The organism is Bradyrhizobium sp. WCU1, assembly GCF_053474805.1.
On the sequence record NZ_CM130280.1, the window covers coordinates 4,763,007 to 4,990,909 of the forward strand.

At 63.9% G+C, this 227,903-nt stretch carries 210 protein-coding genes, 1 tRNA gene and 1 pseudogene (2 of these 212 cut by a window edge); 127 read left to right on the plus strand and 85 right to left on the minus strand.

Annotated elements, in window-relative coordinates:
• The 3 genes from ACTUWL_RS22040 to ACTUWL_RS22050 all read left to right on the plus strand — a co-directional run.
• A protein-coding gene (locus ACTUWL_RS22040) for an inorganic phosphate transporter (protein WP_021076982.1) crosses the window boundary here: on the plus strand, window positions 1-1,474 show its 3' portion. Its footprint begins 149 nt before the window's first position; only the last 1,474 of its 1,623 coding nucleotides appear in the window; its start codon lies off the left edge, out of view; its stop codon occupies window positions 1,472-1,474.
• Between the two features lie 24 nt (window positions 1,475-1,498).
• Complete coding sequence (locus ACTUWL_RS22045) at window positions 1,499-1,867, plus strand: Crp/Fnr family transcriptional regulator (RefSeq protein WP_021076983.1); 369 nt, start codon at window positions 1,499-1,501, stop codon at window positions 1,865-1,867.
• 183 nt (window positions 1,868-2,050) lie between these two features.
• Entirely contained in the window at window positions 2,051-2,596 is a 546-nt protein-coding gene (locus ACTUWL_RS22050; protein WP_021076984.1) for a DUF4112 domain-containing protein, read from the plus strand.
• 123 nt (window positions 2,597-2,719) lie between these two features.
• On the opposite strand, the gene ACTUWL_RS22055 is transcribed toward ACTUWL_RS22050, so the two are convergent.
• The 5 genes from ACTUWL_RS22055 to ACTUWL_RS22075 all read right to left on the minus strand — a co-directional run bounded on the left by ACTUWL_RS22055 (window position 2,720) and on the right by ACTUWL_RS22075 (window position 6,237).
• Window positions 2,720-3,010: a hypothetical protein gene (locus tag ACTUWL_RS22055; RefSeq protein ID WP_016844322.1), complete on the minus strand. Its 291-nt coding sequence runs from the start codon at window positions 3,008-3,010 to the stop codon at window positions 2,720-2,722.
• Between the two features lie 224 nt (window positions 3,011-3,234).
• Window positions 3,235-3,399, minus strand: a complete 165-nt coding sequence (locus ACTUWL_RS22060) for a DUF3309 family protein (RefSeq protein ID WP_021076985.1) — start codon at window positions 3,397-3,399, stop codon at window positions 3,235-3,237.
• A gap of 192 nt (window positions 3,400-3,591) precedes the next feature.
• Window positions 3,592-4,005, minus strand: coding sequence for a peptide-methionine (R)-S-oxide reductase MsrB (gene msrB / locus ACTUWL_RS22065; RefSeq protein WP_021076986.1), 414 nt, complete (start codon window positions 4,003-4,005; stop codon window positions 3,592-3,594).
• A 21-nt stretch (window positions 4,006-4,026) separates the two neighbouring features.
• Complete coding sequence (msrA, locus tag ACTUWL_RS22070; protein WP_021076987.1) at window positions 4,027-4,743, minus strand: peptide-methionine (S)-S-oxide reductase MsrA; 717 nt, start codon at window positions 4,741-4,743, stop codon at window positions 4,027-4,029.
• Between the two features lie 384 nt (window positions 4,744-5,127).
• Window positions 5,128-6,237 (minus strand): ATP-dependent DNA helicase, encoded by a 1,110-nt coding sequence (locus tag ACTUWL_RS22075; protein ID WP_021076988.1) that lies wholly within the window; start codon window positions 6,235-6,237, stop codon window positions 5,128-5,130.
• Window positions 6,238-6,448: 211 nt separating this feature from the next.
• Between ACTUWL_RS22075 and ACTUWL_RS22080 the strand changes: the two genes are divergently transcribed.
• The 7 genes from ACTUWL_RS22080 to ACTUWL_RS22110 all read left to right on the plus strand — a co-directional run bounded on the left by ACTUWL_RS22080 (window position 6,449) and on the right by ACTUWL_RS22110 (window position 13,336).
• A complete protein-coding gene (locus ACTUWL_RS22080; RefSeq protein WP_021076989.1) occupies window positions 6,449-7,663 on the plus strand; it encodes an LLM class flavin-dependent oxidoreductase in 1,215 nt (404 codons plus the stop codon).
• 208 nt (window positions 7,664-7,871) lie between these two features.
• Complete coding sequence (locus tag ACTUWL_RS22085) at window positions 7,872-8,822, plus strand: sulfonate ABC transporter substrate-binding protein (protein WP_021076990.1); 951 nt, start codon at window positions 7,872-7,874, stop codon at window positions 8,820-8,822.
• 40 nt (window positions 8,823-8,862) lie between these two features.
• Window positions 8,863-9,816 carry a sulfonate ABC transporter substrate-binding protein gene (locus tag ACTUWL_RS22090; RefSeq protein WP_021076991.1) on the plus strand — a complete coding sequence of 318 codons (954 nt, stop codon included), beginning with the start codon at window positions 8,863-8,865 and terminating at the stop codon, window positions 9,814-9,816.
• Window positions 9,798-10,979, plus strand: a complete 1,182-nt coding sequence (gene ssuD / locus ACTUWL_RS22095; protein WP_035650137.1) for an FMNH2-dependent alkanesulfonate monooxygenase — start codon at window positions 9,798-9,800, stop codon at window positions 10,977-10,979. Before ACTUWL_RS22090 ends, ssuD begins: the two co-directional genes overlap by 19 nt.
• 140 nt (window positions 10,980-11,119) lie before the next feature.
• Complete coding sequence (locus ACTUWL_RS22100) at window positions 11,120-11,884, plus strand: ABC transporter permease subunit (protein ID WP_210256672.1); 765 nt, start codon at window positions 11,120-11,122, stop codon at window positions 11,882-11,884.
• A gap of 8 nt (window positions 11,885-11,892) precedes the next feature.
• Window positions 11,893-12,738 carry an ATP-binding cassette domain-containing protein gene (locus ACTUWL_RS22105; protein ID WP_021076994.1) on the plus strand — a complete coding sequence of 282 codons (846 nt, stop codon included), beginning with the start codon at window positions 11,893-11,895 and terminating at the stop codon, window positions 12,736-12,738.
• Window positions 12,739-12,745: 7 nt separating this feature from the next.
• The gene (locus tag ACTUWL_RS22110) at window positions 12,746-13,336 is read left to right on the plus strand and encodes a flavin reductase family protein (RefSeq protein ID WP_021076995.1); all 591 of its coding nucleotides are present in this window, start codon (window positions 12,746-12,748) and stop codon (window positions 13,334-13,336) included.
• A gap of 141 nt (window positions 13,337-13,477) precedes the next feature.
• Here the strand turns inward: ACTUWL_RS22110 and ACTUWL_RS22115 are convergent, their stop codons facing one another.
• Complete coding sequence (locus ACTUWL_RS22115; protein ID WP_021076996.1) at window positions 13,478-13,858, minus strand: hypothetical protein; 381 nt, start codon at window positions 13,856-13,858, stop codon at window positions 13,478-13,480.
• A gap of 169 nt (window positions 13,859-14,027) precedes the next feature.
• Here ACTUWL_RS22115 and ACTUWL_RS22120 point away from each other — a divergent pair, with 169 nt between their 5' ends.
• Window positions 14,028-14,183 carry a hypothetical protein gene (locus ACTUWL_RS22120; protein ID WP_021076997.1) on the plus strand — a complete coding sequence of 52 codons (156 nt, stop codon included), beginning with the start codon at window positions 14,028-14,030 and terminating at the stop codon, window positions 14,181-14,183.
• A gap of 39 nt (window positions 14,184-14,222) precedes the next feature.
• On the opposite strand, the gene flbD is transcribed toward ACTUWL_RS22120, so the two are convergent.
• The 6 genes from flbD to sciP form a co-directional block, all read right to left on the minus strand.
• The gene (gene flbD / locus ACTUWL_RS22125; RefSeq protein ID WP_021076998.1) at window positions 14,223-15,608 is read right to left on the minus strand and encodes a sigma-54-dependent transcriptional regulator FlbD; all 1,386 of its coding nucleotides are present in this window, start codon (window positions 15,606-15,608) and stop codon (window positions 14,223-14,225) included.
• A gap of 55 nt (window positions 15,609-15,663) precedes the next feature.
• Window positions 15,664-16,014: a flagellar motor switch protein FliN gene (gene fliN, locus ACTUWL_RS22130; protein ID WP_021076999.1), complete on the minus strand. Its 351-nt coding sequence runs from the start codon at window positions 16,012-16,014 to the stop codon at window positions 15,664-15,666.
• Window positions 16,015-16,034: 20 nt separating this feature from the next.
• Entirely contained in the window at window positions 16,035-16,658 is a 624-nt protein-coding gene (locus ACTUWL_RS22135) for a FliH/SctL family protein (RefSeq protein ID WP_021077000.1), read from the minus strand.
• Window positions 16,658-17,743, minus strand: a complete 1,086-nt coding sequence (gene fliG, locus ACTUWL_RS22140; RefSeq protein WP_021077001.1) for a flagellar motor switch protein FliG — start codon at window positions 17,741-17,743, stop codon at window positions 16,658-16,660. The genes ACTUWL_RS22135 and fliG overlap by 1 nt, the downstream gene beginning before the upstream one ends.
• Window position 17,744: 1 nt before the next feature.
• A complete protein-coding gene (gene fliF, locus ACTUWL_RS22145; RefSeq protein ID WP_035650169.1) occupies window positions 17,745-19,373 on the minus strand; it encodes a flagellar basal-body MS-ring/collar protein FliF in 1,629 nt (542 codons plus the stop codon).
• A 173-nt stretch (window positions 19,374-19,546) separates the two neighbouring features.
• Complete coding sequence (gene sciP, locus ACTUWL_RS22150) at window positions 19,547-19,822, minus strand: CtrA inhibitor SciP (protein ID WP_002714638.1); 276 nt, start codon at window positions 19,820-19,822, stop codon at window positions 19,547-19,549.
• A 570-nt stretch (window positions 19,823-20,392) separates the two neighbouring features.
• Between sciP and ACTUWL_RS22155 the strand changes: the two genes are divergently transcribed.
• Window positions 20,393-21,172 carry an alpha/beta fold hydrolase gene (locus ACTUWL_RS22155; protein WP_021077003.1) on the plus strand — a complete coding sequence of 260 codons (780 nt, stop codon included), beginning with the start codon at window positions 20,393-20,395 and terminating at the stop codon, window positions 21,170-21,172.
• 78 nt (window positions 21,173-21,250) lie between these two features.
• On the opposite strand, the gene ACTUWL_RS22160 is transcribed toward ACTUWL_RS22155, so the two are convergent.
• The 5 genes from ACTUWL_RS22160 to ACTUWL_RS22180 form a co-directional block, all read right to left on the minus strand.
• Complete coding sequence (locus ACTUWL_RS22160) at window positions 21,251-22,474, minus strand: hypothetical protein (RefSeq protein WP_035650140.1); 1,224 nt, start codon at window positions 22,472-22,474, stop codon at window positions 21,251-21,253.
• 608 nt (window positions 22,475-23,082) lie between these two features.
• Window positions 23,083-23,232: a hypothetical protein gene (locus tag ACTUWL_RS22165; protein WP_158267750.1), complete on the minus strand. Its 150-nt coding sequence runs from the start codon at window positions 23,230-23,232 to the stop codon at window positions 23,083-23,085.
• 368 nt (window positions 23,233-23,600) lie between these two features.
• Window positions 23,601-23,783 (minus strand): hypothetical protein, encoded by a 183-nt coding sequence (locus ACTUWL_RS22170; RefSeq protein ID WP_146160329.1) that lies wholly within the window; start codon window positions 23,781-23,783, stop codon window positions 23,601-23,603.
• 480 nt (window positions 23,784-24,263) lie between these two features.
• A complete protein-coding gene (locus ACTUWL_RS22175) occupies window positions 24,264-24,986 on the minus strand; it encodes a flagellar hook assembly protein FlgD (RefSeq protein ID WP_021077005.1) in 723 nt (240 codons plus the stop codon).
• Between the two features lie 10 nt (window positions 24,987-24,996).
• On the minus strand, window positions 24,997-26,586 hold the full coding sequence (locus ACTUWL_RS22180) for a flagellar hook-length control protein FliK (protein WP_021077006.1): 1,590 nt from the start codon (window positions 26,584-26,586) through the stop codon (window positions 24,997-24,999).
• 360 nt (window positions 26,587-26,946) lie between these two features.
• Here ACTUWL_RS22180 and mnmA point away from each other — a divergent pair, with 360 nt between their 5' ends.
• The 4 genes from mnmA to ACTUWL_RS22200 all read left to right on the plus strand — a co-directional run bounded on the left by mnmA (window position 26,947) and on the right by ACTUWL_RS22200 (window position 29,453).
• On the plus strand, window positions 26,947-28,143 hold the full coding sequence (mnmA, locus tag ACTUWL_RS22185) for a tRNA 2-thiouridine(34) synthase MnmA (protein ID WP_035650143.1): 1,197 nt from the start codon (window positions 26,947-26,949) through the stop codon (window positions 28,141-28,143).
• Window positions 28,144-28,169: 26 nt separating this feature from the next.
• Window positions 28,170-28,808: a class I SAM-dependent methyltransferase gene (locus ACTUWL_RS22190; RefSeq protein WP_021077008.1), complete on the plus strand. Its 639-nt coding sequence runs from the start codon at window positions 28,170-28,172 to the stop codon at window positions 28,806-28,808.
• Window positions 28,809-28,861: 53 nt separating this feature from the next.
• Window positions 28,862-29,260: a hypothetical protein gene (locus ACTUWL_RS22195; protein WP_035650145.1), complete on the plus strand. Its 399-nt coding sequence runs from the start codon at window positions 28,862-28,864 to the stop codon at window positions 29,258-29,260.
• Between the two features lie 116 nt (window positions 29,261-29,376).
• Window positions 29,377-29,453, plus strand: a tRNA-Met gene (locus ACTUWL_RS22200).
• Between the two features lie 210 nt (window positions 29,454-29,663).
• Here ACTUWL_RS22200 and ACTUWL_RS22205 read toward each other — a convergent pair.
• Window positions 29,664-30,155: an Hsp20/alpha crystallin family protein gene (locus ACTUWL_RS22205; RefSeq protein ID WP_021077009.1), complete on the minus strand. Its 492-nt coding sequence runs from the start codon at window positions 30,153-30,155 to the stop codon at window positions 29,664-29,666.
• 85 nt (window positions 30,156-30,240) lie between these two features.
• Window positions 30,241-30,702: an Hsp20 family protein gene (locus ACTUWL_RS22210; protein WP_021077010.1), complete on the minus strand. Its 462-nt coding sequence runs from the start codon at window positions 30,700-30,702 to the stop codon at window positions 30,241-30,243.
• A gap of 1,390 nt (window positions 30,703-32,092) precedes the next feature.
• On the opposite strand from ACTUWL_RS22210, the gene groES (ACTUWL_RS22215) reads away from it, so the two are divergent.
• From groES (ACTUWL_RS22215) to ACTUWL_RS22235, 5 genes are all read left to right on the plus strand, one after another.
• Window positions 32,093-32,407: a co-chaperone GroES gene (gene groES / locus ACTUWL_RS22215; RefSeq protein WP_021077013.1), complete on the plus strand. Its 315-nt coding sequence runs from the start codon at window positions 32,093-32,095 to the stop codon at window positions 32,405-32,407.
• A gap of 48 nt (window positions 32,408-32,455) precedes the next feature.
• Window positions 32,456-34,081, plus strand: a complete 1,626-nt coding sequence (gene groL / locus ACTUWL_RS22220; RefSeq protein ID WP_021077014.1) for a chaperonin GroEL — start codon at window positions 32,456-32,458, stop codon at window positions 34,079-34,081.
• A 1,117-nt stretch (window positions 34,082-35,198) separates the two neighbouring features.
• On the plus strand, window positions 35,199-35,654 hold the full coding sequence (locus ACTUWL_RS22225) for an Hsp20 family protein (RefSeq protein WP_021077015.1): 456 nt from the start codon (window positions 35,199-35,201) through the stop codon (window positions 35,652-35,654).
• 214 nt (window positions 35,655-35,868) lie between these two features.
• A complete protein-coding gene (locus ACTUWL_RS22230) occupies window positions 35,869-36,186 on the plus strand; it encodes a hypothetical protein (protein WP_021077016.1) in 318 nt (105 codons plus the stop codon).
• Window positions 36,183-36,362 carry a hypothetical protein gene (locus ACTUWL_RS22235; protein WP_021077017.1) on the plus strand — a complete coding sequence of 60 codons (180 nt, stop codon included), beginning with the start codon at window positions 36,183-36,185 and terminating at the stop codon, window positions 36,360-36,362. Before ACTUWL_RS22230 ends, ACTUWL_RS22235 begins: the two co-directional genes overlap by 4 nt.
• A gap of 123 nt (window positions 36,363-36,485) precedes the next feature.
• Here the strand turns inward: ACTUWL_RS22235 and ACTUWL_RS22240 are convergent, their stop codons facing one another.
• The 6 genes from ACTUWL_RS22240 to ACTUWL_RS22265 all read right to left on the minus strand — a co-directional run bounded on the left by ACTUWL_RS22240 (window position 36,486) and on the right by ACTUWL_RS22265 (window position 43,336).
• Window positions 36,486-37,871, minus strand: coding sequence for an MFS transporter (locus ACTUWL_RS22240; protein ID WP_021077018.1), 1,386 nt, complete (start codon window positions 37,869-37,871; stop codon window positions 36,486-36,488).
• Window positions 37,872-37,951: 80 nt separating this feature from the next.
• Window positions 37,952-38,785: an amidohydrolase family protein gene (locus tag ACTUWL_RS22245; protein ID WP_021077019.1), complete on the minus strand. Its 834-nt coding sequence runs from the start codon at window positions 38,783-38,785 to the stop codon at window positions 37,952-37,954.
• 7 nt (window positions 38,786-38,792) lie between these two features.
• Entirely contained in the window at window positions 38,793-40,724 is a 1,932-nt protein-coding gene (locus ACTUWL_RS22250) for a TRAP transporter large permease (protein ID WP_021077020.1), read from the minus strand.
• Window positions 40,725-40,734: 10 nt separating this feature from the next.
• Complete coding sequence (locus ACTUWL_RS22255; protein WP_021077021.1) at window positions 40,735-41,721, minus strand: TRAP transporter substrate-binding protein; 987 nt, start codon at window positions 41,719-41,721, stop codon at window positions 40,735-40,737.
• A 64-nt stretch (window positions 41,722-41,785) separates the two neighbouring features.
• A complete protein-coding gene (locus ACTUWL_RS22260; RefSeq protein WP_035650153.1) occupies window positions 41,786-42,685 on the minus strand; it encodes a DUF1932 domain-containing protein in 900 nt (299 codons plus the stop codon).
• 33 nt (window positions 42,686-42,718) lie between these two features.
• Window positions 42,719-43,336: an RraA family protein gene (locus tag ACTUWL_RS22265; RefSeq protein ID WP_021077023.1), complete on the minus strand. Its 618-nt coding sequence runs from the start codon at window positions 43,334-43,336 to the stop codon at window positions 42,719-42,721.
• A 181-nt stretch (window positions 43,337-43,517) separates the two neighbouring features.
• Here ACTUWL_RS22265 and ACTUWL_RS22270 point away from each other — a divergent pair, with 181 nt between their 5' ends.
• Window positions 43,518-44,201 carry a GntR family transcriptional regulator gene (locus ACTUWL_RS22270; protein ID WP_021077024.1) on the plus strand — a complete coding sequence of 228 codons (684 nt, stop codon included), beginning with the start codon at window positions 43,518-43,520 and terminating at the stop codon, window positions 44,199-44,201.
• Window positions 44,202-44,784: 583 nt separating this feature from the next.
• Here ACTUWL_RS22270 and ACTUWL_RS22275 read toward each other — a convergent pair.
• Both ACTUWL_RS22275 and ACTUWL_RS22280 read right to left on the minus strand, forming a co-directional pair.
• Window positions 44,785-46,113, minus strand: coding sequence for a sigma-54-dependent transcriptional regulator (locus ACTUWL_RS22275; RefSeq protein ID WP_021077025.1), 1,329 nt, complete (start codon window positions 46,111-46,113; stop codon window positions 44,785-44,787).
• Entirely contained in the window at window positions 46,110-47,495 is a 1,386-nt protein-coding gene (locus tag ACTUWL_RS22280; RefSeq protein ID WP_106940075.1) for a sensor histidine kinase, read from the minus strand. Before ACTUWL_RS22280 ends, ACTUWL_RS22275 begins: the two co-directional genes overlap by 4 nt.
• 328 nt (window positions 47,496-47,823) lie before the next feature.
• Here ACTUWL_RS22280 and ACTUWL_RS22285 point away from each other — a divergent pair, with 328 nt between their 5' ends.
• From ACTUWL_RS22285 to ACTUWL_RS22340, 12 genes and pseudogenes are all read left to right on the plus strand, one after another.
• Entirely contained in the window at window positions 47,824-48,456 is a 633-nt protein-coding gene (locus ACTUWL_RS22285; protein ID WP_021077027.1) for a hypothetical protein, read from the plus strand.
• Window positions 48,457-48,465: 9 nt separating this feature from the next.
• A complete protein-coding gene (locus ACTUWL_RS22290) occupies window positions 48,466-49,572 on the plus strand; it encodes a metallophosphoesterase (protein WP_021077028.1) in 1,107 nt (368 codons plus the stop codon).
• A gap of 32 nt (window positions 49,573-49,604) precedes the next feature.
• Complete coding sequence (locus ACTUWL_RS22295; protein WP_021077029.1) at window positions 49,605-50,060, plus strand: DMT family transporter; 456 nt, start codon at window positions 49,605-49,607, stop codon at window positions 50,058-50,060.
• A 12-nt stretch (window positions 50,061-50,072) separates the two neighbouring features.
• Window positions 50,073-51,332 carry an MFS transporter gene (locus ACTUWL_RS22300; protein ID WP_021077030.1) on the plus strand — a complete coding sequence of 420 codons (1,260 nt, stop codon included), beginning with the start codon at window positions 50,073-50,075 and terminating at the stop codon, window positions 51,330-51,332.
• Window positions 51,332-52,591 carry an arsenic transporter gene (locus ACTUWL_RS22305; RefSeq protein WP_021077031.1) on the plus strand — a complete coding sequence of 420 codons (1,260 nt, stop codon included), beginning with the start codon at window positions 51,332-51,334 and terminating at the stop codon, window positions 52,589-52,591. The genes ACTUWL_RS22300 and ACTUWL_RS22305 overlap by 1 nt, the downstream gene beginning before the upstream one ends.
• Window positions 52,592-52,676: 85 nt before the next feature.
• Window positions 52,677-53,174 carry a hypothetical protein gene (locus ACTUWL_RS22310; protein WP_021077032.1) on the plus strand — a complete coding sequence of 166 codons (498 nt, stop codon included), beginning with the start codon at window positions 52,677-52,679 and terminating at the stop codon, window positions 53,172-53,174.
• Window positions 53,175-53,189: 15 nt separating this feature from the next.
• Complete coding sequence (locus tag ACTUWL_RS22315; RefSeq protein WP_021077033.1) at window positions 53,190-53,957, plus strand: YkgJ family cysteine cluster protein; 768 nt, start codon at window positions 53,190-53,192, stop codon at window positions 53,955-53,957.
• Window positions 53,958-54,447: 490 nt separating this feature from the next.
• A complete protein-coding gene (locus tag ACTUWL_RS22320; protein WP_106940077.1) occupies window positions 54,448-55,002 on the plus strand; it encodes a helix-turn-helix transcriptional regulator in 555 nt (184 codons plus the stop codon).
• 114 nt (window positions 55,003-55,116) lie between these two features.
• A complete protein-coding gene (locus tag ACTUWL_RS22325; protein WP_035650156.1) occupies window positions 55,117-56,109 on the plus strand; it encodes an NAD-dependent epimerase/dehydratase family protein in 993 nt (330 codons plus the stop codon).
• A gap of 555 nt (window positions 56,110-56,664) precedes the next feature.
• Window positions 56,665-56,760 (plus strand): annotated as a pseudogene (locus tag ACTUWL_RS22330) (hypothetical protein); the annotation flags it as partial.
• Window positions 56,755-57,009 carry an alpha/beta hydrolase gene (locus ACTUWL_RS22335; RefSeq protein WP_448214190.1) on the plus strand — a complete coding sequence of 85 codons (255 nt, stop codon included), beginning with the start codon at window positions 56,755-56,757 and terminating at the stop codon, window positions 57,007-57,009. The pseudogene ACTUWL_RS22330 and the gene ACTUWL_RS22335, both read left to right, overlap by 6 nt.
• Window positions 57,010-57,110: 101 nt before the next feature.
• The gene (locus tag ACTUWL_RS22340) at window positions 57,111-57,992 is read left to right on the plus strand and encodes an alpha/beta fold hydrolase (protein ID WP_021077036.1); all 882 of its coding nucleotides are present in this window, start codon (window positions 57,111-57,113) and stop codon (window positions 57,990-57,992) included.
• 31 nt (window positions 57,993-58,023) lie between these two features.
• On the opposite strand, the gene ACTUWL_RS22345 is transcribed toward ACTUWL_RS22340, so the two are convergent.
• The 5 genes from ACTUWL_RS22345 to ACTUWL_RS22365 form a co-directional block, all read right to left on the minus strand.
• On the minus strand, window positions 58,024-59,634 hold the full coding sequence (locus ACTUWL_RS22345; protein ID WP_021077037.1) for an ABC transporter substrate-binding protein: 1,611 nt from the start codon (window positions 59,632-59,634) through the stop codon (window positions 58,024-58,026).
• Entirely contained in the window at window positions 59,621-60,445 is an 825-nt protein-coding gene (locus tag ACTUWL_RS22350; RefSeq protein ID WP_021077038.1) for an ABC transporter ATP-binding protein, read from the minus strand. The genes ACTUWL_RS22345 and ACTUWL_RS22350 overlap by 14 nt, the downstream gene beginning before the upstream one ends.
• Before the next feature lies 1 nt (window position 60,446).
• Window positions 60,447-61,217 (minus strand): ABC transporter permease, encoded by a 771-nt coding sequence (locus ACTUWL_RS22355; protein WP_021077039.1) that lies wholly within the window; start codon window positions 61,215-61,217, stop codon window positions 60,447-60,449.
• On the minus strand, window positions 61,214-62,266 hold the full coding sequence (locus ACTUWL_RS22360) for a taurine ABC transporter substrate-binding protein (protein ID WP_021077040.1): 1,053 nt from the start codon (window positions 62,264-62,266) through the stop codon (window positions 61,214-61,216). The genes ACTUWL_RS22355 and ACTUWL_RS22360 overlap by 4 nt, the downstream gene beginning before the upstream one ends.
• 307 nt (window positions 62,267-62,573) lie before the next feature.
• On the minus strand, window positions 62,574-62,801 hold the full coding sequence (locus tag ACTUWL_RS22365; protein ID WP_058608420.1) for a hypothetical protein: 228 nt from the start codon (window positions 62,799-62,801) through the stop codon (window positions 62,574-62,576).
• A gap of 182 nt (window positions 62,802-62,983) precedes the next feature.
• Here ACTUWL_RS22365 and ACTUWL_RS22370 point away from each other — a divergent pair, with 182 nt between their 5' ends.
• Entirely contained in the window at window positions 62,984-63,766 is a 783-nt protein-coding gene (locus ACTUWL_RS22370; protein WP_021077041.1) for a MetQ/NlpA family ABC transporter substrate-binding protein, read from the plus strand.
• Between the two features lie 447 nt (window positions 63,767-64,213).
• Window positions 64,214-65,188 (plus strand): aliphatic sulfonate ABC transporter substrate-binding protein, encoded by a 975-nt coding sequence (locus ACTUWL_RS22375; RefSeq protein WP_021077042.1) that lies wholly within the window; start codon window positions 64,214-64,216, stop codon window positions 65,186-65,188.
• 40 nt (window positions 65,189-65,228) lie between these two features.
• On the opposite strand, the gene ACTUWL_RS22380 is transcribed toward ACTUWL_RS22375, so the two are convergent.
• Window positions 65,229-65,747 (minus strand): nuclear transport factor 2 family protein, encoded by a 519-nt coding sequence (locus ACTUWL_RS22380; RefSeq protein WP_021077043.1) that lies wholly within the window; start codon window positions 65,745-65,747, stop codon window positions 65,229-65,231.
• 775 nt (window positions 65,748-66,522) lie between these two features.
• Between ACTUWL_RS22380 and ACTUWL_RS22385 the strand changes: the two genes are divergently transcribed.
• The 11 genes from ACTUWL_RS22385 to ACTUWL_RS22435 all read left to right on the plus strand — a co-directional run bounded on the left by ACTUWL_RS22385 (window position 66,523) and on the right by ACTUWL_RS22435 (window position 79,597).
• Complete coding sequence (locus ACTUWL_RS22385; protein ID WP_021077044.1) at window positions 66,523-68,133, plus strand: ABC transporter substrate-binding protein; 1,611 nt, start codon at window positions 66,523-66,525, stop codon at window positions 68,131-68,133.
• A 9-nt stretch (window positions 68,134-68,142) separates the two neighbouring features.
• Window positions 68,143-69,060, plus strand: a complete 918-nt coding sequence (locus tag ACTUWL_RS22390; RefSeq protein ID WP_021077045.1) for an ABC transporter permease — start codon at window positions 68,143-68,145, stop codon at window positions 69,058-69,060.
• Between the two features lie 122 nt (window positions 69,061-69,182).
• Window positions 69,183-69,965, plus strand: a complete 783-nt coding sequence (locus ACTUWL_RS22395; protein ID WP_199196584.1) for an ABC transporter permease — start codon at window positions 69,183-69,185, stop codon at window positions 69,963-69,965.
• Window positions 69,962-71,743 (plus strand): dipeptide ABC transporter ATP-binding protein, encoded by a 1,782-nt coding sequence (locus ACTUWL_RS22400; protein ID WP_021077047.1) that lies wholly within the window; start codon window positions 69,962-69,964, stop codon window positions 71,741-71,743. Before ACTUWL_RS22395 ends, ACTUWL_RS22400 begins: the two co-directional genes overlap by 4 nt.
• A gap of 2 nt (window positions 71,744-71,745) precedes the next feature.
• Window positions 71,746-72,969, plus strand: a complete 1,224-nt coding sequence (locus tag ACTUWL_RS22405; RefSeq protein WP_021077048.1) for an acyl-CoA dehydrogenase family protein — start codon at window positions 71,746-71,748, stop codon at window positions 72,967-72,969.
• A gap of 205 nt (window positions 72,970-73,174) precedes the next feature.
• On the plus strand, window positions 73,175-73,699 hold the full coding sequence (locus ACTUWL_RS22410; protein WP_021077049.1) for an OsmC family protein: 525 nt from the start codon (window positions 73,175-73,177) through the stop codon (window positions 73,697-73,699).
• 21 nt (window positions 73,700-73,720) lie between these two features.
• Window positions 73,721-74,782, plus strand: coding sequence for an LLM class flavin-dependent oxidoreductase (locus tag ACTUWL_RS22415; protein ID WP_021077050.1), 1,062 nt, complete (start codon window positions 73,721-73,723; stop codon window positions 74,780-74,782).
• A gap of 230 nt (window positions 74,783-75,012) precedes the next feature.
• Complete coding sequence (gene groES, locus ACTUWL_RS22420; protein ID WP_021077051.1) at window positions 75,013-75,300, plus strand: co-chaperone GroES; 288 nt, start codon at window positions 75,013-75,015, stop codon at window positions 75,298-75,300.
• 85 nt (window positions 75,301-75,385) lie between these two features.
• Window positions 75,386-77,011, plus strand: coding sequence for a chaperonin GroEL (groL, locus tag ACTUWL_RS22425; RefSeq protein ID WP_021077052.1), 1,626 nt, complete (start codon window positions 75,386-75,388; stop codon window positions 77,009-77,011).
• Window positions 77,012-77,158: 147 nt separating this feature from the next.
• A complete protein-coding gene (locus ACTUWL_RS22430; protein WP_021077053.1) occupies window positions 77,159-77,992 on the plus strand; it encodes a MetQ/NlpA family ABC transporter substrate-binding protein in 834 nt (277 codons plus the stop codon).
• A 9-nt stretch (window positions 77,993-78,001) separates the two neighbouring features.
• Window positions 78,002-79,597, plus strand: coding sequence for an ABC transporter substrate-binding protein (locus ACTUWL_RS22435; protein ID WP_021077054.1), 1,596 nt, complete (start codon window positions 78,002-78,004; stop codon window positions 79,595-79,597).
• On the opposite strand, the gene ACTUWL_RS22440 is transcribed toward ACTUWL_RS22435, so the two are convergent.
• From ACTUWL_RS22440 to ACTUWL_RS22455, 4 genes are read right to left on the minus strand one after another with little or no spacing between them, the layout of a single operon-like run.
• Window positions 79,594-80,553: an ABC transporter ATP-binding protein gene (locus ACTUWL_RS22440; protein ID WP_021077055.1), complete on the minus strand. Its 960-nt coding sequence runs from the start codon at window positions 80,551-80,553 to the stop codon at window positions 79,594-79,596. The two genes, ACTUWL_RS22435 and ACTUWL_RS22440, sit on opposite strands and share 4 nt — an antisense overlap.
• Window positions 80,531-81,535, minus strand: coding sequence for an ABC transporter ATP-binding protein (locus ACTUWL_RS22445; protein ID WP_021077056.1), 1,005 nt, complete (start codon window positions 81,533-81,535; stop codon window positions 80,531-80,533). The genes ACTUWL_RS22440 and ACTUWL_RS22445 overlap by 23 nt, the downstream gene beginning before the upstream one ends.
• A 1-nt stretch (window position 81,536) precedes the next feature.
• Window positions 81,537-82,514, minus strand: a complete 978-nt coding sequence (locus ACTUWL_RS22450) for an ABC transporter permease (RefSeq protein ID WP_021077057.1) — start codon at window positions 82,512-82,514, stop codon at window positions 81,537-81,539.
• 2 nt (window positions 82,515-82,516) lie between these two features.
• Window positions 82,517-83,503 (minus strand): ABC transporter permease, encoded by a 987-nt coding sequence (locus ACTUWL_RS22455; protein WP_021077058.1) that lies wholly within the window; start codon window positions 83,501-83,503, stop codon window positions 82,517-82,519.
• 211 nt (window positions 83,504-83,714) lie between these two features.
• Here ACTUWL_RS22455 and ACTUWL_RS22460 point away from each other — a divergent pair, with 211 nt between their 5' ends.
• Window positions 83,715-84,917, plus strand: a complete 1,203-nt coding sequence (locus ACTUWL_RS22460; RefSeq protein ID WP_106940098.1) for an LLM class flavin-dependent oxidoreductase — start codon at window positions 83,715-83,717, stop codon at window positions 84,915-84,917.
• Between the two features lie 17 nt (window positions 84,918-84,934).
• Here ACTUWL_RS22460 and ACTUWL_RS22465 read toward each other — a convergent pair whose 3' ends face one another.
• The 3 genes from ACTUWL_RS22465 to ACTUWL_RS22475 are packed head-to-tail and all read right to left on the minus strand — an operon-like array spanning window position 84,935 to window position 89,156.
• On the minus strand, window positions 84,935-86,332 hold the full coding sequence (locus ACTUWL_RS22465; protein ID WP_021077060.1) for an LLM class flavin-dependent oxidoreductase: 1,398 nt from the start codon (window positions 86,330-86,332) through the stop codon (window positions 84,935-84,937).
• Window positions 86,333-86,347: 15 nt separating this feature from the next.
• On the minus strand, window positions 86,348-87,529 hold the full coding sequence (locus ACTUWL_RS22470) for an acyl-CoA dehydrogenase family protein (protein WP_021077061.1): 1,182 nt from the start codon (window positions 87,527-87,529) through the stop codon (window positions 86,348-86,350).
• A 19-nt stretch (window positions 87,530-87,548) separates the two neighbouring features.
• Entirely contained in the window at window positions 87,549-89,156 is a 1,608-nt protein-coding gene (locus ACTUWL_RS22475; RefSeq protein WP_035650161.1) for an ABC transporter substrate-binding protein, read from the minus strand.
• Between the two features lie 262 nt (window positions 89,157-89,418).
• On the opposite strand from ACTUWL_RS22475, the gene ACTUWL_RS22480 reads away from it, so the two are divergent.
• The 13 genes from ACTUWL_RS22480 to ACTUWL_RS22540 all read left to right on the plus strand — a co-directional run bounded on the left by ACTUWL_RS22480 (window position 89,419) and on the right by ACTUWL_RS22540 (window position 103,652).
• Window positions 89,419-91,017 (plus strand): ABC transporter substrate-binding protein, encoded by a 1,599-nt coding sequence (locus tag ACTUWL_RS22480; protein WP_021077063.1) that lies wholly within the window; start codon window positions 89,419-89,421, stop codon window positions 91,015-91,017.
• Between the two features lie 161 nt (window positions 91,018-91,178).
• Entirely contained in the window at window positions 91,179-92,261 is a 1,083-nt protein-coding gene (locus tag ACTUWL_RS22485; protein WP_021077064.1) for an ABC transporter substrate-binding protein, read from the plus strand.
• The gene (locus ACTUWL_RS22490; protein ID WP_021077065.1) at window positions 92,258-93,094 is read left to right on the plus strand and encodes an ABC transporter ATP-binding protein; all 837 of its coding nucleotides are present in this window, start codon (window positions 92,258-92,260) and stop codon (window positions 93,092-93,094) included. The genes ACTUWL_RS22485 and ACTUWL_RS22490 overlap by 4 nt, the downstream gene beginning before the upstream one ends.
• Complete coding sequence (locus tag ACTUWL_RS22495) at window positions 93,091-93,948, plus strand: ABC transporter permease (protein ID WP_021077066.1); 858 nt, start codon at window positions 93,091-93,093, stop codon at window positions 93,946-93,948. Before ACTUWL_RS22490 ends, ACTUWL_RS22495 begins: the two co-directional genes overlap by 4 nt.
• 34 nt (window positions 93,949-93,982) lie before the next feature.
• Window positions 93,983-94,717 carry an ABC transporter permease gene (locus tag ACTUWL_RS22500; protein WP_307756217.1) on the plus strand — a complete coding sequence of 245 codons (735 nt, stop codon included), beginning with the start codon at window positions 93,983-93,985 and terminating at the stop codon, window positions 94,715-94,717.
• 391 nt (window positions 94,718-95,108) lie between these two features.
• Window positions 95,109-95,441, plus strand: coding sequence for a hypothetical protein (locus ACTUWL_RS22505; RefSeq protein ID WP_146160330.1), 333 nt, complete (start codon window positions 95,109-95,111; stop codon window positions 95,439-95,441).
• A gap of 139 nt (window positions 95,442-95,580) precedes the next feature.
• The gene (locus ACTUWL_RS22510; protein WP_106940080.1) at window positions 95,581-96,639 is read left to right on the plus strand and encodes a fatty acid desaturase; all 1,059 of its coding nucleotides are present in this window, start codon (window positions 95,581-95,583) and stop codon (window positions 96,637-96,639) included.
• Window positions 96,640-96,710: 71 nt separating this feature from the next.
• Window positions 96,711-97,481, plus strand: a complete 771-nt coding sequence (locus ACTUWL_RS22515; RefSeq protein ID WP_106940099.1) for a phosphate/phosphite/phosphonate ABC transporter substrate-binding protein — start codon at window positions 96,711-96,713, stop codon at window positions 97,479-97,481.
• A 224-nt stretch (window positions 97,482-97,705) separates the two neighbouring features.
• The gene (locus ACTUWL_RS22520) at window positions 97,706-98,761 is read left to right on the plus strand and encodes a sulfate ABC transporter substrate-binding protein (RefSeq protein ID WP_210256674.1); all 1,056 of its coding nucleotides are present in this window, start codon (window positions 97,706-97,708) and stop codon (window positions 98,759-98,761) included.
• Window positions 98,761-100,503 (plus strand): SulP family inorganic anion transporter, encoded by a 1,743-nt coding sequence (locus ACTUWL_RS22525; RefSeq protein ID WP_021077071.1) that lies wholly within the window; start codon window positions 98,761-98,763, stop codon window positions 100,501-100,503. Before ACTUWL_RS22520 ends, ACTUWL_RS22525 begins: the two co-directional genes overlap by 1 nt.
• 418 nt (window positions 100,504-100,921) lie before the next feature.
• A complete protein-coding gene (locus ACTUWL_RS22530) occupies window positions 100,922-101,269 on the plus strand; it encodes a DUF3088 domain-containing protein (protein ID WP_021077072.1) in 348 nt (115 codons plus the stop codon).
• Between the two features lie 370 nt (window positions 101,270-101,639).
• Entirely contained in the window at window positions 101,640-102,752 is a 1,113-nt protein-coding gene (locus tag ACTUWL_RS22535; protein ID WP_307756218.1) for an ABC transporter substrate-binding protein, read from the plus strand.
• A gap of 24 nt (window positions 102,753-102,776) precedes the next feature.
• Window positions 102,777-103,652: a nitroreductase family protein gene (locus tag ACTUWL_RS22540; protein WP_021077074.1), complete on the plus strand. Its 876-nt coding sequence runs from the start codon at window positions 102,777-102,779 to the stop codon at window positions 103,650-103,652.
• A 45-nt stretch (window positions 103,653-103,697) separates the two neighbouring features.
• On the opposite strand, the gene ACTUWL_RS22545 is transcribed toward ACTUWL_RS22540, so the two are convergent.
• The 3 genes from ACTUWL_RS22545 to ACTUWL_RS22555 are packed head-to-tail and all read right to left on the minus strand — an operon-like array spanning window position 103,698 to window position 106,600.
• Complete coding sequence (locus ACTUWL_RS22545; RefSeq protein ID WP_021077075.1) at window positions 103,698-104,522, minus strand: ABC transporter permease; 825 nt, start codon at window positions 104,520-104,522, stop codon at window positions 103,698-103,700.
• Window positions 104,515-105,330, minus strand: coding sequence for an ABC transporter ATP-binding protein (locus ACTUWL_RS22550; RefSeq protein ID WP_021077076.1), 816 nt, complete (start codon window positions 105,328-105,330; stop codon window positions 104,515-104,517). Before ACTUWL_RS22550 ends, ACTUWL_RS22545 begins: the two co-directional genes overlap by 8 nt.
• A 1-nt stretch (window position 105,331) precedes the next feature.
• Window positions 105,332-106,600 carry an ABC transporter substrate-binding protein gene (locus ACTUWL_RS22555; protein WP_291738451.1) on the minus strand — a complete coding sequence of 423 codons (1,269 nt, stop codon included), beginning with the start codon at window positions 106,598-106,600 and terminating at the stop codon, window positions 105,332-105,334.
• 439 nt (window positions 106,601-107,039) lie between these two features.
• Between ACTUWL_RS22555 and ACTUWL_RS22560 the strand changes: the two genes are divergently transcribed.
• Window positions 107,040-107,663, plus strand: coding sequence for a helix-turn-helix domain-containing protein (locus tag ACTUWL_RS22560; RefSeq protein WP_021077078.1), 624 nt, complete (start codon window positions 107,040-107,042; stop codon window positions 107,661-107,663).
• A gap of 60 nt (window positions 107,664-107,723) precedes the next feature.
• Here the strand turns inward: ACTUWL_RS22560 and ACTUWL_RS22565 are convergent, their stop codons facing one another.
• Entirely contained in the window at window positions 107,724-108,029 is a 306-nt protein-coding gene (locus ACTUWL_RS22565) for a hypothetical protein (protein ID WP_021077079.1), read from the minus strand.
• Between the two features lie 494 nt (window positions 108,030-108,523).
• On the opposite strand from ACTUWL_RS22565, the gene ACTUWL_RS22570 reads away from it, so the two are divergent.
• From ACTUWL_RS22570 to ACTUWL_RS22590, 5 genes are all read left to right on the plus strand, one after another.
• Window positions 108,524-109,516: an NAD(P)-dependent oxidoreductase gene (locus ACTUWL_RS22570; RefSeq protein ID WP_021077080.1), complete on the plus strand. Its 993-nt coding sequence runs from the start codon at window positions 108,524-108,526 to the stop codon at window positions 109,514-109,516.
• A 16-nt stretch (window positions 109,517-109,532) separates the two neighbouring features.
• On the plus strand, window positions 109,533-110,315 hold the full coding sequence (locus ACTUWL_RS22575; RefSeq protein WP_021077081.1) for a class II aldolase/adducin family protein: 783 nt from the start codon (window positions 109,533-109,535) through the stop codon (window positions 110,313-110,315).
• 528 nt (window positions 110,316-110,843) lie between these two features.
• Window positions 110,844-111,437: a carbonic anhydrase gene (locus tag ACTUWL_RS22580; protein WP_021077082.1), complete on the plus strand. Its 594-nt coding sequence runs from the start codon at window positions 110,844-110,846 to the stop codon at window positions 111,435-111,437.
• Between the two features lie 21 nt (window positions 111,438-111,458).
• A complete protein-coding gene (locus ACTUWL_RS22585) occupies window positions 111,459-111,773 on the plus strand; it encodes a hypothetical protein (RefSeq protein WP_021077083.1) in 315 nt (104 codons plus the stop codon).
• Window positions 111,774-111,982: 209 nt separating this feature from the next.
• Window positions 111,983-112,795 carry a CmcJ/NvfI family oxidoreductase gene (locus ACTUWL_RS22590; protein WP_021077084.1) on the plus strand — a complete coding sequence of 271 codons (813 nt, stop codon included), beginning with the start codon at window positions 111,983-111,985 and terminating at the stop codon, window positions 112,793-112,795.
• Between the two features lie 539 nt (window positions 112,796-113,334).
• Here ACTUWL_RS22590 and ACTUWL_RS22595 read toward each other — a convergent pair.
• Window positions 113,335-114,630, minus strand: coding sequence for an MFS transporter (locus tag ACTUWL_RS22595; RefSeq protein ID WP_021077085.1), 1,296 nt, complete (start codon window positions 114,628-114,630; stop codon window positions 113,335-113,337).
• Between the two features lie 89 nt (window positions 114,631-114,719).
• Between ACTUWL_RS22595 and ACTUWL_RS22600 the strand changes: the two genes are divergently transcribed.
• Entirely contained in the window at window positions 114,720-115,418 is a 699-nt protein-coding gene (locus tag ACTUWL_RS22600; protein WP_021077086.1) for a TetR/AcrR family transcriptional regulator, read from the plus strand.
• Between the two features lie 16 nt (window positions 115,419-115,434).
• Here ACTUWL_RS22600 and ACTUWL_RS22605 read toward each other — a convergent pair whose 3' ends face one another.
• Both ACTUWL_RS22605 and fabF read right to left on the minus strand, forming a co-directional pair.
• A complete protein-coding gene (locus ACTUWL_RS22605) occupies window positions 115,435-117,744 on the minus strand; it encodes a tetratricopeptide repeat protein (protein WP_021077087.1) in 2,310 nt (769 codons plus the stop codon).
• 468 nt (window positions 117,745-118,212) lie between these two features.
• Window positions 118,213-119,475: a beta-ketoacyl-ACP synthase II gene (fabF, locus tag ACTUWL_RS22610; RefSeq protein WP_021077088.1), complete on the minus strand. Its 1,263-nt coding sequence runs from the start codon at window positions 119,473-119,475 to the stop codon at window positions 118,213-118,215.
• A gap of 186 nt (window positions 119,476-119,661) precedes the next feature.
• Between fabF and ACTUWL_RS22615 the strand changes: the two genes are divergently transcribed.
• Both ACTUWL_RS22615 and ACTUWL_RS22620 read left to right on the plus strand, forming a co-directional pair.
• Window positions 119,662-119,922 carry a BrnT family toxin gene (locus ACTUWL_RS22615; protein WP_021077089.1) on the plus strand — a complete coding sequence of 87 codons (261 nt, stop codon included), beginning with the start codon at window positions 119,662-119,664 and terminating at the stop codon, window positions 119,920-119,922.
• A complete protein-coding gene (locus ACTUWL_RS22620; RefSeq protein WP_021077090.1) occupies window positions 119,903-120,184 on the plus strand; it encodes a BrnA antitoxin family protein in 282 nt (93 codons plus the stop codon). The genes ACTUWL_RS22615 and ACTUWL_RS22620 overlap by 20 nt, the downstream gene beginning before the upstream one ends.
• A gap of 116 nt (window positions 120,185-120,300) precedes the next feature.
• Here the strand turns inward: ACTUWL_RS22620 and ACTUWL_RS22625 are convergent, their stop codons facing one another.
• The 4 genes from ACTUWL_RS22625 to ACTUWL_RS22640 all read right to left on the minus strand — a co-directional run bounded on the left by ACTUWL_RS22625 (window position 120,301) and on the right by ACTUWL_RS22640 (window position 124,817).
• The gene (locus ACTUWL_RS22625; RefSeq protein ID WP_146160331.1) at window positions 120,301-120,705 is read right to left on the minus strand and encodes a hypothetical protein; all 405 of its coding nucleotides are present in this window, start codon (window positions 120,703-120,705) and stop codon (window positions 120,301-120,303) included.
• Between the two features lie 470 nt (window positions 120,706-121,175).
• Window positions 121,176-123,119, minus strand: coding sequence for a DUF3732 domain-containing protein (locus ACTUWL_RS22630; protein WP_021077092.1), 1,944 nt, complete (start codon window positions 123,117-123,119; stop codon window positions 121,176-121,178).
• Window positions 123,116-123,628: a three component ABC system middle component gene (locus tag ACTUWL_RS22635; RefSeq protein ID WP_106940082.1), complete on the minus strand. Its 513-nt coding sequence runs from the start codon at window positions 123,626-123,628 to the stop codon at window positions 123,116-123,118. The genes ACTUWL_RS22630 and ACTUWL_RS22635 overlap by 4 nt, the downstream gene beginning before the upstream one ends.
• A complete protein-coding gene (locus tag ACTUWL_RS22640) occupies window positions 123,621-124,817 on the minus strand; it encodes an ABC-three component system protein (RefSeq protein WP_035650163.1) in 1,197 nt (398 codons plus the stop codon). The genes ACTUWL_RS22635 and ACTUWL_RS22640 overlap by 8 nt, the downstream gene beginning before the upstream one ends.
• 563 nt (window positions 124,818-125,380) lie before the next feature.
• Between ACTUWL_RS22640 and ACTUWL_RS22645 the strand changes: the two genes are divergently transcribed.
• The 3 genes from ACTUWL_RS22645 (at window position 125,381) to ACTUWL_RS22655 (ending at window position 126,645) form a co-directional block, all read left to right on the plus strand.
• Window positions 125,381-125,806 (plus strand): hypothetical protein, encoded by a 426-nt coding sequence (locus ACTUWL_RS22645; RefSeq protein ID WP_146160332.1) that lies wholly within the window; start codon window positions 125,381-125,383, stop codon window positions 125,804-125,806.
• 54 nt (window positions 125,807-125,860) lie between these two features.
• Entirely contained in the window at window positions 125,861-126,280 is a 420-nt protein-coding gene (locus ACTUWL_RS22650; RefSeq protein ID WP_146160333.1) for a hypothetical protein, read from the plus strand.
• 113 nt (window positions 126,281-126,393) lie between these two features.
• Window positions 126,394-126,645: a PilZ domain-containing protein gene (locus tag ACTUWL_RS22655; RefSeq protein ID WP_021077094.1), complete on the plus strand. Its 252-nt coding sequence runs from the start codon at window positions 126,394-126,396 to the stop codon at window positions 126,643-126,645.
• A gap of 554 nt (window positions 126,646-127,199) precedes the next feature.
• On the opposite strand, the gene ACTUWL_RS22660 is transcribed toward ACTUWL_RS22655, so the two are convergent.
• Entirely contained in the window at window positions 127,200-127,475 is a 276-nt protein-coding gene (locus tag ACTUWL_RS22660; RefSeq protein ID WP_106940084.1) for an HGGxSTG domain-containing protein, read from the minus strand.
• Window positions 127,472-128,131: a hypothetical protein gene (locus ACTUWL_RS22665; RefSeq protein WP_021077096.1), complete on the minus strand. Its 660-nt coding sequence runs from the start codon at window positions 128,129-128,131 to the stop codon at window positions 127,472-127,474. The genes ACTUWL_RS22660 and ACTUWL_RS22665 overlap by 4 nt, the downstream gene beginning before the upstream one ends.
• Before the next feature lie 473 nt (window positions 128,132-128,604).
• On the opposite strand from ACTUWL_RS22665, the gene ACTUWL_RS22670 reads away from it, so the two are divergent.
• Together ACTUWL_RS22670 and ACTUWL_RS22675 are read left to right on the plus strand one after the other, a co-directional pair.
• Window positions 128,605-130,926, plus strand: coding sequence for a molybdopterin guanine dinucleotide-containing S/N-oxide reductase (locus ACTUWL_RS22670; RefSeq protein ID WP_021077097.1), 2,322 nt, complete (start codon window positions 128,605-128,607; stop codon window positions 130,924-130,926).
• A gap of 101 nt (window positions 130,927-131,027) precedes the next feature.
• Window positions 131,028-132,071, plus strand: coding sequence for an alpha/beta fold hydrolase (locus ACTUWL_RS22675; RefSeq protein WP_021077098.1), 1,044 nt, complete (start codon window positions 131,028-131,030; stop codon window positions 132,069-132,071).
• A gap of 13 nt (window positions 132,072-132,084) precedes the next feature.
• Here the strand turns inward: ACTUWL_RS22675 and ACTUWL_RS22680 are convergent, their stop codons facing one another.
• Window positions 132,085-132,597, minus strand: a complete 513-nt coding sequence (locus ACTUWL_RS22680; RefSeq protein WP_021077099.1) for a winged helix-turn-helix transcriptional regulator — start codon at window positions 132,595-132,597, stop codon at window positions 132,085-132,087.
• A gap of 208 nt (window positions 132,598-132,805) precedes the next feature.
• Between ACTUWL_RS22680 and ACTUWL_RS22685 the strand changes: the two genes are divergently transcribed.
• From ACTUWL_RS22685 to ACTUWL_RS22740, 12 genes are read left to right on the plus strand one after another with little or no spacing between them, the layout of a single operon-like run.
• Window positions 132,806-133,444 carry a 2-hydroxychromene-2-carboxylate isomerase gene (locus ACTUWL_RS22685; protein ID WP_021077100.1) on the plus strand — a complete coding sequence of 213 codons (639 nt, stop codon included), beginning with the start codon at window positions 132,806-132,808 and terminating at the stop codon, window positions 133,442-133,444.
• Window positions 133,445-133,502: 58 nt separating this feature from the next.
• Complete coding sequence (locus tag ACTUWL_RS22690; protein ID WP_021077101.1) at window positions 133,503-135,050, plus strand: class I adenylate-forming enzyme family protein; 1,548 nt, start codon at window positions 133,503-133,505, stop codon at window positions 135,048-135,050.
• A gap of 52 nt (window positions 135,051-135,102) precedes the next feature.
• Window positions 135,103-135,840, plus strand: a complete 738-nt coding sequence (locus ACTUWL_RS22695; RefSeq protein ID WP_021077102.1) for an SDR family oxidoreductase — start codon at window positions 135,103-135,105, stop codon at window positions 135,838-135,840.
• A 12-nt stretch (window positions 135,841-135,852) separates the two neighbouring features.
• A complete protein-coding gene (locus ACTUWL_RS22700; protein ID WP_021077103.1) occupies window positions 135,853-137,034 on the plus strand; it encodes an acyl-CoA dehydrogenase family protein in 1,182 nt (393 codons plus the stop codon).
• Between the two features lie 21 nt (window positions 137,035-137,055).
• Complete coding sequence (locus ACTUWL_RS22705; protein ID WP_021077104.1) at window positions 137,056-138,186, plus strand: acyl-CoA dehydrogenase family protein; 1,131 nt, start codon at window positions 137,056-137,058, stop codon at window positions 138,184-138,186.
• A 16-nt stretch (window positions 138,187-138,202) separates the two neighbouring features.
• Window positions 138,203-139,390 (plus strand): acetyl-CoA C-acyltransferase, encoded by a 1,188-nt coding sequence (locus ACTUWL_RS22710; protein WP_021077105.1) that lies wholly within the window; start codon window positions 138,203-138,205, stop codon window positions 139,388-139,390.
• Window positions 139,391-139,411: 21 nt separating this feature from the next.
• Complete coding sequence (locus ACTUWL_RS22715) at window positions 139,412-140,422, plus strand: NAD(P)H-dependent flavin oxidoreductase (protein ID WP_021077106.1); 1,011 nt, start codon at window positions 139,412-139,414, stop codon at window positions 140,420-140,422.
• An 11-nt stretch (window positions 140,423-140,433) separates the two neighbouring features.
• A complete protein-coding gene (locus ACTUWL_RS22720) occupies window positions 140,434-141,207 on the plus strand; it encodes an enoyl-CoA hydratase-related protein (RefSeq protein ID WP_021077107.1) in 774 nt (257 codons plus the stop codon).
• A gap of 41 nt (window positions 141,208-141,248) precedes the next feature.
• A complete protein-coding gene (locus ACTUWL_RS22725; RefSeq protein ID WP_021077108.1) occupies window positions 141,249-142,409 on the plus strand; it encodes an iron-containing alcohol dehydrogenase in 1,161 nt (386 codons plus the stop codon).
• A 25-nt stretch (window positions 142,410-142,434) separates the two neighbouring features.
• Window positions 142,435-143,241: a hypothetical protein gene (locus ACTUWL_RS22730; RefSeq protein ID WP_021077109.1), complete on the plus strand. Its 807-nt coding sequence runs from the start codon at window positions 142,435-142,437 to the stop codon at window positions 143,239-143,241.
• Window positions 143,242-143,280: 39 nt separating this feature from the next.
• Window positions 143,281-143,982 carry an SDR family NAD(P)-dependent oxidoreductase gene (locus tag ACTUWL_RS22735; protein WP_021077110.1) on the plus strand — a complete coding sequence of 234 codons (702 nt, stop codon included), beginning with the start codon at window positions 143,281-143,283 and terminating at the stop codon, window positions 143,980-143,982.
• A 38-nt stretch (window positions 143,983-144,020) separates the two neighbouring features.
• Window positions 144,021-145,223 (plus strand): ABC transporter substrate-binding protein, encoded by a 1,203-nt coding sequence (locus tag ACTUWL_RS22740; RefSeq protein ID WP_035650165.1) that lies wholly within the window; start codon window positions 144,021-144,023, stop codon window positions 145,221-145,223.
• A gap of 120 nt (window positions 145,224-145,343) precedes the next feature.
• On the opposite strand, the gene ACTUWL_RS22745 is transcribed toward ACTUWL_RS22740, so the two are convergent.
• From ACTUWL_RS22745 to ACTUWL_RS22755, 3 genes are all read right to left on the minus strand, one after another.
• Window positions 145,344-146,900 (minus strand): glucosamine inositolphosphorylceramide transferase family protein, encoded by a 1,557-nt coding sequence (locus ACTUWL_RS22745; protein ID WP_021077112.1) that lies wholly within the window; start codon window positions 146,898-146,900, stop codon window positions 145,344-145,346.
• A 15-nt stretch (window positions 146,901-146,915) separates the two neighbouring features.
• Window positions 146,916-148,106, minus strand: coding sequence for a glycosyltransferase family 4 protein (locus tag ACTUWL_RS22750; RefSeq protein ID WP_021077113.1), 1,191 nt, complete (start codon window positions 148,104-148,106; stop codon window positions 146,916-146,918).
• A 367-nt stretch (window positions 148,107-148,473) separates the two neighbouring features.
• Complete coding sequence (locus tag ACTUWL_RS22755; RefSeq protein WP_210256675.1) at window positions 148,474-149,799, minus strand: lipopolysaccharide biosynthesis protein; 1,326 nt, start codon at window positions 149,797-149,799, stop codon at window positions 148,474-148,476.
• Window positions 149,800-150,314: 515 nt separating this feature from the next.
• On the opposite strand from ACTUWL_RS22755, the gene ACTUWL_RS22760 reads away from it, so the two are divergent.
• On the plus strand, window positions 150,315-151,535 hold the full coding sequence (locus tag ACTUWL_RS22760) for an FAD-dependent oxidoreductase (RefSeq protein ID WP_021077115.1): 1,221 nt from the start codon (window positions 150,315-150,317) through the stop codon (window positions 151,533-151,535).
• A gap of 135 nt (window positions 151,536-151,670) precedes the next feature.
• Here ACTUWL_RS22760 and ACTUWL_RS22765 read toward each other — a convergent pair whose 3' ends face one another.
• Window positions 151,671-152,801: a GNAT family N-acetyltransferase gene (locus ACTUWL_RS22765; protein ID WP_021077116.1), complete on the minus strand. Its 1,131-nt coding sequence runs from the start codon at window positions 152,799-152,801 to the stop codon at window positions 151,671-151,673.
• 505 nt (window positions 152,802-153,306) lie between these two features.
• Between ACTUWL_RS22765 and ACTUWL_RS22770 the strand changes: the two genes are divergently transcribed.
• Together ACTUWL_RS22770 and ACTUWL_RS22775 are read left to right on the plus strand one after the other, a co-directional pair.
• Window positions 153,307-154,119 (plus strand): WecB/TagA/CpsF family glycosyltransferase, encoded by an 813-nt coding sequence (locus tag ACTUWL_RS22770; RefSeq protein WP_021077117.1) that lies wholly within the window; start codon window positions 153,307-153,309, stop codon window positions 154,117-154,119.
• Between the two features lie 320 nt (window positions 154,120-154,439).
• Entirely contained in the window at window positions 154,440-155,729 is a 1,290-nt protein-coding gene (locus tag ACTUWL_RS22775; protein ID WP_021077118.1) for an MFS transporter, read from the plus strand.
• Window positions 155,730-155,741: 12 nt separating this feature from the next.
• Here ACTUWL_RS22775 and ACTUWL_RS22780 read toward each other — a convergent pair whose 3' ends face one another.
• The 5 genes from ACTUWL_RS22780 to clpB all read right to left on the minus strand — a co-directional run bounded on the left by ACTUWL_RS22780 (window position 155,742) and on the right by clpB (window position 160,962).
• Window positions 155,742-155,933, minus strand: a complete 192-nt coding sequence (locus ACTUWL_RS22780; RefSeq protein WP_021077119.1) for a hypothetical protein — start codon at window positions 155,931-155,933, stop codon at window positions 155,742-155,744.
• 77 nt (window positions 155,934-156,010) lie between these two features.
• Complete coding sequence (locus ACTUWL_RS22785; protein WP_021077120.1) at window positions 156,011-156,826, minus strand: family 1 encapsulin nanocompartment shell protein; 816 nt, start codon at window positions 156,824-156,826, stop codon at window positions 156,011-156,013.
• The gene (locus ACTUWL_RS22790) at window positions 156,819-157,874 is read right to left on the minus strand and encodes a Dyp-type peroxidase (protein WP_021077121.1); all 1,056 of its coding nucleotides are present in this window, start codon (window positions 157,872-157,874) and stop codon (window positions 156,819-156,821) included. Before ACTUWL_RS22790 ends, ACTUWL_RS22785 begins: the two co-directional genes overlap by 8 nt.
• Window positions 157,875-157,993: 119 nt before the next feature.
• Window positions 157,994-158,260, minus strand: a complete 267-nt coding sequence (locus ACTUWL_RS22795) for a DUF2171 domain-containing protein (RefSeq protein WP_021077122.1) — start codon at window positions 158,258-158,260, stop codon at window positions 157,994-157,996.
• A gap of 89 nt (window positions 158,261-158,349) precedes the next feature.
• Entirely contained in the window at window positions 158,350-160,962 is a 2,613-nt protein-coding gene (clpB, locus tag ACTUWL_RS22800; RefSeq protein WP_106940087.1) for an ATP-dependent chaperone ClpB, read from the minus strand.
• Window positions 160,963-161,543: 581 nt separating this feature from the next.
• Here clpB and ACTUWL_RS22805 point away from each other — a divergent pair.
• The 5 genes from ACTUWL_RS22805 (at window position 161,544) to ACTUWL_RS22825 (ending at window position 164,795) form a co-directional block, all read left to right on the plus strand.
• On the plus strand, window positions 161,544-162,911 hold the full coding sequence (locus tag ACTUWL_RS22805; protein ID WP_021081491.1) for a YXWGXW repeat-containing protein: 1,368 nt from the start codon (window positions 161,544-161,546) through the stop codon (window positions 162,909-162,911).
• An 86-nt stretch (window positions 162,912-162,997) separates the two neighbouring features.
• Complete coding sequence (locus ACTUWL_RS22810) at window positions 162,998-163,180, plus strand: hypothetical protein (RefSeq protein WP_021081492.1); 183 nt, start codon at window positions 162,998-163,000, stop codon at window positions 163,178-163,180.
• A gap of 122 nt (window positions 163,181-163,302) precedes the next feature.
• On the plus strand, window positions 163,303-164,205 hold the full coding sequence (locus tag ACTUWL_RS22815; RefSeq protein ID WP_021081493.1) for a DnaJ C-terminal domain-containing protein: 903 nt from the start codon (window positions 163,303-163,305) through the stop codon (window positions 164,203-164,205).
• Complete coding sequence (locus tag ACTUWL_RS22820) at window positions 164,202-164,477, plus strand: chaperone modulator CbpM (RefSeq protein WP_021081494.1); 276 nt, start codon at window positions 164,202-164,204, stop codon at window positions 164,475-164,477. The genes ACTUWL_RS22815 and ACTUWL_RS22820 overlap by 4 nt, the downstream gene beginning before the upstream one ends.
• A gap of 93 nt (window positions 164,478-164,570) precedes the next feature.
• Window positions 164,571-164,795: a hypothetical protein gene (locus tag ACTUWL_RS22825; RefSeq protein WP_021081495.1), complete on the plus strand. Its 225-nt coding sequence runs from the start codon at window positions 164,571-164,573 to the stop codon at window positions 164,793-164,795.
• A gap of 4 nt (window positions 164,796-164,799) precedes the next feature.
• Here the strand turns inward: ACTUWL_RS22825 and ACTUWL_RS22830 are convergent, their stop codons facing one another.
• Entirely contained in the window at window positions 164,800-165,033 is a 234-nt protein-coding gene (locus ACTUWL_RS22830) for a hypothetical protein (protein WP_021081496.1), read from the minus strand.
• 64 nt (window positions 165,034-165,097) lie between these two features.
• Window positions 165,098-166,831, minus strand: coding sequence for a YbaL family putative K(+) efflux transporter (gene ybaL, locus ACTUWL_RS22835; RefSeq protein WP_035653035.1), 1,734 nt, complete (start codon window positions 166,829-166,831; stop codon window positions 165,098-165,100).
• 114 nt (window positions 166,832-166,945) lie between these two features.
• Here ybaL and ACTUWL_RS22840 point away from each other — a divergent pair, with 114 nt between their 5' ends.
• The 17 genes from ACTUWL_RS22840 (at window position 166,946) to ACTUWL_RS22920 (ending at window position 186,773) form a co-directional block, all read left to right on the plus strand.
• On the plus strand, window positions 166,946-167,611 hold the full coding sequence (locus ACTUWL_RS22840; RefSeq protein ID WP_021081498.1) for an HAD family hydrolase: 666 nt from the start codon (window positions 166,946-166,948) through the stop codon (window positions 167,609-167,611).
• A gap of 9 nt (window positions 167,612-167,620) precedes the next feature.
• Window positions 167,621-168,574: a sugar-binding transcriptional regulator gene (locus ACTUWL_RS22845; protein ID WP_021081499.1), complete on the plus strand. Its 954-nt coding sequence runs from the start codon at window positions 167,621-167,623 to the stop codon at window positions 168,572-168,574.
• A 386-nt stretch (window positions 168,575-168,960) separates the two neighbouring features.
• Window positions 168,961-170,274, plus strand: a complete 1,314-nt coding sequence (locus tag ACTUWL_RS22850) for an ABC transporter substrate-binding protein (protein ID WP_021081500.1) — start codon at window positions 168,961-168,963, stop codon at window positions 170,272-170,274.
• 239 nt (window positions 170,275-170,513) lie between these two features.
• Complete coding sequence (locus ACTUWL_RS22855) at window positions 170,514-171,386, plus strand: carbohydrate ABC transporter permease (RefSeq protein ID WP_021081501.1); 873 nt, start codon at window positions 170,514-170,516, stop codon at window positions 171,384-171,386.
• Window positions 171,387-171,390: 4 nt separating this feature from the next.
• Window positions 171,391-172,221 (plus strand): carbohydrate ABC transporter permease, encoded by an 831-nt coding sequence (locus ACTUWL_RS22860; RefSeq protein ID WP_021081502.1) that lies wholly within the window; start codon window positions 171,391-171,393, stop codon window positions 172,219-172,221.
• Window positions 172,222-172,236: 15 nt separating this feature from the next.
• The gene (locus tag ACTUWL_RS22865; protein WP_021081503.1) at window positions 172,237-173,244 is read left to right on the plus strand and encodes an ABC transporter ATP-binding protein; all 1,008 of its coding nucleotides are present in this window, start codon (window positions 172,237-172,239) and stop codon (window positions 173,242-173,244) included.
• A gap of 11 nt (window positions 173,245-173,255) precedes the next feature.
• On the plus strand, window positions 173,256-174,029 hold the full coding sequence (locus ACTUWL_RS22870) for an SDR family NAD(P)-dependent oxidoreductase (RefSeq protein ID WP_021081504.1): 774 nt from the start codon (window positions 173,256-173,258) through the stop codon (window positions 174,027-174,029).
• A 27-nt stretch (window positions 174,030-174,056) separates the two neighbouring features.
• Complete coding sequence (locus tag ACTUWL_RS22875; protein ID WP_021081505.1) at window positions 174,057-175,709, plus strand: FGGY-family carbohydrate kinase; 1,653 nt, start codon at window positions 174,057-174,059, stop codon at window positions 175,707-175,709.
• A gap of 9 nt (window positions 175,710-175,718) precedes the next feature.
• Window positions 175,719-176,657 (plus strand): carbohydrate kinase family protein, encoded by a 939-nt coding sequence (locus tag ACTUWL_RS22880; protein ID WP_021081506.1) that lies wholly within the window; start codon window positions 175,719-175,721, stop codon window positions 176,655-176,657.
• A gap of 82 nt (window positions 176,658-176,739) precedes the next feature.
• Window positions 176,740-178,167: an amidase gene (locus tag ACTUWL_RS22885; protein WP_021081507.1), complete on the plus strand. Its 1,428-nt coding sequence runs from the start codon at window positions 176,740-176,742 to the stop codon at window positions 178,165-178,167.
• A gap of 289 nt (window positions 178,168-178,456) precedes the next feature.
• Window positions 178,457-179,407, plus strand: coding sequence for an ABC transporter permease (locus ACTUWL_RS22890; protein WP_021081508.1), 951 nt, complete (start codon window positions 178,457-178,459; stop codon window positions 179,405-179,407).
• Entirely contained in the window at window positions 179,404-180,300 is an 897-nt protein-coding gene (locus tag ACTUWL_RS22895; RefSeq protein WP_021081509.1) for an ABC transporter permease, read from the plus strand. The genes ACTUWL_RS22890 and ACTUWL_RS22895 overlap by 4 nt, the downstream gene beginning before the upstream one ends.
• Before the next feature lie 2 nt (window positions 180,301-180,302).
• On the plus strand, window positions 180,303-181,307 hold the full coding sequence (locus ACTUWL_RS22900; RefSeq protein WP_021081510.1) for an ABC transporter ATP-binding protein: 1,005 nt from the start codon (window positions 180,303-180,305) through the stop codon (window positions 181,305-181,307).
• Entirely contained in the window at window positions 181,304-182,332 is a 1,029-nt protein-coding gene (locus ACTUWL_RS22905) for an ABC transporter ATP-binding protein (protein WP_021081511.1), read from the plus strand. Before ACTUWL_RS22900 ends, ACTUWL_RS22905 begins: the two co-directional genes overlap by 4 nt.
• Window positions 182,333-182,505: 173 nt before the next feature.
• Window positions 182,506-183,996: an ABC transporter substrate-binding protein gene (locus ACTUWL_RS22910; protein WP_021081512.1), complete on the plus strand. Its 1,491-nt coding sequence runs from the start codon at window positions 182,506-182,508 to the stop codon at window positions 183,994-183,996.
• Window positions 183,997-184,409: 413 nt separating this feature from the next.
• On the plus strand, window positions 184,410-186,119 hold the full coding sequence (locus ACTUWL_RS22915; protein WP_021081513.1) for a pyrroloquinoline quinone-dependent dehydrogenase: 1,710 nt from the start codon (window positions 184,410-184,412) through the stop codon (window positions 186,117-186,119).
• Window positions 186,120-186,206: 87 nt separating this feature from the next.
• Window positions 186,207-186,773 carry a c-type cytochrome gene (locus tag ACTUWL_RS22920; protein ID WP_021081514.1) on the plus strand — a complete coding sequence of 189 codons (567 nt, stop codon included), beginning with the start codon at window positions 186,207-186,209 and terminating at the stop codon, window positions 186,771-186,773.
• A gap of 325 nt (window positions 186,774-187,098) precedes the next feature.
• Here ACTUWL_RS22920 and ACTUWL_RS22925 read toward each other — a convergent pair whose 3' ends face one another.
• Window positions 187,099-188,013, minus strand: a complete 915-nt coding sequence (locus ACTUWL_RS22925; protein WP_021081515.1) for an ankyrin repeat domain-containing protein — start codon at window positions 188,011-188,013, stop codon at window positions 187,099-187,101.
• Window positions 188,014-188,167: 154 nt separating this feature from the next.
• Window positions 188,168-189,085, minus strand: coding sequence for a class A beta-lactamase (gene bla / locus ACTUWL_RS22930; RefSeq protein ID WP_021081516.1), 918 nt, complete (start codon window positions 189,083-189,085; stop codon window positions 188,168-188,170).
• 99 nt (window positions 189,086-189,184) lie between these two features.
• On the opposite strand from bla, the gene ACTUWL_RS22935 reads away from it, so the two are divergent.
• Window positions 189,185-190,153 carry a LysR family transcriptional regulator gene (locus ACTUWL_RS22935; protein WP_021081517.1) on the plus strand — a complete coding sequence of 323 codons (969 nt, stop codon included), beginning with the start codon at window positions 189,185-189,187 and terminating at the stop codon, window positions 190,151-190,153.
• 187 nt (window positions 190,154-190,340) lie between these two features.
• Here the strand turns inward: ACTUWL_RS22935 and ACTUWL_RS22940 are convergent, their stop codons facing one another.
• The 6 genes from ACTUWL_RS22940 to ACTUWL_RS22965 form a co-directional block, all read right to left on the minus strand.
• Complete coding sequence (locus ACTUWL_RS22940; protein ID WP_106940089.1) at window positions 190,341-191,309, minus strand: ABC transporter ATP-binding protein; 969 nt, start codon at window positions 191,307-191,309, stop codon at window positions 190,341-190,343.
• Window positions 191,306-192,286, minus strand: coding sequence for an ABC transporter ATP-binding protein (locus ACTUWL_RS22945; protein ID WP_106940090.1), 981 nt, complete (start codon window positions 192,284-192,286; stop codon window positions 191,306-191,308). Before ACTUWL_RS22945 ends, ACTUWL_RS22940 begins: the two co-directional genes overlap by 4 nt.
• Entirely contained in the window at window positions 192,283-193,200 is a 918-nt protein-coding gene (locus tag ACTUWL_RS22950; protein ID WP_035651865.1) for an ABC transporter permease, read from the minus strand. The genes ACTUWL_RS22945 and ACTUWL_RS22950 overlap by 4 nt, the downstream gene beginning before the upstream one ends.
• Window positions 193,166-194,122, minus strand: coding sequence for an ABC transporter permease (locus ACTUWL_RS22955; protein WP_021079705.1), 957 nt, complete (start codon window positions 194,120-194,122; stop codon window positions 193,166-193,168). Before ACTUWL_RS22955 ends, ACTUWL_RS22950 begins: the two co-directional genes overlap by 35 nt.
• A 276-nt stretch (window positions 194,123-194,398) precedes the next feature.
• Complete coding sequence (locus tag ACTUWL_RS22960) at window positions 194,399-196,189, minus strand: peptide ABC transporter substrate-binding protein (protein ID WP_021079706.1); 1,791 nt, start codon at window positions 196,187-196,189, stop codon at window positions 194,399-194,401.
• A gap of 373 nt (window positions 196,190-196,562) precedes the next feature.
• A complete protein-coding gene (locus tag ACTUWL_RS22965; RefSeq protein ID WP_021079707.1) occupies window positions 196,563-197,981 on the minus strand; it encodes a M20 family metallopeptidase in 1,419 nt (472 codons plus the stop codon).
• Between the two features lie 174 nt (window positions 197,982-198,155).
• Here ACTUWL_RS22965 and ACTUWL_RS22970 point away from each other — a divergent pair, with 174 nt between their 5' ends.
• Window positions 198,156-199,517: a metallophosphoesterase family protein gene (locus ACTUWL_RS22970; protein ID WP_021079708.1), complete on the plus strand. Its 1,362-nt coding sequence runs from the start codon at window positions 198,156-198,158 to the stop codon at window positions 199,515-199,517.
• Between the two features lie 54 nt (window positions 199,518-199,571).
• Here ACTUWL_RS22970 and ACTUWL_RS22975 read toward each other — a convergent pair whose 3' ends face one another.
• From ACTUWL_RS22975 to ACTUWL_RS23005, 7 genes are all read right to left on the minus strand, one after another.
• The gene (locus ACTUWL_RS22975; RefSeq protein ID WP_021079709.1) at window positions 199,572-199,784 is read right to left on the minus strand and encodes a hypothetical protein; all 213 of its coding nucleotides are present in this window, start codon (window positions 199,782-199,784) and stop codon (window positions 199,572-199,574) included.
• 383 nt (window positions 199,785-200,167) lie between these two features.
• Window positions 200,168-200,539 (minus strand): response regulator transcription factor, encoded by a 372-nt coding sequence (locus tag ACTUWL_RS22980; RefSeq protein ID WP_021079710.1) that lies wholly within the window; start codon window positions 200,537-200,539, stop codon window positions 200,168-200,170.
• Window positions 200,536-201,402: a S1C family serine protease gene (locus ACTUWL_RS22985; protein WP_021079711.1), complete on the minus strand. Its 867-nt coding sequence runs from the start codon at window positions 201,400-201,402 to the stop codon at window positions 200,536-200,538. The genes ACTUWL_RS22980 and ACTUWL_RS22985 overlap by 4 nt, the downstream gene beginning before the upstream one ends.
• Window positions 201,403-201,501: 99 nt before the next feature.
• Window positions 201,502-201,624 (minus strand): hypothetical protein, encoded by a 123-nt coding sequence (locus ACTUWL_RS22990; RefSeq protein WP_291732702.1) that lies wholly within the window; start codon window positions 201,622-201,624, stop codon window positions 201,502-201,504.
• Between the two features lie 89 nt (window positions 201,625-201,713).
• Window positions 201,714-202,427 carry a response regulator gene (locus ACTUWL_RS22995; protein WP_021079713.1) on the minus strand — a complete coding sequence of 238 codons (714 nt, stop codon included), beginning with the start codon at window positions 202,425-202,427 and terminating at the stop codon, window positions 201,714-201,716.
• A complete protein-coding gene (locus tag ACTUWL_RS23000; protein WP_035651866.1) occupies window positions 202,420-204,048 on the minus strand; it encodes a DUF4118 domain-containing protein in 1,629 nt (542 codons plus the stop codon). Before ACTUWL_RS23000 ends, ACTUWL_RS22995 begins: the two co-directional genes overlap by 8 nt.
• 335 nt (window positions 204,049-204,383) lie before the next feature.
• Window positions 204,384-204,971 carry a hypothetical protein gene (locus ACTUWL_RS23005; RefSeq protein ID WP_021079715.1) on the minus strand — a complete coding sequence of 196 codons (588 nt, stop codon included), beginning with the start codon at window positions 204,969-204,971 and terminating at the stop codon, window positions 204,384-204,386.
• A gap of 427 nt (window positions 204,972-205,398) precedes the next feature.
• On the opposite strand from ACTUWL_RS23005, the gene ACTUWL_RS23010 reads away from it, so the two are divergent.
• From ACTUWL_RS23010 to ACTUWL_RS23025, 4 genes are all read left to right on the plus strand, one after another.
• Window positions 205,399-207,033 (plus strand): outer membrane beta-barrel protein, encoded by a 1,635-nt coding sequence (locus ACTUWL_RS23010; RefSeq protein WP_021079716.1) that lies wholly within the window; start codon window positions 205,399-205,401, stop codon window positions 207,031-207,033.
• Window positions 207,034-207,094: 61 nt separating this feature from the next.
• Complete coding sequence (locus ACTUWL_RS23015; protein WP_021079717.1) at window positions 207,095-207,838, plus strand: outer membrane protein; 744 nt, start codon at window positions 207,095-207,097, stop codon at window positions 207,836-207,838.
• Between the two features lie 17 nt (window positions 207,839-207,855).
• Window positions 207,856-208,029 (plus strand): hypothetical protein, encoded by a 174-nt coding sequence (locus ACTUWL_RS23020; RefSeq protein ID WP_021079718.1) that lies wholly within the window; start codon window positions 207,856-207,858, stop codon window positions 208,027-208,029.
• A 209-nt stretch (window positions 208,030-208,238) separates the two neighbouring features.
• Complete coding sequence (locus tag ACTUWL_RS23025) at window positions 208,239-208,454, plus strand: hypothetical protein (RefSeq protein ID WP_021079719.1); 216 nt, start codon at window positions 208,239-208,241, stop codon at window positions 208,452-208,454.
• 5 nt (window positions 208,455-208,459) lie between these two features.
• On the opposite strand, the gene ACTUWL_RS23030 is transcribed toward ACTUWL_RS23025, so the two are convergent.
• A complete protein-coding gene (locus tag ACTUWL_RS23030) occupies window positions 208,460-209,488 on the minus strand; it encodes an AraC family transcriptional regulator (RefSeq protein ID WP_021079720.1) in 1,029 nt (342 codons plus the stop codon).
• 261 nt (window positions 209,489-209,749) lie between these two features.
• Between ACTUWL_RS23030 and ACTUWL_RS23035 the strand changes: the two genes are divergently transcribed.
• Window positions 209,750-210,199 carry a cupin domain-containing protein gene (locus tag ACTUWL_RS23035; protein ID WP_021079721.1) on the plus strand — a complete coding sequence of 150 codons (450 nt, stop codon included), beginning with the start codon at window positions 209,750-209,752 and terminating at the stop codon, window positions 210,197-210,199.
• A gap of 118 nt (window positions 210,200-210,317) precedes the next feature.
• Complete coding sequence (locus tag ACTUWL_RS23040) at window positions 210,318-211,811, plus strand: flavin-containing monooxygenase (protein ID WP_021079722.1); 1,494 nt, start codon at window positions 210,318-210,320, stop codon at window positions 211,809-211,811.
• 56 nt (window positions 211,812-211,867) lie between these two features.
• Here ACTUWL_RS23040 and ACTUWL_RS23045 read toward each other — a convergent pair whose 3' ends face one another.
• Window positions 211,868-212,593 carry an alpha/beta hydrolase gene (locus tag ACTUWL_RS23045; RefSeq protein ID WP_021079723.1) on the minus strand — a complete coding sequence of 242 codons (726 nt, stop codon included), beginning with the start codon at window positions 212,591-212,593 and terminating at the stop codon, window positions 211,868-211,870.
• 155 nt (window positions 212,594-212,748) lie between these two features.
• Here ACTUWL_RS23045 and ACTUWL_RS23050 point away from each other — a divergent pair, with 155 nt between their 5' ends.
• Window positions 212,749-213,729 carry a helix-turn-helix domain-containing protein gene (locus ACTUWL_RS23050; protein ID WP_021079724.1) on the plus strand — a complete coding sequence of 327 codons (981 nt, stop codon included), beginning with the start codon at window positions 212,749-212,751 and terminating at the stop codon, window positions 213,727-213,729.
• Window positions 213,730-213,748: 19 nt separating this feature from the next.
• Window positions 213,749-214,816 carry a maleylacetate reductase gene (locus tag ACTUWL_RS23055; protein WP_021079725.1) on the plus strand — a complete coding sequence of 356 codons (1,068 nt, stop codon included), beginning with the start codon at window positions 213,749-213,751 and terminating at the stop codon, window positions 214,814-214,816.
• Here the strand turns inward: ACTUWL_RS23055 and ACTUWL_RS23060 are convergent, their stop codons facing one another.
• Window positions 214,817-216,271, minus strand: coding sequence for a GH1 family beta-glucosidase (locus tag ACTUWL_RS23060; RefSeq protein WP_021079726.1), 1,455 nt, complete (start codon window positions 216,269-216,271; stop codon window positions 214,817-214,819).
• Between the two features lie 246 nt (window positions 216,272-216,517).
• Between ACTUWL_RS23060 and ACTUWL_RS23065 the strand changes: the two genes are divergently transcribed.
• From ACTUWL_RS23065 to ACTUWL_RS23085, 5 genes are all read left to right on the plus strand, one after another.
• Window positions 216,518-219,181 (plus strand): M1 family metallopeptidase, encoded by a 2,664-nt coding sequence (locus tag ACTUWL_RS23065; protein WP_021079727.1) that lies wholly within the window; start codon window positions 216,518-216,520, stop codon window positions 219,179-219,181.
• Window positions 219,182-219,259: 78 nt separating this feature from the next.
• Window positions 219,260-220,912 (plus strand): acetolactate synthase large subunit, encoded by a 1,653-nt coding sequence (locus ACTUWL_RS23070; protein ID WP_021079728.1) that lies wholly within the window; start codon window positions 219,260-219,262, stop codon window positions 220,910-220,912.
• A gap of 124 nt (window positions 220,913-221,036) precedes the next feature.
• Window positions 221,037-222,677 (plus strand): phosphoglucomutase (alpha-D-glucose-1,6-bisphosphate-dependent), encoded by a 1,641-nt coding sequence (gene pgm / locus ACTUWL_RS23075; RefSeq protein ID WP_021079729.1) that lies wholly within the window; start codon window positions 221,037-221,039, stop codon window positions 222,675-222,677.
• A 203-nt stretch (window positions 222,678-222,880) separates the two neighbouring features.
• Window positions 222,881-223,756 carry a dihydrodipicolinate synthase family protein gene (locus ACTUWL_RS23080; RefSeq protein WP_021079730.1) on the plus strand — a complete coding sequence of 292 codons (876 nt, stop codon included), beginning with the start codon at window positions 222,881-222,883 and terminating at the stop codon, window positions 223,754-223,756.
• 214 nt (window positions 223,757-223,970) lie between these two features.
• Window positions 223,971-226,298 (plus strand): xanthine dehydrogenase family protein molybdopterin-binding subunit, encoded by a 2,328-nt coding sequence (locus ACTUWL_RS23085; RefSeq protein ID WP_021079731.1) that lies wholly within the window; start codon window positions 223,971-223,973, stop codon window positions 226,296-226,298.
• A 157-nt stretch (window positions 226,299-226,455) separates the two neighbouring features.
• On the opposite strand, the gene ACTUWL_RS23090 is transcribed toward ACTUWL_RS23085, so the two are convergent.
• Both ACTUWL_RS23090 and ACTUWL_RS23095 read right to left on the minus strand, forming a co-directional pair.
• Entirely contained in the window at window positions 226,456-227,652 is a 1,197-nt protein-coding gene (locus ACTUWL_RS23090) for an acyl-CoA dehydrogenase family protein (RefSeq protein WP_021079732.1), read from the minus strand.
• A 13-nt stretch (window positions 227,653-227,665) separates the two neighbouring features.
• On the minus strand, window positions 227,666-227,903 hold the 3' end of the coding sequence (locus ACTUWL_RS23095) for an acyl-CoA dehydrogenase family protein (RefSeq protein ID WP_021079733.1). The gene runs 908 nt beyond the window's last position; the window shows 238 of its 1,146 coding nt (coding positions 909-1,146); its start codon lies off the right edge, out of view; its stop codon occupies window positions 227,666-227,668.

Below are 227,903 nucleotides of genomic sequence, written 5' to 3' on the forward strand. Positions count from 1 at the left end.
TGTCGGCGCCACGGGCGCCGGCAAGACCTCCTATGCCGCGTTCCTGCTGCTGTTCGTCGCGCTGTTGATCTCGCTCGGTTTCGAGTTCGTCAACGGCTTCCACGACACCGCAAACGCCGTCGCAACCGTGATCTACACACGTTCGATGCCGGCCCATATTGCCGTGGTCTGGTCAGGCTTCTTCAACCTCATCGGCGTCCTGCTCTCCAGCGGCGCGGTTGCTTTCGGCATCGTTTCCCTGCTGCCGGTCGAACTGATCCTGCAGGTCGGCAGCAGCGCCGGGTTCGCCATGGTGTTCGCGCTGCTGATCGCGGCGATCATCTGGAATGTCGGCACGTGGTATTTCGGACTGCCGGCCTCAAGCTCGCACACCCTGATCGGGTCGATCATGGGCGTCGGCATTGCGAACGCGCTGATGCACGGACGGGAAGGAACGTCCGGCGTGGACTGGTCGCAGGCCGCCAACACCGGCAAGGCGCTGCTGCTGTCGCCGCTGTTCGGATTTCTGCTTGCTGCGATCCTGCTCTACGGTTTGAAGACGGCGCTGCTGCGCGCAACGCCGGCGCTGTTCGGCGAGCCGCAAGGCGACCAGCCGCCCCCGTGGTGGATTCGCGGCATCCTGATCCTGACCTGTACCCTGGTCAGTTTCTTTCACGGATCGAATGACGGCCAAAAGGGTATGGGCCTCATCATGCTGATCCTGATCGGCGTGGTCCCGACCGCTTACGCCCTCAACCGCGCGATGCCTGCCGGTCAGATCGAGGCGTTCACCGCGAATTCGGCCGCGGCGAGCAAGGTCGTCGAGGACAGGGGCGCCGATCGCAAGGTGACCGGCGACCCGCGCCCGGCGGTGACGAACTACATCGCGTTTCGCCGACTCACCGACGACACCTATCCGTCACTCGCCGTCCTGGTCCGCGAAATCAGCGACCAGGTCACCCAGTACGGATCGCTGGCCAAATTCCCGGCCGAGACCGTCCGCAACACGCGCAACGACATGTATCTGGTGTCGGAAGCGCTCCGCCTGCTCATGAAGAGCAGCGACAACGGGCTGAGCGATGCCGATGTTGCGACGCTCAACCGCTACAAGGGCTCGCTCGATGCCGCCACCAAATTCATCCCGTCCTGGGTGAAGATCGCGGTCGCCATCGCGCTCGGCCTCGGCACCATGGTCGGCTGGAAACGGATCGTCGTGACGGTCGGTGAAAAAATCGGCAAGACCCACCTGACCTACGCGCAAGGGGCTTGCGCCGAGATCACGGCGGCCGCGACCATCGCTGCGGCGGACGGATACGGCTTGCCGGTGTCGACGACGCACGTGCTGTCGTCCGGCATCGCGGGCACCATGACCGCGAACGGGTCAGGCCTGCAATGGTCGACGATCCGCAACATCGCGATGGCCTGGGTTCTGACGTTGCCGGTGGCGATGCTGATCTCGGGCATTCTCTACTTCGTTTTCGCGCATTTGTTTTAGCAGTACCGCAGAAAGGGATTTCGAGTGGCAGATGCAAGCTTCAGCCTTCTGACGGGCAACAGTATCGAAACGCGCCTGGTCCGGGCCGGCGGCGTCATTTTTCGCGAAGGCGAACAGGCTGATGAGCTCTTCGTCATCAAGAGCGGCTATGTGCGCATCCAGGTCGGCAACAAGACCATCGCGGACCTCGCGCCCGACACGATCTTCGGCGAGATGGCATTGATCGACAACGAGCCGAGGAGCGCGACCGCCACGGCGCTGACGGATGTCGAGCTCGTCCCGGTCTCGGAAAAGCAGTTTCTCTTCCTCGTCAGCCAGACGCCGCATTTTGCGTTGAAGGTAATGCGGACGCTGGCGCAGCGGCTCAGAAGCATGAACAAGGGCGTGTTCTAAAGCGCGATGAGACCGGGTTGAATCGTCATCGCGCTTTAGCCCCCTGTTTGAGCATGATCTTTTCGGAAAACCGCTTCGCACTTTTCCGGATCGTGCTTTAGGCGGCCGCGAAGGCAACGGGCCTTGAACGTGACACAGTGGTAATGTGAAGCAGCTTGAACCGCCTGCTTGCGTTACCATGTGATGGCCATGCCCGAGGACGACATCTTCACGCCCTATGCCACGCGATCGCGGCCGCCCTTCGGCGGCGCGCAGGCGCGCGGCAAGGTGATCGATCAGGACGGACGCGAGCTCGGCGGTGATCCGCTGCATCCCCCGTTCCAAGGTTTTCAGGAAGGCTTCCGCTTCGACTTCCGCAACTCGAGCGCCAATCCGTTCGGCAATCTGACCCGCGAGCAGCGGCTGGAGCGGCTCGAGATGATCGCAAAGCTGCTCGACGTCGCCTTCGTCTTGCCGGGCACCAATGTCCGCTACGGCATCGACGGGCTGATCGGCCTGATCCCCGTGGTCGGCGATCTCATCACGACTGCGATCTCGTTGTGGCTGGTGCGCGAGGCGCGGCTGTTGGGCGCGCCCTGGCACATCACCGCGCGGATGCTCGCCAATGTCGCCGTCGATGGCGTGGTCGGCATGGTGCCGGTGGCGGGCGATGCCTTCGATGTCATGTTCCGCGCCAACATCCGCAACGTGCGGATGCTGCGCCGCTGGCTCGACAAGCAGCCGCGATAGGCGCATGACCCGGAAAAGGGGGCGGCGGTTTTCCGATCAGGTCATGCGCAGGAAGAGTTCTTCGCCAAAAACAAAAGCCCCCGGACAATCCGAGGGCTTTTCGTTGAGGGAGGAGCAGAAAGCTTATGCGGCGTCGGCGTCGGTCTGGCTGGCGGCGGGGCGCGGACGGCGCGGCAGCGGGAATGCCTCGCTCTCATAGAGCGAGCGGATGCCGTTCTGATCGAAACGGGCTTCCTCGACCTGAAGATAGGCTCCGTTCAGCGAATCCGCCGGCAGCTGCTCCATCGCGAACTGCACGGCTTCGGCAGCGGTGCCGAAACGGCGGTACGCGAAGCCCGCCCGCTTCTTCTTGCGGATCGCGGCAGGAAACAGTTCGGCAGACGTATTGTAGTTGAACGGACGCAGGGGACGCATGGTCGACGACCTCTTGTGCTCTTGTCAGTTGGCGTGGCGAAAGGGATTTTTGGGGACGACGGCCTACAATCGGCAGCGCGCCGTACATGTCATTTCGATCCCTAATATAGGCCTCTTTGACAAAAATGCGACCCCAGAAGCGCCCCCGGCAGGGCACATGCTGAATCCGCGCATGGCATGAGGTCCGGTCAAATAAGTCTATTTATTTCAATGACTTATGACTCTCAGATCTTGTCGAGCCAGGCCAGGATCACGACCACGATCAAAATCACCCCGAAAAGGCCCATTCCGGAGTGGCCGAGACCGTAGCCATAGCCGCGGATCCGGCCGCTATAGCCGCCCAACAGGATAACCAGCAGGAGGATGATGAGGATCAATCCGAGCGACATGGCGCCCTCCTCAGAACAGGCGGCAGCCGCACGGCGAGACGCCGACGGCCCCGCGGATTCCAAGCAAAGCACATTCCGGGCCGCGAGTCGTTAATCGCTCGGGCCGATCACGAGGATATTGTTGGGCCCTCGAGGCAAAGCAAAGCCCCGCGCGACCGGTTGGTGGTCGCGCGGGGCTTGGGTAGTGGCCGCCTACTTCGTCTCGTTCAGCTTCAGCGCCGCCGAGTTGATGCAGTAGCGCAGGCCGGTCGGGCCGGGGCCGTCGTTGAAGACGTGGCCGAGATGGCCGTCGCATTTCGAGCACAGCACCTCGGTGCGGATCATGCCGTGGCTCACATCGCGCTCCTCGTCGACGTGGCTCTCGATCGCGGGCTTGGAGAAGCTCGGCCAGCCGCAGCCGGAATCGAACTTCTGGTCGGACTCGAACAGCGTCTGGCCGCAGCCGGCGCAGACATAGGTGCCCTTGCGCGGGTCATGTTCGTATTCGCCGGTGAACGGCCGCTCGGTCGCCTTCTCCCGCAGCACGGCGTACTGCATCGGCGTCAATTCCTTGCGCCACTCGGCCTCGCTCTTGCGGACCTTGCCGTCGGTCTTGGTATCGGACATTCAACCTCCTTTGCGAGCTGCTCAGTTGGTGACCTTGGTGCTGCTCACCAGCGTCGGCTTCTCGACGTAGTTCTCCGCGAAGATCTTCTTCAGGTTCTCGACCTTCGGGATGTCGTTATACGCGATATAGGGCTGGTTCGGGTGCAGCGTCAGATAGTCCTGGTGGTAGCCCTCGGCCGGATAGAACGCCTCGAGCGTTCCGACCTTGGTCACGATCGGCTTCTTGTAGACCTTGGCCGCGTTGAGCTGGGCGATATAGGCGTCCGCCACCTTCTTCTGCTCCTCGCTGGTGGTGAAGATCGCCGAGCGATATTGCGTGCCGGAATCGGGGCCTTGGCGATTCAGCTGGGTCGGGTCATGCACGACGGAGAAGAAGATCTGCAGGATCTTGCCGTAGGAGATCTTCTGCGGGTCGTACTTGATTTCGACGGACTCGGCGTGGCCGGTGGTGCCGGTCGAGACCTTCTCGTAGTCGGCATTCGCCTTGCTGCCGCCGGAGTAGCCGGACACCGCGCTGGTGACGCCGGCGGTGTGCTGGAACACGCCCTGGACGCCCCAGAAGCAACCGCCCGACAGGACGGCTGTCTTGATGCCGCTCTCATGTGCGTCCGCCGCCGGCGGCGGGATGATCACGGCGTCCTCGGCGGCAAGCGAGGGCGCGATTGCAAAGGCGGCCACGGCCAGCGCGCCGATCGCGGCGGCGCAAAGCGAGAGGCGGCTGAGGGAGCTCTTGGGCATGGGTTCCTCGTGGGATCGCAATTTAAGGGCCAGTCTAGAGCGGGCGCCGGCATTGGCAAACCGGGCCGGCTGCTCCGACGCTTCAAAATACGGGCGAGGGGCCGTTTTGTTACGGCACGGGCCACACGGTTTCGTGAGGGAAATCAGCGAGGTTCAGGGATGACGGTGATGGATTTTTGCCCGCGGGCCCCTCCACGCACGTCGTCCTGGCGAAAGCCAGGACCCATAACCACCAAATGTAACTGTCGGCGGGATCGTGGCCCCAGAGCGTCCCGCAGCAACAAGCAGCCGGGGTAACGGGTCCTGGCTTTCGCCAGGACGACGCTGAATGTTGGTGTCACGCACTCATCTGCTGTCAGGATGACGTCGGCGCCTGCGGGGCCATCACACCACCACGCTCAGCCGCTTCGCCGCCCGCGTGATGCCCGTGTACAGCCACCGCGCGCGCGAGTCCTGGAACGCAAAGCTTTCGTCGAACAGCACGACGTCGTCCCATTGCGAGCCCTGCGACTTGTGCACGGTCAGCACGTAGCCGAAGTCGAATTCGTCATAGGGCTTGCGCTGCTCCCACGGCACGCCCTCGACGCCGCCGTCGAAGCATTCGCCGCGCACCGAGACTTTGGTGACCTTGTAGCCGAAATCCTCGTCCGGCATCACGCGCATGGTGATGATCTTGGATTTCGACTGCGCGCGCGCCTTGACCCGCCACAGCCCGCCGTTGAACAGGCCCTTCTTGCGGTTGTTGCGCAGGCAGACCAGCTTGTCGCCGGCGACGGGGAGGGGATCCTCGATGTTCAGCCGCTGCCGCACCCGCATGTTGTAGGCGCGGCGGGTGTTGTTGCGCCCGACCAGCACCTGGTCGGCGCTCATCACGCGGTCCGGATCGAGCTCCTTGCGCGACACCACCTCGCTCTCGCCGTGGCGGCCGATCTCGAGCTCGCGGCCTTCGCGGATATCCATCGACATCCGCACGATCGGATCGTCCTGCGCCTGGCGATGCACCTCGGTCAGCATCGCGTCCGGCTCGGCGTCGGTGAAGAAGCCGCCGCCCTGGATCGGCGGCAATTGCGCGGGATCGCCGAGCACCAGCAGCGGGCAATCGAACGACATCAGATCGCGGCCGAGCTCGGCATCGACCATCGAGCATTCGTCGATCACGATCAGCTTGGCCTTCGATGCCGGCGCGTCGTCCCAGAGTTCGAAGCTCGGCTGCTCGACGCCGGACTCGCGGGCGCGGTAGATCAGCGAATGGATCGTGGACGCGCTGTCGCACCCCTTGTTGCGCATCACCAGCGCCGCCTTGCCGGTGAAGGCAGCGAACTTCACCTCGCCGTCGACGCCCTCGGCGATGTGCTGGGCGAGCGTGGTCTTGCCGGTTCCGGCATAGCCGAACAGGCGGAACACCGGCGGCGTCCCGTTCTGACCGGGCTTGGCTTTCAGCCAGTCGGCGACGGCTTTCAGCGCGGAATCCTGATGCGGCGTAAAGGTGGTCATGAGCTTTCGGAAGGGTGAGCGCGCGATCAATAACGCCGCGACTCAGCTCCTTACAAGCTAACCATTCGTGCGTTCCGATCAAGCCGGCTTCCGCTGCGCGGAATTGGCGTTTCACTCCCGAGGCTAGACTTGGTCCGGAGCAGCACTAGACTGCCTGAAAACAACAAGTGGTCGGGCCACGATAGATGGACCCGACCTTGGGAGTGACGCCATGAAATTCGGCATCTTCTACGAGCTGCAACTGCCGCGCCCCTGGAATGACGGCGACGAGCTCAGGCTCTACCAGAATGCGCTGACACAATTGGAGACCGCCGACCGGCTCGCTTACGATTACGCCTGGGTCGTCGAGCATCACTTCCTCGAGGAATATTCGCACTCGCCGGCGCCGGAATCCTTCCTTGCGGCCGCGAGCCAGCGCACCAGGAATATCCGGCTCGGCCACGGCATCTTCCAGCTCACCACCAATCATCCGGCGCGGGTCGCCGAGCGGGTTGCGGTGCTCGATCTCCTGAGCAACGGCCGCTGCGAATTCGGCATGGGCGAGAGCGCCTCGATCACCGAGCTGACGCCGTTCGGCCGCGACATGGAGACCAAGCGCGAGGTGTTCGAGGAAGCGGTGCAGGCGATCTTCCCGATGTTCACCAAGACCGGCACCGAGCATCACGGCAAATATTTCGACATCCCGTTGCGCAATGTGGTGCCGAAGCCGGTGCAGAAGCCGCATCCGCCGCTCTGGATGGCCTGCTCGCAGCTGCCGACCATCGAACGCGCCGGGCAGAACGGATTCGGCGCACTCGGCTTCCAGTTCGTCAGCGCCGAGGCGGCGCATGCCTGGGTGCACGCCTATTACAATGCGATCACCAAGCGGCTGAAGAAGCTCGCCGACTACGAGATCAATCCCAACATGGCGCTGGTTTCGTTCTTCATGTGCGCGGAGACCGACGAGGAGGCACGTCGGCGCGCCGACGGCGCGACCTTCTTCCAGTTCGCGCTGCGCTATTACGGCCAGGCGCAGAACCGGCAACGCCCGGCGCCCGGCACCGTCAACATGTGGGACGAGTACAACAAGTGGAAGCGCGACAATCCGGAGGCGCAGGAGGCCGCGTTGCGCGGCGGCCTGATCGGGTCGCCGGAAACACTGCGCAAGAAGCTGCGGCGTTTCCGCGCCTCGCATATCGACCAGGTGATCCTGCTCAACCAGGCGGGCAAGAACACCCATGAGCACATCTGTGAATCGCTCGAGTTGTTCGGGAAAGAGGTGATGCCCGAGTTCCAGCACGATCCCGAGCACGAGGCCTGGAAGAGGGGGGTGCTTGACGGCTCGATCCAGCTCGAGGAGATCGACACCCAGGCGTTCTCGGACCGTTATGGTAAGCTCGCGGTCAATGTCGGCCCGAAGACCGCAGCCGCAGGCCTGATGAATTAATGTGCAGCGACCTCGCAATCGCGTGAAGAAAATAATTCGCTACGTGCGACCTGTGCCTTGAACGAAACGGCACGCGCGATGCCTGCACCGAAGTGCAGGCATCGCTATTTTTGTGCGGTGCTCGACAGCTTCATTCGCGCGCCCCATCATCCTGACATCGCATGATCGCGCGCCCGGTAGCGCGTTTGATCGTCAGGAGATTCTTGGAATGAAGCGTCGTGAGTTCCTCCAGCTGTCGCTCGCCACAGCCGCATCAGCCGCGCTGTCCCGTGGCGCGCAGGCGCAGGCGGACTCGAAGGAAATTCGTATCGGCTACCAGAAGAACGGCGTGCTGGTTATCACGCGGCAGCGCGAGTCCTTGGAAAATCATTTCAAGCCACAGGGCGTCAGTGTGAAATGGGTCGAATTCTCGTCGGGCCCGCCGATGATGGAGGCGATGAATGTCGGCAGCGTCGATTACGGCGCAGTCGGCGATTCCCCGCCGATTTTCGCCCAGGCCGCGGGTGCGGCGATCGTCTATGCCGCGGCCCAGCCCATCATCAACGGATCGGGCATCCTGGTGCCGCAGAACTCGGCAATCAAGACCATTGCCGACCTCAAGGGCAAGCGCGTCGGCTTCACCAAGGGATCCAGCGCGCATAACGTCGTGATCCAGACCCTGGAGAAGGCCGGGCTGACCTATAATGACATCACACCGGTCTATCTGACGCCGCCGGACGCCGGCCCCGCCTTCGCCAATGGCGGCATCGATGCCTGGGCGATCTGGGATCCGTATTTCGCGATCGCCGAGACCAAGCAGAACGGCCGCATTCTGATCAATACAAGCGACGTCACCAAGACCAACGCGTTCTACATCGCCAACCGCGACTTCGCGAACAAGCACGGCGCATTGCTGCAGCAGATCGTCGACGTCACGACGTCGAGCGCGAAGTGGGCGGAGGCGCATCCCGACGAGGTCGCGAAATCGCTGGCTGCCGTCACCGGCGTGCCGCTCGATATCCAGACCATCGCGGCGCGGCGGGCCGGCTTCTCGGTCGGCCCCGTGACCGATGACGTGGTTGCAACCCAGCAGGGTGTTGCCGATCGCTTTTTCAAGCTGGGCCTGATCCCGAAGCAGATCGCGATCCGCGACATCGTCTGGCGCAATACCCAGACCTGATCGGCGTGTGATTGGTCATTGCAATGCAGAGGAATTTCCCATGACGCGTTTGTTCCGGCGCTGGGTCGCCCGCGCGGTGATATCGGTCAGCATCGTCGCGGCGACGGTCGGCGCGTCCTACGGTCAGGACAAGGTGGTCCGCATCGGCTTCCAGAAATACGGCAAGCTGGTTTTGCTCAAGAGCAAGGGCTCGCTCGAGCAGAAGCTGAAGTCGGTCGGCTACTCGGTCGTCTGGACCGAGTTTCCGTCCGGGCCGCCGCTGCTCGAGGCGCTCAATGTCGGCGCGATCGATTTCGGCAACACCGGCGAGGCGCCGCCGATCTTCGCGCAGGCCGCGGGCGCGCCGATCCAGTATGTCGCCTACGAGCCACCGGCGCCGAAAGGCGAGGCGATCCTGGTGCCGAAGGACAGCCCGATCAAGTCGGTCACTGACCTCAAGGGCAAGAAAGTCGCGCTCAACAAGGGCTCCAACGTCCACTATCTGCTGGTGAAGGCGCTGGAGAAGGCCGGCGTCAAATATTCCGAGATCGAGCCGGTGTTCCTGGCGCCGGCTGATGCACGCGCGGCGTTCGAGCGTGGTGCGGTCGATGCCTGGGTGATCTGGGATCCGTTCCAGGCCGCGGCAGAAGCTGCGACCGGTGCGCGCACGGTTGCCGACGGCACCGGCGTCGTCGCCAACTACCAGTTCTACTTCGCCTCGAAGAAGTTCTTGCAGGCCGATGCGAAGATCGTCGAGCTGGTGCTGGCGCAGCTCAGCGAAGTCGATGACTGGGCCAAGAGCGATATCCACGCCGTCGCCGAACAGCTGGCGCCAAACATCGGCCTGTCGGTGCCGGTGGTGGAGGTCGCGCTGAAGCGGCAGGCCTACGGCATCAAGCCGGTCACCGATGCCGTCATCGCGGATCAGCAACAGGTTGCCGACACGTTCTTCGCGCTCGGCCTGATCCCCAAACAAATCAAGATTTCCGACGTCGCATGGAGGCCGGGCACGTGAGCACCCCAACCAACGCCAACATCCTCTGGTTCCTGCCGACCCATGGCGACAGCCGCTATCTCGGCACGTCGATCGGCGGCCGCGAGGTGAACTTCAACTATCTGCGCCAGATCGCGCAGGCCGCCGACCAGCTCGGCTATTACGGCGTGCTGCTGCCGACCGGGCGGAGTTGCGAGGACTCCTGGGTGGTGGCCTCGGCCGTCGCGCCCTGGACCGAGCGGCTGCGTTACCTCGTGGCGGTCAGGCCCGGCCTGCAGTCGCCGAGCGTCGCCGCCCGCATGACCGCGACCTTGGACCGGCTGTCGAACGGCCGCCTGCTGATCAACGTCGTCACCGGCGGCGATCCGATCGAGAACAAGGGCGACGGCATCTTCCTCGACCACGACGAGCGCTATGCGGTGACCCGCGAGTTTCTCAACGTCTACAGCGATCTGCTCGCGGGCAAGACGGTCAACGTCGAGGGCCAGCACATAAGGATCGAGGACGGCCGTCTGCTGTTCAATCCGGTGCAGTCGCCGCGGCCGCCGCTGTATTTCGGCGGCTCGTCGGATGCCGGCATCGACGTCGCGGTCGACACCGTCGACAAGTACCTGACCTGGGGTGAGCCGCCGGCGCAGGTCGCCGAGAAGATCGCCAAGGTGAAGGCGGTTGCCGCGCAGCGCGGCCGCAAGCTCTCGTTCGGCATCCGCCTGCACGTGATCGTGCGCGAGACCAATGCCGAGGCGTGGAAGGCGGCCGACGAGCTGATCCAGTACGTCACCGACGACACCATCGCTACCGCGCAAAAGATCTTCTCGCGGATGGATTCGGTCGGCCAGCAGCGGATGGCGCAGCTGCATGGCGGCCGGCGCGACCAGCTCGAGATCAGCCCGAACCTGTGGGCCGGCGTCGGCCTGGTGCGCGGCGGTGCCGGCACCGCGCTGGTCGGCGATCCCGAGACCGTCGCAGCGCGGATCAAGGAGTATCAGGAGATCGGCGTCGATACGTTCATCATGTCGGGTTACCCGCATCTGGAGGAAGCCTATCGCTTCGCCGAGCTGGTGTTCCCGCTGCTGTCGCTTGCGCACGGCAACAACGTGACGTCGATCAGGGTCAACACCGGGCCGTTCGGTGAGACCATCGGCAACGAATATCGGCCGCAGAAACAGGCGTCGCAATCATGAGCTTGATCGATTCACTCCCGCGCCGCAAAGCGTTTTCGAGCGAGGTGGGTGCCGGTTCGCGTGAAGAAAACACGTCAAACCAAAAATCTGAAGCTCCGATCCGATCCGATCGGAACGGAAGCAGCTCCAGCGTTCTCAAATTGCCCAGGGTCGACGGCCTGATCCCGTGGATCGTGCCGCTCGCGATCGTTCTGATCTGGCAGCTTGCCTGCGTCACCGGCTACGTGCCGTCACGCGTGCTCCCGGCGCCGACCGATGTCGCGCTTGCGGGGTGGAAGCTGCTGCTCTCGGGCGAGCTGGTCCGCAACATCTGGGTCAGCTTCTGGCGCGCCTCGATCGGCTTTGTGATCGGCGGCGGCATCGGCTTCGCCTTCGGCCTCGCCAACGGGTTGTCGCAACTATCGGCGAAGCTCACCGACACCACGCTGCAAATGGTGCGCAACATCCCGCATCTGGCCTTGATCCCGCTCGTCATCCTCTGGTTCGGCATCGACGAGTCGGCCAAGCTCTTTCTCGTGGCGCTCGGCGTGTTCTTCCCGATCTATCTCAACACGCTGCACGGCATCCGTACCGTCGATCCGCAGCTGATCGAGATGGGCCGGATCTACGGCATGACCGACGGCGAGCTGTTCCGCCGGGTGATCTTCCCCGGCGCGTTGCCCTCGATCTTCGTCGGCCTGCGCTTTGCGCTCGGCATCATGTGGCTGACCTTGATCGTCGCGGAGACCATCGCGGCCTCGTCGGGGCTCGGATACATGGCGATGCAGGCCCGCGAGTTCATGCTGATCGATGTCGTCGTGCTCTCGATCCTGATCTACGCCTTGCTCGGCAAGCTCGCCGACAGCGCCTCGCGGGCGCTGGAGCGGCTGACCTTGTCATGGCATCCCGCCTTCCAGAAGAAGTGAGAATGAGAATGCAAGAAGCGCTTCGTTTCCAGGCGGTGGACGGCGAGCCGGTCGACCGCGCCGACATTGTCGTGCAGGCGCGGCAGCTGCGGCGAGCGCCCGAAGCCGCGGCGCGCGGCCTGTCGCTGACCATCCGCGGCCTGCGCAAGGCGTTCGGCGACAATGAGGTGCTGCGCGGCATCGACCTGCACATCCCGGCCGGCCAGTTCGTCGCGATCGTCGGCCGTAGCGGCTGCGGCAAGAGCACGCTGCTGCGCCTGATCGCGGGACTCGACGCGCCGACCGCGGGCAGCATCGCTTTCGGCGAACAGCCGCGGGCTCAGGATGTCCGCGTCATGTTCCAGGAGCCGCGGTTGCTGCCCTGGGCGCGGGTGCTCTCCAATGTCGAGGTCGGGCTGGGGCGCGAGCGTTCCTCGGCCGATGCGCAGGCGCGCGCCGAGCGCGCGCTGGTCGAGGTCGGCCTCGGCGACAAGCGCGGCCAGTGGCCGGCGGTGCTCTCCGGCGGCCAGAAGCAGCGCGTCGCACTGGCGCGGGCGCTGGTCAGCCAGCCGCGTGTGCTGGCGTTCGACGAGCCGCTCGGCGCGCTCGACGCGCTGACCCGGATCTCGATGCAGCAATTGCTGGAGCGGGTCTGGCGCGACCAGGACTTTACCGCGATCCTGGTGACGCACGACGTCGCCGAGGCGGTCGCGCTCGCCGACCGCGTGCTGGTCATCGAGGACGGCCGGATCGCCGAGGATGTCACGATCGACCTGCGGCGGCCGCGCCGGCGCGGTTCGGCCGAGCTCGCCGCGCTGGAAGGCGAGATCCTGAAGCACCTGCTCGAGGGCAGTGAAGACACATCCGGTCTGTGAGGTCGCCATGAACTCCGTCGTGCGCAATGTTTCGATCGAACCCGCGGTCAGCGCCGCCGACTTTCGCGGCGCGATGCGCCATCTCACCGGCGGCGTCAGCATCATCACGGCCGGTAAGGGCAAGGACATCTCGGGGATGACGGTGACCTCGGTGTCGTCGCTGTCGGTCGAGCCGCCGTCGCTGATCGTCAGCATCAACCGCGCCGCCTCTTCCTGGCCGCTGATCGCGCGTCACGGCGCGTTCGGCGTCAACATTCTGAACGCAGATCAGCTCGAGATCGCCGAGCGTTTCACCGGCAAGGGCGGCCTGAAGGGCGCCGAGCGGTTCGAAGGTGCCGAATGGGCGACGCGCGCGACGGGTGTTCCGTTGCTGGTCGGCGCGCTGGCGGCGATCGACTGCGAGGTCGAGGAGATCATCGAGCGGCATTCTCATGCAATCGTCATCGGCCGCGTGCTCGATGTGATCGCATCGGAACGCACCGCCGCGCTGGCGTATTGGCACGGCGAATACGTCGCGATCGACCGCGACGAGGACGCCGCCAGGCTGGCCGAGGTCAGCCTGCCATCACGGCACGTCCACGCCCGGGACGTGGGTTAGGCTCTGATCCGCGCAGCCGCGCCGCCCGTCCGGATCTGCCTTTAAAGCGCGATGATATTTGGTTGAATCGTCATCGCGCTTTAGCTCTTGTTTGAGCATGATCTTTTCGGAAAACCGCTTCGCACTTTTCCGGATCATGCTTCAGAGGACCGCGCTCAGCGTCGCCGGGCTGTCGATGATCACGGTGCTGCCGCGGACGCCGTACCAGACCGCCTGAACGGACTGGGCCGCGTTGGCGAGCGGGATGCCGACGACCAGCGTGGTCGGGATGCGGCCCGAACTGATCGGCACCGGCTCATTGTAGGTGAAGCTCGCCACGACTGGCGAAATCGCGCCGTTGACGCTGACACCGAATGTGCCGCCTGGATTTTCGTTGCCGGTGGCATAGGGCATCGGAACGTTGAGGGTGATGACGGCCGTGGTGCCGACGCCTTCGGGAATCGTCAGAGCGAGGCCGGGAATCGGCGTCCAGGTGGGGGCATTCGTCGAATGGTTGCCGCTGGTCTGCGCGTAAAGAGCCATATCACTCTCCAGTTGTCTAAAAGTAAAATCACAATAGGAGATTGAATACGGCAACCGGCCGCAAGATTCAAGGGATCAACGGCAGGGAGGCCGGCGCAGCATGTTGGCCGTGGCGGTTTTCCGGCAAGCGCACTAAAAGCCGCGGATATTTCGGAGACGTGACGGTTCGATGAAGCGCCTGGGAGCCTGGCTGTTCTATCTCGTGGGTGCGATCGCCGTCGCCTATCTCGCGCTCTATGCCTATGTGACCTTCACCGGCCGCGACATCACGCCGGGCGATCCGATCCGGATCTTTCGCAAGCCTGATGCGCCGAACTATTCGTGAGGCAAGGCACGCAGCGGGATTTCCCCGCCGCTTGCTTGCTCAGCCGGCGTTGGCCATGCGCTGATAGTCGGGCGCGCCGTTGCCGGCCGGGGTGATCGGGATGCCGCCGTCGGCATATTCGTTCAGCTTGTTGCGCAGCGTCCGGATCGAGATGCCGAGGATGTTGGCCGCATGGGTGCGGTTGCCGAGGCAGTGCTTCAAAGTTTCCAGGATCAGATCGCGTTCGACGTCGGCGACGGTGCGGCCGACCAGCGCGCGGGTGACCTGCTCGGCGGCCAGCGTCGCATGCGCCACCGCGGGCGCGGTCTTGGCAAGGTCGAGGCGGTCGCCGTCGGGGGTCAGGATCGCATCGGGGCCGATCTCGTCGCCTTGCGCCATCAGCACCGAGCGATGGATGGTGTTCTCGAGCTCGCGGACGTTGCCCTGCCAGCGGTTCGCGGTCAGGACGCGGCGGGCCTCGGCGGAGATCGGACGGACCGGAAGGCCGTTGGCTTCGGCATATTTCTTGGCGAAATGCTGCGCCAGTTCGAGGATGTCGGCCGGACGATCGCGCAGCGGCGGGATCTTCAGATTGACGACGTTGAGGCGGAACAGCAGGTCCTCGCGGAAGCTGCCTTCGCGCACCGCCTCGGACAGATTGCGGTTCGAGGTCGCGATGATGCGGATGTCGACCGGAACCGGCCTGGTGCCGCCGACGCGGTCGATCACCCGCTCCTGAATCGCGCGCAACAGCTTTGATTGCAGGCGGACGTCCATCTCGGAGATTTCGTCGAGCAGCAGCGTGCCGCCGGTCGCTTCCTCGAACTTGCCGATCCGGCGGGCCACCGCGCCGGTGAAGGCGCCCTTCTCGTGGCCGAACAGCTCGGATTCCAGTAGGTGCTCGGGGATCGCCGCGCAGTTGATCGAGATGAACGGCCGCTTGGCGCGGGCCGAGCGCGAGTGGACATAGCGCGCCAGCACTTCCTTGCCGGTGCCGGACTCGCCGGTGATCATGACCGAGGCGTCGGAGCCCGCGATCTGCTGCGCCAGCTTGATCACCCGGCCCATCGCCTCGTCGCGCCAGATCAGGTCGCGCGCGTCGTTGGCGACCGCGGCGAGCACGGCTGCGATCAGCTCGGGGTCGGGCGGCAGCGGGATGTATTCCTTGGCGCCGGCGTGAATCGCGGCGACCGCGGCGCGGGCGTCGTTGGAGATGCCGCAGGCGACGATCGGCACGTGGATGTGCTCGGCCTCGAGCCGCATCACGAGATCGCGGATGTCGAGGCCGACATCGACCAGCAGCAGGTCGGCGCCCTTGCCGCCGCGCAGCACGTTCATCGCCTGTTCGGCGGCCTCGGCGTGGGTCACCGAGGCGCCGTTGTCCATCGCGATCTTGGTCGCGGTCGTGAGCTGGCCCTTCAGGGTGCCAACGATGAGAAGCCGCATGATGATCTCCTGTTCGTCTGGTCGCGCAGGTTCCGCGCGCTACCGTTGCATTCGTTTAAGAGCGTTCTGCCTTGATGATTTCGGTCATGGTCACGCCGAGCTTGTCTTCCACCAGCACCACTTCACCACGCGCCACCAGGCGGTTGTTGACATAGATGTCGATCGCCTCGCCGACCCGGCGGTCGAGTTCGAGCACGGTGCCCGGCCCGAGCTTCAGGAGGTCGCCGACGTCCATCTTGGAGCGGCCGAGCACCGCCGAAACCTGCACCGGCACGTCGAACACGGCCTCGAGGTCGGCCGCGATGCGCGCGGCATTTTCGTCCTCGTTGTAGCCGATGTCGTCGATCCCGGGCGCATCGGCGGCGTTGAGATCGGGAAGCGGGACGTGGGTGTCGGTGTCGCTCATGGTTCAGCCCTCAATCGCCTTCAGCCGGCCTGGCCGCGGGACGCCAGATAGCGCCCGACGAGTTCGTTGATCTTGCCTTCGATCGCGGCGCGCTCCAGCACGACGCCGCCGTCAGCCCATTCGATCCGGCAGTCGCCGGTCGCGATGGTCGGCTCGGCCAGGATCACCAGCCGGCCCTGGAAGCCCGAATGCGCCGCCATCTGCTCGATGTTGTGATGCGCCGCCTCATACAGCGCGTCGTTGATGCGGACCACGAGATGCGGCGTCGCCACCAGATGCGAGAAGCAGTCGCTGACCAAGGCGGTGATCTCGCCGAGCGGCTCGCGCGCGACCAGCTCATTGCAGAGCTTGCGGGCGACCGCGACGGCGACGTCGACCGCCTCGGTCTCCATCCGCGTCTCGATGCCGGCAAAGCGCGCCGCAATGCCCTTGATCGCGGTGCCGATCTCTTCGAGTGCCTGCGCGGCGCGGCGGTCGCTCTCGACCTTGGCCTCGCGCAGCGCGGCCTCGTAGCCGGCGCGATAGGCCCGGGCCTCGGCGTCGGCGACCTTCTGGGCGACCTCGGCGGGTGTCGGCGCGCGCTCGCGGGCGCGGTCCGGGGCCGAGAAGTCGGTGTCGAACAGGAATTTTGCAGGTGCGGCCATCAGTACACCAGCTCGTCGTCGGCGCGGTTCTTGGTCAGCGTGATCTCGCCGCGGGCGGCGAGATCCTTGGCGAGGTTGACCAAGAGCGCCTGCGCCTCGTCGACGTCGCGCAGCCGCACCGGGCCCATCGCCGCCATGTCGTCCATCAGCATCTTGCCGGCGCGCGAGGACATGTTGCCGAGGAAGAAGCTGCGCACCTCCTCATTGGCGCTCTTCAGCGCGACGCCGAGCTTGTCCTTGTCGATGTTGCGCATCAGGGTCTGGGCCGAGGCGGAGTCGAGCTTGATCAGGTCGTCGAAGGTGAACATCAGCGCCTTGATGCGCTCGGCGGATTCACGGTTCTCTTCTTCCAGCGAGGTGATGAAGCGGGTCTCGGTCTGGCGGTCGAAATTGTTGAAGATCTCGGCCATCACCTCATGGGCATCGCGGCGGCGGGTCTGCGACAGGTTCGACATGAACTCGGTGCGCAGCGTCTGCTCGACGCGCTCGATCACTTCCTTCTGCACCGCCTCCATCCGGAGCATGCGGCCGACCACGTCGAGCGCGATGTCTTCGGGCAGGATTGCGAGCACCCGCGCGGCGTGCTCCGGCTTCAGCTTCGACAGCACCACGGCGATGGTCTGCGGGTACTCGTTCTTGAGGTAGTTGGCGAGCACCTCTTCCTGCACGTTGGAGAGCTTCTCCCACATGTTGCGGCCGGCGGGGCCGCGGATCTCGTCCATGATGCCGGTGACGCGCTCGGCCGGCAGATATTGCTGCAGCAGCCGTTCGGTGGCGTCGAAATTGCCCATCAGCGCGCCGGAGGCCGACATCCGCGAGACGAATTCCAGCATCAGGTCCTCGACCACGTCGGCCTCGACGGTGCCGAGCGTCGACATGTGGACCGACAGCTCGCGGACCTCCTCGTCGTCGAGCATCGACCAGATCTTGCCGCCATATTGTTCGCCGAGCGCGAGCATCAGGATCGCGGCGCGCTTCGGGCCGGGCAGCGGCTTGCCTTTGGGCCGGGCGCTCTGCCGGTTCGCCAGCGTCGACAGGACGGTGGCGATATCGTTGGCGTTGGTGGTCTGGGGTACGGCGGCCATGTCAGTTCTCTACCGGCTCGCTCAGCCATTGACGGACGATGGAGACGGTCTCGTTCGGATTGCGCTCGGCGAGCTCGCCGACCCGGTGCACGGCCTGGGCGTGCACCTGGCCCTGGATCTGGGCCACGTCGATCAACTGCGCCGTGCCGCTGCCGCTCGGGATCAGCGCCTGGCCGGTCGCCCCGGCGCTCTCGGCATGGGCTTCGGCGAGCGCAGGCAGGCCGCCGCCGGCGAGCGACGGAATGGCGTCGGCCGCGACGATGCGCTTGACCAGCGGACGCACCACCATGAACAGCACCACCAGGCCCAGCATCATCATGACGCCGAGCTCGATGACGTACATCACGTCATCCTTGGTGAATTGCAGCATGCCGAGCAGGCCGGTCGGCTCGCTGATCGGCTGCGAGGCGGGCGGCTCGGCGAAGCGGAGGTTGACGACCTCGACCTGGTCGCCGCGCTTCTGGTCGAAGCCGATCGCGGAACGGACCAGGGCGGCGATGCGGTCGAGCTGCTCCTTGGTGCGGTCCTGGTAGACCATCTCGCCTTTTTCGTTCTTGGCGTAGGCGCCGTCGACCAGCACCGCGACCGAGATGCGGTTGACGCGGCCGGCCTCGGTCACCTCGGTCTTGGTGGTGCGGGAGATCTCGTAATTGTTGGTCTCCTCGCTCTTCTTGCTCTGGTCGCGGGCGCGGGCGGCGTTGTCCTGGTTCTGGCTGCCCGGCAGCTCGTTGGCGACGGTGACCTGGCCGGAATTGTCGGCGGTGAGGCTCGATTCCTCGCGGGTCTGGGTCGAGCGCAGCACGCGGCCTTCGGGGTCGAACTTGTCCGAGGTCTGGGTGATCTTGTTGTAGTCGAAGTCGGCGGAGAGCTGGACGCGGGCGCGGCCGGCGCCGACCACCGAGGAGACGATGTCCTCGACCTGCTTGCGCATCCGCTTCTCGAAGGCGGCGCGGCGCTCGTCGCCAACAGCGGCATCGGCGTCGGATTGGGCGCCGTCGGCGAGCAGCTGGCCGGCTTCGTCGACGATCGAGACCCGTTGCGGCTTCAGCCCGTTGACCGCGGAGGCGACGACATGGCGGATCGCGCGGATCTGCTGCTGCTCCAGCGCGCCGCGCACCCGCAGCACGATCGAGGCCGAGGGCTCCGGCGTCTCGCGCGAGAACAGCGGCTTTTCCGGCAGCACGAGGTGGACGCGCGCGGCCTGGACGCGGTCGATGGCGCGGATGGTGCGGGCGAGCTCGCCCTCCAGCGCGCGCAGATGATTGATGTTCTGGACGAAGCTCGTGGTGCCCAGCGCGTCCGACTTGTCGAAGATCTCGTAGCCGACGCCGCCGCCCTTGGGCATGCCGCCCTCGGCGAGCTTCATCCTGAGCCGCGTCACCTTGTCCTTCGGCACCATGATCGCGGCGCCGTCATTGCGCAGTTCGAACGGGATCGCCTGGCGCTCCAGCTCCTTGATGATGGCCGAGGAATCCTCGGTCGACAGGTCGGTGAACAGGGTGGTCATCTGCGGCGTGGTGACGCGCATGATGACGAACGCGAAGAAGCCGATCAGGGCCGCAGTGACCGCAACCATGGCCGCGAGGCGGGCCGCACCAAGACCTCTCAGGAAAGCAACCAGACTTTGCACCAACGGCCCCCAGGGATTCGGCCCGCGTGGGTCCGACTGGGCAAATATTGCCTAGGGTATGGTTTCCATATGGTTAACGAAGGTTAAGAACCGCGGCAAAAACGCGGACATGAAAAAAACCGGCTTCGCAGAGCGAGGCCGGTTTTCGTCAAATGCCACGGATATTGGCAGGGTTACTGCCGGTATTGCTGGATACGTGTGGTGCGCAGTCCGGCCAGACCATGCTGGTCGATCGAGAACTGCCAGGAAAGGAATTCATCGACGGTCAGCGTATAGCGGCTGCAGGCCTCCTCGAGGGAGAGCAGGCCGCCGCGGACCGCAGCGACGACTTCGGCCTTGCGGCGGATGACCCACCGTTTGGTACCGGGGGCCGGCAAATCCGCAATCGTTAACGGGCTGCCGTCAGGCCCGATGACGTATTTCACCCTCGGGCGATGGGGTTCTGTCATGGTGTACTCACAAACTCTCAACCACTGAACTCGCGATTGGTAACCTACGCCTCCCGGTTTAAAATTTGCCTAAGCCCAAGCGTTCAATACGAATCTCGTTGGAACGGCCGGGAACAGGTGGCCGGGAAGGGGACGGCGAGGGAGCGGATCGGCTGCTGGACAGGCGGCTTCGCAGGGTTTCGTCGGGCAACGGAGCAAGCGGTACCCCTCTCCCTAACCCTCCCCCGCAAGGGGGGAGGGAACCCGCCCGCCGGTACGTCCCTCACAAATCTGACGTGTAATGACTCGCGCCAAGTGAGGTGAGCACACCAGTCAGGCTCACTCCCCCCTTGCGGGGGAGGGTTGGGGAGAGGGGTGGCCCCGGGCGAGATGCTCGATCGGAAGCTCGCTTCCACAATCTCGCCCCGCCGAACGTGAACGATCGTCGTGGTTCCCGCCTCTTCAACTATCCTTGATCTCCGCACTCGGAGCGACGCCGCGCGTAACCGCGCGCGGTTGCCTGCGTAGGAATGATTGTCTGCTCGCCGCAGATCGGCGCGCATCGCCAATCCTCCCATTCGGGTCCTTGTCATGATGATGAACAGACGCGCTTTCTCGACCGCCCTGCTTGCCGGTGCGGCAGCTTCACTGGTGTCCTCGCGCGGTTTTGCCGCACCCACGCTGCCGGTGCAGGCGCGCAATGTCGTGCTGGTGCACGGCCTGTTCGCCGACGGCTCGTGCTGGTCCGAGGTCATTCCGCGCCTGCAGGCCGCCGGGCTCAACGTGACGTCCGTGCAGAATCCGTTGACCACGCTGCCGGAGGCGGTCGCCTCGGCGCAGCACGTGCTCGATCGCCAGGATGGCCCGACCGTTCTGGTCGGCCATTCCTTCTCCGGCATGATCGTCACCGAAGCCGGTGTGCATCCGAACGTTTCGGCGCTGGTCTATGTCGCCGCGCGCGCGCCCGATGCGGATGAGGACTACACCGCATTGGCGAAAACCTATCCGACGCCGCCGGCGAGCGCCGGCATCGTGTTCGACGGCGACGAGGGCCGGTTGAGCGAAGCCGCGTTCCTGCGCGATTTCGCCGGCGACCTGCCGGAAGCCAAGGCGAAGGTGCTCTACGCCGTGCAGCAGCCGTTCCACAAGCAACTGCTTACTGGCAGGACCAGCCAAGCGGCCTGGCGCAGCAAGCCGAGCTATTACGCGGTCTCGACCGAGGACCGCACCATCAATCCGGATCTCGAACGCTTCATGGCGAAGCGGATGGGCGCCACCACGATCGAGCTGAAGGCCAGTCACCTCGCGCTGATCTCGCAGCCCGACCCGATCGCGCGGCTGATCCTCGACGCCGCAGGACGGCCGGAGTGAGTGCCAGCTCCCTCCACGCATCAATAACACAGCGGCCCTGGCAACGCTGAGCGTTCCCAGGGCCGCTTGGCATGCGCTCTATAAGATATGCGCACCATGGCTGTTGAGAATGCCGTGGTCACCCGTGAGCGGGATCAGGTCATGGACGACCGCATCGACATCGACCGGCGCGTTCGCGGTATTGCCGGAGGCAACGTTGCCGGCCAGCGCATGGCTGAGATTGAGTCCGCCGAGCAGGTTGCCGACCAACCCGTCCGCGCCGGCTCCGCCGAGCGATGGAATGCTGAGCGGACCATTCGTGCCGGTCAGCGCGCCGAGATCGAGCAGATGCGGTCCGTTCGCACCGACATCGACGGCGTTGACCTCGACGGTGTGATGATCGCCTGAGGTCGGCGCGGCAAGGATATCGATCGCCTGTCCGTTCGGTTGCGTCGGACCGACGTCGAGAGTGACGAGATGGCCGCTGTTCGGGTTGCCGAGGCTGCCGACGATTCCGCCGAGCAGTCCGCCGTCGCCGGCATTGTTCCCGCCATTCGCCGTCACCAGCGGCAGGCTCTGCAGGTCGTGGCCGACAGCCTGGATCAGATTGTCGACGGGATTGGTCGGGTCGTCCTTTCCACTGACAACACCGGTCAACAAATTGGCCGGCACGGCATCGACTGCGTGCACGGTATCGGTGAGATCGGCGCCGAGATGCGTCACCGCATCGGTCGCATGGCCTGCGAGGACGTCGCCGGGCGTGTTGAGCAGATCGGTCAAGAGATTGCTGTGCCCGTCGGCAGCGGGCGGAGCGCCGAGTTGTCCGAGCCCGACCGTGCCGGCGAGATTGGTGACGGCGTGAACCGCGTTGTCGAGGCCCGCCTCATGCCCGATCGTCGTGAGAAGACCGCTTGCGTCGGACGCGCCGGCGTTGACCGCGTTCAGCACCGGTTGCAGCAATCCGTGCTGTCCGGCGAGCACCAGGCCGTTGCCTTGGCCGAGACCGGCCGGCAGCGCGCCGATCGCATTCACGGTATCGGTGAGGTCGGCGCCCAGATTCGTCACGGCGTCGGAGGTGTGACCTGCCAGGACGTCGCCGGGCGTGTTGAGCAGGTCGGTCAGGAGATTGGAATGGCCGTCGGCAGCGGGGGTGGCGCCGAGCTGTCCGAGTCCGACCGTGCCGGCGAGGCCGGTGATGGCGTGGCCCGTGCCGTCCAGTCCCGCCTGCTGCCCGATCGTGGTGAGCAGACCGGCTGCGTTGGACGCGGCCGCGTTGACCGGGTTCAGCACCGGCTGGAGCAGCCCGTGCTGTCCGGCGAGCATCAGGCCATTGCCGGGGCCCGGTGATCCGCCGCTTCCGGAACCTCCGCCGCTGGAGCTGCCGCCGCCTGAAGAGGTGTTGCCGCCACCCGAGCCGCTACCGCCCGAAGCGCCACCGCCCGACGAGCCGCCGCCTGAGCTGCCGCCACCAGAACTTCCCCCGCTTGAAGTGCCGCCACCTGAGCTACCCGAGCCTGAAGCTCCCGCACCCGAGGAGCCTCCGCCCGAGGCGCCGGAACCCGGTGATCCCGTCATGCCGCCCGACGCCGAGCCACCGCCTCCTGCATCCGCGCCGCCGCCGTCTGCCGATTGTCCTGATGATCCGGAGCTGCCTGATCCGGACGAGGAGTCTCCGGGAGCCGTGCCCTGTCCCATGGCCAAATATTGATCAGCATACGCATTCGGGTCGCTCATGTGGTTTGCCTCCGTGTTGCGTCTAACCGGAGCAAAAACCGTGGTTTGAACGGATTGGTTGCGTCGCGCGCGCGCTTGTGCCCGAACGTGGCAAACAGCCGATGTGCGGCACGATTCAAATTTTCATCAAGCGAGCAGATGATGACGGTGGGCCTCGATGCGCGCGGCCCCGCGGGTGACCAATCCGGGATGGGTCGCTAGGCGCCGGGGTGTGGTTCGTCGTGCCGGATCACTTGCCGCTCAGCGCCAAGCAGATAAACACCGATCCCGACGAGGAACGCGAGCGACCAGACTTCCCAAACGGCGAATTTCAAATGGATGGCGATTGGAAGCGATGCAGCCGCCATGCAAATACTACCCAATATCCGAGGAAACATGGTGTGGCTCTAACAGGTTTCTGAAACTGCGATGGAGGTATCGAGCTCCGGATGGTACGGACGCTCACTTACGCACAGCTGACACGGCGACGCCGCCCGCTCGTTGCGGCCGGTTTCTCCGCAGAGATGCTTACTGTTTCCTGAAGCCGCCAGGCATGGACGCCGAACCGGCCGGCCTTGCGATCAGCGCTGCCGGCAGTTCGGGATGCAAATTTCTCTTGGCTGGCGGTCAGGGCATCCGCTCTGCCCAAACGAGATGAATGTGCAACCAGATTACGGATCGCTGCAAATTGTCGGGATACGCATCGGGCGGCTGCCCCGAAATCCCGGCTGCGCTCTTACTCGCCGGCGGCCGGCGGCAGCCGCTCCCGGAGCGCCGCGATCTCGAGCATGACGTTGATGGCGATTGTCTTGAGGCGCGCATTCTCGGCCATCGTCTCGGCGAGCTGAGGATGGATCGCTGCCGCGGGCTGGCGGGAGCCCTGGGCGAGTTCTGGTGGGGTGGGGCGTGTCGGGGTCACGAGCTTACTCTTGCCGGTGGTCGAGGGGACCAGCCTGTAGCTGCTGCGAAGTTTAGGGGCAGAATCGACGCTCAAGCGCGGTACACAAAAGATAACGCCGGCTTGCTTACAGGCAGCTTACATGGAATTAATTTTGTTGCTGATTGTGTCTGTTGACTGCTTGGGCAGATGCCGGGTTCAACGAGCCGTGGCACTGATTTGCCCGAAATCTATTTCTCTTTATCAGAAATCGAGCGCGATGTGTGGTTGCTCCGTCTCACCCGAGGGGTGCTGCGCATCGTCAGGAGTGTTGCGGTGAGATGGTGAGATGCGGTGGACGCCGATTGCGCAACTGACGAGTGCGCATGCGGCGGACGGTGAAGTCGTGTGCTTCCGCAGGGACGACAGCGATGTATGTGGCGTACGCGACGCTCAAGGCGCGCGTGCAGCTTTCGCGAAACTCAGGGTCCGATCGGCAGGATGCAGCGAAGCCTTGACTTCTTAGCTACCGCTGCCGCCGGTCGTGCCGCGCACCACGCGCTTGACCTTGTCGGTGGTGTAGGTCTGGCCGCCGATCGAGAGCAGCGGCGGGGAGGCGGTGAGATCGACGGAGTCGACCATCCCCTGAATCTCGGTCGAGATGGCCAGGTCGTTGCCCTTGGAATCCTTGCCGGTCGCGGTCAGCGTGTAGGTGCCGGCCGGCCATTGCGTGCCGTCATTGCCCTTGCCGTCCCAGACGAAGCTGGCGTTGCCCTGCTTCAGGTTGAAATTGCCGGAATAGGCGGTCTGGCCGGTCGCGCTCGTGATCGTGATGGTGGCGCTGGTGGCTTGCGGCGACACCAGATTCCAGGTCGCTGATTTGTTGAACTGCGTCTTGCTGCCGTCGACCGCCACCGTGTTGCCGACATAGACCAGCGCCTGGGTCGACTGCGCGCTCTTCTCGATCGCGATCAGCTGCTTGAGCTGATCGTTGGACTTCAACTGCTGCTCGACACCGGCGAACTGCACGAGCTGCTGGGTGAACTGGTTGGTGTCGAGCGGATCGAGCGGGTTCTGGTGCTGCAACTGTGTGGTCAGCAGCGTCAGGAAGGTCTGGAAGTTGTCGGCGATACCCTGCGACGAGGTCGTCATGCCGGTGCCGGTGCCGCTGCTTCCGGAGCTCGCGCCACTGTTGTTGGCCTTTCCGGAGACGACCGGTGTCGGCATGGTTGCATCGACTGCCATGGTGAACTCCTTACACTCTGATATCGACGCCGCCGAGGGCGCCGGTTGCGCGGCCGTAGGAACGGCCGGCCGCTGCGGCGGGGACGCTGTCCTCCTCGGCGACGATCAAACGATGGGCGTTCGGATTGGACTGGCCGTTGTTGTTCTGGCCCGACTGCGACTGGTCGCGCAGGCTGAACTGCAATCCACCATTGCCGGTCGACAGGCCGGCATTGTCGAGCGCGCGCTGCAGCTGGTTGGCGTCCTGGCGCAGCATCGACAGCGTTTCCGGGCGCTCGACGGTGAGATGCGAGGTCACCTGGCCATTGCGGTCGACATCGATGCGGACATCGATGCGGCCGAGCTCGGCGGGGTCGAGCCGGATCTCGAAGCGGCTCTTGCCGCTCTTGGCGGAGGCGGCGATCTGCATCGCAAGCCCGCTGAGCGGCACCGTGGCGTTTTGCGCGGCGTTGGTGACGGTCAATTGCGCGGTCGCCGACGGCGTCGTCTGGGTGGCGAGTTGTGGCTGGAGTGTGTTCGCCGCCTGCGCGCCGGGATCGGGCGTCGTGGGCTGGGCCTGCGCGGTGGCCTGGCCGCCGGCCGCCGGCGCGGCCTTGCCGTCGCCGCCCGCGTCGGCCTTGATGGCGTCGGCTGCGCCGTCCGCGTCGGCCTTCGCCTTGCCGGCAACCGCAGCCGGCTGCGTGACGGCGGGAACGATGTTGGTCGGCGCTGCCTGCGCCGTGCCGTTGCCGCCCTGGGCTGCGGCGTCCTGGCCGGCAGGTGCCGTCGCGACCGCGTCCTTCGTGGTCAGCTGCACCTTGGCTTGCGGTGTCGTCTTGGTCGCAGGCGTGCCCGCCGCGACCGTGGCGGCGAGTGTCGCGTCGCCGGTCGCGGTCGCTGCGCCCGCAGCCGTTGCCGCATCGGCGATGGCGACCTGTCCCTCGGTCTTGACGCCGGCCGCCTTGGCGACCTTGTCGGCATTCGCCGCGGTGGTCGCCGCGGTTGCGGTGCCGGCACCGGCCGGCGTTCCGACGCCGGCGGTGGTGGTGGTACCGGTGATCGCCGCGCTTGCCGCGATGGCCGCAGCCGCGATCGCGAGAGGTGCGGCCGGCTGGCTGGATGGCGCAGCCGCCGTCGCGGTCGGGTCGGTCGCCGTTGCCGCGGCAACGGGAACGGCAAGCGCGGCGCCGGCGGTTGCCGTGTTGGATGCATCCGGCTGCGGCACGGCTTGCGTCGTAGCCTTGTCGCCGGCGGGTTGCGTATCGCTGCTCGACTTCTGATCGTCCGCTTTCGATTTCGACTTGGTCTTGCGCGGTGCGTCGCTGTTGCTGTCGACCTTGTTGTCGTCGCGCGAATTGCCGGAATCCCGTGACGTTGGGTCCGGAGCCTTGCTGTTGTCACGCGAGCGCGCGTCGGTCGTCGAAGACGAATCGTCAGACCTGCGTGCGGGCGCCGGCTGGGAGTCGTGGCGGCTGTTGTCGCTCGTGGACGCAGTGTTGCTGTCGACCAGCGCGGCAAAGCCGTCATTCCCCGCCTGCGAGGCGGGATCGGGCCGCGCCGACCGCTGCGCCGAACCCTGAAAGGACCGGCCTGCCAATGCTTCCGACGTCACGCTGACCACTGCCAACCCTCGCAAATGAGACTTCCAGCGTTTTGTCAGCAAGGAGCGGGCCAACGGGGTGACGCCATAAATACCGAGTTATTTCAGATGGTTATTGGCAGCGATGGCGGGCTGGAACCGGTTCCCGGCGAGTCTCCTTTTTGCCTGGCGGCAAGATTTGCCGTCCGCACGCGGCCAGCTACGGTTTTCGCCGGATTGCCTCCCCGGAGTACGGCCTATATTAAGAGTGGCCTCCGACGCGTCCCGAACCAACCGACCCGGCCTTGGATGTGCTCTAAGGCTTTCTGGACAAAAGGCTTTTTCCAATTTCGTCACGGAGCGCATCAGCTCGCCGCGACGGTGACCAATGACCGCTTAGAGATGCTCAACAGTCTGGATCTTGAAGGCCGCCCTGAAGACACACGGATCGTCGTTGCGATGTCCGGTGGCGTCGACTCGTCGGTGACGGCTGCGCTGTTGAAGTCGCAGGGTTACGACGTGGTTGGGATCACGCTGCAGCTCTACGACCATGGCGCCGCGACCCATCGCAAGGGCGCCTGCTGCGCCGGCCGCGACATCCATGATGCGCGCAATGTTGCCGAGCGGATCGGCATCCCGCATTACGTGCTCGACTATGAAAGCCGCTTCAAGCAATCGGTGATCGACAATTTCGCCGACAGCTACGCGCTCGGCGAGACGCCGGTGCCGTGCATCGAGTGCAACCGCTCGGTCAAGTTCCGCGATCTCCTCGCGACCGCGCGCGAGCTCGGCGCGCAGGCGCTCGCCACCGGGCACTATGTCGCCTCGCGCCGGCTTGCCGACGGGGCGCGCTCGCTGGTCTGTGCGGCGGATGCCGACCGCGACCAGAGCTATTTCCTGTTCGCCACCACGCGCGAGCAGCTCAACTTCCTGCGCTTTCCGCTCGGCGACATGACCAAACCGCAGACCCGCGAGCTGGCGCGGCGCTTCGAGCTCGAGGTCGCCGACAAGCAGGACAGCCAGGACATCTGCTTCGTGCCGACCGGCCGCTACACCGACATCATCGGACGGCTGAAGCCGAATGCGATTGCACCGGGCGACATCGTCGACCTCGCCGGCAACGTCGTCGGCCAGCACCAGGGCATCGTTCATTTCACCGTCGGCCAGCGCAAGGGCCTCGGCATCGCCTCCGGCCACCCGCTCTATGTGGTCAAGCTCGACGCGGCGACGCGTCGTGTGGTGGTCGGGCCGCGTGAGGCGTTGCGGATGGATCGCATCGCACTGCGCGACGTCAACTGGATCGGCGACGGCGCGCTGGATCGCGTGATCGGCGAGGGCATCGAGATCTATGTCCGCGTGCGTTCGACGCGCGCGCCGCAGCCGGCATGGCTGCGCGCCACCGATGGCGGCTACGAGGTCGAGCTCGTCGCGGGCGAGGAGGGTGTCTCGCCCGGCCAGGCCTGCGTGTTCTACGATGCGCCGTCCGGTCAGGCGCGGGTGCTGGGCGGCGGCTTCATCAGAAGCGCGAGCGCGAGCCGCGCGGTGCGGGCCGCGACGCAGGAAACGATGGCGCAGCTCGCGGAAGCAGTTCGCGGATAGAGAAATACGAGGCGTCGGGGCAGGGAATGGCTGGGGATATCGACCGCGAAGGGGTCGAAAAGGCGTATGGCCGCTGGGCACCGATCTACGATCTCGTGTTCGGCAAGGTGTTCGATCAGGGCCGTCAGTCGACCATCGCGGAAGCCGACCGGATCGGCGGACGCGTGCTCGACGTCGGCGTCGGCACCGGATTGTCGCTGTCGGAATATGCGCGCACCACGAAACTGTGCGGTGTCGATATTTCCGAACCGATGCTGCGGCGGGCGCTCAAGCGCGTGCGCGCGCTGGGCCTCAGCAACGTCGAGACGCTGGCGGTGATGGACGCCAAGAACCTGGCGTTCCCGGATTCGTTCTTCGACGCGGTGGTCGCGCAATACGTCATCACCGCCGTGCCCGATCCCGAGGCGACGCTCGACGATTTCGTTCGCGTGCTGAAGCCGGGCGGAGAGCTGATCCTAGTCAACCACATCGGCGCCGAGAGCGGGGCGCGCCGCGTCTTCGAGCTCGCCTTCGCACCGCTGGCGCGGCGGCTCGGCTGGCGTCCGGAGTTCCCGTGGGCGCGGCTGACCAACTGGGCGGCAAGGCATGGCGGCGTTAGCCTCGCCGAACGCAGGCCGATGCCGCCGATGGGGCATTTTTCGCTGATCCGCTTCCGCAAATCGTGAGGCTTGCGCAATCTTGACCGGGAACATCGGCGCGCCGTTCCGGTTCTCTCATCATGAGGATCAACTGGACACGCGGCAGTCGGACACTTGCATTGTCTTTTGCTTTGTCCTGTGCGTTGACGTTGGCGCCCTTCGTCGCCACGGCGCAGGCGCCGCCCGCACTTGCCACACCGCCGGCGCATACCGCGCCAGAGGCGTCGGCACGCATCGCCCAGAATCGGAACTGCGCGCCCCCGCAGCCGTCGCATCCCGATGCGGCGGTTCCGGAGGGAACCACCACCGGGCAGGTGGCCTCCTCGCTGGGCGATAAACTCGCCAGATCCGACGGCGTGCTGTGCCCGCCGGCCGGTGTCGATCCCGAAATGCGCGCGCCGACCCTGCCAAGCGGCAATACGCCGGTGATTCCACCGCCCGGCAGCCCCGGTGGCGACCCATCGGTCAGGCCGAAATAGCCTCTGGCTGCAATAGTTTGCAGCCCCGCCCGCGTTTGCTTGACAGGTACGCGTGCCACTCTTTATATGCCGCGCGTTCGCAAGCAGCGGCTCCACGCCGCCGATCGCGAGCCCATGGCGGGGTAGCTCAGCTGGTTAGAGCACGGGAATCATAATCCTGGGGTCGGGGGTTCAAGTCCCTCTCCCGCTACCATGTTTTTCAAGCACTTACCCTGTCTCCCATACCCATCCCGGAAGGCTGGACAGCGGAAGTTCTGGACGTTCAATTGACGGGCAGCCAGCAACGAATGTTGCCGGAGTTCGTGTTGGCATTGGTCATTTGTTGCCTCCCTTTACGCTCCTTTCGTGGGACGGTGTTGCAGATCGATGAGCCGGCGGCTGACGCCGCCGGCTGTAATCGTACCTATTGGGCCTTGATGGCGATGCGCTTGACGCCCGCTCTCGGGTTCTCCGCTTTCGGAAGCAAGATCGTCAGGACGCCGTTCCTGAACGAGGCCTCCGCTTTATCCTCTTCGACGTCTTCCAGCGCGATCTGCCGCTCGAAGGCACCGTAGGTGCGCTCGGTGAAGTGCTTGCCTTCGCTGCTGCGCTCGTCCTTTTTCTCGCCGCGAATGGTCAGAATGCCATTCGCGATTTCGATCTGCACGTCCTTCTCCGTCATGCCGGGAAGTTCGGCCGAGATCATCACCGCCTTGTCGGTGTCGCTGACCTCGAGCTTCGGCCAGCCGAACCGCCCTTCCATCAAGGGGACCAGGCTTGGCGTGCCGAAGCCGCGGAATGCGTCGTCGAACAGACGGTTCATCTCGCGGTGAAGCGTGATGAATGGGTCGTAATTGCCGCGCGAAGGCGCGAGCTCCTGATTTCTCGACCAGGGAACGAGATCACGGATTGCCATGTTTTTCTCCTTCATGCGTGGGACGAGGAGCGCGTCTTGTGCGTCGGCGCGCCGCGTCCTGTGATCATCAACCTCGATCGAGCGGTCAGGCTGCCTGTTTCTGCTCGATCTGCGAGGGGGAAGATGCGCCGCTCGCGATTTCGATCCGGCGCGGCTTCATGGCCTCCGGGACCTCGCGGACCAAGTCGATGATCAAGAGCCCATCCTTGAAAGAGGCCTGCTTGACCTGGACATGCTCTGCCAGGTTGAACACGCGCCGGAACGGACGCGCCGCAATGCCCTGGTACAGATATTCGCCGGGGGTCTTCTCGGGCTTCCTGCCCTCGATGGTGAGCGCGTTCTGCTCGGCTGTGACGTTGATGTCGTCGGCGCCAAAGCCTGCGACCGCCAGCGAGATCCGGTAGTGATTTTCGCCGGAACGCTCGATGTTGTAGGGCGGGTAGTTGTCCTCGCTCGTGTGGCGCAGCGCGCCGTCGACGAGACCGGCCAGGTGATCGAAGCCGATGGTGGAGCGCCACAGGGGCGCGAAGTCGAAGGTGGTCCTCATACCAAGTCCTCCAAAGAGCAAGATGGTTACGAAGGAACGCTAGACGACAGGTCCGAAAACCGGACGCCCGGCGCCCGCACCGGACCCATGACGGCGTCCGATACACCGCTCTCGCGGCAGAAAACGAGTTAGAAAAACGACAAGCCGATTCAAGAGGGACAGCGAAAATTTTTCGACGCCCTAGATGCCGCGCCGCATCATGGAGCTCGCGCAACGCAGGGACGTTAAGGGTTGCTTGCAAGGCAGGCGGCCGCCGCTTGACAGCGGGAGCGCCCTGAATATTTTTTCTCCACCGGGAATTCATTCCCGTTTCTCGAAGCAGAAAAGGACAACAACGACCGTCTGGAGCGGCGACAATGTTCAATGAAGATATTGCCCGTATCCGCGCCCGCCGCGGTAACACTCGCAGGTATGGACATCTGCTGAAGACCAGGCTTTCGGACCTCGCGCGTCAGTATATCGAAGGTCGATTGTCAGAGGAGCGGGCCGCCTCGCGGCACTGGTCCGAAGCGTTCCCCGTCTCGTTTACCATGCCGAAACATCTCGGCGCACCCTCGAGCGCGGAGGCGTCGTTATGACCAACTTCCCCTCTCGAACCGGAGACGACCGCTTCGCGGCATTCGACATCGTGCTGAAGAGACGCGGCCGCGGCAGGTGGAAATGGTCCGTCTGTGCGGCCGGAGGAGAGACCGTCCTATGCGGGTCGGAATCCAGTCGCCCGTCCGCGCGGTACAAGGCACAAAGTGCGCTCTTTCTCCTGCTGTGCGCCAGTGCCTCGCGTATTCCCGCGTTGCGGCCGGCGACAGCATCGGAGATCTCCGGCGCGAGCGCTCGCAGGCCGCAGAGCCGGATCACGATCGAAGGACTACGCCAGCAGAGAAAGTCCTCGGAAAATATCGTAAGGCCCCGCTCGGCCCATGCGGCCACCGCTGCATCCAAGGCGATGGCTCGGCGCCTTGTGCGTCGTCCCCCTCGCTCATCCGGAGGCATGGGCGCATCCGAGCTCTAGGAATTGCCGGATTGATGGCAGGATCCTCTGGACGAATCCATGAAGCTTGCCCGGGTCGGCGCCCAACTTCACGCGTCGGTCCTCAGGCACGCCTTGCACTTGTGCGGAAAGCTTCCTGAGCTTCTCAAGCCGGGCAAGCCGACCCCCGGACTACATGGAATGACGGTCGTTTACAGTTTGCACGAACCTGCGGCAGCGGTGAGGCGTCGCGAAGCGTCGAAGGTCGCCATCGATAGTAGTTTAGCAGTCGACCAAATGGACCGCCGAAATTTTTTGACCGACCTCTTGAAGCCCCCTGCCACAAACCTAATTCCTTTCCCGCCGGGGGCCGGTTCCGGCCCCGGTCTATGACATCGCTATACCCAATCAAGGAGGATGTGCATGCATTTCCGTCCATTGCACGACCGCGTGCTCGTGCGCCGCATCGACGCCGAGGAAAAGACCGCCGGCGGCATCATCATTCCCGACACAGCAAAGGAGAAGCCGCAAGAAGGCGAGGTCATCGCCGCGGGTCCCGGCGGGCGAAACGAGCAAGGCCAGTTGGTCCCGCTCGACGTCAAGGCCGGAGATCGAGTCCTGTTCGGCAAGTGGTCAGGCACCGAGGTGAAGATCGATGGCCAGGATCTGCTGATCGTGAAGGAGAGTGATCTTCTCGGCGTCGTCGAACACCACGACAAGCTGAAGAAGGCGGCCTAAGGGCGCAAAAGAGGCTGACAGTCATCGAATAGAAAGGAGATCAGGATCATGGCTGCCAAGGAAGTCAAATTTTCAACCGAGGCCCGCGAGCGCATGCTGCGGGGCGTGGACACGCTGGCAAATGCGGTGAAAGTCACGCTCGGTCCGAAGGGGCGCAACGTGGTGATCGAGAAGTCATTTGGCGCGCCGCGCATTACCAAGGATGGCGTTACTGTCGCCAAGGAGATCGAGCTCGAAGACAAGTTCGAGAACATGGGCGCCCAGATGGTGCGCGAGGTTGCTTCGAAGACCAACGACCTCGCCGGTGATGGCACGACCACGGCGACTGTTCTGGCGCAGGCCATCGTCAAGGAAGGCGCGAAATCGGTTGCGGCCGGGATGAACCCGATGGATCTCAAGCGAGGCATCGATCTCGCGGTCGACGCCATCGTCAACGACCTCAAGACCCACGCGAAGAAAGTCACGTCTAATGACGAGATCGCCCAGGTCGGCACTATCTCCGCCAATGGTGACAGCGAGATCGGTCGTTTCCTGGCCGATGCGATGCAGAAGGTGGGCAATGAAGGCGTGATTACGGTCGAGGAGGCAAAGCACCTCAATACCGAGCTCGAGGTGGTCGAGGGCATGCAGTTCGACCGCGGTTATGTCTCGCCCTATTTTGTTACCAACACCGAGAAAATGCGTGTCGAGCTCGAAGATCCCTACGTCCTGATCCACGAGAAGAAATTGTCCGGGCTGCAGTCGATGCTGCCGCTGCTCGAAGGGGTGGTCCAATCCGGCAAGCCGCTCCTCATCGTGGCCGAGGACGTTGAAGGCGAAGCCCTTGCGACGCTTGTCGTCAACCGCCTGCGTGGCGGACTTAAGGTCGCGGCCGTGAAGGCGCCCGGCTTCGGCGATCGTCGCAAAGCGATGCTTGAGGATATCGCAATCCTCACCGGCGGCACCGCAATCTCCGAGGACCTTGGCATCAAGCTCGAGAACGTAAAGCTCAACATGCTCGGCCGCGCGAAGAAGGTTGTGATCGACAAGGAGAACACGACCATCGTCAACGGTGCCGGCGCCAAGAAGGACATCGAGGCGCGAGTCGCGCAGATCAAGGCCCAGATCGAGGATACCACTTCCGACTACGATCGCGAGAAGCTGCAGGAGCGGCTCGCGAAGCTGGCGGGCGGTGTGGCGGTCATCCGCGTCGGCGGCGCAACCGAAGTCGAGGTCAAGGAGCGCAAGGATCGTGTCGACGATGCCCTTCACGCGACACGTGCTGCTGTTGAGGAAGGCATCCTTCCCGGTGGCGGCGTGGCATTGCTGCGTGCGCTCAAGGCGCTCGATGGTGTCAAAACGGCGAATCCCGACCAGAAGGCGGGCGTCGACATCGTTCGCCGCGCCATCCAGGTCCCGGCCAGGCAGATCATCCAGAATGCGGGTGAGGACGGCTCGCTCGTCGTCGGCAAGCTCCTCGAAAGCAGCAGCTATAGCTGGGGCTTCAATGCGGCGACCGGCGAATATCAGGACCTGGTGAAAGCCGGCGTGATCGATCCGGCCAAGGTCGTGCGAACCGCCCTGCAGGATGCGGCTTCGGTGGCCTCGCTGTTGATCACTACCGAAGCGCTGGTGGCCGACAGGCCCAAGAAAGCTGAGCTTGCTTCAACGGCCGCGCCACCAATGGACTTCTGACAGATGCCGCGCCCGGCCGCTTGCGTGGCGGCCGGGCGCGATTTTTGCCGGTCAAGGAGACCGCAGACAGATAGGAGCGCATACAGACGCCGCCGCTCGCACGCGGTCTCAAGCTTCGTAACCATCGCATGGGTCAATATTAACGACAGGAGGATGAGATGATCATGGATCACACCATTGGCTCCGCTCGTGCGGAGAAGCGCAAGAACTCCACACAGCGCCTATGGCGCCGTCTTCTGACGGCGTCGCTGGCATCGGCGCTGGCGATGCCATCTCTGGCTGCTTGGGGGTTGAATAGTCCGCCCAGAACGACCGCAATACCCGCTGACGTTCGGCCATCGCCGCCGATTGCGCACCTCGAGTCGATGCGCTGGATGCAGTGGAAAGCGGAAGCTCCAAGGCTGAGGATCGACATACTGATGTCGCCCAACGTGACGCCGTGGGGCATCCTGCAACCTGGTCAGGATCGGACCCAACGCTGTCCGACGCTTAGCTGACCGTTGCTCGAGTGGGAAGTAGCGCAGGGACTTTGCAGGCAAAGACCCTGTGCTATTAACCTGTGGTGATGCCGACAGTAGTCGCGTGCCTCTTGAAGCAGGCCAAAGAGCTTCGGCGATACGCCTCGCGATTTATGGCTTCGCGCGATCGCGTCTGCGCGCATGATCGCCTCCAACCCCTTCGCTTGGTCATGCCGGTCTCTGCGGCACGCCGGAGGTGGCTTGCGACGAGGCGGTATGTTTCTTCTCGGTCGCCATGATCGCGCCGGCTCCCAGCGCAAGCGAGCACCTCTGAAGCGTCGAGAAGGGAAGTTTTCAGCTCTCAGCAAGGCATCGATCGGATGTCAGGAAGGGGCGGCATCCATGCGGCCTATACATCGCAGCAGATCTGGCGCGGCAAGGTTTCTGGAGCGTCCAACGGAATCATCATGAGGGGCCGGCGAGGACCGCAAGTTTTTTTCTGAGTGGCTCTTGACGCGATCAATCTGCTGCCTAATTTTTGCCGCGCCACCCCAACTTAACGGGGCGGTGTTTGGGTGCCAATCCGGACCCAGACCAGACGGGCACCGGTCGTGTCCCGGTGCCGTTCATATCCATCTTGCTCCCTGGAGGATTTGGCTATGCGCACATACGACTTCTCTCCTCTCTTCCGGTCAACCATCGGCTTCGACCGTCTTTTCGATCTCGCCGAGATGGCCAATCGGTCGGGCGAGGAGGACAACTATCCCCCCTACAACATCGAACGGCTGGCGGAAGACCGCTATCAGATTGCACTCGCAGTCGCAGGCTTCTCGTCCGACGAGATTTCGGTGACGGCCGAGCAGAACGTACTTACCGTCGAAGGAAACAAGGTCGAAAAGCCCGAGCGCGAATACCTCTACCGTGGCATCTCTACCCGGAGGTTCAAGCGGCAGTTCAGCCTGGCCGATTACGTCCAGGTCAAAGGCGCCGCATTCGACAACGGGCTCCTCAAGATTGAGCTTGCGCGCGAAATCCCCGAGGCGATGAGGCCGCGGCGGATTGCGATCAACGCGGCGCAGACGGGGCCGCTGCGACAGCTCGAATCTGCGGCCTGACCCGGCCCGAGCTGCGTGCCGGAAATCGGCACGCAGCCTTCACATCGATATCGTCTACAGAACGGAGGCAGCCATGCGGCCGACGACCGCGCTTACCTGTCTGAATGATCTGAAGCCATCATTCCAGAACCCACGAAAGTTCGAGTATCCGCTGCGTGGTAAGCACCTCGCATGCGCTCGACAAATGCGTCGCCTTGCAGCCTAGGAGCCTGCCATGACCGATATCAGGCTGCCAAAGCAAGTCGTGGACAGGATTGAAGCCCGGTGGTCGTCAAGGTATTGCTCGAAGGAGACGCAACATTCCGGATTGATCGACCGGCGCCTTGAACAACTGCGAGCGCACCGAAACAACATCCGCCGCTATCGCTGGCTTATGGGTACGCAGCTCTCCGACTTGGAGCGTCAGTTCATCGAGCGGCGTCTCGCCGAGGAGCTTGATGCCATGCAACGTGAGGCATCTAGCGTCCCGCCTCTCGGCGCACGCCCGACGTCGATCCCGGCCGCCGGAACATCGGGAGAAAACCACCCATGATCGACCTTCGGGCAATACTCATTCGCGGTAGCGAGAAGATCATCGGTCATTACCAGTATCTCCTTGATACCGCGACCTCGGAACTGGAGCGCGAGCGTTTTCGTCAACGCATCCACGAAGAGCAGCAACTGCTGGACAAGCTTCGCCAGCCTGAGCTGCGCGCCCGCGCGGCGTGATGTGCCACCTCCGGCGGGTCTGTCACTGGCAGGCCAGCGTGTGCGCGCCAGGACGCGACGTCTCGCCGACCCGAGTGGAGGCGTCGGGTAGCTGCGATGGGCAGACTTGGACTGGCGCAACTATTATCGCCCTGCCGCCGCCTGTCGGAACGCAGGATCTTCGACCGGCTCCACAACGAACATCATGACCACGAGGGCGATAAAGGACGAGGCGGCCAGGAAAAGGAAGACAGAATCCCAGCTATATGCGTCGAGGATCACACCGGTCAGGAACGGGAACAAGGCGCCGCCAGCCTGGCCACCGGTGTTTACGACGGAGACCGCGAGCGGATAAGCCTCCTTGGTGGTCAACCCTGCCGGATAGACCGTGAACGATGAATATCCCAAATTTAGAAGTAGCCCCGCCACGAGAAGTGCTCCTCCGAGAAGGAGCGGATCGCTCGGCGCATGAATGAGGGCGTACATCATGAATACGCTGGACAGAGCCGTGATGACGATGGTGGGTTTGCGGCGCTTGTCGAACACGCGGTCGGAGAGCAGACCGCCAAGTAGGTTTCCGAGCACCCCACCCACGAAAGGAGCCGCTGCCACGAAGCCTACGTTCAGAATCGAGAATTTCTTCTCGGTCGTCAGATAGGTCGGAAGCCAAGCGAGGATGACATTGATGATGCCCGTCATCATCAAATATCCGATGGCCAGTCCCCAGATATTGGGGGAGCGGAAAGTCTCCGAGACTGTGGCGATTGGTCGGACTGTCCTGGCACGAATAAGCCTGTCCATCCCACCGAAGTTACGCCTCCTGTTCCCAGCCACCAAGGGAATCCCGCCGGCCGCATCCGAAGGGGCGGGCGGCGAGTCGCATTGGATGTGCTCAACTTCCGTGCTCGACGTAAAGGGACTTTGCGCCGGATCGTTGGTGACGAGAAAGTACCAAAGTACAGAGAAGATGACTCCGGGAACAGCGCAAATATAGAAGATATATTGCCAGCCCAAGGAGGCGATCACGATGGCACCGATCGGAGGCACCAGGACCGGTCCGAACTTTGCAGCCGCAAGGAAGATGCCGACCGCTGTTCCTTTTTCTTTTGGCGGAAACCAGTGGTTCATGGTCGAGAGCATCGCGACAGGCAGCGGAGCCTCAGCCAGCCCGAGCGCCAGCCGGTTGAATTTCATTTGCAGAGCCGACGTCGCCGTGCCCAGTAGTCCCGTAAAGACCGACGTCAAAATCATGAAGAGCGGGAAGATCATCCGCACGCCAAAACGCTTCACCACGAACCCGGCCGGAATCTGGGCGACGGAATAGCCGATGAAGAAGAGACTGACGATCGCACCGGCCTCGGTGTTCGTCATGTTGAATTCGCTCTTCACGAACGGCAGCACGATGCCGATGTTCGCGCGGTCTGCGGCGGCCATCGTGTAAACGAAGAAGATCAGGGTCATCACGACCCATCGATAGTTCGATTTTGCAGAAGCCTTGTTCTCGGCGTTTGCCCCCAGCACTTGCGACATCGTCGGACCTTCCTTTTGTCGACCTTCATCCCTGTCATCGCGATCTTCAGGGACATGCGATCCCGTCGCCGGCGAGCGGCTCAGAACCCGTAGAGGGCCGTTGCATTGTCCACGAGGGCCTTGCGAAGCCGGACGTCATTGCCCAGGCATGATACCAGGAACTCGGCGAGGGGCCCGGGAGCCGGCGGATTGTCGGCTTCGGTCACGTGCGGCCAATCAGAGCCCCATAGAACGCGATCTTCGTTGGTGTCGGCGAAAAGCTGCGCGATCGCGACGGCATCGTCGTAGTACGGTGCTCCGGATCTCGTGTTGAGGTAAGGAGCCGAGAGCTTGATCCAGGTCCGTCCGCCCTCGAGAAGGCGCAGCAACGTATCAAGGCCTGTGCGGGCTGGATCGCCGGGCTCAACCCGTCCGCAATGGTCGATGACCAGTGGCACCGGCAAATCGCTGAGCATCGCCTCGTGCCGCGCGAGTTCGCTCGCCTTCATGTGCAACTGGAGGTGCCATCCGAGGTCTGCGATCGACCGTGCGACGTTCGGCATCATATCCATGGTGGTGCTGCCGACCTGGACTTGATTGAACCGAGCGCCCCGCGCACCTTGCACATGCAGTTCGAAAATTTGATCATGCGCGAGACGATCGTTGATTACCACCACTGCGCGGTAACCGGAGCCTAGCGCAGCGGCGGCGCCCAGCGTGTGCCGGTTGTCCGTACCGTAGAGAGACGGCTGCACCACGACGCCGCGCGTTGTGCCTCTCTCGGCCGCAAATACGCGATACTGGTCTACGGATGCGGTCATGTTGCTGACGACTGCATTCGGCACGGTGGGAAAGGCTGCGTCCATAATGTGGAAGTGGCAATCGGCCGCGCCGGCAAAACTTGCCATGATACGAGCGTTCGGACTTTCCTTCATTGAGGCCTCAGCGCCCGAACACGTGCAGCAGCGCGAGCGAGAAGATCGGGAACGCCGCTACGGACAGGATGCCCAGAAGGAGGGCGAGGATGTAGGGGGCGATTGCCTTCGAGGCGTCCTCCACGCTCGTACCCATGACAGAACAGGCCACGTAAAAGCCAATCCCAAGCGGCGGCATGAAGATGCCGACACCCATCGAGAGCAGGAGCACCATCGCGTAATGGACACCGTCGATGCCGAGCTGGGTCGCCATCGGGTACAGGATAGGGCCGAGAATGATGAGCGCGGGCAGCCCTTCGAGGAGGGAGCCTACGACCACCAGGATGACGATGGAGCCGGCGAAGAAGAGATAGCGGTTGTCGCCGACCGCATGGAGCATCGAGGCCAGGTATTGCGGGAGATTTCCCGCTGCCATGATCCACGCAAATGAGCCGGCCGCTGCAATGATGAAGAGGACCATTCCGGACATCACCGCGCACTCGGTCGCGACGGTCACGAAGGTCCGCCAGCCGATGGAGCGGTAAACCAGCATGCAGAGTAGAATGCCGTACAGGACGGCTACGGACGAAACTTCGGTAGGTGTCGCCACGCCGAATTTGATGCCAAGGACGAGAATGGCTGGCATCATCAACGGGAGCACGGCTCCGCGGGCCGATTGGCCGATCTCCTTGCGCGTGGCTTGTCGAACACTCGCCGTCGGATTGCGCACCGACATGACATACACAAGTATCATCAGGATCGCGGCCAGGACCGCGGCCGGAAGGAGCCCGGCGATGAACATCGCGCCAATCGAGACCGGCACGACAGATCCGAGGACAAGCATGGCGATGCTGGGGGGAATCGTCTCCGACATCGCGGCGGAGGCTGATAGCACCGCCGCTCCATCCCTCAGGCGGTAACCTTTGCGTTCGAGCTCCTCTCGCATGACCGAACCGACCGCGACCACGTCTGCGATCTTTGATCCGGAGACTCCCGAAACGAGATAGGTCGTCATTACGACAACCTGCAGCAGGCCGCCGCGGAAATGGCCGACCAGGGCCATTGCGAGCGCCACGAGCCGCCGGCTAATGCCGCCTTTTTCCATGACCATTCCGGCCCAGATGAAGAACGGCAGTGTGAGGAGGATGAAATGGCCCGAGCCATCGATGGTGTTCTGGGCAATAGCGACAATGGGGGCGAGATCGGTCGCGAGCAAGAACAGGATCGATCCGGCGAGCATCGAGAACGAGACTGGCAAGCCGAAGAGGATCGCCCCGAAGAAAAAGAGCAGCATCAGCACGAGGCCGGATCCGGTCCCCAGTTGCATCCCGGGCACAACGCGGATGGTAGACACGAGCGCTCCGACGACGCCAAGAATGAGGCAGCCGTGGAGGATCGGGAGCACCCTGTGGACTTTCAGGAGGCGTTCGACAGCGAAAAGGCTTACGAGGACCATCCCCGCAATGAACGGCACGACCGTGAGACCGAGGTTCCACTGCAACATTGGCATGATCGACTGCGCATCGATCTCAAGCAGGTCGATGGCAGCGAGGAACGAGACCACCGCAACGACGAGAATGGTGACGTCGATGGTTGCCAGGACTGCGCGCCGGGCGGCGAGTGGTAGCATGTCAGTCACGAGCGCTACGGCCGTGTGGTGGCGGCCGCGATAGGCCAGGGCGCCGCCGACGAACGCAATGGTCAGAAGGGCGAGGCGCGAGACCTCCTCGGCCCACAGGAACGAGTGACCGCTCAGCCCTCTTTGGGCGACCTCCACCAAGATGAGCCCGAGTTCGCCGACCAATACGAAGAACAGCCCCACGCGCGCCGCTGTGTCGATCGCGGACATCATTTGACCGTACACGCGCACGAACGCGCCGCGCTCTGGCGGAGAATCGACCGGCGGCTTCAACCCGAGATGAACCTCGTCGGCCAACTCAATGCCGCTCGCTTCCGACATGAACTGCCCCTCAACCGGCCTGGCTCAGGACGGCGTCCATCAGTTCCGCTCCGATAGTCGGCCGGAACTGGTCGTAAACGGGCTGCAGGGCCGTGCGGTAGGCTGTGCGATCGGCGCCTTGGATCTTGATCCCCTGCTTGACAAACCGCGCCTCGGTCTCCTCGCTGGCTCTTGCGATGGTGGCGCGCGCATCCGCTCTCAGGTCGTGCGCCGCCTCGCGTATGGCCTGCTGGTACTTCGTGGCAAGGCCGTCGAGCTTGCGCTTGCTCGCCATCATCACGCCCGGGTTGTAGACGTGGTCAGTCTTCGTGATGACTTTGATGACCTCATCGTGCTTCGATGCAGCCATTGAGATCATGGGCGTTTCGATGGCTTCGATGGCACCTTGGGAGAGCGCAAGGTACACCTCAGAGAGGTCAACCTGGACGGGGTTGGCGCCGAGCCTATTGAACATCGCGGCATAGATCGCGCCGGGCTGAACGCGGATTTTCATTCCTTTCGCCTCGGCAGGCGTCGCCAGAGAGCGACCTGTCGTCGATGTCACGCGCCAGCCGAAATGTGCATATGAAAGGCCATAGATGCCCTTTGCAGGCAGTTCCTCCAGCAACTTGGGACCGATCTCCCCGTCAAGCATTCGCTCAGCTGACGCCGCGTCCTTGAACAGGAACGGGAGGTCGACGACCATGAACTTCGGGTAGAGCGTCTGGATGAAGCCCGACGTGTGACAGCAGAGGTCGACAATGCCGGTCTGCATGCCGGTCAACATGTTGACCTGCGACCCCAGTTGTCCGGTCGTATAGACTTGAATCTCGACGCCCCCATCCGTCTTTTCCTTGACCTTGTCGGCGAAGCGCAGCGCAACTCCCATGAACGGGTGCGACGGCGTGTCGGGATAGACCATCTTCAATGTGTGCTGTGCCGCGCTCGCGAAATTCGAACGGACGATAAGCGGCGCGGACAACCCGGCTGCGAGCAAATGGCGTCTCGATAGCGTCATGATGTATCTCTCCCTGGACTTGAACTCTTGTTTTTTTGGACGGGCCGGCCCTGCTGGCCGGCGTTCAATGTGGCGGCAGCCTCGCAAGCATGGCGTCAATTGCCACCTTGTGGTCGGCGGGCTCGACGCCCTGAAAATGCTCCTTGAGCCCCAATCCCTGCTTCCAACGAAGGCGGGCGACGATAGCGCGCGCCATAACGGGTTCGATACCAGCGTCCGCGATCGCTTCCGCCGACATCTCCAGTTCCTCAGCGCGGCGTTTCGCGTGGATCACGCCCGACGGGACCAGACTCTCGACGGTGTCCATCCAAGGGCGCGCTAACGTCTTGCAGGCCGAAGCGAGCACCACCTCATCCACACCGTAATGGCGGGCAGCCAGCATCATCTCGTCGGTCAGCGCCTCGATCCCCTTGAGCAAGACGGAGCGCAGGATCTTGATCCCCGACGCCCGCCCAAGTTCGCGACCTACGAACGTGATGTTCATGCCCCAGGGATTAAGCAGATCCCGGACGCGCTCGCCGGCCGGCCCGCTCGACAGGATAGGCATTGCGTAGCCGTTCTTGGGCGTCCCCTCGATGGACGCATCCGCAAGCAGCGCTCCACTTGATGCTAGAGTATCTGCGACCGATACCTTGATCTTCGGCGTCGCCGAAGCGAAGTCGACGAAGGTATGTTGCGCGCCTAGGCAGCCCACGAAGGCCGCAGCACTTTCAAGCGAAGCCGATCCGGGCGTCACGCTGATGATGAGGTCCGCCGACTCGCTGAGTTCACGATTCGAGCGGACGAGCGTAACGCCGGCTTCGGCGGCGCGGCGCTGGATCAGGGAGGCAAACGGGCCATCGAACGCATACTTGTCGTAGGCATGAACGACTTGAAGCCCGGCATTACGCAGACCCGCCCCGAGCGTGCTGCCGATCTCACCATATCCCACGAGGCCAAGCCTGACTTGAACCTTGCCCAACAGATCATCCTCCTCGATCTAAAATCTTCTGAGGCGCTACTTCGCGTACGCTCCCTTGTACGTGCCATCGCGGACGCTCTTCAGAATCGCATCTTCCTTGGCCTCCTGCTCTTTGACGGAGCGGATGAGGTCCTCGGCGATTGAGGGCGGGAATGCGACGACGCCGTCTTCGTCACCGACGACGATGTCGCCGGGTTGCACGACCATGCCACCGATCGAGACCGCTACATTCGTCTGGCCGGGCCCATTCTTGTAGGGACCACGATGAATCGCGGCGCGCGCAAAAACGGGGAAATCCGAACGCCCGAGCGCCCCAGCGTCACGGATCGCGCCATCGACCACGATGCCCGCTGCACCACGACGTGCCGCGATTTCGGCAATAATCTCGCCGACCAGAGCGCGGCTTGTGTCGCCCCCGCCGTCGATCACGAGGACGTCCCCCTGGCGAAACAATTCGAGGGCCTGATGAATGGCGCGATTGTCGCCGGCGGCAGTTCTGATCGTGAAAGCAAGGCCGACCATGGATCCGCCTCGGTGAAAGGGGCGCAACCCAGTTGCGCCCGGCATGCGCTCAAGATTGTCGCTGATAACCGCGGTCGCCACGTCCTTGAATATCAGCGCCGGAAGCCCGCTCACATTCTTAAGTTCGGTCATGCCGTCCTCCCCATCCTGTTTTGTTGCTTAAAAACAAAAAAAATACAAAATGTCAATTATTCTCACGACACTCAGCCAATAAGATTGAAAATAGTACACTATTTGTACAATTGCGAGCAATCCCCATTGCCTTGCGAATTCCCTTGGGACTAAGCTGCGAGTTCTCGTTTAGGGGGAGGCAATGGCGGGTGGACAGGACCGGGCTTACAGCGTTCTACGATTGAGGGTTGTCGGCGGGCATTATCCGCCCGGTTTCCACCTTCGGGAAGAACCGCTGGCGAGAGAGCTGGGTCTTAGCCGCACGCCGGTGCGGGCAGCCCTGAGAAGGCTGGTTGAGGACGGACTCGCGACGACGGACGCCGGCCAAGGCATTCACGTAACGGAATGGAGCGAGGCCGACATTGAGGAGACGTTCCGCCTCCGCATCTTGCTCGAAGCGCATGCCACCGAACGCGCAGTGGCGCGAGGTGACGAGGAGCTTGCCAAGCGCCTGGAGGCAAGCAACCAGATCATGGCATCTGCCATCGCAAAAGGCGACGACGAGTCGATCTCGGTCATTCAAGCGACCAACAGGGAGTTTCATCGCACCCTACTCGAGTTCGCCGGCTCGCCTCGGCTCCGTGCGATCCTCGAGCCAATGATCGACATGCCGATCGTGGTGCGGTCGTTTTTTCTGTACTCACCGGCAGAACTCGCTCAGAGCCTTCACCATCACGAGGACATCACGATCGCAGCACGCCTGCGCGATGGACAGCTCGGGCGACGCGCGATGCAGCTCCATCTTACGATGTCATACGCCCGTGTCCTTCAGCACCGCGAGAATTGGCGCGAGAAACGGCCAATCGCCCCCTCCGATACTCAGTAAGGAGCGAGCGGCTCTGTCACGGCGTACTTGCCGTCGGTTGTGCGTTTTTTGGTTTCTTAGCTGCGCTTCACCGCTCATAGCCGGTAGGATCTGAACTGTCCGACGGGCTCGCGAACGCCTTACGCAGAACTGTCCAAGGAAATCGGGGTTACGACAACTTCTAACCGCGCGAAGGCCGAATCGTGGTTGGCCCGCGGCCTTATCTTGCTCCAGAACGCGGAGTGGTGGCGCGCGGCACATCCGCACACCGTCGGCGACGATGATGTATTGGGGCAACCACGCCAAGACGCGCGAGGCCTTCCAGGGCGGCTTGACCAAGAGCGGCAACAAGTGCGTTCGCAATGCCGGTGGAACGTATACCTATGCGGGCCGCAGCGATGACATGCTCCCATGCCAAACTTGCTCAGAGCGCCTTTCAAAGCAACAGTCTTCGCAAGCAAGCCAATTCAACTGCACGGACCGGACAATCGATACCAACGTCAGTATGCGTTGTTGCTCGACGTGCTGCGGATGGACGTCTCGGAGGACCTGCTCCCCTAGATGACGAAGGGGGAACGATGTCTCTTTCTTGCGTTTGGCAACGTCAGGTGAGCCCGTACTTCGTCATCTTGGTATGCAGCAGCTGGCGGTGTATCCCGAGCTTTCGGGCGGCCTCTGTTCGATTGCCGCCGCTTTGGGCGAGGGCAGTGGTGATCATTTTGCGCTCGAGTTGCTCGAGCGCTGCCGGCAGGTCCTCCGCGACGATGCCTTGCGTTTCCGCGCCGGCCGACGACGAGAGGAAGTCCAAATCGTCGACGTCCAGCGTCGTGCTGCGGCTAAAGATGGCGGCGCGTTCCATGGCATTGCGCAGTTCGCGGACGTTGCCTGGCCAGTCGTGAGAGCTGAGTCGTTTGGCGGCTTCGGCGGAGAGTTCGGTCGATCGATTGCCCGCCGCATTCAGGAAGTGTCGAGCGAGTGGAATGATATCTTCGCTTCGATCCCGCAAAGGCTGCAGCGCGATCGGCACGACGTTGAGGCGGTAGAAGAGATCCTCCCTGAATTTTCCTTGCCTCACCCAAGTCGCGAGATCCCGATGGGTCGCCGCTATGATGCGAACGTCGAGCGGCTGAGACCGTCCGCCGACGGGCGTCACGACGCGTTCCTGGATGGCTCGCAGGATTTTTGCCTGCATCACGAGATCCATGTCCCCGATCTCGTCGAGAAAGAGCGTGCCTCCGTCCGCATCCCGGAACGCTCCCTTGCGCTCCGCTACGGCGCCCGTGAATGCGCCTTTGACGTGTCCGAACAACTCGCTTTCGAGCAGATCGGTCGGAATGGCTGCGCAATTGAGAGCGACGAAAGGACCAACCGACCGCGCCCCGGCGCGATGAATGGTGCGCGCCACGACTTCCTTGCCCGTGCCGGTCTCGCCGGTGATCAGCACCGTCGTGTCGGTGTCGGCGACAAGGCCGATGGTCTTCTGAACGATGCGCATGCCCGCGCTCGAGCCGATGAGATCATCGCCCGGCGTGTCTTCGTCCTCCGGCCGCCCGGCCTCGCGGCTCGCGACGCGCGGCCTCGTCATCCGGCGCAGCAGCGATGAGAGATCGTCCCGTCCCACCGGTTTTGTGAGATGGTCGAATGCCCCGAGCCTCATCGCCTCGATCGTGTTGGCTGCGCTGGCGAAGGCCGTCATTATCGCGACTGGCGGCCGCTTGTCGCCCATCTCGCGATAATGACGAAGCACGTCGAGGCCGTTCATATCGGGCATACGAAGATCCAGCAGTACGGCGTCGGGCCTGTGAGCGTCGGCCGCGCGGATCGCTTCTTTCCCGTTCGAAGCCATGCTTGTCTCATATCCGAGGTCGCGCACCGTCTCGCATATCGCGTCGCGCAGCACCTTGTCGTCGTCGACGATCAGTACGCGGGTCATGTCGGCGCTCCGCATGGCAGATCGATCGTGAAGGTCGTGCCGTCGTCTCGATGCTCCAGCAGGACTTGGCCGCCGTGAGCCTCCGCGATTTCCCGCACGATAGCGAGGCCGAGACCAGTGCCTTCGGCGCGTCCGGTCGCAAAGGGCTCGAAGAGGTGATCTCGAACGTCGTCCGGAACGCCAAAGCCGTGGTCTTCGACGGCGATCGCAACGCGATCGTCCGTCGCCCTCGCCCGGACAGCGATGGTCGTGCCGTCGGCGGAGTTTTGGATCGCATTGAGGAGCAGATTGTCAACCGCGCGGCCGATCTGCGACGCATCCAGGAACAAAGGGCAGGGCAGTTCGGCGGGGGCTTCGAGCGTGATCTTCCTCTTGCCCGCTTGCTCGGCGAAGAGCGAAATGCGCTGAGAAAGGAAATCCCGGATTGCGGACACTTCCTGTCGATCGACTTTCGAACTCTGAACGGAGCGCAACAGGTTCTGCAGCAGCTGCTCCATCCGGGCGACCTGATCGACCACGACGCTCAGGGCATTTCTCGCACGCGATGGGTCTCCAGGTTCCGCGAGTGCGTTCTCGGCCTTCAACCTCATGGCCGTGATCGGGTTCCGTATTTCGTGCGCCACGCCGGCGGCGACCCGTCCGAGCGCAGCAAGGCGCTCTGCGGCGGCGACCTGCTTCTGAAGACGCTCGGAACTTCGACGTGCGTCGGAGGCGGCCGCACCGGCACCGTTGATCGCATGGACGATCCGGTCCAGGTCGCGCTGTCCGGTGACCGCCAGCAAGGGTAGATCCTGGGACCCGGCCGCGAGAGCTTTTTCGATCGCTCGCAAGCGCAGCGACCACCGCCACAAGACCCGGCCCAGGAGTGCGGCAGAGCCGAGAAGCACGACGAGCAATAGCGAGAGACCGGTCGCGACGAGAAGGAACGGCCGCTCCGCTACGTTGACGACGCGCATCATCGTCCAAGCCGCGCGTCCGGACTTGTCGGCGAACGGGCAACCCTGGATCAAAAGTATCTGCGACGTGCCCTCGCGCTTCCAGGCCACAGGCCTGTTGCTCGATACCGTGGTTTCAGCGACCTGGCGGATCGTAGGCTCCTCCGCTTGCGGGAGGTCCGTCTTGACCCCGCTGCCTTCGTAGCTTGGGAACGCATAAGCGAGGGAACCGGTTCCAGCCTGCCACACGCCGCCTTCGACGCCTTTGAAAGCTTCCAACGCTTGCGCGACGCCGCTGCCTTCTCGGGCTACCGGCAGGCGTGCGCTTTCATTCAAAATCGCGTCGCATGACAAAACCAACGTCGTCTGCGCGCGCTCGATGCGCTGGCTCGTCGTCTCTTTGTAGAGGGCAACGAGCATGATCCCAACGATGATCGCAGCGATCAAAAACAATCCCCAGCAGAGGGCGAACCAACCGACTATCGAGCGTGGAAACAATTCGCCGAACCTCGTTCCGAAACCGTCATCCGAGTATGCACGGAACCCACAGCCCGCGCCATGCCGGCTTATTCCATCCGGGCCCGCCGATCATGGCATTGGCAGCCGCTGCGTCGCGCGTGCCATCGGCGGGCGTCGTGATTGCGGACGCGGTGTCTTCAAAGCCGACGGCCAGCGAACCGCAACGCTCCAATTAACGACGTGATTTCAACGCCTCCGGCGTTGGCACGGCGCTTGCGATGTCCTGCACGACAACATCGATAGCAAGGAGCGTCGTATGCACTGGATCGATCCCGATCATCTGCCGGAAGTCGGCGGCACCGTCGAGCTATTCCTGATGAACAAGCACGGCGAAGCCGATGGCTTCCTCATGACGGACGGTCGCGAAGTCCACGTGCCGCCGCACCTGTCGCTGCGCCTGCTGCGCGAGGTCTGCCCAGGCAGCAAGGTGCGCGTGCGTGGCGTGCGTCCTCGCGCCGTCGACATGATCGCAGCCGTCGCCATCGAGACGCCCAAAGGCCGCCTGCTGGACGAGGGGCCGGATCAGCGGCCCGACGACGAATTCGAGGAAGCCAAGCACGGGCCGATGACGGTGCAGGGCATCGTCCGCCAGCCGATCCACGGACCGAAGGGCGAGACCCGAGGGGCCGTTCTCGAGGACGGGCGCATCATCCGCTTGCCGCCGCACGAAGCCGAACGCTTCTCCGATCTGTTCGTCGCCGGTCGCAAGATCGCGGCGAAAGGCGAGGGAGCGACCACTTCCTTCGGGACCATGGTCGAAGCCAAGCAGATCGGTCCTTCCTCGGACGAGCTCAAAGCCGTCGGAGGTCCGAAGAAGCACAAGCACGGGCCCGATCACAAGAAGCCCAAGCATCACGAAAAGCACCATCGTCCTGGCCATCACGGTTGAGTGCCGACAATGGCGCGCGTCCCGAACTCCCGACCGCTGCACTTCGTGCAGATCGGCGATCTGCACGTCACCGATAATGGCCTGCAGAACCATCGCGATTTTCTTCGGATCGTCGAAGAGCTCAACGGAAATGTCGGTGACAAGGTCGATTTCGTCTATCTGCCGGGCGACAATGCCGACGACGGTACCGATGAACAATTCGCGATCGTGCGCGACGGCCTCAAGAGGCTCCAACTCCCTTGGCGCGCGATCCCCGGCGATCACGACTTCAAGCCGAGATCCTTGACCAGCTTCTACGACGGTCTGTATGTCCCGAAGCTGCCCCACGCGCAGGAGGTCAACGGCTGCGTCTGTCTATTCCTCGACGTGGTCTCGCAAGGAACCGGCGGTCCCGATTTCAAGCTCGGTGGACAGCAGTTCGACTGGCTCAAGCTGAGGCTCGGAGCTGCCAAGGAAGAAGGAAAGACGTGTGTCGTGTTCATGCACGCTTATCCCGCGGATCTCGGGGACGAAGCGGAAGCACTGACGCAGCTTCTCGACGAGAGCAGTACGCTGCTCGTCGCCATGGGTCATACCCATTACAACGAAATCTCGCACGACGGTCGCACCGTCTATGCAGCGACAAGGTCGACGGGGCAGATCGAAGAAGGCCCTGTCGGCTTCGCATTCATGGCGGTCGACGGCAACGCCGTCAGCTGGCGCTTCAAGCCGCTCGAATCTTCGTGGCCTTTCGTGATGATCACCTCGCCGGCCGATCGGCGGCTATCGTTCGAAGGTGATGCCGACGGCCGCCCGACCGAAGTGCGCGCCACGGCGTGGGGCGCGGCTCCGACGGCACACGCGGATCTGCGAGTCGATGACGGACCGTGGCTTCGGATGTCGAGCATCGAGGGAGGCCGGTTCAGCGCACCTTTCCGTTCAGACAAGGCCCATCGCCTCGAGGTTCGGGTGACCGACCAGAACGGCTCGCAGGACATCGACGCGATCGAGTGGGATCCGGACGGAAAATGTGGTCGCAAGTCGAGCGGCAGCGACACGAATTCGATCGGTGCGTGGCCCGAGCGCCATCTGTTCGGAACGCAACTTGGTCCCAATCGAAACGGGCGGAAGTGGTGATCGCCCATAATTCATTTTGCGGAATTGACGACATGCAGAACATCAGTCCGGTCTGGCTTTATCCGATCATCCTCGTGTGCGGCGCGCTGCAGGCTTGGGGCCCGCCGATGAACAACGCCTTGCGGAACTCGATGGAGAACCCCTGGCTGTCGAGCATCATCTCCTTCCTGCCGGTCGTCGCGTTCCTCTCCGTCGTGTGGGTCTGTCAGCCTCATCCGTTCCCGACCCGGGAAAGCATCGCTGCGATGCCGTGGTGGGCCCCGCTCGGAGGGCTGATCGGCGCGTTCGCGGTGGTCGCGGGCCTCATCTTCGTCGGCCAGGTCGGCGCCGGAACGTTCGGCGGCCTGACCATCACGGCGAACATCCTGATGTCGCTGATCATCGACAAGTACGGATTGTTCGGGATGACGGTCCGCGAGCTCAGCTTGGGTCGCATTGCTGGCGCCATCCTCATGGTGGCCGGTATCGCTCTCATCTCGAAGTTCTGAGGGGAGGTCCGCATGACGCTCGCGCAATCCCAGCAACGAGCCCTCGCACCCCTGCTCGCCTTGAACTTCTTCATGGCGGACATGCAGGCGGGCATCGGCCCGTTCCTCGGCGTCTTCCTCCTCGCCCACGGCTGGCAGAGCGGCTGGATCGGCACGGTGATGACCGCGGGCGGCGTCGCCGGCATGCTGATGACCACGCCAGCGGGAGCGTTGATCGACTCGACGCGCAGCAAGCGCCTGTACGTGATCATTCCAGGCGTCTGCACCGTCATCGCATCCGGTATCGTGCTGCTGTCGCAGGAATTCTGGCTGGTGGCGGCATCCCAAGTGGCGACCGCGATCGCCGGCGCTGCGATCGGGCCCGCGGTGGCCGGCATCACGCTCGGTATCGTGCGCCAAGCCGGCTTCAACCGTCAGAACGGAAAGAACCAGGCCTACAATCACGCGGGCAACATGGTCGGCGCGGCGTTGTCCGGGCTGCTCGGATGGCTCTACGGGTTCACGGCCGTGTTCTGGCTCGCCGCGGCGTTCGGCGTGCTCTCGATATTATCCGTGCTGATGATCCCGGGCGATGCCATCGACGATGACGCCGCGCGCGGTCTCGAGCAGAAGGACAGCCAGCAAGGCCATGTCAGCGGGCTGCAGGTCCTCGTCGAATCCAAACCGTTGTTGATCCTTTCGGCCGCGTTGCTGTTCTTCCACCTCGGCAACGCGGCGATGCTGCCCCTCTACGGGCTGGCGGTGGTCGCCGACAAGCAGGCGGATCCGGCAAGTTTCGTCGCGATGACGATCGTGATCGCCCAGGGCGTGATGATCCTGACCTCATTGGCCGCGATGCGGATGGCCGAGAAGGAAGGCTACTGGCTGGTGTTGCTGGTCTCCTTCGTCGCTCTCCCGATCCGAGGCGTCATCGCGGCCTGGCTGCTGAACAAATGGGGCGTCTACCCCGTGCAGATCCTCGACGGCATCGGAGCCGGTCTGCAGAGCGTCGCCGTTCCCGGATTGGTGGCTCGGATTCTCGACGGTACCGGCCGCGTCAACGTCGGCCAAGGAGCGGTCATGACCGTCCAGGGCATCGGAGCCTCGATCAGCCCGGCCATCGGCGGCTGGATCGCGCAGGTGATGGGCTACGGACTGATGTTCCTCATTCTGGGCTCGTTCGCGGCGGTGTCGGTCGGGCTCTGGCTGGCGTTCGCTTCCTTGCTCAAGCCGGCCTGCGCCGGCAGACCGAGCCGTTCCGCGCCTGAATTTGCCGTCGCAGGAGCGGGCTGATGTTCAGCGCGGCCACCGCGACATGGGGCATTGCAGGCCTCGCCACCCTCGGCGTGGTCGCGCGGCCGTGGAATCTGCCGGAGTTCATCTGGGCCGCAATCGGTGCGGTGCTGCTCGTCGCCTTCGACCTGCTGCCGTGGCGCGAGGCTTTGACGGCCGCCGGCAAAGGCGTCGACGTCTACTTCTTCCTGATCGGAATGATGCTGCTCGCCGAGGTCGCGCGCAAGGAAGGCTTGTTCGACTGGCTCGCGGTGCAGGCCGTGCGGCAATCCCGCCGGTCGGCTTCACGGTTGTTCGCGATCGTATATGCGGTCGGCACGGTGGTTACGATCTTCCTGTCGAACGACGCCACTGCCGTGGTTCTGACGCCGGCGGTCTACGCGGCGACCCGCGCGGCCAAGGTGGAACCGCTGCCTTACCTGTTCGTCTGCGCTTTCATTGCCAACGCGGCGAGCTTCGTTCTGCCGATCTCGAACCCGGCCAATCTCGTCGTTTTCGGCGAGCGGATGCCGACGTTGCTCGAATGGCTGCGCTACTTCGCGCTGCCGTCGGTGATCGCGATCGTGGCGACGTTCGTCCTGCTCCGCTTCAGCCAGCGCGAAAGCCTTCAAGGTGACGTGGAGAGCGAAGAGAAGGGCATCGCGTTGACGCGTGGCGCCGCGATCGTTGCCTTCGGCATCGGCGCGACGGCAGTCGCGCTGCTGGCTGCATCAGCGCTCGGTCGCGATATCGGTCTTCCGACATTCGTTTGCGGCGCGATCGTCACGGCGATCGTTCTGGTGCTCGGGCGGAAGTCTCCGCTGCCGGTCCTTCGGGACGTCGCCTGGTCGGTGCTGCCGCTGGTCGCCGGCCTCTTCATTCTCGTCGAAGGGCTGAACCATACCGGCGTGCTTCCGGCTCTTGCCGACGTCTTGAAGCGGGCCGCCGCCGATGCGCCGAAAGCCACGGCATGGGGAGCCGGCATCGTCACCGCGTTTGCTTCGAACCTCATCAACAACCTTCCCATGGGTCTCATTGCGGCGACCACGTCTCACGCCGCCCAAGCGTCGCATGAAATAACGGGCGCGATCCTGATCGGCGTGGACCTCGGTCCGAACCTCTCGGTGACAGGTTCGCTCGCGACGATCCTCTGGCTGATCGCCATTCGTCGCGAGGGTGAGGACGTCGGCGCCACTCGCTTCCTGAAGCTCGGCCTCCTGGTGATGCCGCCGAGCCTTCTTCTTTCGCTTCTCTCGCTTTCGCTGGTGGCGCCTCGATGACGCGCCGGCAAAACCCGTTCTCGTTCGTCCGAGCGAGAACCAGCAACCGGAGCCGATCGGCCGATCGGCGTGAATGGAGGAAGACATGACCAATGAAGCAGATCGCGACCGCCGGACCGACCTGTCTCGGCGCACCCTCGCTCTGGCTACCGGCGTCGCGGCGCTAGGCGTCGCGCTCGGCATGCGCTCGACCGCGTTCGCGCAAGGCAAGGCCGATGCCAAGGGGGAAGGCAAGGCGGACTCGAAGATCGAAGGCAAGGCGGACGCAAAGGGAGAAGGTAAAGGCGAGGGCAAGGCCGAGGCCAAGGGCGAAGGCAAAGGAGAAGGCAAAGGTGAGGGAAAAGGCGAGGGGAAGGGTGAAGGAAAAGGCGAAGGAAAGATCGAAGGCAAGGGTGAAGGAAAGGGCGAAGGCAAGTTCGGCGGCAAGGAAGGACGCTGGGATGGCAAGGCCGGCCGCATCAAGGTCGATGTCGCAAGTGACGGCGCGACAGCCATCGACGTGCGGTGCGCCGCCGACGAACCCATGCGGACCTGCGCCGACATCACGCGCGACATCGTCGATCGGATCAGGGCACCAAAGTAGTTCGAGGAGCGCGACATGGCTTACGGCGACCTCGTCGGGCGTGTCGATTTCGATATGACCCGCGCGTCTCCCTTTTCCTACACCTGTCACGCCTGCAAGCGCTGCTGCAGGAACAAGGCGATCCGCGTCAATCCATATGAGGTCCTGCGGCTGGCGCGGCGCTTGGGGCTCTCGACGACCGAGTTCATCGAAAGCAAGACGGAAGCCGGCGGCACCGTCTTGCGCTCAGCGGAAGACGGCAATTGCGTCTTCCTGAACGATCGAGGTTGCTCCGTGCATCCGGACCGTCCACTCGCGTGCCGCATCTACCCATTAGCCCGCTGGGTGTCGGCCGAGGGCGAAGAGTCATTCGGAGGACTTGCTCCGCACCCGCAGACGGAGGGCGTGTACGGCAACGCAGGCACGGTCCAGGACTACCTCGACCAGCAGGGCGCCGAACCGTACTTCCGAAACTCGGACCGCTACGGCGTGCTTTACGACAAGATGCTCGCCATCCTGGAGAAGGCGGCCCCGGGCGAACTCGATCGGCGGCAGGAGCGGCGCGAGGAGATCGATGAACTTCCGTCGGGCTCGATCGGTTCCGCCTTCATGGACATCGACGCCATGCTCGGGGCTTGCATGCAAGACGGTCCGGACGAGATCGTCGAGCGCCACATCCGAGCGGTCGAAAATTGGCTGGACTCCATCGACGGAGAAATCCTCGCCAAGGCGCCTCAAAGCCCCGGACTTCAAGAGGGCGATCGCCGCAGGCGGTCGATTTTTCTCGATCGCAAAGGCACATGAAATTTGGAGCGCACGATGGAGCTTGCTCATCGTGCGCTGGTTGTCGTCCAGGCGGCCGGCTGCTTAGCGAAATCCTTCGCGCCATCCCCGAACTTCGCGGGCTGTGCTGTCCGAGCGTGTCCAGAAGTTTGCCCTGGCCGGCGTCGCTGCACGTTTGAATGGTCCAAGACAAACATCGCGACGATTATGGGGGCGGAGCGGGTAGTCTTGAGATGGTACATGCGGGGAGCGCGGCACTGGCAGGTTTCGGCCCATGGCGCGTTGTTCCTAGGAGCAAGGCTGGTTACCGAAAGCAGTTGGTGCTAGATGAACTCGCTGCTTTGGCTCATTGACGTGGCTGCTTGATGAGTTGATTCCACTCTAAATGATCGGCTCTCGTTCGATAGCAGTTCTGACGACTGGCTGGTCGACGTAGCAGGCGAGTTGCTCAGAAGCCTGTTGTACATTGGCGAACTCGCGGAGTTCACGGAACACGAGGAGTCAGGCGGCTATGGACACTTGGCGTGGGGCTCACGTACGGCGCTTGCGCAGCTTGCTCAGAATAAAGCAAGATCATCTCGCCACACTGATGAATGTTACGCAGACTACAGTATCTCGATGGGAGAGCGGCGCGATCCGGATGTCTGAAAGGCAATATGAAGTTGCCTTAAGTGTACTAGGAGCGCGGTCCCCTGGCGCGGACCGCGCAATTCGGCGGCTCGTCGAGGGGTCGTCGTTGAGCATCCATCTCATTTGTGACTGGACACACAGGCTCTTAGCCGCCTCGCCATCGCGGTACGGCGAGTGGCGTCTCTCTCCTGGGGATGTCATAGGTCGATCTCTGCTCCGATATGCGTCTACGGAGATTCTTTCAGCTGACGAAGGACTGCGCGAGAAAGGGTGGTATGACGCTCCGTCTAGCGCGGTGTCTATCGAGACCGGCTCGAACTTTAGGCTGGACGTGCCGATTCCGCCCAGCACGGTGCTCTGGGAACGGCTTTGGCTTGCCGACGGCAGTGCGGTCCGCCTGGTTTCGACAATTCAGCACGAGCACGTCCGCGCATAATTTATGCGCTATGTTCACTCGCGACAACGATACAATGGATGTTGAGGTGTGTATGACTGCCGAGCCGTGGCTTCTACCGGAAGCTGCGGACCTTTAAAGCGGGCGATGTAAGCGATGGCGGTTCTAGTAACGGGAAGCGCGGGGCATCTTGGTGAAGCTTTAATGCGCATTTTGCGGGAATCAGGTCGGCCCGCCATTGGCGTCGATATGAAGCCGTCACCTTATACCGACGATGTGGGATCGTTAACCGACAGGGATTTCTTGCACGCTCTCTTCCGCAGAGGAGTTCGGTGGGTCATCCATGCTGCGGCATTGCACAAGCCGCATATCGTGACGCATTCTTATCAGGATTTCGTGGACACCAATGTGACCGGAACGCTCAATTTGCTCGAAGGTGCGAGCGAGACGGGCGTCGAGAGTTTCGTATTCACAAGCACCACAAGCGCCTTCGGATCAGCGTTGACACCGTCCCCAGGCATGCCTGCATCCTGGATAACTGAAGAGGTTGTTCCCATACCAAAGAATATTTATGGCGCGACGAAACTTAGTGCCGAGCACCTCTGCGAGGTGTTCGCGTCTAGGCGGAAGTTGCCAACGATCATTCTAAGAACGTCGCGATTCTTTCCCGAGGACGATGATTCTCCTTCTGTCCGCAACCACTTTAGCCGCGACAATGCGCAATTGAACGAATTGCTCTATCGCCGCGTCGATCTAGACGACGTCGTGCAGGCTCATCTGCGGGCTTTAGAACTGGCGCCGCAACATAGTTTTGGCCGGTTCATCGTCTCCGCGCCGACACCCTTTAGCAAGGGCGATCTTGACGAGTTACGGCGCAACCCTGGTGCCGTGGTTCGCAGACTGTTCCCCGAAGCTGAACGGGTCTACGCCGCAAGGGGTTGGTCGATGTTCGACGAGATCGATCGCGTCTACGTGAGCGACCTCGCGGCCGAGAGGTTGAAGTGGACGCCGCGATGGGACTTCAACCGAGCATTGAAACTTCTGCAGAACGGCGAAGACTTTCGCAGTCCTCTGGCCCGTACCGTCGGCAGCAAAGGCTATCATGACAGGGAGTTCCAAGAGGGACCCTATCCTGTTGGGCCTCAGTAGCAATTTCAGCATACTTGGTCCACTTGATACACGGGAGGCACGCCGGTTTGAGCAATGGCTTTTGCCTCCACGGGAGAAGAAGTAATATCTCTCTGCGATGACGCATCGCCGGGCTTTTGAAAAAGTGATTCACTTCTCTCATCATGTACTCGATCTCAGCATCGGAGATGGCGACATCTTCCGGTCTTCCGTTCCACGGCTCGTCTGTTGTGCCGATGACGGTGTAATCGTCTTCGTATGGAAAGCATTCCATCAGGCGACCGTCGCTGGTCTGAAGCGGCACGACACCTAGCGTATCCGAAGAAATCCACTGCGAGCAGCTGGTGTGCCGGCCTCAGCGAGGCCGCATGGTTTGTCATGGCCAATTGAAGGAAGCGAAGCGATGGGATTTGGAATGAAGTTGATTGCGTCGACGACGATGTGTCTTCTGCTTGGTGCCGCGCACGCATCGGCATCCGAGAAACTCAAGGCGGTCGACCTCGCGGCCGGCAAGAGAGGCGATCGAACCCAGTTTCGTGACATCAGGGATTTCTGCGGCACGAAACCGATGAGGACAAGCCGGTGGTGGCTTTCAAGATCGGCCGCTCCGAGGCCGGCGCCAAGGCGGCAGTGTCGCACACCGGCGCGCTGGCCGGCTCGGATCGGATGTACATGCCTCGTGGACCGCACGCGCTGCTTGCCGGATTTCCACCTACCTTGTTGCAGGTGAGTGCGATCGAGACGCTCGCCTATGACAGCCGGAATTTCGCAGCGCGGCTCGTGGACGCCGGCGTTCGGGTCAATCTGAGCATCTGGCCGGAGCTTCCCCACGTCTGGCACGCTTTTCTCGGCTTGTTTCCCGAGGCGATCGAGGCGTTGCAGGAGATTGCAGCGTTCGTGAACGGGGGCATCGATCGCTGAACGGTTGCGCGCCCGTCTGGCCGTTCCCACCGTCGGATCTCTGGCGGATCGCGTGGGGGTCGACTAACAAGGCATCTGTCGAACGATGCAGGACAGCTGCCATGTTTGAAGGATTCGAGCGTCACGATGTCGAGACCGAAGGTGCGACGATCGCCTCGTTCGTAGGCGGGAGCGGTCCTCCCTTGCTTCTGCTCCATGGATACCCGCAGACCCACGTCGCCTGGCATCGTATCGCCCCGGTCCTGGCGCGCGACTACACCGTGGTCGCCACCGATCTGCGGGGATATGGCGACAGCCGCGGTCCGCAGCATGTCGATGCATCGGCTTACTCCAAGCGGACGATGGCGCGCGATCAGCTCGCGGTGATGAAGCAGTTCGGTTTCGATCGCTTCGCCGTCATCGGGCATGACCGCGGCGCGCGGGTCGGGTACCGGTTGGCGCTGGACCATCCCGGAGCGGTGCAGGCTTTCGTATCGCTGACAGTGATCCCGACCAGCGAGGTCTGGGCGCGCGCCGGCAGGGATTTTGCGCTCGGCGCCTATCACTGGCTGCTGTTCGCGCAGCCCTATGACCTGCCCGAACGGCTGTTGAGCGGCGATCCGGATTTCTTCCTGGACTGGACGTTGCGAAGAATGGCCAAGGATCTCGTTGCCCTGTCGGATGAGGCCCGCGCCGCCTATCGCGAAGCATTTCGCCGGCCCGAGGTACGACACGCGATGATGCAGGACTATCGCTCCGGCGCGAGCCTCGACCATGAGCATGATCTTGCCGATCGCGCCGCCGGGCGAATGCTCGATTGTCCTGTGCTGGTGCTGTGGGAGCAGGGCCGCTTTGGTGAGACGGATACTCCGCTCCAGATCTGGAGGAGCTGGGCTGTCGATGTCGATGGTCGGGCTATTCCGGGCGGCCATCTTCAACCGGAAGAGCAGCCTGAGGCCGTGCTCGACGCCGTCAGTTCATTTTTCGCACGCAAGCTCGGGTGACCAAGCGAAGGCGGTGATCGAGGCGTCGGGATCACCGGTCGAGCCAGGCGTCGGAAAAATCCCCCGCGGTCAGGTCGACGCTGTTGTAAAGATTGCGCACGCGCGCATTGCTGACGAGGGTTGTCTCCAGCGCTACCAGTGGCAAGGCTGGCAGATCGTCACTGGCGATCTTCTGGATCTGCCGGAATTGATCCGCGCGCCGCGCTTCGTCGCGCTCCGTGGCTGCCTGCCGGAACAGCTCATCAACCGCCGGGTTATTGTAGTGGGCCGCGTTGACATAGGGCAGCGGGTGCTTGATTCCGTCCGACCAGTAGATCCGCTGCACGCCGACCGTCGGGTCGAACAGCAGGCCGAGCCCGTTGAGGTTGATGTCGAAATCACGGTCGTAATAGACCCGCTTGATGAAGGTGCCGAGATCGCCGTCGAGGATGTCGACGCGGATGCCGGCACGGCCGAGGGCGGACCGCAGGTAGCCGGCAGTCGCCTTGAATGCGGCCCCCGGAATGAAGGTCAGCCTCAGTGCAAACCGGATGCCGCCGCTTCCGCGCTTCAATCCCGCCTCATCGAGAAGGCGATTGGCCTCGTCGAGATTGAAGGGATGGTCGAAGCTCGTCGGGTCGAAGTAGGATGAAAGCACTTCGGGAATCGGCGAGCGGATCCGGCTGGCATAGCCGTAATAAATCCACTGCCGGATGAAATCGCGATCAATCGTGCGCGCGATGGCGTGCCGCACGGCGCGTTGGGCGAGGTATTGGTTGTCGAGGCTGAACTCCAGCACGGCGGCGTTGTTGAGATAGGCGTCTCGCTGAGACGAGACGACAAGCTTCCCGCCCTCTGCCAGCCGTTTCACATCGCCGAGCGAAATGCTGCCGCTGGTGTCGGCTTCTCCCGTCTCAAGCGCCGTGGAGGCCGCGGCCGGATCACCAACGAACTTGACCACCACCCGATCCAGAAAGGGCCGCTCGGGCCGCCAATATTGTGGGTTCCGGCGCAGGCTGACGTGGCTGCCACGTTTCCATTCCTCGAAGATGAATGGACCGGTTCCGATCGGCGCGTTGTTGTTGGCGCTGCCGTCGAGATTATCGGGCTGATAGGCGTGACGCGGAACGATCGGCGATTCCGCAGCCGCGAGCGCCTTCAGGAAGTAGGGTGTCGGCTTCGACAGCTTCACCACGGCGGTCAGCGCATCGGGCGTTTCGACACGATCGAGATTGGCGAAGCTGATCCGGCCACGCGGCCCGGCCTTTTGCAGCGCTTGCAGCGAAAACTGGACGTCGGCGGACGTGAAGTCGGCGCCATCGTGCCATTTGACGCCGGGACGCAAGGTGAAGTTATATTCGAGTCCGTCTGCACTCGACTTCCAGGCCGTCGCCAGAAGTGGACGTGGTATGAAATCTGCATCGTAAGCCAGCAGACCCTCGGTGATTTTGGTGCTGATATTGCGGGTCTGTGTGTTGGTGTCGAGCAAGGGAACGAGCGTTCGCGGTTCCCCCTGTGTGACGACAGTCAGCGTCCCGCCACGCCGCGCTTCGGCCGCGAGCGCAGGCGAGCCGGCGAGCGGAAGCGCGAGCACACCGGCCCCCGCCTTCAGGACACTTCGCCGATCAATAAGACCGCGGATACGATCGTCAGTCGTCACCATGTGCCAAGCTTTCCATTGTTGCGTGTTGAAGGCGTGCGGCCTGTTTGCGCAGCGTCGCCAGGATCGATCGTTTCAGCTCACCGAACGAGCGCATCGCGATGATTTCCTGATAGGCGCGTGGACGGGGATAGGGGACGATGATCTCTTCGACGATCCGGCCAGGACGGCCGCTCATGATGGCGATGCGGTCCGACAGGAACAGCGCCTCCTCGATGTCGTGCGTGACGAACAGGACGGTGGAGCGGCGCTGCTCGCGTGCGGCCAACAGCAGCTCTTGCATTGCGAGTCGAGTCTGGGCATCAAGCGCCCCGAATGGCTCGTCCATCAAGAGGAGCAGCGGCTGCGATATCCAGGCGCGGGCGATCGCGACGCGCTGGCGCATTCCACCGGACAGCTCATAGACGGCATGATGCTCGAAGCCGCGCAGGCCCATCATCTCGATCAGCTCCTGCGCCCGTGGCCGATATTCGGACGCCGGGCGCCCGGCCAGACGCGATGCGAAGGTGATGTTGTCGATGACGGACAACCATGGGAACAACGTCGCTTCCTGAAACACGATGCCGCGATCGGGGGACGGGCGTCCGACCGGCTTGCCATCGATCGTCACGCGGCCGCGCGTGGGTTGTTCGAAACCCGCCAGCAGGTCGAGCACGGTTGATTTGCCGCATCCGCTGGGTCCCAGCAGGCACACGAATTCGCCTTCCGCAACGCCAAGCGAAAGTCCGTCGAGCGCGACGGTCTTGTGTCGGCCGCGCCGGTCTTCAAAGCGCTTCTCGACGTCTTCAAGCACGATCAGTGGAGAGGTCGTCATCTCAGGCGCGCCCTGACCAAGGGGCCACCCAGCGCTGCAGCCCCACCAGCGCCAGGTCCAGCGCGTAGCCTGTGCCGCCGAGCATGACGATGCCGAGCATGACGACGTCAGTGCGCAGATAGGAGCCGGCGTTGACGACCATCCAGCCGATCCCGGCGTCGGAGGCGATCATCTCGGCCGCGATCAGGGTCGTCCAGCCTATCCCGAAGGACAGGCGCAGCGTCACGAACAGCTCGGGCAGGATGTGGGGCAGGATCACGTAGCGAAACAACGCCAGGCCGTGAGCGCCTAGCGCCCGGCCGGCGCGGATCCGTTGTCTCTGTACGGTGCTGACCGCAGCTGCCGTTCCGACAATGATGCTGAGCGCGGCCGAGATGAAGATCAAAAGAACCTTCGAGGTTTCGCCGATGCCGAACCAGAGGATCACGAGCGGGATCAGTGCGAGCTTCGGGAGCGGCCGCAGGAATTGGACGAAAGGATCGAGCACGGCGCCAAAGCCCGGCGCTGCTCCCATGGCGAGCCCGAGCGGCACACCGACCAGCGTCGCCGCGGCAAACGCGCCCAGAGCGCGGGCGAGACTGAGCGCCAGGTGTTGCCAGAGCGGGGTGCCACGATAGCCGTCCCGCGCCAGATCGATCGCGGTCGTCACGATCTCGGATGGCGGCGGAAGCAACAACGGTTCGACCAGATGAGTCCGCCCGGCGATCTCCCACGCCAGCGTGACGCCGGCGACCGCGGCAAGGCCGATCAGGAAACGACGGCTGGCGTTCAAGACGGGAACGCGCGCCGCAGCAATGCGTAGTTCACCGCAGGGACGAACGAGGCGGGGACGTCGTCGCGTTTGATCTCGCCCGTCTCGGCAAGGAAGGCAGCGGCATCGCCGAGCGCCTTGATGAGCGGTGCATCCTTTGCTGCGGCCGGTCCATCGCCCCAATATTTCGGACCGAGCTGATCCTGGAAGGTGGGATAGCGCAGCCCGGCCAGGGTGTCGCGCACGGCTTCGAACGGTGCGCCGAAATCCTTTGCCAGAATCCGCGACACGCCCTCCGGATCGGACCGGTATCGGTCGAACTGCGCCTGAACGGTCTGCAGCCAGGCCACCACTGTCTCGGGGAATCGCTCGGCGAATTCGCTCCGCACCACGGCGCTGTTCCAGACAAAGACGCCTGAGGGCTGCAATTGTTCGGAGACCAGCAATTGCCGGCCGCCGTCGGCCAGGAGCTCTGCCCAGAACGGGCCATTGATATAGGTCGCGTCGATGTCGCCGCGCTTCCAGGCGGCGATCGTGTCCGGCTGGCTCAGGGGCAGGCGCTTGATCTTGCCGGCGTCGAGCTTGTTGATACGGATCACGGCCTCAAGCGCGAAGGCCATCGTGGAGGAGGGGGCAACCGCGATGCGCTTGCCCTCGAGATCCCTGAGCGTGGTGATGCCCGCCTTGGCGACGAGCCGCTCGCTGGTGGCGACGATCTCCGGCGAGCCCAGAATTTGAATGGGCAGTTTGCGCGAAAGCCCGGCCACGATCGGCGTGTTACCGAAGATCGCGAAATCGATCTGCTTGGCGGCAAGCAGCGACAGCGCCGGTCCGCCCGATGGGAACGGTACCCACTCGACCTTGACACCAAGCGCCTTGTCGAAACTGCCGTCGGTCTTGCCGACCACCCAGGCCCGCGCCGCCGTCAGATAGCCGATGCGAACGACATCGGGCTTCGCCGTGGTCTGTGCGCGGCTGCGTGCTGCCGTCAGTGACAGCAGGCCCGCGCCGAGGCCCAGTCGCAGCACGTCGCGTCGTCCCGGCCTGCTCGCGCGGATATATGTCGTCATGGTACACCTTCATGCATGAGGCGTGCAGATCGTCATCGCGACGGCGGCGAGTCAATCGCGGCCGAAAAATAAGATATTCGTTTCAGCGTGCCGCGGACGAACGCAATGAATTGCGCTTCCGTCGCACGTGATGAATGAGATTCATTCTTCGGGAAGACGCTGAAGGCAGCGTTGATGAAGTTCGTCGTCTGCGGGCGGAGCAGAGCTGAATCATTCTCAGTTCGCGAACCCATTTGGAATTGACGGCGACAAGCGCGAACGCCCAAATGCGTAAACGCTCGGCGTCACAAAATTCAACTGAAATCCGTTACTCCTCGAAGAAAGTTAACATGAAGCGCTTGTTGTCGTCGCTGCTGGTATCGCTCTCGGCTGCGTGGTTGCGGGCTTCGGCGAAAGAACCGCGCCCGTGCGCCACTTGATCGAGATTCCGCGCGCCACGCATTTCGTCGAAGTCGAGACGGGGCGCGATGTGCTGTTCCGTGAGGTGCAGAGCTTTCTTGACCGCAATTGACCGGTCTTGGGTGACCGATGGCACCGGCTGCGTTCACCGCGTGGAACGTTATCGGTGCGGATGAAAGCATGTCGCCGCGGCGCAATGCGCGAAGTATGGTTTTTCCATTCCGGCGCCCATCTTTGGTTTAGAGTTTCATTGAGTGCGCGCGGAGTTTTTTGCACTATGCGCTACCCCATTCAACAAAGCTGCAAGATCGCACGACAATGAAACATCGCCTGCTCGCACTTATTGCCGTAGTCACGCTCCTTACCGCGCCTGCTTTTGCGGATCAGAAGATCAAGGTCGGAATATCCGGAGGTGATTCCGAGATCGTCTGGGGGAAGGTGAAGGAGATCGCAGCCAAGGACGGACTCGACGTTCAGGTGGTGGTATTCAGCGACTACCTGCTGCCGAATGCCGCACTCGATGCCGGTGATCTCGACGCCAATGCGTTCCAGCACAAGCCGTTCCTCGACAATCAGATCAAGACAAGAGGCTACAAGATCACTCCGGTGGGGGAGACCATCGTTGCGCCGATCGGCCTCTACTCCAAAAAGGTAAAATCGGTCTCCGAGATCGAGGATGGATCATCGATCGGCATTCCGAACGATCCCTCCAACGGCGGCCGCGCGCTGCTGCTGTTGCAGGCTCAGAATCTGATCAAGCTCAAGGATGGGGTCGGCATCCTGCCGACCGTGCTGGACATTATCGACAATCCGAGGAAGCTCAAGATTCGCGAGATCGATGCGGCGCAGCTGCCGCGCAGCCTTGACGACGTCGACGCGGCGGTGATCAACACCAACTATGCCGTAGCGGCCGGGCTGATCCCAGGCAAGGATTCCATCGCGATCGAATCCTCCGTCGACAATCCGTACAATAATTTCATCGCCGTCCGCGAGCGCGACAAGAATGCCCCTTGGGTCGCCAAGCTGGTGCAGGCCTATCAGAACGACACCATCCGACAACTCATCAAGGATAAGTTGCCCGGACAGATCCCCGCGTTTTGAGGCACGAGACGGGCGGATGGATTCATCAATTGGGCGTTTGGCGTTGGCCGTAGGCATAGTGCTCGCCAAGCGGAAGCCCTAAGGCACTGGGTTTCGCGTTCCTGCCGCTTATCGGAAACGTGATGTCGGTTGTTGGCCCCCTTGATGGAGGGCAAGACAACATGTGACGCGAGTGTCGCGTCGACGCTCGCTGAGACACCTGATGGCCCTTGCTTCGTAACTTCGAAGGTCGTGCTCGGCCCCGAGGTCGGCGGACCGAGGGCCCATTCCATTCATCATGGCAAATTTGACATGCAAACGAGCATCTCTTTGCAACACTCTTTCATCGCGAGACTGAAGGACGAAAGCCTTTTTTCGATGCGGCTGATTACAAAGAAGTTCCGTTCGCGCACGGTCGGCTATCGAGCGCGCTTCCCGTAGCCCCCACCCGCGAGCCGAGGAACGGCAATGTCCACGTCCCGACGTCAGATCATCACCAGCGGCCTCGGTCTCCTTGGTACGGCCTTGCTTTCGCCGCGCGTCAGTATCGCCGCGCCGGGCGGCGACGTGCCGAAGGAGTTCAAGGTCGGTTTCCAGAAGGGCGCAGCCATTTTGGTTCTGGGGCGCGAGCAGCAAGTGATTGAAAAGCGGCTGAAGCCATTGGGTGTGGACGCCGTCCAATGGGTGGAATTTCAGTTCGGTCCCCCCATGCTGGAAGCTCTTGGCGCGGGGGCTATCGACATCGGCTCGGTGGGCGACACGCCGCCCATCTTCGCGCAAGCCGCCGGCTCCCCGTTGGTATATGTGGCGTCTACGCCGTCCGCCGAGCACGCCGTGCTGGTGCAACACGATTCGCCTATCGAGACCCTGGCAGAACTCAAGGGCAAGCGTGTCGCCTTCGCCCGAGGTTCCAGCGCCCATAACGTAGCGGTCAAGGCGCTGGCGCTGGCCGGCCTGGGCCTCAAGGATATCGTGCCGACCTATTTGGCGCCGGCGGACGCCACGGCCGCCTTTAACGGCGGTACCATTGATGCCTGGGTGGTGTGGGATCCGTTCTACGCGATCGCTCAGGAGCGCTACAATGCGCGCATTATTGCCGACACCTCCGACAAGCGGCTGGCCAGTTCGTCGTACTACCTGTCGAGCCGTGACTTCGCCGACAAATCTCCCGCTGTGCTGTCGGCTGCGCTGGACGAGATCGGCAAGCTGACGGAGTGGTCCGGCCAGCATCGTGAAGAACTGGCCAAACTGGCCGCTGCCGCCACCAGCATCGACGAGAGATCATGGCGCGCTGCCTTCGCGCGGGCAAGCTTTACCTTCGGTGAGGTGACTTCAGCGCAGGTCGCTCAGCAGCAGCAACTGGCTGACACCTTTTATGAACTTGGCATCGTGCCCAAGAAGGTCACGGTTTCCGACATCGTTTGGCATCAACCCAGGAGCTGACGTCGCCGCGGCGTATCGGCGATGAAATCGGGTGCATCCCTCAGGTGTCCTTCAGGAACATGGGATCGATCTCCATGGACGGAGGTTGAGCGGCACTCATGAATACCGGCTGGATTGTGTGTGATTTGAACTGCCACGAATTGCTGTCGTTCAGCACGCACTCATTGATCAAATCCGCCACCATCATTGGAGGATTTGACTGACGCGTGGATGGATAGGTCAGACCGCCGTAGAACACGATGATGCCTACCACTGTCGCGGAGCGTTCGCTGCTCGACGTGACGTGCAGATTGGTGATCAGGTGCCGCACGGCTTTCACGCCACTGATCGCCAGTCGATCCGCTGCGTTCTCGCCGATTTGACGCGCGCGCCACTCATAAAATGCGCGGATCGCTTCACGTCCCTCAAACCGGTTGTGACCCACGATCTTCACGCCGTCCGGCGTGAAGAAGTCATGGGCCGTGCGCCCGTCGTTGAAGTCGACGTCATGCCAATATGTCACCTCGAGACGATGAAGGGCATGCCAGAGAAGCAGGTCGTCGTGGGGTGTCATCGGCATCCAGGCTACTCCGGAGAGCTGGCGGCTCCGCTGCCGACCTTCATCCGCGAGCGGAACCGATGGAACGCTAGTGCACCGTTGCGAAGGTCGCGAGATCCGTCTCGCCATCGCCCTATGCCCCGACGATAGCATCATGCAGGTGTTCTGCCCGACGTGTCAAACAGCTTGATCCGACACGTTTCCGCGCGCACATGGCTGTTCGTGCAAGCCCTTGATCTGGCTCGGCTCGGTTACTGTGCATGGGGTTGTTTTCGCCGTTTTGGCGAGAAGTCGATTTGCGCCCAGCGCCGCTGCTGCACCGGCGGTCGAAACGGCTCGGCACTGGATCAAGCCCGGGCCTTTCGGCCGCGACACGCACTCGCTCAAGGTGCTGCCCGGCGTCGTTCGCTCGGGCTGCTCCGACCGGCAAGTTGATTGATACGGCGACGTTGGCTGATCCTGCAGAGTGCACCCCGAAGACCGGCGCAGGCTTTCGCTGTTCGACCGCCGTTTCGTGTCACGTCGGCGCAGCATCGGATTGTCGGCTTCGCATCGTGTTGGATCGATTTTATCCATCAACGATGCGGCATCGCGAATTATTTTTCAAACTTCGCCTGCGGACAATGTGTCGATCGTTTGCATGTTGCGCTCACGCGCAGCCACGACTTAGATCGCACTGCAACAGAAGAGACGCCTGCAAGAAATGGCTGATGCGCTGACGTTCGCCATCTTCCCGATGGGGAATGTTCGATGCGCCGGCGATGCAGGTACTGGAACATAAGTGCAGGTGATGCGAATGAAGAACAATAGTTTGCTCGTAAGCGGGATTGCCGTTGCGTTGCTGGGGATAGGCGCGGCGCAGGCCGCAGATCAGCCGGTCTCCGGTGGGGCGTTGACATGGGGTGTCACGACCGAGCCATCCTGCTTCGATCCCCACCGCTCATCGCAGCAAGCGGCGTTCTTCGTCGCGCGCAACTATATCGACTCGCTGATCGCGAAGAAGACCGACGGCACTTTCGCGCCATGGCTCGCCACGGAGTGGTCGATTTCAGCGGACGGCAAGGAATATACCTACAAGCTCCGCGAGGACGTCGTTTTCCACGACGGTGAGAAATTCGATGCCGCGGCGGTCAAGGCGAATTTCGACTTCATCTTCAAGCCGGAGAATGCGGCGACCGCGGTCTCTCTTCTGCAGACTTTCGATCACGCCGAGGTGGTCTCGCCCTACGTCGTGAAACTCGTCTTGTCCAAGCCGGACTCGAGCTTCCTGGAATCGACATCGAACGTGAAGCTGGGACTGATTTCGCCGAAGGCGCTGGAGAAGGGTGATTTGTGCGGCGGCGGGCGCGCATTGGCGGGCACTGGTCCGTTCATCTTCGAGGGCTACACGCGCGGTCAATCCGCGGTGTTCGTTCGCAATCCAGCCTACAAATGGGGACCGGGGAACGCGGCCCATGACGGCCCGGCCTATCTGGATCGCGTGACGTTTCGATTCCTGCCCGAATATGCCGTGCGCACCGGCGCTTTGACGTCCGGGCAAGTTGACCTGATCGAGGGCGTGCAGCCGACCGATGCGCCGCTGTTTGCAGAGCAGCCGGACTTCAAGCTGCTGACCGGGCCATCCGGCGCCAGCACCTCCTTCACCTTCAACATTAATTATACGCGTCCGCCGGCCGACGATGTCCGCGTGCGTCGGGCGTTGCGCGACGGCTTCGATCTCGAGCCGATCGTCAAGCAGGTCTACCTGGGAACGGTGCCGCGTGCCTGGTCGATCATCGGGCCTGCCAATCCTGCATACAACAAGGCGCTCGTCGGCTCTTGGGGCAACGACATCGCGGGAGCCAACAAGCTGCTCGATGAAGCCGGCTGGACCGGCCGCGACTCCGAAGGGTTTCGAACCAAGGACGGCAAGCGGCTGTCGATCGAGGTCGGCTATCCCCAACCTTATGTGCGGGACAATCGTGACATCCTGATTCAGGGCGTTCAAGCGTCGCTCCGCAAGAATGTGGGCCTCGATCTGAATTTGCGGCTCATCACGGCCGGCGAGTATGCCAAGAACAACGCCAACGGCACCTGGACGATCTACCCGAACACGGACAATCCCTCTGATCCGGCGCGCGAACTCTGGGACATGCTCGGCTCGAAGGGATTCCTGTATGCCAACATCTCCAATCCGGATCCCGAGATCACCCGCCAGATCGATGAAGCGCTTGCGTCGACTGATCCGGTACGCAAACGGGAGCTGACGGATGCGGTCCAGAAGCGTGGCGTCGATCAGGCCTTTATCGTGCCGCTGTTTGCGCCAAGCTGGTTCCTGGCGGCCAAGAGCACCGTCAACGGTTTGAGCTTCGAGGCTGGCCTCGACTCGCCGTCCAGTGCTTACGACTTCTGGATCGCAAAGAAGTAGGGCAGACGGATGTGGTCTCGTATCATCTCCAGGCTGTTCACCAGCCTGGTGGTCGCCTGGGCGAGCGTGACCGCGACATTCGTCGCGCTCCACGCTCTGCCGGGGCGCATCCAGGATATTCTTGCCGGAGACCTCGAATATCCCGGCCTGCGCGAAGCGATCGCCGCCGAATGGGGGCTGAACCGTACGCTGCCTGAGCAATATCTCGATTTCCTGTTGCGTATCTTTCGCGGCGATTTCGGCACCTCCTACGTGCTACGGCAGCCCGTGATCGAGGTGGTTGGTTCGCAGCTGCTGCCGACGGTCGAGCTGGCCCTGACCGCAGGCGTGCTCGCGGTCGTGATCGCAGGCGGCATCGCGCTCCTGACCGCCGGCCGCGGCAATTTCTCGCGAGAGGTTGCATCACTCGTCGAACTGGTGTTCGCCTCGACGCCGGTATTCTGGCTCGGCATTCTGCTGCTGATGGCATTCTCCTTCAACCTGCGCTGGTTCCCCGTATCGGGCGCCGAGGGGTGGAAGTCGATCGTCCTGCCGTCGATCACCCTGGCGCTGCCGACGGCGGGTCTGCTGACGCAGGTCCTGCGCGAGGCCATGGAGAAGACGCTCGACCAGCCGTTCGTGACGACGGTGCGGGCGCGCGGCGTCGGCGAGTTCATCATCCGGTGGCGACACGTGCTGCGGCATGCCTTGCTGCCGGCAGTGACGTTGGGTGGCTGGTTGATCGGCGGCCTGCTCGGCGGCGCGGTGATCACCGAGAAGGTTTTCGGCCGGCCGGGTCTCGGCACGGTGACGCTCGGAGCCGTGCTTACGCATGATGTGCCCGTGGTGCTGACCGTGGTGCTGCTCGCTGCATTCATTCACGTCGCCGCCTCGACCCTGCTCGACATTCTTTATGTGCTGATCGACCCGAGATTGAGGGCTCAATGACCGCGCCGTCGCACCGCTCATTCGAGCAAGCCGTCCCGCTCGATCGACCTGAGGACCTCGTCGGGTTCGAAACTTCGCTTCCAGTGCCCGCGGTTCGGCGTCGTCCGCCCCTCGCGTTTGTGGTGGCCGTGGCATTCGTGCTGCTCCTGATCGCTGCGGCGACGGCGCCGTCGCTGTTCACCCATTTCGATCCGCTCGTCGGCGATTTCACCGAGGGGCTGAAGCCGCCAGGCTGGGCCCATCTGTTCGGCACTGATCGCCTTGGCCGCGACGTCTTTGCGCGAACCATCTATGGCACCCGGTACTCGCTTCTGATCGGCTTCGGCGGCGTTGCCGTCGGGCTCGGTCTGGGTGTGATTCTCGGGATCATCGCCGGCCAGCGCAATCGGATCCTCGATGAATCCGTGTCGCGTCTGTTCGACATGCTGTCGTCCTTTCCGGGTGTGTTGCTTGCGATGTTGATCGTCACCTTCCTCGGCCAGGGCATGCTTAATATCGCGATCGCAGTCGGGATCGCCGGCATTCCCAAGTTCGGCCGCGTGGTCCGGGCGCAGACCCAATTGGTGCGCGACGCGGATTACGTGACACAGGCAACAATCTATGGATTGAGCCAACGGCAGGTGTTTCTGCGCCACGTATTGCCCAATGTGCTGGTCGCCATTCCGATCATCGCGACCGTCTATATCGGCAGCACCATCCTGATCGTGTCGGGCCTGAGCTTCCTGGGTCTCGGCCCGCAGCCGCCGACGCCGGAATGGGGCGTCATGCTGGCGGAGAGCCGCGACGTGCTGCGGGTCGCGTGGTGGCCGGGCGTGTTCCCGGGCCTTGCGATCACGGCCACGGTGATCGCCTTCAGTGTGGTCGGCAACTTCCTGCAGAAGAAATTCGAGGGGCGGATGGCATGAGCACCGGTCAATCCGCGCCCGAGCTAAAGGCTCCGCTGGTCGAGATCCTGGGCCTGAATGTGGGCTTTGCCGGCGCAAATGCCGACAGGCCGATCGTGATCGACGTCGATCTGACGATCCGGCCCGGCGAGTGCGTCGCACTGGTCGGTGAGTCCGGCTCAGGCAAGAGCGTGACCGCGCGAAGCCTGTTGAACCTCGCTGGAGAGGGGGCCACGACAACCGCCCGTCGCTTCGAGATCAAGGGCCGCGATGTGCGCGGCTATCGGGAGGCCGACTGGCGCAAGCTGCGTGGAACGGTCACCGGTCTCGTCATGCAGGATGCGCTGGTCTCGCTCGACCCGTTGCGCACGATCGGACAGGAGGTCGCCGAAGTGATCTCCAGTCACGGGATTCTGACCGATCCCGGATCGATCCGGGAGCGAACGCTGGACACGCTGCGCAGGGTCGGCATTCCCAATCCGGCGGATCGCGCCATGCAGTATGCGCATCAACTTTCGGGCGGATTGCGCCAACGTGCGCTGATCGCATCGGCAATCGCCGCCAATCCCGATCTGATCATTGCAGACGAGCCGACCACGTCTCTCGACGTCACCGTGCAAGCGCAAGTCCTGCAAGTGCTCGCGGAACGAATCCGCGACGGTGCGGGCGTATTGCTGATCAGTCACGATCTCGCCGTCGTCGCCGGAATCGCGGACCGGGTGATAGTGATGCGTGACGGCAGGGTCGTCGACAGAGGACCGACCCACGACGTGCTGACCCGGCCACGACACTCCTATACGCGGCAGTTGATCGCGGCCGTTCCGTCGGTCCGCTCACGCGGAGCGCGGCTCGCGTCGGCGCGAATTGAGCTCGCGGCAGTGAACGCCGGAAACGGAGATACCGTTACGATCACGCGTGAGCCGTTGCCGTCCCGCCGCGAGGCCGGCGAGGTGGTTCTGGAGGTCGAGATGATTTCCAAGAGCTACATTTCGCCCAAGGCGACGGGGCGTGTCCGTTCGACTGTGCTGCAGGACGTCAGCTTCGACGTCAGGGCGGGCGAGGTCGTCGGCATCGTCGGCGAGTCGGGTTCGGGCAAATCGACCTGCGCCAAGATCGTTCTCGGCCTGCTTTCACCCGATCAGGGAGAGGTGCGGTTGCTCGGTCGCCCCTGGTCGACTGTCTCGGAAGCAGGGCGGCGGCCGCTTCGGCGTAAGCTGCAATATATTCCGCAGGATGCGCTCAGCAGTTTCGATCCCCGCTATCGCGTTCAGGACATCATCGCTGAAAATCTCGCGGGCCTGCCGGAGCGCAAGCAGCAGCGTGAACGCATCGTTTCGCTGCTTGAGCTCGTCGGTCTGAGTGCCGAATACCTCGAACGCCGGCCGAGGTCGCTGTCCGGCGGCCAGCGTCAGCGGGTCTCGATCGCGAGGGCATTGGCGGCCGAACCCGCCCTGATCGTCTGCGACGAGCCGGTGTCGGCGCTCGATATCTGCATCCAGGCTCAGGTGCTGGACCTGCTTGCGGAGTTGCAGTCGAAGCTTGGCATGGCGCTGCTCTTCATCTCGCATGATCTCGGCGTGATCGAACATCTGGCCGATCGGGTGCTCGTTTTCCACGACGGTCGCGTGGTTGAGCAGGGCACCGTCGAGGCGGTGCTCGGACATCCGCAACAGCCCTACACGCGGGCGCTGCTCGCCGCAGTCCCGGATATCCAGCGTGGATTGACCGCCCGGGCGCAAGTTGCCGGCGCAATCGTCGCCGGTCCTGCTCAAGGGACAGAAGCCGCAACAGGAGGATAGCGATGACGCAGATCGATCAAGCCTGGGGCAGTGGCCCGTCGTCACGATATGAAGACCTTGCCGAACCCTTTCGGCCGTTGTTCCGCTCGATCAAGGACACCGCCGTCGCGCGCGATCTTGAGCGGCGCCTGCCCTATGACGAGATCAAGGCGTTGCGCGCGGCTGGCTTCACGACCGTGCGGGTGCCGGACGAGTTTGGCGGTGCCGGCGCGACGCTGCCGGAGCTGTTCAACCTGCTGATCGAACTGTCGGAGGCCGACTCGAACGTCACCAATTCGCTCCGCTCGCATTTTGGCTTCACGGAGGACGTGCTCAACTCGGCCGATCCAAAGCGCCGCGAACTGTGGCTGCGCCGCATCGGCGAGAAGACCCTGTTCGGCAATGGGCACAGTGAGGTCGGCGACAACAAGCTGCAGGCGTTCTCGACCACTGTTTCCAGCAAGGACGGGCAGCTGGTGCTCAACGGCCGCAAATACTACACGACCGGCACGCTGTTCGCCGACTGGATCAACATCGCGGCCCAGCATGAGAATGGCGAGCCGGTCGGTGTCGTCGTTTCCCGCCATTCGCCCGGGGTCGAGGTGCTCGACGATTGGGACGGCTTTGGCCAGGCGCTCACGGCGAGCGGCACGACGATCTTCAAGGATGTTCCGGTCGAGGGTAACCAGGTCATTCCGGTGACCGCACGGTTCAAATATTCCAATCCATTCTACCAACTGGTGCACCTTGCAACACTCGCGGGCATTGGGCGTGCCGCGGCCAATGACGTTGCGCATCTGGTCAAGCAGCGGACGCGGGTTTTCAGCCACGGCAACGCCGATCGCGTAGCGGCGGACCCGCAGATACTTCAGGTGGTGGGCAGGGTACGCGGCAACGCTTATGCGGCCGGGGCAATCGTGCTCAAGGTCGCCGAGGCCTTGCAGCGCGCCCATGAATCGCAGCTCTCTCAGGATGAGGATCGAATTGCCGCTGCTGTCGCCATTGCCGAGCTCGAGCTCGATCAGGCCGTCACGGTTGTCTCAAGCCTGATCCTGGAGGCGACCACGATCTTCTTCGATGCCTTGGGTGCATCATCGGCAGCGCGCAATCTGGCGCTTGATCGCTACTGGCGCAATGCACGGACCATCACCAACCATAACCCTCGCGTTTATCGGGATCGCATCGTCGGTGATTTCGCGGTCAACGGAACACCTCCGCCGGGCCAGTACCGGATCGGCACGGCGTAAGACGGCGGCTGGCTGCATCGCCTGCCGAACGACGCGCCTGCGACCGCGACGGTTTTCCTTCACACTGGTCGAGCCGTGGAACGAATGTGTTGGCGATCCGACCTGCGAGGCTCTGTTCATCGTTTTTGTCGCGGCTCGATTGATAAGCAGGTTGTGCGGGCTCACAATTTCGCCGTCGTAGCTTACTCAAGCGAAGGGACTTGCGATGAGCTTCAAGTTCAAGGACGTGTTCACCGGAACCCAGGCTGCATTGGGCGTAGACCCGGCGCAGGCTCAGGCCGCGTTCCATGCGCAGTCGCGCCTCGGTGATGGTGTCAATAGCGCCGTTTCAATCCGCCAGTTTCATGTCGCGGTGGACGAGCCTCCGGGCCTTGGCGGGAATGACACCGCGCCGAACCCGGTCGAATACGTCCTGGCTGCATTGGGGTCCTGCCAGGAGATCACCTACCGGCTCTATGCGGACGCGCTCGGCATTCCGCTTGATGGTGTCTCGGTTCGTCTCACCGGGACAATTGATTTGCGCGGCTTCTTCAACGTGCAACCCGACATCAGAGCGGGCTTTCAGGGGATCGAAGCCGAGGTGATCCTCGACAGCTCAGCCCCGCAGGCGGAGCTGGAGCGTCTCAAGCAGGTCGTCGACGCCCATTGTCCGGTGCTCGATATCCTTCGCAATCCGACGCCTGTGCAGCTTTCGCTGCGGCAGGGTTCGTTGAGCGCGGCCGCCGAGTGATTGGACCGCGAGGTTTCGAGCATGACGTTACCCCTGCGATTTGGCGTATGGGCGCTCACCCATGGCAGCTGGGCCTCCCGACATCATCCCAGCGATCCGCCCGATGCGTCATGGAAACGCGTTCGTGCCCAGATCTTGCAGGCCGAAGCGCTTGGGTATGAATCCACGCTGCTTGCGCAGCACATCATCCATCCGAGCGGTGACGACCAGGATCTGCTCGAAACCTGGACCGGCGCGGCCGCCCTTGCCGCGCTGACCGGCCGGATCGAGCTGATTGCCGCGATCAAGCCCTTGCTGGTGCACCCGGTCGTGCTCGCGAAGATGGCGCTGCAGATCGAGAATATCAGTGAGGGGCGGTTCGGCATCAATCTGGTCAATGCGTGGTACCGTCCGGAACTGGAGCGCTCGGGAATTGGCTTTCCCGATCATGACGATCGCTACGCCTATGGGCGGGAGTGGGTCGAGATTTTCGAGCGGCTGACATCCGGCCATCGCGTGGATTTCCGGGGGCAGCACTTCAGCATCGAGGCCTATCAATTGCGTCCGCGCGACGAGTTCCGGCCACGACCGGCGATCTATCTTGGCGGCGAGTCGGAAGCGGCACGGGCGCTCGCGGCTCACGCCGCGGATGTCTATTTCATGAATGGGCAGCCGCTTCAGGATATTCGCGCCCTGATCCAGGATGTCGCCCACAGGCCGCGTATTGGAGCGCCGATCCGCTTCGGGATGTCCGCCTTCGTTATCGCCCGCGAGACGGATGCCGAAGCGGAGGCCGAGCTGACGAAGTTGTTTGCCATCGCGGAGCAAGACAAGCCGGCGCGCGCCCGGTTGGTGGCGAATGCGGATCCCGAAGCGCAGATGTTCAAGACCGCGGCCAAGGAGGCAAGAGTCGGGACCAATGGCGGCACCTCGGCGCGGCTGGTCGGCAGCTATGACACGGTCGCCAGGCGTATCGTCGAGTTCAATGCGATTGGTGTCGAACTCTTCATGCTGCAATTCCAGCCGGTCGACGAGAACATGGCGCGCTTCGCCGAACACGTGATTCCCCGCGTGCGGCACTTGCAGGGCAGGGCCGCAGCTTAGCGGCGTGACACCCTGCGGGTCTCGCCATCGAGGACTTGCAGGGTGTCATTGCATTTCACCGACCGAAACGTTTTCCGCGTCGCGCTGCATCGGCAGCAATCGTCTATTTCGGTAGCGCAATTTGATATGGACACGAAATCATCGCGACCATAACGTTTTGAAGACATCAAAGGCGAAATTGCGCCGTTGATGCGCGAACTTGAACTCAGAAATTTTCGAAGGTAGTCCCGATGAGCTTTCGTCCGTTGCATGATCGTGTGGTGATCCGCCGCATCGAGGAGACCAACAAGACCAAGGGTGGAATCATCATTCCCGACACCGCGAAGGAGAAACCTCAGGAAGGAGAAGTCGTCGCCGTCGGCGGCGGGGCGCGGGATGAAACCGGCAAGCTGCATCCACTCGACGTGAAGAAAGGCGATCGGGTCCTGTTCGGAAAATGGTCCGGAACAGAGGTCAAGATCAATGGCGAAGATCTGCTGATCGCCAAGGAATCCGACATTCTCGGCGTGATCGCCTAGGCCTCGTCATCAACAACACCTCAACGATGTCCAACCGCGCAGTCTTGTGCGCGGCAGGGACAGTCTTGCTCGAAGGACAGTGCATATGGCTGCAAAGGATGTGAAATTCTCGACCGATGCCCGCGATCGCCTCTTGCGCGGCGTGGACACGCTTGCCAACGCCGTCAAGGTGACGCTCGGCCCCAAAGGGCGCAATGTCGTCATTGAAAAGGCGTTCGGGGCTCCGCGGATCACCAAGGACGGCGTGACCGTTGCCAAGGAGATCGAGCTCGAGGACAGGTACGAGAACATCGGTGCGCAGCTTCTGCGCGAGGTCGCTTCCAAGACCAACGACCTCGCCGGCGACGGCACCACGACCGCCACCGTGCTGGCGCAAGCCATTGTTCGGGAGGGCGCAAAGGCCGTCGCAGCAAGCCTCAATCCCCTCGACCTCAAGCGCGGTATCGATCTGGCCGTCGCCGAAGCGATCAAGGACATCGAGAAGCGGGCGCGAAAGGTCCAGTCCTCCGAAGAAGTCGCCCAGGTCGGCACGATCTCGGCGAACGGCGATGTCGCAGTCGGAAAGATCATCGCCAACGCCGTCAAGAAGGTCGGCAATGACGGCGTCATCACCGTCGAGGAGGCAAAGAGCCTCGACACCGAGCTCGATGTCGTGGAAGGCCTCCAGTTCGACCGTGGTTATCTGTCGCCCTATTTCGTCACGAATGCGGAGAAATTGCTGGTCGAGTTCGAGGATCCCTATCTTCTGATCCACGAAGCCAAGCTGAATTCGCTGCATCCCTTGCTGCCGGTACTTGAGGCGGTCGCGCAGTCCGGCAAGCCCCTGCTGATTGTCGCCGAGGACGTCGAGGGCGAGGCGCTCGCGACCCTGGTCGTCAACAGGCTCCGCGGCGGACTGAAAGTGGCTGCCGTGAAGGCGCCGGGGTTCGGCGATCGGCGAAAGGCGCAGCTTGAGGATATCGCGGTCCTGACCGGGGGGCAGACGATCTCGGATGAACTCGGGATCAAGCTCGAGAATGTGACACTGTCGCAACTTGGCCGTGCCAAGCGGGTTCGGATCGACAAGGAGAACACGACGATCGTCGGCGGCGCCGGCAAGCGCAAGGATATCGACAGCCGGATCGCCCAGATCAGGGCGCAGGTCGAGGAGACCACTTCGGAGTATGACCGCGAGAAGCTGCAGGAGCGGCTTGCCAAGCTCTCGGGCGGCGTTGCGGTGATCCGCGTCGGTGGCGCGACCGAGGTCGAGGTCAAGGAGAAGAAGGACCGCGTCGACGACGCGCTCAATGCGACGCGCGCGGCAATCGCCGAAGGCATCGTGCCGGGCGGTGGCGTTGCGCTGTTGCGGGCGAAGGCCGCCATCGGCCGGCTGAGCCATGGCAATCCCGACGTGCAGGCGGGGATCAACATCGTGCTCAAGGCGCTGGAAAGTCCGATCCGGCAGATCGCCGAGAATGCCGGCGTTGAGGGGTCCATCGTAGTCGGCAAGATCCTGGAGCAGCGATCGCCGACCTACGGCTTCAACGCGCAGACCGAGGAGTATGTCGACCTGATCGAGGCTGGGATCGTCGACCCGGCGAAGGTGGTGCGAACCGCGTTGCAGGATGCGGCCTCGGTCGCCTCATTGATCGTGACCACGGAAGCGCTGGTCGCCGAACTGCCAAAGGACAAGCCAGCAATCGCAGCTCCCGGGGCGGGGGGAGAGTTCTGAGCAGCCGGCCGTCTCGCCGGTCGATTGATCAGAACGGGACTGTCGCGAGGAGAAACGACCAAACGGCGGCTTTGGTCGGGTCTCCCGCGACAGTCGGCTCCGCCACCAAGGGACCAGCCTTCCTGGCCGCAGCAAGAAGGGAAGACAGTGTCACAGGAGAGCCTGTATCGTTCGTCCAAACTGGGCCGGACATGGCGAGATTTCGCGATTGGCCTGGCGCTCTTCGGGTTGCTTGCCAGAGTATCGCTGGTTTCGGCCGATGAAAGACCGCTCAGGATCGGTCTTGCGACCAGCATATCGAACCAGGCCGCCGAGATTGCGGCGCGCGAAGCCAAGGCGCAGGGCCTGAACGTTGAACTGATCGAGTTCAACGACTGGAATACGCCAAATCGCGCGGTCGCCGAAAAGGAGATCGACGCGAATCTGTTCCAGCACGTTCCATTCCTTGAATTCAGCATCAAGAATGCAGGCTACAAGCTCGTTCCCGTCGCGCCGGCTTTCAGCACTCCATTCGGACTCTATTCCAAGAAATACAAGTCAATCCCGGATCTCCCGGACAATGCCCGGATCGCGATCTCAAGTGATGCCGTGAACACCGGTCGAGCGCTGCTGCTCCTGCAGCGAGCCGGCCTGATCGAGCTCAAGCCGGGGGCCGATCATCGTGCAAAGATCGAGGACATCGTCGCATACCGCAAGCCATTGAAGCTGGTCCAACTCGAAGGGCCGCAGATTGCGCGTTCCCTTGATGACGTTGACGCCGCGGCAACCTATCCGACGTTTGCGAGGCTTGCGGGGCTCGATCCGTCCTCGGGCCTGATCTTCGAGAATGAACCGATTTATGCCTTTCAGTTCGTGACGCGGCCAGAATTGAAGGACGACGCGCGCCTGAGCCGTTTCATCGCGGTCTATCGCGACTCCGAGGCTGTGCATGCCAAGTTGCGCGAGCTTTACGGATCGCTCGTGACCTTCCCGGGGTCGTAGGCAAGCAAAATGGTCTCGATTTCCCGACGAACGTTCGTCACGGCAAGCGTGGCTGCCCTCGCGGCGCCGGCTGGCGGTGCGCGGGCGCAGGAGGGCAGTCCCCGCGCCGGCGGGCGGCTATCCTTCGTGATCCAACCCGAACCGACCACGCTGGTGTGCTTCAACACGACGGAGGGGCCGGCTATCCAGGCCAGCACCAAGGTGGTCGAGGGGCTGCTGACCTACGACTTCGAGCTCAATCCCAGACCGCAACTCGCAACGGCCTGGAGCGTCAGCGAAGACGGGTTGCAATATCGTTTCGAGTTGCGGCGGAACGTTAAATGGCATGACGGCCAGCCGTTTACGGCCGCGGACGTCGTTTATTCCATCGGTCTTCTCAAATCCGCGCATCCACGTGGTCGTACGACCTTTGCCAACCTGCTCGAATCCGGTGCGGTCGACGAGCATACGGTCGTGCTTAAACTGTCGAAGCCAGCGCCGTATCTGCTCTACGCGCTGGCGGCGGGCGAGTCTCCGATCGTCCCGCGTCACATTTACGACGGCAAGGGCGATCCGCTGCAGAACCCGAACAATCGTGCGCCAGTTGGGACCGGGCCCTTCGTCTTCAAGGAATGGGTGCTCGGCAACTATGTCGGTTATGTCCGCAATCCGAACTACTGGGACAGCCCGAAGCCATATCTTGACGCCTTGCTGGTCCGCGTAATTCCTGACGGGGCTGCGCGCGCCGTCGCATTTGAAACCGGTGAGCTCGACCTCGGCGGATCGACGCCCGTTTCGCCGCTGGATCTCGAGCGCTTCCGCTCCCTTCCGCATCTGGGCCAGGAGACGCGTGGTTACGAATACTCTCCGACGCTGTACGGCCTGGAGTTCAATCTGGATCATCCGATCCTGAAGAGCCCGCAAGTTCGGAAGGCGATCGCGCATGCGGTCGACCCCGCCGTGGTGCTCAACGTGGCCTGGTACGGACTGGGAGAACGGACGGTCAGCATCGTCAGTCCGACCTTGAAGCGGTTCTACAACGACAAGGTCCCGACATACCCTTATGATCCGAAGGCAGCGGCCAGGCTCCTGGACGAAGCCGGCTTCCCCCTGAGAGGCCGTTGGCGGTTTGCGCTGACGCATGACTTCCAACCCTTTGGCGAGAACTTCAAGCGCAGCGGCGAAGCCCTGAAGAGCGCGTTGGCCGCCGTTGGCATCGACGTGACCGTTCGCGGGCAGGATTTTCCAAGCTATCTGAAGCGGGTCTATACCGACCGCGACTACGACTTCACCTTTCACCCCTTCACCAACATGTTCGATCCGACGGTCGGCCTGCAGCGGTTCTTCACCAGCGACAACTATCGGAAGGGTGTGGCCTTCACCAATGCGAGCCATTACTCCAATCCGGAGGTCGATCAGCTCTTTGCCCAGATTGCCGTCGAATCCGACACGACCAGGCGCAGGGCGCTGATTGATCGCTTTCAGGAGGTTGTCGCGGATGAGCTTCCGGTGCTCCCCTTGATGCTGAGCAAACCGGTGACTGTCTACAACCGGAAGGTCATCGGCCACACCGTCGATAGTGCCGGTGTTCAGGGCAATTTTGCGGGCGTTTGGCTGCGCGGTTAGGTCGGGCCCGATACTGCAATTATCTCGGCGTGATGGCATGCAACCCGCTGGCCGGAGCGCGCGCTGCGCAGCTCAGGAGACTGCTGTTTGCAGAGCTCCGTTGCTAGCGGACAGCGTGGTTGGAAGCGACAGCCCTTGGTCGCGTTGCGTGGGTCCGGCAGGTCGCCTGGCAGGGGTGCTGCGTAGCGCCGCCGGGCGGGGTCCGGGACAGCGTCGATCAGCGCGCGGGTGTAGGGATGCAGCGGGCTCTTCCAGATTTGCTCATGGCTGCCGGCTTCGACGATGCGCCCGAGATACATCACCAGCACCCGATCCGACAGATAACGCACCACCGAGAGGTCGTGGGATATGAAGAGCAGCGACAGCTTCAAGTCGCGCTTGATGTCGGCGAGCAGGTTGAGGATCTGGGCTTGCACGGATAGATCCAGCGCGGACACCGGCTCGTCGCAGATGATCAGGTCCGGTCCCAGGACCAGCGCTCGTGCGATTCCGATGCGCTGACGCTGGCCGCCCGAAAATTCATGCGGATAGCGTGCAATCGCGTCCTCCGGCAAGCCGACCTGGGACAGGATTGCACTGACCCGCTGGCGTCGGTCGGCGCGAGAGCCGACGCGATGGACGTCGAGCGGTGCGAGCAGGATATCGCCGATGGTCTGGCGTGGATTGAGCGAGGCGAACGGGTCCTGGAACACCATCTGCAGCCTGCGCCGGTAGGCCCGCAGTCGCTGCTGCGGCAGCGTGGTGAGATCCACGCCGTCGAACGCGATACGGCCGGCCGACGGTTCAACGAGCCGCAGGATCGTCTTGCCGAGGGTCGACTTTCCGCAGCCGGACTCTCCAACGAGACCGACAGTCTCGCCCGGCGCGATGTCGAGCGATACGCCATCCACCGCGTGGACCGGGGCGGTACCGACGCGATAGGTGGTCTTGAGATCAGTAACTGACAGCAGCGTCATGGGGCAGACCGCGAGATGGTTCGGTGAGATCGACGTGGCAGGCAACGCGCCGTCCAATTGCCGCGTCGCGTTCGTGCGGGACATTGGTCCGGCACAGCGCCAACCGGTGCGGACACCGCGGTGCAAAGGGACAACCTGCCTGGGTGGTGGCAGAAGCGATGTTGCCGGGGATTTCGGACAGCCTGGCGCTTCGGTAGTGCAGCTTCTCGTGCAATCGCGGGGATGCCGCGAGAAGGCCCTGCGTATAGGGATGCAGGGGACGCTCGAACAAGACGCCAGGCGGCGCTTCCTCGACCTTTCGCCCCGCGTACATGACGACGACACGGTCAGCCCATTGGCCCACCAGGCCGAGATCATGGGTGATCAGCAGGAGTGAAAGCGACAGTTCGCGACGCAGGCGGTCGAGCAGTTCCAGCACCTGAGCCTGGATGGTCACGTCGAGCGCAGTGGTCGGCTCGTCCGCAATCAGGATCTTCGGACGGCACGCCGCCGCGATCGCGATCATGACGCGCTGGCGCATGCCACCCGACAGTCGGTGCGGATGGTCGTCCAGGCACCGCTCAGGGTTGGGAATGCGCACCAGATCGAGCAGTTCAGCGGCTTCACGGCGCGCCTGCGCCTTTGAGAGGCCGCGATGCACTTGCAGAACCTCGGTGATCTGCCGGCCGATGGTCAGCACCGGGTTGAGCGACGTCATCGGTTCCTGGAAGATCATTGCGATATCGCGACCGCGCCGGCGGCGCATCTCGATCTCCGGGAGCACGAGCAACTCGTCATCCCGGAGGCGAACCCGACCAGAGACAATACGCGCGGTGCCGGGAAGCAGGCGCATCAGCGCCAACGCCGTCAGGGATTTTCCCGAGCCGGATTCGCCGACGATGGCAAGCGTTTCCGCTGGAGCGAGGCTGAAGCTGAGGTTTCGCACCGGCGTTGCGCTTGGAAAGGCGATGGTGAGATCGCGGACGTCGAGCAGGGGTGCCATCCTATCGCTCCCTGCTGAGACGTGGATTGAGCACATCCGTCAGTCCGTCGCCGATCAGGTTCAGTGAAAGCACAGTCAGAACGATAACCAGGCCAGGCAATGCGGTGAGATACCAGGCCGTTCTGATCAATTCGCGCCCGGAGCCGATCATGCTGCCCCAGCTCACGACATTCGGGTCCCCCAGTCCGAGGAATGACAGTGCGGCTTCCATCAGGATTGCGGTTGCGACCATCACCGATGTGGTGACGATAATGGCCGGGAGAGCATTCGGCAGGATCTCACGAATGACGATGCGGGTGTCGCTGAAGCCGAGCGAGCGCGCCGCCATGACGAATTCCTTCTCACGCAGCACCCGAAACTCGGCGCGGACCAGCCGTGCGATGGTTGGCCATGTGACGAGCCCGATAGCCCAGGTTACCGTTGCTATCGAGGGCTGCGCGATCGCGACGAGTACGACGAGCAGGATAAAGCTCGGAACGGTCTGGAACAGCTCGATGATCCGGACCAGGATGTCGTCGACGAGGCCGCCTCGATAACCGGCGACGGCGCCCACTGCGATGCCGATCGTAACACCAATCGTCGTGGCGACAAAGCCGATCAGGAGCGAAATTCGCGCGCCATGCATGAGGCCGGCGGCGACGTCGCGGCCCAGAGAGTCGGTTCCAAGAGGGTACCCAAGATCCTGTCCGGGCCACAACAGCGGTCGGGCCACCATCGAGAGGGGATCGCCGGGATAAAGAAGCGGCGCTAGCACAGCCGCGGCGATGATCACCAGCAACAGCGTAGCGCCGGCGACGAGAGACGGATTTCGCCTGATGCGACCGAACAATTGCGATCGCGATTGGCTCGCGTCGGTAGCGATCACATGCGTGTCCGGTGCGTGAACGTTCGGCCATTCCGAGCGCTCCGGCGCAGTTCGTGGCCGGTCATCAGCGGTCCGTTCGGTCGAATGTGTGGAGTCGAGGGCGGCGTCGGTCATGGTCAGCGGGTCTCGATGCGAGGGTCGAGCCAGGCCTGCACGAGATCAACCGTCATGTTGGCGATGATCACGAGCAGGGAGGAGAGCAGGAGGATCCCGAGGAGCACGCTGAAGTCGCGGCTCATCACGGCCTCGAAGGCGAGGCGGCCGAGGCCGGGCCAGCTGTACACGGTTTCGACCACCACTGCGCCGCCTAGCAGGCCACCGAAGTGCATGCCGGCGACCGTGGTCACCGGCAACAAGGCGTTGCGCAGTACATGGCGCACCGTGATCGTGAGTGGAGAGAGCCCTTTCGCAGCGGCCGTGCGCACATAGTCCTGAGCCTGAGCCTCCAGCATGGCGGCGCGGGCAAGTCGGGAATAGATTGCGATGTAGAACAGCGAGAGCGAGAGGGCGGGAAGAACCATGTAGCGGGCACGGTCGATCAGCAGATCGAAGCCGCTGAGGTTCGCGCCGATCGTGGCAGCGCCGCCGCTCGGCAACCAGCCCAGCTTGACGGAAAACAGCAGGATCAGCATCAGGCCGATCCAGAAGCCCGGTATCGAGTAGAGCAGCGTGACCACGATCGAGATCAGACGATCCGGCCATCGGCCGGCGAATGTCGCCATCACGATGCCAAGCGCGATGCCGCCGGCAAGGGCGATGACGAGCGCGGTTGCCATCAGGGCCACCGTGCCGGGCAGTCGCTGACCGATGATATCGGCGACCGGAAGATTGTAGCGCGGTGAGTAGCCAAGGCTCAAATGGGCGAGATTATCGAGGTAAGCTGCAAGCTGCAGCAGGATCGGCTGATCGAGGCCGAAACGGCTGCGCAGCGCCGCCACCGTTTCCATCGTCGCCGATCCGGACTCGCCGGCAAGGACGTCGGCGGCATCTCCCGGCGCGAGCTGCAGCAGAAAAAAATTGATGACGACGATTCCGATCACCGTCGGGATCGCCTGCCAGATCGTCCGGCGAAAAGTCTTTCCAATGCGCTGGATGCTCGACATGTTTCTTCTAACTTCCATGACGTGTCGAAAAGATGCATTTGCTCATGCTGTCATTCCTCGCACGGTCGGCACGCGGAGATACGCCACGACGAGAGAGGAGACGCCGTTGACAATGCCGATGCGCGTCGCCAACGTCGACGCATTCGCGTGCGATCGTATCGATGTTGCGGATGCTCCACGGACGGCACGTATCACCACGACGGACATGAATATGACCATAGTGCACAAGCCGGGCGACATCGTTGGCTGGCCAGTCTTTTCGAGCCCCAGCCAGTTTCCGGAAAGTCCTTTGTCGAAAGCGCTGCAACAGCCGCTGCTGCTTGGCTTGTTCCTGCCGATCCAGGCTGGTGGCTGGAGCGCGTCGACCCTGTCGCGCTCGACGACGTGGACGTTCGACTACAATCGCGATCTCACGCTCAGCGCCGAACAGTTCGGCTTCGATCTCGTGTTCGCGCTGTCGCAGTGGCTGCCGAAGGGCGGCTACGGCGGCGTCTTTACGGGCGAAGCGCTCGATTCGTTCATCACGACCGCTTCGCTTGCCGCTGTCACGTCGCGGATCATGCTGATCTCGACGATCCACGTGCTCTACGGGCCGATCCATCCCCTGCATCTCGCCAAATACGGTGCCACGCTGGATCATATTTCGGGAGGGCGCTGGGGGATCAATGTCGTGACCGGCCACCGCGCCATCGAGCATGAGGCATTCGGCTGGAACCAGATCGAGCATGACCGCCGCTACGAGCTGGCGGCCGAGTTCATCGAGGTGCTGCAGCGGCTGTGGGGCGACAAGGAGAACTTCTCCTTCAAAGGACAATCTCCCTGGCGCCTGAGCAATGCGTTCGTGACGCCCAAGCCGCGGTTCGGACGGCCTATCCTTGTCAACGCCACCGGATCGGACGCCGGCATCGCGTTCGCGGGCCGCTATTCCGACATCGTGTTCGTTACCAGCCCGGCGGGCTCGTCCTTTGCGAGTGCGATCGAAGCCCTGCCGGCGCATGTCCAGCGCGTGAAGCAGTCCGCTATCGACGTCGGACGTGAAGTGCGGACGCTGCTCAATCCGATGGTCGTCTGCCGGGAAACCGAGCGCGAGACCTGGCAGTATCACGACGCGATCGTCGATCACATCGATCCCGTCGCCAGCATGCAGAACTTTGCGAGCGATGCGCATGCCTGGAAGGGACGTGTCGGTGTCGATGCGCCGAAGCGTCGCGCCATCGGTGGCAATATCGAGGTGATCGGGACACCCGAGCAGGTGGTGGAGCAGTTCGTGCAACTCAAGAAGGCCGGGATCGACGGCCTTCAGCTCAGCTTCTTCGATTTCAAGCCTGATCTCGATTTCTTCGGCCGCCGCGTGCTGCCATTGATGGAGCAGGCCGGGCTGCGCCATGCCGTGCCGAAGCTCGAGATTGGTTGACCGGTTTTCCATGCGGGTCAGGCGGAGGCAGCTTTAGGCGTCCGCCCCGCTGCGGACGGCCGGAATCTGGCGGCAGGATGCGACGAGGGCAGGCGTGCCCGACCGGTTCCGAACACCTTTTCCCGCAACGTGCCCGGAGCGTATTCGGTCTTGTAGACGCCGCGGCGCTGCAATTCCGGCACGACGAGCTCGGCGAAATCCCGATACCCGCCCGGCGTCACGGCGTAGCTGAGGTTGAAGCCGTCGATATCGGTCTCGTTGACCCAGGCCTGCAGTTCGTCGGCGACCTCGGCGGGTGAGCCAACGATGACCGGACCGCGGCCGCCGATGCCGTTGTGTTCGATGATCTCGCGGATGGTCCAGGGGCGCTCGCTCCTGGAGAAGGAATCGATCATCGAAGTGACCGCGTTGTCCTTCTTCACGGTCGGAAACGGGTCGTCCAGGCTATAGCGGGACAGGTCGATCCCGGTCCAGCCCGACAGCAATGCGAGCGAGCCCTTGGGGTCAATATAGCGCTGATAGTCGCGGTATTTGGCTTCGGCGGCGACACGGGTCTCGGCGACAATCACGGTCGTCAGCGCATAGAAGCGGATGTCGTGCTCGTCGCGGCCGAATGCCCGCGCGCGTGCCCGCGTCTCGGCGACATTGGCCGATGTGCGCGCCTTGGAGTGCTCCCCAAGGAAAACCGCTTCGGCATGCCGGGCGGCGAAATCCTTGCCGCGATTGGAGGCGCCTGCCTGGAACAGGAATGGCGTCCGTTGCGGAGAGGGGTGGGCGAGATGGATGGCGTCGACCTTGAAATGCGCACCGTGGTGATGAACTTTGCGGATGTGGTGCGGATCCGCGATCACGCCCTTGATGGGGTCGACGACAATGGCCTCGTCGTCCCAGCTGCCTTCCCAAAGTGCATAGACCGCATCGAGGAATTCGTCGGCAAGATCGTAGCGGGGGTCGTGCGGCATGATGTTGTCGCGACCGACCGCACGTGACGCCGCGTTGGAGTAGCCGGTCACGATGTTCCAGGCGACGCGCCCCTTGGTCAGATGATCGAGGGTCGAGAAGCGGCGGGCGAGCGTGAAGGGCGGCTCATACGATACGGGGGCCGTGACGCCGATGCCGAGATGCTCGGTGACATGCGCCATGGCCGAGACCAACAGCATCGGATCGAGCTTCGGAATCTGTGCCCCGCTGCTCAGCGCCGCGTCGGCCGTTCCGGCATAAACGTCGTGAATACCGATGCCGTCGGCGATGAAGATCGAGTCGAACTTGCCGGCCTCGAGAATGCGCGCCACGTCCGTCCAGTAATCAAGCGTATCGAAGTCCAGCGAGCGGTCCTCCGGATGGCGCCATAGCCCCGGAGAAAGGTGAACCGGGCTGAAGATGGCGAAGCCGTTGACCTGGATTTGCTTGGGCACGAGGGGCTTTCTCAGCTACTGGAATGCGGACGGCTCGGGATGGACGCCAGTCAGAAACCAGTTCCCGACATTGCGGGTCTTGTATTCGGCGGGATTGTGCAGCGTGTGGATGCGTACATTGCGCCAGAAGCGGTCATAGCCATTGGCAATGGTGGCGGAGCGTGCACCCATCACCTCGAAGATGCGGCTGGTGACATCAAGCGCGACCTCGCCGGCATGAGCATTGGCGCCGGCAATCACGACCGCGGCCTCGCCGCGCTCCTGGGGCGTCAGATCGCGGCCGCGCGACCAGACCCGATCGAGCGTCGCGGCCGCCTCATCCGCGAGCAGCGTAGCCGCTTTCACCCGCGTATAAAGCTCGCCATAGACCCTTCTGACCCAGGGATCATCGGTGTGCTTTTCAACGCCCGAATGAAGCCAGGGGCGGGACGTTTCCCGCGTATAGTCGCGCGCAGTGATCAGGGCGCCCTGCGCACTGCCGATGAAGACGTTCAGCAGGGTGCTCTGCTGCAGGAAGGGCGTTACGGTCTGATAGGGACGCCCGCCGTCAGGCTTGTGGTCGAATACCTCGTTTCGATGAATCCGGACCCCGGTGTAGGTGACGCGCCCGCTTCCGGTTTGGCGCTGGCCGAAGCCGTCCCAATCGTTCTCGATCCGGATACCGTCCCGGTTTGCCGGAATGGCCGCGAAGCTCCGTGCATTGGTATCGCGGTCTTCCCAGGCGACCTGCAGGTAGTCCGCGATATGCGATCCTGACGTGAACGGGCGAAACCCGTCCAATACAAACCCATCGGCATCTCGGCGACCGAACAGGCTCTTCGAGAAGCTGTTTGCGGTATTGCCCCAGAACCAGTTGCCGGCAGCAGACCGCCGGAAGATATCAGCAGCTTGCTCGGCCGTGCCGCGCAGATGGGCAGCGTGCTGGGAGCCGAAGTGGTAGCCGTAGAGGTGTCCCAGGGCACCGTCCACCTTGGCAAACTCACGGGCGATCTTCAGCGCGGTCGACCAGCGTTCGCCGGCACCGCCGAATTCCGTCGGTATCAACAGGTTGAGAAGGCCGCTCTCCTTCAGCAAGGCCAACTGCTCGAGCGGTTTGCCGCCGGCACGGTCGCGCTCGGCGGCGTCGCGCGCGAAGATCTCGCGCAACCGCACGGCCTTGGCAAAATGGGGATTTGATGTATCGAGATCGAAACTCATGAGGATATCCCGTGCGAGATCAGCTTTGCAGCCAGACGTCGGCAAAGTTGGCGGACGGCCCGTCGATCGTCGTGGTGTGATCGCGGACCTTGCGGTTGACGATGGTCAGGTTTGGTCCCGTCACCAGATTGATGTCGGGCAGGTCGGTCGCGACGATGACCTGGAAGGCATAGAACAGCTCACGGCGCTTTGCCGGATCGCTTTCGACGGCGGCCGCCTCCAGCAGCCGGTCGACCTCAGGGTTGCTGTAGCCCGATCCGTTTGAGAAGGGCACGCCGGGCTTGAAGTTCTTCGACCAGTACAGCCGCTGCACGCCGACCGTCGGATCGAACGAATGGCTCATGCCGTTGCTCATGAAGTCGAAGTCGCGGTTTGTGTAGGTCCGCTTGAACCAGGTCGGAACGTCTTGCGCGCGCAGCGTCACGCCGATGCCGATCGTGGAAAGCGCCTGGCGCGTGTAGGCGCCAAGTTGCTGATAGGTCTCGCCATACGGCATGTAGTCGTGGAAAACCTTGAAGCGCGTACCGTCCGGCCCGCGCGGCAAGCCTGCGGCATCGAGCAACGCTTCGGCCTTCTTCGGCGCGAATTCGTAGCGCGGAATCCCGGGATTGTGGAATTGCTTCAGCGCCGGGCTGATCGCGGCTGGTGCGCTCTGTGTCCATCCGTAGAAAACGATGCGGTTGATCGCGTCGCGGTCCACCGCGTGCGCGACGGCACGCCGGACCTCCGGCTTGGCGAAGTAGGGGTTGGCGAGGTTGAACTCGAGCCGGTACACGATGGGCTGATAGTCATAGCCGTGTGTTTCGATCAGGAGGTTTGGGTTGGCCTTGAGCGTCTCGATCTGCCCGAGCGGCACCGGCGTATCAGGCGCGTAGTGGATCTCTCCGGTCTCGAGCGCAACCGCGCGGGCGTTGGCGTCGGCGATGAAGCGGATGACGATGCGGTCGAGATAGGGTTTGCCCGGATCCCAGTAGTTGGGATTGCGCTCCAGCACGATGTGGCTGCCCTGTTTCCATTCCTTGAAAACGAAGGGACCAGTTCCAATCGGCGCGCGTCCGTTGGGATTGGCCAGGGGATCGGTCCCCTCATAGATGTGTCGCGGCACGATCGGCGATTCTGAGGCCGTGAGGGCGGCGAGCAGGTATGGTGCGGGCTTGTCGAGCACGATTTCCGCAACGTGCGGATCGGGCGTGCGCACCTCGCGAACCGAGGCGAGCGTGCCGCGGCCGCGCGGATGATGCTGCTTGAGAAGCTCGATGGAGTGCGCGACGTCTGCCGACGTGAAGTCGCGGCCGTCATGCCACTTTACTCCGCGCCGGAGCTCGAACCGATAGCTGAGCCCGTCTTCGCTCTTCTGCCAGCTGGTCGCAAGCTGGGGACGGGGATTGAAGTCCAGATCGAAGGTGACGAGCCCCTCGGTCACCTTTCCGCTCACGCGGGTGGTCGGGCCCGCGGTGTGCGTCAGGCTGACGAGGATGGGAGGTTCGGGCTGAATCACCACGTTCAGCGTTCCGCCATGCTTTCCTTCATCAGCGGCGCGCACTGGCCCCGCCACTGAGCTGCTCACAAGAGCGCCAGAGCTCCACAGCAGAGCTTTTGTAATTTGCCGGCGCGTAAGCCAGTTCATTGCCGATCGCACGTCAGTTGTGAACACCGCGTCGCAATAATTCACCTCGAGGTCAGACAATCAATCCTGCGGAGCGCTTCTGCGCATAATGAAAATTTTGCTGCTGCATGCGTGGCACGTCGCGCTCATGAACGCGCGCCGGTGCTGTGAACAACAAAAGCAAATTCTCTGCGAAACGTGATCAAGATTGAGGCGGTACGACTTGCGCGGCGGATCCGGCGAGATGCTCTCTCCGTGCGTCGCGGCTTGACGCGGAGGCGCGATGTCGCTGGATCGACGGACCTTTAATCGCGGGCTTCTGGCCTCCGGCGCCGCCGGCCTGCTCGGTCCATCACGAGCGATGGCTGCCGAGGCGAAACCCGTGCCCGGCGGCACCTTGAATTGGGTGTACTACCCCGACCCTTCCGCGATCATCGCGATCAACACGTCGTCGGGAACCGGGCAGACGATCGGCACCAAGATCAACGAAGGGCTCCTTGCGTACGACTACGATCTCAATCCGAGGCCGGTGCTGGCGACGGCCTGGACCATCAGCGACGATGGCAGGCGCTACACGTTCCGGCTGAGACCGAACGTGAAATGGTCTGATGGAAGGGAGTTCACGTCGGCCGACGTCGCATTTTCCATCGAGCGGCTGAAGGTCGCTCATCCGCGCGGACGCATCACGTTCGCGAATGTCGAGGCGGTCGAAACGCCGGACCGTCTGACGGCCGTGATCGTGCTGTCAAAACCGGCCCCCTTCCTGATTTCAGCACTGGCCGGTGCCGAATCTCCGATCGTGCCCAAGCACATCTACGAGGCTCTCAAGCCCGAGGAGCAGCCCCGGCTCGAGCAGACGATCGGGACCGGTCCGTTCCTTCTCAGGGAATGGGTTCCCGGCAGTCATCTTCTGTTCGTTCGTAATCCGAACTATTGGGATGCCCCGAAGCCTTATGTCGACCGTCTGGTGCTGAAGGTCGTGCTGGATCCGGCCGCGCGTGCCGCGGCGCTTGAGGCGGGAGAGGTCGATATCGGGGCGACGCCGGTGCCATATGGCGATATCGAGCGTTTCAAGCTCGACAAGCGGTTCGTGGTCGATACCACGACCTACGCCTATTCGGGCCCACAGCAGCAGCTGTTCTTCAATTTCGATACGCAGATCCTGCAGGATCGCCGAGTCCGCAAGGCGATCGCCCATGCAATTGATCACCGGGCTTTGGTCAACGTCGTGTTCTTCGGCTACGGCCTGATCTCTCCGTCGCCGGTCAGCACGGCCCTGCCCAAGTTCTACGATCCGAAGATCCAGGCGTGGTCGTTTGATCCGAAGGCGGGAGATCAATTGCTGGATGAGGCCGGCCTCAAGCGAGGCGCGGGCGGCATCAGGGCTAAGCTCAGGCTCACGCAAAATCCATTCCTGCCCGCGAGCTTCGCCGACTTCCTGCGCAATTCCCTGCGCCGAATTGGCCTGGACATCGAGATTCTGCGGTACGATCTCGCAACCTACCTGAATGTCGTCTATCGGGATCGGGCATTTGACCTGACGATCGAAAGCCTCTCCAACACGTTCGATCCGACGCTCGGCGTGCAACGCGCTTACTGGTCGAAGAATTTCCGCATCGGCCTGCCGTTCTCGAACGCGGCGCATTACAGCAATCCCGAGGTCGACCAGCTTCTGGAGGCGGCTGCGATCGAGCCGGATGCCGAGAAGCGGCGCGCGATCTGGTCCAAGTTCCAATCGATCGTCCACGAGGAGGTGGCCTCCGTCGACATCGTCGCGGCGGGCGGCGTGATCATTGCCAACAGGAAGGTTCGAAACTTCGCTCCCGGCGCCGAGGGATTGAACGGCAGCTTCGCCGATCTCTGGATCGACCCGTCCGTATAGGCCGTGACATCACATTCTTTTCCTTTCGCCTGCCTGCGCAGAAGAAAAATAGCGCATTGCGCGTCAAGAATAAAAATCTGTGAGATTGCGCAGGGCGATCATGGATCGTCATACTCTGACGATGAGGCCGGGCGGGTGATGGTGCGGCGAGGAACGTGTTGATGATCGCAAAACGCAAACTCTTCAGTCTCCTGCTTGCAGGGATCGGTCTACTGTTCGGTTCGAGCTCGGGGCTTGCCGCCGAACCGCTCACGGTGCGGATCGGATTTGCTTCCGTCGGTGCCGACAATCGCCAGTTCTCCGGCGGCTCGTCCGCGGCGGTTGCCCATTCCGAGCATTATCTCGATCAGGCGTTGCATGACCGGCCGGACGTGAAGGTCGAATGGTATTTCTTCAAGGGAGCGGGCCCCGCCGTCAATGAGGCTTTCGCCAACAACCAGCTCGACTTCGCAATCCAGGGTGATCTGCCCGAGATCATCGGCCGTGCAAATGGTCTAAAGACCAGGATATTGCTCGCATCCGGTGCCCATGCGCCGATCTATCTTGCGGTTCCATTCGGCTCGGCGATCCGCAAGGTCGCCGATCTCCGTGGCCGCAAGGTCTCTATTTTCCGCGGAACCAACAATCATCTCGCCGCCGTCAAGGTGTTGGCCGGGAACGGTCTCCAGGAGCGGGACGTTCAGATCATCAATATGGATACGGCGACCACGAATGCGGCGCTGACTTCAAAGGATATCGACGCTGCGTTCGGCAACTTCCCGCTGGCCAGCCTCGCCGAGAAGAATATCGCGGAGATCATCTACACCACCAAAGGCGACAATCCGGCCTATGAACGGCATTCGACGCTGATCGGGCAGGACGCTTTCATCAAGGCGCATCCCGACATCACGCAGAAGATCGTCTCGGCGATCGTCCGTGCTGCGCGCTGGGCGTCGGACGAAGCCAACCGGGAGGCGTTCTTTGAGATATCGGCCCGAACAGGCTTCCCGGCGTCAGGATATCGCTTTGACTTCTCCAACCAGGAGCTGAAATATCGCAACACCCCGATCATCGATGCATCGATCATCGAGAGCTATCGCGTGCAGGCCAGGCAGGCGAGGGAGTTCGGTCTGCTTCGCCGCGACGTCGACCTCAATGGCTGGTTCGACCGCTCATTCCTGGATATTGCGCTCAAGGAGCAGGGTCTTGTCGGCTACTGGCAGGAATATGATGCGAGCGGAAGGCCGCAGGCGGCGGGACAATGAACGTCGCCGTGCAACTGCGGACAACGGCATTCCCTGACCAGGGACAGGGGCGGCTGGAGGTGCGCAACGTCTCCAAGTCGTTTGTCGTGAATGGCGCGCCCGTTGAGGCGCTGCGGGACGTGTCGCTCGACGTGGCAGCCGGCGAGTTCGTCGTTCTGCTGGGGCCGAGCGGCTGCGGGAAGTCGACGCTGTTGCGGCTGATCGCCGGGCTCGAGCCGGAATTTCGTGGCAGCATCAACCAGGATGGCAATGCGATCGCGGGGACGAGCCTGGATCGCGGCATCGTCTTCCAGGAGCCGCGACTGTTCCCCTGGGCGACGGTTTCCCAGAACATCGCCCTCGGTCTCAAGAATGCGCCGCTCAGCGAGCGGGCCAAACGGGAGGCCGTTGCCGCGCATATCACGTTGGTCGGACTTGATGGATTCGCGCAAGCATATCCGCACCAGCTCTCCGGTGGCATGGCCCAGCGTGCGGCGATTGCGCGGGGCCTCGTCAATCGCCCCCGGCTGCTGCTGCTGGACGAGCCCTTTGGTGCGCTCGACGCGCTGACGCGGGCACGGCTCCAGGTCGAGCTACAGCGAATCTGGGCGCACGAGAGGATCACGATGGTCCTGGTCACCCATGATGTCGACGAGGCGGTACTGCTCGGCGACCGAGTCATCGTGCTCGCGCCCCGGCCCGGTCGTGTGTCGCGGATTTTCGCGATTTCCATGCCGAGGCCGAGGTCGCGAACCGATGATGATCTGGTCCGAATTCGAAATGATGTATTGCGCGCGCTCGGCGATGGTGAAGAGGACGGCGCCCGGGGCGCGCCGATCGGCGACCCGGCATGAGTGATGCAGCTCTTCGCACGACACTTGAGCCTCGCACCACCGCGGCGGCGGGTTTTCGACGTATCTCCGGTCGCGTCAGTGAAGTGGTGCCTCGTCAGCTCGTGAAGCTTGGCTGGTTGCTCATCCTGCCGGCCATCACCCTCCCGATCTGGATCGTCGGCACCGACCGTGGCTGGCTTCCGGAGCAGATCCTGCCGCGCCCCGGCGATGTGTTGCACACGTTGCGGGACATGATCGCAAGCGGCGAGCTTGCCCAGCATGCGGGCTACAGTTTACGGCGCGTCGCGTTGGGCTTCGCGATCGGTGCGGCTGCTGGCCTGGTCGTCGGCTCCGCCATGGGGCTGTCGCGGCGCGTAGACGATTATGTCCGTCCGCTGTTCACGGCGATCGCCCAAGTGCCGGCGCTGGCCTGGATTCCACTCGCGATGCTGCTGCTCGGCATCGGGGAGGGGCTCAAGATCGTCGTGATCGCGAAGGCGGCATTTGTGCCAGTGGTCATGAACACCAGCGCGGGCATTGCGAACGTGCCTAGGGCGTTCGTCGAGGTGGGAGAAACATTCCGCTTCACGCCCCTGCAGATGCTGCGCCATGTCGTCCTCCCGGGAGCGATACCGCCGATCTTCACGGGCCTGCGCTACGGGTTGACCCACGCCTGGATTGCGCTGGTCAGCGTCGAGCTGCTGGCCTCGTCGGAGGGACTCGGCTACCTCCTGGTCTGGGGCCGTCAGATGTTCTGGCTCGATACCGTGCTGGTCGCCATGATCGTGATCGGCGTGATCGGCTTTGTGAGCGACAAGATCCTCGCCGTGATCGAAACCGGCCTGCAACGCTGGCGGATTGACGGTGTCCAGTAGCGCCGCTCTCGGATCACTCGGTCGCGGGCTGGTCTTGCCGATCGGCCTGCTGCTCACCTGGGAGGTCGCCAGCCATTCGGGCCTGGTCAACCGCCAGTTCCTGCCGCCGCTCGAGCATGTGGGCGCCACCGCGTGGCAGGAGTTGGCGAGCGGTGAGCTCCTTGAAGCGCTTGCCGCCAGCCTGCGCCGTGATCTCCTCGGATTTGTGTTCGGCTCCGGCGCCGGGGTGTTGATCGGGCTGTTGCTCGGCCTCTCCACAATCGCGGACCGCGTCGTCATGACCTGGTTCAATGGGCTGAAGCAGATCGCGCTCCTGGCATGGATTCCCCTGATCTCGCTCTGGTTCGGGTTCGATGAGATGGCCAAGATCGTCTTCATCGGGCTCGCGGCGGCGATCCCCGTCATTCTCAACCTGGTCGAGGGTATTCACGCAACATCCCGCAAGCTCGTCGAAGTGGGTGAGGTGTTTCGCTTCAACCGCGTGCAATTCATCCTTTATGTCTATCTTCCAGCGGCGATGCCGTCGCTGCTGACCGGGCTGCATCTTGCGTTGATCTATGCATGGCTCGCGACCATCGGTGCCGAATACTTCATGGCTGCCGGCCCTGGCATCGGCGGCCTCATTATTGCCGGCCGCGAACGCTTCGACATGGATCTCGTGATGCTCGGAATTCTCGTCGTCGGCTCGGTTGGTTTTCTGGTCGATCGTGGCGCGAGTTGGCTGGAGCGGCGGTTGATACCTTGGCGAGCTGCGTCGGCGCGAGCCTGAGCTACGATCATCAAGTCCAAAGGAACCCGGCCAAGCTCACCAACGTGTCCTCGAGAAGTACGCATTCGGCGCTCTTGTCGAAAGCTGAGGAGTTTTCATGTGTCGGCTCTTCGTCCTCGTCGGCGCGTACTCGCCCGGTAGCGCCAGGTAACTGTGGTCAAAAATCCTGGGAACTGCCGAGAAAATTATACACGTGTCGATGCCCGGTCCATGGCAACGCAACCCAACTTTATTGCGCACTTTGGAATAGGCTGAACTGCAATCTTTGGGTCGAGTTTAAATGGCGGCTCACGTATCGCCGTTGGTTCCGCGCCTCCTTCCTGAACTCGAGCGTACCCTTCGGCCCCGGTCCCCAGACTGGGGCCGTACCTTTTGTGGCTAACGAGAGTTGTTGCCGCGAGCTGAAAGCCGGCAAGACGGCAACGCTTTTTTTCTGATCACCGATGCCGGATCGGCGCGGGTTTTGATGTTTGAAAATCCGGTAGATATCAACGTGGCGCCGCTGCCATTCCAAAATTCGGCTGCAAGGGGCAACATTTCGCCTGCTGTACCGAGTGATCGCAGGCAAATCCTGCAGAGAGCTCGCGCGGACAGTCGCTTCATCGCGGCAAGGAGGCCAAAGTCGGGAATCCTGTTTCCTGGTTCGCGGCTTGAGCAGGCGATGTATTCTCGCGAGCAACGCGCGACTAAGGAATGCCGGCTCTGCAATGCAACGCCACTTTGATCGTTCGATCATTCGGTAAATCATTCCGTTGACCCGATCCGAAGCGGGCGACAAGGTCGCTGTCCGTCTTCGGATGCGCGCAGTCATGCTTTCCGCGCCCCTGGAATCCCCCGTCCTGCTTGGCCGAAATGGAAATTCGATGTCGTCGCTTGAGCTTGAACACGTTCGGAGTGATCGGGTCACGAGCGGGATTTCGGCAATTCGCCCACCCGGTGACCGGCCTCACCCCGTCGTCAACGAGCCGGACACCGTGTCCTGGTTCGAGCGTCACGATGGGCCCACCTTCCTTGTGGCCGGAGGCGTTTACGGCAGCTGGCTGCTCCTACTTCTGCTGCACCGCCAGGTCCCCTGGTACGTCATGGCGCCGGTCGCCGGTTATGTCATTCAATGGCATTTCTCATTGCAGCACGAAGCGATCCACGGCATGCGGGGCGTGCCGAAATGGCTCCGCCGAGCACTGGTCTGGCCCCCGATCGGGATCTGGTTTCCGTTCGAGTTATATCGGCGTCTGCACTCGCAGCACCATCGCAACGGCTATCTCACCTATCCTGGTGAGGACACCGAATCGTACTATCACGATGCGGAGGATTGGGAAGACTTCGGCGATCTCTCCCGGTGGCTGCTGACGATCAACCAGACCTTCCTCGGCCGGATCTGCATCGGTCCGATCTTGTGCACGCCAAGGCTTTTCATCAAGGAGATGGCGAGGCTGGTCGCCGGCGAGACCGCCAACGCCGGCATCTGGTGCCGGCATCTGATCGGCGTCGTGCTCGTGCTGCTGGTGGTCGAAGCCTTCGGCGTGAGCGTTCTGCAGTATCTGGCGGTGTTTGTTTATCCCGGCCTGATGTTCGGCATGATGCGCGGCTTTGTCGAGCATCGGTGGGGTGAGCGGCCCGAGGAGCGAACCGCGGTCGTCGAGTCGAATTGGATTTTCGGCATGCTGTTTCTGTGGAACAACCTCCACGCCGTCCACCATACTTTTCCGACACTCCAGTGGTGGAAGGTGCCCCGGGTGTGGCGGCAGCATCGCGAATACATCAAGGCACGTAACGGAGGATTCGTATTCCGGGGTTACGGCGAGATCGCGCGGCGCTGGCTGGTCAAGCCCGTATTCGTTCCGGTTCACCCGCATCGCTTCGCGCCAGGCTCGGTTCGTCACCCCGACGCATCGATGCGCCAGCCCCCCGCAACGTTTTGAGGTCCACCGGTATGCGCGGCCGCACTGAACCGGAGACACTGAGCTGGGCTGGTCGCGTCCTGAATCTGCCGATGTACGAGCTTCCCGAGATGGCGGCCGCCAATGGCGCGTTCCTGGCCGAGCTGGAGCATCGGCTCGATAGCAAGGGAGTGAGGGCGGCCGGCCGCATTGCTGGCGAGGCGGCGGACACTCAACCGCATGTTCTCTTCACGCAGGTCTGCGGCTATCCGCTGTTGAAGTATCATGGCGATGAATACCGCGTCCTGGCGACCCCGCATTATGCAATGCCCGGATGCGCAGGCTCGCATCACCGTGCCTTCGTCATGGTTCGCGCCGACGACGCCGCCGCATCGCTCGCGGACCTGCGCGGGCGAGTATTCGGCTGCAACAGCCTGTTCTCGAATACCGGAATGAACCTCCCCCGTCTGTCGTTTGCGCGGATCGCCGGCGGCAAGCCGTTCTTTTCCTCTGTCCTAGTGACGGGGGCTCATGTCGCAAGTCTTCAAAGGCTCGACGAGGCCACGATCGACGCCTGTTCGATCGACAGCGTGACGTGGGGGTATTTTCGACAGTTTCGGCCTATGGCCGCCAAACGATACCGGATCCTCGCAGAGACGCTGCCGAGCCCGTCGTTGCCGTTCGTGACGTCGGCGGTCACAACCGAGGCTGATGCCGCGGTGCTCGCAGAGACGCTGCGCGAGATGACGCGTGATCCGGGGCTCGGCCATATCCGTGAGCCGCTGCATCTGACCGACGTCTCCGCGCCGGACCTGGCCGCTTACGGGCGACTGATCGCGTACGAGGCGGAAGCGGCAGAGCTGGGTTACCCCGAATTGGCCTAGAGCTCACCGTTTTCATGAGTGAGCGTCAACCCGATCGAACCACCATCAACGAACCGTTCGGCGCGAGGCGCAAGTCATTTGTTAAAGGCGCCTTTTTCGAAGCATTCATCTACGTGTGGCGCGGAATTTGACATGGACAGCCGGTTGGACCGCTCTACGATCGTTGGTTACTGCAATTCGTCATTTTTCAGAGAGAGGCGCACAGGTCGCCTCACGATAGACCGTTGTCGATTGATCCGGAGGCCGTGGTGGGAGGCTCCCAAACTTGGGTGAATGTTGGCGCAGTGGTGGCCGCCCTCGCGGGCCTGTCGGCCATTGTGACCGTCAATCTTCCGGAAAAGGACGACCGCCAAATCGTGAATGTCTCCTATGATCCGACTCGCGAACTGTACCAGGCCATCAATCCCCTGTTCGACGCCGCCTATGCCCGGGAGACGAGACGCCATTTACGTGTGGTGCAATCGCATGGCGGATCTTCGCGTCAGGCGCACAAGGTGGCCAATGGCGAGCAGCCGGCCGACGTCGTGACGCTGGGGTTGGCCTCTGATATCGAGACGTTGCGCAAGCGGGGCCTTGTCGAGCCGGGTTGGGTTGATCAGTTTCCCAATCATGCGGTGCCCTATACGTCGACCATCGTCTTCGTCGTCAGGCACGGTAATCCACATCAAATCAGGGACTGGCCGGATCTGCTCGCCCCACAGCTGGAAGTCGTGATGCCCAACCCTCGGACGTCGGGGAACGGCAAGCTCGCGTCGCTGGCGGCCTGGGCTGCGACCGTCACACGAGGCGGGACGCAGGACGATGCGGTCGCTTTCCTCCGTGCACTTTTCCGACAGGTCCCTGTGTTCGACGAGGGCGCGCGGGGTGCAGCGTTGCGCTTTGCGAATCCAGATGGCGGCGACGTGCATCTCACCTGGGAAAACGAGGCGATCCGCGAGGTCGCGGCTTCAAACGGTGCTCTCGAGATCGTCTATCCCCCGGTCAGCATTCTCGCCGAACCGTCCGTTGCCGTGATAAGCAACGATACGGTGCGCAAGGCAAGTCTCGCCGACGCCCGGGCCTATCTGTCGTTCCTGTTCAGCGATGCCGGGCAGGAGACGATCGCACGGCTCGGATACCGGCCCTACAAGACAGAGATCGCGCAGAAGATCGGCGTGGTCTTCCCCTCCATCAAGCTCATACCAGTCAGTTCCATTGGCAAGGACTGGAGCGACCTGCAGGACAGGTTCTTCGCGGAAGACGGCGTCGTGGAAGCCGCCTTTGCATTGCGGAACAAATGATGGGCGGGATCAGCTACAGCCCGCAGACGTTGCGACGCGACGTGATCGCCGGCCTCACCGTCGCCGCGATCTCACTGCCGCAAGCAATGGCTTATGCGCTTCTGGCGGGCGTTGACCCCCGTTATGGCCTTTATTCCGCGATCCTGATCACAGCTGTCGCCTCGGTATTTGGATCGTCGTCGCACCTCATCAACGGTCCGACCAGTGCAATCTCGCTGGTCGTGTTCAGCGCGCTCTCGATCTTCGACGCCGATCAAAGGATCGAGGCAGCAGAGGCCATGTTCCTGCTTGCAGCCTTGGTCGGCACGATCCAGATCGCTATCGCCGTTTTGCGGCTCGGGGATCTCACGCGCTACATTTCGGAATCGGTCATCCTCGGTTTCATGAGCGCCGCCGCGCTGCTGCTGGCCTTGGGCCAGATCAGCAATGCGCTGGGCGTACGCGACAAGGGGACGGGTGCCCAGCACATCTTGTCTCGGCTCTGGTTGACGCTCGCGACCGGCGATACCATTAACATGAAGGCCGTCGTTGTAACGCTGGTGACGCTCGTGCTGGCGGTGTCGCTTCGGCATGTCGTGCGGCGCAATCGATGGCCGCAGTTCGACATGCTGGCCGTTCTGGTGATCGTCGCGACCGGAGCCTATTTTGCCGGCTGGACCGTGCCCGGTGGCGATGGCAAGACGGCAATCGGAATCGCCGGCGCGGTGCCGGCCGACCTGCCATCCTTCCATATTCCGAAAGTGCAGTTGAGGTGGGCGCTCGATCTTTTCTCCGACAGCGTGGCGATCGCGTTCCTGGGGCTGCTGGAGGCGCTGGCCATCGCCAAGTCGATCGCCCATCAGACGCGACAGCCGTTGGACTTCAACCGGCAGTGTCTTGCCGAGGGACTTGCCAATCTGTCGGGAGGTTTTTTTCAGTGCCTGCCCGGATCAGGTTCGCTGTCTCGCTCGGCGATCAATTTCCAGGCGGGAGCCGCGACGCGCTTTTCGGGTATGTTGACCGCGACGTTCGTTGCGATCGCCGTCATCGCATTCGCGCCGCTTGCGCGCTACGTGCCGAAGCCTGCGCTCGCCGCGCTCTTGTTGTTGACCGCGTCGCGCCTGGTTGACTTCAAGCGCATCTCGTACGCCTTGCGCGCGTCGCGTGTGGATGCCGGCGTCATCGTGATAACTGCCTTGTCGGCGATAGCATTCGGTCTCGATCTCGCGATCATCATCGGCGTCGTGCTGTCGATCGCGTTATTCGTGCCGCGCGCAGCGAAGATCAGGGCCGCAGAGCTCGTTGTCGACGAGGACGATGTGGTGCGGGAGCGGTTGCCATCCGAGCCTTCAAATCGCGGGTTTCTGTTCTACGATCTCGAAGGCGAACTGTTCTTCGGCGCCGGCCCGGAATTGCACAAGGTGCTCGATCTGATCCTGCACCAAGCCTCGGGCGAAAAAGCCAGGCACATCTTGTTGCGTCTCAAGCGCGTGCGCAATCCGGATGTCGTCAGCCTCGAACATCTCGAGCAATTTCTCAAGGAATCGCGCAACGCCGGCATCGAGGTCTGGCTCGCCGGTCTTCGTCCCGATTTGCTGGCGGCATTCGACCGCCTGGGCTTCGCAGACTGGATCAAGCCCGATCACATCTTTGCGCAGGGCGCGGACGAGGACTCGGCCACATTGGCGGCCGTGAGGCAGATCAGGTCAGAGCTGCAAGAGCAGGCGGCGAACGTCCGATCGCGCTTGTATTATCGCGTATGATCGCGGTTGATCGCTGCGAACGTCTCAGGGCTGCGTTATCGTTCGTGGATCCATCCGACGTTGCAAGGATGCCGCCGTTTGAAGCGCTCGCGAAACACGATTCCTTCTATCGTCGCAGTCAACTTTGGTTTGACGTTTTATTGCGCATAGAAACGTTTTTCCTCAATATCCGAGCGTTCCTCGACGGTGCAAGGAGGTCTCTACAATGAATCTGGCGACGCTTGCGGGTCGTGCTCTTCGTGCCTTTGCCCTGTCGCGAACGTGGGGGCGCGCGGCCGCGCTTGCTGTTTCCGCCGCCGCACTCGTCGCGGCCCCGGCGTTCTCCGCGACGGCTTTACAGAACATCGCGGTTCGTTCGCGGTGCAGCGGGCGCACGGTCTGATGGGCAAGACCTATCTCGGGGTACGAGGTGAGCAACATGAGCAAGGATCAGCTATTCCTTCTGAAGCCGGGATTCGAAGACCCGGCGCAGGCCGGCAAGTTCTTCGTCTGTCCGCACTGCAATGCGATCGAAGGTCTCCTCGCATCATTTCCGGGTCTGGCCACGCAGATCGAGGTTCAGCGCTTGCCGTTCGCGCGACCGCGAGGTCCGATCGTCGAAATTCTCGGTGATTTGCATCAATCGTTGCCCGTGCTGGTTTTCGACCAAAGTGGGCCGGTGCCCGAGGACGCTGGTGTTGTCAACGGCCGGCGGTTCATCGATTCGTCAGAGCGCATCCTTCGATATCTGGCCGAACGTTACTCCTTTCCATATATCCATCAGTGAAGCGGGGCGAGGCGCGCTCGGCCTCGAATGTGGCGCACCGCCTTCACACCGCTGACCGCCAGTCGATCCACTGCGTTATCGCCGATTTGGTGGGGACCCCGGTTACGCCGGGCGCTGATGTTGCGGCGGCGTATCTGACCGGCGCCGCGGCGACATTTTCGGCGACGATAAGCAACGCTGTTTTCATTGCTCGTCGCAAAGCGACATGAACTCTCTCTGTTTGAAGCAAACTTTGCGATCGACGCAATCGGATGCCGGACCTAGCATTTCGGACAGGATGTCGTGCCTTGATGAGCGCTCTGTTGAACACGACAGGTGCTCTGTGCCGCGCAGGCAGGCTGGGCATATGCGACTACAGTGCAAAGCAGGAATGCGCATCATGACGATAGACCAACATCAGCCATTCTCGCCGTCGCGGCGTGCCCTTCTCGGTCTCGCCGGCCTGGCGGGCATCGCCGCGCCATTCGGCGTCATGGGCGCCGCGCGCGCCTTTCCGGCGTTGGGTCTTGGTCCGGCGGCTGATCCCCTGAGCGCAGCGCCGATCTGTCGGGTAGCGAATTCCGACGAGGCCCCGAAGGGGCCGGCTCGTCACATCCGCTTTGCCTACAATGGCACGGGCATCTGCACGGCGGCGGTGCCCGTCGCCCTGCACCGAGGCCATTTCGCACGTCACAATCTGGATGTGGAGTTCCTGCAGCTCGCAGGCAGCACCGACCAGATGTTGCAGTCGCTGGCGACCGACAAGGCAGATGCCGGCTCGAGCATGCTGCTCAACTGGCTGAAGCCGCTGGAACAGGGCATCGATGTCAAGCTGACCACCGGCCTGCATGGCGGCTGCACCCGGCTGTTCGTGCGCAAGGAGTCCGGATTCAAGGATATCACCGATCTCAAGGGCAAGACGATCGGCGTCTCCAGCATTTCCGGGCCTCCGCGCAACTTCTTCGCCATTCTGCTGTCGGACAACGGGCTCGATCCGCAGAGCGATGTGCAATGGCGGGAATTTCCGGCCGATCTGCAGCTCACCGCCCTGCAGCGCGGCGAGATACAGGCGATCGCCGACTCCGACCCGAATGCCTGGTTGACGGAGCGGCGCGCCAATGGCGATCTCGTCGAGATCGCATCGAACCTGAGCGGGGATTACGCCAACCTGTCGTGCTGCACGCTCGGCGTGCGGAGTTCGCTCTGGGCGTCGGATCCCGCTGCGGTGAAGGCGCTAACCCTCGCCGTCCGCGAAGCTGCGCATCACGTGGCCGAACATCCAGATGACGCTGCCGAGATATTTTCCAAGTACACCCCGAAGGTAGCGGTCGCCGATCTGGCGACGATGCTGCGCAGCCACACGCACGGCCATCATCCGGCAGGTGCAGACCTGCGTCGCGAGGTCGTGAAGATCACGAGCGATCTGAAACGTGCCACGATCATCAAGCCGAATACGGATCCGGCCAAGCTTGCCAATCGCGTCGTGGTCGACATTGACGTCTAGGCAATTTCCCGGAGGATCGCGTTGATGAGCAACACGAGAAGCAAGGCCGCCTCGACTGTGGTGCCCGGCCCGTCGGGGATTGATGATGCCGCTTCGGCGGCGTTGCACTCCCGTTACGGCAAGGATTTGCCTCTGATCGGCGAGGCTTGGAACGGGGTGCTCGACAATCTCCTTGCCCACCGTTCTGTGCGAGCCTATCGGCCGGATCCGGTGCCGCGCGGTACCGTGGAGACGCTGGTTGCGGCAGCGCAGTCGGCCTCATCGTCCTCCAACCTCCAGACCTGGAGTGTCGTGGTGGTCGAGGATGAGGCGCGCAAGGCGCGCCTCGCCGAGTTCGCCGGCGGGCAGAAGCATATCGTCGAGGCGCCGCTTTTCCTGGTTTGGCTCGCGGATTTGTCGCGGGCAGAGCGCCTGGCAAGGAGTGCGAACCATCCCAAGGATGGACTGCCCTTCCTCGAGACGTTCATCGTGGCCGTGGTCGACGCGGCGTTGGCCGCCCAGAACGCGGTCGTTGCTGCGGAGGCGCTTGGGCTCGGATCGGTCTATATCGGCGCCATCCGCAACAAGCCGCAGGCGGTAGCCGAGGAATTGCGATTGCCGCCGCAGGCCGCTGCGGTGTTCGGGCTGTGCATCGGCTATCCCGATCCGACGCGGCCCGCCCGGGTCAAGCCGCGCCTGCGCCAGGACGTCGTCATCCATCGCGAGCGCTACACGACGGCTGACGATGATGCCGGAATCGCCGCCTACGACGCCACCTTGCGCGATTTTCAGACCGCCGAGGGATTGCCTGCGATCGGCTGGACCCAAGCCGTGCTCAACCGGCTTGGATCGGTCCGGTCGCTGAATGGACGGGACCGCCTGGTCGAGGAGCTGCGGGGCCTGGGCTTTCCACTCAAATGAGGTGCAAGTCGCGCATGCGGCCTGGAGTGCGATGAGGGTCTTGCTTTAGGTTCGCTCCTGTCCCCAGCGCTGCACGGTGATCCGTGTCAGGCTCCGGAACACAACGCTCTCCACGAGGAGGCCGATCAGGATCACGGTGAGCAGTCCGGCAAAGACGCTTGCGGTCTCCAATTGGGCGCGGCTGGTGTAGATGAACCAGCCAATTCCGCCGGAGCGCGCGCTGACGCCGAAGACCAGCTCGGCTGCAATCAGCGTACGCCACGCGAACGCCCAGCCGATCCGCAAGCCTGACAATATCTGGGGAAATGCCGCCGGTACCAAAATCTCGGCAACGAAACGGCCGCCCGACAAGCCGAGGTTACGGCCGGCCATCAGCAGCGTTGGTGGGATGGCGCGAAAGCCGGCATGGCAGGCCAGCGCAACCGGCCACAGGACCGAGTGGACAATCACGAAAACGAGGCTCGGCGTGCCAACGCCGAACCACAGCAGCGCAATTGGAAGCAGCGCGATCGCCGGAAGCGGATTGAACATCGAGGTCAGCAGGCCAAGGGCCTCATTGCCCCAGCGCGACAACGTCGCCAGTGCCGTAAACACCGCGGCGACGCCGACGCCCAGTGCATAGCCTGTGACCAGAACGCGCAGCGAGGTGAGCGTCCGATTTGGCAACTCGCCCGACAGGATCGCCGACCAGAGTGCCGACAGCGTCGCCCCCAGGGTCGGGAGCAGCAGTGCGTTGTCAAGCCAGCGCGCGTAGAGTTCCCAGGCGAGCGCAAGGGCGGCAAGGATCACAAAGCGCCGCCAGGGCGTTTGCTCGATCGCGCGGCGCAGTGCCGGTGCGTGAGGAAGCTTCGGGGCCGTGACCTCAGCCATGATCGATTTCCGGATCGGCAAAGACGGCTTGCTGAATCCGCTGTTCCAGCCCGGTGAATCCCGCCGTGCCGCGGATACGGCTTTCCGGCGGGACATCAAATGTCGCGGCCAGCCGACCAGGGTGGGGTGTGAGGGCGAGGATGCGGGTCCCGACCCGGATCGCCTCGTCGATGCCGTGCGTCACAAACAATGCCGTACTGCCGGTCTCTTCGCATAGCTTGAGCAACTCGTCCTGCATCTGACGCCGCGTCAGGGCATCCAGCGCGGCGAAAGGTTCATCCATCAGCAGCAGCGCCGGCTCCAGTGCGAAGGCGCGCGCGATTGCGACGCGCTGCTTCATGCCGCCAGACAGAGTGTGCGGAAAAGTATCGACGAATTTGCTTAACCCAACCCGTTCGAGCCAGCCCCGAGCAACGGTCTCGGCCTCGCGGCGCGGCAGCGACTTGCCGCGCTCCAGGGCATAGCGGACGTTGCCCAGCACGGTGCGCCACGGCAGCAGCTGGTCAAATTCCTGAAACACCGTCATCCGCTCGGGGCCCGGCGCTCCGATCGGCCGCCCATCCATCCGAATCTCTCCAGAGCTCGGCTTGAGAAAGCCGCCGACTGCTCGGAGCAGCGTGGACTTGCCGCAGCCGGACGGACCCAGCAGAACAAGCCGCTCGCCTGCCGAAAGAGCGAAGCTGACATCTTCGACTGCAGTCAGGATGCCGTCGCGCGTCGGATAGCTGATGCTGACGCGGTCAAGCGTGAGCAAGGACGGAGACGCGGCATCGCCGACAAGGTCGACCGGTCGGGGAGCGAGGTTCATGTCAGCTTCCCGGCTTGTCTCCGAGCCCGGACCAGAACAAGTCCCGCCACGACGCCGGCGCCTGCTTGATCAAGCCGACCTTGGCCTCGAAATCTGCGAACTTCTGCGCGCCTTCCGGAGCGGTTGTGAAGTTGACGTCCTTGTCGCGGATGATGCTTTCGACGAAGTCGGGAGCGAGCTTAGAGCCTTCGGCCTTGATATAGAGCGCGGCCGCGTCTTTCGGATTGGCCTTGATCCATTCATTGGCGCGATCGAGACCGCGAACGAAAGCCTGAATCGTCTTCGGATTGTCGTTGACGAACTTCGTGGTGGAGTAAACCACGTTGAAGGTGTGCGGACCGCCGAGAACATCGTAGCTGTTGAGGACCTGATGCACCTTGCCGCTTGCCAGCTGCTGCTGCGAAAACGGCGGTGAGGTGAAGTGTGCTGTGATCTCGGAACGTCCCGACAGGATTTGGGCCGTGGCGTCCGGATGCGGCATGCTGACGGTGAGTTCGTCGAGCTTGTCGTATTTGCCGAAAGCCTTGTCGGCGGCCATCTGGAGAACGATCGGCTGGAAGCCGACCTTGACCGACGGGAGCGCAATCCGGTCTTTCTCGGTGAAGTCCGCAATCGTCTTGATGCTCGGATTGTTGGTGGTCAGGATGTTGGCCATTGAGCCCAGGGCGGCCACGCCGATGATCTTGGCGGTTGTGCGCGTCTTGTCCCAGGTCAGGATCATCGGCGTGATACCCGCCGTCGCGAAATCAAGCCCGCCGGAAATAAGTGCCTCGTTCATCGCCGCTGCACCGGACAGCCGAAGCCATTCGATCTTCGGCGGCGCGATGCCGAGTGCTTTCGCTTCCTGCTCGATCAGTCCCTTTTCGCTGGCGACAATGAGCGGAAGATAGGCAATCCCGAATTGCTGCGCGATGCGAAGTTGATCGGTTTCCGCGCGGACGCCATTGGCGCCGCTTGCGAGCGCGATCAACGCGAGGGCGGCAGCACGTAGAAGCATCGATGTATTCATTCTGTGGTCTTCTGAGTTCCAGTTGGTCCAAGCGGCACGTCGCGCTTTTGCAGGCCCTTTTGGCCACACTTCAGGAAATGCTGCAATTGGTCCAATGGATTGGACCAATTGCGGTACCTCCAGGATTTCTTCGTTGAAATGCCAACGGGCGAGATTGTTGTTCTCCAATTCGTCTGCAATGGAGAAATCGGTTCTTTGTGTGGGGTGGCGCCCTTTGATGACGGTGTCCAAGTCGCGGGCGGCGTGGTCGGAACGTCGCAATCAAAGGTCTCCTGCCCCATCGGCGTTCGCCGGCTCAATTGCCAGTGTGCCGGTTGCAGCGCGTTTCGAGCGAAAGGAGCCGGTTGCTATTGGAAGCGCGGACGCGAGAAGTCTTTGCTACCTGATCGAACTTTACAGAGCGCGTGTTGTTTTGTTCGACAACAGCTTGTCGGGAGCCGGGGTCCAACTAGGATATCGAGGACGGCAATCGAACGCGGGCACAGCAGGTGACAGAAGCCTTGAATTCAGCGCGGATCATTGATCTGGACGCCTATCGATCAATGCGGCGGAGGCAGCAGCCGGCGACATCCGCCGGACAGTGGCAAAACGCCACCTTCGGTCCTTCCTTTGGCGCGATGCAGCTTTTCTGGCTCTGGCCCGCCTGGGTGTGGGTGCCGATGGCGGTACCGGCGACATCCGCTGCGCACTGGGATGCTTTATGAGCGACGGTAACGTCGCTTCTTCATTAGACGCCAACCCGTCACCCGACGCGGAGCAGGATCTGCCTGCGGTCCTCGGACGCAATCTGCGACGGCTGCGAACGAGCCGCGGCCACTCGCTGGAACGGTTGGCGAAGCAGTCCGGCGTCAGCCGTGCGATGCTTGGACAGATCGAGACCGGAAAGAGCGTTCCGACCATCGCGCTGCTGTGGAAGGTCGCGAACGCACTGCACGTTCCGTTCGCCAATCTGTTGCAGGCGGATGTCGCGCGAGGCCCGGTCGTGCTCCGCCAAAGTGACGCCAAGCTGCTCTCATCGAGCCAAGGGCAGTTCACGTCTCGCGCGCTGTTTCCGTTCGATGGCAGCCATCAGGTCGAATTCTACGAGCTCAGAATAGGTCCGCTGCATCGCGAGAACGCCGAAGCGCATGCGCCCGGCACCCGTGAAAACCTGTTCGTGGCGAAGGGCGTCGTGGAGATCGCTGCCGGCTCCGACAAGCCGCAGACATTGACGGAAGGCGACGCGATCGTCTTCGAGGCCGATGTTCCGCATGTATATAAGAATCTGGTAGCCAGCGAGGCAGTGCTCTACCTCGTCATGACCTATGCCGACGACGCGACCTGAAACGAAAAGAGGGCCGGCAGTGCCGGCCCCCTGGGAAGGCAGCGCGAGCCGGTCGAGGTCCTAGGCCTTCATCGGCATGCACATCATCATCATGCCGCCGCAGCCCATCATCATGGGCATGCCCATCTGCATCATGTTCATCATGCTCTCGCAGCACTTCATGAACATGTCCTTCATTGCCGGATCCATCGGCATCATCTCGCAGGTCATGCCGGTGGGGGTCATGGTGCACTTCATCTGACAGGCCATCATCGGCATGCCCATCATGGGCATGTTCATCATCGGCATCATGCCGCCGGCCATAGAGGGGTTCATCATGCCGCCCATCATCATTGGCATGGGCATCATCTGCATCGCGGTGTTCATCGTCGTTCTCCAGGGGTAGAGCAGGGCGTGCTCAATTTCGTCACTGTCGTAGATAGAGTGCGGTGCGATACTGGAGAATAGGGAAAGTTTCATCTCATTCGCTTTCGTCTGAGAAAATGGAAGCGGAGCGAGATGCTGCGGCGAGACTTCCAATATAACAGATTTCCATCCGGCAAATTGGAGGTGCTTGGACTGAGCCGGATGCCGCGACGCGGTTGAAGTCATCCACGCCGATAGTCTGATTCTGTCGAGAACGCGGTCGATTCGCCGCGAGGCTGCAGATCACGGCATGTGATGCTCTTTCTCGTCCCGGCGTGGTTCAGTGCAGACGCCATCCACGTTGCGTGCGATCGCGGATGAAACTCAGAGAGGCGATTTCATTTGCATCGTCTCGACGCGTTACCCGGTTGTTGCAGAGCCTTAGGCATCTTTGAAAAGACTATCTTGCCGCCGGCGCCTAGCATGTCACGAGTTTGCAATCATGAGTGCACGCCATGAACACGCCTCGTATCGACAGCGGTCGCGCCTCCACCGGCGTGCGTTCGCCGATCATCATCAACCAGCTTGGAGCCGAAGTTCGCGCGTCGCTGATCGACCACTGGTCCCGCCCGCTGATCATTGACCATCCCGCCGAGCGTCCGGCCTGGGACATCGCGCCGGAAGCCGACGTGTTGCTGACCCGTCCGGCCGCAGGCTGGAGCAAGGCGCCGGGGGAGAAGCCGAGGGGGTGGCCATACGGCCTGCGCTGGATCCAGACCGCGTCGACGGGCGTCGACTTCTTTCCGGAATGGCTGCTCGATGGTCCGGTGGTTACGGTTGGGCGCGGCATCTCGGCCGATGCTATTTCTGAATATGTCCTGGCAGCGATCCTGGGCTTTGCCAAACGGCTCCAAGACGTGCGTCCACGCAGTCGAGCGGAGTGGAAGATCACGCCGCTCGGTTCGCTTGCCGGAAAAACGGTTGGAATCGCGGGATTTGGCGCGATCGGCCATGCCGTCGCCGAGCGGTTGAAGCCGTTCGGTGTTCAGATCAAGGTGTTGCGACGCTCATCGTGGCAATATGCCGTTCCGGGTATCCTCCCGGTCGACAGCATCGAAGCGCTGGTGGCGGCCTCCGACCATCTCGTGATCGCACTGCCGGCAACGCCGCAGACAGTGCATTTGATCAACGCCGAGGTCCTGACGCATGCGAAGGAATCGTTGCACGTGATCAACGTGGCGCGGGGCCGGATCATCGATCAGCAAGCCTTGCTGCGTGCGCTCGACAACGGGCAACTGGCGGGCGCCACGCTCGATGTCACGGATCCGGAGCCGCCGCCGGAGGGGGATCCGATCTACCTTCACCCGAAGGTCGTCCTGACCCCGCACGTGTCCTGGACCGGAGCAGACGATATCAAGCGGCTGACCGACAAGACGCTGGTCAACCTCGACGCCTACGCGCATGGCGCGCCGTTGGCCGATGTTTTTGACAAGAAGCTGGGATACTAAGCAAGGAGCCCCGAGAATGAACCAGATCGTCGAGAAGCCGAAGAAATACTCCCTGGTCGAGCGCGTGCCGGCAGCTTCGTTCGAGGAGGAGAGGCTGCATCGCAAGCAGCGTCTCGCGGCAACCTTCCGGCTGTTTTCCCGCTATGGGTTCGACCAGGGCCTGGCCGGGCACGTCACCGTGCGTGACCCGGAGTTTCCGGATCGCTTCTGGATCAATCCGCTGTCGAAGCATTTTGGTCAGATCAAGGTCTCCGACCTGCAACTGGTGGATCATGACGGTAACATTCTGATTGGCGACAAGCCGATCAACCAGGCGGGTTTCGTGATTCATTCGGCGATCCACGCTGCGCATCCGGAGGTCATCGCGGCGGCCCATACGCACTCGACTTACGGCAAGGCATGGTCGGCGCTCGGCCGGTTGCTCGATCCGCTTACCCAGGACTCCTGCGCGTTCTATCAAGATCACGCGCTGTTCGATCCGTTCTCCGGTGTCGTGCTTGAGGCGGAAGAAGGCCGGAAGATCGCGGAGGCGCTCGGATCGAACAAGGCCGTGATCCTGCAGAACCACGGTCTGTTGACGGTCGGCCCCACGATCGAGGCGACCGCTTGGTGGTACATCGCGATGGATAACGCCGCTCGCGCGCAATTGCTCGCCGAAGCGGCCGGCACGCCAAAGCCGATTCCGCATGACGTGGCGAAGCTGACTGCCAGTCAGGTCGGCACGCATAAGGGAGGCTATTTCAGCTTCCAGCCGCTATGGGACTGGATCACCGAGGCCGAGCCGGATCTCTTCAACTAGGGCGTACGGTTCACGCCGGGAGGCTGCGGCGAGTTCGCCGCGGCACCGGCCGGCATGGAGATTCTGGTCGTCAAGGCGAGGGGGCAGCATTGGGATCGCGACCGGAAATAGCCGCCGGAGATCAATCCCGGCCGGGCAGTGATCGCCCCTGGACGGCAGCCGAAAAATACAAGCTTAGAGGCTTGGCAAAGGCGAATATGCCCGTCGAGAAGATCGCGCGAAGCTTGAACCGAAATGTCGCGTCGACAGTTGCGGCTGCAGTGAGGCTTGGCGTCACGTTGAGCGATTGACGCATGGGTTTCACCCCACGGTCCGGCAATCGACCGGGCCTTGTTGGCCGGTGGCTTGCGCATCAGCAGGCATGAGCTGCGCGATGACCGGTATGGTTCTGACTGAAAGCGCTTCCATTCGCGACATGACTTCATCGTGCTCGCACGAACTTCGAAATTCCATTTCCTTGACGTGCGAGCCTCGCGCTGATTCCATCTGACAGTTGACCGTGCTTTCATAACCGAAGGATGTCACGCCATGTCGACGCCCAGCGCCACGTTACAGGAAGTCATTTCGGCCAACGGCAAATACGCTGCCGAATTCGGTGACAAGGAAAAGCTGGCATTGCCGCCTGCGCGACGCTTTGCGATCCTGACCTGCATGGACGCGCGGCTTGACCCGGCAAAGTATGCTGGACTTGCCGAGGGCGATGCTCACGTGATCCGTAATGCGGGAGGACGCGCGTCCGATGACGCGATCCGCTCGCTCGTGATCTCTCACAAGCTGCTCGGAACGAATGAATGGTTCGTCGTCCATCATAGCGATTGCGGGATGCAATTGTTCACCAACGAGGTCATCAGCGACCTCCTGGCGGACGATCTGGGCACCGCGCAGTTCGATGGCAAGACATGGTCGAATCCAAAACACGAAGGCGGTTCGGTCGCGGGCAAGTTCGTCCACTGGCATACGTTTGAGGACAATGCCAAGAGTGTGCTCGAGGATGTGCAGCGGATCAGAAGCCATCCCCTGGTGCCGAAGCAAATTCCGATCTACGGCTTCATTTACGACGTGAAGACCGGCCGCCTCAACGAGGTGGTCGAGGCGACGGCAGCCGGTCGGCCTGCCGTTTAGGCGCAGCGAGTATCTGCTGCAATGCCCGTTACCCAACGCCTTTCTGTAGGCGGCCTGCCGCGCCATCTTGCGCCGGACCTCGGCGTGTTCGTGATCGAGACGGAGGGGGCGCGAAGGCTGGCATTCGAGGCGGGGAGCCGTGAGGACGCGGAAGCAATGACGCGGGCAAACTGGTTCGCCGTGGCGCTTGGCAGCTTTTGCTCACGGCGACGTCATGCGGAGAATGCCGAAAGCCGTTTGCGGGTTGCGACGGATCCGGAGATTGTGATCTTTCGGGAGTGGGCGACAGAGTTTGCCGGCGAGGCGGCCGACGTCTTTGTTGCCTGTCTTGATTGAGCGCGGCGAGACTTGCTTCGCGGGACGTCAAGCGCGCTCCGGCTGCAAAGAGAAGCAATTGCCCTCTGCGTGTCGAGTTTTGGTGCTTCACATGCGCGGACGAGAGATCTTTGGTGAATGGCGACGCTGACGTTCGTGCGCCGTGGCGATAGTATCGCAACCAGAAAGCTGTCGCGGTATCTCCCGCGAGCCAACGTGGAGTAGCGATCATGGCGCTCGACGGACCCATCTTTCCTCGCAATCTCACCGCGAAACTGCACTACCTCAAGCGCGGCGACGAGAAGCCGACCTTTTACCGTATCGAGCCACCCCCTGGCGTACCGCAATGGAATGGTATCGACGATGAGCGTGAGGTGACGATCGAGGACGTGCGGGGGCGTGAGTCGGAATTCTCGCTCGATCGTAATGGTTTCTCGCTGGTCAACGCGCCTACCGCCGTTGCCAATTTTTACGACTCGGAAGAAATCAAGCGCGTCTATTACCCGGAAGTTGAGCAATTGCTGCGCGACGCCGTCGGCGCCAGCCGCGTATACATCTTCGATCACAACGTACGCAATGCGAGCGTTCCCGGTCTCGCACCGCCATCCCGGCAGGTCCACAACGATCACACCGTCAACTCTGCGCCGCGGAGGGTCCGCGATCACCTCGGAGCTGAGGCGGACGAATTGCTGAAGCATCGATTTGGGATCGTCAACGTATGGCGTCCGCTGCGCGGTCCGGTATTGGATTCACCGCTGGCGCTGTGCGACGCGCGATCATTCACGGACGATGATCTGATTCCCAGCGATCTCGTTTACGCTCATGTTCGTGGCGAAACGTCTCGAGTGGAATACAAACCGAACCATCGCTGGTACTATTTTTCCGAGATGCAGACTGACGAGGCGCTATTGATCCGGATTCATGACAGCGCCAATGACGGTCGTGCGCGGCTATCGTTCCACACCTCGTTCGAAAATCCGCTCGCACCCGGCGCGCCGCCGCGTGAGAGCATAGAGGTTCGCGCCCTGGTCTTTTTTGGATAGCAGTTCGAGAAGCGATCTCGGCGGCGCAGGAAGCCGGCGTTACCTTCAAACGTAGGCTCGCGTCCATCGCCGAAATACGTTCGAGAAGGCGAGTGGTCTCCCGCCGGCACCGTACCATCATCGGCGGCGCCGTCGCTGCGGCGATCTCCGGCGCGATGTCCAGGAAACCCTGGCCTACTCCGCGGACAAGGTGAACGACCCGACGGCGACCACGACGGACCCCTACAGTTATTGGATGAGCCACAGCGCGGCCAACTGGAACGGCACGGGCCTCCACTACAGCCAGGATTACGGCTTGGGCGAAGCCGACGCCCAGGCGGCCCGTCCGGTTGGCCGAGACATGGCAGGCCCAGCAGACCTACGCCAATCTTGTGCAATCGGCCGTCGAAACGCCGACCGTCGAATAGCTGCCGACCTCGGTCTCTCTGGTGCTGAGGACCAATCCGGATGGAACCATCGGGTTCGATCACTACAACTATCAATATGGCTACTACTCAGTGGCGTGCCGCCGAACTGGTCGATCCACGAGGTACGCGGTTTCACGCCGCGGCCAGCATCGGTTGCGCCGGCCGCCGTGTGATCATGAGCGACAGCACGGCCGCGATGATGCCGGTTGCGCCCGCGATCATGAAGGCCTGCAGGTAATCGCCCTGCGCCGAGCGCATGAAGCCGGCGAAGAACGCGGCGCAGGCGGCGCCCAACTGATGGCCTGCCACCACCCAGCCGAACACCAGCGGCGCGTTCTTGTCGCCGAACGCCTCGTTGGCGATGCGCACGGTCGGCGGCACGGTCGCGATCCAGTCGAGGCCGTAGAACACCGCGAATACCGACAGGCTCGCAAGCGAGAAATCCGAGTAGGGCAGGTAGATCAGCGACAGGCCGCGCAGCCCGTAATACAGGAACAGCAGTTTGCGCGGATCGAACCGGTCGGTGAGCCAGCCCGACAGCGTGGTGCCGAACAGGTCGAAGAACCCCATCAGCGCGAGCAGGCCTGCGGCCTGCACCTCGACGATCCCATGGTCGCCGCAGAACGCGATCAGATGGGTGCCGACGAGGCCATTGGTGGTGAAGCCGCAGATGAAGAAGGTCGCGAACAGGAACCAGAACGCCCGCGTCCTGGCGGCGCGCACCAGGTTGCTGATCGCGGCGGTGAACGGATTGCCCGCAGCGGGCGGCGCGGGCTGATCGTCATGCGTGCTGCCGTATGAGCGCAGGCCGACCGCGGCGGGCCGCTCCGGCACCAGAAAATACACCAGCGGGATCAGCGCCGCGCAGCATGCGGCGACCGTCAGCACCACCGGCTTCCAGCCGCCCCACGCCACCAGCGCCGCGAGGCCCGGCATGAAGATCAGCGTGCCGGTCGCGGTCGACGCGGTCAGAAGCCCCATGACGAGGCCGCGATTGGTGGTGAACCAGCGATTGACGACGGTGGCGCCGAGCACGTTGGCGACCGCGCCCGAGCCGATGCCGGACAACAGCCCCCAGCTCATGAACAATTGCCACGGCGCGGTCATGAAATAGCTCATGCCGGTCGAGACCGACATCAGCGCGAGTGCGCCGAGCACCGTGCGGCGGATGCCGAAGCGCTGCATCACGGCGGCGGCGAACGGGCCGGCGAGGCCGTAGAGGAAGATGCCGACCGCAGCCGACGAGGAGATCACGCCGACGTCCCAGCCGAACGCTGATTGCAGCGGCAGCATCAGGACGCCCGGCGTCGCGCGCAGGCCGGCGGAGGCGAGCAGCGCGAGGAAGATCACGGCGACGACGACGAACGCGTAGTTCTGGCCGAACGGCCGCCGCGACACGGGGGCGGCTTGAAGCGCTGTTGAGGGCATGTTACTTACCGGTACGTATTGTGATGCGGCGTGTATACGTACCGGTCAGTAACATTGTCAAGAGGGCCGGGCAGATCCGGAGACCCGTCATGAAGAAATCCGTCGATGCGTCAGCCGAGCGCCCGGCCAAGGCGTTTCCGGGCGAAGCGGCTGCCGGTTCGCGTCGAGAAAACGCGTCAAAACAGGAGTCCGGAGCCCCGCTCCGATCCCATCGGGACGGAAAAGGCGTCAGGGCCGCCGACCGGATCCGCGCCTCCGCGAGCGAGCTATTCTATCGCGAGGGCATCCGCGCGGTCGGCGTCGACGAGGTGGTCGAGCGCGCCGGCGTCACCAAGCCGAGCCTCTATCGCAGCTTCGCCTCCAAGGACGATCTCGCCGCCGCCTATATGCGCGACTACGACCTCGATTTCTGGGAGAAGTTCGAGAACCCCGGCGGCAAGTCGTACAGCGACCCACGGGAGCACGTGCTCGCCTATATCCGCGTGCTGTCGACCCGCGCGGTGCGCGAGGGCTATCGCGGCTGCGGCCTCAGCAACGCCACCGTGGAATATCCGTCGCGCGACAATCCGGCCCGGCAGGTCGCCGAAGCGCACAAGAAGGTGTTCCGCAAGCGCCTGCGCGAGCTCGCGGCCGGCATGGGTGCGCGTCAGCCCGCGGTGCTCGGCGATGCGCTGTTGCTGCTGATCGAGGGCATCTACAGCACCGGCCAGCAGTCGGAAGAGGGGCCGGCGCAGTCGGCGCTCGCGGTCGCGAAGCTGTTGATCGATGCGAGCGTGACGAAGGGGTGAGGGGACGCCGCGCCGATCACGCCGGGACGTCGATATGATCGGGCGCAAGGCCCGCTTGGTGGCGCCGATACATCGCGGTGTAGGCGGCCTCGATATGACGGGTGAAGCGCTTGGTGTCGAACAGCGGCGCCGTCGGCCGATTGGCTGCCAGTCTCGCTTTGAGCGCCGCGAGCCTCGATGGATCGGTGGCAAGATCGACCGCCATCTGCTCGTAAGCCTCCGGCGATTCCGCAATCAGCTCGGGCAGGCCGACCGCATGGAGCAGGCTCGCCGCGACCCGGCCGACAAACGTGTCGCCGAGAATGGTCAGCACCGGCAGGCCAGCCCACAGCGCATCGCTGGCGGTGGTGTGGGCGTTGACGGGAATGTTGTCGAGGAACAGGTCGGCGAGGCGATGGCGCGCGAGATGGTCGGGCAGCGACGCCCGCTGTGCGAACACCAGGCGCTCCGCAGCGATGCCGCGCGCGACCGCCTCCTTGCGCAGATTTGCGCCAGACTCGGCGTGGGCTTCGAGCAGCCACAGCATGCTGCCCTCGACGCGGCCGAGGATCCTCATCCACCGGTCGAACATGCCGGGCGTGATCTTGTAGTTGTTGTTGAAGCAGCAGAACACGAAGCCCGTCGGAGCCAGCCCCACCTCGCTGCGCGCAAACACGCGATCGGTGATGACGCGCTTGTCGTCATTGGCCTGATAGCTGTCGGGCAGAGCCACCACCTTCTCGCTGTAGAATTCGCGATGGTGGTGCGGGATTACGGTCCGATCGGCGATGATGTAGTCGATGAACGGGGCACCGAGCGTTCCCGGGTAACCCAGATAATTGACCTGGATGGGGGCAGGCCGGCGGCCGAGGACCCGGGTGCGGGATCCCCCGGTAAAGCCCTTCAAATCGACCAGGATGTCGATTTCCAATCGTCGGATCAGGTCGGCGACCGCATCGTCGTTCATGTCCCCGACCTCGACAAACCGATCGAACGATGCCTCCAGCCGTCGCCGCATCTTCGGGTCGTTGTTCGGCGACCATGAGATCGCCGCCGTCTCGAATGTCGATCGATCGTGACACTCGAGCATCCCGGCCATCAAATGCGCTGTCGCGTGGCTGCAGAAATCCGACGAGAAATAGCCGATGCGAATCCGGTCGTGATGGTAGCGCTCGCCGCGCCAGCGCTGGTTTTCGGACGGCGGATGGTTCTTCGCGGTCCATCGCGTGGCGCACAGCAGCTGGTCGGCGGCCGATGACGGAACGCTGCAAAACAGGAATGGCGCCGTCGTCGCGTTCCGGTTCCTGATCGTCTCGATCAGCTGGGCGCAATCGGCGTCGAAGTTGGCCCAGTCGCAGATTTGAGATTTGGCGTGCAGGCGATAGCCTTCGATGTCGGCCTGGTCCGGCTTGAGCGCGATCGCCCTGTCGTAGGCAGCGAGAGCCTCGTGGTAGCACTCCAGCATGGATAGCACCTTGCCGCGGTTGGCGTGGGCCGCTGCATCGTCGCCCTTGTACTGGATCGCCTTGTCGATGCTGGCGAGCGCCGCATCGGGCTGCCTGAGCCTGAGCAGCGCCATGCCGCGGTTGTTGTAGGCCTCGCCATAGTCGGGCCGCAGCGCGATCGCCTGGTCGAAACTCGCGACTGCTTCTTCGAGACGGTCCAGCCTGGTCAGCACGTTGCCGCGGTTGTAGCAGGCGCCGGCAATGCCCGGCGCTCGGTCGTAGCTCGCCAGCGCCTCATCGAACCTTTCGAGGTCGTTGAGCACGTTGCCGCGATCGTTGTGCGCACCGGCATCGTTGGGCCTGAGCGCGATCGCCCGGTCGAGGCACGCCAGCGCCTCGTCGAGCCGCCCGAGCTTTCTCAGCGCGGCGCCCCTGTTTCGATGGGCATCGGCATGGCCCGGCACCAGCGCGATCACGCGATCGTAGCTGGCGAGCGCCTCCTCGTGGCGGCCGAGGTCTGCGAGCGTCAATCCGCGATTGAAGAGCGCCGGCGCAAGGTCGTGCCTCAGCGCGGTCGCCCGCTCGAAGCTCGCGAGCGCCTCGTCGAAGCGGCGCAGATCGCGCAGCGCGTTGCCCAGATTGTTGTGCGCATCCGCGACGTTGCCGTTCAGCCTGATCGCGCGCCGGATCAGGTCGACGCCGCGCTCGCTGCGGCCGGTCTGCGCGGAAATCAGGCCGAGCAGATGCAGCGCATCGAAATTGCCGGGCTGCCGGCGGAGAATGTCTTCATAGATCTTCTCCGCCGCCGCCAGCTGCCCCCGCTGATGCAGCGCGATCGCCTGCGCAAAGGCGGGCTGAACGGCGGCCGGACTGGATTTCTGAGGCTCACCTGTTTCCGCCATCCGACGCCTTCGCGCGCTCCGTGTCCGATCCGGGTTTCAAAAGGCCGTTGCAACGAGCGGGTCAAATAGCATCGGGCCTTGGCCGTCACGCCAGCAGACATGACCGATGCGGCGCCATCGCCCGTCCATCAAAGGTTGAAAACTGGCAGATCGCCCTCGATTGCGCAACATCCGATCACGAGGGCAGGGCGTTGGTGAGAACGCTGCAGCACGGATAGCCCCGATGAGCGCGGTGACATCCGCGGAATCGTTCGTCGCCGCCTGTCGCTGCGCCCGTGCGGCCTGCTTGTTTCACCTCTCCCCATTTGGGAGAGGTCGATTTGCGAAGCAAATCGGGTGAGGGGCCGCAGCGCCAACGAGGGACCGGAATCCCTCACCCGGCGCGGAGCCTGTGCTCGGACGGCGCAAAGCGCCGATCCGAGTGCGCCGACCTCTCCCAACGGAGAGGTGAACCTCCAACCGGCCGTTTCAGGCCCAGCGTCGAAACACGAGGCTGGCGTTGACGCCGCCGAATCCGAAACCGTTCGAGATCGCGTGCTCGATGGCCATCGGCCGCGCGACGTTCGCAACGAGGTCGATACCCCCGGCGGCCGGATCGGCGTTCTCCAGGTTGAGCGTCGGCGGCGCGACTTGGTCGCGCAGCGCCAGGATCGTGAAGACCGCCTCGACGCCGCCGGCAGCTCCCAGCAGATGCCCGGTCGCCGATTTGGTCGCGCTGACGGCGATCCCGCCGTCGCGTCCGAACACGCGCTTGATCGCCTCGAGTTCGCCGAGATCGCCGACCGGCGTCGATGTCGAATGCGCGTTGAGATGCTGGATCTCGCTCGCGCGCAGGCCGGCCTGCGCCAGCGCCATCTCCATGGCGCGGCGGGCGCCGTCGCCGTCTTCGGGGCCTGCGGTGATGTGATAGGCGTCCGCCGTCGTGCCGTAGCCGAGGATCTCGGCGACCGGCGTCGCGCCGCGCTGAAGCGCGTGCTCGAGCTCCTCGATCACGAGCACGCCTGCGCCTTCGCCCATCACGAAACCGTCGCGGTCGCGGTCGAACGGCCGCGACGCTCGGGCGGGCTCATCATTGAAGGACGTCGAAAGCGCCCGCGCCGCGGCAAAGCCGCCGAGGCTCACCGGATCGATGCAGGCCTCCGCCCCGCCGCAGATCGCAACGTCGGCCTCATCGGACCTGATCAGCCGCGCGGCATCGCCGATCGCCTGAACGCTCGCCGCGCATGCGGTCACCGGCGCACCGATCGCGCCTTTGTAGCCATAGCGGATGCTGATGTGCCCGGCCGCGAGATTGGCCAGGAAGGCGGGCACGGTGAACGGCGACAGCCGGCGCGCGCCGCTTGTCGCCACCGTGCGCACCGCATCCGCGATCGCGGGAAACCCGCCGATCCCGGTTGCGATCACGGTCGCGGTCCGCTGCTGCGCCCGCGCCTCGGCCGGCATCCAGCCGGCTTGAGCTGTGGCCTCCGCCGCCGCCAGCAGCGCGAACAGGATGAACCGGTCCATCTTCTTCTGGTCCTTGCGCGGCGCCGCCAGATCAGGATCGAACCCGCCCTCGGCATCGGAGGCCTTGTCAGGCACCCGGCCTGCGACGCGCGCCGGCAGGCTCGCTGCCCATTCCGGCAATGCCCGAAGCCCGGACCGCCCCGCCAGCAGCCGCGACCAGACCAGTTCGGTGCCACAGCCCAGCGGGGACACCGTCCCGAGGCCCGTTACGACAATTCGACGCATGGTGCTCCTGTTGGGCTTTTACCGGTGTGGCCGGAACTCGAACTGCTGGGTTTTTATATATGATTATCATCATCTATTACCTTGACCAACTGGACGTCAAGCCGCGATGCCACGTCGCGCGCGTGTTGCGTTCCGGCGCCTCCGCGGTGCTTGACTTAAGAGTATTTTGTAACTACAAAATAAATCATGAAGATCATTTGGGACGAACCGAAGCGGCTCGCCAATCTCGACAAGCACGGGATGGATTTCGGTGATCTCAACGAGCGGTTCTTCGACACGGCTCTGGTTCGCAAGGCCAGGCTCAATCGATATCAAGCGATCGGTGTCAACATGCGCGGCGTGATTTCGGTGGTCTTCGCGGTCTACGGCGCGGAAGCCGTCAGCATCATCAGCATGCGGGCCGCCAGCAAGTCAGAAGGGGACCTCTATGAAGAAAACCGTCGCTAAGAAAGCCTACACGAAGGCGGACATGCGCGCTGTGAGCGACAATCCGGAATGGACCAAGGCTGACTTCGCGAAGGCCGTTCCCTTTGACGAACTCCTGCCCAAGCTCAGGAAGGGCCGCGGACCCAACAAGGCGCCGACCAAAAAGCAGGTCACGCTGCGGCTCAGCCCTGTTGTCCTCGAGCATTTCAAGGCAAAGGGCAAAGGGTGGCAGAGCCAGATCGACGAGGCCTTGGTGAAGATCGTCAAGCGAAAGGCTGGCTAGGCATCCCTGAGCCTTCCCGCAATTTGGTGAGTTTCGGCGACAGGGAAGTTTCGGTGGGCAGTGCACTTAATTTGGTGATTTAGTGCACCGCAATTGCTGTCACTACAATTGCCCGATCAATGCCCGGGCGAACAGCCGATAGGCTGGCACGGATGGCCCGGAATACAGATGCAAATGGTGCTGCCACCGGGAGGCGGGGGCGGTGGGTCCAGGTTGACCGGCGGGATCGGTGGCGGGGAAATCGGCAGCGCATCTCCGTCGAAGGCGCAGGTGTCGGTATCCCCCAACATGATGACGTGCGGCTTGCCGTCACTTTGCAGCCAGGTCTTGTTCGGCGATGACGCCGACTGCTGGTAAACGTCCAGTCTCGAGTACAAGGTGACGGTGGTCTTGGGCGTGCCGCTCGCCGCGTAGCAAACCGTCGTGCAGTTTCTGGCGGGGCAACTGATCGATTCCTGCAGCGTGCCTTCGAGGGCATGCGCCTGGTTTGCAGCGAATAGTAGAAGCACGGTACCGACCACCCATCGCATCGCTCGCCCCCTGAAAAAAATGTAAGTAAGCTGGATGACGCTGACAATGCACTCAATTGATGCCTGATACCACTACTTGCATCATACTTGTCCCGCATCCTCCGCGCCGTCATCGCTCGACCAGCCGCAGCAAGCGTAGCCAGGATGAGCGTAGCGACATCCGGGAAATGGTCCCGTTCCCGCATGTCGCTGCGCTCATGCGGGCTACTTGCTTGTGCAGTGTGATTTGGCGCAAAGGCGGATGGGTTGGCGTCAAGTTCGTCACTGAGTGAATGAACAAGCGTAGCCCGGATGAGTGCGGTGATATCCGGGGGATGGTCCATCCCGCGTGTCGCTTCGCTCATGCGGGCTTCTTGCTAGGCGGCTGAATCTTTACGCTGGATTCAAGCTCTCGCATGGAACTTGCCATCCGCTTCGCGGCGTTGAATTCGTAGCACGCTCGGACGACAGAGCGAGCACGATTAGGGCCGCAACCAAGTCTGGGGCACAAACTTGATCCCGTCTCGCCAGCGCTGGACGATGCAATCGTGGAACCATGGCTCAAGCAGCTCAACATGATCAGTTACAATTATTTGGGTGCGAGGACCTTGGCCGCTCATTGAGTAATTCCACAAGAGCTCAAACAGCTCATGCACAGCAGCCTGATCTTCATCTGCCAGTCCGTCGACGCGCCCATTTTCGTCACGCTCGGGTGGATAGTGCGCTTGCGAAGGTTGGTCCAACATAAGGAATGCAGGCACTGGACGCCTTCGGAGGAAGAACAATCTGTGAAGACTGAGGTGCGCTGCAACGTGATACCCGACCCAGTTTTCGCCGCTGCCCATTTGGCTAAGCGAAAGCGGTCCGTCGACCGTATCGGCAACTACCGTGAGGGACTTCATATCCAGCCTCAATGGATTGTTGCCGTGTTCCAAGCCAAGCTGTCGAGCGTATGTCGTGAGGTCCCGGTTCACAAGACTCAGGGCCGTGTCGAGCCGGCTTTGGGAGGTGTCATCCTCCAATGCTTGCTCCAGTTCAGCAATCTCGGCGCGAAGGCGCTCTATCGCTTGCGGAAGGTGGCTGTCGGTGGCCGTCGCTTTAACGTTCTCCAGATAGTACGCAATACGACCGGAGACGCGGGCCTGTTCTGTAAAGGACTCCTGTTGAATCCGTAGCCGCTCGTTATCTTGAATACGGGCAGCCAAGTCTCGTTGAACCGCGCGAAGTTGCTCTTCAATGCTGGCGCGTTGGGCTTCAAGCGAAGCGAGGCGAGCCTGAAGCCGAGGAGAATCGCGGTGAACAGATGTAAGCTGCTGCTCTATTCCAACCAGGGATTCCCTTAGCTCTGTAACTGATGGAACAGGGATGGCGAGGTGGCTGTCACACAGCGGGCAAATGTCAGTGTGCCCGTCAACCGCTCTAATAAGACTAATAGAAGCGAGTCTGGCCTCCTGTTCTTTTGCCTCCGTGGCAAACTCGGAAGCTTCGCGGCCAAGTCGTTCTACATCTGCGATTTCCTCGCGCATCTCCTGGAGCTCGCCTCGAAGTCTGCGACGCCGATCTTCAAGTTCGCTAAGATCGGCTTCAGGCTCCTCTATTGAGGTTATATCGATAGGACGAGGTGCAGAAGCCTGTCGCAACAGCTCCATCGCACTTTCCGCGTTGGAAGCAGTTGCATCTGGTGGTATTAGTCGGACGCGTCGAGCCTCTTGCAGAAGAGCCTGTGCACTTGTCGACACTTCACGCGTCACCGCGCTTGCGTCTGCATATTCCCGTTCAAGCTTTCTTAATCTCGCTCGGACCTCATTGTAGCGCATCAGCGTCAGGAAGTGATTTTCGTCAATCGCGCCAAGGAAATACGGCAGGCTGTCTCTGATCGCCGCGGGCATGAATTGCTCGCCCTGCCTATGAAATAGCAAGCGCCTGTTTGCGATCTCGTCTTGGCCTTGCAAGGAGAACAAAATCGCGTGCCGGGATGACGCTTCCAATGGAAGCCTGGTTGAGCCCTGCTCCGGGACATGCAGATTCTCGGATATTCCGAGGATTGTGGATAGCTGGGTCTTCAAACCCTCCGCCGTAATGTTCTTCTGGAATTCGGCCGAGGTGGCGGGGAGGATCTCAACACCACGAGCAAAAAAGGTGTCGTCGCTTGCGCGTCCTGCCGGACCAGGATTGCGGCGTGCAAGAAGGATTCCTTCTCCGTCGTGATCAAGATGGAGAGCAAACCAAGACACGCTCTTGCGTATTTCCCCTTCGGCGACAGTGCACTCTGCGCGCCCCCAACAATAATCGACAATATCCAGAAGAGAAGACTTACCCGTCTTTGAAGCGCCGGTAACGATGTTCAGGCTACTTAGTTTGAATTCGACGTCGCGCCGTTCACCTTCATGCGAATAGATAGAAATTGAACGCAATTGAAGACTCATGGCGATACTCCCAATCCCTGCATAATAGATGAAGCGCTCCCCTGGTTTGCAAACCACCTTCCAAGCAGGGCGGCTGCACTGCGGGCTTCACTCACATCATCCGTGACCAGCAATGGCCGCGCCGAACGACCAATGGACTTGGTACCTGGCCTTAGCCCCCCTCCGTTGAATGCAAGTACCTTGTGTTGAATGAGAAAGAGCAGCGCCTCACGAGTTACCGGCACTAGTCGCTGAGCCCTGTCCGGAAATTCAGCGAGAATCGGATTGTGATCCGCGGTCCATCCGGCGAATGCGGTCGATGAATTGCCGGGAAGCTGGCCTCGTGTCGCCGGATGCAATACGAGGGGAAGCACAACGAACGAGAGCGCGAAGCTAAACGGTTGCTTTCTCAATCTAAAAAATTCAGCGACGGTTCGAAAAATTAGCTCGCCGCAGAAAGCCGGGTTCAAATTGCGCGCTTCCTCAGAAGGCCTGTCTGACCACCGCAAATCCCATTGGGTCTTATGCATCTTCCGGCTCCTCTATTGAGGAAAAGAGAGATGCATAGTTGCGATGCCAACCGATCCTGAGATCATTGGCTAAGATATGGTAGGAACCTACATTGAGAAATCTTGCAGTTACCGTTCTAAAGGGAAACCGGGCCTCGGCCTCTACCCAATGATACAGTTGCTGACCTGCCTGCCGAGCTGTCGCATCATCGGCTGCATCGCTGAGACCATCACACATAGTCTCAAATCGAGGCTGCCATTCTTCTGTAAGCGTTTTTTCGAATCTTGCCACCTCTCCATCAAACAGGAGATTTTGCCGAGTCCACAGAGACCGCTGCGTGAAGGCGCGGTAATAATCCCGCTTCGCGTACTGGACCCTTGTGTTTCCAACCCCGACGCTTCGCAGCTGCCGGACAAATGTCATTTCATTTAGTGCGTCGAGTTCGGACTGCGGGGGGTCGACATGCTCCATATCTGTCGGGAGAGCGTCACGCCTCATGGCGTCGCGGATGTCATCGAGCTTTCCCTCGAGCTCAAGAATTGAGATCACGCCTCCCTCCTGAAGCGCGACGCATATGCGGGGCCACCACCACCCTTCAAGCATTTGGCGCGCGACAGAGGCCTTGCCCCGCGGAGCGATCAACTTCAGACGCTCTTCTATGGCCGTTTCAAGCTCGGTGATTACAGGGCTTTGATCTAACACCTCCACTGCGTTGAGGAGTGAATTACGCATCTGTGGCGTCAGCTTTTGAAAGGCGGCGAAAGCATCCTTCAATGTTTTGTTTTCGGACGACTCGGCTGCGGACACGAGTAGCTTTTCAGCCTGAGTGATGTCGCGGTGGGCGTCGGGGCGCAAGAAGGAGGCTGCGGAGTGGGGTGGTGCATGGCCAGTAGTTATGAGAACGAACCGACTCCGGCCAGGGAGCGCCGGATTCTCTCTCGTCGCTTCGCACCAAATCCTAAGAGTCTTCCAAAGATCGACGCTCGTATCTGTCAGATCTCCCACCTTGCTTATGTGATGTTTCGTTTGCAGCAGCTCGATGGGCTCTCCGTCTTTCTCGAACGAGACGTCGTCGAAGCGTTCTATCGCAACATCAATGCTGAATTCACCGTATGCAAGGCGAAGGCTCTCAAATAGAGCAAGCCGAGCCTGATAATAGTAGCCCGCAGCCGAACTCGCCGCTGTAAAAGTCTGCTTCTTCGTAGTCACGCCTGCCCCGGCTCTCACCTAGCCCCTTCCATACAACGAATGCGTGCACGGCCGCCGACATACGTCAAGCCAAGAGCCCAAGTAAAGAAAAGTTATGCAGAAGAGCCACAACGTCTCCGGGCGTCGCCACAAAGGGATTGAGTCAAAACAAGCGTCTGCATGCTCTCATCCGCGGACGGAGAGAAAGGACTCGTTCCGTCAAAGCCAAATGCTCGCAATGTAAACAATTTTCTATAGCAATATCAATTGTATAGCGGCCTGCAGGTTTTATTCTGAACGGCGCGCCAGACGGCTCTTTGCAAGAGCGATCACTTCATCCCCTCCAGCACCTTCCTTGCCTCCCCCAACAACGCCCGTACCTCCCACCGCTCTTCGATCGCCTCCCTGGTAAACAGGCCGTGCTTGCGCGCGTTCCGGTTTGCCCTTGGCGCGCCAGATCCCTTTGCGCCGCCGTGCATGCGGCAACGCCTATTGCCGCGCACCGCCGGCGCGCGGCACGCGCCGCCGCAAGGGGTCTTAACGCGGCAACGCGGGCTCGCCAGCTTTGCCCCGGTCGTTCCGATATGACCGCTCAAGCCTTGGCGTTCTGCCTGGCATCGGCGGCATCATGCGTTCGCCTGCCGCGCGCGGCCTTCGGCGCCCGCGCCGCGGATGCCGGTGGCGCTGGTGGATCGGCTGTCGAGGCGAAGACGACGCGACTGTTGGTGCTCGCCCAGAGCGAAGTCGCCACACCGAATATCGTGGCGCGACGACTTCGCCATGGTGGACCCGGATCGAGGGCAATATCCGGTACGCTGATGTTTGATCGGCGCCCGCGTCAAAGCAAACGAACTCGCGCGTTAAGCTCGATGCTGCGCGATCAGGTCAATTCGGGAACTCCGGCCGTCGCATCATCCATTCCGGTTCAGGTCGACTCCGCGGCGTCATTGATCGCGGTCGGAGCACTTGATCCATTGCGCAGATTGTCGGGCGGCAAGGTCGAAATTTGACCGGCTGTTAACCGGCCTCGCCGAGACTATTTCTGCCAGACCGGAGACGTGGAAGTGTCCTTCCAACTGACCGTCTTGAAAGTGCTGGCCGGCCAGTCCGCCGGGCGTGCCTCCGTTGCCGAAATCCGGCACGCCGTCGAAATCCTCATGAACAGCGGCAAAGACTGGACCGATCGCATGAAGCGCTTGGCTCAGCATGCCCCCGATCTAAATATCTTCACGGCCAGATACATTCTCCGCGATGACAAAGGCTGGGAAATCACCGATGAGGGACGGCAATTCCTCGCCGCGCTCGAGGCGGCGGTTGCCAATCGGATAGAGCCACCGCCTCGAACAATCGTCGATCTGCCATCCAGCGTACCCGCAGCGAAGCCAGTGGCAGAGGTCGCAAGATCGCTTGATCCTCCCCAAAGACGCCGCGACAGGCCGCGACGCCGGCGGGGGAAGGATCGATCCAATCGGCGCAGGGCCTGAATTGGTTTGTTGGGCTTTGGAGCGCGGGGTCGCATCAAGCCTTCGTTAGTGGAAACGCAATCTTTCTGACGGAGCATCGATCAGATTTGCATCATTTATTGATTGGCCACGGAATGGTTGTCCTTCCCGACAGACGAAAGTCTGCGCGCAATCCGTCTTTGGATGATGCCCTCATCAGGTTTGACGACCTGTCGCTGTGCTGTACCGTGCGGGACATCACGGAGGATGGCGCCGCTGTGTGGGCAGACCAGAATTTCGAACTGCCCGATCAGTTCACCCTCATCATTCCGCCGAGCAAGACCTGGTTGTGCCATGTGATTTGGCGCAAAGGCGGATGGATCGGCGTCAAGTTCCACACTGAGTGAAACGCGTGCTTGCGCCACGCTGAACGCGACGCCCACGGCCGTATGTCGTGCGCATGCGCGGGATTTTGCAATCGACGCGCGCTGACTGCACCGGGAAGGTATGGGAAATGATCCCGCCGCGGCAGCAGGCCCGTGCCTGTCGTGGCCGTGCCGCGCCGGCGTCGTAGCCGGCTGTTCGAGGGATTGCTCGCTCAGCCCTGAGGGAAGTGTGTCGCCCTCGCAACGTTGCAATTGTTCCGCTGGGGACCGGGCGTGTTTGCTCTTCACCGGAGCGCCGATTCATTCTCTAATGATGACGGACCTTCGGCGGCGATTGTATTTCCAAGATGTTCATTTGAGATCGGGTCCAAGAGGTCGCTGTCAGCGCCAGCGACCTCTTCGTTTTGCTTCATTTCGTTTTGCTGCATTCATTTGCGGAGGGATCCTCCAATGCCGATACAGGTGTGGGCCATTGCAGCTTCGATCGGCTGGACAGCCGTTGTCGGGACGACGCTGCTCTACATGATTTTTGGACCCGGCTAGGTCGACGCCAACCCATCAGGTGGACGACGCGGTCATGGTCGAAATCTCATTCCCTTCAGCATCTTCCGCGCTTCCCCCAACAACGCCCGTATCTCCCTCCGCTCGGCGATCGCATCCCTGGTGAAAAGCCCGTGCTTGCGGGCATTCCGGTTTGCTCTCGGCGCGCCGGATCCCTTGGCACCGCCGTGCATGCGGCAGCGCCTCTTGCCGCGCACTGCCGGCGCGCGGCACGCGCCGCCCGAGCGGGTTCTGGCGCCGCAGCGCGCGCTCGCCAGCATTGGGCCGGTGGTGCTGGTGTGATTGCTCATGCCTGGGCGTTCTGCCCAGCGTCGGCGGCATCATGCGCGCGCCTGGCGCTCACGGCCTTCGGCGTCCGCGTCTTGGGTGCCGGCATCTTGTCGGAGACGATCACGTTCGCATGCTGGGTGACGTTGCCGACGATGGCGTTGCCGCCGTCTTCCACTTTCACGTTCTGCACGGTGATGGCGGGTTCGCCATGGCTGCGGTAGCGGTTCAGCGCCTCGATCTGGGCGGGAAAGGTGCGGGCGAGCCGGCCGAGGGCGCGCGCCGCGCTGTCGTGCTGGGCGAGGTCGTCGGCATGCGCGAGGTGCTGGGCACAGCGCATCGCCATCACATGCACCGAGACCATCTGCGCCACCAGCATGGCCTCGACGGCATCGCGCGGGCGAATGCTCTTCACCATCGATAGCATGAAAGCGAGGTTGACCTCGCTGGGCCTGCCGCCGCTCACGCTGGCCCTGACCAATTGCCTGAGGATGCCGTCCATCGCGTCGCGATCGGCGACCCCGAGCGCGTTCGCCATCAGCTGCTCGCCGAGCTTCCGGTCGGGGTGATCGATCGCGTAGCCGCGCCGCGAGAGTTTGATGCGCGGCAGTGCGGCTGCTTGCGGCTCGGCGGGTAGGGCGGCCGGCGTCGGCACGGTGAGATCGGGGGCAGTGGTCATGTCGATAGTCCCTGGAATGCGCCGCGCGCGCAGGCGATCGCTCGCTGCGGGCGGCGGGTGCGATGTCGATTGAGGGTTTAAGGATGTCCGGCCGCGATCGCAGCCGGCGAGCCCGCGCTTGCGGGCGAGGGGGCGCCTGCAGGGGCGCTTGCATGATTTCGGAATATTGGAAATATGCCCCTGATTTGCCCGACGTGTCAAGCCGCCGTGTCAGGCGCTGGCGGCGGGCCTGCGCCTTTGCATGGGGTTGTTTTCGCGTTTTTCGCCGCGCGCATTGATTGCGGCGAGTTCCGCCACCGTCGTCAGCGATGATCCCGGCGAGACACGGTGCGACATCCGCGCTCGCGGATGCCCTGCGCGGGGCCGCCTGCGCATCCCGCAACCCTCAATCCGAAGACATCGGGGCGCGGATCGTTATACTGCCGACAGCTTTGCGACCGGGCTCGAGGCCCGCATCTGAGGACACTGCTGAAATGAGCGAGACCATTGGCCACCCCGATCCCGGCCTCGATCTGTCCGATGGTTTCAAGCCGCACACCTCGCATTGGGGCGTGTTCTCGGCGCGGCTCGGCCAAGCCGGCCTCGAAGTCCGGCCCTATGCCGGAGATCCCGATCCGAACGGCATCATCAACAACTTCCCCGGCGCGCTGCGCCACCAGGCGCGCATCGCGAGGCCCGCGATCCGCCGTGGCTGGCTGGAGCGCGGCCCCGGGCCCGACGACCGCCGCGGCCGCGACGAATTCGTCCCGGTCAGCTGGGAGAAGGCGCTCGATCTGCTCGGCGGTGAGCTCGGGCGCGTTCGCGACACGATCGGCCCCGGCGCGGTGTTCGGCGGCTCCTATGGCTGGTCGAGCGCGGGCCGCTTCCATCACGCGCAGAGCCAGGTGCATCGCTTCCTCAACATCGCGATGGGCGGCTATGTCCGGTCGGTGAACTCCTATTCCTCCGGCGCGTCCTCGGTGCTGCTGCCGCAGATTTTGACCGGCTACGAGGACATCACCAAGCGCAACGTCACCTGGGAGCAGATCGCTGATAAGACCGACATCGTGCTGGCGTTCGGCGGCATGGCGCTGAAGAACTCGATGGTGGCCGGCGGCTCGATCAGCAAGCATGTCGAGCGCGGCGCGATGCAGGCCGCGCACCGCCGCGGCTGCGAGTTCGTGCTGGTCAGCCCGCTGCGTGACGATCTCCCGGTCGAGGCCGGCGCCGAATGGCTGACCGCGACACCGGGCACCGACACCGCGCTGATGCTCGGCATCGTCCACACTTTGGTCAGCGAAGGCCTGCACGACCAGGCCTTCCTCGATCGCTACACCGAGGGCTGGCCGGTGTTTTTGCGCTATCTCACAGGCGAGACCGACGGCGTGTCGAAGAGCGCCGATTGGGCCGCGTCGATCTGCGGCATCGACGCCGGCACGATCAGGACGCTGGCGCGGCGGCTTGCCGGGCGGCGCGCGCTGATCACCGTCTCGCATTCGCTGCAGCGCGCCGAGCATGGCGAGCAGCCGGTGTGGATGGGCATGGTGCTGGCGGCGGCGCTCGGCCAGATCGGCCTGCCCGGCGGCGGCTACGCCTATTCGCTCGGCGCGATCGGCTATTACGGGCGCCGCGTCAACGCCGTGCCCGGACCGACGCTCGGCCAGGGCCGCAACGGCGTCGCCGACTTCATTCCGGTGGCGCGCATCGCCGACATGCTGCTCAATCCCGGCACGACCTATCGCTACAATGGCGAGACGCGGACCTATCCGGATATCCGCCTGGTCTACTGGGCCGGCGGCAATCCGTTCCATCACCACCAGGACCTCAATCGCCTGCGCAAGGCGTTTGCGCGGCTCGATACGCTCGTGGTGCACGAGCTCGCCTGGACCGCGACCGCGCGCCACGCCGACATCGTGCTGCCCGCGACCATGACGCTGGAGCGCGAGGACATCGGCTATTCCACCAACGATCCCCTGATGGTCGCGATGCACCGGATCGCCGAGCCGTTCGGCCTCGCCCGCGACGACTACGACATCTTCGCAGATCTCGCCGAGCGGCTCGGGGCCCGCGAGCCCTTCACCGAGGGGCGCACTTCGCGCGAATGGCTGCAACATCTCTACGAGCCGACCCGCAAGGCGCTCGCCGCGCGCGGGCTGGAGGCGCCCGGCTTCGATGAGTTCTGGGCGCGCGGCAGTCTGGTCGTGCCGCAGCATCTCGACGATGGCGGCGCGCTGCGCCGCTTCCGCGAGGACCCGGTCGCGCGTCCGCTGCCGACACCGAGCGGCCGCATCGAGATCTTCTCGCAGAAGATCGCCGGTCATGGCGATGCGGATTGCCCGGGCCATCCGGTCTGGCTCGCGAAGACGGACACGCCGACACCTGATACGCCGTGCTTCCTGGTCGCCAACCAGCCGGTGACGCGGCTGCACAGCCAGCTCGATTTCGGCGGCCATTCGGTTGAGGCCAAGCATCGCGGCCGCGAGGTCGCGCGCATGAATCCGCGCGACGCTGCGGCGCGCGGGATCGCCGACGGCGACATCATCCGCATCTTCAACGCGCGCGGCGCCTGCCTTGCCGCGGTGCATGTCACCGACGGCATCGCCCCCGGCGTGGTGCAACTGCCGACCGGCGCCTGGTACGATCCGATGGACCCCGAGGACGAGGCGCCGCTCTGCGTTCACGGCAATCCCAACGTGCTGACGCGCGATATCGGCACGTCCTCCTTCGCGCAGGGCTGCACCGGGCAGCTGACGACGGTTCAGGTCGAGCGCTTCAACGGCAATCTGCCGCCGATCCGGGCGTTCGATCCGGCGTAATTTTACGCCGATCACGAACAAATCATCCATCGGCGCTGGAAGGCGCCGATGCGTTCGGCTACGGCATCACGAGATCGCCCCTAATTGCTGGATCGTCTGAGATGCACATGAAAACCCTGTCTTATCTTGTCGTCGCCGCGACCGTCGCGTTCGGTGCCTCGAACGCGCTGGCGCAGTCGGCCGCCGAGCCGGCCTACGGACCGGAACTGCAGGGTTTCGACTATCCCTATCCGGTCGAGCATTATCGTTTCAGCTCGCAGGGGCAGGAGCTCGACATGGCCTATCTCGACGTCAAGCCTTCGACGCCGAACGGCCAGACCGCGGTGCTGCTGCACGGCAAGAATTTCTGCGCCGCGACCTGGGACGGCACCATCAAGGCGCTCAGCGGCGCCGGCTATCGCGTGATCGCGCCGGACCAGATCGGCTTCTGCAAATCCAGTAAGCCGGAACGCTACCAGTTCACCTTCCAGCAACTCGCCAGCAACAGCCGCGCGCTGCTCGCCTCGCTCGGGATCGAGCATTCGATCATGGTCGGCCACTCGACCGGCGGCATGCTCGCGATCCGCTACGCGCTGATGTATCCGGACGCCACCGACCGCCTGGTGCTGGTCGATCCGATCGGCCTCGAAGACTGGAAGGTCAAGGGCGTGCCGTGGCTCAGCCTCGACGGCTGGATGCAGCGCGAGACCCGCGTCACCGCCGACAGCATCCGCGCCTATGAGCGCGCGACCTACTATGCCGACACCTGGGATCCGTCCTACGAGGTGTGGGTGCAGATGCTGGCGGGCATGTATCGCGGCGAGGGCCGCGCCGCCGTGGCGTCGAGCTCGGCGCGGCTCTACGACATGATTGCGACCCAGCCGGTGTTCTACGAATTCGAGCGGATCGCGCCGCCGACGCTGCTCGTGATCGGCGACAAGGACACCACAGCGATCGCCAAGGACACCGCGCCGCCGGAGATCCGCAAGACGCTCGGCAATTATCCGGTGCTCGGCAAGGAAGCCGCGAAGCGGATCCCGCATATCCAGCTGATCGAATTCCCGGATCTCGGCCATTCGCCGCAGATCCAGGCGCCCGCGCGCTTCCACGCGGCGCTGCTCGGCTGGCTGCAGCATCCGGAGACCGGCGCGACGCTGGTCAAGTAAGGGACGACAGGATTTAAGTCGATTCAGCGCCTCGCTTGGCGCGCTCCTGCGCCCTCGCATGCACCGGTGACGACCGCCGCGCGCCGGGGCCCGGATGCACATGGACGCTCTTCGCGCTCAGCGGCTCGCCGCATTCCGAGCAGACCATGACCGGATCGAACATCTTCTTGCAGCTCTTGTGTTCGTGCAGCATCGGCCGGCCGCGCGCGTCGACCATGTGGACGTTGCCCCAGTGCACGATCGACATGATGATCGGATAGAGATCGAGCCCCTTCTGCGTCAGGATGTACTCGTAGCGCTTCGGCGCCTCGGAATAGGGAATCTTGCGCAGCACGCCGAACCGCACCAGCTTCTTCAGCCGGTCGGCGAGCAGATGCCGGGTGATCCCGAGCGAGGCCTGGAAGTCATCGAACCTGCGGATGCGCAGGAAACATTCGCGCAGGATCAGCAGGCTCCAGCGGTCGCCGATCACGGCGACCGTGCGGGCAAGCGAGCATGGCTCCTCCTCGAGTGCATCCCATTTCATCGGCGTCTCCTGCACACTGCAACGATATCGCAAACCAAATTCTAAAACAGAACTGACGTTGTTTCAATAGGATGCTTCCAAAGTGGCCGCCTGTCGCGCATTGGATGACAAATATCATATTGACAGTTCTAAAATAGAACTTATGGTTCGGGCCACGATCAACCGGTGGCGACGGACGAGCGCTGCGCATCGAAGGGAAGGGCGTTCCATGGCTGCTCCGCTCAAGGTCGAATTCCACTTCGATTTCGGAAGTCCGAACGCCTATCTCGCCGAGCTTGCGCTGCCTGGGATCGAGAAGCGCACCGGCGTCAAGTTCGACTATGTCCCGGTGCTGCTCGGCGGCGTCTACAAGGCGACCGGCAACATGTCGCCCGGCGAGTCCCTGCGCGGCATCAAGAACAAGCCCGAATACAACGCGCTCGAAACCGAGCGCTTCCTGCGCCGCCACAACATCACGACGTTCAAGTCGAACCCGTTCTTCCCGGTCAACACGCTGATGCTGATGCGCGGCGTCGTCGCCGCCGATTTCGAGGGCCTGTTCGAGCCTTATTTCCGCGCTGCCTATCACCACATGTGGTCCGAGCCCAAGAAGATGGACGATCCGCAGGTGTTCCGCGAAGCGTTCCTGTCCTCGGGCCTCGACATCGATCGCATCATCGCCCGCGCGCAGCAGGACGAGGTGAAGAAGAAGCTGATCGAGAACACCAGCAATGCCGTGGCTCGCGGCTCGTTCGGGTCACCGACCTTCTTTGTCGGCGACGAGATATTCTTCGGCAAGGACCGTTTGCGCGAGGTCGAGGACGAGATCGTGGCGCAGCTGGCTGCCGGGCGGCGCAGGACCGCCTGAGCAGGAAATTCCTCAACACAACAAATCAAGCCCGAAGGGCTGCGACAGGGAGGTTTCAGTGCCGGCGTCGATCCAGATTGTCGAAGGAAGTGTGGAAGGCCTGCCGAACCGGATCCATGAGGTGATCGATTATCACGTCGCGGCGACGCCGGATCACCCGGCGCTGATCGACGACAGTACGCGCCTGACCTATCGCGAGCTCGATGGGGCAGTCAGTCGCGTCGCCGACGCCTTGCAGGCGCTGGGTATCCGCCCCGGCGACCGCATGATGATCGTGAGCGAGAATTCGATCCCGCTCGCCTGCCTGCTGCTGGCGGCGAGCCGGCTCGATGTCTGGTCGATCGTGGTCAATCCCCGACTGTCGCCCCGTGAGCTCGACCAGATCAGGGATCACAGCGGCGCCCGCCGCGTGTTGCTGACCGCCGAGGTGTCGCAGGAAGCTGCCGCCCATGCCGCGCGCTATGAGGCTGTCGTGCAGGATGTCGGCCCGCTCCACGGCGTCGCCGTCACCAGCTTGAACCTGGCAACGATTGCCGAGCCGGTCGAGGCCGATGGCGCCGACCAGGTCGCGGTCCTCATCTATACGTCCGGCACCACGGGCACGCCAAAAGGCGTGATGCTGACGCACCGCAATCTCCTGTTCAGCGCCCGGGGCACCGCGGGCTTCCGCAAGATGACGGCCGATGACGTGCAGTATTGCGTGCTGCCGATCTCGCATATCGTCGGCATCTCGCTGCTGACGATGACCTTGATGGTCGGCGCCACCGTGCGCCTGGTCGCCAAATACGATCCGGCGGCGCTGGTCAAGGCGATGACTGAAGAGGGCATCACGATCCTGAATGGCGTGCCAGCGACCTATCAGCGCCTGCTCGAATATCGCCGCAACGCGGGTCTGCCGAAGCTCGATCGCGGCCGGTTGCGCGTGATCTCGGTGGCCGGCGCGCCGCTCGACCTCGAGCTCAAGACCCGGGTCGAGCAGGAGCTCGGCCTGCCGTTGCTCAACGGCTATGGCATCACCGAATGCTCGCCCGGCATCTCCGGCGTCCGGCCCGACAATCCGCGCTCCGACCACGCCGTCGGCGCAGTCATGCCGGGCCTCGAAGCAAAGCTGGTCGACCGCGATCTCAAGCCGGTCGCTGACGGGGAGGTCGGCGAGCTCCACGTCCGCGGACCGAACGTGATGCGTGGCTATTACCGTGCGCCCGATCTGACCGCCAAGGCGATCGACCCCGACGGCTGGTTCAATACCGGCGATCTGGCCCGCTTCCAGGATGGCGTCCTCTACATCGTCGGGCGCACCAAGGAGATGATCATCCGTTCCGGGTTCAACGTCTATCCGGCCGAGATCGAGGCGGTGCTGAGCACGCATGACGCTGTTGTGCAGTGCGCCGTGGTCGGCCGGCCGGTCGAGGGCAATGAGGAGGTCGTCGCCTTCGTGCAGCTGATCAAGGGCTCGACGGCAACTGTGGCGGACCTGATGGCCCATGTTGCCCCGCAACTCACCTCGTACAAGCGCCCGTCGGAGATTATCCTGATGGACGCGCTGCCCGCGACATCGACGGGCAAGCTGTTGAAGCACAAGCTGGCGGAATCGCTGCGCAGCTGAGGCTGCCGGCGTCGGAGCAAGACAGTTCACACAAACAGAACCGGAGTACACCATGCAGAAGAGAAACAAGACGGTTGCCGTCATTGGTGCCGGTGATTTCATCGGCGGCGAGATCGCCAAGAAGTTCGCTTCCGAGGGCTTCACGATCTTCGCCGGCCGCCGCAACGGCGACAAGCTCGCGCCGCTGGTCAAGGAGATCGAGGCGGCCGGCGGCGAGATCCATGCGCGCTCGCTCGATGCGCGCAAGGAGGAAGAGATCACCGCCTTCCTCAACGACGCCGACAAGCATGCGCCGCTCGAGGTCTGCATCTTCAACATCGGCGCCAACGTCAATTTCCCGATCCTCGAGACCACGGAGCGCGTGTTCCGCAAGGTTTGGGAAATGGCCTGCTACTCTGGCTTCCTGGCCGGGCGCGAGGCGGCGCGGCTGATGACGGCGCGCGGCGAGGGCAACATCTTTTTCACCGGCGCCACCGCCTCGCTGCGCGGGAGCAGCGGCTATGCCGCCTTTGCCAGCGCCAAGTTCGGCCTGCGTGCGGTGGCGCAGGCGATGGCGCGCGAGCTCGGACCGAAGAACATCCATGTCGCGCATCTGATCATCGATTCCGGCGTCGATACCGAATGGGTGCGGCAGCGCCGCATCGAGGCGCTCGGTCCGAACGCGCTCGACAATCCCGATCTGCTGATGCCGCCGGCCTCGGTCGCCGCGTCATATTGGCAGCTCTACCAGCAGCCGAAGAGCGCCTGGACCTTCGAACTCGAAATCCGGCCCTTCGGCGAGAAGTGGTAAGGAGCAGGTCCGATGGAGCTCGCGCTATCCCCTGAAGATGCGGCGTTTCGCGACGAGGTTCGCGCCTTCATCAAGGACAATTATCCGGCGGAGATGCGCGTCGCCAATCCGGAGACCGATCTCTCCAAGGAGCAGATGTTGTTGTGGCATCGCATCCTGCACAAGAAGGGCTGGATCGCGCCGCTCTGGCCGAAGGAATATGGCGGGCCGGGTTGGTCGATCACCCGCCGTTTCATCTTCGAGCAGGAGACGACACGCGCCGGCACCATGCCGCCGCTGGCATTCAGCGTCACCATGGTCGGCCCGGTCATCTACACTTTCGGCAATGCGACGCAGAAGGCGAAGTTCCTGCCGCGGATTCTCTCCGGCGAGGACTGGTGGTGCCAGGGCTATTCGGAGCCGGGCTCCGGCTCCGATCTCGCCACCGTTCGCACCAAAGCGGTGCGCGATGGCGACCACTACATCGTCAACGGCCACAAGACCTGGACCACGCTGGCGCAGCACGCCGACTGGATCTTCTGCCTGGTCCGGACCGATCCCGCCGCCAAGCCGCAATCCGGCATCTCGTTCCTGCTGATCGACATGAAATCGCCGGGCGTCACCGTGCGTCCGATCATCACCATCGACGGCTCGCACGAGGTCAACGACGTTTTCCTGGAGAACGTCCGGGTCCCCGCCGAGAACCTGATCGGCGAGGAGAATAAGGGCTGGACCTACGCCAAGTTCCTGCTCGGCAATGAGCGCACCAGCATGGCCGGCATCGGCCGCTCGACGCGGTATCTCAACCTGCTGAAGACAATCGTGAAGGCCGAGATCCCGGAAGACGATCCGGCGCATCTGGAATTCATCCGGGACATCGCCCGCGTCGAGCTCGACGTGCTGGCGCTCGAGGCGACCGAGCTTCGCGTCGTCGCCCAGATGGCCCGCGGCATCGATCCGGGGCCTGCGGCCTCGCTGTTCAAGATCCGCGGCACCGAGATCTTCCAGAATATCACCGAGCTCACGCATCGGGCGATCGGCAATTACGGGCTTGCGATCCGCGAGCATCCGGTCAGCGCCAATCACTTCATGCCAGGCCCGGACTACGGCCATACGGCGTCGGAGAAATATCTCAACTCGCGCAAGCTTTCGATCTACGGCGGATCGAACGAGATCCAGCGCAACATCATCGCCAAGGCGGTGCTTGGTCTCTAGCTACAAGGCAACGAGGATCGGATGGATATACAGTTCACGGAAGAGCAGGAATTGTTGCGGTCCAGCGTGCAGCGGATGCTACGCGACCAGTATGATTTCGACGCCCGCCGCAAGATCGTTGCGAGCGAGGAGGGGCTTGGCCGCAGGCAATGGGATGAATTCGCCGAGCTCGGCCTGCTCGCCGCGCCGTTCTCGGAAGCCGTCGGCGGGCTCAGCGGCGGGCCGCTGTCGACCATGATCATCATGCACGAGTTCGGCCGGCATCTCGTGGTCGAACCGTTCGTCGAGACGGTCGTGGTGGCCGGCAGCCTGATCGAGCGGGCGGGTTCCGAGGCGCAGAAGCAGGCCTACATCGCCGATATCATTGCGGGATCGAAGCTCTGGACGCTGGCCTGGACCGAGAAGGGCTCGCGCTTCGATCTCGCGACCGTCACCACGACCGCGCGACGGTATGGCGACGACTATGTGCTCACCGGGGAGAAGACGGCGGTCGTGGCTGCGCCATGGGCGGATCATCTCGTCGTTTCTGCCCGCACCTCGGGCCATCGTCATGATCGCGGCGGCGTCAGCCTGTTCGTGGTCGATCGCCGTGCCGCCAATCTCGATCTAACCAGCTTCAAGACGATCGACGGACGCCGTGCCGCCGAGATCAGCCTGCGCGGCGTGCGTGGAGAATTGCTCGGCAAGGAAGGCGAGGGCGTCGCCGCGCTGGAAGCCTGCCGCAACCGCGCGATCGGTGCGCTCTGTGCCGAGGCGGTCGGCGCGATCGGCGAGCTGAACGACGCGACACTGGAATATTCCAAGACGCGCAAGCAGTTCGGCGTCACGATCGGCAGCTTCCAGGTGCTGCAGCACCGGATGGTCGACATGTTCATCGCGCATCAGGAGGCGCTGTCGCTGATGCAGCATCTGTCGCTCAGCCTCAGCGAGGGTGAGGCCGGCCTCTCGCGGCTGGCTTCGGGCGCCAAGTCCAAGATCGGCTATGCCGGCAAGTTCGTGGCAGATCAGGCGGTGCAACTGCACGGCGGCATGGGCATGACCGACGAGCTGAACGTCGGTCATTATTTCAAGCGGATTTCCTCCATCAACATCCAGTTCGGCGATCCCGCCTATCACGTGCTGCGCTATGCGCAGCTCGACGCGGCCGCTTAAAGCCAGAGAGGCAAGCATGTCACAAGATGCAGTCATCGTTTCCACCGCGCGTACCGGCGTCGGCAAGGCCTATCGGGGCGCGCTCAACAACACCGACGGCCCGACCCTGGCCGGCCATGTGATGGCGGAAGCGGTGAAGCGCGCCGGCATAGCGCCCGGCGAGGTCGAGGACGTGGTGATGGGCTGCGCCATGCAGCAGGGCACCATGGTGATGAACGTCGCGCGCAAGGGCGCGATCCGCGCCGGACTTCCAGTCACCGTCGCCGGCACCACGATCGACCGGCAATGCGCTTCCGGCCTGCAGGCGATCGCGGTTGCGGCGCGCTCGGTGATGCTTGACGGCGTCGAGATCGCGATCGGCGGCGGCATCGAGTCGATCAGTCTGGTGCAGAACGAGCACATGAACCGGTTCCACGCCGTCGACGACGAGCTGATGGCGATGAAGCCCGAGATGTACATGTCGATGCTGGAGACGGCGGAGGTCGTCGCCGAGCGTTACGGGATCGGCCGCGACAAGCAGGACGAGTACAGCCTGGAATGCCAGCGGCGGGTCGGCGCCGCGCTGCAGGGCGGCCGCTTCAACGACGAGATCGTGCCGATCACAACCAGAATGGCCGTGGTCAACAAGGACACCAAGGAAGTCAGCTATCAGCAGGTGACTCTGGCCAAGGATGAAGGTCCACGTCCGGACACCACCGCGGACGGCCTGGCAAAAATCAAGCCGGTGTTCGAGGGCAAGACCATCAGCGCCGGCAATGCCAGCCAGCTCTCCGACGGTGCCTCGGCCTGCGTGATCATGAGCGACAGGATCGCTGCGCAGAAAGGGCTGAAGCCGCTCGGCATCTTCCGTGGTTTCGTTGCCGCCGGCGTCGAGCCGGACGAGATGGGCGTCGGCCCGGTTGCCGCGATCCCGCGGCTGTTGAAGCGGCATAATCTGAAGATCGACGACATCGATCTCTGGGAGCTCAACGAGGCCTATGCGGTGCAGGTGATCTATTGCCGCGACAAGCTCGGCATCGATCCTGAGAAGCTGAACGTCAACGGCGGCTCGATTGCGATCGGCCATCCCTACGGCATGACTGGCGCTCGGCTCACCGGTCACCTGCTGATCGAGGGCCGCCGGCGCAAGGCCAAATACGGTGTCGTGACCATGTGCATCGGCGGCGGCATGGGCGCGGCCGGTCTGTTCGAGATCGTCCACTGATCGGAAACGCGGGAGAGACTTGTGAAGACAGCAATCACTGAACTATTCGGTATCCAGCATCCGATCATCCAGGGCGGCATGCATTATGTCGGCTTCGCCGAGATGGCGGCCGCGGTGTCCAACGCCGGCGGCCTCGGCATCATCACCGGCCTGACCCAGCGGACGCCGGAGCTGCTGGCCAAGGAGATCGCGCGCTGCCGCGACATGACTGACAAGCCGATCGGCGTCAACCTGACCTTCCTGCCGAGCTTCACCGCGCCGCCCTATCCGGAATATATCGCGGCGATCCGCGAGGGGGGCGTCAAGGCGGTGGAGACCGCGGGCCGCAGCCCGGAGCAGTACATGCCGGCGCTGAAGGCGGCGGGCATCAAGGTGATCCACAAATGCACCTCGGTGCGGCACTCGCTGAAGGCCGAGAAGATCGGCTGCGATGCGGTCAGCGTCGACGGCTTCGAGTGCGGCGGCCATCCCGGCGAGGACGACATCCCGAACATGATCCTGCTGCCGCGCGCGGCTGACGAGCTGAAGATCCCGTTCGTGGCTTCGGGCGGCATGGCGGATGCGCGCAGCCTCGTTGCCGCGCTGTCGATGGGGGCGTCCGGCATGAACATGGGCACGCGCTTCATTGCGACCAAGGAAGCGCCTGTTCATCCCAACGTGAAGCAGGCGCTGCTCGATGCAGACGAGCTCGACACGCGGCTTGTGATGCGCGCGCTACGCAACACCGAGCGGGTGCTGAAGAACAAGGGCGTCGATGAGCTGCTCGAGATCGAGCGCGAGAAGGGCGCCAGGCTCAAGATCGAGGACATCCACGAGCAGGTCGCCGGCGTCTACCCGAAGGTGATGATCGACGGCGAGATGGATGCGGGGGCCTGGAGCTGCGGCATGGTGGTCGGCCTGATCCACGACATCCCGACCGTCAAGGAGCTGATCGATCGCATCATGACAGAGGCCGAGCAGATCATCCGGCAGCGCCTGACCGGCTTCCTCGACGGCAAGTTCGAAACCAAGCCGGCGCGCGCGGTCGCCTGAAGGAGAGTGCCATGACGGAGCATGTCAAGGTTGAGATCGCCGCGGGCGTGATGACGCTGACGCTGCAGCGGCCGGAGAAGAAGAACGCGCTCACCGGCGGCATGTATGACGCGATGTCGAACGCGTTGAAGCAGGCCGAGGCGGATCCGTCGGTCCGCGTCATCCTGTTCCAGGGCGACGGCGACAGCTTCACCGCCGGCAACGACCTTGCGGATTTCGCCAGCCAGGCCCGCGGCGAGAGCGCTGTCGATAGCCCGGCGCACCGCTTCATCGACACCATCAGCAAGGCCGGCAAGCCGATTGTCGCGGCCGTGCAGGGCAATGCCGTCGGCGTCGGCACCACCATGCTGCTGCATTGCGACCTGGTCTATCTCGCCGAGACCGCACGGCTGATCACGCCGTTCGTCAATCTCGCGCTGGTGCCCGAGGCGGCGTCGAGCTGGCTGCTGCCGCTCAGGATCGGGCACGCGCGTGCCTATGCGATGTTCGCGCTCGGCGAGCCGATGGACGCGCAGGGCGCGCAGGCATCGGGCCTTGCCAATGCCGTGGTGCCGCAGGCTGATCTGCGCAAGAAAGCCCATGATGCGGCGATCGCGCTGACCAAGCGGCCGGCCGGCTCGCTCAGCATGACCAAGGCGCTGATGCGCGAGCAGCAGCGGATCGCGGCGCAGATCGCCGAGGAAGGCGTGCTGTTCAAGCAGCGGCTGACGACGCCCGAGGCCCGCGAGGCCTTTGCCGCCTTCGCCGAACGGCGTCAGCCTGACTTCAGCAAGCTGTCGGCCTGAAGCCGTCAGGAGTTCACGGGTAGATCGAGGGAGCGGCAAGCATGCAAATCGTCGGCAGCCATCAATATCCCACCATGGAAACCGTGATCTACGGCAAACCGGCAGCCGAGGCGCTGCGCGAGGAGGCCGAGCGGCTCGGCGCCAAGCGCGTCTACCTGATCGCCAGCCGGACGCTGAACACCACCACCGACGAGATCGAGAAGATCCGCAACGGACTCGGCGATCGCCATGCGGCGACCTTCGACGGCGTGCCGCAGCACACTACGCGGGACGTGGTGACGCTGATCGCGCGGCAGGCCAGCGAAGCCAGGGCCGATTTGGTCGTCGCGATCGGCGGCGGCTCGGTGGTCGATGCGGCGAAGATCGTGCTGATGTGCATCGAGCATGAGATCTTCGAGCCGGCGGGGCTCGACGGCTTCGAGACCACGCCGGATCGCCGCTTCGGGGCGTTCCGCAACCCGAAGGTCCGGATGATCGCGATCCCCAGCACGCTGTCGGGCGGCGAGTACAATTCAGGTGCGCTGGTCACCGACACCAGCCGCAAGCTGAAGCAGATATTCAACCATCCGATGATGATGCCGCGCAGCATCATCCTCGATCCGGCGATGACGCGATATACGCCGGAGAAGCTCTGGCTCGGTTCGGGCACCCGCGCGATGGATCACGGCATCGAGGCGATCTGCTCGAGCCGGCCCAACGTGCTGGTCGATGCGGTGTGCCAGCAGGGCCTGCGCTATCTGCATCATGGCTTGCTGCGCACCAAGTCCAATCCCGACGACGAGGCGGCGCGGCTGAGCTGCCAGCTGGGCTCGTGGTTGTCGGCGTTCGGATTGCAGTCGCGGGTGCCGATGGGCGCCAGCCACGCCATCGGCCATGTGCTCGGCGGCACTTGCGACGTCCCGCATTACTTCTGCACGGCTGTCATGATGCCGAGCGTGCTGCGCTACAACCGTCCCGCGACGGAAACAGCCCAGCAGGCGATCGCCGCCGCGCTCGGTGCGCCGGGGCGCGACGCGAGCGAGGCGTTCGCCGGCTTCATCGCGGAGCTCGGCCTGCCGCGGCGGCTCGCCGATGTCGGTGTCGGTGAAGACCGCTTCGAACTGATCGGCCGGAACGCGATGCTGTCGATCTTCACCCGCGCCAACCCGCAGCCGATCCGCGAGCCCGCCGACGTCGTCAAGATCCTGAAGCTCGCCGCCTGAGGCGAGAGCACCTGGAGCAGCCGCCATGGCCGCCTTGCGCATCTTCTCCTATCTGCCGAACCCGCGGGTTTGGAAGGCAACCATCGCGGCGCGGTTCTGCGGCGTCGACGTCGAGGTCAGGGGCGCCTCCGGCAAGGAGTTGCGGGACTGGCTGTGGGACTACGATGCGCATCCCCTGACCGAGCAGGAGCGCACCGCGATGTCGGCGCTCGCGCGGACCGGGAAGGTCGGGCTGACTGGCGCGCAGCTGTTCAAGACCGATGCGTTCATGGCGGCGCAGCCGTTCGGCAATGTGCCGGCCGCGTTCGGACCTGACGGCAAGGTCGGGATCTTCGAATCCAACAGCATCATGCGGGCGGTGGCGCGGCTCGGCGAAGCCAAGTTCCCGCTCTACGGGCGCGACGCCTATGAGGCGTCGAGGATCGACAGCTTCCTCGATGTCAGCCTGGTGTTTGCGCGGGATTCGCAGATCTATCTGCTCGCGCTGTCCGGCGGCACGGTCGACGCGGCGATTCATGCCCGCGCCAGGGATGCGTTCGCGATTTATGCTTCGGGGATCGAGCAGGCCCTGTCACCACGGCGCGAGACGCTGGTCGGGGACGGCATCTCGCTTGCCGACATCTGCTTTGCCGCCGAGCTCGCGCTGTTCATGAACGAGTACGGGCGGAGCGAGCAATTGGACAGGCAGGGATTGACCAGGATCCTGCATCCCGGGGTGCAGGATGGGTATCCGCTGATGTTCGCTCACTTTGCCCGGCTGGTGGAACACGCGTATTTTGCGCCGGACCTCAAGCCCTATGTCGAGAAGCTGCGGTCGAAGGCCGCTGCCTGACCATGAAACCTTTGGCCGCGAGCGCGGAGGGATGATCGCATGACCGCACCCGTCTGTCTGATATCAGGCGTTGGGCCCGGCACCGGCTCGGCGCTCGCCAGAAGGTTCGCCGCGGGCGGCTACCGCGTCGCGCTCCTCGCCAGGAATGAAACGCGCCTTGCCGCCCTCGAGCAGCAGTTGCCGGGCGCAAAAGCCTATCGATGCGATGTCTCCGACCCCACGCAGGTCGAGACGGTGGCCTCGGCCGTGGAGCACGATCTCGGCAGCCCCACTGTCGTGATCCACAATGCCGTCGGCGGCGCGTTCGGCACGTTCCGCGAGATCGATCCGGACATCCTCAATCGCAACTTCCAGGTCAACACGATGGGCCTGCTGTATCTGGCGAGGCGGTTCGCCCCGGCGATGGTCGACGCCGGCAAGGGTGCAATCGTCGCAACCGGCAACACGTCGGCATTGCGTGGCAAGGCCGGCTTTGCGGGGTTCGCGCCGACCAAGGCGGCGCAGCGGATTCTCGCCGAGGCGATGGCGCGCGATCTGGGGCCGCGGGGCGTCCACGTCGCCTATCTGGTGATCGATGCGGTGATCGACCTCGAATGGACGCGGAAGCGCTGGCCGGAGCGACCGGACGACTTCTTCATCAAGCCGCAGGCGATTGCGGAGGAGGTCTGGCACGTCGCCCATCAGGACCGCAGTGCGTGGTCGTTCAACGTCGAGATCAGGCCGTTCGGCGAAGCCTGGTAGGCGCAGCGGTCAATTCATGAGAGCCAAAGGGGAATTCGATGTCGCTCAGGAAGCTCATGGTCTCCGTTGCAATGCTCGCGGCGCTTGCCGCGGCTCCGGCCCGCGCCCAAACCCCGGGCATTTCGGAATCGGAGATCAAGGTCGGGGCGACATTCCCGTTCAGCGGCCCGGCATCTCCGCTCAGCAATGTCGGCAAGGGTCTCGTCGCCTACGTCCACTCCGTCAACGATCGCGGCGGCGTCAACGGCCGCAGGATCAATCTCATCACCTATGATGATGCCTATACGCCACCCAAGGCGGTGGAGCAGACCCGGAAGCTGATCGAGAGCGACGAGGTGGCGTTCCTGTTCAGCCCGCTCGGGACGCCCGGGATCGGCGCGACCATCAAATACGTGACCGCGAAGAAGGTGCCGCATCTCTTCGTCGTCAGCGGCGCGACCAAGTTCACGAACTTCACCGAGTTTCCGCTGACCACCACGGGCTTGCCGAGCTACAACACCGAAGGAAAGATCTACGCCAAATACATCGCGCAGACGGCGCCCGCTGCGAAGATCGCGATCCTCTACCAGAACGATGACCTCGGCCGCGATTTCGTGGCCGCATTCAAGGAAGCCTTGAAGGCCGATTTCGACAAGAAGGTGGTGACATCTCCCTATGAAGTCACCGAGCCAACCATCGAGTCCCACGTCGTATCGCTGAAGGCGTCGGGCGCGCAGGCATTCCTGATCGCCGGCACCCCGAAATTCGCGGCGCAGGCGATCAAGAAGGCGAGCGAGATCGGCTGGATGCCGCTCACCATCGTCAACTACGTGTCGAGCTCGATCTCCGCGACCATCGTGCCGGCCGGAGTGGACAAGGCGGTGGGCGTCGTCGTGGCGACGATCGTCAAGGATCCGAATGACAAGAAGTGGGCCGACGATCCCGGCATCAAATGGTATCGCGCTCACTTCGAAAAATATCTTGCGGGGGCCGACATCGGCGACAGCAACTATATGTTCGGCACCCAGCAGGGCCAGATTCTGGAGCAGGTGCTGAAGCAGTGCGGCGACGATCTGTCGCGCGAGAACATCGTGAAGCAGGCGCGCAACCTCAAGGGGCTCGCGCTGCCGACCCTGATGCCGGGCATCACGATCAACACCGGCCCCGACAACAGCATGGCCTATACCCAGCTTCAGCTGCAGCGCTGGACTGGAAGCTCCTGGGAACAGTTCGGCGGCGTGCAGAGCGCCGGCGCGAACTGAGCTGTTGCATTGCCTGTGCGCCAGAGCACGATCCGGAAAAGCGCGAAGCGGTTTTCCGGAAGATCATGCTCAAACAACGAGCTGACGCGCCATGACCATTCAACCCAATCTCATCGCGCTTTAGTGGAGCCGTCGTGCGATCGGCTTTGCCAGCGCGCTGTGCCAGTCCCATTGCGACGACTGGTCGCTCGACCGCAGGCTTGCCAGAAACGCCGTGGTCTTCGGCTGCACCCGCGAGCCGTCGATCACCTCGAGCTGGCCGCACCGGTTGAGCGTGTGCAGCTTGCGCCCAGTCCATAGCGGTCCGGGCTTGAGCACGTGTCGAACTGCCTGCCGGTACGTCGCAGGCGACAGTTCGAGCACTTCCGCAAGTCCGAGCGCCGCGCCATAGCCGTTGCTGCAGTCCTGCACCGGCCGCCACAACTTTCCATTGACGGTCACGAAGTTGCCGGCCGGCCGCGTGGTGGCGCGATCCATCAGGATCGGGTTGGCCGCATGCGGCTGCCAGGGGCCGAGCAATTGCTCGGCGTGATAGATCGCAAGCGTGTCGGAATATCCGCCGCTGCCGTCACGCCAGGCCCCGAACATGTAGTGGCGGCCGTCATGCCGGGTGATGGTCACGTCGGCGAGCTCGAGCCCGGACAGCAGCGTCGAGTGGCGCTCCCACTTGTCCGGAAAGCGGATGCATTTGTAGAGCGGAACGTCCCGATGCGCGGTGCTTTCCGGGATCATCCAGAGCTCGCCATCGTTCTCGATCAGGAAAGGGTACGACAGGTGCCAAGGCTCTTCCAGCACCGGCATCACCTTGCCGACCGGTCCGTTGCCGTCGAACTCGATCGCGGAGATGATGCCCTTGCCGGTCCGGTGGTCAAGGTCTTCGAAGAACACGAAGGTCCTGCCCTGCCATTTCACCGGGAAGGGATCGGCATAGCAGCGGTTGCCAGGATCGGCGAGCACGTTCCAGGCAGGTCCCGACAGTTCGCCGGTGCGCCAGATATCCGTGGTCCCGGCGAAGCGCCAACCGACATGCCAGTGCGGCGCGTAGCAGCACAGACGATAGATCTCCTTGGCGATCGAGGTCGCCACGCCGCGCACCACAAAGGGTGCGGGATTTCGCGGCGCGCCGCCATTCGCTGGAGCCGGCAAGTGCGGTACCAGGCGCGGAGCTCCCGACAGGATCGGCGGCAGCATCGCCAGTGTGCGTGCCATCACCGTTTCGAGCCCGCCGCTCAGGCCGGCGGCGATTTCCGCGGAGGGATGGCCGCGGTCCAGCACCGCGCCGTCGCACTCATTGACGATTTCGATCACGGGCAGATCGCCGGCGAGAATGGCCGCCAATGCGGCACTTTCTCCCGCGTGTCCGTTGAACCGCGGACGGAGATACAGTCCGGCGGAACAATTCGGATCCCGCTCGGCGCTGGTGAAGTCGATCACCACGTCGGGGCGACCCGCGCGCGGCCGCTGCGGGATCGGCTTCACCCGGTCGGCGCCGCCGGCCTTGCCCTTGCGCAGGACGATGCGTTCGAGCTCGAACAGCATGTCGAGGCCGGCGGGTTGCGGTGCCGGCGTCGTGGTCCAGGCGATTTGAACGGGAATATCCTGATCGTTGACGCGCAGTGAATCACGGCACATCCAGAGCCGCGCCTGCTCTCGATCGCAGCGAAACTCGATAATCATGTCCAGCCCAACTTCCTAGTATGCGTCCACTCCCACGGCATTGCCGAGAATGCGGACGTATTCCTCGATCATGGCATCCAACGAATAGCGCGACTTCAGGCCCACGGCGCTTTGCCGCAGCTGGTCGCTCAACGAACGATCCGTCAGGACCTTCGACACGGCGGCCGAGAATTCGGCCTCGTCGGCAGCATCGACGAACACTGCCGCGGGCTGCCCCTGATAGGACAGCACTTCGCGCAGCACGGGGAGGTCGTTGACGACGCAGGGAATGCCGGCGCTCGCGGCTTCGACCGCGGCGAGGCCGAAGGTTTCGGCCTGCGTCGGAAAGACGAAGACGTCGAGGCAGGCCAGGAAATCGGCCATCTGGCGCGGTGGAATCTCGCCTATGAAGTGGAGCCGGTCCGAGACATCAAGCTCGTCCGCGAGAGCCCGGAGCCGCCCTTCGTCGGCGCCCTGGCCGGCTAGGGCAAGCTGCCAGGACGGATCGGCAGCGAGCAGGCGAATTGCCGCATCGAGCCGCTTGTGCGGATGCAGCCTTGCTGCACAGCCGAGCAAGGTGCGGTCGGCCGGCAGCTTGAATTGCTGCCGCGCGACATCTTTCGGCAGGCTGTGCGACTTGTCGTCGAAGCCATGCGGCACATGCTTCATGCGTGACCGGTAGGGAGCGGGATAGCGCGCGTATTCACGCTCCATGTCGCGCGAGTTCAGCGTGATGCACTGGAAGAAGCCGGTCGTGCCCATGATGATGTCGGCAGCGCGCACGGGCATGCTCATCGACAGCGCCGAAGATACCTGGTTGGCGATCACCGGGGCGCGGCTGACGAGCCGCGACACGCCGCCGCCGATCACATTGCCGAAGTGCTGGAATGTCAGCACGACGTCCGGATTGATGGTCCTGAGATGACCGGCGAGCATCCACAGCATGCGCAGCAGCGCCAGGGGATTTCCGGGCCGGGTTTGCGCGCAATAGAACGTGTTGGGCGGCTCGTCGAAGCAGTCGGATTTGCGGAAGAAGAACAGGTTGGCGACGTCATAGCCACGCGCGGTGAGGCCGGCGCCGAGCAGCCGCGAGATCTCCTGCGCGCCGGCGTTCTCGGCCTGGGTCTGCACCAGGACGACACGGAGCTTCGGCTTGCTCTCGTTCGGTCGACCGCCTGATGCGCTCGATGCCTCGCGCAATTCTGTGCTTGGCGTGTATTGGAGCACGGATTCCTCACCCGTCGAGGGCGTGGATTCGTCTCCCCCATTCGTGCGCGCGTAACTATCACGCGAAGCGTGCGCGTGCACCGAATAGCGCGTTTTGAGGTTACTGCTCATTTAGCAATCAGACATGTGTCAGCAATCGAGAGCCATGGTCCCACACAGGATACAGCCGGCTCGTTAACTAATTGGTTACGGCAGCGCAGAGATGGGTAACCGGCGATTAACCATAGATATCCACGTTGGTGCAGCACAGAGCAGTGCTGTCAGTTGAATTCGAGTCGGAGCCCATGAAGTTCGGTAGCCGCGCAGGCCCGAGACGTTCCGAAGTCATGGAACCCGCAGCGTCGTGGGAAACTGCCGACGCTCAGTCTTAGTCGTTACGGTCCGCAACGCGGACGGCGTAGGTGTTGCCTTTCGACGACGATGGATGCGACAGCACCAGAACGGACGGATCGACGCCGGTCCGCCGGCGGCACAGCACGTTGAGCGCGATGGTGGCGAGCACCAGCGAGGCCGTCGCCGAGATCGCGGCACCGAGCACGCCGAGCCAGGGGATCAGCACGACAAATCCCACCAGCCGCAATGCGACGTTGGCGGCGACCACCGGCACGTAATCGCGCTCATGCCCGGTCAGTTGCAGGACCGCGGCCGACGGACCGCCTGCCGCCTGGAACGCCGTCCCGATCGCGAGCACGATCAACACCCACTGCTGCGCGGCGAAATGCGGCCCGAACAGGCCGAGAAGGTGGGGCGCAGCGACCCAGACGATGACGAGCCCGCTGAGCACGCAGAGCGCGGTGACCTCGGCCATCAGCTTCAGCGTATGTTCGAGCTCGCGGTGATTCTTGCTGAAATACAGCGACGGCAGCCGGCGCGCGCCGAATGTGTAGAGCGCAGCCGACAGCATGGCGAAGATGTTCGCCAGGCGCGAGGCGGCGAAATAGACGCCAGCAGTCGCCGGATCCAGCATCCAGTAGACCAGGATGACGTCGAAATACTGGTTCGCCGCTTCGAGAATGGATGCGAGCCAGAACCGGAACGCACTGCGATTCCAACGCGAGCTCTCGAAGCGCGCCGTGACCGTGCGCAGGTTCGGCAGCACGCGCATGATCGACACGATCTGCACGATCAGCCCGATGGCCATCGCGACGGTCATCGCCGTGAACAGTTCGACGGGGCTGAGCTGCCGGTGACCGAACAGCGCCGCGATCAGGACCAGGACGACGGCAACCCGCCAGAAGAACTCGCGATTGCCTTCGCCCATCAGAATGCTGACCAGGGATCGCGCGATCTGGCTGCCGAGCATGAGCCCGGCATTGACGGCGGTGAACGCCGAGACCGAGAGGATCAGCAACCACCATTCGCCGCGAACGGTTGCCACCGCGGCGATCGCGGCGATCGAGATCAGCATCCCGATCGCCGAGTTCTTCAGGCTCGACAGCAGCACACCCTTGGTGAGCTCGGTCTGGCCGCGCACCTCATATTCATTGAGGAAGCGAACCAGCAGCAGCTCCTGGCCGACCAGTCCCGCGACCGAGGCGATCTGGGCGATCGAGAGCAAGGTTGCGAAGTCCCCGAACGCGTCGGGTGTCATCGTCCGCGCGGCCAGCGAGAACAAGGCGAACGCGAGCCCGCCGCTGCCGACCTTGAGCAGGATGGTCCCGGCAACGCCGCGCGTGACATCGCGCCGTAGCATTTGGAGCACAGAGGCAATCACCAGAGACGTCTCAATATCCTGTCAGGCCGCTGACCGTAGCAATCGGTGAGGTCAGGAGTGTTAATGTTCTCTTGCTAAAATTCCGTTCCTCTCGACGGCCCGCGTTCCAGGCAGTCCTGAACCGGGCCAATATGTCGCGCTGCTCCATTCTGGAACGTCGCTGTTCTTCGCCGTCCCCAAACGGCGCAGGTCGGATCGGGATCCGCAGCAGGTCCTGCCGCGCGCGCGGCGCGGATCGAAGCCGCGCTGGTGCGTCAACGGCACCCGTCGAAGCTCCACGGCCAGGCAATTGTCCCGCCAGCGCGCAGCGGAGCCTCCAAAGGGTCGGTTTCATGATCACTCTCGGTGCAAGCTATGTGCCGCGACCTCGTTGATCGCAATCCGGTCTTTTCGTTAACCTCAACAACAGAACGCATCATGCTCGACCGGTGGTGTGGCATGGCAGGCAAGGAAGTTGCAGTTCCATGGCCTATTAGCCGTCGGAGCGGACAAAGATGATTGCCGAGGAAGGCACCAACCAGCCGATCGCGGCCTGCGAGGCTGAAATGAACGAAACGGACGTTGCCATTGTTGGTGCCGGTTTGGCGGGCTCGCTGGCGCGGGCTGTCCTCTCGAGGGCCGGGTATCGGGTCGTCCTGATCGACAAGCGCTCGATCCCGCCGGACGAATTCCGTGTCGAGAAGGTCGCGGGACGGCAGATCGATATCTTCCGCCGCCTGGGCTTCCTGGGCGATGTCGAGGCCGTCGCCTCGTCCTATGACCGGGTGCTCAACATCAGGGGCGGCCGACTGGTCGATGTCGGTGTCGGGCGCTCCTACGGGGTTTCCTATGCCGACCTCGTCAACATGGCGCGCGGCCTGACGCCGGAGCCGTCCACCTTCCTGCTTGACCAGGTGACCGACGTCAGCTGTAGCGAGGATCGCCAGCAGCTGACGCTGGCCTCCGGAAAGCGCGTGGTCTCGCGGCTGGTCGTTCTGGCGACCGGCATGGCCGGCGTGCTTGGCTACAACCTCGGAATGCGCCGCCGAATGATTGCCGCGCGTCATTCCGTCACCTTCGGCTTCACCATCGCGCGGCCGGATAACGCGCCGTTCGGCTTCGATGCGCTGACCTGCTACGGCAAGGAGGCGGCCGACGGCGTCGACTATCTCAGCCTGTTTCCGATGTCGGGCGGGATGCGGGCGAACCTGTTCATGTTCCGCGATCCGACTGATCCGATCATGCGCGAGCTGCGCCGCGACACCGCGCGGACGCTGCTTCGCCTGATGCCGGGATTGCAGCGCTATCTCGGCGATTTCAAGATCCGCGGTTCGGTGCACAACTGGGTCATGGACCTGTCAGTGACCGAGGGGCATCTGCAGCCGGGCATCGTGCTGATCGGCGATGCCTTCCAGACCAACTGTCCGGCGGCCGGAACCGGCGTCAGCCGCCTGCTGGTCGATGTCGAGCGTCTCTGCAACGAATATGTGCCGCGCTGGCTCGAGACCGACGGCATGGGCACGGAAAAGATCGCGCAGTTCTATGCCGATCGGGACAAGCTCGCCGCCGACCGGCACTCGCTGCAGCTGGCGCGCTTTCGCGAGGCCTTGACCTCGAACACCGATGTGCGCTGGACCATGCAGCGGAAGCTGCACTTCCTGCGCCGCATGATCACCCATCGGGTGGACCGGATTCATCCGGGATGGGTGATGCGCGTGCGCAGCGCGCTGCATTAAAGCGTGATCCGGAAAAGTGCGAAGCGGTTTTCCGAAAGATCACGCTTAAACAAGAATCTAAAGCGCGATGACGACCAACATGATCGCATCGCGCTTTAGGGCGGCGCGCGCGTCTCTATTCAGAACCGAAATGCGTTAGCGCGTGCCGGTCGAGGTGCGGATCGGCCGGAGATCGGTCACGCGCTTGGCGGCCTGCTTGATCCAGGGCGCCTGCTTCAGGGCGAACAACGCCAGCGAGCCGGCCGCGCTGCCGGCCTGTGTCACACTCGACATCGGCGTCGGCTGGCCTCCGAGCTGCATCTTGTAGGGTTCGTCGCCGATGGTGAAATCCAGCACCCGGTCTCCGCGCTCAATGCAATCCTTGGCGACACGTTCGAAGGTCAGCGCGCCGATCGACTGGCTCTTGTATCGCTCGATGTCGAACGCCGTCATGACGACGAGGAGGCTGCCGCGGTGGACCAGTCCGAGGGCGGTGGCGATGACGTTGCCGTCCATTTTCATGGCATAGAGCCGCGTAAACGAGCCCATGCCGCGAAGCGCCACGCTCGAGTAGAATTCGAAATACTCCGGTCGCTGCAGCAGGTCGCCGTCACCGCGGGCCCGAAACCGCGGACCGCGAAACTTCCGCATGACGTCCATGGCCTCGCCGATTGAGGCGCTGTCGTCGCAGCATGTGAAGGTGACCGTGCCCTTCTTGTGGATCTGGCGCCACTTCTTGGCCAGCTCCTTTTGATAGGGCTTTCCCAACGCATTGATCTGCCATTGCTCGAACGGGGCGACCAGAACCGTCGCATAGGCGTTCGTATCCATCAGGCTGCGGTGAGGCGCTCCGAGCAAATTCTCGATCGGCATTCGGGCATCGAGCAGCTTGGGTATGCGGAGCAGGTCGAACGGCCGGACCAGCTTGCGGAGCGTCTCGCAGGCCTGCCGGTCCTGCAGCAGATCGGTGAATGTCTTGGTGGCGCAGACTGGAGACAGATAGTCCGACACGCGAAGGTCCGCGAACTCGATCGTGCGCATCGGCCCGCGCCGCACCCGCAGCAACGGCAGCACGGCTGCGAGCGCCTTGCTGGCGCGATGACGGACGACGACGACCAGCGGCTTCGCTGCCGCGGCGGGAGCTAGCTTGCGGTAGAGGCTGTCCAACCAAAGCGGATGCTGGAAGGCGGTCGCGTCCGAGCCTTCAAACAATGTCGCGTATTCTTCAGACAGGAAGTCGAATGCGTCGTCGATGCAGACATCGAACGCGTCATCATTCTTGTTCATGTGAAACCAGTAAACGGCACCTTAAAAAGCGCCGGTCAAGCCGGCGCACCGCCATCATAGCAAAGGCCGATGACCTCGGGCACCGGTAGAATATGATTTGTATTAATGCAGTGCCTCGACCTTTGCTTGTTGTTGCTGGTCGGGCGTCGCTGGCCTCGCGGAAGCATCAAGTGTGATGTCGCCGCCGCCGAGCCCGGCGGCCTGCATCGTTAACAATCCGTTTACGGTCCGTCCTGAATCAATCTGCCGCGGGATATCATGCGTCGTCTGGACCGGATATTGCAGTTGGGGGCGCGTAAGTCCTCGAGCCACTGGTGAAATGTTGAGTCACTGCCAAAAAGCGCGCGTTTCCTGCGCCATCCCGCCCTCGCATGCCGATCGCGAGCCGGCTCGGCGCCCCGATTCGGACATGGCTGCTTCGGCTGTCCCGATTTGCAACACTTCGCGCAGCGAACAACCGGTATCTGCGGCGGGTGTGCCAGCCGGATCTGCGACGCCGAACAGCATGCTGGAGCGTCGCACCAATCCCGTCGGCCGGGCTGCGACCGCCGGCGTTCCGCGGGCAACCGTCGGCGGGCTGCGTCTTGCCGTGCTCGATCGCGAGCAGACTGCGGACTTCATGATCGAGGCGGTGTATCCGAACCGGCGGATCGACCGCCCGCTGTACCTGACCTCGGCCAATGGCGAGGTGCTGTCGCGCTGCTCGACCGAGCCGATGACCGACCGCCTGTTCCGTGCCGCCGACCTGATCAATGCCGATGGCCAGCCGCTGGTCATGGTGTCGAAGCTGCGGTCGCCAAACCCGCTTCCCGAGCGCGTCGCGACCACGGATCTGTTCCACGACGTCGCGCGCAAGGCGGAAGAGCTCGGGCTGACCTTCTATCTGTTCGGGGCGAATGACGCCGAAAACAAATCGGCGATCGCCAATGTCCGCCGCGCCTATCCGGCCCTCAAGATCGTCGGCCATTCCCACGGCTATCTGCGCGGCGATGCGCTGCGGGCCAAGGTGGACGAAATCAACGCGCTGGCGCCGGACTTCCTCTGGGTCGCGCTCGGCGTGCCCTATGAACAGGCCTTCGTCGACGAGTTCATGCCGCGGCTTGGCAATGTCGGCGTCATCAAGACCTCGGGCGGATTGTTCAACTTCCTGTCCGGATCGCGACCCCGCGCGCCGAGATGGATGCAGATCGTCGGTCTCGAATGGGCCTGGCGTCTTTGGCTCGAGCCGCGCCGGCTGTTCTGGCGCTATCTGACCACAAATCCCCACGCTCTCTATCTTCTTTTCAACCGCACCCGGTCCTCGTCGACCAGGGACTGAAACACATACCGCGTGCATTCTGCGCTCCGGCCCGATCCACCCCCCAGCGCAAGCCCGTCCGATGAGCGGAGTGCAACCGACGGGCCGCGGCCTCGAAGCGCGGAACGAAACGGCCGGGCGTGGGTCTTTTGGCAATTCGACCACCGGCAGCGCTGGAAGGAAGACATCCTCTGCGCGATCACTCCACCGGTCCGCCAGGCCCTTTCGCTCGCGACGCATGCAGATCGCGCTGCGCGCCAGTCTTGTCTGAGCCCTGCCTTGCCTGACATGATCGGAGGAATAATAGTTCCTCCGCACGGGCAAACAAGGAACCGACGGCGTTGCCGGACATTGCAAGCAAAGACGAGTTCGATGTCACGCGTGCAGCCTTTGCCGCGACCATCGGCAACATGCTGGAGTTCTACGACTTCATCACCTACAGTTTCTTTGCGACCGAGATCGGGCACACGTTCTTTCCCGCGCAAAGTGAGTATGGCAGCCTGATGCTGTCGCTTGCGACCTTCGGCGCCGGTTTCCTGACGCGGCCGATCGGCGGCATCGTGCTCGGCGTCTTCTCCGACCGGGTCGGCCGACGGCCGGCGATGTTGCTGAGTTTCGCCTTGATGGGCGGAGCGATCCTGACCATCGCGCTGACGCCGTCCTATGCCGCGATCGGCATCGTGGCGCCGATCATCGTGATCCTGGCGCGGATGGTGCAGGGGTTCGCGCTCGGCGGCGAGGTCGGACCGACCACGGCCTATCTCATCGAGATCGCAGCGCCGAGGAATCGCGGCCTGGTGGTGGCATGGCAGCCCGCGAGCCAGGAGGTCGCGGCGACGATCGGCGCTCTTGTCGGTGTCATCCTGAGCAGCACGATGGCGCCCGACGCGCTGCAGGCTTACGGATGGCGGGTCGCATTCCTGCTCGGGGCGGTCTGCCTGCCGTTCGGCATCTGGATGCGCCGTACGCTGCCGGAAACGGTTCCCCACGGCGAGCGCGCCGGCGCTGATGTCGAGAGCTCGAACCATGTCGCGTTGGCGCGCCGGCACTTTCGCGTGATCGTGCTGGCGCTGATGATCCTCGCCAGCGGCACGATCTCGACCTACGTGACGCAGTACATGACGACCTACGCCAAGAACACGCTGCATGTGCCGCCGTCGCTGGCGTTCACCGTGTCGCTGGTGAGCAACGGACTTCAGATCATCGGTGCGGTGCTCGGCGGCTGGCTCGCGGACCGGCTGGGGCGCAAGCCGATCATGATCTGGCCGCAACTGGTCGTGCTGGTGCTGACCTATCCGGCCTTCCTGTGGATCGTCCGGGATCCCGGCGCGGGGTCGCTGCTGTTCGGCTTCGGCCTCCTATCGTTCATCGGATCGCTGCCGTTCACGGCGTTCTATGCCGCCTTCACCGAAGCGCTGCCGCAGAACATTCGCGGCGGCGTGTTCGCCACGATCTACGCGGTCGCGATCGCGACGTTCGGCGGTACCGCGCAGCTCGTGGTCACGTGGCTGCTGCACGTAACCGGCGATCCCTTGGCGCCGTCCTGGTATCTCTTGCTCGCGGCTGCGGTCGGCATCGTGGCGATGAGCCTGATGCCCGAGACCGCGCCGGTAAAGGTCGGCGACAAGTAATGCCGGGTTGATCTAGTCCATGTCGCGGAAGGCGTGGCCTTTGGCCTCGATCTCCTTCACGAGCTGCGCCGGCAGATTGGCCTGCCCGAAGCTGCCGTCGAAAACCCAGTCCTTGGCATCACCGAGATCAGGAAGGCCGGCGCCCTTGCGGACGTAGAGACCGACCGATGCCTTCTTCGGATTGATGTAGAGATCGTAGTCCATTGCGCGCCTCCTCTCCGTTGAAGTTCAACGGAAGTTCCAGCGGCAGCCGGAGCTTCCTGGAGTGAACGCCGACAAGGCTAGGCGGGTTTCTTCGCCTCCGGCGCCAGCACCACCGACGCTTCGCTCGTCAGCATCAGGAACGTGATGGTCTCCTGGAAATAGAGCTGGACCGCGGTCGCTGAGTGGCTGAGATAGCCGATCGACAGGTCCTGGCCGATCGAGAGCTGGAAATCGCCGCCGCGGGTGGTGAGCAGGACACCGCCCTCGATCGCGGGCGCCCAGATGATCTTGCCGTCGACCAGCCGCTGGATGTGCTGCAGCACCGGATAGCCGTCGTCGGTGGCGCCGCCGATCGCGGTATAGGGCTCGGTGCCGAGCAGCAGCGTGTAGGGGCCGTTGACGCCGGCGAGCCGCAACTGGCTCACCGCCTGCGCGACCACATTGGGGTAGTTCTTGACGCTCGCCGGCAGCGTCAGCACCGGGTTGCTGGTGCCCTGGCGGATGCCCTGGATGCCGGCGGCGGCGTAGCCGTCGAACACCGCGCGATCTTCGGCGAAGGCGATCTTGCGTGCCGCTTGCTTCAGCGGGTCCCAGTCGGAATCATTCGCGCCGCGCTCGACATCATCGATCGCCTGGCGTGACAGCTCGAAAGGCACGCGCAGCTCGACCAGCGCGCGGACCTCGCGCTGCGTCGCCTCGACCCCGTCGCCGGGCGTCGCAATCTTCTTGAGATGGCCGGTGCCGACCGCGGAGAAATCCGTCCCCTTCGGACCGTCGACGTCGACGACACGGCGCGCCGCCAGGTGGCGCTTCAACGTGCGCGAGGCTTCCTCTTCGATCTGGGCCCATGCCGCGTCGGAGATGGGGGCCAGTCCCCGATGAAGATTATTCATGTCCAGCGTCTCCTTTCAGTGAGCCGATGCCGAGCGAGCCGTCGGCCGGCGTTATTCTTGGTGCAGGCGCCTCGTCGGCCCCGGCGTCGTCCAGCGATGGTTCAGCGGCGGCAGGCGCGTCGACGGTGACATCCTCCAGGAAGGTCGCCGACGGGACGAAGTACAGCGTGCCGGTAACGGCACGGCTGAAGTCGAGCAGGCGGTCGTAATTGCCCGGCGGCTTGCCGACGAACATGTTCTCCAGCATCTGCTCGATCCGGTGCGGGGACTTGGCGTAGCCGATGAAATAGGTGCCGAACTCGCCCTCGCTGACATTGCCGAACGGCATGTTGTCGCGCACGATGTCGAGCTCCTCGCCGTTCTCGACGATCGTCGTCAGCGCATTGTGGGCATAGCTCGGCTTCACCGCATCGTCGAGCTCGATATCGGACAGCTTGGTGCGGCCGATGATCTTCTCCTGCATCTCGACCGGCAGTTCGTTCCACTTCTTCAGGTCGTGCAGGTATTTTTGCACGATCACATAGCTGCCGCCGGCGAACGCCGCGTCCTCGTCGCCGATGATGGTGGCGTCGGTGGCTGCCTGATCTTCGGGGTTCTCGGTGCCGTCGACAAAGCCGAGCAGGTCGCGCTCGTCGAAATATTTGAAGCCGTGCACCTCGTCCGACGTGGCGACGGCATCGCCGAGCCGTGACATGATTTGTGTCGCGAGCTCGAAGCACAGATCCATCGGCACGGCGCGGATGTGAAACAGCAAATCGCCGGGCGTTGCGACGGCGTGGTGGACGCCGTTGATCTCGCGGAACGGATGCAGACCTTTCGGCTTCGGCGCGCCGAACAACCGGTCCCATGCATCGGAGCCGATCCCCATGACGCAGGACAGCCGGCCCTCGAGATCGCGGAAGCCGACCGCGCGCACCAGCGCGGCCACATCGGCGCACAGCGACCGTACCACCGCATCATATTCCGGATCGGGCTTGATCGTGACCGCAAGGAAGATGGCCGCGCGCGTCAGCTTCGCAGCGACCGGTTGCGGAACGGCTGATGGCACGCAAGTCTCCTCAACTAGAACGGCACGTCACGGCGACGAAAGGCGGGCCGGACGCCCGATCGGCGTCCAGATACATGGCAGAGGAGCATGCCATCGGAACCTTTACAAGAGCCCGATTGCTAGGCTTCCGCGGATGGACCAACCGGCTTGCCGGACTTCTCTTCCTCGAGGGTCACTGCAATGGCGGCATTGGCCGAGAGCCGCACCTTGGAGCCTTCGACACCGGCGACGAAGCCGAGCTCGATATAGTGGTGATGACCCTTGTGGAAACCGTCGCTCTCGCTCTTCTTGAGCTTGATGCGGTTGCCTTCGACGCGATCGACGGTACCGACATGCACGCCATCGGCGCCGATGACCTCCATGTTGTCCTTGATGTTCTGCGTCATGGCGCTCTCCCTGGTTGAAGCTCAGTCTGCATATGATGCGCCCAGACGACGCGGCGATGACAGCGCGTCGTCGGCAATCCGGGCCTGCTTCACACCGGCTCGAATTCGTCGGCCGCCGCGTTCTCTGGCTTCCTGCCGTTGAAGGTGAGGCCGGCCTTGGTGGCGGAAAGCTTGACCTGCGAGCCGTCGCGCACGTCGCCGGCGAGGATCATCTCGGCGAGCGGATCCTGCACGCTGCGCTGGATCACCCGCTTCAGTGGGCGGGCACCATAGGCAGGATCCCAGCCTTTCTCCGCCAGCCAGTCGCGGGCCTTCGGGTCGAGTTCGAGGTCGATCTTGCGATCCTCCAGCAGCTTGCGCAGGCGCGCAAACTGGATCTCGACGATGCGGCCCATGTCGCTCTTCTGCAGCCGGTGGAACAGGATGATCTCGTCGATGCGGTTGAGGAATTCGGGGCGGAAATGCGCCCGCACCATGTTCATCACCTGCTCGCGCACCGCGCCGGTGCCCTGGCCTTCCGGCTGGTTGACGAGGTATTCGGCGCCGATATTCGAGGTCATGATGATCAGCGTGTTGCGGAAATCGACGGTGCGGCCCTGGCCGTCGGTCAGACGCCCGTCGTCAAGCACCTGCAGCAGCACATTGAAGACATCCGGATGCGCCTTCTCGATCTCGTCGAACAGCACCACCTGGTAGGGCCGCCGCCGCACGGCTTCGGTCAGGGCGCCACCCTCGTCGTAGCCGACATAGCCGGGCGGGGCGCCGATCAGCCGCGAGACCGAGTGTTTCTCCATGTATTCGGACATGTCGAGGCGGATCATCGCGGTCTCGTCGTCGAACAGATATTCGGCGAGCGCCTTTGCAAGCTCGGTCTTGCCGACGCCGGTTGGGCCTAAGAACATGAACGAGCCGATCGGCCGGTTCGGGTCCTGCAATCCGGCGCGCGCGCGGCGCACCGCGGTCGACACCGCACGCACCGCCTCGGCCTGGCCGACGACGCGCTTGCCGAGCATCTCCTCCATGCGCAGCAGCTTGTCCTTCTCGCCTTCCAGCATCTTATCGACCGGAACGCCGGTCCAGCGCGACACCACAGCCGCGATATTGTCCGCGGTCACGGTTTCGCTGGCGGACGAGGTCTCGCTGGCCTCGACCGCCGCGAGCTTCTTCTCAAGCTCGGGAATGCGGCCATAGGCCAGCTCGCCCGCCTTCTGGAATTCGCCCTTGCGCTGCGCGTTGGCGAGCTCGGTACGCAGCTGCTCGAGCTCACCCTTCATCTTCTGCGCATCGGAGAGCTTGCTCTTCTCCAAGCGCCATCGCGACGTCATGTCCGCCGATTTCTTCTCGAGGTCCACGAGATCCTTCTCGAGCGTCTGCAGCCGGCTCCTGGAGCCGAGATCGGTCTCCTTCTTGAGCGCCTCCTGCTCGATCTTGAGCCGGATGATCTCGCGGTCGAGCGAGTCGAGTTCCTCGGGCTTGGAATCGACCTGCATCTTCAGCCGTGCCGCGGCCTCGTCCATCAGGTCGATCGCCTTGTCGGGCAGGAAACGGTCGGTGATGTAGCGGTTCGACAGCGTGGCGGCGGCGACCAGCGCAGAGTCAGCAATGCGGACGCCGTGATGCTGCTCGTATTTGTCCTTGAGGCCGCGCAGGATCGAGATGGTGTCCTCGACCGTCGGCTCCGACACGAACACCGGCTGGAATCGCCGCGCCAGCGCCGGGTCCTTCTCGACATGCTTGCGATATTCGTCGAGCGTGGTGGCGCCGACGCAATGCAGCTCACCGCGCGCCAGCGCCGGCTTCAGCAGGTTCGAGGCGTCCATCGCGCCGTCACCCTTGCCGGCGCCGATCAGCGTGTGCATCTCGTCGATGAACAAGATGATGCCACCCTCGGCTGATGTCACCTCCTGCAGCACCGCCTTGAGCCGTTCCTCGAACTCGCCGCGGTACTTCGCGCCGGCGATCAGCGCGCCGAGGTCGAGCGCGAGCAGCGCCTTGTCCTGCAGGCTTTCCGGCACGTCGCCATTGACGATGCGCAGCGCAAGGCCCTCGACGATCGCGGTCTTGCCGACGCCGGGCTCGCCGATCAGGACGGGATTGTTCTTGGTGCGGCGCGACAGCACCTGGATGGTGCGGCGAATTTCCTCGTCGCGGCCGATCACCGGGTCGAGCTTGCCGTCGCGTGCCGCCTGGGTGAGGTCGCGGGCGTATTTCTTCAGCGCGTCATAGGCGTTCTCGGCGGACGCGCTGTCGGCGGTGCGGCCCTTGCGTAGCGCGTTGATCGCTGCATTCAGGTTCTGCGGATTGACGCCGCCCTTGGCGAGCAGCTTGCCGGCGTCGCTGTCCTTGTCGGCCGCAAGGGCCTGCAGCAGCCGTTCGACCGACACAAAACTGTCGCCGGCCTTGTCGGCGGCCTGTTCCGCCGCGGCGAAGCCGCGCGCGGTCTCCGGCGCCAGATAGATCTGTCCGGAGCCGGCGCCGCTGACCTTCGGCACCTTCGCCAGCGCGTCCTCGGTCGCCTTGAGGATCGCGCGCGAATTGCCGCCGGCCCGGTCGATCAGGCCGGCCGCGAGGCCTTCGGGGTCGTCGAGCAGGACTTTCAGGATGTGCAGCGTCGAGAACTGCTGATGCCCCTCGCGCGTCGCAAGCGATTGCGCCGACTGAATGAAGCCGCGGACCCGATCGGTATATTTTTCAATGTTCATCGTGGCACCTCAAGGCAGCACAAGCTCGTCGCGATCGGTATGCCATGCATTGCCGCCGGCGACAGATGGCGGAACGATGACATCCATCATGCGGCAGCTCAGTGCATGTGCGCCGGCGGAAAACCGCGCGCCCGACGCTGCCGCGGGTCGTATCGTGTGGTCGATTCAGAGGTGTGTCAATCGCCGAGCGCGCCGCCGGCACTCGTCCGGAGGCAGTGCTGGAGCGATCGCGGTGCTCTGCAAGGCGCGCAACCCGGCGAGCCCGGATCGTTACAATCGTGCGACAGCCAAGATCGGATTCGCGCTTTCGGAAACGATCACCTCGCTCGCCACGAAGTGTACCTGTTGATGCTGGTGAACATCGCGCGCGATGTTCCACTGAATCACGCGATGCTGCATCACCGCGTACTCTGAACCGTCGATGAATGGCAGCGCGCGTGCGTTTCCAATCGCGTCGATGCGTTTCAGGCTCGTGTAAGGTCAAGCAGCTAGCGATGAAGTATGTCGGTGCGTTGCCGATGCGCGGAACTTTTGTTCCGGCTGTTACGTTAACGGGCTCGTGCTCATCGAAGAGGCTCCCAATGACCACTCGTCTCCTTTCGACCGTGTCGTGTGCAGCGATTGCCACGGCGCTGTTCTATGTCTCCGCCGTGCCGGCAATCGCGCAGGACGCGGCATGTGCGCCGGTCTCCGCGGTCGACACCGCGCCGCCGCCGCTGCCGACCTACGATCAGCCGCCGGTTCCCGGGCCCGGCTACATGTGGTCGCCAGGCAATTGGTCGTGGGACGAGGATCGCGGCGATTACTACTGGGTCCCGGGCACCTGGGTGCAGCCGCCGCGGGTCGGACTGTTGTGGACCCCCGGTTATTGGGGCGCGTTCGGCGGCGGCTTCATTTTCCACCAGGGCTATTGGGGCGAGCGCGTCGGATTCTACGGTGGCATCAATTACGGCTTCGGCTACGGCGGTTCGGGCTACGAAGGCGGCCGCTGGGATCACGGCAACTTCTTCTACAATCGCACCGTGAACAATCTGCAGGGCGCGCAGATCACCAACGTCTACGAGAAGAACGTCACGATCAACCAGACCACCGTCAACAACGTCAGCTACAATGGTGGCCGCGGTGGCATTGAAGTGCGGCCGACGCCTGCCGAGCGCGCGGTCGCCAACGAACAGCATTTCGCGCCGACACCGTTGCAACGCAAGCAGGTCGAGACCGCGAGCCAGGATCCGAGCCTGTTCAAGCGCGCCAACAACGGCGTGCCCGCCGTCGCGGCGACGGCGCGTCCCGGCGAGTTGAAGGGACCGGGCGTGGTCCATGCGCGGCCGGCCGGCGAGGCGGTGCCCGCCACCGCTGCAAAGCCGGCAGCGGGGGAACCGGCACGGCCGGGGGCTGCAGCCGCCGCGCCGGCGGAGTCCCATGCGCTCCCGGTCCCGGGGAAGGAGATTCCTCCCGCCCAGCAGAACAAGCCCGCGGCCGAGGAGAGACGCGCAACCACTGCTCCGGAGACCAAGCTTGAGCCGCATCCGGCAGCGCCTGCGCCTGCCGGGTCTCATGCGCTTCCGGCACCTGAGAAGGGCGTCGCGGGGCATCCACCGGCCGAGGCGAACAAGCCTGCGGTCGAAGAGAAGCGCGCGGCGCCCGCCGCCGAGCCCAAGGTCGAGCCGCGTCCCGCAACGGAAGCTGCGCATCCCGCCGTGCAGGAGAAGCGACCCGAGGAAGTGCGCCGGGAAGAGCCGCGGCCCGAGCCGGCCGCGAAGCCCGTCGCGCGGCCGGAGCAGGCAGCAAGGCCCGAACCGCGGCCGGAGCCTGCGGCGCGGCCCGAGGCACATCCGCAGCAGGCGGCCCGGCCAGAGCCGCACGTCCAGGCCCCGCCCCATGTTCAGGCGCCGCCGCGTCCCGCGCCCGCAGGTCATCCTGCGGAGGAGAAGCGGCCGGAGCAACACTGAGCCATGATCGCGCTCCGCCGGCTCGTTCCGGCGGAGCGCGATATCTGTTTTGCCCGCGCGCAAGCAATCATCACTGGAGATCGGTCATGGCACAGAGTCACGGTGGCGACGGACAGCTCGACGACGGCAAGCCCCGCCTCAGCGAGGACGATATGCAGCGGGCCCTGCTCGGGCCGAGAGGCGTGCCGGGCAAGCCGGACACCGCCAAGATGACGCCGCAGCAGGAAAAGAACATGCCGAAATATCTGGATCCCGGGCATACCTCGTAGCGGCTGCGATCTGAGTACATGCCGCGTCGCCTGTTGCGGAGCGACGAGCGAGCGCACTTGCAAATCGCCCGCTTTTGCGCCCTCATGATCGCAGGTGCACTCACGGTGTTGCGGAGCTGGTTGTGAGAAATCCGTACGAGGTCCTTGGCGTTGCCCCGACGGCGTCTGCGGCCGACATCCAGAAAGCCTATCGCAAGCTGGCCAAGAAGCTGCACCCGGATCTCAATCCGGGCGACAAGGCTGCCGAGGACAAGTTCAAGGAAGTCGCCGCTGCGAACGATCTGCTCGGCGATGCCGACAAGCGCAGGCGCTTCGACGCCGGCGAGATCGACGAAAGCGGCGCCGAGCGGCCGCAGCACCGCTACTACCGGGATTTCGCCACCGCGGATGCGGGGCATCCTTATGCCGACAGCTCCGGCTATGCCGACTACATGGACCAGGACGACGCCTTCGCCGAGTTGCTCCGGCGCACCGAGCAGGCGCGCGCCAATCGGCGTGGCCACGACCTGCACTACAGCCTCGTGATCGACTTCGCCGAATCGATCGCCGGTGCGAGCAAGCGGCTGACATTGCCCGACGGCGGCACGCTCGATGTGACGATCCCGCCGGGCCTCATCGACGGCCAGGTCATCCGCCTGCGCGGCAAGGGCATGCCCGGCAGCGGCAAGGGTGGCCCCGGCGATGCGCTGATCGAAGTCGATGTCCGCCCCGATCCGCGCTTCACCCGCGACGGCGACGACATCTCGCTGGAATTGCCGATCTCGCTGTCGGAAGCCGTGCTCGGCGGCAAGGTCAACGTTCCGACGCCGACCGGCGCCGTGACCATGACGGTTCCAAAGGGCTCGAACACCGGCACGACCATGCGGTTGCGCGGCAAGGGCGCGCCCAAGGTCGGCGGCGGCCACGGCGATGAACTCGTCAAGCTCAAGGTGGTCCTGCCCAAGGGACCCGATCCCGCGCTCGAGGCGTTCGTATCGAACTGGGATCGCAAGGGCTTCAATCCGCGCGAGGACGGTGCACCATGAACAAGCAGCAATTCCTCATCGATGCGGGTCTCGAGGTGCAGACCCTGGAATTCTGGATCGAGCAGCAATGGCTGGTTCCGGAGCAGTCCGCTCACGACGTCAGCTTCTCCGACACCGATGTGGCGCGCGCGCATCTGATCAGGGACCTCAAGGGCGATTTCGGCGTCAACGACGAGGGCGTCGACGTCATCCTGCATCTGGTCGATCAGCTGCATGGCTTGCGCCGTGCGTTCGAAGAATTGCACAAGGATATCGCGTCATCGCCGCGCTAGTCCATGATCCGGAAAGTGCGAAGCGGCTTTCCGAAAAGATCATGCTCAAACAACAAGCTCGTCTGAGTCGAACGTCAGACCCGGGAGACGATCATGACGGACAAGCCGACGCCGCTGGCCCATGGCGAGATCGACGTTCTCATCCTGCAGGCATTGGTGCGCAAGCTGATCGCAAAGGGCGTGCTGACGCCGGACGACGTCCGCGCGATGCTGTTCGAGGCGGCGAAGAATCTGGACCTCGTCGGCAGCGAGCTGACCACGGAAGCCGCCAACATCATCGTGCAGGAAGATCTGGCGCCGGCGTTTCTTGGCGGTTGAGCCGTCAGGTCTGGCCGCTGCGGCTGGAGACCAGCCGGATCCTTGTGACCTGGCCGGCATTGCCGGCGAGATAGGCCTGTGCGTCGCGGACCAGCCGCTCCACCCCGGCCGCATCATAGCTCGGATGACGCGTGTTCAGATGCAGGTCGGTCTCGATCTGCATGACGTTCGTCGTCGCCTGCGCGTCGATCTCGATCGAGAACGACACCAGCGAAACGTGCGGGCTCTTGAACGCCATCTGTGATCTCCATTTGTCGTGTTATCGCGCGCAAGGCCTCGGCATCACCGCGTGCGCCGTGACCTCAGGCTGCGGAATCTTCCCTGGCGGCCGGCGCATGTTGCGTGCCCACGGCTGCGTGTCCCCGGTCGAGCTCCTCGATCATACCACGGGCGATCTCGCGCTCGCCCATGATCACGATGTCGGCCCCGAGCCCCTTCAGATGATCGACCTCGGCGTCGGAATGCGCCCGCGCGATGATCTGGATGCCGGCATTCGCTGCGCGTGCCTGCTCGACGATCTGTCCGGCCTCGAACGCCTCGGGAATGGCGATGACCAGCGACCGGGCGCCGGCCGGATTGGTTGCACGCAGCACGCTGGCGCGGGCGGCGTTGCCCATCAGGGCCTCGATGCCGCGCTGCTTGAGCTTTGCCACCATGTCGTCGGACGCCTCGACCGCGAGGAACGGCGCGTTGCGCTGGTGCAGGGCGTCGCCGACGATGCTGCCGACCCGGCCGTAGCCGACCAGGATGGTGTGGTCCTGCAAGTCCGTGACCGGGATCGGCTCCGCGGTTGCGGCCGTCGGCGAGGCGGTCTGCGGCATCTCGAGCCGGGCCGTCAGCCAATCGACCACCGCGAACACCAGCGGGTTGAGCATGATCGAAAAGATCGCGCCGGCCAGGATCAGGTCGCGGCCGGCCTTCGGCAGCAGGTTGAGCGCGACGCCGAGCTCGGCGAGGATGAAGGAGAATTCGCCGATCTGGGCGAGGCTCGCCGAGATCATCAGTGCGGTCGCCATCGGATGACGGAACAATACGACGATCAGCAGCGCGGCGAGCGACTTGCCGACCACGATGACGAACAGGGTCGCTGCGAACGGCCAGGGCTCGCGCACCACGCTGAGCGGATCGAACAGCATGCCGACCGAGACGAAGAACAGCACCGCGAAGGCGTCGCGCAGCGGCAGCGTCTCCTGCGCGGCGCGCTGGCTGAGCGGCGATTCCCGCAGCATCATCCCGGCGAAGAAGGCGCCGAGCGCCAGCGAAACCCCGAACAGCTTGGTCGCGCCGAACGCGATGCAGAGCGCGATCGCGAGCACGGTCAGGCGGAACAGCTCGCGCGAGCCGGTGTGCGCGATGTAATGCAGCACCCATGGGATCAGCCGGCGTCCGACCACAAGCATCAGCGCGATGAACACCGCGATCTTGACGAGAGTGAGCGCAACCACGCCGGGCAGCCCGAGGCCGAAGCGGGTGGCAAGCGGATCGGAGGCGAGCGCCACGCCTTCGCCGCTCTGGAAGCTCGCCACCGCCGGGAACAGCACCAGCGCCAGCACCATGGCGAGGTCTTCGACGATCAGCCAGCCGACCGCGATCTTGCCGCGTTCGGTGTCCATCAGGCGGCGCTCCTGCAGCGCGCGCAACAAGACGACGGTACTTGCGACTGACAATGCCAGTCCGAACACCAGGCCCGCGCCGACGGTCCAGCCCATCAGGAGCGCCAGGCCGAGCCCCAGCAGCGTGGCGACCGCAATCTGCGCGATCGCGCCAGGCACCGCGATCGCGCGTACCGACAGCAGGTCGTTCAGCGAGAAATGCAGGCCGACGCCGAACATCAGCAGGATGATACCGAGCTCGGCGAGCTCGGTGGCGAGCGCCTGATCGGCAACGAAGCCGGGTGTGAAGGGACCGACGGCGACGCCCGCGAGCAGGTAGCCGACCAGTGGCGGAACCCGAAAGCGCTGGGCGATGGTTCCGAAGACGAAGGCGAGGCCAAGGCCCGCGACGACGGTCGCGATCAGAGGTGTGTCATGCGGCATTTCGCCTTGTCGCACAGCATCCTCGGCGGTGCACCGCGACCATTTGAGGCGCGGCATTCCGCGCGGGAATCGTGATCTATTGCTCATCATGTGAGCATATGATCTCATGGCGGAATGGATCCGCGGCTTCCCGAGACCGATCTGGTCATCTTCGACTGCGACGGTGTGCTCGTCGACAGCGAGGCGTTGAGTTGCCGCTGCCTCGCCGAGGCGATGGTCCGGGCCGGCATCGAGATCAGCACGGAGCAGGTGCTAGAACTCTTCCTCGGGCGCAGCACCGCGGCCCTGGTCGACTATTGCCGGGGCGTGGGAAAGCCATTGCCCGCGACGTTCCTGCCTGAACTGGCGCTGGATGTGCGCGAGACCTTCCGCGCCCGGCTCAAGCCGATTGCCGGCATCGCGGCGGTGCTTGCGGAGTTGCGGCTGCCATATTGCGTTGCTTCGTCGAGCGATCTCGAGCGGGTCAAATTCTCGCTGGAGCTGACCGGCCTTGCGCCGAGCTTCGGGCAACGGCTCTACACCGCGCAAATGGTCAAGCAGGGCAAGCCGGCGCCGGATCTGTTCCTGCATGCGGCAAGCGCGATGGCAGCCGACCCGCGCCGCACGCTGGTGATCGAGGACAGCGTCAGCGGGGTGACGGCCGCGAAGGCCGCGGGCATGAAAGTGTGGGGATTTGTCGGCGGCGCCCACTACCGCTTGGCGGACGGCAGTGCTCTGCTGCGACAGGCGGGAGCGGATCGAATCTTCGCCGCGATGGCTGATTTCTGGATGGAAGGCTGACACGGCACGATGGTTGCGCCCGACAACGAAAAGTCCCGCCTCGACGATGCGGCGCGCGCCGGCTGGCTGTACTTCATCGCCGGGCACACCCAGGATGAAATTGCAAAAATGCTGCAGGTGTCGCGGGCTTCGGCGCAGCGCCTTGTGTCGCTCTGCCTGGCGGAGCGGCTGATCACGTTTCGTCTCGAACACCCCATTGCGGCCTGCATGGAGCTCGCCTCCCGTCTGAAGGCGCGGTTCGATCTGGTGCATTGCGACGTCGTGCCGACTGATCCAGCGGCGCCGCTGTCGAATGCCGGAATTGCCGAGCGCAGCGCCAATCTGCTGGAGATGACGCTGCGCTCGGAAACGCCGGTCATCGTCGCGCTCGGCACCGGCCGGGCGGTACGCGCGGCGGTCGAGCGCGTCTCGCCGATCGAGCGGCCCGATCACCAGATCGTCTCGCTGGTCGGCAACATCTCCGCCGACGGCTCGGCGAGCTTCTACGACACGGTGGGCCGGCTCGCCGACCGCACCGGTGCGCGTCACTACCCGATGCCGCTGCCGTTTTTGATGTCGAGCGAGGACGAGCGCAACCGCATGGTCCGCATCGATCCGATCGCGCGGGTGAGGGCGGTCGCCGCCAAGGCCGATCTGCGGCTGATCGGCATCGGCCAGATGGACCAGAAGGCCCAGGTTCATGTCGACGGCTTCGTCACCCGCGAGGAGCTGCTGGAGATGATGCGGCTCGGTGCGGTCGGCGAGGTGACCGGCTGGGCCTACGACGCCAAGGGCCGCCTGATCAAGGGCGGCACCAACAAGCGCCTGACCAGCATCCCGCCGCAGATCCCCGCGGTCTCGACCACGATCGCGGCCGCCGTCGGCGTCGCCAAGGTGCCGTCGATCAAGGCGGCATTGGCGGGACGGGTGATCAACGGCCTGATCACCGACGAGGCGACGGCGCGCGCCGTGCTGGATCGCTAAGAGGTAGATAATCGAATCGGGCCATGCACTGCACTTTACCTCGCCCCGCTTGCGGGGAGAGGTCCGGAATGCATCATCAGATGCATTCCGGGTGAGGGGGAGCCTCCACGCATTCCTCTGGCTCCGTATGCGCCGAGAGAGCCCCTCACCCCAACCCTCTCCCCGTAAGAACGGGGCGAGGGAGCGCGGTCCCGCTGCGGCGCAATTAGCCCTAGCTTCCTGGCGCTCAACGCCCCGTTCGCTTCCGCAACAACTCCATTGCAGCGTGCAATGGAACTCGCCATCGCGCGGGACGGCGCACCCGCGCGCTTGACAAATTTTAACGACGGGATGAACATACGCTCAACACGTGGGCATATGCTCAACGTGACATAAGGGAGGTTACCTTGAAAAACGTCCTTTGCGCCGTTGCGGGCGCGGCTGCGCTTTTGATCTCTGCCCCCTCGATCGCCCAGACCACGCTGACGGTGGCGACCGTCAACAACGGCGACATGATCCGCATGCAGGGGCTCACCAGCGAATTCACCGCGAAGAATCCGGACATCACTGTCAAATGGGTGACGCTCGAGGAGAACGTGCTGCGCCAGCGCGTGACGACCGACATCGCGACCAAGGGCGGTCAGTTCGACGTGCTGACCATCGGCACCTATGAGGTGCCGATCTGGGCCAAGAAGAGCTGGCTGGTGCCGCTCGACAAGCTCGGCGCCGATTACGACGTCAATGACCTCTTGCCCAAGATCCGCGACGCGGTCTCGGTCGACGGCAAGCTCTACGCCGCGCCGTTCTACGGCGAGAGCTCGATGGTGATGTACCGCACCGACCTGTTCGACAAGGCCGGCCTGAAGATGCCGGACAGCCCGACCTGGGATTTCGTGGTCGATGCGGCGAAGAAGCTGACCGACAAGTCGGCCGGCGTCTATGGCATCTGCCTGCGCGGCAAGGCCGGCTGGGGTGAGAACATGGCGTTCCTGACCGCGATGTCGAATTCGTTCGGCGCGCGCTGGTTCGACGAGAAGTGGGAGCCGCAGTTCAACTCGCCGGAATGGAAGAAGACGTTGACGACCTATGTCGACCTGATGAAGCAGGCCGGCCCTCCCGGTGCGTCTTCCAACGGCTTCAACGAGAACCTTGCTCTGTTCAACGCCGGCAAATGCGCGATGTGGATCGACGCCACGGTGGCGGCATCGTTCGTGACCAACCCGGCGCAATCCACGGTCGCCGGCAAGGTCGGCTTCGCGCTGGCGCCGAACACCGGCCTCGGCAAGAACGCCAACTGGCTGTGGGCATGGAGTCTCGCCATTCCCGCCGGCTCGAAGAAGGTCGATGCGGCGGAGAAGTTCATCGCCTGGGCGACCAGCAAGGATTACTCCAAGCTCGTCGCGTCGAAGGAAGGCTGGTCCAACGTGCCTCCGGGAACGCGGACCTCGCTGTATCAGAACCCCGAATATCTGAAGGCGGCGCCGTTCGCCAAGATGACCCTGGCCTCGATCGATGCGGCTGATCCGAGCCACCCGACCGTGAAGCCGGTGCCGTATGTCGGTGTGCAGTATGCGGCGATTCCGGAGTTCCAGGGCATCGGCACCGCGGTGGGCCAGCAATTCTCGGCCGCGCTCTCGGGCTCGAGCACCGTCGACGCAGCGCTCGCTGCGGCCCAATCCTCGACCGAGCGCGAAATGAAGCGGGCGGGCTACATCAAGTAGCGCAAACAGATAGCCTCGACGCGATCTGATCGGCGTCGCGGCCCTTCGACCAGCTCAAGACCTCCCGAGCTGGACCACTCGCGACCATCCTGTCCCGCAGCGGGATGGTCGCTCCTTTCCCTAAAGCATGATCCGGAAAAGTGCGAAGCGGTTTTCCGAAAAGATCATGCTCAAACAAAGAGCCAAAGCGCGATGACGATTCAACCAAATATCATCGCGCTTTAGAGAAGGAGGCGGGGATGGCGACCCAGCAGACCCAACTGCTCGCACGCACGCTGCTCACGCCGGCCGTGGCGCTGCTGTTCATCTGGATGATCGTGCCGCTGGCGCTCACGATCTACTTTGCGACGCTGCACTACAATCTGCTCGATCCCGGCTCCGAATCGTTCGTTGGCTTAGAGAACTTCCGCTACTTCCTCACCGATCCGGCCTTCCTCGCCTCGCTGCAGAATACCTTGGTGCTGGTCGGCTCGGTGCTCGCGATCACGATCATCCTCGGTGTGCCGCTGGCGCTGTTGCTCGACCAGCAGGTGGTCGGGCTCTCGATCGTCCGCCTGATGGTAATCGCGCCATTCTTCGTGATGCCGACGGTGAGCGCGCTGGTCTGGAAGAACCTGTTGATGCATCCGGTGTCAGGCCTGTTCGCCTGGATCGCGCATCTATTCGGTCTGCCGGCGATCGACTGGTTCAACGATGCGCCGCTGTTCGCGGTGATCCTGATCATCTCCTGGCAGTGGCTGCCGTTCGCGACCCTGATCCTGCTCACCGCGCTGCAATCGCTCGACGAGGAGCAGAAGGAGGCGGCCGAGATGGACGGCGCGAGCGCGATCTCGACCTTCATCTACATCACGCTGCCGCACCTGGCGCGCCCGATCACGGTGGTGATCCTGATCGAGACCATCTTCCTGCTCACGGTATTCGCAGAGATTTTCGTCACGACAGGCGGCGGGCCCGGCCTGCAGACCACCAACATCGCCTTCCTGATCTATTCGCAGGCGCTGATCCAGTACGACGTCGGCAGCGCCTCGGCGGGCGGCCTGGTCGCGGTGGTGCTCGCCAACATCGTCGCGTTCTTCCTCGTTCGCATCGTCGGCCGCAATCTGGAGGCGTAACGTCATGGCGCGGATGGTCACGACACGGCGCAAGGTGATCTCGACGGCAGCCGCCTGGCTGGTCGGCTTCCTGATCTTCTTCCCGATCCTGTGGATGGTGCTGGCGAGCTTCAAGACCGAACTCGAGGCGTTCGCGATTCCGCCATCGTTCCTGTTCTTCCACTGGACCACGGAGAACTACGTCACGGTGCAGGAGCGCAGCGATTATTTACACCATGCGCTCAACTCGATCATCATTGCAGGGGGATCGACCCTGATCGCGATGCTGATCGCGATCCCGGCGGCATGGTCGATGGCGTTCTCGCCGACCAAGCGCACCAAGGACGTGCTGCTCTGGATGCTGTCGACCAAGATGATGCCGCCGGTCGGCGTGCTGGTGCCGATCTACCTGATCTTCCGGACCGTCGGCCTGCTCGACACCCGGACCGGCCTGGTCTTCATCCTGTGCCTCGGCAATCTGCCGATCGTGATCTGGATGCTGTTCACCTATTTCAAGGAGATCCCGAAGGACATCCTGGAGGCGGCGCGGATGGACGGCGCCACGATCGGCCGCGAGCTGATCTACGTGCTGACGCCGATGGCGGTGCCGGGGCTCGCCTCGACCCTGCTGCTCAACCTGATCCTGGCGTGGAACGAGGCATTCTGGACGCTCAATCTGTCGACGCTGGAGGCCGCGCCGCTCACCGTGTTCATCGCATCCTATTCCAGCCCGGAAGGCTTGTTCTGGGCAAAATTGTCGGCGGCGTCGACGCTCGCGATCGCGCCCATTCTCGTGCTCGGCTGGTTCAGTCAGCGGCAGCTGGTTCGCGGCCTGACCTTCGGCGCGGTCAAGTAGCAGAAAGGCTTTTTCATGGGTCAGATTACGCTGCAGGGTGTGCAAAAATCGTTCGGGCCGGTCCACATCATCAAGGGCGCCGACCTCGATATCGCGGACGGCTCCTTCGTCGTGTTCGTCGGCCCATCCGGCTGCGGCAAGACCACGCTGCTGCGGCTGATCGCGGGGCTCGAGGACGTGACCGGCGGCGCCATCCTGATCGACGGCCGCAACGTGGTCGACGTGCCACCGGCCAAGCGCGGGCTGTCGATGGTGTTCCAGTCCTACGCGCTCTATCCGCATATGAGCGTGCGCGGCAACATCGCGTTCGGCCTGAAGATGGCCGGCATGGCCAAGGACGAGATCAACCGCAAGGTCGAGGCCGCCGCAGCGACCCTCAACCTGACGCCCTATCTCGACCGCAAGCCGCGCGAGCTCTCCGGCGGCCAGCGCCAGCGCGTTGCGATCGGGCGCGCCATCGTGCGCGAGCCGAAGGCGTTCCTGTTCGACGAGCCGCTGTCGAACCTCGATGCCGCGCTGCGGGTGCAGATGCGCCTCGAAGTGACGCGCCTGCAGAAGCAGCTCGGCACCACCGCGATCTACGTCACCCACGACCAGGTCGAGGCGATGACGATGGCCGACAAGATCGTGGTGCTGAACGGCGGCAAGATCGAGCAATACGGCTCGCCGCTCGAGCTCTACGAGAAGCCGGCAAACCTGTTCGTCGCCGGCTTCATCGGCTCGCCGAAGATGAACTTCGTCACCGGCGAGCTGGCAAAGCAGCAGGGCGCCGCCACCATCGGCGTGCGGCCCGAGCATTTGAAGGTCGAGCGCGACGGGCAGGGCGGCTGGCACGGCACGGTCGCCGTCGCCGAACATCTCGGCAGCGATACGTTCCTCTATGTCGATGCGGGGCCGCAGGGGATGCTGACCGCGCGCTATATCGGCGAGCTCGATTTGCATCCGGGCGACAAGGTGTCGCTGATCCCGGATCCGGCGCGCATCCATCGTTTCGACGACAGCGGCAAATCGATCCACGCGTAAGGAAGAAGAAAATGTATCTGGAAAAATTCAAGCTGGGCGGCAAGACCGCCATCATCACCGGCGCCGGGCAGGGCATCGGGCTCGCCTGCGCCGAGGCGCTGGCCGAAGCCGGCGCCAAGGTTGTCATCGGTGATCGCGACGCCAAGGCGGCCCACGACGCGCAGGCGGAGTTGAAGGCCAAGGGCTATGATGCGGATATCGCGCTGATGGACGTGACCGATTCCGGCCGCGTCTCGGCGGTCGCCGACGAGCTGGTGCGCAAGTACGGCAAGGTCGACATCCTGGTCAACAATGCCGGCATCGCCCGCAGCGAGACCCCGGCCGAGACCGTCACCGACGAGCATTGGCTCAACGTCATCGACGTCAATCTGAACGGCACCTTCTGGTGCTGCCGTGCCTTCGGCAATCACATGCTGAAGGCCAAGTCCGGCACCATCGTCAATGTCGGCTCGATGTCCGGCTTCATCGTCAACAAGCCGCAGGAACAGTGCTTCTACAACGCCTCCAAGGCCGCCGTGCACCATTTGACCAAATCGCTCGCGGCCGAATGGGCCGCGCGCGGGGTTCGCGTCAACGCGGTGGCGCCGACCTATATCGAGACGCCGCTGAATGCCTTCGTCAAGAACAGCCCCAGAATGTACGATGCCTGGATCGGCGGAACCCCGATGGCCCGGATGGGGCAGGTCGACGAGATCGCTTCCGTCGTCTTGTTCCTGGCCTCCGAGGCCGCGAGCCTGATGACCGGAAGCATCGTTCTGGTCGATGGCGGCTACACTTGCTGGTAAGCTCGCGCCGAAAATAACGGAGCGGCCATGCGGCAAGCCTATATCGGGGTGGACGTCGGGAGCACCAGCGCCCGGGCGGGGGTATTCGACGAGGCGGGCAAGCTGCTGGGTTCGGCCCGGCATCCGATCCGGGTCTGGCATGAGCCGGGCGATATCGTCGAGCAATCCTCCGACGACATCTGGGCGGCGTGCGTCGCGTCCGTGCGCCATGCGATGCGCGAGGCGGCGGTTGCGGCCGAGCAGGTCAAGGGCATCGGCTTCGATGCGACCTGCTCGCTGGTCGTGCTCAACAAGGCTGGCCGGCCGCTCACCGTCAGCCCGTCCGGCGATTCCGCGCGCAATGTCGTGGTCTGGATGGATCACCGCGCGATGGTTGAGACCGAATTCGTCAACGCGACCGGCGACCGGGTGCTGCGCTATGTCGGCGGCGCCATTTCGCCGGAGATGGAGATCCCGAAAATCCTCTGGCTGAAGCGGTATCTGCCGGCGACCTTCGAGGCCGCCGGGCATTTCTTCGATCTCGCCGACTATCTCTCGTTCCGCGCCACCGGCTCGCTGGCGCGCTCGACCTGCACGGTGACCTGCAAATGGACTTATGTTGCGGGCGAAGGCGGCTGGAGTGAGTCCTTCCTCAAGCGCGTCGGACTGGAGGCGCTCGCGGCCGATCGCTTTGGGCGCATCGGCACCGAGATCGTGCCGCCCGGTTCGCCGCTTGGCCGCGGACTGTCGGCGGATGCGGCGCGCGATCTCGGCCTGCTGCCGGGAACCGCGGTCGGCGCCTCGCTGATCGATGCCCATGCCGGCGGCGTCGGCGCGATCGGCGGCCGCGATGGCTCCGGCGCCGAGGTCGATGTCTGCCAGCGATTGGCCTACATCATGGGGACGTCGGCGTGCATCATGGCAACGACGGTCGATCCCTGCTTTGTGCCTGGCGTCTGGGGCCCGTATTTCGAAGGCATGGTGCCGGGCTTCTGGCTCAACGAAGGCGGGCAGTCGGCGGCCGGCGCCGCGATCGACCATCTGCTGAAGTCGCATCCGGCCCATGCTGAAGTCCAGGCCGCTGCGAAGCGCGACGGCGTCGATGTCATCGAGTATCTCGAGAAGCGCATCCTGACGCGCAGCGGCAATGCCGGTGCGGCTGCGCTGCTCGCGCGCAACGTTCATGTTCTGCCGGAATTCCTCGGCAATCGTTCGCCCTATGCCGATCCCGGCTCGCGCGCGGTGATCGCGGGGCTCGATCTCGACACCGATGTGTCGGCGTTGGAGCGGCTGTTCATCGCCGGCCTTTGCGGACTGGCCTATGGCCTCGCCGACGTCATCGAGGCGCTACAGGCCCATGGCGTCAGCGGCAAGACCATCGTGATCGGCGGCGGCGCCAGCCGCAGCCCGCTGGTGCGCCAGATCATGGCCGACACGACAGGCTATGCGGTGGCGCTGCCGCAGACGCAAGAACCCGTATTGCTGGGCGCCGCGATGCTGGGCGCCGTCGCCAGCGGCGCGCATCATTCGATCAATGCGGCGATGGCGGGCATGTCGGCGCTCGGGCGGCTGAGCGAGCCGACCGCGCCGGAGCTGGCTGATTTCCATCGCCGGAAGCGCGGCGTGCACAAGATGCTGCGGGCGCTCGATCGCGACAGCCGCGAGGCGATGAAGCGGGCGCCCGGCGAGGCGCCGGTTTAAGGTGTTGGCATGCTGCTGAGTTGCGGAGATGCGTTGATCGATTTCCTGCCGTCGCGGACGGCGGATGGGCGCGAGGCCCTGACACCGGCGGTCGGCGGCTCCTGCCTCAACATCGCGATCGGCAGCGCGCGGCTCGATGTGCCCACCGGCTTTGTCGGCGGCATCGCGACCGACACCTTCGGCAAGATGATCGCCGATCACGCCGCAGCTTCGGGCGTCGATCTCAGCCGCGCGACGCGCAGCGACGACCAGGCCACGCTGGCCTTTGCGCGCGTCACCGGCACCGAGACGGAGTACGCCTTCTATGACGCTGACACCGCAGCGCGGAACTGGACCTACCGGCGCGGCGCGATCGCGCTCAACGGGGTCACCTGCGTTCATATCGGCTCAACTACGTTGGTCCATGACAAGGGCGCGGCTGAGACGCTCGCCTTCATCGAGGATATCAGGGCGAACGTGACGATCGCGCTCGACCCGAATTGCCGGCCGAACCTGGTCAAGGACAGGGACGCCTATCGCGCACGCATGCTGGCGTTCTCCGGCAAGGCCGACATCGTGAAAATGTCCGACGTCGACTTCGCCTATCTGTTCGGCGACGAGGCCTATGCCAACAGGGCCGAGGCGCTGCTGTCGGGCGGTGCATCGCTCGTCGTCATCACGCGCGGCAATGACGGCGCCTCCGCCTGGCATCAAAAGGCCGGACCGATCGAGGTCAAGGCGCCGGTGGTGAACGTGGTGGATACGATCGGCGCCGGCGACAGCTTTCAGGCGGCGCTGCTGGCCGCATTGCATCGGCTGGACCGGATCGCGCGGCAGCGGCTCGCCGACATCTCTGCCGCCGAGCTCACGCGCGCGCTGGCCTTTGCCTGCAAATGCGCCGCCTTCACCTGCACCCGCGCGGGCGCTGATCCGCCGCGGAGCCAAGAGCTGCCTGCCGATTATTGGTAAGCCATGCGCCCGAGGTGATGGACTTGCCGCACCGGGCGCGGCACGATGCCGTCATCGAAGACCGATGCGAGCGCGTTCCCGAATGAGCGACGATCTGTGCCTGCTGTCAGCCACTGACCTTCGCGCGCGCATCGCCGCCAGGGACGTGTCTCCGGTCGAGGTCACGGCGGCTGTAATCGCCCGCGCCGAGCGGCTGCAGCCGGAACTGAACTGCTTCATCACGCTGTGCGGCGAGGAGGCGATGGCGCAGGCGAAGGCCGCGGAGCGGCAGCTGATGGCCGACGAGCCGCTCGGTCTGCTGCACGGCATCCCCTTCACCGTGAAGGATATCGTCAGCACCAAGGGCGTGCGCACGACCTTCGGCGCGGTGCCTTACAAGAACAATGTGCCCGACCACGATGCCGTGGCGGTGGCCCGGCTCCATGCGCAGGGCGGAATATTGCTCGGCAAGACCACGACGCCGGAGTTTGGCAGCAAGTGCCTGACCGACTCGCCGCTGTTCGGCCGCACCCGCAACGCGTGGAGTGCCGAGCGCTCCAGCGGCGGCTCCAGCGGCGGCGCCGCGGTGGCGGTCGCGAGCGGCATCGCGCCGCTGGCGGTTGCGACCGACGGTGGCGGCTCGACCCGGATTCCCGCGGCCTGCAACGGCGTGGTCGGGATCAAGCAGAGCAACGGCGTGATCCCGCACAGCCAGGTGCAGGACGCCTTCGGTAACCAGACCTATGTCACGCCGACCACGCGCACCGTGGCGGATACCGCGCTGATGATGCAGGCGATGGCCGGCGAGGATCCGTCCGATCCCTGGTCGATCGGTGTGCCGGTGCCCGACTATCTCGACCATGCCGCGCCGCGCGGCGATCTCAGGGGCAGGCGCGTGCTGTTCTGCCTGTCGCCGCCGGGCCGCCCGGTGACATCAGACGTCGCCGCTGCCTTCAAGGCGAGCCTCGACCGGCTGGCCAGCCTCGGCGCCGAGCTCGAGGAGTTCTCCGGCGATGGCTTTGACATCGAGCCAATCTGGCGCGCCATCAATCACACGGTCTGGCGCACCCGCTTCGACAAGCTCGCGGCCGATCATCCCGATGACCTCAGCCCGACCTTCCTGAAGCAGCTCGCGCGCGCCGCTGATGTGAGCGGCGTCGACTACCAGCAGGCGATGTTCGACCGCACCGCGCTATTCCGCCGCGTGCAGTCGCTGCTCGCGCGCGGCGACCTCCTGGCGATGCCGACCCTGACCCGCACGGCACTGCCGATCGATCAGGATCTGTTCGGCACCATCGAGATCGACGGCCGGAGCTTCGACAGCGTGCGGCCGCACTGGTTTCCCTGGACCATGCTGTTCAACATGACCGGGCATCCCGCGATCAGCATCCCCGCAGGTTTCGGCCGCGATGGCCTGCCGATCGGCCTGCATCTGGCCGGCCGCTTCCGGGCCGACGCGGAACTGTTGCGCGTCGCGGCGCTGTTCGAAGCGGCGAGCGATCTGCTCGGGCGCTGGCCGGCCTTGCCCTGACGGTCCGAACTGCGCGATGCTTGCATTCGGCTGCGAACTTGTTGAAACGTGACCGTGAACATCAGGGGTGATGAAGGTTGATTGAATCGGTTCGACCGCGGGCTCGGTCTACCTCTCCCCAGCGGGGAGAGGTCGATTTGCGCAGCAAATCGGGTGAGGGGGTGCTGCTCCAACGAGAGACCGCAACCCCTCACCCGGCGCTACGCGCCGACCTCTCCCAAGGGAGAGGTGAACCGCCGTTGCGGTACCGGCTTGGCACAGCCACACCCTGCACGTGTTGCTGGCGGGCATGAGCGTATTCTTTCTGCGGCGGATCCTGACCCTGCTGGCGACGCTGGTCGCGGCCTCGCTGATCATTTTCCTGGTGCTCGACGCGCTGCCCGGCAATGCCGCCCAGATGCTGATGGGCGCCGATGCCTCGCCCGATGCGGTGCGCGCGCTCACCGTCAAGCTCGGCCTCGATCAGCCGCTCACCATACGCTACCTGCTCTGGCTCAAGGGCATGGCGGTCGGCGACCTCGGCAACAGCTACGTCTATGGCACGCCGGTGGCCGGACTGATCGCGGAGCGGCTGGTGCTGACCATCCCGCTCGCGATCATGTCGATGCTGATCACCGTGGTGCTGGCGCTCGCCGCCGGCATCTACACTGCGGCAAATCACAACAAGCTCGGCGATGTCGGCGTGATGTCGCTGACCCAAATCGGCATCGCGCTGCCGAATTTCTGGTTCGCGATCCTCCTGATCCTGCTGTTCTCGGTGAAGCTGCAACTGTTGTCCGCCGGCGGCTTTGCCGGCTGGGATGACGGCATCTGGCCGGGAATCCGCTCGCTGTTGCTGCCGTCGATCTCGCTCGCGGTGGTGCAGGCCGCGATCCTCGCCCGCGTCACCCGCTCGGCCGTGCTGGAGGTGCTGCGCGAGGACTTTGTCCGCACCGCGCGCGCGAAAGGGCTCGGCAGGCGCGAGGTGCTGTGGCGCCATGTGCTGCGCAACGCCATGATCCCGGTGATGACCGTCATGGGCCTGCAATTCGCCAATCTGCTGGCCGGCACCATCGTGATCGAGAACGTGTTCTATCTGCCGGGCCTGGGACGGCTGATCTTCCAGTCGATCGCCAATCGCGACCTGATCGTGGTGCGCAATTGCGTGATGCTGCTGGCCGCGATGGTCGTGATCGTCAATTTCGTGGTCGATGTGCTCTATGCCTTCATCGACCCGCGCATCAAGGTCGCCAACCTGTGAGCACGCCGCTGACCGCAGCCGCCGGCACCGCGGCAATCGCACCGGGCGCGCGGCCTGTGACCGGCTTCTGGCGCCGCGCGCTGCGCCATCGCAGCTTCGTGCTCGGGGCGGTGCTCAGCCTGTTCGTGCTCGGCGCCGCGCTGCTGTCGCTGCTCTGGACGCCGTGGTCGGCTACCGACATCGATGTCGCGTCGAAACTGCAGCCGCCGACGGCGGCGCACTGGCTCGGCACCGACGTGCTCGGCCGCGACATCGTCTCGCTGCTGCTGGTCGGCGCGCGCTCCACCATCATGGTCGGCGTCATTGCGGTGGGGATCGGCCTGAGCTTCGGCGTTGGCCTCGGCCTGGTCGCCGCCGCGCGCAAGGGCTGGACCGAGGAGCTCATCATGCGGATGAGCGACTTCACTTTCGCTTTCCCAGCGGTGCTGTCGGCGATCATGCTCGCCGCGGTCGCCGGCCCCGGCATGGTGACGTCGATCACCGCGATCGGCATCTTCCAGATCCCGACCTTCGTCCGCGTCACCCGCGGCTCGGCCAATGCGATCTGGGCCCGTGAATTCGTGCTGGCCGCGCGCGCCGCGGGCAAGGGCTCATTCCGCATCACGATCGAGCATGTGCTGCCGAACATCCTCTCGATCCTGATCGTGCAGGCGACGATCCAGTTCGCGCTCGCGATCCTCGCCGAGGCCGCACTGTCCTATCTCGGGCTCGGCACCCAGCCGCCGCAGCCGTCCTGGGGGCGCATGCTCAACGATGCGCAGACCCTGCTGTTCCAGTCGCCGATGCTCGCGGTCTATCCGGGCGCCGCGATCGCGATCGCGGTGCTCGGGCTCAATCTGCTCGGCGACGGCCTGCGCGATCTGCTCGATCCCCGTCTGGCGCAGGAGCGGTGAGCATGGCCAAGGAAGACGCGCCGCTGATCGAAGTGAAGGACCTTGGCGTCAGGCTCAACACCAGCCGCGGCCCGGCGCAGGCGGTGCGCGGCGTCAGCTTTGCGCTTCGCCGCGGCGAGACGCTCGGCCTGGTCGGCGAATCCGGTTGCGGCAAGTCGGTCACGGCGCTGGCCCTGATGGGGCTGTTGCCGGACAGCGCCGTGATCAGCGGCAGCATTCGGCTCGAAGGCGCGGAGCTGGTCGGGCTGCCTGATGCGGCCTATTGCAGGCTGCGCGGCAACCGCATCAGCATGATCTTCCAGGAGCCGATGACCGCGCTCAATCCGATGCACACGATCGGGCACCAGGTCGCCGAGCCCTTGCTGCGCCACACCGGCGTCTCGGCGGCGCAGGCGCGGCAGGAGGCCATCGCCTTGCTCGATCGTGTCGGGCTGCCCGATGCGGCGAAGCGCGTCGATGCCTATCCGCACCAATTCTCAGGCGGCCAGCGCCAGCGCATCACGATCGCGATGGCGCTGGCCTGCCAGCCCGACGTCCTGATCGCCGACGAGCCGACCACCGCGCTCGACGTCACCATCCAGGGCCAGATCCTCGATCTGATCGCCGGCCTCGTGGCGGAGCGCGGCATGTCGATGATCCTGATCTCGCACGATCTCGGCGTGATCGCCGAGAATGTCGAGCGCATGATGGTGATGTATGGCGGCACCGTCGTCGAAAGCGGCGAGACCAATGCCGTGTTCACGCGGATGGGTCATCCCTACACCCAGGGCCTGTTCCGCGCCCGCCCGCGGCTCGGCGCGCGCAAGGGGACGCGGCTCAAGACCATCGCCGGCACGGTGCCGGAGCTGGCCGACCTGCCCGCGGGCTGCACCTTTGCCGATCGCTGCACGATCGCCGAGGCGCGCTGCCGCGCGGCGCTGCCGGTCGTGGTCGATGTCGGCGCCGCGCATGGCGTGCGTTGCATCAGGACCGACGTCTCGATGGCTGCTGGGAGCGTCGGCGCATGACGATGCCGGACCAGCCTTCACCCGGAACGCCGCTGCTCGCGGTGAAGGACCTCGCGCAGCGCTACACGCTGCCGCGCGATAGCCTGTTCAAGCCGGCGGCGCAGGTGCACGCGCTCAACGGCGTGACGGCGCAGGTCATGCCGGGCAGGAGCCTCGGCGTGGTCGGCGAATCCGGTTCGGGCAAATCGACCTTTGCGCGGCTGGTGATGGCGCTGGAGCGGCCGTCGGCGGGCACGGTCTCGCTGCTCGGCCGCGACCTCAACCGGATCCCGCCGGATGAATTGCGCCGCGCCCGCCGGGATTTCCAGATGGTGTTCCAGGATCCCTATGGTTCGCTCGATCCGCGGCAGACCATCGCGCGCATCGTCGCCGAGCCGCTGACCGCGCTCGGCCGCATCGATCGCGGGACCTTGCGCGACCGCGTCGCCACGGTGCTGCGGCAGGTGGGCCTGCGCGATGCCGACATGGACAAGTTTCCGCACGAATTCTCCGGTGGCCAGCGCCAGCGCATCGCGATCGCGCGCGCGCTGATCACCCAGCCGAAGCTGATCGTCGCCGACGAGCCGGTCTCGGCGCTCGACGTCTCGGTGCAGGCGCAGGTGCTCAATCTGATGCAGGACCTGCAGGACGAGTTCGGCCTGAGCTACATCCTGATCAGCCATGACCTCGCGGTGGTCGATCTCATCTGCGACGAGATCGCGGTGATGTATCTCGGGCGGATCGTCGAGCAGGGGCGGCCCGCCGATCTGTTCGCGCACTCTGCCCATCCCTATACGCGTGCGCTGCTCGATGCGGTTCCGCGGGCGCGCGCCGGGGGCGTCCGGCGGCGCCGCGGCGCGCAGCCGGTCGGCTCGCAGGCCTCGGCCGCGGTCGGATGCCCCTACGCGCCGCGCTGTCCGCTGGCCGACCAGCATTGTCGCGCGACCGCGCCTGCGCTACGCAATGTCGGAGACGCCCATCTGGCGGCCTGCCATCACACTGATGCCGTGATGGCGCTGCCGCCGGTGGTCGCCGAGGCCGGTTAGTCTTTTGTGAAGGGTTAGCCTAACGCTTGATGAGATTAGGTTGATCTGGAGCAGCAGTGGGAATTCACCTCTCCCCGCTGGGGAGAGGTGAACGAACCTTGCGAGTCTAACTGACTCGACCAAAACTCATCATGCTCTAGGCTGACAAGAGCATACGTCCGGGGAGCAGACCAATGTTGAGGAAATTGTGCGTCATCGCGGCGGCTGCCGCACTCGTTGCCGCGCCGCTGCCGAGCCTCGCGCAGGGCAAGAAGGACAGCGTCGTGATGGGCATGACGCTGGAGCCGCCGGGGCTGGATCCCACCAACGCGGCAGCGGCGGCGATTGCCGAAGTCACGCTCTATAACGTCTATGAGACCCTGACCAAGATCAACGAGGACGGCTCGGTGTCGCCGCTGCTCGCCGAGAGCTGGCAGGCCTCGCCCGATCTCAAGACCTATACTTTCAAGCTCCGCAAGGGCATCAAATTCCATAATGGCGAGCCGTTCGATTCCGCCGCGGTGAAGTTCTCGTTCGACCGCGCCGCGGCGCCGACCTCGACCAACAAGGACAAGAGCCTGTACCAGGCCTTCGCATCGGTGACGGCGCCTGATCCGGAGACCGTCGTCGTCGCATTGAAATATTCCGAGCCGAACCTGCCGTTCCTGCTCGGCCAGGCGACGGGCTCGATCGTCGAGCCGAAGAGCGCGCCGACCGATGCGACGCAGCCGGTCGGCACCGGCCCCTACACGCTCGGCAGCTGGGCCAAGGGTTCGTCGATCACGCTGGTGAAATGGCCTGACTATCGCAACGCCGCGGCGATCAAGCTCGCCAAGGTGACGATCCGTTTCATCGGCGATCCCGCAGCCCAGGTCGCGGCGCTGCTGTCGGGCGACGTCGACGCCTTTCCGCGGGTTGCGGCGGCGCGCAGCCTGGCGCAATTCAAGGCCGATCCGCGCTTCAATGTGCTGATCGGCGGCTCGCGAACAAAAACCATCGTCGGTATCAACGAGCGCAAGAAGCCGCTCGACGACGTCAGGGTTCGCCGCGCCATCCTGGCTGCGATCGATCGCAAGGCGATGATCGGCGGCGCGGTCGACGGCTTCGGCACGCCGATCGGCAGCTTCTATACGCCAGGCTCGCTCGGCTATGTCGATACCACCGGCATCAACCCCTACGATCCGGAGTTGGCCAGGAAGCTGTTGGCCGAGGCCGGCGTCAAGACGCCGCTCGAGCTCAGCCTCAGGCTGCCGCCACCGTCCTACGCTCGGCAGGGCGGCGAAATCCTCGCAGCCCAGCTCGCCAAGGTCGGCATTATTGCCAAGATCGAGAACGTGGAATGGGCGCAGTGGCTGTCCCAGGTCTTCACCGGGCCGCACAATTACGACCTCACCATCGTCGCGCATGTCGAGCCGTTCGACCTCGTGAAGCTCACCGAGCCGGATTACTATCTCGGCTACAAGTCCGAGGCGTTCAACGCGCTTTACCAGCAGATCATGGCGACGCCGGATCAGGCCGTCCGGGCCAAGCTGCTCGGCGACGCCCAGCGCATGCTGGCGACCGATGCCGTGGCCGGCTTCCTGTTCCAGCCGCAACTGATCACGATCGCCAGCAAGAAGCTGAAGGGCGTGTGGAAGGAAGCCCCGCAGTTCGAGAATGATTTCTCGGCCTGGTCCTGGGAGTAGGCGCGCGCCGGCGGAGATCGATGGCCTCAGCCGGCGCGGCTTCTCGCGCGATGGCGCCGCTTGACGCCTAGTCTCATTTTGCGTGCTGCGCTTGCGAAGGCGTCGGCGTCGAGCGATGCGCGCAGGCGCCGCAAGTCATCGATATCGCTCGGCTTGATGCCTGCCCGGCAGCATAGCGTTTCGCTGGCGCGAACGCGGCCTGTTCCGGCTTCGCATTGAGCGCATCGATTGTCTTTGTGAAGGACAGCGCTAACATGGAACCGTCCATCGATACCTGTCGTTGTCATTTTGATTATCTATTGCAGCGCAACCGGATCACGCGACGATGTGCGCTTGCTAGGGCGGCCAGGCCTCGAAGGGGAAGTAGCAAACACCATCCCTAATATTCCAACCAAGAAATACCGGGGGAAAATATGCATCTGAAAGGGCTTGCGGCATTCGCCGCAGCGGTCGGCGTTGGCCTGTTGTCCGGCGCGGCGATCGGACAGGAAGTCAAGCAGGAGAAACAGTCGGTCGCCGGCAACGCCAATGTCTCGCCGGTGACCCAGGAGCAGCTCAACGCAGCCGACAAGAACGCGAAAGACTTCCTGCTGACCAACGGCAATTACGCCCAGACCCGGTTTTATCCGGGCAAGCAGATCAGCCGCGACAATGTGAAGAACCTGCACGTCGCCTGGATCTTCCAGACCGACGTCAAGGAGTCGCTCGAGACGTCGCCGATCGTCGTCGACGGCGTGATGTATGTCACGACGTCGTTCAGCCATGTCTATGCGCTCGACGCCAAGACCGGCCAGCAGCTCTGGCACTATGCCCACAAGATGGGCCCGATCACGGTCTATTGCTGCGGTCCCAACAATCGCGGCGTCCAGGTGCTCGGCGACCGGGTCTATCTGGCAACGCTGGATTCCAAGCTGATGGCGCTCAATGCCAAGACCGGCGAGGTGGTGTGGACCACCAACATCGCCGATCCCGAGCTCGGCTACAGCGAGACGATGGCGCCGACCGTGGTCAAGGACAAGGTCCTGATCGGCACCAATGGCGGCGAATACGGCATCCGCGGCTTCGTGCGCGCCTATGACGCCAAGACCGGCAAGCAGCTCTGGAATTTCAATACCATTCCGGAGAACTCGGTCGGCGTCTGGGCGACCAAGGACGCCACCGGCCGCGACATGCATCGCAACATCCAGGCTGAGAAGGACATGCTCGCCAAGATCGGCGATCCCTATGCCAAGCTCGGCGGCGGTGTGTGGCAGAATCCGTCGGTCGATCTCGCGACCAACCGGATCTACTTCGTGGTCGGCAACCCGTCGCCCGACCTCGACGGCTCCAACCGGCCCGGCGACAACCTCTACACCAACTCGCTGGTGTCGCTCGATCTCGACACCGGCAAGTATGTCTGCCACTTCCAGTACATCGCCCATGACGTGTGGGACCTCGACGCGGTCAGCCCGACGGTGCTGGTCAATGTCAAGGACAAGGACGGCAAGACCATTCCCGGCGTCATCCATGCCGGCAAGACCGGGCACATCTATGTGCACGATCGCAAGGACTGTAGCCTGATCCGCTTCTCCGAGGCGATGGTGCCGCAGGAGAACATGTGGGTGCTGCCGACCAAGGAAGGCGCGCGCATGCTGCCCGGCGCCAATGGCGGCGTCGAATGGTCGCCGATCGCGACCGATCCGGGACAGGAGCTGGCCTACGCCATCAACCTGCACCAGCCGATGACCTACCATGTCGAGAGCTCGGCCTATCCGAACGGCAAGCTGTGGCTCGGCGGCGCCTTCAAGGTGATCCCGAGCGAGAAGCAGTCGGGTAACATCACGGCGGTGAACTACAACACCGGCAAGATCAAGTGGCAGGTCAAGACGCCGGAGCCGATGATCGGCGGCATCCTCGCCACGGCCGGCGGCCTGGTGTTCACCGGCGAAGGCAACGGCAAGTTCGCGGCGTACAACTCCTCGAACGGCAAGGAGCTGTGGAGCTTCCGCGCCGGCGCGGGCGTCAATGCGCCGCCGTCGAGCTACGTGATCGGCGGCAAGCAATATGTCGTGGTCGGCGCTGGCGGCAACACCCAGCTCGACTACAAGCGCGGCAACAACATCATCGCTTTCACGCTCGACTGAGCCGGGGCGGGATGCATAATCAACGTCTAAATATTGACGGCGAGGCGGGACCCGGTCGGTCCCGCCTCTCTTTGTTCGGATGAGCCCATGTTCGGTAAGCTAGTGATGTGCTGTGCCGTGCTGCTGCTGATGGCAGCCCAGGCGCGCGCGGAGACGATCGAGGACAAGGTCGCAGTCTGCGCCGGCTGCCACGGCGAGGCCGGCAAGCCGGTCGACAAGACCATTCCGACGATCTGGGGCCAGCAGGCCGGCTATCTCTATATCCAGCTGCGCGACTTCAAGCGCGGCGATCGCAAGAGCGAGATCATGCAGCCGATCGCGGCGCAATTCGAGCGCGACGACATGCTGGCGATCGCGGAATACCTCTCGCAGAAGCCGTGGCCCGACCTCGGCCAGCCGCGCGCGGCCAAGGACGTCGCGGCGAAGGCGCAAAGTGCCAGCGCATCGGTCGGCTGTCCGGCCTGCCATCTCGATCGCTTCCAGGGCGACGGCACGGTGCCGCGGCTCGCCGGAATGGGACGGGACTACCTCGCCAAGACCATCGCCGACTTCCGCACCCGCGCACGCGGCAACAATCCCGGCATGTCCGACCTGATGCTGGCAACCTCGCCCGACGACCTCGCGGCGCTGGTGGAGTATCTCGCGGGGCTGTAAGCGGTACGAAGGTCGCGCGGCGTTCCGGTTGCATCTCCCCGGCTTGCGGGCAGGCCAATAGCATATGGCAAAAAAACTTCGTCGTCCCGGACAAGCGCAGCGAAGCGGAGCGCAGATCCGGGACGCATAACCACAGGATTTGGTTTGGCGAAGACTCGTGGTCGTTTGCCCGCGCCGCAACCGCTCCCTGGGGTTGGGTCCCGGCTCCGTGCGCAAGCGCGCACTCGGCCGGGACGACACCGAGATTTTCATATGCGATTGCCTTGCTGCAAGCGGGAGAGGGGGCGCACTGCCTTCAGGATGCTGATATCCGGCCGCTTATGTCTCAACGCGGCGTCAGCTCCGCGCGCAGCGCCGACAGGATGGTGAGATCGGCGGCGTGCTTGCCGGCCTTGTCGGCCAGCGCGGCATCGGCGCCGTGAGCCAGCAGCGCTTTCGCGATCGCGGGATGATTGCCTTCGGCGGCGATCATCAGCGCCGTGCGTCCGCGCGCATCGCGCTCGTCGACCCTGGCGCCCGCGTCCAGGAGATACGAGACCACCTCGAGCGCCTGCGCTTCCGCCACGGCCTCGTCAGGCCCGGCGGCCCACATCAGCAGCGTCAGATCATTGGCGTAGCGGGCGTTGACGTCGATATCGAGCGCAAGCAACTGCTTGACGATGCCGAGCTGACCGCCGGCCGCCGCATAGACCACCGGCGGCTTGCCGGTGTCGTCGGCCTTGCGGCCGTCGGCGCCGTGTGCCAGCAGCATGCGCACCACCATGTCCCTGCCGGCATAGGCCGCCGCCGCGACCGGGGAGGCGCCGCTGCGCCCGGCGAGATTGACGTCGGCGCCGTGGTCGATCAGCCGCTGCACGATCGCGGCGTGGCCGCGCTCGGCGGCGAAGTAGAGCGCGGTCGAACCCGCGAGGTTGCGGGCATCGACCGGCGCGCCGCGCGCCAGCAGCAGGTCGACCATGTCGAGATGGCCGGAGCGGGCCGCGTGGCTCAGCGGCCTTGCGCCCAGTCGGTCCCGCGCGTCCACCGAGGCGCCGCCGTCGAGCAGTGTGGTGGCAAGGTTGATGCAGTCGGCATTGGCGGCAGCGAACAGCGCCAGCGAGATTTCGACCGCGCTGAGCTGGGCCTTGTCGGTCTCGTATTTGCGGGTCTGCTCGCGGCACCGGGCCGGATCGGCCGCAGCAAAGCCGGCGTGGATGTGGCCGACGACAAACAGCACGGCGAGGGCGATGCGGCGATACAAGACGTGTCCTCCGTATAGCCCTGCTGAGCGCAGCGCCATTGGGATCGAACGTCGCATGATCCTCGGTTGCTGCCAAGCCGCGCAGCGATGCCAAGCCGCGCAGCGATGTTGTGCCGCGCAGCGATGTTGTACTGCGCGGTGGTGCTCTGCCGCGCTAGCCGCTCTGCCCGGCGCTCGCATTCGCGACGGCGCGCGCGACATTGGCGATCACCTCGTTGCACTTGTCCATGGGCGCGCTGGCTCCGGTCAGGTAGACCGTCACCACGATCGGCTTGCGGCCGGGCGGCCAGAACACGCCGATGTCGTTGTAAGTACCGCGCTCGCCGGTGCCGGTCTTGTCGCCGACCCGCCAGTCGCGCGGCACGCCGGCGCGCAGCCTCGCGTCGCCGGTCTTGTTGGCGACCATCCAGTCCACCAGCTTCTGGCGCGAGGCGGCCTGCAGGACATCGCCGAGCACGACGCGCTGCAGATTCTTCAGCATCGCGACCGGGCTCGTGGTGTCGCGCGGATCGCCGGGTACGGCCTCGTTCAGTTCCACCTCCCAGCGGTCGAGCCGGCTGACATTGTCGCCAATGGTGCGGAAGAAGCTGGTCAAGCCGGCAGGCCCGCCGATCTCGCGCAGCAGCAGGTTGGCCGCGGTATTGTCGCTGAGCGTGATCGCAGCCTCGCAGAGTTCGGCCAGCGTCATGCCCGACCCGACGTGTTGCTTGGCGACGGGCGCGTAGGCCAAGATATCCTTGGCCTCGACCTGCATCCGTTGATCAAGGCTGGATTCGCCGCGATCGACCCGGTGCAGCACGGCGGCCGACAGCATCGCCTTGAAGGTGCTGCACATCGGGAACCGCTCGTCACCGCGCCGGTTCGCGCGCAATCCCGTCTCCATGTCGAGCGCGGCGACGCCGAGCCGGCCGCTGGTCGCCAGCTCGATGCGTGCAAACTCCTCCTGCAGCCGTTGCGCCGGCGCGCCCGGTGCCGCCGCTGCACTCTGTCCCGCCGCTGCACTTTGCCGCAGCAGGGTCCAGGAGGCCGCAAGGCCCAGTGCGCGCAATCCCAATGTCCGTCTCGTCAGCATGTCCCGTCTCCGTTGGCGGCGCGAACCTGCCGAACGGCGTGACGGCGCACAAACGATCATTTATACAACGAGGCATGAGAAAAACTTGGTCATGACGCCATGCGCCGGCACCTCCCACTGAACGCTTTGCGCGCCTTCGAGGCCTCGGCGCGGCTGTTGAGCTTCACCCGCGCGGGGATGGAGCTGCGCGTGACGCAGACCGCGATCAGCCATCAGGTCAAGCAGTTGGAGGATCTGCTCGGCGCGAGCCTGTTCCGCCGCCTGCCGCGCGGGCTGGTGCTCACCGACGAGGGGCTGGCGCTGCTGCCGGTGCTGTCGGACACGTTCGACCGGATCGGCGCTGCGATCGACCGCATCGAGGCCAAGGGCACGCGCGAGGTCGTCACCGTCGGCTGCGTCACGACGTTCGCGACCGGATGGCTGCTGCAACGGATCGACCGCTTCAAGCGCGCACATCCCTATATCGACCTGCGCCTGCTCACCAACAACAACCGCGTCGACATCGCGGGCGACGGGCTCGATCTCGCGCTGCGCTTCGGCGACGGCTCGTGGCACGGCACCGAGGCGATCCACCTGCTGTCGGCGCCGCTGTCGCCGGTATGCTGTCCCGATGCGGCGGCGCGGCTGCGCAAGCCGTCGGATCTCGCGCAGGAATTTTTGCTGCGCTCCTACCGCGCCGAGGAATGGCCGTTGTGGTTTGCAGTCGCCGGTGCGCCGTGCCCGAAGATCCAGGGGCCGATCTTCGACAGCTCGGTCGGCATGGCCGAGGCCGCCGCGCGCGGCGTCGGCGTCGGGCTGGTGCCGATCGCGATGTTTGAAAACGAGCTGGCGTCCGGCCGGCTCAAGCGGCCGTTCGCGGCCGAGGTCCCGGCAGGGTCGTACTGGCTGACCTGGCTGAAGTCGCGCGTGGTGACGCCCGGCATGCGCGCCTTCCGCGACTGGCTGCTCGATACGCTGCGAGCGGAAGTGGATGAGAGCGAGAACGGTGCATCGGCTCCGCGGCCAAAGGCGAGGGGCAAGGCAAAGCGCAAGCCGGTAAAGCCCGCATCGAAGAAGCGCCGTCGCTAGCGGACGAGGCGCAAGCTGCCCGGGCCAGCGGTGCTGATACAATTTTCGGAATATTAGAAATCTATCCCTGATTTGCCCGACGTGTCAAGCCGCCCGGTCGGACGCCGGCAGCGGCCACTCCTTTGCATGGGGTTGTTTTCGATATTTTTGTCCCGCGCAAGCCGAGCAAGTCGAAGCCGCCTGACGCCTAAGCCAGATGGCACGCCACAAAGTGCCCATTGCTGCCTTCGCGCAATTCCGGCGCCTCCTGGCGGCAGCGCTCTTCGGCGATCGGGCAGCGGGTGTGGAAGTGGCAGCCCTTCGGCGGGTTCATCGGGCTCGGCACGTCGCCCTTCAGGCGGATGCGGTCGCGCTTCGCCTTGGGATCGGCCACCGGCACCGCCGAGAGCAGCGCCTTGGTATAGGGATGCTGCGGGTTGCGGTAGAGGTCGCTGGCCTTGGCGAGCTCGACGATGCGGCCGAGATACATCACCGCGACGCGGTCCGAGATGTGCTCGACGACGGAGAGATCGTGGGCCACGAACAGATAGGTCAGGTTCAGCTCGGCCTGCAGGTCCTCGAGCAGGTTGATGACCTGGGCCTGGATCGAGACGTCGAGCGCCGAGACCGGCTCGTCGCACACGATCAGCTTCGGCTCCAGGGTCAGCGCGCGGGCGATCGCGATGCGCTGGCGCTGGCCGCCGGAGAATTCATGCGGGTAGCGCTGCATGTGCTCGGCCTTCAGTCCGACCTTGACCAGGAGGCTTGCGACGCGGTCCTCGCGTTCGCTGGCTGACGTGACGAGGTTATGGATGATGAAGGGCTCGCCGAGGATCGCGCCGACGGTCATGCGCGGATTGAGCGAGGCGAACGGGTCCTGGAATACGAGCTGCATGTTGCGCCGCATGGCGCGCAGGTCGCCGCCGCCCAAACCCGTCACGCTCTGGCCGTCGAACACGATCTCGCCCGAGGTCGGCTCGATCAGCCGCAGCACGCAGCGGCCGGTGGTCGACTTGCCGCAGCCGGATTCGCCGACCAGTCCCAGCGTCTCGCCGCGGTCGACAGCAAACGACACGCCGTCGACCGCATAGACCTGGCCGACCTCGCGCGACAGCAGGCCGCCGAGCACCGGAAAGTGCTTCTTCAGATTGGATACGCGCAGCAGCGGTTCGCTCATGACGCGTCTCCGAGGTGGCAGGCCATGCGATGGCCGGGCGCGATCTCGCGCAGGCGCGGCTCCTGTTCGGTGCAGATGCTCATGGCGTGCTTGCAGCGGGGCGCAAACCGGCAGCCGGGCGGCGGGTTGATCAGGATCGGCACCGAGCCGCCGATCGCCTCCAGCCGCGTCTTGTGCTCGGCGTCGAGGTCGATGCGCGGGATCGAGCGGATCAGGCCCTGGGTGTAGGGGTGACGCGGATCGCCGAACAGCTCCTCGACCGGCGCTTCCTCAACCACCTTGCCGGCATACATCACGACGACGCGCTGCGCGGTCTCCGCGACCACGCCCATGGCGTGGGTGATCAGCATCACCGCCATGCCGAAGCGCTCCTTCATGTCCTGCAGCAGGTCGAGGATCTGCGCCTGGATGGTGACGTCGAGCGCGGTGGTCGGTTCGTCGGCAATGACGAGCTTGGGCCGGCAGGCCAGCGCCATCGCGATCATCACGCGCTGGCGCATGCCGCCGGAGAACTGGTGCGGATAGTGATGCACGCGGCCCGCGGCATTGGGGATCTGCACCAGCTTCAGCATCTCGATGGTGCGCTCGAGCGCCTGCTTCCTGGTCACCGCCTCATGGCGGCGCAGGCTCTCGGCGATCTGCTCGCCGATCGTCAGCACCGGATTGAGCGAGGTCATCGGCTCCTGGAAGATGAAGCCGATCTCCTTGGCCCTGATGTCGTCGAGCTCGTGGCTGGTCAGCGGCACCAGGTCGCGGCCCTCGAACATGATCTCGCCTTCGACGATCTTGCCCGGCGGCATCGCGATCAGTTTCAGGATCGACATCGCGGTGACGGTCTTGCCGCAGCCGGATTCGCCGACCACGCAGAGCGTTTCGCCACGGTTGATCGAGATGTCGACGCCGTCGACCGCCTGCAACACGCCGGCGTCGGTGTTGAAATGGGTTTTCAGGCCCTTGATGTCGAGCAGCGCCATCAGATCACCTTGCGGGCGTCGAGCGCATCGCGCAGCCCGTCACCGATGAAGTTGATGGCGACCACCGCGATGAAGATCGCGCCGCCCGGAAACAGCGCCCAATGCGGGCCGATGTCGAGAAAATCCTTGGCGTCATAGAGGATGCGGCCCCAGGTCGGAGTGTCAGGCGGAAAGCCGAGGCCGAGAAACGACAGCGTCGATTCGGCAATGATCGCGGCGGCGACGTCGATCGTGCCGGCGATGATCACGGGTCCGAGCGCATTTGGCAGGATGTGGCGCACCACCTGGCGCACCGGGCTTGCGCCGAGTGCACGCGCGGCCTCGACGAACTCCTTCTCGCGCAGCGAGAGAAACTGGGCACGCACCAGGCGGGCGACCGGCATCCAGCGCAAGCCGCCGATCACAAGCACGATCAGGATGAAGATGCCGCCCTCCGGGCCGAACATCGCCTTGAGCCCGTCGCGGAACAAATAGATCAGCATCAGGAGCAGCGGCAGCTGCGGCAGCGACAGGAACAGGTCGGTCAGCCACATCAGCGCATAGCCGAGCGCGCCGCGCGACATGCCGGCGAGCGCGCCGATCAGCGTGCCGACGAACACCGAGACCAGCATCGCGGCGAGGCCGACCGCGAGCGAGATGCGTCCGCCATAGATCATGCGGGCGAGCAGGTCCTGGCCGAGATCGTCGGTGCCGAACGGATGCGCCAGCGAGGGCCCTTGCAGGCCCGCCACCACGTCGATGTCGCTGATCGAGACGCGCCAGACGAACGGACCGACCACCACGGCCGCGATCAGCAGCAGCAGCAGCGCGGCGCTGATCACGGCCGGCCTGTGCCGGCGGTAGCGCCGCCAGGTTTCGCGCCAGGGCGAATAGCCGCGCCGTTCAGCGGAAGGAGATGCGAGGGTCAAGCCAGCCATAGAGGACATCTGCGATCAGGTTGAACAGCACCACGAGACACGCGAAGACGAAGGTCACGGCCATCACGACCGGCGTATCGTTGGCGAGGATGGATGAAATCAGCAATGAGCCGATGCCGGGAATCCGGAAGATCTGCTCGGTGACGATGGCGCCACCGAACACCGCGGGCATCTGCAGCGCGATCAGCGTGACGACCGGGATCATCGCGTTGCGCATCACATGCTTGACGATCACCTTGGCCTGCCCGAGGCCCTTGGCGCGCGCCGTGGTGACATAGTCGAGCCGGATCACGTCGAGCATCGCCGAGCGCACGAAGCGGGTCATCGAGGCCGCCTGGAACAGGCCGAGCACCATCACCGGCATGATGGCCTGCCGGATCATCTCCAGCACCCAGGGGATGCCGCTCCCCGGCACGCTGGTGTAGACGAAGGGCAGCCAGTCCAGCTTCACCGAGAACACCAGGATGAACAGGATGCCGGTAAAGAAGGTGGGCAGCGAGAAGCCGATGAAGGCGAAGGTGTTGGCGAGCTGGTCGAACAGCGAATAGGGCCGCGTGGCGGCATAGACGCCGACCGGGATCGCGATCAGGAGCGCCAGCAGCTGCGACGAGCCGACCACGTAAAGCGTGGTCGGCAGCCGCTGCAGGATCAGCGTGTCGACATCGACCCTGCTGACGAACGAGAAGCCCCAATCGCCGTGGGCCATTGCCACGATCCAGTGCAGGTAGCGCAGATAGATCGGGTCATCGAGGCCGAACTTGGCACGCAGCGCGGCCTGCACCTCGGGCGGCACGTTCGGATTGGTCGCGAGCTCGCTGAATGGATCGCCCGGCGCGAGCGCCAGCACGACGAACAGGACGACCGAAATCCCGAGCAGGCTCGGGATCGCGATCATCAGGCGGCGCAGGATGTATTGACTCATGAACGGATCATCTGACTTACGCTTGCACCTTGAGCAGGTTGATTTCGCTGTCCAGTCGATAGGCGAGCTTTACCTCGCCCCGCGCGGGGAGAGGTCGGAATTCAAGCCAACGGGTCGGCGCGAAGCGCCGCCCGATGACAGGCTCCGCTTGAATTCCGGGTGAGGGGACTCTCCGCGAACTCACCTCTCAACGCAGTTGCGAATAAAGCCCCTCACTCCAGCCCTCTCCCCCCAAGAACGGGGAGAGGGAGGAGCACATCTCGAGCCCCCAGCGGCTCAGCTTTCACGATACCAGTCTTGCAGATTGTCGGTCTGGTTGGCCCAGCCCGAGAGCGCGGGCCGCAGCGTGTTGGAGGAGGCTTCGACCGCGAGCCGATGCATCACGGGGATCATCACATTGTCCTGCCACATCAGGTCATTGCCCTTGATGTAGAGGTCGGCCCGCTTGATCGGATCGGTCTCGGTATCGGCCGCATCGATCGCGGCATCGAATTCCTTGTTGGCCCAGCGCGGGAAGTTCGGCCCCTGCCACTTGTTCTCCTTGGTGGCGACGTTGCGCGAATGATAGCGGCGCATGTGCAAGGCGGGATCGGGCTGCGTCATCGGGATCTGGAACATCTCGATGTCGGCGTAGAAATGGGCGTAGGTGTCGGGATTGGCGACGTCGGAGGAGAAGAACACCGAGGCCACCACCGATTTCAGCTCGACGTCGATGCCGGCCTTCTGGCAGGCCTGCTTGACGATCGCCTGGGTCTTCTGCCGCGGACCGTTGATCGAGGTTTGGTACAACAGCTTGAGTTTCTTGCCGTCCTTCTCGCGGATGCCGTCGGAGCCTGCCTTCCAGCCGGCCTGATCGAGCAGCGCGGCTGCCTTCTCGATCGAGAACTCCCATTTGGTGTTCTTGGAGACGAACTCCTCGGGGCCGTTGAGATAATTCGCCGTGGCGCGGCCGGCACGGCCGTAGATCGCCTTCTTGATGGATTCGCGGTCGACCAGGAGCGCCAGCGCCTGGCGCACGCGCGGGTCGGAGAGGATCGGATGCTTGGTCTTGATCGACGAGCGCTCGCCGTCGATTTCGGTGTTCGGATCGGTGAAGTTGATCGCAATGAACTCGATGTCGCCGCCGACCGCGAACAGCGCCTTGCCCTTGCCGCCCTTTTCCAGGCGCTGCAGAACCTCGTCTTCGACCTGGATGTTCCAGGCGAAATCATATTCGCCGGTCTGGATCACCGCGCGCGCCGCGGAGACGGCATCGCCGCCTCCCTTCATCTCGATCGTGTCGAAGAATGGACGGTTGGCCATGTGGTAGTCGGGGTTGAGCTCGCCACGGATCAGATCGCCCGGTTTGAACTCGACGAATTTGTAGGGGCCGGTACCGACGGGTTTCAGATTGTTGGGCGCCTCGCGGGACTTGCCGCCCTTGTAGTCCGCGAACAGATGCTTCGGAATGATGCTGCCATAGCCCCCGACAAAGGCATTGGCCCAGAACGGTGTCGGCTTCTTGAAGTTGATGCGGATCGTGAGGTCGTCGATCTTCTCGACGGTCAGGCCGCTGTAGGTTTCAATCGATACCGCCGCGGTCGCGGGGTCGCTGGCATATTCCCACGTGAAGACGACGTCGTCGGCGCTGAGCGGCTTTCCGTCATGCCATTTGACGCCGGGCTTGAGTTTCCAGGTCACCGATTTGGCGTCGGCGGAGAGTCCGCCATTCTGGATCGAGGGGATCTCGGCGGCGAGGATCGGGTTGAGATGGCCGTCGACGTCCCAGCTTGCCAGCGGTTCGTAGAAGATGCGCGAGCCGTCCTGGTCCTTGGTGCCGGTGGCGAAATGCGGGTTGAGCAGGGTCGGCCCCTGCCACCACAACAACTTGAGCGGACCGCCGCCGCCGCGCTTGGTCGGCTTGTAGGGGTTGGGGCTCTGCGCCATCGCGACGCCGCCGAGGCTGAGGATCTGGTTCGCCATCGGCGCGGTAAGGCCGACGGCAATCATTCGCTTGACGAAAGCCCGGCGGTCCAGCCGTCCGTCCTTCACGTCGTCGATCATGCCTCGCAGATTATTGTCGAACATAGTCCCCTCGGTCAGGCTCACGTGTGATTGCGGCGGGCCTTGGAAGCGGCCGCCGTTCTGGCGGCAGATGGCACACCGAATGACCGCCAAGGTCAACGTCCGGTGTGACCTCACTCATAGATCTTTTGGCTACGACTTGTGCAGAACCGCTCCGTGCCGCACATCGTTTCGGCATTTCGGCGCCAAAACTACGCTTATCCGCAGCTCGCAGCTGCGGAAAATTTGTTCGTTATTCTTTGTTCCGAGATGCTTTTTTGCCACAAGCGAACGTTCGCAAGCGTAGCGGCTGCCGGTTCGCGCCAACAAGCCGCGTTAACGTGGCTTTGGCCGGACCTTGCAGAAAGATGCAGGTCCGGCTCGCAAACCTGGCTCGTCAGGCGACCGACATGTCCAACGGCGGTGCAACATGCGCCGGCAGCGGACTGACATAGGGCGTTCGCGTGGTCCGCTTCTTGAGATCGGCCTTGGCGGCGGCAATCAGTTCCGGCTCCAGCAGCGCCTTGACGCCGAGACCGGCCATCGCCTTGGCCGCCTGCACCATCGCCTTGTGCGCGGCCGGGGTCTTGCCCTGCGCCACCACCTGCCAGGTGTGGAACGGGGTGCCGATTGCAACCGTCGGTGCATGGACCTGCACCGTCGGCACCACCCAGCTGACGTCGCCGACATCGGTCGAGCCGATCAGCGGATTGCGTTTGGCGTCGATCGGCACCAGGAAATCGGCGAGCGGCCGGTCGGTCGGCTCCATGCCGATGGCGTAGTAGACCGAGGCGATGTCCTTGTCGGTCAGCGTCGCACGAATCTTGCCGGCGAACTCCTTGTCGGCATCGTCGAAATGCGGCGGGCCGAGATCCTCCATGATCCGGTGCAGCGTCTGTTCCAGCGGGGTGTTGGGCAGGATGTTGGAGACCGCGGAGATGATCTTCATCTCGACCTTGGTCTCGGTCATCAGGGCGGCGCCCTGCGCGATCTTGTGCACACGCTCCACCAGCTCGTTCATGCCGGGGAGGTCGCGGGCGCGGATCGAATAGCGGACCCGGGCATGGGCCTGCACCACATTGGGGGCAATGCCGCCGGTGTCGAGCAGCGCGTAATGCACGCGGGCATCGCTCGGCATGTGCTCACGCATGTAGTTGACGCCGACATTCATCAGTTCCACCGCATCGAGCGCGCTGCGGCCGAGATGCGGCGAGGCTGCGGCATGCGAGGTGCGCCCGGTGAAGATGAAATCGGCACGGGTGTTGGCGAGCGACGGCGTCACCGCGACTTCCCAGAAACTGTGCGGATGCCAGGTGATGGCGATGTCGGCGTCCTCGAACGCGCCACAGCGCACCATGAAGGCCTTTGCGGCGCCGCCTTCCTCGGCGGGACAGCCGTAATAGCGCACCCGGCCCGGCACCTTGTTGGCGGCAAGCCAGTCCTTCACCGCGGTCGCGGCGAGCAGCGCGGAGGAGCCGAGCAGATTGTGGCCGCAGCCATGGCCGTGGCCGCCGGTCTCGACCGGACGATGCTCGGCGACGCCGGCCTCTTGGCTGAGGCCGGGCAGGGCGTCATATTCGCCGAGGAAGGCGATCACCGGGCCGCCCTCACCCCATTCGCCCATCACCGCGGTTGGAATGTCGGCGAGGTTCTCGGTGATGCGGAAACCCTGGTGGCGCAGTTCGGCCAGATGTTCGGCGGAGGAGCGCGCCTCGGTGTAGCAGACCTCGGGCATCGCCCAGACCCGGTCGCTCAATTCGATGAAACGCGGCTTGATCGTGTCGACGCCGCGCCAAACATCACTACGGTTGTCCATTTGCTCCGATCCTCGAGTAAGGCAATCTGAAGCGCAAAAGGCTAGCAGCTTGGCGCGCCGCCGCCTAGCACACGGCGGCAAACCAGCTTTTCCGAAAGTCACGTCTTGGTGTGGTTTGCTCCCGATCATGGCATGATCGTCGCATGACGCGCTCCCTCCCGATACGGTCCAGCCATGCAAGATGCAATTCCGTCACTGTTGCCGAGAACTTCGGGCCACCAGTTCGTGATCTATGCCGACGCCTGCTCCGGCGTTCCCGGCGCGCTGCATGAGCGCACTTTCGCATCGGTCAACGATGTGGTCCGCCGGCTGCATCCGCAGCCCGAATTCATCCTTTTCCCCGGCGACGAGATCATCGGCCTCACCGCCGATGCGGATGCGCTGCGCGCGCAATGGCGGTACTGGCTCGATATCGAAATGGGCTGGCTGGACCGGCGCGCGGTGCCGCTGTGGCACACGACCGGCAACCACACCACCTATGACGCGATGAGCGAGGCGGTGTTCCGCGAGACGCTGAAGCTGCCGCGCAATGGTCCGCCCGGCCAGGAGGGGCTGTCCTACTGGGTCCGCCGCGACGATCTCGTGATGGTGTTCGTGCACACGCTGTGGAGCGGGCTCGGCGGCGAGGGGCATGTCGAGACCGGCTGGCTGGAAACGGTCCTCCAGCAGCACAAGGACGCGAGATACAAACTGGTGCTGGGTCACCATCCCGTCTACCCAATCAATGGCTACAGCGGCAGCTATCAGCGCGAGATCGGCCACGAATACAGTGCGCACTTCTGGGATATCCTGGTGCGCGCCGGCGTGACCGCCTATCTCTGCAGCCACATCCTCGCATTCGACGTCCAGGTCCATCGCGGTGTGCTGCAGATCTGCACAGCGGGTGCGGGCACCGCGCACCGGATGCCCGAAGGCGTCGAGTACCTGCATTGCGTGCAGGCGGCGCTCGATCAGGACGGTCTCCGCTATCAGGTGCTCGACACCGAAGGTGTCGTGCGCGAGCAATTCGCATGGCCGCTGCCATCGCTCGACCGGGCCGCGTGGTCGCCATTGCCGCACGGGGTCAGCGCTGCGCCGCTGTCGGGGATGCCGGCGCCCGGAACGGTCGTCGCCCTCAAATTGTCGGGCCGCAGCGCCGCGGCATGCGCCGCGCCGCAAACGCTGCTCTGCACGCCGGTGCCGGACATGATCGCGCCGCTCTGGCTCGGCCTGCGCGGGCCGAACCAGACCCTCACCTTGATCCTCGGACGTGAGCAAGGGCGTAGTCCGCACTACTGGGTCGGTCCGGATCTCGGCGGTGAGCGGGATTTCGATCTCGACATCGCCTTCTATCCGGACATGGGACCGGGCGGCGTGCTGTGGCGATGGCGTGGTGACATCAACTGGACGTCGTGCGCGGCGATCTCGGCGACCGGGCTCGAGCGGTTCTCGTGGCCCGCGCTCTGGAGCGTCGGGTGCGGACAGCATGGACCGGACGACAGGCGCTATGCCGGGCCGCGGCTCGAGATCGCTGCGACCGTTCTCGCGCTGTCATGAGGCCAAGGCGACGGTGGATCGCTCCGGCGGACGAACGGAGCATGGAGCGATGGGCTAGTCAGCTCGTTTCGGCTTCCCGCGTTCCACGCTCTTCAATTCGCGATCGATCAACATACAGACGCGGCGCTGCGCCAGCAGGCCGAGGCGCGCGCGCGTGGTGCCGCGCTTGGTCGTGCCGTTGATTTCGAATTTCCAGCTCCAGAGGTCGGGTTCGATGTTGCTGAGTGTGTATTCAATGTCCCGGTGGCGATAGATCAGCTTCTTCATGCCGTTTCTTTTTGTTGGCGGAAGCTTGCATATCGAGATCGCGAAGATGTCTGTATCCGGACGACTACTTACACAATTGGTCTAAGCGTCCGCGTGGTGGAATTTTCGCAATCACTGAGTTGGGGTCGTTGTCCCGGGGCTATGACTCACAAACCGTGCCGCACACTTGCTGTCGTCCCGGCGAAGGCCGGGACCCATTGCCACGCATGCGAATTGTTGTGCGACGCCGGGGCCGCGATCCCGCTCATCACCGAGCGCGGTGGTTATGGGTCCCGGCCTTCGCCGGGACGACGCGCGGAAGGAGCCGTGTGCTCAACACTCTCCGGTGTCACCGCCCGGCGATGACATCGGAGATGAGTGGCGCGGGACAGCGAATAGCGGGTTCACAAATTGATCACCCCGCGCCGTGCAGCGTGCGCGACGGCGTCGGTGCGGCCGGTGGCGTCGAGCTTGTCGAGCAGGGAGCCGACATGAAATTTTGCGGTGTGGACGGAGATCCCGAGCCGCTGCGCGATCATCTTGTTGGACGCGCCCTCGGCCAGCAGCGCCAGCACGTCGAGCTCGCGCGGCGTCAGCTCGAAGTCGCCGCCCGCTGCCTCGCGGTTGCGTGCGACGATCGTAGCCGTTGCCTGCTCGCCCGGCGCGGCAAGGCGCAGGCCGGCGACGCTGCCGAGCAACGTCGCCAGCCGGTCGGCGAGCACGGGGTCGTCGATCTCGAGCGCAATGACGATGTCGGAGGCAGGCTCACTGTTCACGTCTCGGGCCTTTCGCCGACCTTCACCTTGAAGCTCATCGGCTCGCCGCCGCGATGCACGGTGAGCTCGACGACGCTGCCGACGCTCTGCGGTCCGAGGCCGCGCGACAGCGCCCGCACGCCCGACAGCTTCTCCCCATTGACCGCAACGATCACGTCGCCCTGGCGGATGCCGGCGGCAGCCGATGGGCCGGCCTTGTCGATATTCATCACCATCGCGCCGAGGCCATCTTCGAGACGGACTGGCTGCAGCCCGAGGCCGAGATATCCGCGCGCGATGCGGCCGCTTGTCTCGAGTTGGGTTGCGATCCGCTCGATGGTCACAGCCGGGATCGTCAGCACGCGGCGCGGACCCAGCACCGCCATGCCGAACGGCATGCCGCTCGCGTCAAGCGCCAGCCCGCCCTGCTGGCTGTGCCGCAGCCGGATGTCGAGCTCGATCCGGGCGTCGATCTCGCCTCCGCGCAGGCTGCGCCAGGCGGCGCCTGACCGCGAGACCATGCCGAGCCGCGCGACCGGTGCGCCGCGGTCGGCGGCGACCAGCACCGCGAGCGCTCCGAGTGCCGGGATGTCGGTCGACAGCTTGATCGGCGCGACGTCGCCATTGACGCGCAGCAGGGCGATGTCGGTGGTGTGGTCGCGTCCGGCGACGGCTGCTGGCCTGCGGCTGCCGTCGGCGAACTGGATCTCGATCTCGCCCTCGTCGGCCAGCGCTTCGTCGGCGGTGACGATCAGGCCCGCTTTCCAGACAAAGCCGGAGGCGCGCGCGCGATGCGAATGCACGGAGACGACCGATGGCGCGGCGCGCGCGATGGTCGCCGATAGGGCTGGTGACAGCGAGGCAAGGATGTTCGGTTCGGTCATGGGAAACTCCGTTGGCTTCCCGCAATCTGGGATGTTGCGGCCGGCGGCGAAACTGGCCGGATGGGCAGGGCCGCAGGGCGCCCTGGGTGCCCGACCCGGTCAGCCCCGGTCGCGAGTCCTCAAGCCAAGCAGGGCGAAGCCCGCGATCAGCGCGACCACGATCAGCATCCAGATCTGGCCCTCGAAGCCGAGGAAGTGAAACGGTTGAATCAGGAACTGCACCGCGTGCCCCTTTTCGGGGCACGCTAAGGCTTTCTCGGTCAGAAATATATTATTTTTGTATATATGCCGGCCGGCGGCCGGCCGGATGCTCAATCGGCAACGCTGGTCTCCAGCCGGTTCTCCAGCCGATAGCCAACCCCGGACTCGGTGACGAGCAGGCGGGGCTGGTTCGGGTCGGTTTCGATCTTCTGGCGCAGCTTGCGCACCAGGATGCGGAGATACTGGATGTTGTCGCGCTGATTGCCGGTCCAGATCTCCTTCAGCAGCTGATCGTGCGTGACCACCAGGCCGACATGGACCGCCAGCACGTGCAGCAGGCGATATTCCTTCCGCGTCAGTTTGATCCTGGTCTGGTTCAGCAAAACGGCCCGGCTGACGAGATCGACGGAGAGCGGACCGACCACGACCACCGGATTCTCGGTGCTGCTCTTGAAATAGCGGCGCAACGCGGCGTCGCTGCGCGCCAGCAGCTCGGCCATGCCGAACGGTTTCACGACATAGTCGTCGGCCCCTGCCTGCAACAGGCGAACCTTCTCGTCCTCGTCGGATTCGACTGAGAGCACGATCACCGGAACATTGGACCAGGAGCGCAGCCGCTCCAGCGCCTCGCTGCCGTGCAGGTCGGGCAGACCGAGATCGAGGATGACCAGATCGGGGGCATTGAAGGTCGCGATCTTCAAGCCGTCAGCGGCGTTCTCGGCCTCGACGACGGAGAAGCCGTGGATTTCGAAGCCTGCGTGCAGGAAACGCCGGATCTTCGGCTCGTCGTCGATCAGCAGGACAAGGTTACGCGGCTTACTCATCGTCGGAGGTCACCAATTCCGGATCCAGGGCGTGCTGGACCGGTAGCAAGATCGATGCCGTTGTCCCGAGGCCCTGGCCGCGGCTGGCGATCTCCACGGTGCCGTCATGCGCCCTGATGAAGGTCGATGCGATCCAGAAGCCGAGCCCGGAGCCGGGGACGCTTGCCTGATGGCGCGGGCTGCGGAATGACTTGCGGCCGAGGTGGCGCTGCTCGTCCGGTGTGACGCCGACCCCTTGGTCGATGATCGACATCACGACGTGCCCGCGGTCATAACGGGTCTGCACTGATATCGTCGACCCGGACGGGGAGTATTTGGCGGCGTTTTCCAGCAGCTGGCCGCAGGCCTCCTCGATCAACCCGGAATCGACTTTGAGCAGCGGAAGGTCGTCGTCAAATCCGATCTCGAGATGATGCGCCGCCAGCCGCCGCGCACGGGCCTTGATCGCGGCGTTGACGATGTCGCGCGGGTCGGACCATTCGAGGCGGGGCGTCAGCCCGCCGGCCGTCACGCGCGTCGCGTTCAGAAGGTTGCGGATGTGGCCGTCGAGCCGAATCACTTCATCCCTGACCGCTTCGACCAGCGAGCGCAACCGGTCATCGGTCGCGACAGCTGGCATCTCCCGCATGACGCTCACCGATCCCTGGATCGCGGCGAGTGGCGAGCGCAGTTCGTGCGAGAGCGTGCCGTGGAAGGCGTCCCGCAACAGCTCGGCCTGCAGATGCAGTCTCGCGTCGTCCATCGCCTTGCCGATATCGAGCCGTTGCAGGGTCAACGAGACCTCTTCGAGCACCGCTTCGACCCGGCGCGCGCGCAATTTGATCGCATCATGGGTGCCGCGACCGACATTGATGGCGATGACCCCGTGCACCACGCTTTTCGATCCGATGGCGCGGAGCAGCCACACCTCCTGGGTCTGTTCATCGACGACACTGCGATCTGTCGCGCCGACGGCGACGGCCATCGCCGCAACGCTTTCCTGGACGGCGGGCGGAGCCGCACCCGATCCAGGCGAAGATTCGAAATGACCTCCCGCGGACGCGACGAACAGCGCCGCGCGCTGGCCGAGCGTATGCGCCAGATAATGCCTGATGGCATCGATCAGGTCGGAGATGGTGAAGCAGGCGGCCAGGCGTTTGGAGAGCTCATAGAGATGCTGAATCTCCCGCTCGCGCCGACGCAGCCTTTCGGTTTCCTGTTGCAGGCGCGATGCCAGATTGCTGCTCACCAGCGCGACGACGAGGAAGACGAGGAGGTCGATGGCTTCCTGCGGGCTATCGACCCGGAGGCTGTAGAGCGGCGTGAAAAAGAAGAAGTCGGCTGCGGCGATTGCGGTCAGCGAGGCCAGCGTGCCCGACCAGATGCCCCATCTCGTGGCTGCAAAGATCACCGGGATCAGATAGGCGATCGGCACCAGATTCGCGGCGATCGGCTCGTCGAGCACCAACAGGACCGCCGTGATGATTGCGACTGATCCGACCGACCACAGCAGGGGCAGGACGTCGGCCCACACCGCCAGCCTTGGCTTCGCGTCGAAGCCCGGCGCGAACACATGCTCCGCTTCCGAGCGGCGCGCGCGGACATGCGCGAGCCGTTGAAACAGGGGCAGGGAGTAGATCAATGATTTCGCCTTCGTAGACAAAGACACCGGAAGATCCCCGTCACGGCCATCCCGGCCAGCACGAAATCCGTCCCTGCAACATCCGATGGGAACGCTGACGACGCGAGGTTCAGCGCCGTCAGAACGGCGTATGCCCTCGCCAATGATTCAACGTTCGACCGTCGGGTGCTGCTCCGATGTCACCAACTACCCAGCGAGCCGAGCATTCCCCAGGAACGGATAGAAAATCCATGTTGTTGAGGCGGACGAGAAATATAAAATAAATAGTCGCGGTGCGAGACCGGCGGCCGAGGGGTCGATCGCGCGCCGGTGAGGCACCACGGTGCCATGCGTCCTCAGCGCCGCTCGAGCAGAGCGGCATCATCCGACTTCTGCAGCAGCTCACCGACATAGCTGAGCGCCAGCCGTTCGCCGGCAAGCTCCGGCCTCGACGCGCGGTAGAGGCTGAACTCGCCGGTCTGGCTCGCCCGCGGCGGCGTCAGCTTGGCAATCGCGGTCGCGCTGAAATACTTCGGCGGGTAGAGATAGAAGTCCATCAGCGGCGTCTGCGAGCCGCCGGGTTGCCGCTTCAGCACCGCAAGCGCGCGCACGCCGGCCTCCGGATAGAGCGCGGTCCAGCCCGCAAAGCTGCTCGCCAATATCTCCAGCGACAGGATCGCCGTCGCGATCTCCACAAAACCCTGGTTGGACTTCTTGGCGCTTCGGGTCGTCGAGGCCTTGCGCAGCCGCTGCCTGAATTCGTGATGCCGTTCGATGAACGGCCCGAGCCGCGCCCGCCACAGCATGTCGGGCAGGCAGGCATAGCCATGGATGTCGTGATAGCTCTCGATCAAGTTGCGGCATTGCGCCGTGAGATCGGCCGGCAGGAAATTCAGATCGATGTCGCCGATCTCTTCGCTCGCACTGTTGATCACGTTGGCCACGATGCGCGGCGCTCCGTTGCACCTGCGGCGAGGATTCGCCGGATGAAGTCAGCCTAGCCGCTGCGCGCGTATATCTTCGATGCGGTTTCACGACGATCTGCGTAGCAATAAAATAGCGCGCGCGTTGATGAGGGACGCTGCACCAATCGAGCTATGGCGGAAATGGCACAGGTCGCGTGGATTCTCTCGCACCGCAACGCGCGGCTGTCACAAAACCTTACGATTCTTGCCGAGTTCTTCAGCAATCGCTGATGCAAATGACGCGTATCTGCGCAGGCGGGGCGAAGCCCGTCGTTCCGGATATTTTATCTTAATGAAACCGCGGCGAGACCCGTATCGCCTTTTTCTCAAGCCCCCACGAAAGATTACACAGACGTTAATCGCGAGAGCGCTCGAAGCGTCGGTAGCAATATCCTGGGGCATAATCATGAAGAGACTTGTTTTGGCGGGCGTATCGTTGACGGCGCTGAGCCTGTTCAACGCGGCACACGCAGCCGACGCCAATCCGCCTTTGTTGAAGGCGCCGTCATCGACGTGCGATCCTTACAAGAATTACTCCTGCCTCGATAGCTATCTCGGCAGTGACTTCTTCACGCGGTTCGTCAACTATTACCGGCTCGAATGGGGCCACGATTCTGCACCGTCGGATCCGAAAGCGCCGCCGTCCCGCCGCGACTATTGGCCGGCGACGCCGCAAAGCACGCCGCCGATGCCGTTCACGGAATGGCCGTATGGCGGCACGACCAGCATTGGCGTGACGCGGCCGAGCTCGGTCGACAGCCCGTTGATGGCGGCGCTCGGCACGACGCCCGCGGGACAGTGGATGAACGACGCGCATATTCAGGTCTACGGCTGGATCAATGCCGGCGGCAATCTGAGCTCCAACACGGTGCGCGGCGGCAACGCGCCGGCCGCGTACGATTACAATCCGAATACGGTCCAGCTCGACCAGGCGGTGCTCTACATCGAGCGCCTGCCCGACACGGTCCAGAAGGACCACGTCGACTGGGGCTTCCGCATCGCTCCGATCTACGGCGAGAACTATCGCTACACGACCGCGTACGGCCTGTGGAGCAATCAGCTGCTGAACCAGAACAAGAACTATGGCTACGACCTGCCGATGGCTTACGGCGAGGTCTTCATTCCGCAGATCGCCGAAGGCCTGCTGCTGCGCTTCGGACGCTTCATCTCGATCCCCGACATCGAGGCCCAGCTCGCGCCGAACAACTACATGTACACGCACTCGATGACGTACACGTTCGACAACTACACCAACACCGGTCTTCAGAGCACGCTGGCGGTCACCAAGAACTGGATGCTGCAGCTGGGCGTTTCGGTCGGCAGCGACACCATGCCGTGGAATGCCAACGCGAAGATCGCCAACCCGTCCCCCAACCCGCTGTTCCCCGGCACCACCATGTTGAAGGATCCGGGTGCGGTGCCGAGCATCACCGGTGGCGTGCGCTGGACCAGCGATTCCGGCAACGACAGCGTCTATGTCGTCGCCGACGCGATCAACAGCGGCACATGGGGTTACAACAACCTGCAATGGTACGGCCTGACGGCGTACCACAAGTTCAACGAGCAGTGGCATATCTCGTTCGAGACCTACAATCTGCACCAGAACAATGTGCTGAACGCCAACAATCCCGCTGCAATGGCTGCTTTCAATGCTGGTGGGACGCCGTTCTCGCCGCAATACCTGCCGTTCAACGCGCCGGGCCTCGCCCAGTGCAGCAGCGCTGCGGTGTTCGCCTGCACGGCGTCGGTGCAGACCTATCTCGCCTACCTGAACTACAAGGCGTCGCCGCTCGACAACATTTCGTATCGGATCGAGTTCTACGACGACAAGCAAGGTCAGCGCACGGGCGTGAAGACGCGCTACGTCGAGACCGGCATCGGCTGGCAGCACTGGTTCTCACCGCAGATCGAGATCCGGCCCGAGGTCTCTTACTACAAGTCGCTGGATGCGAATGCGTTCAACGGCAACTCCAACCTCGGCATCGCCCCGACCAAGAACTTCGCTCTGATCGGTTCGGCGGACATCATCATTCATTTCTGACCGCGAGCGCGCCCGGCATGCCCGCCGGGCATTTCGTCAGAACAAGGGACAGGGGAAAAACATGAAGCGAATTCTTCTCACATCCGCAGCGCTCACGCTGCTGGCTGCCGCCTCGCCGGTGCTCGGCGCCGACCTTCCGATGTACACCAAGGCGCCCGCGATCGCGGCGCCGGCTTACGACTGGTCGGGCTTCTATGTCGGCGTGTTCGGTGGCGGCGGCTACGGCAACCACAATCTCAACAACGCGCTCGGCCCGGCCGGCTTCGCCAACTACACCATCAACTACTCCTCCACTGGCGGAATCGCGGGCGGCGAGCTCGGCTACAACGTGCAGAGCGGCAACATCGTGGTCGGCGTCGAAGCCGACGGTTTCTGGTCCGGCATCAAGGGTAGCGATGTCGATCAATTCAACGCCGGCACCTTGCCGATCGGCTCGGTTGACGCGACCAGCCTTCGCGACGGCTTCACGCTTCGCGCCCGCGGCGGTATCGCCGTCGACCGCTTGCTTCTGTTCTTCACCGGCGGCTGGGCCTATGGCGAATTCCAGCACACCAACACCGATCCGGTGTTCGGCGTCGATCGGTTCAGCGCCAACAGGAGCGGCCTGACCGCAGGCGGCGGCATCGCCTATGCGATCACCAACAATCTGATCGGCAAGTTCGAGTATCGCTACTACGACTTCGGCCGATACGAGCGCGCGGCGCCGCTGAACGCGCAGATCCCCTACACCGTCGACAACACCTACTCGGTCGTGACGCTTGGCCTCGACTACAAGTTCGGCGGTCCGGTGGTCGCGAAATACTGAACGGGCAGGAGGAAGGCATGACAGTCGCGACGTTGAAGCAGGCGTTGTTGCGCTGCATCGTGGTTGCCGGTCTTTGCGCCACGGTTGCCGGCTGCGCCAGTGAGGTGACAATCCCGGCGGCCGATGGCTCCGCCGGCAATCACATGCGCTACTATGGCGGACCGAAATCGCCGATGTGGTCGGGCCAATAGGTGTTCCGAATTGTACTTGGTCGGATTCAGCCGGGTGCCGCTTTCTTGATCGACGCAATAGGTTGTCCAAAAAATCGGCAGCTGATGATTTTTGTTGCGGTTCGGCGGATTTGAGATCAGCATCGCTCCTCATTAACGAGGCGCCGAGCAGAGGCGTCGTCTAGGAAACGCCCGTTGCTATTCGGTGTCTCAGCCTCCTGGAGGGTGCGATGCTGAAGTCTGTTGTCACTCTGATCGGCATTCTTGCGATGACCGGGTTGCTGGCGCCGGTCGCTCACGCCGGTGCTTCCGCCAGTGCGCCGTCGAAATACGCACAGCGTTCGCAGCAGACGACGCGCGTGCATATGGTCAAGCAGACCAGGCGGATCGACGCGCCGATCACCGATTTTTCGGCGCAGGCAAGGACGGCGTCGTTTCACCGCTAGGCCGCTCAGCTCAGCCGCTGCAGGGTCGCCTTCGGGCTCTCGCCGAACTTGGCGCGGTAGGCGCTTGCCATCCGGCTCAGATGGGTAAAGCCGAGGTCGAATGCAATGTCGACGATGCGTTCGCCCGGCCGCGCCGTCTTGAGGCGGGCATTGAGATGCGCGAGGCGGATGTCGAGCAGCATTTCGGACACGGTGGTGCCGAAGTGGCGGCGGAAGCCGAGTTGCAGCGCGCGGACGCCGGTGCCGGCGATCTCCGCGAGCTCGGCGAGATCCAGCGGCTCGGTCGCGCGGGTTTCCAGATAGGCCCGCACCCGCTTCAGCGCCGCCGGCTGCGCCTCGGTGCGGCCGTTGAAGACATCGATCGCCGAGCTCAGGCTGTGCCGCTGGTCGTTGAGCAGGACGTTGAGCAATTGTTCGCGCCAATCGGCCGCCGCGACCGCCGACAGCGATTTGCGCGGCCCGAGCCGCTCGGCCGTCGTCACGAGCTGCTCGATCCTGGCCGAGAGCGCCTGCCCGAGCGGCCCGCTCAGTTCAACCGCCGGATCGAATTCGACCGGCCGCACCGTCGCGCCGCCAAGCGCAGCAGCACGATGCTCGACCAGCTTGCGGTCGAGCAGCAGGATCAGCTGGGCGCAGTCGCCGCGCCAGGTCATTTCGGTTGGAATGGTCGGCGATAGCAGCGATGCGCAGTGTCGCGGTCCGGTGGTGAGCTCGCGCGCGGCGGTCCGCACCGCGGCCGAGCCGGACAGCGGCATCTGCAGCAGGAAGAAGCGGTCGAGGCAGCCCGGATTGATCGCGACCGATCCGCCATAGGCGACATAGTTGACCGAGAAGCCGTCGAAGTCTGCGCAATTGTGATGCGCGGAGAAATCGCGCTCGGAATGATCGACCGGTGTCAGGTCGTGCGGACAGAAGATGCGGCCGATCGCTTCGGCTGCGTCGTCGACGCGGGCGGTGGCGACGCGCGCGAAATCCTTCAGCCTTGCCCTCGCGGGATCTGCTCTTGTTGAAACCTCGTCGCCAACAACAGTCACGCCGGCCGTCCGGAGTTGTTTGAGGTCTAAAATATCACGCAGCCTAGTCCATTCGCCGGCAGAGGGGAACGCCGTTTCGTCGCGCAATCTGCCCGATCGGCGCGCACACAGCTGCAGCGGCGTCGGGCAGGAACGACGGGCTCGATGCTCCCGCACTGCAGCATGGTCGCACTGCTTGCGGATTCGTTTATCGGCTAGACAGCCCCACCGGCCGGCGACAGGCTCCGTGTCCGTAATACGCAGCAAACTGGAGAGGCTGACATGGGCACGCTCGAAAAAGGCATTACCCGCACCGGCACCGGCTACGGCGGCAAGACCTGGAATATCCTCGGCCAGGTCTATTATCCGAAAGCGGTCACCGACTCGACCTTCGCGTTCGAGACCAACAGCGATCCCGGCCAGTTCGTGCCGGTACACATCCACCCGACCCAGGACGAATTCATCCTGGTGCAGGAGGGCGTGCTCGACCTCAAGCTCGACGGCGTCTGGGTGCAGGCGAAGGCCGGCGACCTCGTGCGCATGCCGCGCGGCATTCCGCACGGCTATTTCAACAAGTCGGACAAGCCGGCGCGGGCGCTGTTCTGGGTGTCGCCGATGCAGAAGCTCGAGGCGCTGTTCGAGAAGCTGCACAATCTGCAGGACCCCGTCGAAGTGGTGCGTATTTCCGCCGAGCACGAGGTGGACTTCCTGCCGCCGGAAGCCAACGACTAGGCCGGCTGCCAAACAGACGATGCACACGAGGCGGCAATCGCCGGAGCTGGCTCCGGCGATGTCGAGGATGTGCGCGCTGACGAATTTTGCGTCTGTTCATTCATATGGGAGCGGTTTCATGGTCAAGCAGAAGCATGTGTGCGTCATCGGCGCCGGCATTTCCGGGCTCGCCGCCGCCAAGGCCTTCGCCGGGCGCGGCCACAAGGTGACCATCATCGAGCGCAGTGGCGATCTCGGCGGAGTCTGGGAGCCGGTGCGTTCTTATCCCGACGTGCAGACCCAGAGTCCGAAGGAGCTCTATCGCTACACCGACAAGGCGATGCCGGAGTCCTATCCGGAATGGCCGAAGGGCCCGCAGGTCCACGCCTATCTGCGCGACTACGCGCGCAGCCATGGGCTCGACGGCGCAATGCGGTTCAACACCAGGGTCGAGGGCATGAAGCGGCGCGCCGACGGCAGGCCGGGCTGGACGCTCGCGCTGCGCTCCACTGACGGCGCCACCGGCCATGAGGATTTCGACTTCGTCGCGGTCTGCACCGGGCAGTTCAACGAACCGCAGTCACTGCCGCTGCCCGGCGAGGACGGCTTCAAGGCACAGGGCGGCCAGATCCTGCATTCGTCGCAATACGCCGATCCTGATCTCGCCAAGGGCCGCAAGGTGGTCGTGCTCGGCGGCTCCAAATCCGCGACCGACATCGCGGTGAACGCGGTCAATTCCGGCGCCAGCGAGGTCACCATCGTGTTTCGCGAGCCGGTGTGGCGGATTCCCTATTTCATCGGCGGCCTCGTCAACTTCAAGCGCATCCTCTACATCCGCGCGCAGGAGCAGATGTTCGCGAGCTGGGGCATCGGTCCGATGGGCCGCCTCGCGCATGCCGTGGCAAAGCCGTTCGTCTGGGCGAACTGGCGCGGGCTCGAGAGCATGCTGAAGATGCAGCTCAAGCTGAAGCAGTGCGGCATGGTGCCGAAGGAGCGGATAGAGGACGGCGTCAACTGCTCGGTGCCGATCGCAACCCCGGGCTTCTATCCGATGGTCGCCGACGGCCGCATCAAGGCGGTGCAGGGCACCTTCGATCATTATGAGGGCAAGACCATCGTTATGAGCGGCGGCCAGCATGTCGCCGCCGACGTCGCGGTGCTCGCGATCGGCTACAAGCTCGGCGTGCCGTTCCTGCCCGAGGAGTACCAGAAGAAGCTGGTGGAAGCCGATGGGCAATACCGGCTCTACCGGCTGATCGCCAATCCCGATCTGCCGGACATGGGCTTCGTCGGCTTCAATTCGAGCTTCTGCACCGTGCTGTGCGCGGACCTCGCCGCGAACTGGCTGGTGCGCTATGCCGACGGGCAGCTCGCACGGCAGCCGAGCGCGGCCGAGATGCGCGACAACATCGAAATGATGCTGAACTTCAAGCGCGTCGGGCGTCCCGCCGCCGGCGTCTATGGAGGGCTATGCGTCGCGCCCTATCACTTCAAGCATTTCGACGAGCTGCTCGCGGACATCGGCACCAAGGCCTCGCGCCGCAACCCGCTCGTCGAAAAGTTCACGCCGCCGGACGCGGACGCCTATGCGCGCTTCCTTGCGACCGCGCCGGTGTACAAGGCAGTCGCGTAACGCATGATCCGGAAAAGTGCGAAGCGGTTTTCCGAAGAGATCATGCGACTCAAAAGTCAGTCGCGGCCGGCATCCATGAAGGCCTGCGCGAGGCGTTCGGGATTGGAGAAGCACAGCTCGTGGCTGCCCGGCACCTGGACCAGGCGGAACAGCCCGAGCTTCTCCGACAGCCGCGGATGCCAGGGCAGGCCGTGCGGCATCGCGGTGTCCTCCGTGCAGTTGACGTAGGATTTCGCGATCGGCATCCCGGCCGGATTGGTCCGCAGGACGATCTTGTCCTGGAAGGTCTTCAGCGGGTGCGGGTTGAGCTTGTCGTAGGCGCGCTGCGCGAGCTCGACATCGGCGTCGTTGATGAAGGCCTCGCGCCAGACCGGGAAAGGCAGCACCACCGAGCCGTCGCCGCGCTCGGCATGGATGGCGTCGAACAGGCCGACATAGTGCGGCGGCACCATGTCGTTGAGGCACTCGCCATTGTTCGGCACGAACGCGTTCCAGTACACCAGCCGGCGGATGCGATTGGCGGTGGCGTCGGCAACGCCTGTTATGACCATGCCGCCATAGCTGTGACCGACCAGCACGATGTCGTTCAGATTGTGCTCAGCAAGATAGTCCACGATCGACTGGATCGCCTCGGCAAGCCCGGAGTCTTTCCTGTCGCCGGGCCGGTTACCCTTGATGGTCGGCGTGTGGACCACGTGGCCGGCCTTGCGGATAGTAGCCGCAACCGGCTCGAACTCGGCGCCGGTATGCCAGGCGCCATGGACGAGAACGTAAGTCGACATGTTGTACCTCCCTGCGTGGTTTGGTCAGATCAATCGCGGCGTCCGGGATGGCTCCGGAATGTGCGCGGGCTTCATGCGGCTCTCGACGGATATTGACCCGGACCCCGGGAACGCGCTTGGCTGTAACCGAACCGGACTGGGCTCGGAGTGAACTGATGCAGCAAATCGCGGCCGCGGATCGCTCGCGCGGGCTGAGCTGGAATACCGCGGACACCAGGCCGGGCGAGCAGTTCGCCTATTATCGCGAGGCGATCTGCCAGGCCTTCATGAACCTGACACCGGAGCAGCCGGCGACGCCCGGATTCCTGGCACGGGTCGAGACGGTCGGGCTCGGCAACGGCGCGATCAATCGGGTCAGCTTCCCCGAGCACGTGGTGCGGCGCTCGGCCGCCGACATCGCCGCATCCAGCCGGCGCTGCTACTATCTCAATCTCAAGCTCGCCGGCCGCTGCCGCATCCAGCAGGCGGGGCGCGAGATCAGCCTGTCGCCGGGCCAGGTCGGAATCTTCGACAGCGGACAGCGCTTCTCGCTGCTGCACGACCGCGGTCCCGTGCTGCAGGTCGCATCGTTCTGGGTGCCGGCCGAGGCGCTGGATGAACGGCTGCGGTCGGCACCGGCGGTGGCCCCGGCGCGGGTGTCGGATGATCCGTTTGTCGGTCACCTCATCGCCGAGACCGCGCAGGTGCTGAATTCGTCGGCGCTGCGCGCCTCGGACGCCGACAATGCGCGGCTGTTCGGCGTGTTGCTCGACCTCGTTGCACTTAGCCTCTCGCGCAGCAGTCGCACAGGCGTTGCCGAGAGCGCGGGCCTTGCGGAGGCGACGTGGCTCGCGCTGCGTCGTGCCGTGGACCGCAGGCTGCGTGAACCCGGCCTCGGCGTTGCCACCATCGCTGCCGCGATCGGCATCAGCGAGCGCTACGTCCATAAATTGTTCGAGCGGGCCGGCACCACATTCGCCAGCTATATGATGGATCGCCGCCTCGACGGTGCGGCGCGCGACCTGAAGGACCCGGCGATCGCCGGGCGCGCGATCGGCGACGTCGCGTTCGACTGGGGCTTCTCTGACCTGTCGCATTTCACCCGGCGGTTCAAGCATCGCTTCGGCTGCACGCCGCGCGACTGGCGTCGCGGCTGAGCAACGTTCGGAAACCGCCATGGCTCAATCATTCATCTATCAAGTCAGCCCGATGCGCGTCGTGTTCGGGACCGGCACGGTCGCGCAGCTGGCGGACGAACTCGATCGTCTCGGCATCGCCCGTGCGCTGGTGCTGGCGAGCCGGCGGCAGCAGGCCGAGCTCGGCGATCTCGCAAGCTTGACCGGCGGCCGCATGGCCGGCGTGTTCGACGGCGCGGTCGTGCACACGCCGGTCGTGGTTACCGAACGCGCCATGCAGTTGGTCCGCGAGTTGAAGCCCGACGGCGTGGTTGCGATCGGCGCCGGCGCCGCGACCGGCCTCAGCAAGGCGATCGCGCTGCGCACCGACCTGCCGCAATTGATCGTGCCGACCAGCTATGCCGGCTCCGAGATGACGCCGGTGCTCGGCGAGACCGTTGATGGCGTCAAGACCACGCAATCGTCGCCGAATATCCTGCCCGAGGCCGTGATCTACGACGTCAACCTGACCCTCTCGATGCCGGCAAAGTTCTCGGCGATATCCGGCCTCAACGCGATCGCCCATGCGGCGGAAGCGCTGTATGCGCGGGATGGCAATCCGATCACCTCGCTGATGGCGGAAGAGGCGATTGCGAAGCTCGCGTCGTCGCTGCCGGAGGTGATCGACCGGCCGCGTGATCTCGACGCGCGCTCGGATGCGCTGTATGGCGCGTGGCTGTGCGCGGTCTGTCTCGGCACTGTCGGCATGGCGCTGCATCACAAGCTCTGCCACACCGTCGGCGCGCTGTTCGACCTGCCGCATGCCGAGACCCACGCGGTGCTGCTGCCGCACACCATCGCCTACAACACGCCGGCCGCACCTGATGCGATCGGCCACGCTGCGAGGGCGCTTGGCGCGGCTGACGCGGCCGATGGTCTGTTCGATCTCTCCGCAAAACTCGGTGCGCCGCGTTCGCTCGCCGAGATAGGCATGCCCGAGGACGGCATTGCCAAGGCCGCCGCGCTTGCTACCAGGAATCCCTACTGGAATCCGCGGCCGATCGAAGAGCGTGGCATCGCCGATCTATTGAAGCGCGCATGGTCCGGCGCGCGGCCGCACGCGGGATGATCAGACGCCGATCGCGTTGCGCGCGATCACGTCGCGATAGAATGCCGCGCTCAGTTTCGGCAGGCGCGCCTGACTCTCGAAATCCACGCGATAGAGGCCGAAGCGTTTCTTGTAGCCGAAGATCCACTCGAAATTGTCCATCAGGCTCCACAGGAAATAGCCTTGGACCGGGACGCCGTCGGCGGTCGCGCGCTGCAACTGGGCGAGGTAGTTGCGCAGGAACATGATGCGGTCGAGGTCGTAGACCTGCCCGTCCGGCTCCACCTTGTCCTCGCCGGACGTGCCGTTCTCGCTGATATAGATGCTCTTGATGTTCCAGAGCTTGGCCGCGATCCGCGGCGCCCAGTAGATCGTCTCTGGCGCGATCCGCAGCCAATCGGAATTCATATGCGGGAACGAGGCCGGCATCGGCAGCGGCTTCCAGCCGGGCGCGCTGTCGGTGGCGAGGACATAGCAGTGCGGCGCGTAGATGTTGAGCCCGACGAAATCGTTGGGCTGCGCGATGATCTTCAGGTCCTCGGCGGTGAATTTGGGCGCATCAGTGCCGGCATATTGCAGGAAGGCCTCGGTGTACTTGCCTTCGAGCAGAACGCCGAGAAAGCCCGCGTTCAACTCGCGCGTGGCGATCTCGGTGGCGCGGATGTGCTCCGGCGTGTTGATCGCCGGCACGCAGGCGGTGATGTTCTCGGCCGGTCCGACCCGCGTGCCGGCGCGGCCCTTGGCGCGGATCGCCTGCACCGCGAGGCCATGCGCCAGCGCGACGTGGTGGCGCGCCTGGTTCACCTCGGCCGGCGGCAGCGTCAGCCCCGGCGCGTCGACGCCGAGCGCATAGCCGAAGGGGAGGAAACGCCCGACCTCGTTGAGGGTGAAGATGTTCTTGACCCGGTCGGTCAGGCGCTGCGCGACATAGCCGGCATAGTCGCCGAATGCCTTCGAGGTGTCGCGCGAGCGCCAGCCGCCGACACGGTCCTGCAACGCCTGCGGCAGGTCCCAGTGATAGAGCGTGGCATAGGGCTCGATGCCGTTGGCGAGCAGTTCGTCGACCAGGCGGTTGTAGAAGTCGAGGCCCCTCGGGTTCGGTGGGCCGTCTCCGTCGGGAAACACCCGCGGCCAGGCGATCGAGAACCGGTAGGCTTTGGCGCCGAGTTCCTTGATGAGGCGGACATCCTCCTTGTAGCGGTGATAATGGTCGTTGGCGCGGTCGCCGGTCGAGCCGTCCTCGATCTTGCCTGATCTATGGGTGAATGTGTCCCAGATCGACGGGCCGCGGCCGTCCTCGTTGACCGCGCCCTCGACCTGGTAGGACGAGGTCGCGGTGCCCCAGACGAACCCCGGTGGAAAGTTCGCGCCGTCAGGCCGTGGGGCGTGGTTCGCCGCCTCACCGGGGGCCGACAGGCCGAGCGCCGAGAGGCCTGCTAGGCCCGCGAATTGCCGGCGCGAGAATTTTTCGAACATTGTTGTCTCCGGTCGCCGGCCGTCGCGGCTGGATGCCGACGACAAGTTAACCTTCCCCGCCGTCGCGCAACAAGGGCCGATTGGCCGGAGTGGCGCAGCGATTGTCCGCCGGTCAATCGGGACCTTTGCGATCTCAATGTCGCGGAGTTGTCAGTTTTGCGGCAACATTTTCTCTACTAGATTGGTTGCTACGTCCCTCCGCAATGACCTCCGAGAATCCCCGAGGTTCCTCATGAGCCGCGCGCGATGAACAAGCTTGCAACCGATGTCCGAACCGCTCTGCTGCGTCGTCTTGCCACGGCGATCGGCTTGCTGCTGGTCACATTTGCCGGCGCACAGGCCGAGCAGACGTTCTCGTTCGACAGCACGCCCGGAAAGTTGCCGAAGACGGTCGTCCCGTTGCGTTACTCGATCCGGCTTTCGCCTGACTTCACCACCCTGGCATTGCACGGCAACGAGATCATCGACATTGAGGTGGGGGCGCCGACTGCGCAGCTGACGCTGAATGCAATCAACACCACATTCGAAGTCGTCAGCGTCGATGGGACCCAGACTGCTGACGTCGCGACCGATGCGGCCGCGCAGACGGCGACGTTCAGCTTCGCCGAGCCGCTCGCTGCGGGGCGGCACAGGCTCGCCATCGCGTTCACGGCGCAGATCAACAGGTTTGGCACGGGATTGTTTGTGGTCGACTATCCGACCAAGGCCGGCACCAAGCGGCTGATCTCGAGCAAGCTGGAGCCCGCTGACGCGCGGCGAATCTTTCCCTGCTGGGATGAACCGGCATTCAAGGCGAGCTTTGAGCTGGCCGTCATAATTCCAAAGAACCTACTGGCGGTTGGTAACATGCCCGTTGCCGAAGAGCAGCCGCTCGCCGACAATTCCAAGATCGTCGCGTTCGCGCCGACGCCGAAGATGTCGAGCTATCTGTTCGTGCTCACGATCGGCGAGCTTGAACGTGTCACCGCTGATGCCGGCGGCGTCACGGTTGGCGTGGTGACGACGGCGGGCAAGAGCGGGCAGGGCCAGTTTGCGCTCGACAGCGCGGTGAAACTGCTCGGCTACTACAACGACTATTTCGGCGTGAAATATCCGCTGCCGAAGCTCGATTTGATCGCCGTTCCCGGCGGGTTCGGCGGCGCGATGGAGAATTGGGGCGGCATCACCTTCTTCGAGAGCCGGCTGCTGTTCGATCCCGCGACCAATGCGGAGACCGCCAAGCGCGGCATCTTCGGCATTATCGCGCACGAGATGGCGCATATGTGGTTCGGCGATCTCGTCACCATGGCGTGGTGGGACAATCTCTGGCTCAACGAAGGCTTTGCCAGCTGGATGGCGACCAAGGCCTCGGAGCAGTTCTATCCACAATGGCAGAGCTGGCTGAACGGCTATGGCGCCAAGCAGTTCGCCATGGCGCTCGATGCGCGCCGCACCTCGCATCCGGTGCAGCAGCCGATCGCCGATCACAGTGAGGCGGTCACGGCGTTCGATGCCATCACCTACAACAAGGGGCAGGCGCTGATCCGGATGCTGGAGAATTATCTCGGCGAGCAACCGTTCCGCGACGGCATCCGCAAATACATGGCCGCGCACGCCTACAGCAATTCCACCACGGCCGATCTCTGGCAGGCGCTCGAACAATCCGGCGGCAAACCGATCACCGGCATCGCCGCCTCCTTCACCGAACAGGACGGCGTGCCGCTGGTCGTGGCCGAGACCGCCTGCGATGGCGACGCGCAGCGCCTGACGTTGCGGCAGGACCGCTTCGCGATCGCGGCGGCCAACGATCCGCCGCTGCCGGCTCACAGCTGGCAGATCCCGGTTGCGGCCGGCCCGGTGCACGGCAGGGCCCTTGACGAGATCCTGCTGAAAGGCAGCGCCGATATTGCGGCCGGCGCTTGCGGCGATGCGATCAAGGTCAATCTCGGGGACGTCGGCTACTACAGGGTCGAATACGGGCCGAAGAACCGCGCGGCATTGCTGAACGCATTCCCGCAAATGCAGGTCGATGACCGGCTCAATGTCGTCACCGACAGCTGGGCACTGGTGCAGGCCGGCCGCGCCGAGCCGCCATCCTACCTCGCGCTGCTCGACGCGCTCGATGCCGGCGACCGTCGTGCGGTGTGGGACCAGGCGATCTCGTCGCTTCTCACGCTCAACCGCCTGTCGCGCGACCGCGCCGAGCGGCCGGTGATCCAGGCCTATGCCCGAGCGAAGCTGCGCCCGGTGTTCGATCGGATCGGATCGGACGGCCACGGAGCGGGCGACGACGACACCGCGCTGCTGCGTGCGAGCCTGATCTCGGCGCTTGGCGATCTCGGTGACGCCGCCGTGGTGGCCGAGGCGAAGCGTCGCTTCGCGGCATTCCTCGATGATTCCAACGCGCTGCCGACCACGCTGCGCGATGCCGTCACCCATGTCGTCGGCATCACCGCCGATCGGACCACCTATGACAGACTGCTGACCCTGGCGCGCAACAGTACGGTCACCAATGAGCGGCTGCGCTATTACTTCGCCGCCGCCGGCGCCCGCGATGCCGAACTGGCGCACGCAACGCTCGCGTTGACACTGACCAACGAACTGCCGGATACGATCGTTGCCGGAATGATCGGCGCCGTTGCATCCGCGGGCGAGCAGCCGCAGCTTGCGTGGGACTTCGTCCAGGCCAATTTCGACGCACTACTCGCCAAGCAGGGGCCGAACTTCCGCGACCAGTTCGTGCCGAACTTCATGACCAATTTTACCGATCAGGCCCATGCTGTGGAGCTTGCCGCCTTCGCCCCGTCGCAATCGACCAGCGGTGGCCGGGTGATGGTGGCGCGCGCTTTGCAGGCGATCGCGATCTCGGCCGATCTCTCCCAGCGGGTGCTCCCTGCCGCCGACGCCTGGATCAGGGCGCACAAGCCGTGAGATCGCGAGGGAGTTTCCGGCGGCGCGCGATGCGGCTATGCTCGGTGCGCGGCATGCAATCAACAATGTGAGGCTGAGATGGTCAAAGGTTCCGATTTGCTGGTCGCGGCGCTCGAGAACGAGGGCGTGGAGCGGGTGTTCGGGGTTCCCGGCGAGGAGAATCTCGACGTCGTCGAGAGCCTGCGCAAATCCTCGATCAAGCTGATCGTGACCCGCCACGAGCAGGCGGCCGCCTTCATGGCCGCGACCTACGGCCGGCTGACCGGAAAGCCCGGCGTCTGCATCACGACGCTCGGCCCGGGCGCGCTCAATTTGACCACCGGCGCGGCCTACGCGCTGCTCGGCGCGATGCCGATGGTGATGCTCACCGGGCAGAAGGGCATCTTGAGCAGCCGGCAGGCCAAGTTCCAGATCGTCGACATCGTCAACACGTTCCGACCGCTGACCAAGCTGTCGCTGCAGATCGTCAGCGGCGCGACGATTCCGACGCTGGTCCGCGACGCGTTCCGGATCGCGACGCAGGAACGGCCGGGGCCGGTGCTGCTCGAACTGCCGGAGGACATCGCGGGCGAGGAGACCGCACCGGTCGAGCTGGTGCATCCGCATCCGATTGAAATTCCGATCGCGCACGCCGCCGCGCTCGACCGCGCCGCCGACATGATCCTGAAGGCGCAGCGTCCGCTGATCATGCTCGGTGCTGCGGCATCGCGCCCGCGCTCGACCGCGGGCATCGGCGACTTCGTGCGGCGGACCAAGATCCCGTTCTTCACCACCCAGATGGGCAAGGGCACGGTGTCCGGCGGCACCAATCAATACATGGGGACCGCGGCGCTGAGCGAGCGCGACTATGTGCATGAGGCGATCGACCGCGCCGACCTGATCATCGCGATCGGTCATGACACGATCGAGAAGCCGCCCTTCATCATGGGGCCGAAGGGCCCCCAGGTGGTCCATGTCAGCTACATGCCGGCCAATGTCGAGCAGGTCTACTTCCCGCAATGCGAGGTGATCGGCGATGTCGGGCCGAGCCTCGAATTGCTGGCTGACCGGCTCGAGGGCAAGCTGCCTCATGCCAGCGCGCTGCTCAGCCTGCGCGAGAGCATTCTGGCCAAGATCACCGACCGCGCTACCGAGGGCCGCTGGCCGCCGACGCCGCAGCGTATCGTGCACGATGTGCGGCAGGTGATCCCGGAAGACGGCATCGTCGCGCTCGACAACGGCATGTACAAGATCTGGTTCGCGCGCAACTACCGCACGCTGCTGGCGAATTCGCTGCTGCTCGACAACGCGCTCGCCACCATGGGCGCCGGCCTGCCGTCGGCGATGATGGCGGCAATGCTGTATCCGAAGACCCGCGTGCTCGCAGTGTGCGGCGACGGCGGCTTCATGATGAATTCGCAGGAGCTGGAGACCGCGGTCCGCCTCAAGCTCAATCTGGTGATCCTGATCCTGGAAGACTCCGCCTACGGCATGATCCGCTGGAAGCAGGCGGTCGACAATTTCCCGGATTTCGGCCTCACCTTCGGCAATCCGGATTTTGTCAAATACGCCGAAAGCTACGGCGCCAAGGGCTCGCGGATCGAGAGCACCGAGGCGATCGTCCCGACGCTCGAGCGGGCGTTCTCCGGCGGCGGCGTGCACCTCGTCGTGGTGCCGATCGACTATACCGAGAACAAGCGGGTGCTGGTCGACGAGCTGCGCGAGAAGGTGCAGCAGATCGACGTCGAATAGCGGATTGCCGCTGACGGCAAGGAACGAAAAGCGCTCGGCTTGATTGAACGTTAGCCACCATGGTAGCACGCCGCAACATCACCCGTTGTGCTGATGTCCGGCGATACCAGATCTGAGAGGTCACGTGACTGCACCAAATCCTGCCGCCGGCAAACCCATCGATCCCTCAGCGCTCGCCAATGTGCCGCGGCTGGTCACGGCGTATTTCGCCGGAAAGCCGGACCCCAGCGATCCCACCCAGCGGGTTGCGTTCGGCACCTCGGGCCATCGCGGCTCGTCGCTGAAGAATTCGTTCAACGAGGACCACATCCTCGCCACCACGCAGGCGATCTGCGATTACCGCCGCGAGAAGGGCCTGACCGGGCCGCTGTTCATCGGCATCGACACCCATGCGCTGGCTGAGCCGGCGCTGGCCAGCGCGGTGGAAGTGTTCGCGGCCAACGGCGTCGAGATCATGATCGACGCGCAAGGCGGCTACACCCCGACGCCGGTGATCTCGCACGCCATCCTGAGCTACAACAGGGGACGCAGCACGGGTCTGGCTGACGGCGTCGTCATCACGCCGTCACATAACCCGCCGGAGGACGGCGGCTACAAATACAATCCTCCGCATGGCGGGCCGGCCGATACCGACGTCACCGGCGTGGTCGAGAAGAACGCCAACCGCTACATCGAGGCCGGGCTCAAGGGCGTCGCGCGGATGCCGTATGACCGCGCCCGCAAGGCCGCAACCACGCATCTGCACGACTACATCACGCCCTATGTCGCCGATCTCGGTAACACCGTCGATCTCGCGCTGATCAAGTCGGCCGGCGTCAGGATCGGCATCGATCCGCTCGGCGGCGCGGCGGTGCATTACTGGCAACCGATCATCGCGCGCTACGGCATCAACGCGTCAGTGGTCAACACTGCGGTCGATCCGACCTTCCGTTTCATGACCGCGGACTGGGACGGCAAGATCCGGATGGATTGCTCGTCGCCTTACGCGATGGCCAGCCTGATCGGGATGCGCGACCGCTTCGACGTCGCCTTCGCCAACGATACCGACGCCGACCGCCATGGCATCGTCACGCGCTCCAACGGGCTGATGAACCCGAACCATTTCCTCGCCACCGCGATCGCCTATCTGTTCGCGCACCGGCCGCAATGGAGCGGGGATGCCGCGATCGGCAAGACCATCGTGTCGAGCTCGATCATCGATCGCGTCGCCAAGAAGCTGGGCCGCAAGCTGGCCGAGACGCCGGTCGGCTTCAAATGGTTCGTCGACGGGCTCGGCAGCGGCGGCTTCGGCTTCGCCGGCGAGGAGAGCGCAGGCGCTTCGTTCCTGAAGCGCGACGGTTCGGCCTGGACCACCGACAAGGACGGCGTCATCCTCGGCCTGTTGGCGGCCGAGATCATCGCCAGGACCGGACGCGACCCCAGCGAATTGTTCAACGAGCTGACCGCCGAGCTCGGCGTGCCCTATTACGAGCGCATCGACGTCGCGGCGACGCCGAAGCAGAAGAGCGCCCTGAAAGCACTTGGCCCCGAGCAGCTCAACATGACCGAGCTCGCCGGCGATCCGGTGCGCGCGGTCCGCACCAGGGCGCCCGGCAACGACCAGCCGTTCGGCGGCATCAAGGTCGAGAGCGACGCCGGCTGGTTCGCCGCGCGTCCCTCCGGCACTGAAGATGTCTACAAGATCTACGCCGAAAGCTTCCGCGGGCCGGATCATCTGAACAAGATCCAGGGCGACGCGCAGGCCGCGATCGCCAAGGTGTTCTGAGGGCGCGCCGGCGCTGTTCGCGCGGCAGGGCTGGCAGCTGCCGAAATCGAGCGGCCGAATCTACGATGCCGGCAAGGCCGAACGGCTGCTCGGTTTCCGCGCGGTAACCGATTTTGCGGCGGTGCTCGGCGCCCTGCGCGGCGGCGAGCCGCTTCCCTTCGCGCACGATCCCGATTATGTCTCGCCCTCAGCGAGGCTCGCACATGGCTGATTTCCACGGCGTCTTTCCGTATCTGGTGTCCCCGGTCGATCCAGCCGGCCATGTCCGCACCGAGGTGCTGGGCCGGCTCTGCGACGATCTGATCAAGGCCGGCGTCCATGGGCTGACACCGCTCGGCTCGACCGGCGAGTTCGCCTATCTCAACAACGCCCAGCGCATGCAGGTGGTGGCGACCACGATCGAGGCCGCGCAGGGCCGTGTGCCTGTGGTTGCGGGCGTCGCCTCCACCGCGACGGCCGATGCGGTGGCGCAGGCCAAGGCCTATCAGAAGCGGGGCGCTGCCGGCATTCTCGCGATCCTGGAGGCGTATTTTCCGCTCAATGACGCCCAGGTGGAATCCTATTTCCGCGCCATTGCCGACGCCGTCGATATTCCGGTGGTGATCTACACCAATCCGAATTTCCAGCGCTCCGACCTCACGCTCGACGTCATTGCGCGCCTCGCCCAGCACCCGCGCATCGGCTACATCAAGGACGCCTCGACCAATACCGGCCGGCTGCTGTCGATCATGAACCGCTGCGGCGACAGCCTGAAGGTGTTCTCGGCGTCAGCCCATATTCCGGCCGCCGTGATGCTGATCGGCGGCCATGGCTGGATGGCGGGCCCGGCCTGCATCATCCCGCGGCAGAGCGTCGAGCTCTACAATCTCTGCCGCCGCGCCCGCTGGGACGAGGCGATGGTCCTGCAGCGCAAGCTGTGGCGTATCAACGAGGCGTTCGCCCGCTTCAACCTCGCCGCCTGCATCAAGGCCGGGCTCGCGAGCCAGGGCTACGATGTCGGCGACCCCGTGCCGCCGCAGGCGCCGCTGACGGCCGAGCAGTGCAAGGTGGTCGAGGCAGCCCTGCGCGATCTCGCCTGAAACTGGCTTGCGCGTTGCGGGCGCTCTCACCACTTCGTCGTTCCGGGGCGAGGCGAAGCCTCGAGCCCGGAATCCATTGGACCGTATGCTTCGTGGAGGAATGGATTCCGGGCTCGCGCCAAGGGGGCGCGCCCCGGAATGACGCTGGTGGTGGTTGTCTAAAGCCAGCAATCCGTTAAAACCCGCCGAAATTTCTGAACTCAAGGACCCTGCGATGAACATTCTTCCCGGCAATATGCGTTTCGGTGCGGGCCAGCCAGTCAAGCGTCTGGAAGACCAGCGGCTGGTCACCGGGAAGGGGCATTTCATCGACGACAAGCCGCAGGACGGCACGCTCTGGCTGCACGTACTGCGCTCGCCGCATGCCCACGCCAACATCAAGTCGATCGATGTCAAGGCGGCGCTGGAGATGCCGGGAGTCAAGGCGGTCTATACCGGTGCCGATCTCGTCAAGGACGATATCGGCACGCTGCCGACGCTCGCGATCTTCAAGCGGCCCGACGGTTCGCCGATGACCGTGCCGCCGCGGCGCCTGCTGGCGCACGAGGTGGTGCGCTACGCCGGCGAGGGCGTTGCGGCTGTTGTGGCGACCTCGCGGACGCTGGCGCAGACCGCCGCGGAAGCGATCGAGATCGATTACGAGGTGCTGCCCTCGGTGGTCGATCCGGTCGAGGCGGTCAAGCCTGGCGCGCCCGTGGTCTGGCCGGAGGCGCCCGACAACATCGTCGCTGCGATGAGCTATGGCGACGCCGCCAAGGTCGAGGCAGCTTTTGCCAGCGCCGCGCACAAGGTATCGCTCGACCTGATCAGCCAGCGCCTGGTGCCATCGGCGATGGAGCCGCGCTCGACCATCGCCGAGATCGAGAAGAAGACCGGACGGCTCATCCTCCACGTGCAATCGCAGACCCCGGGCTCGACCCGCGATCTCCTCGCGGAATCGATCCTGAAGCGGCCGAAGGACAGCGTGCGGGTGCTGGTCGGCGATATCGGCGGCGGCTTCGGCCAGAAGACCAGCCTCTATCCGGAAGACGGCATCGTCGCCTATGCCGCGACCAAGCTGAACGAGACGATCCGCTGGCGCGGCGACCGCACCGACGAGTTCGTCGGCGGCACCCACGGCCGCGACCTCACCTCGACCGGCGAGTTCGCGCTCGACGCCAAGGGCCGCGTGCTGGCCTACCGGGTGCGCTCGATCGGCGGCACCGGCGCCTATTCCTCGGGCACCGCCAACATCATTCCGCTGGTGCTCGGCCCGTTCGTGCAGACTGGCGTCTACGACCTGCCGCTGGTGCATTTCGAGGTGAAGTCGGTGATGACCCACACCGCGCCGGTCGGTGCCTATCGCGGCGCCGGCAGGCCCGAGGCCGTGTTCATCGTCGAGCGGCTGTTTGACGCCGCCGCGCGCCAGATCGGCATGGACCCGCGCACCATCCGCAAGGTCAACTACATCAAGCCGGCGCAGCTGCCCTACACCAATGCGGTCGGGCAGGTGTACGATTCCGGCGCGTTCGCCCACATGCTGGAGCGCGCGTCCGATCTCGCCGACTGGAACGGCTTTGCCGCGCGCAAGAAGGCGGCCAAGAAGAAGGGCCTGCTCTATGGCCGCGGCCTGACCAGCTACATCGAATGGACCGGCGGCCGCGCCCCCACCGAGAACGTCTCGCTGCATGCGACCGCCGAAGGCCGCATCGTGCTGCATTCCGGCACCATGGCGATGGGGCAGGGGCTCGCGACCACCTATACCCAGATGATTTCAGATGCGCTCGGCATCGGCATGGACAAGATCGACGTGATCCAGGGCGACACGGACCTTGCCACCGGCTTCGGCAGCGTCGGCTCGCGCTCGCTGTTCGTCGGCGGCACCGCGGTTGCGGTCTCCGCCAACGACATGATCAACAAGGCGCGCGACAAGGCCTCCCATTTGCTGGAGGCCTCGGTCGGCGACATCGAGTATCGCGACGGCTTCCTCACCGTGGTCGGCACCGACAGGCGCATCAGCCTGTTCGAGATCGCGAGGAAAGAAAGCGGCGCGAAACTCTCGGTCGAGAGTGAGGGCAATGTCGACGGCCCGAGCTGGCCGAACGGCACGCATATTTGCGAGGTCGAGATCGATCCCGAGACCGGCGTCACGCGCGTGGTGCGCTACACCACGGTCGACGACGTCGGCGTCGCGGTCAATCCGATGCTGGTGACCGGGCAGGTGCATGGCGGCGTCGTCCAGGGCATCGGCCAGGCGCTGTACGAAGGCGTGGCCTACAGCGAGGAGGGCCAACTTCTGACCGCAAGCTATCAGGACTATTGTATCCCGCGCGCCTCAGACGTTCCCCCGATGTCAGTGACGCTCGATCCCTCCGCGCCGTGCAAGACCAATCCGCTGGGCGCCAAGGGCTGCGGCGAGTCCGGCGCGATCGGCGGGCCGCCCTGCATCACCAACGGCGTGATGGATGCGCTGAGCGAGGTCGGGATCACCCAGCTCAACACGCCGCTGACGCCGGTGAAGATCTGGCAGGCGATCAGGGACGCGAAGGTTGGGGCGGCGTAAGGCCGTTCTCTGTCCACCCGTCATTCCGGGCGCGCGTAAGCGCGAGCCCGGAATCCATCGCGCCACACGCCATGCGGCCTGATGGATTCCGGGCTCATCGCTCCGCGATGCCCTCAGATGCGCAATTGCGCATCGGGGAATGACGAGGCAGAGTGCCTTACAATCCCAGCACCATCTTCGCGATGATGTCGCGCTGGATCTCCGACGAGCCGCCGAAGATCGTATACGCCCGCCCGTTGAGATATTCCGGGACCACCGGCAATAGCTCCTCGGGAATCGCCGGCTCGTGGTTGAGCCGGTAGAACGGCCGCGCCGGCTCGACGGCAAGGCCGTCCTGGCCGATCACGTCGACGCCGAGCCGCGTCACCGCCTGGCGGATCTCGCTGACGCGGAGCTTGATCAGCGACGATACCGCGCCGGGATTCTGCCCGGTCTGCAGCGCCGACAGCACCCTGAGCTCGGTCATCTCCAGCGCGTCGATATCGACCTCGACCTCCGACATCCGGATCGCGATGTCGGGGTCCTCGATGGCTCGGCCGGTGACATCGGAGCCTGCGAGATCGGAGATCGTCTTCAGCGCCTCGCGCAGTTTTGCAGATGCGATCCCGGAGCCGCGCTCGAACTCGAGCAGGTACTTGCCGTAGGTCCAGCCCTTGCCTTCCTCGCCGACGCGGTTGGCGACCGGCACCCGGACGTCGTCGAAGAACACCTGGTTGACCTCGTGGTCGCCGCCGATGGTCAGGATCGGGCGCGTGGTGATGCCCGGCGTCTTCATGTCGATCAGGATGAAGCTGATGCCATCCTGCTGCCGCTCGCCGTCGCTGGTGCGAACCAGCGCGAACATGCGGTTGGCGTGGTGCGCATGCGTGGTCCAGATCTTGGTGCCGTTGATGACGTAGTCGTCGCCGTCGCGCACTGCGCGGGTCTTCAGCGATGACAGGTCGGAGCCCGAGCCCGGCTCGGAATAGCCCTGGCACCAGTAATCCTCGCCGGAGAGAATCCGCGGCAGATAGAAGTTCTGCTGCTCCGGCGAGCCGAAACCGATGATGACGGGGCCGACCATCTTCACGCCCATCACGTTGACATTCGGCACGCCGGCGCGGGCGCATTCGGCCTCGAAGATCCAGCGCTGCGCCGGCGTCCAGTCCGGCCCGCCATGTTCCACCGGCCAGCCCGGCGCGCCCCAGCCCTTCTTGTGCAGCGCGCGTTGCCAGGCCATGCCGATATCGGGGTCGGAGAACACCGACGGAGTCAGCGCGGTGGCGCGCTTCATCTCCGGCGTCAGGCTACTGGCGATATAGTCGCGGACTTCCTGTTCGAAGGCGCGCTCTTCGGCGCTGAAGGTGAGATCCATGATGCGCTCTCCGTTACGCGTGGGCGCGGCCGCTCAGCGCGGCGTGGCGGCGATAATGATGGGCGCTGCCGCCGAACAGCGTGTCGAAGGCGAGCAGCCGCTTGAAATAGGCGCCGATGTCGAGCTCCTCGGTGACGCCCATGGCGCCGTGCAGCTGCACCGCCTGCTCGGCGACGAAACGCGCGCATTTGCCGATCTTCGCCTTGGCGCCGGAGGCGGCACGGCCGCGGGCCACGGGCTCGGCGTTGGCC

Excerpts from the sequence above, each read along its gene's own strand:
- ACTUWL_RS22050 (WP_021076984.1), top strand. The coding sequence starts at position 2,051 with ATGGCCATGCCCGAGGACGACATCTTCACGCCCTATGCCACGCGATCG.
- ACTUWL_RS22055 (WP_016844322.1), bottom strand. The coding sequence starts at position 3,010 with ATGCGTCCCCTGCGTCCGTTCAACTACAATACGTCTGCCGAACTGTTT.
- ACTUWL_RS22060 (WP_021076985.1), bottom strand. The coding sequence starts at position 3,399 with ATGTCGCTCGGATTGATCCTCATCATCCTCCTGCTGGTTATCCTGTTG.
- msrB (WP_021076986.1), bottom strand. The coding sequence starts at position 4,005 with ATGTCCGATACCAAGACCGACGGCAAGGTCCGCAAGAGCGAGGCCGAG.
- msrA (WP_021076987.1), bottom strand. The coding sequence starts at position 4,743 with ATGCCCAAGAGCTCCCTCAGCCGCCTCTCGCTTTGCGCCGCCGCGATC.
- ACTUWL_RS22075 (WP_021076988.1), bottom strand. The coding sequence starts at position 6,237 with ATGACCACCTTTACGCCGCATCAGGATTCCGCGCTGAAAGCCGTCGCC.
- ACTUWL_RS22080 (WP_021076989.1), top strand. The coding sequence starts at position 6,449 with ATGAAATTCGGCATCTTCTACGAGCTGCAACTGCCGCGCCCCTGGAAT.
- ACTUWL_RS22085 (WP_021076990.1), top strand. The coding sequence starts at position 7,872 with ATGAAGCGTCGTGAGTTCCTCCAGCTGTCGCTCGCCACAGCCGCATCA.
- ACTUWL_RS22090 (WP_021076991.1), top strand. The coding sequence starts at position 8,863 with ATGACGCGTTTGTTCCGGCGCTGGGTCGCCCGCGCGGTGATATCGGTC.
- ssuD (WP_035650137.1), top strand. The coding sequence starts at position 9,798 with ATGGAGGCCGGGCACGTGAGCACCCCAACCAACGCCAACATCCTCTGG.
- ACTUWL_RS22105 (WP_021076994.1), top strand. The coding sequence starts at position 11,893 with ATGCAAGAAGCGCTTCGTTTCCAGGCGGTGGACGGCGAGCCGGTCGAC.
- ACTUWL_RS22110 (WP_021076995.1), top strand. The coding sequence starts at position 12,746 with ATGAACTCCGTCGTGCGCAATGTTTCGATCGAACCCGCGGTCAGCGCC.
- ACTUWL_RS22115 (WP_021076996.1), bottom strand. The coding sequence starts at position 13,858 with ATGGCTCTTTACGCGCAGACCAGCGGCAACCATTCGACGAATGCCCCC.
- ACTUWL_RS22120 (WP_021076997.1), top strand. The coding sequence starts at position 14,028 with ATGAAGCGCCTGGGAGCCTGGCTGTTCTATCTCGTGGGTGCGATCGCC.
- flbD (WP_021076998.1), bottom strand. The coding sequence starts at position 15,608 with ATGCGGCTTCTCATCGTTGGCACCCTGAAGGGCCAGCTCACGACCGCG.
- fliN (WP_021076999.1), bottom strand. The coding sequence starts at position 16,014 with ATGAGCGACACCGACACCCACGTCCCGCTTCCCGATCTCAACGCCGCC.
- ACTUWL_RS22135 (WP_021077000.1), bottom strand. The coding sequence starts at position 16,658 with ATGGCCGCACCTGCAAAATTCCTGTTCGACACCGACTTCTCGGCCCCG.
- fliG (WP_021077001.1), bottom strand. The coding sequence starts at position 17,743 with ATGGCCGCCGTACCCCAGACCACCAACGCCAACGATATCGCCACCGTC.
- sciP (WP_002714638.1), bottom strand. The coding sequence starts at position 19,822 with ATGACAGAACCCCATCGCCCGAGGGTGAAATACGTCATCGGGCCTGAC.
- ACTUWL_RS22155 (WP_021077003.1), top strand. The coding sequence starts at position 20,393 with ATGATGATGAACAGACGCGCTTTCTCGACCGCCCTGCTTGCCGGTGCG.
- ACTUWL_RS22160 (WP_035650140.1), bottom strand. The coding sequence starts at position 22,474 with ATGCTCGCCGGACAGCACGGGCTGCTCCAGCCGGTGCTGAACCCGGTC.
- ACTUWL_RS22165 (WP_158267750.1), bottom strand. The coding sequence starts at position 23,232 with ATGGCGGCTGCATCGCTTCCAATCGCCATCCATTTGAAATTCGCCGTT.
- ACTUWL_RS22175 (WP_021077005.1), bottom strand. The coding sequence starts at position 24,986 with ATGGCAGTCGATGCAACCATGCCGACACCGGTCGTCTCCGGAAAGGCC.
- mnmA (WP_035650143.1), top strand. The coding sequence starts at position 26,947 with ATGCTCAACAGTCTGGATCTTGAAGGCCGCCCTGAAGACACACGGATC.
- ACTUWL_RS22190 (WP_021077008.1), top strand. The coding sequence starts at position 28,170 with ATGGCTGGGGATATCGACCGCGAAGGGGTCGAAAAGGCGTATGGCCGC.
- ACTUWL_RS22195 (WP_035650145.1), top strand. The coding sequence starts at position 28,862 with ATGAGGATCAACTGGACACGCGGCAGTCGGACACTTGCATTGTCTTTT.
- ACTUWL_RS22205 (WP_021077009.1), bottom strand. The coding sequence starts at position 30,155 with ATGGCAATCCGTGATCTCGTTCCCTGGTCGAGAAATCAGGAGCTCGCG.
- ACTUWL_RS22210 (WP_021077010.1), bottom strand. The coding sequence starts at position 30,702 with ATGAGGACCACCTTCGACTTCGCGCCCCTGTGGCGCTCCACCATCGGC.
- groES (WP_021077013.1), top strand. The coding sequence starts at position 32,093 with ATGCATTTCCGTCCATTGCACGACCGCGTGCTCGTGCGCCGCATCGAC.
- groL (WP_021077014.1), top strand. The coding sequence starts at position 32,456 with ATGGCTGCCAAGGAAGTCAAATTTTCAACCGAGGCCCGCGAGCGCATG.
- ACTUWL_RS22225 (WP_021077015.1), top strand. The coding sequence starts at position 35,199 with ATGCGCACATACGACTTCTCTCCTCTCTTCCGGTCAACCATCGGCTTC.
- ACTUWL_RS22230 (WP_021077016.1), top strand. The coding sequence starts at position 35,869 with ATGACCGATATCAGGCTGCCAAAGCAAGTCGTGGACAGGATTGAAGCC.
- ACTUWL_RS22235 (WP_021077017.1), top strand. The coding sequence starts at position 36,183 with ATGATCGACCTTCGGGCAATACTCATTCGCGGTAGCGAGAAGATCATC.
- ACTUWL_RS22240 (WP_021077018.1), bottom strand. The coding sequence starts at position 37,871 with ATGTCGCAAGTGCTGGGGGCAAACGCCGAGAACAAGGCTTCTGCAAAA.
- ACTUWL_RS22245 (WP_021077019.1), bottom strand. The coding sequence starts at position 38,785 with ATGAAGGAAAGTCCGAACGCTCGTATCATGGCAAGTTTTGCCGGCGCG.
- ACTUWL_RS22250 (WP_021077020.1), bottom strand. The coding sequence starts at position 40,724 with ATGTCGGAAGCGAGCGGCATTGAGTTGGCCGACGAGGTTCATCTCGGG.
- ACTUWL_RS22255 (WP_021077021.1), bottom strand. The coding sequence starts at position 41,721 with ATGACGCTATCGAGACGCCATTTGCTCGCAGCCGGGTTGTCCGCGCCG.
- ACTUWL_RS22265 (WP_021077023.1), bottom strand. The coding sequence starts at position 43,336 with ATGACCGAACTTAAGAATGTGAGCGGGCTTCCGGCGCTGATATTCAAG.
- ACTUWL_RS22270 (WP_021077024.1), top strand. The coding sequence starts at position 43,518 with ATGGCGGGTGGACAGGACCGGGCTTACAGCGTTCTACGATTGAGGGTT.
- ACTUWL_RS22275 (WP_021077025.1), bottom strand. The coding sequence starts at position 46,113 with ATGACCCGCGTACTGATCGTCGACGACGACAAGGTGCTGCGCGACGCG.
- ACTUWL_RS22285 (WP_021077027.1), top strand. The coding sequence starts at position 47,824 with ATGCACTGGATCGATCCCGATCATCTGCCGGAAGTCGGCGGCACCGTC.
- ACTUWL_RS22290 (WP_021077028.1), top strand. The coding sequence starts at position 48,466 with ATGGCGCGCGTCCCGAACTCCCGACCGCTGCACTTCGTGCAGATCGGC.
- ACTUWL_RS22295 (WP_021077029.1), top strand. The coding sequence starts at position 49,605 with ATGCAGAACATCAGTCCGGTCTGGCTTTATCCGATCATCCTCGTGTGC.
- ACTUWL_RS22300 (WP_021077030.1), top strand. The coding sequence starts at position 50,073 with ATGACGCTCGCGCAATCCCAGCAACGAGCCCTCGCACCCCTGCTCGCC.
- ACTUWL_RS22305 (WP_021077031.1), top strand. The coding sequence starts at position 51,332 with ATGTTCAGCGCGGCCACCGCGACATGGGGCATTGCAGGCCTCGCCACC.
- ACTUWL_RS22310 (WP_021077032.1), top strand. The coding sequence starts at position 52,677 with ATGACCAATGAAGCAGATCGCGACCGCCGGACCGACCTGTCTCGGCGC.
- ACTUWL_RS22315 (WP_021077033.1), top strand. The coding sequence starts at position 53,190 with ATGGCTTACGGCGACCTCGTCGGGCGTGTCGATTTCGATATGACCCGC.
- ACTUWL_RS22320 (WP_106940077.1), top strand. The coding sequence starts at position 54,448 with ATGGACACTTGGCGTGGGGCTCACGTACGGCGCTTGCGCAGCTTGCTC.
- ACTUWL_RS22325 (WP_035650156.1), top strand. The coding sequence starts at position 55,117 with ATGGCGGTTCTAGTAACGGGAAGCGCGGGGCATCTTGGTGAAGCTTTA.
- ACTUWL_RS22335 (WP_448214190.1), top strand. The coding sequence starts at position 56,755 with ATGTACATGCCTCGTGGACCGCACGCGCTGCTTGCCGGATTTCCACCT.
- ACTUWL_RS22340 (WP_021077036.1), top strand. The coding sequence starts at position 57,111 with ATGTTTGAAGGATTCGAGCGTCACGATGTCGAGACCGAAGGTGCGACG.
- ACTUWL_RS22345 (WP_021077037.1), bottom strand. The coding sequence starts at position 59,634 with ATGGTGACGACTGACGATCGTATCCGCGGTCTTATTGATCGGCGAAGT.
- ACTUWL_RS22350 (WP_021077038.1), bottom strand. The coding sequence starts at position 60,445 with ATGACGACCTCTCCACTGATCGTGCTTGAAGACGTCGAGAAGCGCTTT.
- ACTUWL_RS22360 (WP_021077040.1), bottom strand. The coding sequence starts at position 62,266 with ATGACGACATATATCCGCGCGAGCAGGCCGGGACGACGCGACGTGCTG.
- ACTUWL_RS22370 (WP_021077041.1), top strand. The coding sequence starts at position 62,984 with ATGAAACATCGCCTGCTCGCACTTATTGCCGTAGTCACGCTCCTTACC.
- ACTUWL_RS22375 (WP_021077042.1), top strand. The coding sequence starts at position 64,214 with ATGTCCACGTCCCGACGTCAGATCATCACCAGCGGCCTCGGTCTCCTT.
- ACTUWL_RS22380 (WP_021077043.1), bottom strand. The coding sequence starts at position 65,747 with ATGCCGATGACACCCCACGACGACCTGCTTCTCTGGCATGCCCTTCAT.
- ACTUWL_RS22385 (WP_021077044.1), top strand. The coding sequence starts at position 66,523 with ATGAAGAACAATAGTTTGCTCGTAAGCGGGATTGCCGTTGCGTTGCTG.
- ACTUWL_RS22390 (WP_021077045.1), top strand. The coding sequence starts at position 68,143 with ATGTGGTCTCGTATCATCTCCAGGCTGTTCACCAGCCTGGTGGTCGCC.
- ACTUWL_RS22400 (WP_021077047.1), top strand. The coding sequence starts at position 69,962 with ATGAGCACCGGTCAATCCGCGCCCGAGCTAAAGGCTCCGCTGGTCGAG.
- ACTUWL_RS22405 (WP_021077048.1), top strand. The coding sequence starts at position 71,746 with ATGACGCAGATCGATCAAGCCTGGGGCAGTGGCCCGTCGTCACGATAT.
- ACTUWL_RS22410 (WP_021077049.1), top strand. The coding sequence starts at position 73,175 with ATGAGCTTCAAGTTCAAGGACGTGTTCACCGGAACCCAGGCTGCATTG.
- ACTUWL_RS22415 (WP_021077050.1), top strand. The coding sequence starts at position 73,721 with ATGACGTTACCCCTGCGATTTGGCGTATGGGCGCTCACCCATGGCAGC.
- groES (WP_021077051.1), top strand. The coding sequence starts at position 75,013 with ATGAGCTTTCGTCCGTTGCATGATCGTGTGGTGATCCGCCGCATCGAG.
- groL (WP_021077052.1), top strand. The coding sequence starts at position 75,386 with ATGGCTGCAAAGGATGTGAAATTCTCGACCGATGCCCGCGATCGCCTC.
- ACTUWL_RS22435 (WP_021077054.1), top strand. The coding sequence starts at position 78,002 with ATGGTCTCGATTTCCCGACGAACGTTCGTCACGGCAAGCGTGGCTGCC.
- ACTUWL_RS22440 (WP_021077055.1), bottom strand. The coding sequence starts at position 80,553 with ATGACGCTGCTGTCAGTTACTGATCTCAAGACCACCTATCGCGTCGGT.
- ACTUWL_RS22445 (WP_021077056.1), bottom strand. The coding sequence starts at position 81,535 with ATGGCACCCCTGCTCGACGTCCGCGATCTCACCATCGCCTTTCCAAGC.
- ACTUWL_RS22450 (WP_021077057.1), bottom strand. The coding sequence starts at position 82,514 with ATGACCGACGCCGCCCTCGACTCCACACATTCGACCGAACGGACCGCT.
- ACTUWL_RS22455 (WP_021077058.1), bottom strand. The coding sequence starts at position 83,503 with ATGTCGAGCATCCAGCGCATTGGAAAGACTTTTCGCCGGACGATCTGG.
- ACTUWL_RS22460 (WP_106940098.1), top strand. The coding sequence starts at position 83,715 with ATGACCATAGTGCACAAGCCGGGCGACATCGTTGGCTGGCCAGTCTTT.
- ACTUWL_RS22470 (WP_021077061.1), bottom strand. The coding sequence starts at position 87,529 with ATGAGTTTCGATCTCGATACATCAAATCCCCATTTTGCCAAGGCCGTG.
- ACTUWL_RS22475 (WP_035650161.1), bottom strand. The coding sequence starts at position 89,156 with ATGAACTGGCTTACGCGCCGGCAAATTACAAAAGCTCTGCTGTGGAGC.
- ACTUWL_RS22480 (WP_021077063.1), top strand. The coding sequence starts at position 89,419 with ATGTCGCTGGATCGACGGACCTTTAATCGCGGGCTTCTGGCCTCCGGC.
- ACTUWL_RS22485 (WP_021077064.1), top strand. The coding sequence starts at position 91,179 with ATGATCGCAAAACGCAAACTCTTCAGTCTCCTGCTTGCAGGGATCGGT.
- ACTUWL_RS22490 (WP_021077065.1), top strand. The coding sequence starts at position 92,258 with ATGAACGTCGCCGTGCAACTGCGGACAACGGCATTCCCTGACCAGGGA.
- ACTUWL_RS22495 (WP_021077066.1), top strand. The coding sequence starts at position 93,091 with ATGAGTGATGCAGCTCTTCGCACGACACTTGAGCCTCGCACCACCGCG.
- ACTUWL_RS22510 (WP_106940080.1), top strand. The coding sequence starts at position 95,581 with ATGTCGTCGCTTGAGCTTGAACACGTTCGGAGTGATCGGGTCACGAGC.
- ACTUWL_RS22515 (WP_106940099.1), top strand. The coding sequence starts at position 96,711 with ATGTACGAGCTTCCCGAGATGGCGGCCGCCAATGGCGCGTTCCTGGCC.
- ACTUWL_RS22525 (WP_021077071.1), top strand. The coding sequence starts at position 98,761 with ATGGGCGGGATCAGCTACAGCCCGCAGACGTTGCGACGCGACGTGATC.
- ACTUWL_RS22530 (WP_021077072.1), top strand. The coding sequence starts at position 100,922 with ATGAGCAAGGATCAGCTATTCCTTCTGAAGCCGGGATTCGAAGACCCG.
- ACTUWL_RS22535 (WP_307756218.1), top strand. The coding sequence starts at position 101,640 with ATGCGCATCATGACGATAGACCAACATCAGCCATTCTCGCCGTCGCGG.
- ACTUWL_RS22540 (WP_021077074.1), top strand. The coding sequence starts at position 102,777 with ATGAGCAACACGAGAAGCAAGGCCGCCTCGACTGTGGTGCCCGGCCCG.
- ACTUWL_RS22545 (WP_021077075.1), bottom strand. The coding sequence starts at position 104,522 with ATGGCTGAGGTCACGGCCCCGAAGCTTCCTCACGCACCGGCACTGCGC.
- ACTUWL_RS22550 (WP_021077076.1), bottom strand. The coding sequence starts at position 105,330 with ATGAACCTCGCTCCCCGACCGGTCGACCTTGTCGGCGATGCCGCGTCT.
- ACTUWL_RS22560 (WP_021077078.1), top strand. The coding sequence starts at position 107,040 with ATGAGCGACGGTAACGTCGCTTCTTCATTAGACGCCAACCCGTCACCC.
- ACTUWL_RS22565 (WP_021077079.1), bottom strand. The coding sequence starts at position 108,029 with ATGAACACCGCGATGCAGATGATGCCCATGCCAATGATGATGGGCGGC.
- ACTUWL_RS22570 (WP_021077080.1), top strand. The coding sequence starts at position 108,524 with ATGAACACGCCTCGTATCGACAGCGGTCGCGCCTCCACCGGCGTGCGT.
- ACTUWL_RS22575 (WP_021077081.1), top strand. The coding sequence starts at position 109,533 with ATGAACCAGATCGTCGAGAAGCCGAAGAAATACTCCCTGGTCGAGCGC.
- ACTUWL_RS22580 (WP_021077082.1), top strand. The coding sequence starts at position 110,844 with ATGTCGACGCCCAGCGCCACGTTACAGGAAGTCATTTCGGCCAACGGC.
- ACTUWL_RS22585 (WP_021077083.1), top strand. The coding sequence starts at position 111,459 with ATGCCCGTTACCCAACGCCTTTCTGTAGGCGGCCTGCCGCGCCATCTT.
- ACTUWL_RS22590 (WP_021077084.1), top strand. The coding sequence starts at position 111,983 with ATGGCGCTCGACGGACCCATCTTTCCTCGCAATCTCACCGCGAAACTG.
- ACTUWL_RS22595 (WP_021077085.1), bottom strand. The coding sequence starts at position 114,630 with ATGCCCTCAACAGCGCTTCAAGCCGCCCCCGTGTCGCGGCGGCCGTTC.
- ACTUWL_RS22600 (WP_021077086.1), top strand. The coding sequence starts at position 114,720 with ATGAAGAAATCCGTCGATGCGTCAGCCGAGCGCCCGGCCAAGGCGTTT.
- ACTUWL_RS22605 (WP_021077087.1), bottom strand. The coding sequence starts at position 117,744 with ATGGCGGAAACAGGTGAGCCTCAGAAATCCAGTCCGGCCGCCGTTCAG.
- fabF (WP_021077088.1), bottom strand. The coding sequence starts at position 119,475 with ATGCGTCGAATTGTCGTAACGGGCCTCGGGACGGTGTCCCCGCTGGGC.
- ACTUWL_RS22615 (WP_021077089.1), top strand. The coding sequence starts at position 119,662 with ATGAAGATCATTTGGGACGAACCGAAGCGGCTCGCCAATCTCGACAAG.
- ACTUWL_RS22620 (WP_021077090.1), top strand. The coding sequence starts at position 119,903 with ATGAAGAAAACCGTCGCTAAGAAAGCCTACACGAAGGCGGACATGCGC.
- ACTUWL_RS22630 (WP_021077092.1), bottom strand. The coding sequence starts at position 123,119 with ATGAGTCTTCAATTGCGTTCAATTTCTATCTATTCGCATGAAGGTGAA.
- ACTUWL_RS22635 (WP_106940082.1), bottom strand. The coding sequence starts at position 123,628 with ATGCATAAGACCCAATGGGATTTGCGGTGGTCAGACAGGCCTTCTGAG.
- ACTUWL_RS22645 (WP_146160332.1), top strand. The coding sequence starts at position 125,381 with ATGACCGCTCAAGCCTTGGCGTTCTGCCTGGCATCGGCGGCATCATGC.
- ACTUWL_RS22655 (WP_021077094.1), top strand. The coding sequence starts at position 126,394 with ATGGTTGTCCTTCCCGACAGACGAAAGTCTGCGCGCAATCCGTCTTTG.
- ACTUWL_RS22660 (WP_106940084.1), bottom strand. The coding sequence starts at position 127,475 with ATGAGCAATCACACCAGCACCACCGGCCCAATGCTGGCGAGCGCGCGC.
- ACTUWL_RS22665 (WP_021077096.1), bottom strand. The coding sequence starts at position 128,131 with ATGACCACTGCCCCCGATCTCACCGTGCCGACGCCGGCCGCCCTACCC.
- ACTUWL_RS22670 (WP_021077097.1), top strand. The coding sequence starts at position 128,605 with ATGAGCGAGACCATTGGCCACCCCGATCCCGGCCTCGATCTGTCCGAT.
- ACTUWL_RS22675 (WP_021077098.1), top strand. The coding sequence starts at position 131,028 with ATGCACATGAAAACCCTGTCTTATCTTGTCGTCGCCGCGACCGTCGCG.
- ACTUWL_RS22680 (WP_021077099.1), bottom strand. The coding sequence starts at position 132,597 with ATGAAATGGGATGCACTCGAGGAGGAGCCATGCTCGCTTGCCCGCACG.
- ACTUWL_RS22685 (WP_021077100.1), top strand. The coding sequence starts at position 132,806 with ATGGCTGCTCCGCTCAAGGTCGAATTCCACTTCGATTTCGGAAGTCCG.
- ACTUWL_RS22695 (WP_021077102.1), top strand. The coding sequence starts at position 135,103 with ATGCAGAAGAGAAACAAGACGGTTGCCGTCATTGGTGCCGGTGATTTC.
- ACTUWL_RS22700 (WP_021077103.1), top strand. The coding sequence starts at position 135,853 with ATGGAGCTCGCGCTATCCCCTGAAGATGCGGCGTTTCGCGACGAGGTT.
- ACTUWL_RS22705 (WP_021077104.1), top strand. The coding sequence starts at position 137,056 with ATGGATATACAGTTCACGGAAGAGCAGGAATTGTTGCGGTCCAGCGTG.
- ACTUWL_RS22710 (WP_021077105.1), top strand. The coding sequence starts at position 138,203 with ATGTCACAAGATGCAGTCATCGTTTCCACCGCGCGTACCGGCGTCGGC.
- ACTUWL_RS22720 (WP_021077107.1), top strand. The coding sequence starts at position 140,434 with ATGACGGAGCATGTCAAGGTTGAGATCGCCGCGGGCGTGATGACGCTG.
- ACTUWL_RS22725 (WP_021077108.1), top strand. The coding sequence starts at position 141,249 with ATGCAAATCGTCGGCAGCCATCAATATCCCACCATGGAAACCGTGATC.
- ACTUWL_RS22730 (WP_021077109.1), top strand. The coding sequence starts at position 142,435 with ATGGCCGCCTTGCGCATCTTCTCCTATCTGCCGAACCCGCGGGTTTGG.
- ACTUWL_RS22735 (WP_021077110.1), top strand. The coding sequence starts at position 143,281 with ATGACCGCACCCGTCTGTCTGATATCAGGCGTTGGGCCCGGCACCGGC.
- ACTUWL_RS22740 (WP_035650165.1), top strand. The coding sequence starts at position 144,021 with ATGTCGCTCAGGAAGCTCATGGTCTCCGTTGCAATGCTCGCGGCGCTT.
- ACTUWL_RS22745 (WP_021077112.1), bottom strand. The coding sequence starts at position 146,900 with ATGATTATCGAGTTTCGCTGCGATCGAGAGCAGGCGCGGCTCTGGATG.
- ACTUWL_RS22755 (WP_210256675.1), bottom strand. The coding sequence starts at position 149,799 with ATGCTACGGCGCGATGTCACGCGCGGCGTTGCCGGGACCATCCTGCTC.
- ACTUWL_RS22760 (WP_021077115.1), top strand. The coding sequence starts at position 150,315 with ATGATTGCCGAGGAAGGCACCAACCAGCCGATCGCGGCCTGCGAGGCT.
- ACTUWL_RS22765 (WP_021077116.1), bottom strand. The coding sequence starts at position 152,801 with ATGAACAAGAATGATGACGCGTTCGATGTCTGCATCGACGACGCATTC.
- ACTUWL_RS22770 (WP_021077117.1), top strand. The coding sequence starts at position 153,307 with ATGCTGGAGCGTCGCACCAATCCCGTCGGCCGGGCTGCGACCGCCGGC.
- ACTUWL_RS22780 (WP_021077119.1), bottom strand. The coding sequence starts at position 155,933 with ATGGACTACGATCTCTACATCAATCCGAAGAAGGCATCGGTCGGTCTC.
- ACTUWL_RS22785 (WP_021077120.1), bottom strand. The coding sequence starts at position 156,826 with ATGAATAATCTTCATCGGGGACTGGCCCCCATCTCCGACGCGGCATGG.
- ACTUWL_RS22795 (WP_021077122.1), bottom strand. The coding sequence starts at position 158,260 with ATGACGCAGAACATCAAGGACAACATGGAGGTCATCGGCGCCGATGGC.
- clpB (WP_106940087.1), bottom strand. The coding sequence starts at position 160,962 with ATGAACATTGAAAAATATACCGATCGGGTCCGCGGCTTCATTCAGTCG.
- ACTUWL_RS22805 (WP_021081491.1), top strand. The coding sequence starts at position 161,544 with ATGACCACTCGTCTCCTTTCGACCGTGTCGTGTGCAGCGATTGCCACG.
- ACTUWL_RS22810 (WP_021081492.1), top strand. The coding sequence starts at position 162,998 with ATGGCACAGAGTCACGGTGGCGACGGACAGCTCGACGACGGCAAGCCC.
- ACTUWL_RS22820 (WP_021081494.1), top strand. The coding sequence starts at position 164,202 with ATGAACAAGCAGCAATTCCTCATCGATGCGGGTCTCGAGGTGCAGACC.
- ACTUWL_RS22825 (WP_021081495.1), top strand. The coding sequence starts at position 164,571 with ATGACGGACAAGCCGACGCCGCTGGCCCATGGCGAGATCGACGTTCTC.
- ACTUWL_RS22830 (WP_021081496.1), bottom strand. The coding sequence starts at position 165,033 with ATGGCGTTCAAGAGCCCGCACGTTTCGCTGGTGTCGTTCTCGATCGAG.
- ybaL (WP_035653035.1), bottom strand. The coding sequence starts at position 166,831 with ATGCCGCATGACACACCTCTGATCGCGACCGTCGTCGCGGGCCTTGGC.
- ACTUWL_RS22840 (WP_021081498.1), top strand. The coding sequence starts at position 166,946 with ATGGATCCGCGGCTTCCCGAGACCGATCTGGTCATCTTCGACTGCGAC.
- ACTUWL_RS22845 (WP_021081499.1), top strand. The coding sequence starts at position 167,621 with ATGGTTGCGCCCGACAACGAAAAGTCCCGCCTCGACGATGCGGCGCGC.
- ACTUWL_RS22855 (WP_021081501.1), top strand. The coding sequence starts at position 170,514 with ATGGCGACCCAGCAGACCCAACTGCTCGCACGCACGCTGCTCACGCCG.
- ACTUWL_RS22860 (WP_021081502.1), top strand. The coding sequence starts at position 171,391 with ATGGCGCGGATGGTCACGACACGGCGCAAGGTGATCTCGACGGCAGCC.
- ACTUWL_RS22865 (WP_021081503.1), top strand. The coding sequence starts at position 172,237 with ATGGGTCAGATTACGCTGCAGGGTGTGCAAAAATCGTTCGGGCCGGTC.
- ACTUWL_RS22870 (WP_021081504.1), top strand. The coding sequence starts at position 173,256 with ATGTATCTGGAAAAATTCAAGCTGGGCGGCAAGACCGCCATCATCACC.
- ACTUWL_RS22875 (WP_021081505.1), top strand. The coding sequence starts at position 174,057 with ATGCGGCAAGCCTATATCGGGGTGGACGTCGGGAGCACCAGCGCCCGG.
- ACTUWL_RS22880 (WP_021081506.1), top strand. The coding sequence starts at position 175,719 with ATGCTGCTGAGTTGCGGAGATGCGTTGATCGATTTCCTGCCGTCGCGG.
- ACTUWL_RS22885 (WP_021081507.1), top strand. The coding sequence starts at position 176,740 with ATGAGCGACGATCTGTGCCTGCTGTCAGCCACTGACCTTCGCGCGCGC.
- ACTUWL_RS22890 (WP_021081508.1), top strand. The coding sequence starts at position 178,457 with ATGAGCGTATTCTTTCTGCGGCGGATCCTGACCCTGCTGGCGACGCTG.
- ACTUWL_RS22900 (WP_021081510.1), top strand. The coding sequence starts at position 180,303 with ATGGCCAAGGAAGACGCGCCGCTGATCGAAGTGAAGGACCTTGGCGTC.
- ACTUWL_RS22905 (WP_021081511.1), top strand. The coding sequence starts at position 181,304 with ATGACGATGCCGGACCAGCCTTCACCCGGAACGCCGCTGCTCGCGGTG.
- ACTUWL_RS22910 (WP_021081512.1), top strand. The coding sequence starts at position 182,506 with ATGTTGAGGAAATTGTGCGTCATCGCGGCGGCTGCCGCACTCGTTGCC.
- ACTUWL_RS22915 (WP_021081513.1), top strand. The coding sequence starts at position 184,410 with ATGCATCTGAAAGGGCTTGCGGCATTCGCCGCAGCGGTCGGCGTTGGC.
- ACTUWL_RS22920 (WP_021081514.1), top strand. The coding sequence starts at position 186,207 with ATGTTCGGTAAGCTAGTGATGTGCTGTGCCGTGCTGCTGCTGATGGCA.
- bla (WP_021081516.1), bottom strand. The coding sequence starts at position 189,085 with ATGCTGACGAGACGGACATTGGGATTGCGCGCACTGGGCCTTGCGGCC.
- ACTUWL_RS22935 (WP_021081517.1), top strand. The coding sequence starts at position 189,185 with ATGCGCCGGCACCTCCCACTGAACGCTTTGCGCGCCTTCGAGGCCTCG.
- ACTUWL_RS22940 (WP_106940089.1), bottom strand. The coding sequence starts at position 191,309 with ATGAGCGAACCGCTGCTGCGCGTATCCAATCTGAAGAAGCACTTTCCG.
- ACTUWL_RS22950 (WP_035651865.1), bottom strand. The coding sequence starts at position 193,200 with ATGGCTGGCTTGACCCTCGCATCTCCTTCCGCTGAACGGCGCGGCTAT.
- ACTUWL_RS22955 (WP_021079705.1), bottom strand. The coding sequence starts at position 194,122 with ATGAGTCAATACATCCTGCGCCGCCTGATGATCGCGATCCCGAGCCTG.
- ACTUWL_RS22960 (WP_021079706.1), bottom strand. The coding sequence starts at position 196,189 with ATGTTCGACAATAATCTGCGAGGCATGATCGACGACGTGAAGGACGGA.
- ACTUWL_RS22965 (WP_021079707.1), bottom strand. The coding sequence starts at position 197,981 with ATGGACAACCGTAGTGATGTTTGGCGCGGCGTCGACACGATCAAGCCG.
- ACTUWL_RS22970 (WP_021079708.1), top strand. The coding sequence starts at position 198,156 with ATGCAAGATGCAATTCCGTCACTGTTGCCGAGAACTTCGGGCCACCAG.
- ACTUWL_RS22975 (WP_021079709.1), bottom strand. The coding sequence starts at position 199,784 with ATGAAGAAGCTGATCTATCGCCACCGGGACATTGAATACACACTCAGC.
- ACTUWL_RS22985 (WP_021079711.1), bottom strand. The coding sequence starts at position 201,402 with ATGACCGAACCGAACATCCTTGCCTCGCTGTCACCAGCCCTATCGGCG.
- ACTUWL_RS22995 (WP_021079713.1), bottom strand. The coding sequence starts at position 202,427 with ATGAGTAAGCCGCGTAACCTTGTCCTGCTGATCGACGACGAGCCGAAG.
- ACTUWL_RS23010 (WP_021079716.1), top strand. The coding sequence starts at position 205,399 with ATGAAGAGACTTGTTTTGGCGGGCGTATCGTTGACGGCGCTGAGCCTG.
- ACTUWL_RS23015 (WP_021079717.1), top strand. The coding sequence starts at position 207,095 with ATGAAGCGAATTCTTCTCACATCCGCAGCGCTCACGCTGCTGGCTGCC.
- ACTUWL_RS23020 (WP_021079718.1), top strand. The coding sequence starts at position 207,856 with ATGACAGTCGCGACGTTGAAGCAGGCGTTGTTGCGCTGCATCGTGGTT.
- ACTUWL_RS23025 (WP_021079719.1), top strand. The coding sequence starts at position 208,239 with ATGCTGAAGTCTGTTGTCACTCTGATCGGCATTCTTGCGATGACCGGG.
- ACTUWL_RS23035 (WP_021079721.1), top strand. The coding sequence starts at position 209,750 with ATGGGCACGCTCGAAAAAGGCATTACCCGCACCGGCACCGGCTACGGC.
- ACTUWL_RS23040 (WP_021079722.1), top strand. The coding sequence starts at position 210,318 with ATGGTCAAGCAGAAGCATGTGTGCGTCATCGGCGCCGGCATTTCCGGG.
- ACTUWL_RS23045 (WP_021079723.1), bottom strand. The coding sequence starts at position 212,593 with ATGTCGACTTACGTTCTCGTCCATGGCGCCTGGCATACCGGCGCCGAG.
- ACTUWL_RS23050 (WP_021079724.1), top strand. The coding sequence starts at position 212,749 with ATGCAGCAAATCGCGGCCGCGGATCGCTCGCGCGGGCTGAGCTGGAAT.
- ACTUWL_RS23055 (WP_021079725.1), top strand. The coding sequence starts at position 213,749 with ATGGCTCAATCATTCATCTATCAAGTCAGCCCGATGCGCGTCGTGTTC.
- ACTUWL_RS23060 (WP_021079726.1), bottom strand. The coding sequence starts at position 216,271 with ATGTTCGAAAAATTCTCGCGCCGGCAATTCGCGGGCCTAGCAGGCCTC.
- ACTUWL_RS23065 (WP_021079727.1), top strand. The coding sequence starts at position 216,518 with ATGAACAAGCTTGCAACCGATGTCCGAACCGCTCTGCTGCGTCGTCTT.
- ACTUWL_RS23070 (WP_021079728.1), top strand. The coding sequence starts at position 219,260 with ATGGTCAAAGGTTCCGATTTGCTGGTCGCGGCGCTCGAGAACGAGGGC.
- ACTUWL_RS23080 (WP_021079730.1), top strand. The coding sequence starts at position 222,881 with ATGGCTGATTTCCACGGCGTCTTTCCGTATCTGGTGTCCCCGGTCGAT.
- ACTUWL_RS23085 (WP_021079731.1), top strand. The coding sequence starts at position 223,971 with ATGAACATTCTTCCCGGCAATATGCGTTTCGGTGCGGGCCAGCCAGTC.
- ACTUWL_RS23090 (WP_021079732.1), bottom strand. The coding sequence starts at position 227,652 with ATGGATCTCACCTTCAGCGCCGAAGAGCGCGCCTTCGAACAGGAAGTC.